Here is a 223,804-nt window from a genome sequence, read left to right on the forward strand (position 1 = left end):
GCGGTCCAATCATCGGCTTCGCCGACCGCCAGCAGCAGCTCATTTATCTCTGTTTGCATTTCCGAAGCTTGCTTCTGTAGCTGGGCGGCCTCTTCCTCTGACATCTCTGCAGGGTCAATCATCACGACCCATTGGTCCGTGACCCTCAAAGGACCGGCATCGATGTCATCGGCTCTGGCTAAAAGTTCCGTCCGCGCCTTGCCGATAGCGGAGGATCCACTTCTCAATGCGCCGGCGAACGCCTCAGCATACGTTTTGAATGACGATGACCTCTTCGTCGCCCGCCGGAACATCTCCGTCGCTGCGTCGTGAGCCGCCCCCTTCCACGTGCGCGACTCGGGCATTGCGTCGATCCGGTCGTCAAGCCTACTCACGGATTGGTAGATCGTGTCGCCAGCCGCGTCAATCGTCGATGCGGCCGACAGTAGTGACTCGGGATTCCAACTCTGTAAACGCGTTCGGGATGGCAACACGGCTAGAAGAGTCCGTCGAAGGAGTCGGACAATATGTGGTCTTGAACTTCGTACGTGTCCCCTGCGCCACGCACAGCTGTAGCCATAGCAAGGACGTCATCGGCGATATCCTTTGCGGCCGCCCCGAGGTGGGGCCCGACTTGGTGGGCAGCCCACTGCGTAAGCGATCCGCCAATACCATCTGCTGCTGCCGTCGCAGCACCGTCAACATCGATTCCTGCGATGACGGCTGCGGCATCATCTACTTGCTTGGCAAAGGCTCGTAGCAGTTCAGGATCAACTAACATGCAGTCCCCTCAGCACATACACGCTGGGCGGTGCTACCCCAGCACACAAACCTTCGCCTGGGAGGCTAACATCCGGCACACATAGCTCTGCGCACCAATTTCAACAACTCCGCTGTCGAACGTGAACTTGTTTGCGAAGAATCGCGAAAATTTGACCACCAAGTTCACGTTCGGCAGGCGAGACGGCGAACTCAGGCGGCGGTGAGCACCGAGTCCAGCACCGAGAGGAACATCCCCAGCCCGTCGTCGGACGGCCCGGTCAATGCTTCGGTGGCGTGTTCGGGGTGGGGCATCAGCCCGACGACCCGCCCGTTGGCCGAACTGATCCCGGCGATGTCGCGTTGGGAACCGTTGAGGTTCTCCCGGTAGCGGAACACCACCCGGCCCTCGCCTTCGAGTTCGTCGAGCACCGACTCGGGCGCCACATACCGCCCCTCGCCGGACTTCAGCGGGATCAGCAGGTCAGCGCCGACGTCGTAGCGGGTGGTCCAGGCGGTGGAGTTGGACGCCACCTCCAGCCACACGTCGCGGCAGATGAAGTGCAGGCCGATGTTGCGGGTCAGCGCCCCCGGCAGCAGCCCGGCTTCACACAACACCTGGAAGCCGTTGCAGATGCCGAGCACCGGCAGACCCCGGCCGGCCTGTTCGATGACCTCACCCATCACCGGCGCGAACTTGGCGATCGCCCCGGCCCGCAGGTAGTCGCCGTAGGAGAAGCCGCCCGGCACGATCACGGCGTCCACACCCTTCAGATCGGCGTCGCCGTGCCACAGGGTGACGGGCTCGGCACCGGCCAGCCGCACCGCGCGAGCCGCGTCGACGTCGTCGAGCGTGCCCGGAAAGGTGATCACTCCGATTCGTGCGCTCATCACGGCTCCCTGCTGACCGACCAGTCCTCGATCACGGTGTTGGCGAGCAGCGATTCGGCGATCTCGGCGATGGTGGCGTCGTCGACGCTGTCGTCCACCTCGAGTTCGAACCTCTTGCCCTGCCGCACGTCCGACACACCTGTCACGCCCAGCCGCCCGAGTGCGCCGAGGATCGCCCGCCCCTGCGGGTCGAGGATCTCGGCCTTGGGCATCACGTGTACCACCACCTTCGCCACGGCAGCCACTCTACCGGCGCAAACGCCCGCCCCGTCTCAAAGGCACGAGTCGATGTAGGCGGTGCACAACGGCCGGGCCAGCGCAGCCAGCACTTGCAGGTCCGGCGGGGCAGACCAGGACACCCGCGGAGGTGATGAAGCCCACAGCGCCAGCTCGGCCACCGTGCCGTTGCGCGGGTCGGCCAGCAGGTACTGACGCAGCACCTGCGGACCGGGCAGGCTGATCACCGCGGCCATCCCGGTACCGAGGTCGGAGGTGATCGTCGCCGAGCTGCCCGGGGCGGTGTGCTGACAGTTTCGCACCGCCTCCACCGCTGTGCGCAGTACCCCGAACGCCGTCTCGCCGGTGCGCCAGGTCTCGCCGCGCCAATGCCACACCTGCACCTGCAGCTGCCAGTCACCGGGCGGTTGGGTGACGACGGCGCGCGCCGCGACGGCGTGGTCGCGGGGGTCGTCACCGGCGACGGGGACGGCGCACGATTCCTCGAACCGCATCGGCGCCGCGGTCGCGGTGGCCAGCGAGGCCGGTTCGGGCCACCGGTACTGGTCGTGCAACGGGATCGCCGACGGCCTGATCCACGCGGAATCCGGGATGCGGTCGCAGTACGGCGGGCAGTCGCCGGCGTCGGCCCCCGCCGTGCCGGCCGCAACCGGCAGGACGAGCAGACCGCACACGCTGAGCAGTCCGATCAGCATCCGCACGGCGCCACCCCCTTGGGCGCACAATGTTAGGCATGCAACTGACCCATTTCGGCCATTCGTGCTTACTTGCCAGCTTTCGGTCCGAATCGGGGACGGACACCTCGGTGCTCTTCGATCCCGGCATCTTCTCTCACGGGTTCGAGGGCATCACCGGTTTGTCGGCGATCCTGATCACCCATCAGCATCCGGACCACGCGGACACCGAGCGGCTGCCGGCGCTGCTGGAGGCCAATCCGCAGGCCAAGCTGTACGCCGATCCGCAGACCGCCGCCCAACTGGGCGAGCCGTGGCAGCCGGTGCACGTCGGGGACGAATTCACCATCGGCCATCTGACGGTGCGCGGCGCCGGCGGGCGGCACGCGGTGATCCACCCGGAACTGCCGGTGATCGACAACATCTCGTATCTGATCGGCGACGGTGAGCATCCGGCCCGGCTGATGCACCCGGGTGACGCGCTGTTCACCCCCGGTGAGCCGGTCGACGTGCTCGCGACGCCGGCTGCCGCGCCGTGGCTGAAGATCTCCGAGGCGGTGGATTATCTGCGTGCGGTGGCGCCGAACCGAGCAGTGCCGATCCATCAGGCGATCATCGATCCCAGCGCCCGCGGCATCTTCTACAGCCGGCTGCAGGAGATGACCGACACCGACTTCCAGGTGCTCAAAGAGGAGAACGCCACCCAGTTCTGACCGGGGTCAGGCGGTGTCGCGGGCGGCGGCGCGGCCGGCGGCGCGCCCGGAGAAGATGCAGCCGCCCAGGAAGGTGCCCTCCAGCGAGCGGTAGCCGTGCACGCCGCCGCCGCCGAAGCCGGCCGCCTCCCCCGCCGCGTAGAGCCCGTCGAACACCTCGCCGTCACCGCGCAACACCCGTGAGTCCAGGTCGGTCTCCAACCCGCCCAGCGTCTTTCGGGTCAGGATGTGCAGTTTGACCGCGATCAGCGGCCCGGCCTTCGAATCGGTCAGCCGGTGTGGGGCCACCACCCGCGACACCCGGTCGCCGAGGTAGCCGCGGGCAGCGCGGATCGCCATCACCTGGGTGTCCTTGGTGAACTTGTTGACCACCTCGCGATCCCGGGCGGCCACCTCGGCCGCCACCGTCGCATAGTCCAACGGCAGCACGTCGGGCAGCTCGTTCATGGCGGCCACCAGCCCCTGCAGCGAGTTCGCGCTGACGAAGTCGGCGCCCCGGTCGACGAATGCCTGCACCGGTTCTGGTGCGCCCGGGCGGATCCGCGCCAGCACGTCGCGGACGCTGCGGCCGGTGAGGTCGGGGTTCTGTTCCTGCCCCGACAGCGCGAACTCCTTGGCGATGATCCGGGCGTTGAGGATGAACCAGGTGTAGTCCTGCCCGGTCTGGGTGATGTATTCGAGCGTGCCGAGGGTGTCGAACCCCGGATACAGCGGTGCCGGTAGCCGTTTGCCGTGGGCGTCGAGCCACAGCGACGACGGGCCGGGCAGGATCCGGATGCCGTGCAGCGGCCAGATCGGGTCGTAGTTGGTGATGCCTTCGGTGTAGTGCCACATCCGGTCGCTGTTGATGACGTTGGCGCCGGCCTCCTCGGCGATCTCCATCATCCGGCCGTCGACGTAGGCGGGCACCCCGCTGAGCATCTGCTCGGGCACCCGGCCCATCCGCGGCGGCCAGTTCTGCCGCACCAGGTCGTGGTTGCCGCCGATGCCGCCGCTGGCCACGATCACCGCGGCGTCGCGGAACTCGAAATCGCCGACCACTTTCCGCGACGACGCGAATCCGCGCGGCGCCTGAGACGGTTCCAGGACCGACCCGCGCACTCCGACGACGACCCCGTCTTCGACGATCAGTTCGTCGACCCGGTGGCGGAATGCGAACCGCACCTGGGACCGTTCCGCGGCGGCGTGCAGACGCCGGGCGAAGATGTCGACGATCGCCGGTCCGGTGCCCCAGGTGATGTGGAACCGGGGCACCGAATTGCCGTGTCCGCGTGCGTCGTAGCCGCCCCGCTCGGCCCAGCCGACCACCGGGAAGGTCTGCAGGCCGCGGGCCCGCAGCCAGGTGCGTTTCTCGTAGGTGGCGAAGTTGACGTAGGCCTCGGCCCACTTGCGGGGCCAGTAGTCCTCCGGCCGGTCGAAGCCGGCGGTGCCCAGCCAGTCCTGCCACGCCAGTTCGTAGCTGTCCCGGATGCCCAGCCGTCGTTGTTCGGGGCTGTCGACGAAGAACAGTCCGCCGAAGGACCAGTAGGCCTGCCCGCCGAGGTTGGCGGCGTTCTCCTGGTCGACGATCAGCACCCGGCGGCCGCGGTCGACCAACTCGCAGGCGGCGACGAGGCCGGCCAACCCGGCGCCCACCACGATGACATCAGCGTCTGCCATGACCGCAACGTTAGCGGTCCGGACGCTCAGGCGGCGTCGGTCAGGACCGGGTCGGGCAGCCAGCGGTACACCGTGGGTGTGCTGCGGTGCATCAGGGCCAGGTCGACGGCGTCCAGCATGGCCTGCCGCGGGCCGGTCCGGCGCAGCTGCCGAGCGGACACCGCCAGCCGCAGGATCCCGCCGCGGCGCGCGGTGCGCTCGGCCGACAGCACCACCGTGCGGCACCACCACGGTTCAGCCAGGAAACCCGACCCGATACCGAGCACCCGGCCCCGCAGCGTGGTCTTGCGCACCAGGTCGGTGACCCCGGTCAAACCGACCAGCAGGCGAAAGCCGTTGCGCGGCAGCGCCATTTTGGTGCCCTCGGAGACGATCCAGCCGGGTGCGGCGAACAGCCGGGTGCGCAGCCCCAGGTGCTCGAGCACCCGGTCGGCGCCCATCAGGCGCAGGTTGGCCTCGTGTGCCCGCAGAACCGCGAACTCGCTGCGCCGCCGCTTGGTGGCGGCCTCGTCGAATCCGTTCAGCACGATCGCATCCCCGCGCTCCCGCCGGGCCGTCAGCCACTCGACGGTCTCCGGGTCATGGTCGAGCCGGTAGCCGCCCTTGAGGCGGGGTGCCACCAGCAGCGACACCGGGACATTCCGGGCATCCATCTCGGCGCAGAACTCCGCGGCGTCGGCCAGCGTCCGCCGGCTCAGCTGCGCGACCGAGACGATCAGTTGTCCAGCCACGCCGCCAGTGTGGCGAGCTCAGGTAACCGGATGGTGGCCTGAAGGTGTCCTCAACGCGGCAGCACGGCTTCGATCGCGGCGATCACCTCGGGGGCGTCGGGTTCGGTGCGTGGCCGGAACCGGTTGACCACGGCGCCGTCCGGGGCGATCAGGAATTTCTCGAAGTTCCACTGCACGTCTCCGGCCTGCCCGTCGGCGTCGGCCGTCTTGGTCAACTCCGCGTACAGCGGGTGCCGGTCGGGCCCGTTGACGTCGGTCTTGGCCAGCAGGGGAAATGTGACCCCGTAGGTGGTCGAGCAGAAGGTGCGGATCTCCTCGGGGGTGCCCGGCTCCTGGTTCATGAACTGATTGCACGGCACGCCGACCACGGTCAGCCCCCGCGGGCCGTAGCGCTGCGCCAGTTCCTCCAGAGCGCGGTACTGCGGGGTGAGCCCGCACTTGGAGGCGACGTTGACGATCAGCGCGGCCCCCTCGGCCAGGTCGGCCAGTGTGGTGGCCTGTCCGTCGAGCGTGGTCAGCGGGATCGCGGTGAGCGGCGTATCGGTCATGGCGGGCAGGTTACCGGGTTTCGTGCCCGGCACTGGTGGGCCGGGCGCCGGTGCCTTATATTTTTCACAATCTCGACTAGTGAAAAAGGAGTCGTCGTGGCCGAGCCGTTGTCCGCCCTGCTGACCCGGGAGCACCGCGCCATCGACGCCGGCATCGAGGCCTTCATGTCGGGGCTCGACGCCGGTACCGCCAGACCGGAATCGCTGCACGCGGCACTGCAGACCCTGCGCCGGCACATCTACCTGGAGGAGACCCTGCTCTTCCCGCCGATCCGGGCGGGCGGCATGGCGATGCCGGTGTTCGTGATGCTGCGGGAGCACGGCGCGCTGTGGCGGACGATGGACGAGCTGACCGACCTGATCGCCGCCGACGCCGATCCCGACGTGATCCGCAAGACCTGCCGGAACCTGCTGGAACAGCTCGATCAGCACAACGGCAAAGAGGAGCCGGTCATCTACACCCACGCCGACGCGGAACTGCCGGAGCCGCTGGAGGCCGAGATGGCCCAGTTCCTCGCGGACGGGCAGATGCCACCGGGCTGGGTCTGCGGACACGCGGTGGCCTGACCCGCCGCCGGCTCTACCAGGACCGTGACGTGACCCCTCCCGCACAGGGGTTTCCCTCGGCCTCGTTGTCACCTATATTTATCACAAGTCGCAATTGTAATAATTACGACGGCAACACCGGACTCTGCGGAGCCCGTCGACAGACGGGCCGGCGACCGCCTGTGCGCGGGCGATTTCCTGCCTGATCAGCTGACGGGCCCAGCCGACAGGAGGAGCCGTGACCAGTACCACCCCGGATCTGCGGATACTCGAGGCCCGGCGGCCGTTCCCGGCCCGCCCCGGGCCACGCGGCAGCCTCCTCTACCGGCTGATCACCACCACCGATCACAAGATGATCGGGATTCTCTACGTGGCAACGTGTTTCACCTTCTTCTTCATCGGCGGGCTGATGGCGCTGCTCATACGGGCCGAACTCGCCGCTCCGGGGCTGCAATTCGTCTCTAATGAGCAGTACAACCAGCTGTTCACGATGCACGGCACCATCATGTTGCTGTTCTATGCCACCCCGGTGGTGTTCGGGTTCGCCAACCTGGTGCTGCCGCTGCAGATCGGCGCTCCCGATGTGGCGTTCCCCCGGCTCAACGCGTTGAGCTACTGGCTGTTCCTGTTCGGCGCCGCCACCGCGCTCGCCGGTTTCCTCACCCCCGACGGTGCAGCCGACTTCGGCTGGACCGCCTACACCCCACTCAGCAGCGCGGTCTACTCCCCCGGCGCCGGCGTGGATCTGTGGATCTTCGGGCTGGCCGTCGCCGGTCTGGGCACCATCCTCGGTGCGGTCAACATGATCACCACCGTGGTGTGCATGCGCGCCCCGGGCATGACCATGTTCCGGATGCCGATCTTCACCTGGAACATCCTGGTCACCTCGGTGCTGGTGCTGGCCGTCTTTCCCCTGTTGACCGCCGCGCTGCTCGGCCTGGCGGCCGACCGCCGGCTGGGGGCGCACATCTACGACGCCGCCAACGGCGGGGCGTTGCTCTACCAGCACCTGTTCTGGTTCTTCGGGCATCCGGAGGTGTACATCGTCGCGCTGCCGTTCTTCGGCATCGTCACCGAGATCTTCCCGGTGTTCTCCCGCAAACCGGTATTCGGTTACACCGCACTGGTGTATGCGACGGTCGGTATCGGCGCGCTGTCGATGGCGGTGTGGGCGCACCACATGTTCGCCACCGGCGCCGTGCTGCTGCCGTTCTTCAGCTTCATGTCGTATCTGATCGCGGTGCCGACCGGGATCAAGTTCTTCAACTGGATCGGCACCATGTGGAAGGGGCAGCTGACGTTCGAGTCGCCGATGCTGTTCTCGGTCGGGTTCATCCTCACCTTCCTGATCGGCGGATTGTCAGGGGTGATGCTGGCCAGCCCGCCGCTGGACTTCCACGTCACCGACACCTACTTCCTGGTCGCGCACTTCCACTACGTGCTGTTCGGCACGATCGTGTTCGCCACGTTCGCCGGTGTGTACTTCTGGTTCCCGAAGATGACCGGCCGGATGCTCGACGAACGGTTGGCCAAGCTGCACTTCTGGCTCACCTTCATCGGCTTTCACACCACGTTCCTGGTGCAGCACTGGCTGGGTAACGAGGGCATGCCGCGGCGTTATGCCGACTACCTGCCCGCCGACGGGTTCCAGCCGCTCAACATCGTGTCGACCGTGGGTGCGTTCATCCTCGGGGCGTCGATGCTGCCGTTCATCTGGAACGTGTTCAAGAGCCGGCGCTACGGCGACCCGGTGACGGTGGACGACCCGTGGGGGCACGGCAATTCCCTGGAGTGGGCGACCACCTGCCCGCCGCCGCGGCACAACTTCTACGAGCTGCCGCGGATCCGCTCGGAGCGTCCGGCGTTCGAACTGCACTATCCGCACATGGCCGCGCGGATGCGGGCCGAGGCCCACATCGGCCGCCGCAGCCTCACTCCCGGCGCCACCCCGGAGTGGTCGACAGGTGGGCCACGCACAGATCCGGTTCGACGAGCGGGTCGAGACCGGCGACACTCACCGGCCCGCGGATCGCGGCCAGCACACCCTGCATCAGGCCCAGATGCAGGCCGCAGATGGTCTCCCCGTAGCGGGTGACGAGTTCATAGAAGGGACAGTGCCGCAACGTGATCCGTGGCCGTGACCGGCCGACGGGCGGGTCGGGCCGGAATCCGACGTCGGCGAGGACATCGGTCAGCTCGGCGAGCGTCTCCTGCCTCGACGGTTCCCCCTGCGGCTGGCGTCTGACCAGCGACGGCCCCCAGCGCCGGCCCAGTTCGGCGGCCGCGGCGCGGGGGTCGTCGGTGTTCGTCTCGAAATGGCTGGTCATGATGTCGGCGAGCAGTCGGTAGTTCGTCGGCCCGGCGGGGTCCATCCGGCGGACCGCGCGGAACAGGACCGGCGGCCGGCCGGGACCCGCGGTCCCCCCGGACACCTGTTCGACGTCGCCGGTTCGCACCAACGCGTTGAGGTGGAATCTGACCGTGTTGGGGTGCACCCGCAGTTCGTCGGCCAGGCCGGCGACGCCGCGGGCGGTGTCCGATTCCTGCAGCAGCCGCAGGATCTCATTCCGCCTGCCGCCGGTGTCCGGCTCTGCCACCGCGGGCATCAGCCGTCCCGCGGCGGCAGGTTCGCCACCATCTCGGTGTCGGCCGGTATCGGGCCCAGTTTCATCGCCCCGCCGGGTGAGCCGAGCGGTTCGCTGCGGCCGGGCAGCGTCTCGGTGAAGAACTTCGCGTTCTCCTCCAGATACGGCTGCAGCGGCTCGGGCAGGTCATCCTCGTAGTAGATAGCCTCCACCGGGCACACCGGCTCACAGGCGCCGCAGTCGACGCATTCGTCCGGGTGGATGTAGAGCATTCGCCCACCCTCGTAGATGCAGTCCACCGGGCACTCTTCCACGCATGCCCGGTCCTTGACGTCCACGCAGGGCTCGCCGATCACATACGTCATACGCCGTGATATTACTCCAACACCTGCTTGTAAAAAATACTTTCAACAGCAGGTTCTCAGGCCGCCCGGCCGGTGTCGTAGTTCTCCGGGTCGGCGGTGGCCAGCACCCACGCGTACTGGAACGCCACCTCTTTCCACCGCTCGTACCGGCCGCTGATGCCGGCGTGCCCGGCGGTCATCTCGGTCTTCAGCAGCACCGGACGGTCATCGGTCTTGTGATGGCGCAGCGCGGCGACCCATTTCGCCGGTTCGACGTAGTACACCCGGGTGTCGTTGAGCGACGTCATCGCCAGGATCGCCGGATAGTCCTGCGCGGTGACGTTCTCGTACGGCGAGTACGACTTCATGTACTCGTAGACTTCCTTGTCCTCCAACGGGTTGCCCCACTCGTCCCACTCGGTGACGGTGAGCGGCAGGGACGGGTCCAGGATCGTCGTGAGCGGGTCGACGAACGGCACCTGCGCCAGCACTCCGGCGAACAGCTGGGGTGCCATATTCGCCACCGCGCCCACCAGCAGGCCACCGGCGCTGCCGCCGTAGGCGACCAGGTTCTGCGGCCGGGTGACACCGGTGTCGATGAGATGCTCGGCCACCGCGATGAAATCGGTGAAACTGTTCTTCTTCTCGAGCATCTTGCCGTGTTCGTACCAGGGCCGGCCCATCTCACCGCCCCCGCGCACATGGGCGACGGCGAACACCATGCCGCGGTCCAGCAGCGACAACCGGGCGATCGAGAACCGCGGATCCTCACACGCCTCGTAGGAGCCGTAGCCGTACAGCAGCGTCGGCGCCGGGAACTGCGCCCCGGCCCGGTGGACGATCGACACCGGGATCCGGGCACCGTCCGGGGCGATGGCCCAATCCCGGCGCTCCACATAGTCTTCCGGCCGGTAGCCGCCGAGCACCGGCTGCTCGCGCAGCAGCGTGCGCTCACCGGTGGCCAGGTCGATGTCGTAGACGCGCACCGGGGTGATGAACGACGTCACCCCCACCCGCAGCTTCGGTGCCGCCCAGTTCGGGTTGGCGCTCAGGCCGGCCGAGGTGAGCTCGGTGTCGAAGGTGATCTCCTCCGGGGTGCCGTAGCTGCCGTCGTCGCGGATCGGCCACAGCTGGATGCGGGGCAGCGCCTCGCCGCGGTAGCTGACCACCAGATGGTTGGCGAACGCGTCGACGGCGTCGAGCCGGACGTCGTCGCGGTGCTCGATCAGGGTGCGCACACGGCCCGAGTCCGGGGCCGGGTCGGCCACCGGCACCTCCACCAGGGTGAAGTTCACCGCGCCGTCGTTGTGCAGGATCAAGAACCGGTCCTCGCCGCCGATCACGGCGTGTTCCACGGAGTACTCCACCCGGTCGCGGCGCGGCCAGATCACGGTGAACTCGGCGTTCGGGTCGGCGGCGTCGGCGTAGCGCACCTCGGAGGTGACGGCGCTGCCGGCGACGATCATCACGTACTTGTCGCTGCGGGTGCGGCCGACGCCCAGCCAGAACCGTTCGTCGGGTTCGTGGTACACGAGCTCGGCGTCGTCGCCGGATCCCAGGCGGTGCCGCCAGATGCGGTCCGGGCGCCAGGCGGCGTCGACGGTGGTGTAGTAGATCGTGCGGTTGTCGGCGGCCCAGGTGGCTCCGGCGGCGATCCCGGTGATGGTGTCGTCGTACATCTGGCCGGTCCGCAGATCCTTGAACCGCAGCGTGTACCGCTCGTCGCCGACGACGTCCACCGAGTAGGCCAGGGTGTTGCCGTCCAGACTGACGGTGGCCGCGCCGAGCGCGAAGAAGCTGTGCCCCTCGGCTTCGACGTTCTCGTCGAGCAGCACCTGCTCGCCGGGGATCTCGGTGTGCTCGTCGAACTGCGGCGGGGTCCAGTCGTCGGAGTCGGCGACCGGGCAGCGGCAGTGCACCCCGTACTGCTTGCCCTCGAAGCTGCGCGCGTAGTACCACCAGTCACCGCGCCGGACCGGCACCGACAGGTCGGTCTCCTTGGTGCGGGACTTGATCTCCTCGAAGATCTGCCGGCGCAACGGTTCCAGATGCGCGGTCACCTGCTCGGTGTAGTCGTTCTCCGCCTCGAGGTGGGCGATCACGTCGGGGTCGGATTTGTCACGCAGCCATTCATAGGGGTCGATGAACACGTCGCCGTGGTGTTCGCGGCGGTGCTCCACCCGTTTGGCTACCGGCGGATTGATCTGCGTCATGCTGAGGGTCCGATCCATTCGTCGAAGTTGAGGCCCGAAATTCGTTCGTAGGCTTCGATATAACGTTCGCGGGTGGCGTTGACGATGTGCGGCGGCAACGGTGGCGGCGGTTGATCGCCGTACCGGTCCCAGCCGGACTCCGGCGAGGTCAGCCAGTTGCGGACGAACTGTTTGTCGAAACTGGGCTGCACCTGCCCTTCGGTGTAGCTGTCGGCCGGCCAGTACCGCGAGGAGTCCGGGGTGAACACCTCGTCGGCCAGCCGCAGCGCTCCGCTGTCGTCGACACCGAACTCGAACTTGGTGTCGGCGACGATGATGCCCTTGCGCAGCGCATGCTCGGCGCCGGCGCGGTAGGTCCGCAGCGTCAGCGTCCGCAGTTGTTCGGCCCGTTCCCCGCCGACCAGCGCGACCACGTCATCGAAGGTGATGTTCTCGTCGTGGTCACCCTGCGCGGCCTTGGTGGCCGGGGTGAACAGCGGCTCGTCGAACTTGCTGGCCTCCACCAGCCCGGGTGGCAGCGGGATACCGCACACAGCGCCGGTCTTCTGGTAGTCGATCAGCCCGGACCCGGTGAGGTAGCCGCGGGCCACGCACTCCACCGGCAGCATCTGCAGCTCCCGCACCACCAGCGCGCGGCCCAGCACCTCGCCGGGGATGCGCGGATCGTCGGCCGGGCCGGCCAGGTGGTTCGCCACCCCGTGCTCGCGTTCGAGCAGGTCGAAGAAGAACACGCTCATCGCGGTCAGGATGCGGCCCTTGTCGGGTATCTGCGTGTCGAGCACATGGTCGTATGCCGAGATCCGGTCGGTGGCCACGAACAGCAGGTGATCGGCGTCGACACGGTAGAGCTCCCGAACCTTGCCGCTGGCCAGATGTTGGTAGTCAGACAGAGCAGGGCGCATCGGGCCAGCTTAGTGGGCCGGATCCGGGCGGATCTGTGCTGGGATCGAGCCATGCGATCACGCTATGTGCCCTACGCCACAACCCCGGCCCGGTTGTTGGCCCAGTTACTGAGCGACATCGTCATCGCACTGTGGATCGCGGTGTGGGTGCTCGTCGGTATGGCCGTGCACACCGCGGTGTCGACCATCGCTGAGGTCGGCCGCAACGTGCACACCGGCGCCACCGGGGTGTCGGAGAACCTCGAGTCGGCCGGTGACCGGGCCGACAGCTTCCCGCTGATCGGCGACGCCCTGGCCAACCCGCTACGCGCGGCCAGCGACGCGGCGCTGGACATCGCGGGGGCCGGCCACACCCTCGACACCACCGCGGGCTGGCTGGCGTGGGTGCTGGCGCTGGCGGTGGCGTCGCCGCCGATCCTGGCGGTCGCGGGGCCCTGGCTGGTGCTGCGACTGCGGTTCGCCCGGCGCAAGTGGACCGCGCTGTCGCTGGCCGCCACCCCGGCCGGGGAGCAGCTGCTGGCGCTGCGCGCGTTGGCCAACCGGCGGCTGGCCGCGCTGGTGGCGGTCGACGACGATCCGGTGGCCGGCTGGCGCCGCCAGGATCCGGCGGTGGTCCGGGGGCTGGCCGCGGTGGAACTGCGTGCCGCCGGTATCCGCTGAACAGCGATTTCGGCGTGCAAACGATCGCTGAGCGACGGTATGCACGCCGAAATCACGGTTCGGAACGGCCGGTGAAGCGACGCCAGGCCGCGCCGAAGCTGTACCGGACGGTGACGGTGGCCAGCCGGACCCTGCCGCGGATCACCAGGTGCAGCCGTTGGGACGGCGGCGCCGCCGGCACCCGGCCGTTGACGGTGCTGGCGAAGGTCTCCACCGCGTTGACGTCCCCGGTGGCCCCGTCCGGCAGGATCAGCGTGGTGGTGCTCAGGTAGTCATCGATGTCGACGTGCACCACCGGGCTGCGCAGCATCGCGACGGTGAAATCGAGGGTGGTGTCGCACATCCGGGTGTCCACCACCACCCGCGCCGGCACGGACCACTCCCCCTTGCGCGACAACGTCGAGAACCGGCCGCGCAACAGCAGCGGCTGCGTACTCTGCGCGAGGTCCGGTCGCCGCGCCATCGGCAGGTCGGCCAGCACCTTGTCGAGCTCGCCGCGGGTGCGGGCGGCCAGCGCGACGTCCACGCGTTCGGTGTACTCGTCGAGTGTCAGCATGCCCTCGCCGACCGCACGCTCCAGCAGCTGCCGCACCGCCGCCCGGTCCGCATCCGAGGCCCGCAGGTGGGCGTCATGATGGCCAGAATCCATGCGTTTCAGGCTAGGGCTTCACGCTTCGGGTTCAGTCGTTCGGCCCGAACTCCACCATCAGGTGTCGCAACCCGGTGTGCCGGTTGCTCCGGGTCCATTCCGGGGCCGCGGCCAGCCGCACGGACCCGAACCGCCGCAGCAGTTCCCCGAACAGCACCCGGATCTCCAGCCGCGCCAGGTTGGCGCCCAGACAGTAGTGCACGCCCTGACCGAATCCCAGGTGCGGGTTGGGTTTCCGGGTGACATCGAAGACGTCCGGGGCGTCGAACACCGTGCCGTCGCGGTTGGCGGAGGCCTCCCACACCAGCACCTTGTCCCCCGGTTCGATGTGCTGCCCGCCCAGCGTCGCAGGCCGGGTGGCGGTGCGGCGTTTGGACGGGGACGGCGACGTCCAGCGCACCATCTCCTCGACCGCGGTGGGCAGCAGGCCGGGGTCGGCGCGCAGCGCCGCGAACTGGTCGGGCCGCTCGGCCAGCGCCAGCAGCCCGCCGGCGATCGCGTTGCGGGTGGTCTCGGCGCCGGCGCTGAACAGCAGGTTGAAGAACAGATACACCTCGAGGTCGGTGACCGGGTCGGGCAGGTCGGCGTTGGCGACCACCGACAGCATGTCGTCGGTCGGCGTGCGGCGTTTGGCGGCGATCAGCTCCTGACCGAAGGCGTAGATCCGGGACCCGGCCTCCTCGACAGACAGCCGGGTGATCGACGCGCTGCGGGCCGCCCCGAAGTCGAAGCTCGGTTCGATCGCGGCGAACAGCCAATGCCGTTCGCTCTCCGGAATTCCCAGCAGGATGCAGATCATCTGCATGGGAAGTTCCACCGCCACCTCGACGACGAAGTCGACGGGCCGGCCGGGTTCGATCGCCTCGAACAGCCGGGCCGCACGGGACCGCAGATCGTCTTCGACCCGGGTGATCATGCGCGGCGTCAGCCCGGAGCTGACCAATCGGCGGATCTGGGCGTGCCGCGGATCGTCCATCATGTTGAGCACCTGCCCGGCGATCGGCAGATCCTGCAGCAGGGTGCCGCCGTATTGCCGGTCGCCACCGGTCACCGACGAGTAGGTGACCGGATCTCGCAGCACTGCAAGGGTTTCCAGATAGGTGGCCACCGACCAGAACCCTTCGCCGTCGGGGGTGTGCTCGGTGGGTTCATGCCAGTACACCGGGGCGGCCGCGCGGTGCTCGGCGAACAGCTCGTGCGGGAACCCGGCGGCGAAGTTGTCCAGGTCGGTCAGGTCCACCCCGGCCAGACTCACAAGATGGCCCCCGAGGTGTACTTGGCGGCCTCCGGATACCGGCTGACCAGTTCGTCGACCGCGCCGACCACGGTGTCGACCTGCGATGCCGCGGCTCCGGTGAACGCCTGCCGGTCGGCGAGCGCGGCGTCGAGCGCCGGGCGGTCCAGCGGCAGCCGCGGATCGGCGGCAAGCCGGTCCAACAGGTCTGGCTCCGAACCCTTTTCGCGCATGTCCAGCGCGACGGCGACGGCGTGCTCCTTGATCACCTCGTGCGCCGCCTCGCGACCCATACCCGCGCGCACCGCGGCCATCAGGATGCGGGTGGTGGCCAGGAACGGCAGGTACCGGTCCAGTTCCCGCTGGATCACCGCCGGGTAGGCGCCGAACTCGTCGAGCACGGTCAGGAACGTCTCGATCTGGCCGTCGATGGCGAAGAACGCGTCGGGCAGCGCCACCCGGCGCACCACCGAACAGAACACGTCGCCTTCGTTCCACTGCGCGCCGGCCAACTCGGCCGCCATCGACGCGTAGCCGCGCAGCACCACCTGCAGTCCGTTGACCCGTTCGCAGGACCGGGCGTTCATCTTGTGCGGCATCGCCGAGGAGCCGACCTGACCGGGCGCGAAGCCCTCGGTGACCAGTTCGTGGCCGGCCATCAGCCGGATGGTGGTGGCCAGCGAGGACGGGGCGGCCCCCAGCTGCACCAGCGCGGAGATCACCTCATAGTCCAGCGATCGCGGGTACACCTGCCCGACGCTGGTGAAAACCTCCTTGAAGCCCAGGAATTCGGCGACCCGCCGCTCGAGTTCGGCCAGCCGCTCCGAGTCGCCGCCGAACAGGTCGAGCATGTCCTGCGCGGTGCCCATCGGGCCCTTGATGCCGCGCAGCGGGTAGCGGGCGATGATCTCCTCGAGCCGGGTCAGCGCCCCGAGCATCTCCTCGGCGGCCGAGGCGAACCGCTTGCCCAGCGTGGTGGCCTGGGCGGCGACGTTGTGGCTGCGGCCGGCCATCACCAGGTCGCGGTAGCTCAGCGCGCGTTCGGCGAGCCGGGCCACCACCGCCACCCCGTGCGCGTGCACCAGTTCCAGCGAGCGGCGGATCTGCAGCTGCTCGACGTTCTCGGTGAGGTCGCGGCTGGTCATCCCCTTGTGCACGTGCTCGTGGCCGGCCCGGGCGTTGAACTCCTCGATCCGTGCCTTGACGTCGTGGCGCAGCACCCGTTCGCGGGCGGCGATCGCATCCAGGTCGACGTCCTCGACCACCCGCTCGTAGTCGGCGATCACCTCGTCGGGGATGTCGACACCGAGCTCGGCCTGGGCCCGCATCACCGCGATCCACAGCCGACGCTCGGCGACTACCTTGGCCTTCGGCGACCAGATCGCCGTCATCTCGTCGCTGGCGTAGCGGTGGGCCAGCACATTCGGGATCGTCACAGATACACAGCTTACGGGGGACGAAAGGGCGGACCGGCGGATGCGCTTTGTCGGACTCGACCTGGCCTGGGGTACCCGCAACCCGTCCGGGGTGGCGGTGCTGGCCGCCGACGGCACGCTCGACCATGTCGGCGCGGCGCGGGATCACCGCACGGTGCTCGACACCGTCCGTCCGTTCACCACGGGTGCGTGCCTGGTCGGCATCGACGCACCGCTGATCGTGCGCAACGCCACCGGGCGGCGGCCCGCCGAGGCCGCCCTGAACGCCGACTTCGCCCGCTTCGACGCCGGCGCACATCCGGCGAACACGTCGCTGCCGGTGTTCGCCGCGGGCCTGCCGGGGGCGCGGATCGCCGATGCGTTGGGCCTGGACGTCGATCCGCGGTCCACCGCCGAACGCCGGGCGATCGAGGTGTACCCGCATCCGGCCACCGTCGCGTTGTTCCGGCTGGGCCGCACACTGAAGTACAAGCGCCGCGGCCGCCGCACCGTCGAACAGCGCAAATCCGCTCTGCTGCAGTTGATGTGGTTGCTCGAAGGGCTCGACACCGCCGACCCGTCGCTGTATGTCGACCATCCCCACTGGCGGGCGCTGCGCCGGCAGGTGGCGACGGCGACCGGGCCGGTTCAGCTGGACCGGGCGGAGGATCCGGTGGATGCGGTGTTGTGCGCCTACATCGCGATGTTCGCCCACCGGCGTCCCGGTGACGTCGTGGTGTACGGCGACGGCGCCACCGGATACATCGTCACGCCACGGCTGCCTGCGGACCTGACGCCGGCTCCGCGGGTGCGGGCGGTCAGTCCGGCGGCAGCACCATCTTGGCCGGATCGCCGACGGCGCGGGTGGGGATGCCGAGCTGACGGTTGATCGCCATGGTCACGCCGAACAGCAGCACGCCGATGACGATCAGCACGACCGACAGCAGGTACTGCTGCGCCGGCCGGCCGGACAGCGGGGTCACCAGATACAGCGACGCCACGAATCCCACCACCGGGAGGAAGGTCGGGGTGCGGAAGTGCCGCCGCGCCACCACCGGATCGCGCGACTCGTCGCGGCGCAGCACCAACACCGCCACGTTGACCATCGCGAACACCGCCAGCAGCAGCAGCGAGGTGGTGCCGCCGAGGACGGCGATGGCGGTGCTGTCGGCGAACGCGGTCACGTAGAAGATCAGGCCGAAGGCGATGAGGGTGGTGAAGATGATCGCCACCCACGGGGTCCGGCGGCGGGGGTGCACCGATCCGAGGACCGGCGGCAACACCCGCTGGCGGGCCATGCCGTAGATGAGCCGGCTGGCCATCAGCATGTTGATCAGCGCCGTGTTGGACACCGCGAACATCGAGATCCACGGCAGCAGCTCCTCGATGGGCAGTCCGGGCGCCCCGGCCTTGACCACCTCGACCAACGGGACATCGCTGGCCTGCAGGGTGCCGACGGGCACGAGGGCGACCGCGACGATGGCGACGACGACGTAGACGGCGCCCGCGATGCCCAGACCGGTCAGCAGGGCGCGAGGGAAGATCACCACCGGGTCCCGCGTCTCCTCGGCCATGTTGACCGAGTCCTCGAACCCGACCATCGCGAAGAACGCCAATGACGTTGCGGCGCTGACCGCCAGGAAGACGCTCTTGTCGGTGGTGGTCTCGAAGGCGACCACCCGGGTGAAGTCGACGTCGGCGCCGCCGCCGGTGAAGGCCCACAGCCCGACGAAGATCACCAGCAGCAGACCGGAGATCTCGACGATGGTGAGCAGGACGTTGAGCCGGACGCTCTCCCCGACGCCGCGCAGGTTCACCATCGCCAGCAGGGCCATGAACAGCAGGGCCACCCCGGCGACTCCGAGCCGGCCCCACTCCTGGCCCAGCCCCACCTCCAGGTTGGCGGCGAAGAACCGCGATGCGGTGGACGCCGACGTGATGCCCGAGCACATCACGATGAACGCCACCAGGAAGGTGACGAACTGGATTCCGAACGCCTTGTGGACGTACAGCGCCGCGCCGGCGGCCTGCGGGTATTTGGTGACCAGCTCGAGGTAGCTGAACGCGGTGACGGTCGCGATGAGGAAGGCGATCAGGAACGGCAGCCACGCCGCTCCGCCGACCTCTCCGGCCACGTCTCCGACCAGGGCGTAGATTCCGGTGCCCAGGATGTCGCCGACGATGAACAGAAGCAGCAGGCCGGGCCCCAGCACCCGGCGCAGCTCGGGCTGTGCCTGCTCGGTTCGCGTCCCGCTCATCGCCGGCCTTCCGGTCGGTGGACGGCGTTGATCATCGCTCAAGCGTACGGTGCCAGCACGTCGATCACGTCGATCAACGTCGAACGCGCCGTCGCCCGCGGACCGTCCCCGTCGCCGACCAGGGCCGCGACCACCGCCCCGTCGACCGCGCACACCAACGCGCTGACCAGTTCGGGGCGCACCGCGCGGCCGGACCGCTCCACCACCTTGACCACGGCGTCGGTGCGCTGCTTGCGGATCTGCCGCTGGATGTCGCGCAGCGCCGGCTGCCGGGCGCAGGCGATGTAGCGCTCGTAGCGGGAGATCAGCTCCTCGGTGGCGGTGATGCCCGAGGCGGTGCCGACCAGCACGTCGACCAGCACGTCGGCGGTGGTCTCGGCGCCGCGGCGGCGCCGGGCCACCGCCGCCACCCGCTGCTCGAGCTGCCGGGTCTCCCGGGCGCCGATATGGGTGACGGCCTGCACGATCAGATCGTCGAGCGAGGAGAAGTAGTAGGTGGTCGACGCCAGCGGCAGCCCGGCCCGCCGGGCCACCGCCCGGTGCCGCACCGCGTCGAAGCCGCCTTCACACAGCAGCTCGGCGGCCGCACTGATCAGTGCGTCCCGCCGCCGCTCTCCCTTCGGAGTCACCGCTGCCGTCACGTTTAGCATGCTGCCAGCAATAACGCTGCGGCATGGAGCTTTCGACGGAACACTCAGCGATCACTCAGCCGGGTGCGGGCCGGCGCCGGCCGCCGTCAGCCGACTTCGGCGCAGACCAGTTTCGGTTCGTGGTGATCGCCCTCGCCGCCGGCCTCGTGCACGACGACGGTGAGCGCCTCGCCGTCGGGCAGCGGCCGGTCCACCTCGGTGACGGCGAATCCGCTGCCGACCGCGTCGCTGGTGAAGGTCAGGTGCACCTCGTTGGGCGGCATGTCGTCACCGTTCGGGTCGAACTTGAAGTGCGGGCCACCGGGATCCGGCGCGTCACACGGCGAGGTGTGCAGATGGGCCACGTAGTCCACCCGGGGGCCCAGGCCGAACATCGTGAGCGTCACCGTCGCGCCTTCGGGGGTGCGCACCTGCTCGGCGACGCCGCCGATCTCCTCGGCGCCGGCCGGGGCGTCCGGCACGGGCGCGAACTCACCGCGCAGCGTCACGGCGTCGGTCTCGGCCTCGACGGAGGTGGTGGTCTCTCCGGTGTCCGGGGCGGCCTCCTCGCTGTCACCGCCGCCGCAGGCGGCCAGCGGCAGCGTCAGGGCCGCCAATGCACCGAGCGCCAAACGGGTTCGTGTGGTCATCTCAAGACTCCTTCTGTCGGGTGCCGGGCAGTTCGATGCGGTTCTCCGCCGCAGCGAGGGCGATATCGGACCGAAAGTGGCTGCCGGGCAACCGAATCGATTTGATCACCCGGTAGGCCTGGTCCCGGGCGGCGGCCAGGTCCTCGCCGGTGCCCACGATGGACAGCACCCGCCCGCCCGCCGACACCACCGAGCCGTCGGAGCCGCGCGCCGTCCCCGCGTGCAGCACGCCGTCGGCCTCGGCCCCGACGATCACATCGCCGACGCGGGGACGTCCTGGATAGTTCTCGGCGGCCAGCACCACCGTCACCGCGGCGCCGTCGCGCCAGCGCAGGGCGGGCTGCTCGGCCAGCCGCCCGGTGGCGACGGCGTGCAGCAGCTGCCCCAGCGGGGATTCCAGCAGTGCGAGCACGGCCTGGGTCTCGGGATCGCCGAAGCGGCAGTTGAACTCGACCACCGCGGGTCCGGCGGAGGTGATCGCGAGCCCGGCGTACAACACCCCCGAGAACGGGCTTCCGCGCCGGACCAACTCGGCGGCAACGGGTTTCACGATGTCATCGACGATCCGGGTGACGGTCTGATCGGGCAGCCACGGCAGCGGCGCGCAGGCGCCCATACCGCCGGTGTTCGGCCCGGCGTCGCCGTCACCGACGCGTTTGAAGTCCTGCGCGGGCAGCATCGGCACCACGGTCTCGCCGTCGACCAGGCACAGCAGCGAGACCTCCGGGCCGTCCAGGAAGGTCTCCAGCAACACCGGGTGCCCGGCGTCGAGCAGGGCGGCGGCGTGGGCGCGGGCCGCCGCGCGGTCCGCGGTCACCACCACACCCTTGCCGGCGGCCAGGCCGTCGTCCTTGACCACCCACGCGGGGTCACCGGCCGGGGGCCCGAACCGGTCCAGGGCGGCGTCCAGATGGGCGGGGTTGTCGATGAGTTCGCTGCCGGCGGTGCGCACCCCGGCGGCGGTCATCACGTCCTTGGCGAACGATTTCGACCCCTCGATGCGGGCCGCCTCCCTGGTCGGGCCGAAGCAGGCGATGCCCGCCGCGCGCACCGCATCGGCAACGCCGAGCACCAGCGGCACCTCGGGTCCGATCACCACCAGGTCCGCCTGGATCTCCTTGGCGAGTCGGGCGACCGCGTCACCGGAGGCGATGTCGACGTCGTACTGGTCGGCGATGGCGGCGGTGCCCGCGTTACCCGGCGCGATGGCGAGGCTGTCCACGCCGGGGTCGCGCCGCAGCGCCATCAGTAGGGCGTGTTCACGAGCTCCTGAGCCGATTACGAGGACGCGCACAGTTCTCAACCCTAATGGCACAGCCAGGCCATACACCTTCACCATTAGTGTATGGTCGGTGTCGAGCGTGTCCCGTGTCACACGAAGGAGGTGGTCGCCATGTCGGCAGCCCACAGCAGCCCCGCCCTCGGTCAGAGCCCATTCGGCGCCGGTTTCGATTTCACCGATCCGGACGTTCTGCTCCGCGGTATCCCGGTCCGTGAGTTCGCCGAGCTGCGCAAGACCGCGCCGGTGTGGTGGTGCGAGCAGCCCGAGACGATCTTCGGCGACACCGGTTACTGGGTGATCAGCCGCCACGAGGACATCAAGAACATCTCGCGCAACAGCGATCTGTGGTCGACCAACCGCAAGGGTGCGGTGATGGTGATGCCGGAGGGCGCCACCCCCGAACAGCTCGAGCTCACCAAGGCGCTGCTGATCAACCACGACCCGCCGGAACACACCCGGCTGCGCAAGCTCGTCTCGCGGCTGTTCACCCCGCGCGCGGTGGCCGAACTGGAGTCGAAGCTGGCCGTGGCCGCCCGCGACATCGTCGCCCGGGCCCGGGAGCGGGGCAGCGGCAACTTCGTCGAGGACATCGCGATGAATCTGCCGCTGCTGGCGATCGCCGATCTGATCGGGGTTCCCGAGGAGGACCGGGAGAAGGTCTTCCACTGGTCGAACTGCATCATCAACACCGACGACCCGGACTTCGACTCGGATCCGACGGCGGCCAATGCCGAGCTGATGGGCTATGCGTACACCATGGCCGAGCAGCGCCGCCGCCATCCGCAGGACGACATCGTGACCCGGCTGGTGCAGGCCGACCTGGAGGACGGCAGCGGTGAGGCGCTGGGCGAGGTCGAGTTCGCGTTCTTCGTGATCCTGCTGGCGGTGGCCGGCAACGAGACCACCCGCAACGCGATGACGCACGGGATGAACGCGTTCTTCGAGAACCCGGATCAGTGGGAGCTGTTCAAGCGGGAACGGCCGGAGACCGCGATCGACGAGATCGTGCGGTGGTCCACACCGGTGCACTGCTTCCAGCGCACCGCGCTGGCCGATGTCGAGATCGGTGGGGTGACGATCCGGGAAGGCGAGCGCGCGGGCCTGTTCTACAGCTCGGCCAACTACGACGAGGAGGTCTTCGACCGGCCGTTCGAGTTCGACATCCTGCGCGACCCGAACCCGCACCTGGGGTTCGGCGGACACGGCGCGCATTACTGCATCGGCGCCAACCTGGCCCGCATGGAGATCAAACTGATCTTCAACGAGATCGCCGATCAGATCCCTGACATCGCCAAACTGTCCGAGCCGGTGCGGCTGCGGTCGGGCTGGCTCAACGGTGTGAAGGAGCTGAGGGTCTCCTACGTGGGCTAGCCATCCCGCCCACGCAGTAGCATTCCCACCATGCGCACCCACGGCTGGGGCGGTTCGGCGCCGGCCAGTGACGAGGAGGCGATCGCGCGGATCCTCGAGGCCGCCAAGCGGACCATCGAGGAGCGCGGCGCCGAGTTCAGCATCGCCGACGTCGCCCGAGCCGTCGGGGTGACCCGGCAGACGGTGTACCGGTATTTCCCCAGCACCGACGCCCTGCTGGTGGCGGCGGCCATGCATGCGGCCGGTGACTTCCTGGACCGGCTGGCGGTCCACCTGCAGGGCATCACCGATCCGGTGGAGGCGGTCGCCGAGGCGATCGCCACCACCCTGGAGTGGCTGCCCGAGGACACACACATCGGGCTGCTGGTGGCGCCGGGCCGGCCCACCGCGCACACCGAGTCGGTGACCTCCGATGTGGCGATCGACTTCGCCAACAGGATGTTGCGCCGGTTCGACGTGGACTGGGCGGCGGTCGGCTACTCCGACGCCGACCTCGACGAGCTCGCCGAGCACCTGCTGCGGGTCATCCAGTCGTTCGTCATCGATCCGGGCCGGCCGCCGCGGGACGGCCAGAGCCTGCGCGCCTACCTGCGCCGGTGGGTCGGCGCGGCGGTCACCGGAGCACGGTGAGCGGCAACGACTTGCGCGGCTGAAACTCGAACGTCGCGCCGCCGCTGACCTTCGCCACCGCGACCTCGCCGAATTCCTCGGCGGGGGTGCCGGTTTCGAATATCCTGGCGGTCCATCCGTCGGCGCCGCCGGTGAGCTCCACATCGAGGCGGGGGTCCACCGCCCGCACGATGGCCTGCAGGGGTCGCGGCTCACCGGGGTTGACCAGCGACACCCACGCCCCGTCCTGATGCGCCGGCGACCGGCGCACGGTCAGCACGTCCGGCCCGAACTCGGCGTCGACGTAGGCGGCGGGGTTGACCAGCGGATGCAGTTCGAGCACCCGGCGCGCGCCCTCGACACCGCCGGGCAGCCCGAGCGCGCGGTGGATCCGCTCGGCGCCCAGCCCCGCCACGCCGATCAGCTGTCTGGTACAGATGTCGGTGGCCAGGTCGGTGTCGGAGCCGGCCCGGTTGCCGACCGCGATCACGAACGACAGGTTCAGCAGGTGCATCTGCACGCACACCTCGTCGGCGATGCGCACCAGCGCCGAATGGGAGAACGCCCCGAAATCAAGATCGCTGAGCAGCGGGCCGGCGTAGTCGTTCTCGCCGTCGCCGCCGGGATCGATGGGGTCGAGTTCCAGTGTCGCGGCGCGGGTTCGGCGCATCACCTCGAGCACCGGGTGGTCCGCGACCTCCGGGTTGCTGTCATCGATGGTCACCGTCCACGCGCAGTGCGGGTGACGGTCGGCGGGTTGGCGGGGCGGCCGGTGGATGGGCCGGATCTGCGCCCGCCGGTTGGTCGCCACCGCGGTGGCGTCGAAGGTCGGATCCTCGATGTCGTGGCACATGCCGCGCACATAGTCCTCGCCCATCGGTTCGACGTCGAGCAGGGCGCCGCAGTGGTCCAGGTGGAACTCGCCGTGGTACCGGTCGTGCACGGTGTAGCGGAAGTCCATGAACTGCGGTGGCGCGCCGATGTCGAGCTGCATCCCCTTGAAGATGGTGACGACGTCGTCGCCCTCGAAGTCCAGTGCGCGCTGCATCCGTTTGGTGTAGATCGGGCTTGCGCCCATCCACTCCTCGATCGCGATCTGCAGCATCTCCTCGCGACCGAAACTACTGATGCACCAGGCCATTCCGGACCTGTCGATCATCTGGCCGATGAGCAGCAGCTCGGGCACGAGCACGGCCAGCTGCTCGCGCGTCAGCGTGGCGTACCTACTGGTCATGCTGGTCATGGATCGTCTCACCGGAATGCATCCGCACCGCCGCGTCGACATTCGCCTTGCGGTCCTCACCCTTGCCCTCGGCGGCGGCCTTGCGCCGGTTCTTGATCACCTTGCTGACCGCGCCGTCGAGCTTGGAGCCCAGCGGGAAGCCGAGGTAGTGGGTGAGGAAGACAGCCATCTCCTTGAGTTCGTCCTCGGTCAGCTCGCCGTTGGCCAGCGCGGCGTTGGCCTGGATCTCGGCCAGGTCGGAGTTGCCGACGGCCGTCACCGCGGTCAGCGTCATGATCCGCTTGTCCCGCATGGACAGACCCGGGCGGGTCCAGATGGTGCCGAAGAGGTGGTCGACGGTGAGGTCGAAGTACGGATCGCCCTCGATGTTCGGCATCTCCCAGCCGTAGACCTCGTTCATCTTCTCGAGGCCCCTGCGGCGCAGCTCGTCCATCTGACTCACTCCTTCGTGTGTGGCACGCCCAGCGCGGCGGCCAGGTTCTGCAGGGCGATCCGCGCCAGCGGCAGGTCGACCCCGGTCTGCCGGCCCAGATCCAGCGCCAGGCTCAGGTCCTTCTCCCCCAGCCCGCGGGTGTGGGTGAACGCCTCGTAGAGCCAGTGGTCGGGCTCGAGGTCGCGCATGTCCTCCCGCACGATGATGGCGCCGGGCCCGCCGCTCTGGGCGTCGCTGTGGCGCACCACCCGTCCCAGTGCCTGCAGGCTCAGCCCGGCCGCCTCGGCTAGTTCCATCGCCTCGCAGGCCGCCACGTAGCTGGTGAACGTCAACATGTTGCGGGCCAGTTTCATCCGGGTGCCCGCGCCGGGTTCGCCGGCGTGCACGACGAGCGAGGCGAACCGTTTGAAGGCGGGTTTGATCCGCTCGTAGACGTCGCGGTCGGCGCCGACCATCACCGCCAGTTCGCCCTTCTCCGCCGCGCCGCCGCCACCGCTGACCGGTGCGTCGACGAGGTGAATGTCTTTCGGCCGCAACTGCTCGGCGAGTTCGACCGCGGTCTCGGGGCGGATCGTGGAGTGGATCGCGATGACGGTGCCGGGTCCGGCGCCGGCGGCCAGTTCGTCGACCACCGCGCGCACCTGCTCGTCGTCGAGCACGGTGACGCTGATGATGTCGGCCTTCGCGACGTCGGCGACGCTGTCGGCGAGGTTGGCGCCGACCTCGGCCAGCGGCGTCATCGCCTCGGTCCGCACGTCGTAGACGATGAGCCCGCCGGGCCAGTCGACGAGGCGTTTGGCCATCGGCGCGCCCATGTTGCCGAGGCCGATGTACCCGAGCTTGAGGTCACTCATCGGATGATCTGCCCGCCGTCCACGTTGAAGATCTGCCCGGTGATCCACTTGGCCTGATCCGACAGCAGGAACAGGCACATGCCGACCAGATCCTCGGGTTCACCCAGGCGCGACAACGGGATTCGCTTCACGATGTCGTCGACCATCTCCTTCGGGGTGGTCGACCGGTTGGCCTCGGTGTCGATGGGCCCCGGCGCGATCGCGTTGACGCGGATGTTCTGCCCGCCGAGTTCGGTGGCCAGCTGCTGGGTGAGGCTGTTGAGGCCCGCCTTGGCCAGTCCGTAGTAGTTCGAGTACAGCCACGCCGCGGTCGACGACTGGTTGACGATCGCACCGCCGCCGCGTTTGGCCATCTTCTTGTACACCGCCCGGGTGCACACCAGCGCACCGTCGAGGTTCACGCTCATGAACCTCTTGTAGTAGTCCCAGTCGACGGTGATCAGGAAGTCCAGCTTCATCCCGCCGAAGATCGCGGCGTTGTTGACCAGGTAGTCGATGCCGCCGAACTCCGAGACCGTCTGCGCGGCCATCTCTTCGGCCGACTCCGGGTCGGACACGTCGACGGGCACCGCCAGCGCGTCGCCGCCCTCACCCTTGATGCCGTCGGCGACCTTCTGGGCGCCTTCGGTGTTGATGTCGGCCACCACCACCGCCGCGCCCTCGCGGGCCAGCGCCTCGGCGTAGGCCTGGCCGATACCGCCACCGGCTCCCGTGACGATCGCGACCTTGTCGTCGAACTGCCCCATCAGCGTTCTCCTCTGCTCCCGAAAGCCACATTCACCGCCGTGGCCACCCCTATTGCGCCACCGCCGTGGCGATGACCTTGAGCTCGGTGTACTCCTCGAACCCGGCCACGCCCATCTCACGGCCGATGCCGGACTGCTTGTAACCGCCGAACGGGGCGTCGGCGGAGTACCAAATGCCGCCGTTGACGTTGACCGTGCCCACCCGCAGCCGGGCGGCGACGGCCTGTGCACGCTCGTCGTCACCGCTGAACACGGTGCCGCTCAACCCGTACGGGGAGTCGTTGGCGATGCGCACGGCATCGTCGTCGCCGTCGTGGGCGATCACGGTGAGCACCGGGCCGAAGATCTCCTCGCGAGCCACCCGGGCGTCGTTGGTCAGCCCGGCGATCACGGTCGGCTCGATGAAGAAGCCGACGTCGCGGTCGGCGGGTCGCCCGCCACCGCAGGCGAACCGGCCGCCTTCGGCGACGGCGAGGTCCAGATAGCCCTGCACCCGGTCGCGCTGCCGCGCGGAGATGACCGGCCCGCACACGGTGCGCTTGTCGGTGGGGTCCCCGGGCTTGAGCGAGCCCATGGTGGCCGCGGCGGCCTCGACGGCCTCGTCGTAACGGGCCCGCGGTACCACCAGCCGGGTGGTGATCGCGCAGCCCTGACCGGCGTGCATCGCGGCGGTGAAAGCCGCCATCGAACAGGCCCCGGCCAGATCGGCGTCGTCGAGCACCAGGAAGGCCGATTTGCCCCCGAGCTCGAGGAACACCTTCTTGATGGTGGCGGCGGCGTCGGTCATCACCGACCGGCCGGTGGCGGTGGATCCGGTGAACGACACCATGTCGACCCGCGGATCGGAGGCCAGCACGGCCCCGACGGCGTGGTCGCTGGAGGTGACGATGTTGATGACGCCGGGCGGGAAGTCGGTGTGCCCGGTGATGAGCTCGCCGAGCACCGCGCCCGCCCACGGGGTGTCCGGTGCGGGTTTGAGCACCAGGGTGTTGCCGGCGGCGAGCGCCGGGCCGATCTTGGCCAGGTTGATCTGGTGCGGGAAGTTCCACGGGGTGATCGCGCCGACCACGCCGACCGGCTCTCGCACGATTCGTCGGTCAGTGGGGATGCCCTGCGGGGTGGCGCGCCCGAGATCGGTTGACCACCGGTAGTTCTCGGCGGTGTCGGCGGCGAACGACAAGTCCTCGACGGGGGTTTCCAGCTGCCCGCCGGAGGTGAGCATCCGGGGCGCGCCGACCTCGGCGATGGTGAGCTCGCGCAGCTCCTCCAGATGGTCTCGCATCGCCTGCTGCAGCTGCCGCAGACAGCGCACCCGCAGGGCGGTGTTGGTCGACCAGTCGGTGTCGTCGAAAGCCCGCCGCGCCGCGTCGATCGCCCGCACCATGTCATCGGCGTCGGCGTTGGCGGCGACCCCGAGCACGTCCTCGGTCGCCGGATTGATGGTGGTGAAGGCGCCGGCGCTGCCGGCGACCAGTTTGCCGTCGATGAGCAGGCGGCTCTCGCGATCGGCCAGTAACGACATTCGAACTCCACTTCCGGAATCGCTGGACAACTGTCCGGCTCGGTTGCGTCGAACATAGTCGCATCGCCACCTCCGCGGCAAGGCAGAGCCGCTGAACTGCCCGTGCAGATCGCTTGATCTCGGTGCTTTTCAGGGCATTCAGGGGCCATGCTTGCCTGGCGCAGACCGCGTCGGCTACGTTGGACATGTGTCCAGCGAAGCGGTGTCCGCCATCACATCCGAGGCGGGAGCCACCGGTGATACCCGCCGCAACCGGCGCCAGGAGGAGACCTTCCGCAAGGTCCTGGCGGCCGGTATGGAGACGCTGCGCGAGTCCTCCTACGCGGATCTGACCGTGCGGGCGGTGGCCGCGCGCGCGAAGGTGGCCCCGGCGACGGCCTACACCTATTTCTCGTCCAAGAACCACCTGATCGCCGAGGTGTATCTCGACCTGGTCCGCCAGGTGCCCTACTTCACCGATGTCAACGATCCGATGCCGACCCGGGTGGAGAAGGCGCTACGCAGCCTGGCGCTGGTGGTCGCCGACGAACCCGAGGTGGCGGCCGCCTGCACCACCGCGCTGATGAGCGGAAACGATCCCGCGGTGCGCAAGGTCCGGGACCGGATCGGCGCCGAGATCCACCGCCGCATCCGCTCCGCGGTCGGACCGGGGGCGGATCCCCGGCTGGTGTCGGCGCTGGAGATGACGTTCTTCGGCGCCCTGGTGCACGCCGGTAGCGGCGCCTTCACCTATCACCAGATCGCCGACCGGCTGAGCTACGTGGTGGGGCTCATCCTGGGCGAAGACCAACATGCTCCCACCCCCGGAGGGGATGAATGACCGTCACCGAACTGATCCTCGACCCGTACGATTACGACTTCCACGAGGATCCCTACCCGTACTACAAGCGGTTGCGCGACGAAGCCCCGCTCTACCACAACGAGGACCTCGGGTTCTGGGCGCTGTCGCGGCACGCCGACGTGCTGAAGGGGTTCCGCAACAGCGTCAACCTGTCCAACAAGTACGGCGTCTCACTGGATCCGGCGTCCCGGGGCCCGCACGCCAGCAAGACCATGTCGTTTCTGGCCATGGACGACCCGGAACATCTGCGGCTGCGCACCCTGGTCTCCAAAGGGTTCACCCCCCGGCGGGTCCGCGAGCTCGAACCGCGGGTCACCGAGATCGCGACCCAGCACCTCGACACCATGCTGGCCAGGGCCGGTGACAACGAAACCGTCGACTACGTCGACGAATTCGCCGGCAAGTTGCCGATGGACGTGATCTCGGAGCTGATGGGGGTGCCCGAGCCGGACCGCGCCCAGTTGCGGGCCTGGGCCGACGGGGTAATGCACCGCGAGGAGGGCGTCACCGACGTGCCCCCCGCCGCGGTGGAGGCCTCCATCAACCTGATCGTCTACTACCAGCAGATGGTCGCCGAGCGGCGCAGGAAGCCGACCGACGACCTCACCACCGCGCTGCTGGAGGCCGAGATCGACGGGGACCGGCTCACCGACGACGAGATTCTCGGGTTCATGTTCCTGATGGTCATCGCCGGTAACGAGACCACCACGAAACTGCTGGCCAACGCGATGTACTGGGCCCACCGGAATCCGGACCAGATCGCGCCGCTGTACGACGATCTGGACCGGATCCCGCAGTGGGTGGAGGAGACGCTGCGCTACGACACCTCCAGCCAGATCCTGGCCCGCACCGTCGTCGGGGACCTCACCCTGTATGACACCAGGATCCCGGAGGGCGATGTGGTGCTGCTGCTGCCGGGCTCCGCCCACCGCGACGAGCGGGTGTTCGACGATCCCGACCGGTACCTGATCGGTCGCGAGATCGGTTCGAAGCTGGTGAGTTTCGGCAGCGGCGCGCATTTCTGCCTCGGCGCCCATCTGGCCCGGATGGAGGCCCGGGTGGCGCTGACCGAGTTGTTCAAGCGGATCCGCGGCTACGAGGTCGACGAGGCGAACGCGGTGCGCGTGCACTCGAGCAACGTACGCGGATTCGCCCATCTGCCCATCACAGTGGAGGTTCGTTGATGCCCCGTTTCGACCCGCACCCCGAACGTCGTCCGGCGATCGTCGCCGGCGCCTCGTCGGGAATCGGAGCGGCCACCGCCAAAGAACTGGCGGCGCGCGGCTTCCCGGTCGCGCTCGGCGCCCGCCGGGTGGAGAAGTGCGAGGAGCTCGTCGAGCAGATCCGCGCCGACGGCGGTGAGGCGGTCGCACTGCACCTCGACGTCACCGACCCGGATTCGGTGAAGAGCTTCGTGCACGGCGCCGCCGAGAAGCTCGGCGACATCGAGGTTCTGGTCGCCGGTGCGGGCGACACCTTCTTCGGCCGGCTGCACGAGATCAGCACCGAGGAGTTCGAGTCGCAGGTGCAGATTCATTTGATCGGCGCGAACCGGCTGGCCACCGCGGTGCTGCCGGGCATGGTGGAACGCCGCCGCGGGGACCTGATCTTCGTCGGATCCGATGTCGCCCTGCGCCAGCGGCCCCACATGGGCGGCTACGGCGCCGCCAAGGCGGGCCTGCTGGCGATGGTGCACAACCTGCAGATGGAGCTGGAGGGCACCGGGGTGCGCGCCTCGATCGTGCACCCGGGGCCGACGAAGACGGCGATGGGCTGGAGTCTGCCCCCGGACCGCATCGAGCAGGCCCTCAACGACTGGGCGAAGTGGGGGCAGGCCCGCCACGACTACTTCCTGCGGGCCTCCGATCTGGCCCGGGCGATCGCGTTCGTCGCCGAGACCCCGCGCGGCGGTTTCATCGCGAACATGGAACTGCAGCCGGAGGCTCCGCTGGCCGACGCGCCGAAGGAACGTCAACAACTCACGTATCCGGAGACATCATGACCAGCCAGCAGCTCAAAGAGGTCCCCCGGGTTTCCGGCGGAGAAGAGGAACACGGCCACCTCGAGGAGTTCCGCACCGACCCGATCGGCCTGATGCAGCGGGTCCGCGACGAGTGCGGTGACGTCGGGTATTTCCAGCTCGTCGACAAGCCGGTGATCCTGCTGACCGGTGCGGAGGCCAACGAGTTCTTCTTCCGCGCCGCCGACGAGGACCTCGACCAGGCCGCGGCGTATCCGTTCATGACGCCGATCTTCGGGAAGGGTGTGGTGTTCGACGCCAGTCCCGAGCGGCGCAAGGAGATGCTGCACAACTCGGCGCTGCGCGGCGAGCATATGAAGAGCCACGCCACCACGATCGAGGGCGAAGTGCGCAAGATGATCGCCGACTGGGGCGATGAGGGCGAGATCGACCTGCTCGACTTCTTCGCCGAGTTGACGATCTACACCTCGACGGCGTGCCTGATCGGGTTGAAGTTCCGCAATCAGCTCGACAAACGCTTCGCCGAGTACTACCACCTGCTCGAACGCGGCACCGACCCGCTGTGCTACGTCGACCCGTACCTGCCGATCGAGAGTTTCCGGCTGCGCGACGAGGCGCGGGCGAAACTCGTTGAGCTGGTTCAGGAGATCATCGATCAGCGGCTGGCCAACCCGCCGAGAAGCAAGGCCGACCGCGACATGCTCGACGTGCTGGTGTCGATCAAGGACGAGAACGGCGACCCGCGGTTCTCCGCCGACGAGATCACCGGCATGTTCATCTCCCTGATGTTCGCCGGCCACCACACCAGCTCGGGCACCTCGGCGTGGACGCTGATCGAGCTGATCCGGCATCCGGAGATCTACGCCGAGGTGCAGGCCGAGCTCGACGAGCTCTACTCCGACGGGCAGGCGGTGAACTTCCACGCGCTGCGCCAGATCCCCAAGCTCGACAACGTGGTCAAGGAGACGCTGCGGCTGCATCCCCCGCTGATCATCCTGATGCGGGTGGCCCAGGGTGAGTTCGAGGTGTGCGGCTTCCCGATCCACAAGGGCGATTACGTCGCCGCCTCCCCGGCGATCAGCAACCGGATCCCCGAGGACTTCCCCGACCCGGACGCGTTCCGGCCGGACCGCTACGACAAGCCCGAGCAGGCCGACATCGTCAACCGGTGGACGTGGATCCCGTTCGGCGCCGGCCGGCACCGCTGCGTCGGCGCGGCGTTCGCCCAGATGCAGATCAAGGCGATCTTCTCGGTTCTGTTGCGGGAGTACGAGTTCGAGATGGCTCAGCCGCCGGAGAGCTACCGCAACGATCACTCCAAGATGGTCGTGCAGCTGCAGCAGCCGGCCAGGGCCCGCTACCGGCGGCGCGCCAAGGCCGCCAAGGCCGCCAAGGAATAGTGCCAGGAGAGCAGCCATGGGTTCCTACCGAGTCGAAGTCGACCTCGACCTGTGCCAGGGGCATGCGATGTGCGAGGTCGAGGCCCCCGACTACTTCCGGGTGCCGAAGCGGGGGCAGGTCGAGATTCTCGACCCCGAACCCCCGGACGAGGCCCGGGGCGAGATCGAGAACGCGGTCGAGATGTGCCCGACCCGGGCGCTGATCATTCGAGAAACAGGAGAGTAGACAATGCCGTCACTGCCCCGTGAGCAGCTCGAGAAGTGGGTCGAGGAGTGGCTCGAGGCCAACCGGGAGGCCGAACGCAAGGGCGACTGGAGGGGACTCGCCGACTTTTTCGCCGACGACGCCACCTACGGCTGGAACATCGGCCCGAAGGAAGACGTGATGTGCGTCGGCAAAGACGAGATCCGCGAGATCGCGCTCGGTCTGGAGATGCAGGGCCTGGAGAACTGGGTCTACGAGTACCAGAAGGTGCTCATCGACGAGAAGCAGGGCGAGATCGTCGGGTTCTGGAAGCAGATCGTCACCAAGTCCGACGGCAGCACCGACGCGATCTACGGCATCGGCGGCAGCTGGTTCCGGCTCGATGCGAACCTCAAGATCGAGTGGCAGCGCGACTTCTTCGACTTCGGCCACGTCTCCCGCATGTACATGAAGCTGATCGAGTCGGGCGACCTCAGCGAGGGCATGCAGAAGCGCATCGAGCGCAGCATGGCGGGCGAGAAACTGCCCGGGTACTACCCGCTGGGCCAGGCGCCGGTGCCGCTGTGGTGACACACGGACGATCAACCAACCCGGTGGTCGACCTGTGACCTAGATAACTTAGGCTGTCGGCAGAGGTCATCGGAGGAAGGCAGGTTGCGATGAAGACAAAAGGCGCCCTCATCTGGGAGTTCAATCAGCCGTGGTCGGTCGAGGAGATCGAGATCGGTGACCCCGTCAAGGATGAGGTCAAGATCCGGATGGAAGCCTCGGGCATGTGCCACTCCGACCACCATCTGGTGACCGGCGGCATCCCGATGGGCGGGTTCCCGGTGCTCGGCGGGCATGAAGGCGCCGGGGTGGTCGAGGAGGTCGGCCCGGGGGTCGAGGAGGTGCAGCCGGGCGACCACGTGGTGTTGTCGTTCATCCCGTCGTGCGGGCAGTGCCCGTCGTGTCAGGCCGGGCTGCGCAACCTCTGCGATCTCGGGGCCGGTCTGCTCAACGGCGCCGCGGTGTCCGACGGGACCTTCCGCATCACCGCCCGCGGGCAGAACGTCTACCCGATGACGCTGCTGGGCACCTTCTCGCCGTACATGGTGGTGCACAAGAGCTCGGTGGTGAAGATCGACAAGGACATCCCGTTCGAGGTGGCCTGCCTGGTCGGCTGCGGTGTCACCACCGGCTACGGCTCGGCGGTGCGCAGCGGCGACGTCCGCCCGGGCGACGACGTCGCGATCGTCGGGGTCGGCGGCGTCGGCATGGGTGCGCTGCAGGGGGCGGTCAACGCCGGGGCCCGCTACATCTTCGCGATCGACCCGGTGGAGTGGAAGCGCGATCAGGCGCTGAAATTCGGTGCCACCCACGTCTATCCGGACATCGAGTCGGCGATGGCGGGCATCGCGGAGGTCACCTGGGGTCTGATGGCCAAGAAGGTCATCGTCACCGTCGGTGAGCTCAAGGGTGAGGACATCGACGCTTACGTCAACCTCACCGCCAAGGGCGGAACCTGCGTGCTGACCGCGATCGGCAGCCTGCTGGACACCCAGGTCAACCTGAATCTGTCCATGCTGACGCTGCTGCAGAAGAACCTGCAGGGCACCATCTTCGGCGGCGGCAACCCGCATCACGACATCCCGCAGCTGCTGTCGATGTACAAGGCCGGCAAGCTCAACCTCGACGACATGGTCACCCGGCAGTACAAGCTGGAGCAGATCAACGAGGGCTACCAGGACATGCTCGAGGGCCGCAACATCCGCGGCGTCATCCGCTACACCGACGACGACCGGTGACCCCACGCCCGGTCGCCGGCCAGTGAGGAGTGAGAAATTTGTCCGAAACCCCTGTAGCTGAAGCCGAAACACCGGTCCGGATCGCATCGCAGGCTTCGTGGCGGTGCGTGCAGGCCGGCGACCGGGAGGGCTGGCTGGCCCTGATGGCCGACGATGTGGTGATCGAGGACCCGATCGGGCAGGCCATCACCAACCCGGACGGCACCGGGGTGCGCGGCAAGGCCGCTGTGGGCGAGTTCTACGACACCAACATCGGGCCGAACCGGCTGACGGTCACCTGCGAGGAGACCTTCCCGTCCAGTTCGCCCCAAGAGATCGCCTACATCCTGGTGCTGCGCACCGAGTTCCCGGACGGTTCGGCGGCGACCGTCCGGGGGGTGTTCACCTACCGCGTCAACGACGAGGGGTTGATCACCAATCTGCGCGGCTACTGGAACATGGACGCGATGCAGTTCAGCAAGGGGCCGGGCAGCTGATCGGCGCGGTCGTCGTCGGCGGGTCGCGCGGGATCGGGCTGGCGGTCGCCGAACTGTTGGCGGCTCGCGGTGTCGGGGTGGTGGTCAACGGACGTGACCCCGAGGTCGTGACCGAAGCGGCACAACGCATCTCCGGTGTGGGGCACGCCGGCTCCCCCGCCGACCCGGCGGTCGCCGACGCGCTCGTCGACACCTGCGTGCAGAACTTCGGCAGCATCGACATCCTGATCAACTGCGCCGGCACCGCCGAGCCGCCGGGCTCGTCGATCCTCAACATCAGTTCCGGGCAGTTCCGGGAACTGCTCGACGCGCACCTGGGCACCGTGTTCGAGACCTGCCGTGCCGCCGCGCCGCGGATGGTCGCCCAGGGCGGCGGCGCGATCGTCAACACCAGCTCGTTCGCGTTCCTCGGCGATTACGGCGGCACCGGTTACCCGGCCGGCAAGGGCGGGGTCAACGGTCTCACGCTGGCGATCGCCGCCGAACTGAAGGAGCACTCGGTGCGCGCCAATGTGGTGTGCCCGGGAGCGCGGACGAGGCTGTCCACCGGCCCGGAGTACGAGGCGCACATCGCCGAGCTGCACCGACGCGGGCTGCTCGACGAGGTGAGCATGCAGGGCGCGCTGGACGCCGCACCGCCGGAGTACGTGGCGCCGACGTACGCCTACCTGGTCAGCGATCTGGCGAAGGACATCACCGGCCGGATCTTCATCGCCGCCGGCGGCTTCCTCGGCGAATTCGCCCGGCCCACCCCGGATTTCCTCGGGTTCCGGGACGCCAACGACTCCCCGCCGTTCTCGGTCGAGGAGATCCACGACATGATCAACCGCTGACTCAGCGGCGGTCGATCCGCACGTCGGGCCAGGGCGGCGGCCCGTCGAGCAACGCGGCATCGCCGTCGCTCGCCTCACCGAGGAAGCGGTTGAAGAACGCCACCGTGTACCGGGCGACGATGTCGTGACCGCGTTCGGCGCCGACCGGTCCGGACATGCCCAGCCTCTGCGCCAGCGGGGTGTACCGCGGCGCGTCGGTGTAGTTGAGGTGGAACATCCCGGGGATCTCCACGTGGTAGCCGTGCCCGGGAGCGCTCCCGGCGAAGGTCTCACGCTGGGTGGTGATGGTCTCATCCACCTCGTGGTCCGGCCAGCCGCCGTTGCGATCACGTTCGGCCAGAATGGATTCGGTGTCACGGGTCAGCCACATGGCGGGACGGCGCAGCCCGGTGCGCACCACCTCCGCGGGCATCGCGGCGTCCATCATCAGGCAGGCGCGCAGCCGTGAGTCGTCATGGCAGGCCTGGCCGACCGTGATCGCCCCCAGCGAGATGCCGAACGCCCCGGCGCGGTCGAGATCGAGCCGGCCGGTGAACAACCCGTTCGGGTCGTCGGCGTCGAGCCCGCCGAGCCGATCGAGCGCGAAGCCGATGTCCGCGGCGAGATAGGGGAACAATCCGGCGGGGAGCGGGACGTCGCCGAGAGCCGGCGGCGGTGTCACCGGGGTGATGCTCTGCTGGATGACGTCGACGAGCCGGTCCTTGGGCCAACCGTCGACGGCGCGCCCGTCGGCGAGCACGGTGACCGCGGAGGTGTACGGCTGATCGAGGCCGACGACGACGAAACCGTGCGACACCAGTTGCTCGACCTGGAACATGTTGGACTGGCGGAATCCGTTGAGCCCGGAGACGAAGACCAGAACCGGGTAGCGCGGGCGGTCCGGCGCGAGCGGCGGCTGCCGGGTGGCGTGGGTCGGGACCACGCCGAGGTGGCTGAACACGAATCCGGGGACGCCGAGCAGCCGGCCGGCCGCCGGGGCGAGCGTCGCCGCATCCGAGACATAGGGCTCGACCGGGGCGTCGGCGCCCGGCTCGGCGGGATACCAGACCTGCGCGACGATCTCCCGGCGCGCCGCCGGGTCGGCATCGAAGATCTCCCTGCGGTCGTCGTCGCGCCAGTGGTAGGTCACCGTGCCGATCGCGTACGGGCCCGTCGGCGGCGGAAACCGGAAGACCGGCACCGCCACCGGCACCACCACCGCCGCCGCGAGCAGCACGACGCCCACGGTCAGACCGAGCAGCCGCCGCCACCCCGTGGGCGGGGCCGGCCGGCGCACACGCACGGCCCACCACAGCGTGACCCCGGCGGCCAGCGCATAGGCCGGTACCAGTTGCCACCGGTAGCCCTCGCCGATCAGCTGGGCGAGCGCGACCAACGCCGGCGCCGACGCCAGATGCCGTGCCCGGCGAGCACCCGCGGGTAACGGCAGAACCAGCATCGCGAGTCCGATGGCGTTCACGACACACAACAAGATCTCGCCGAACCGCACCCGGCCGATTATGCCGACGCCCCGGGCCCGCCACCTGTCCACCTGTCACGGTCACCTGCCGTCGAATCGCCCGTTCTAAGCTCGGGGTATGGCGACTGTTTTCACCAAGATCATCAACCGTGAGCTGCCCGGCCGGTTCGTCTACGAAGACGACGAGGTGGTCGCGTTCCTGACCATCGAGCCGATGACGCAGGGCCACACCCTGGTGGTCCCGCGCGAGGAGATCGACCACTGGCAGAACATCGAACCCGAGAAGTTCGCCAAGGTGATGGGGGTGGCTCAGCTGATCGGCAAGGCAGTCACCAAGGCGTTCGACGCCGAACGGGCCGGGGTGATCATCGCCGGGCTGGAGGTGCCGCACCTGCACGTCCACGTATTCCCGGCCTACAACCTGACCGACTTCGGATTCGCCAACGTGGACCGCAACCCGTCGCCGGAATCGCTCGACGAGGCCCAGCAGAAGATCAAGGCGGCGCTGGCCGAACTCATCTGAGCCGCACCGGTCGGCCCTAGACTGACGTCATGAATCTGGGTAAGAGCCTGATGCAGGTCGCCACCGCGCCGGTGCGCATCGGGCTCGCCGTCGCCGACGCCGGTCTGGAAGTCGCGGCCGCCGGCCTCGGCATGGCCCACCGCACGCTGGGTGAACCCACCGCCGGACCAAGCTCGGTCGCCGGCATCCTCGGGCTCGAGGACACCCTCGAACGGGCGAACCGGCTGGCCAAACTGCTCGACGAGGACGCCCCGCTGGGGCGTGCGCTGGCCCCGGACGGCCCGCTGGACCGGCTGATGCGGCCCGGCGGGGTGATCGACCGGCTGACCGCACCCGGGGGCGTGCTGGACCGGCTCACCGACGAGGAGGGCGGCCTGATGCGGGCGCTGGAGCCCGGCGGGCTGGTCGATCAGCTGCTCGCCGAGGACGGGCTGGTCGAACGGGTGCTCGCCGAGGACGGGCTGGCGGACCGGCTGCTCGCCGAGGGCGGCTTGATCGACCGGCTCACCGCCCGCGACGGGCCGCTCGAACAGCTCGCCGATGTCGCCGACACCCTGAACCGGCTCGCGCCCGGGCTGGAGGCCCTCGAACCCACCATCGCCGCGCTGCGCGAGGCGGTCATCACGTTGTCGCAGGTGGTGAACCCGCTGAGCAATATCGCCGACCGGATCCCGTTCCCCCGCCGCCCACCGCGGCGGATGCCGCCACGGGCCGTGCCGTCACAGCGGATCATCGAACCCGACGACGAGTGATCGAGCCCCCCGTCGGGATCGAACCGACGACCGCTCGCTTACAAGGCGAGTGCTCTACCACTGAGCTAGGGAGGCGCTGCTGTTGCGCCTGACAGGTTACCAATCCGTCATCCGGCGCCATGATCTTCGCCCATCGAAGCGTCAGCGCAGCCGCCCGGCCAGGACGGGTTTGCCGGGGCCGCCGAGCTCGTCGACGACCGCAGCCCGGCCGGTCATCGCCATGAGCAGCGCCTCGCCGGTGCCGCTGACCTCGGGACCCTCTCCGTGGGTCCAGTCGATGTCGGTGGCGTGTAGTCGCAGTCCCCGGATGCGTCGTCCGGCGCCGAGGCGGGGATTGCCCGGCACGGACCGCAGCACCCGCAGCAGACGATCCGCGGCGATGGTGCGTGGCCGGCCCAGGGGGCGCCGGATGTCCTGATGGTGCACGGTCCCGTCGACGAGGGCGATCATGCCGCCGAAACCGGCGGTGAGTCCGCGTGGCCACAGGTGCCGGTTGAGGAAGTCGAGCAGTTGTTCGGGGCTCAACGAACCGAACTCGTCGACACCGACTTGATTGGCCCGGACCACATACCCCTTGGCGAACCGCTTCAGCAGACCGAACGGACCCAGTTCCTCATAACTGATCACGTGGGCGACAACGTCTTTCACCGTCCATCGGGCGCACAGGCTGGGCGTCGCCCACTGCTCGGGGGTCAGTGTCGCCAAGAACTGAGCCAGCTCCGTCCGCTCGGCGTATGCCATGTCCATCATGGGGCGCTTCTTCCCTGCCGGTTCGGCACGCCTCGATCCGGCCGGCTCACCGACCGAACAAGGCATGTGCGCCGCTGCTGCGACAATGCCTCCATGGTCGAGAAGAGTCTGTGGATGCGCAAGGTCGAGGCCGATCCGGGCCACTCGCAGTGGTACATCGAACGCTTCCGGGCGATGGCCCGCGCCGGGGAGGATCTGGTCGGTGAGGCCCGCCTCGTCGACGCGATGGCCCCACGCAACGCGCACATCCTGGACGCCGGCTGCGGTCCGGGCCGGCTCGGCGGCTACCTGTCCGCGGCCGGTCACCGCGTCGTCGGGGTCGATGTCGACCCGGCCCTCATCGAGGCGGCGGAACAGGATTATCCGGGTCCGCAGTACCTGGTCGGCGACCTCGCCGAACTCGACCTTCCGGCCCGCGGCATCCCGGACCCGTTCGACGTCATCGTGATGGCCGGCAATGTGATGGCGTTCCTGGCCCCGAGCACCCGCACCACGGTGTTGAGCCGGCTGCGTGCTCATCTGGCCGAAGACGGCCGCGCCGCAATCGGATTCGGCGCCGGCCGGGACTACGATTTCGACGAGTTCCTCGCCGACGCCGCCACCGCCGGGCTCACCCCGGACCTGCTGCTGTCCACCTGGGATCTGCGTCCGTTCACCGAGGACTCCGAATTCCTGGTGGCGCTGCTGCGCCGGGCGTAGCCGCCGCACCGCGCAGATTCTTTACCAAGCCAACGATCCGTTGCGCCAGTTCATCATTCGCCCCCAAGCCCGGTTCTCGCGGCGGATAATTCGCTACGTGGCGATCCGTGGACAGCCGGTTCCGGATGCCGTTCGGGGGGAGGAATCGACATGAAGTTCGTGATGACGTGGACCACCCGGCTGACCGGGTCCGCGCAGGACAACGAGGCGTCGGTGAAACGCGGCCTGGAACTGTTCTCGAAGTGGGCACGTCCGGCCGGCACGACGTTTCACCAGTTCGTCGGCCGTGTCGACGGCACCGGCGGTTTCGCCGTCGTGGAGACCGACGACCCGAAGGATCTGCTCGACGGTGCGACGAAGTTCAGCGCGCTGAACGAGTTCGCGATCCACCCGGTGGTGGACATCGAGGAATGGGTGCACAGCGCCCAGGAAGGCATCGACTTCCGGGAGTCGATCTCTTGACCTCGGCGTCTGACCGGGGCCGTTTCGACCGGTGCTACACCTTGCCGCTGTGCTGCGGACAGAAGTACAGCGGCGCCCCGGCCACGATGAAGTTGGTCAGCGCCTCGTCGTCGGTGCGGGCGTCGAGTTCCTCGACGACCGTCTCCCAACCCGCGCCGCTGTCGTACTGGGCGCACACATCGGTGGCGTAGCCGACGATCGTCGCGCAGTCACCGGTGTAGCCCACCCCGGTCATCGCCTGGCAGAACTCCGCGTCGGGACTCGCATTCGCGGCCGGCGCGGCGACGAACAACGTCATCAAACCGACGGAGAACAGGCCGGCGGATCCCAGTGCGAGTTTCATGACATCCATCGTCCCCGGCGATGGTGAGAACGTCTGGAACATCGGCCAGAAATGTCTGATTCGTGACCGAAAACACCGATCGGCCCGCCACCGCGAACAGTGGCGGGCCGGCCGGGGGACCGTTTGCGCGCATGCCCCCTCTGCGTCTCCTCCTCTGCGGTCCCCTCCTCTGCGCCCCCTCCTCTACGTGGAAGCCACCTGCTTCCTGCCGTAGATGCGTTCCATCATCGCCGTGTCGGTGTAGACCTGCGCACGGACGGTCTTGCCGTCACGCAGGGTGAACACATCGGCGTCCTGGGCCGACTCACTGCCGAGGGCGACGTCGGTGAGGGCGACCACCGTGTCCCCGTCGGCGATCAGCCGGTTGACCTTGACGGTCGCTCCCTTTTCGGCGAGTTTGCCGAGGAAGTCGAGGAACTCGGCCTTGCCGTGATAAGTGCCGCTGATGGCGCTGTCGCCGGGTTGCACCCACTCCACGTCGTCGTCGAACAGGCTGAGCACGGTTTCCATGTCACCGGCCGCGAAGGCCTCGTAGCCGCGCCTGATGGTGTCGATGTTCTGTTCAGCTGACATTGCGGTTTCCTCTCGTGCGCATCCGGATGGTCGGCCGTGACGGTTGTTCGGCCGGTCCGGTGAGTCGCACGAGCGCGGCCCCCCGGATCGGTCAGATTCCCCCCGCCGCTCCAAGTATCCGCCCCTGACCAGCGCCGATGGCCCGATCCGACCGCAGAGATCCACCGCTGCTGCCGTTCTCAACATCCGGCGCCGACCCCACCGCGGCCGAGCTACCGCGCGACCGCCGGACCGGCCCCCAGATCGGTTGTGGCACAGGTTCATCGCTGATGTTTCGGCATGGTCAGTTACGCCGCGGCCAGGACCGGCCGCCCGCGAATTTCCCGGCCCGTCCGGCCACCCGCGGGAGCCGATCGGTGGCGGATCCGAGCCTTGTCGGCCCGGCGGATCCTGCGTAGCGTCGACCCGGGCCGGGTTGCGAGTCAGCCCACTGTCGATACCGCCTGTGACTGGCGACACCTCTCGGGTACGCTGCTGCTGAGCGACTGCTTAGCATGTCCGACCGGCTCGAGATGACGATGGGAGCAACCACCATGACCGTGTCTTCTGCTGGGCCTTCAGCGGGGACGGTTCCGGCCCGCTACGCGGGCAGCCGGGTGCCGCGAGTCGAGGACACCCGGCTGCTGACCGGCCGGGGCACCTTCGTCGACGACATCATCCGCCCCGGGATGCTGCACGCCTGCTTCGTCCGCAGCCCGTTCGCCCGCGCCACGATCAACGGCATCGACGCGTCCGCCGCCCTGGCGATGCCCGGGGTGCGCGCGGTGTTCACCGCCGCCGACATCAACCCCGAGGTGAAAGAGGCCTGGCACGCGGTGGCCGGCAAGGACGTCCCGGACACCCCGCGGCCGCCCCTGGCCGAGAGTGAGGCCAAGTTCGTCGGCGATCCGGTGGCGCTGGTGGTGGCCGACAGCCGCTACATCGCCGAGGACGCCATCGAGCTGGTCGACGTCGACTACGAGCCGTTACCCGCGGTCGCCGACTTCCGTCAGGCGGTGAACTCCGACGTCGTGGTGCACGAGGAGTACCCGGACAACGTCGCCGGCGGAATGGCCGGCGCGCCCCCGGACGAGGAGACCTTCGCCAACGCGGCCCACGTGGTCTCCGAGCACATCTACCAGCACGCCCACGTTCCGGTGCCGATCGAGTGCCGCGGCATCGTCGCCGAATGGCAGTCCGCCTCCGACGAGCTGACGATCTGGGCGTCCACTCAGACCCCGCACGAGCTGCGCGCCTTCGCGGCCCGGCTGCTGGGCATCCCCGCATCGCGGGTGCGGGTGATCGTCAAGGACACCGGCGGCGGGTTCGGGCAGAAGGTCGTCCCGATGCGCGAGGACATGTGCATCATGATCGCCGCCCGTAAGGTGCCCGCCCCGCTGAAATGGATCGAGGACCGCCGGGAGAACCTGATGGCGGCCAGTCAGGCGCGGCACGTCGACGGCGACGTCCGGATGGCGTTCGACGCCGACGGCACCATCCTGGCCGCCGACATCGACTTCATTCAGGACATCGGCTCCTATCCGACGCCCTACCCGGTGCTCACCACCGCGGCGATCGGCATGTTCTTCCCCGGCCCGTACCGGGTGCCCAAGGCCAGCTTCAACTACAAGACGGTGTTCTCCAACACCGCCGGGCTGGCCGCCTACCGCGGGCCGTGGCAGTACGAAACCCTGTCCCGGGAGATCCTGCTCGACATCGCCGCCCGCAAGATGGGCATGGACCCGGTCGATCTGCGCCGCAAGAACCTGCTGCGCCGCGATGAGATGCCGTACTTCAACCCGAACGGCATGCCCTACGACCACGTCGCCCCGATCGAGACGTTCGAGCAGGCCGTGAAGATGGCCGACCACGAGGGCTTCCGCAAGGAGCAGGAGGAGGCGCTGGCTCAGGGCCGCTACATCGGTCTGGGTTTCTCCACCTACATCGAACCCACCGGTGCGGCGACCGGGCACCTGGCCGGCGAGGGCGCGACGATCCGGATGGAGTCCACCGGCAAGATCAACGTCTACGTCAACGGCGGGTCCTCGGGTAACAGCATCGAGACCACCGTGGTGCAGTTGACCGCCGACGCGCTCGGCGCCGACATCGACGACGTCGCCACCATCCAGGGTGACACCGCGGTGACCCCGTACGGCGCCGGGACACAGGGCAGCCGCAGCGCCCCGATGACCGCCGGCGCGGTGCACGAGGCCGGATCGATCCTGCGCAAGCAGATCGTCACGATCGCCGCGCACATGCTCGACACCGACGAGTCGCAGATCGAGCTGGCCGGGTCGCGGGCCGTCGTGCGCGACGATCCGGACAAGAGCGTCAGCTTCGCCGACCTGGCCTACCGGGCCTACTACGAACCCCAGATGCTGCCGCCGGGTACGTCGGCCACGCTGGAGGCCACCGCCCGGTTCACCTCCCAGGCGCCGATCCACTGGGCCAACGCCACCCACGCCTGCACCTGCGAGGTGGACACCGTCACCGGCCACGTCACCCTGACCAACTACGTCGTCAGCGAGGACGTCGGGCCGATGATCAACCCGAACGTCGTCGAGGGCCAGATCGCCGGCGGCACCGTCCAGGGCATCGGCGGTGCGCTGCTGGAACACCAGGCCTACGACGCCGACGGCAATCCGTTGTCGTCGACGTTCGTCGACTACCTGCTGCCGACGGCCACCGAGGTGCCGCTCATCGAGTACGGCCACATCGAGGTCCCCGGCCCGGGCGTCGGCGGCTACAAGGGCGCCGGCGAGGGCGGCGCCATCGGCTCCACCCCCGCGGTGATCAACGCCATCAACGATGCCCTGGCAGCCCTCGGTGTCACGGTGACCAGACTGCCGGCCACCCCCGCCACGATCGTCGAACTGATCGAACAAGCCACCAGTAAGGACCAGAAGTGGAACTGATCAACGAGTTTCGGGTTCCGGTACCGGCCGAACAGGCCTGGGACGTGCTCACCGACGTCGAGCGCATCGCCCCCTGCATCCCTGGGGCCACGCTGCTCAGCGTCGACGGTGACGATTTCACCGGCCAGGTCAAGGTGAAGGTCGGACCGATCACCGTGCAGTACAAGGGCAAAGCCAGCTTCGAGCAGAAGGACACCGCCGCCCGCCGCGCGGTGATCAGGGCCAACGGCAAGGAGACCCGCGGCCAGGGCAACGCCGCCGCGGTGGTCACCGCCGAACTCAAGGAGGAGGGCGACAGCACGCTGTGCATCCTCACCACCGACCTCACCATCTCGGGTAAGGCCGCCCAGTTCGGCCGTGGCGTGCTCGCAGATGTCGCCGGCAAGCTGATCGGCCAGTTCGCCGAACGGCTGGAGGCCGACGTGCTGTCGCAGCACACCACCGCACCCGCCCCGCAGGGCTCGGCGGACGAACCGGCGGTGCAGCCGGCTCCGGTGGCGGCCCCCACCCAGGCGCCGGCGGCCGACGCCTCGGTGAACATGCTTGCGCTGGTGGCGGTTCCGATCGCCAAACGGGTGGCGCCGGTGGCGGCCGGGCTGGCCGTCGGGCTGGCGCTGGGTTGGGTGTTGGGCCGGCGCTCGGGTGGGGCGGCATGAAACCCGCACCGTTCGCCTACCACCGGCCGGCCGACCTGACCGAGGCGACGCAGCTGCTCGCCGAGTTCGGCGATGAGGCCAAGGTGCTCGCCGGCGGGCAGAGCCTGGTCCCGATGCTGAATCTGCGGTTGGCGTTCTTCGACCACCTGGTCGACATCTCGCGGCTCGACGAGCTCAAGGGCATCGAGCGCAGCAACGGCTCGCTGACGATCCGCGCCGGCACCACCGATGCCACCGTCGGCGCCGACGACCAGGTGCGCTCGGCGGTGCCGCTGTTGACCCGGGCGACGCCGCACATCGGACACTTCCAGATCCGTAACCGCGGAACGTTCGGCGGGTCAATCGCGCACGCCGATCCCGCCGGGGAGTATCCGGCCGTCGCACTGGCGCTCGACGCGCAGATGGAGGCGGTCTCCCCCACCGGCCGGCGGGAGATCGCGGCGGCCGACTTCTTCCAGGGGTTGTGGGAGACGGCGCTGGAACCCGACGAGATCCTGGCCGCGGTGCGGTTCCCGGTATGGGACGGCCGGTGCGGTTTCGCTGTCCACGAATTCGCCCGACGCCACGGTGATTTCGCGATCGCCGGGGCGGTGCTGGCGGTGCGGCTCGACGGCGACGACCGGATCAGCCGGTGCGGTATCGGCCTGCTCGGGCTGGGCTCCACCCCGCGCCGTGCCACCGCCGCCGAACAGGCCATCCTGGGCCGCCCGGTCAGCGAGGTCGACGCCGACGAACTCGGCGTGCTGGCCATGGAGGGCCTCGACGACATCCCGGCCGACCTGCAGGGGTCGGCCGACTACCGCCGCCGGGTCGGCGCCGCGATGGTGGCGCGGGCCTGGACCGATGCCAGCAGGGAGGCAGCCAGTGCATGATCATCAGGTCGAGTTGACGGTCAACGGGCAGCGCACCTCGGCCCCGGTGGAATCCCGGTTGACGCTCGCCGATTTCCTGCGGGAGCGGTGCGGCCTGACCGGAACCCACCTGGGCTGTGAGCACGGCGCCTGCGGAGCCTGCACCGTCATCATGGACGGCGCCGCGGTGCGGTCCTGCCTGGTGTTCGCGGTGCAGGCCGACGGCTCCGAGGTGACCACGGTCGAGGGCATCGCCTCACCCGACGGTGAGCTCTCCCCGGTGCAGCAGGCCATGCGGGACTGCCACGGTCTGCAATGTGGTTTCTGCACACCAGGATTCGTCACCACCATCACCGCGATGCTGCAGGAGAATCCCGACCCCACCGACGAGGAGATCCGCGAGGGGTTGTCCGGGAACTTCTGCCGCTGCACCGGATATCAGGGCATCATCAAGGCGGTCCGGCAGGCCGCCGAGGCGATGCGGGCCTGACGTTTCGCATCTTTGCGGCGGATCGGTGTCAACGGTTGGCACCGATCCGCCGCACAGACGATTGTCACGCCGCGCGGGTCGCGCCCAGCTCGCAGTGCGGCCCACACGGCCGGGCTCGGGCCGGGATGCCGTTGCGGCGCAACACCTGCGCCACCTTGGCCGCCGTTCGGCAGGGCCGGTCGAAGACCTGGCGATAGGACAACCGCACGGTCGACCGCCCCTCCGCGGCGGCGTCCAGATCGCGTTCGAAGTCGGCGTCGCGCCGCTCCGGTGAGTCGTGGTACAGGCGGCCATCCAGTTCGACCAGCAGCCGGTCGCCGTACACGGCGTCGCGATAGCGGATGCCCGTCGAGGACCGGGCCGGCTGCTGGCGCACCGCCCGCGGCAGGCCGTGCGGCCGTTCGACCCGGTTGAGATAGCCGTGCTCGAGCACCGAGCAGGTGCCGTCGGCGATGTCGACGAGGACGGCGCGCAGCCAGTTGCGCCGTCGCACCCGTCGGCGCCCGGACAGGCAGGCCAGCAGCCGGGTCGCGGCGGTGCGCCGCGACTGACACGACCGGGCCAGCACCGCGACCGCGTCGGCGTCGGTCACCGCCCGCGCCGCCACGTCGAGCACCGCCTCCTCGTAACGCATGCGCGGCGGCCCGACATGCCACAGCACCCGGTCGTCGAGATGTGCCATGCGGTGGATGCGCACACCGTCGGGTGTCACCGGGGCGGACCGCTCCCGGCTGATCGCGACATGGATCACCGGCGACTCGACATCCAGCGCCGACTCCAGACACAGCGCGGCCGGTTCGGCGTAGAGCACCGCACTCCAGGCCCGTTGCAGCCAGGTGAGCGGGCCGGTGTGATCGACGTACACCCCCGCGTGCACCCGCACCCACTCGCGACGGCGCAGCTGCCGCCGGATGCTGTGCACGGGCATGCCGGCCGCCACCGCCTGCCGACGTGAGATGACCCCGGCCTGCCGCTCGAGGATGTCATCGACGGCGGGCACGAAGTCGTCGGCGGGCACGTAGTCGATGCTCGCGCAGCCGAAGACGGTTTACCAGACCCGATCGTCGAGCCTGTGGACAACGTCAGTGCGGCGGATCGGTGTCAACAGCTGGCACCGATCCGCCGCACTGATGCCGCGTCGACGCCGTAAGTCATCCCTCGACGACGCCGCGCAGGCCGTCGGCGCCGAAGACCGGTTCGAGCATGCCCGACATGTCCGGGCCGCGGCGCAGCCCGTGCCCGCCGTCGACGTTGATGATCTGCCCGGTGATCCAGCTCGCGGCGTCGCTGAGCAGGAACACCGCCAGGTTCGCGATGTCGGAGACCTCACCGAACCGGGGCAGCGGGGTGCAGGCCCGGTAGTCGTCGACCACCGCGGGGGTGTCCATGATCGGCGCGACCAGATCGGTTTTCGTCAACCCGGGCCGGATGCCGTTGACCCGCACCCAGGACGGGCCCAGCTCGTCGGCCGCCACCATCAGCAGATGATCCAGCGCCGCCTTGCTCGGACCGTAGGCGCCGAACCACCGGTGGGTGTTGCTCGAGGCGATCGAGGACACCCCGACGAACGATCCGCCGCCCCCGCGCACCATCTCCCGCGCGGCGTGCTTGATCAGGTACATGGTGCCGTTGACGTTCAGGTCGACGGTGCGCCGCCACGCCTCGGAGTCGACCTGGGTGATCGGCCCGATCGTCTCCGAGCCGCCGGCGCAGTGCACCACCCCGTGCAGCCGCCCGTGCCAGCCGGCGGCCGCCTCGACCGCCTTCGCGACCTCGTCCTCATCGGTGACGTCGGCCGGATGGGCGCGCACCTCGCCGCCCGCCCCGGCGAGTTCGCCTGCGGCGGCGGTCAACCGGTCGGCATTGCGTCCGACGATCAGCACCTGGCCACCGGCCGCGGCGACCGCGGCGGCCACCCCTTTGCCGATACCGCTTCCGCCGCCGGTCACCAGATACGTCCGGTCGGTCAACGACAGTTGCACGGTCATCCTCCGTTCAGATCACGGGACATCACGGCGGGCGGGCTTCGGCGGACCGGCCGACCGCCAGTCGGGAACATCCGGCGGCATGCCCACCGGCCACCGATTCTCGTTGGCCGATGCCCAGTGTGCATGGCCGAGCTCGTGGATGTGGAAGGCGTGCCGCAACGCCTCGGTGAAGCCCATCGCATCGCTGGCCGCGTTCACCGAGTCCTTGATCAACAGCGCCGCCATGGTCGGGCGTTCAGCGATACGGCGGGCGAATTCCAGTGTCTTCTCCTCGAGTTCGGCGCGCGGGAAGACCTTCGACACCATGCCCATCCGATACGCCTCGTCGGCATCGATCGAATCACCGGTCAGCAGCAGCTCTTTCGCCTTGCGTGGGCCGAATTCCCATGGGTGTGCGTAATATTCGACGCCCGGCATCCCCATCCGGACCCCGACCACGTCGCTGAACCTGGCGTCGTCGGCGGCCACGATCAGGTCGCACGCCCAGATCAGCATCAGCGCCGCGGAGATCGCATTGCCCTGCACCTGGGCGATGGTGATCTTGCGCAGATCACGCCACCGGCAGGTGTTCTCGAAGTAGAAGTGCCACTCCTGACGGTAGGTGCGTTCGGCGATGCCGGTCGCGGTGGCGCCGTGTGAGCGGAACGTCGGGTGCTGGTCGGGGCCCGGTTGCCGCTCCAGCAGCGCCTCCTCCGAACCCAGATCGTGGCCCGCGGAGAAGTTCCTGCCGCGGGCGGCCAGGATCACCACCCGCACCTGATCGTCGGCCTCGGCCCGCAGAAACGCCTCGTCGAGCTGGACCAGCAGGGTCCGGGACTGCGCGTTCTGGGCCTCCGGCCGGTTCAGCCAGATCCGGGCGATGCGACCGTCGTCGAGAGTCTCGTAGGTCACCTGCTCGGATGCGTCCGGTTTCGCCACCGCCGACCACCCCATTCACCTGAGAAATCACTGGAGGACACCTTTACAGAAAGCACAGTACGTGTAGCCCCGCGGGGGTCGACAGCCTCCCTCCCCGACGATCGGAGGAAACCGGCCGGGAAACCGGGTGGGCAGCAAACCGCAACAGGACTACGATGAGTTTGCAGGCACCGCGCATTATCGAATGCGGATTCGAGCATGTTTCCCTACAATCCTCGCGAACAAGATCATCGACAACAGAAGGCGCGATCATGGCGACATTGACCCTTCAGACACGACGGCTCCTGGTGGCCGGTGGATTCGCGGTATCGGTGGTCGCCGCGCCCGCCTTCATCGAACTGCTGGCCGATACCGAACGGGAGCGCATCACGCCGCTGGCGTCCTGCCCCGCCGGTGAGGAACCCGATCACTTTACCGGCCAGTGCGTTCCGCACACGGTGCCGAACTCACCGGCCTCGACCTCGCCGTTCCAGAGCATCCCGGGCAACCCGAACATCCCTGCGGTCAGCCTGCCGGGTGGCGGCGGCGCGATTCCGTGCACCGGCCGCAACGTCGGTCAGTGCATCGCGTTGTCCGAGGTCGGCGGACCTCCGCGGGTGACTCCGGAATCACAGGTCGGCGGCAGCCCCACGGTGACCGGACGCGTCAGCCCGTAGATCTCGAGCCGGTAAACCTGCCATTGACCGGTGGCATTTGGGAATAAATCCAGCTCCAGCGGTGTAGCTGTATGTGTACCCCCGCGTGTGTACGCGGACCCCAGCTAACCCGACGCTGTCGGCTGCGCAGAAAGAGTGCACACATGGCTACCCAACACGGATTCGTCAGACGCCTGATCACCGCCGGTGGCCTCGCGCTCGCCGTGCTGGCTGCGCCGGCCCTCGGGGCCCTCGCGGCTCCCGGGACGCCGACAGCCGTGGCGGCCGAGGACGAGTGTCCCGCCGGCGAGGAACACGACTTCTTCACCGGTGAGTGTGTGCCGTTCGTGGTGCCCAACTCGCCGCGGTTCACCGCCATCCCCGGCAACCCGAACGTCCCCGCACTGGACACCGGCACCGCGGCCATCCCGTGCCCGATCCCGCAGAACTGCATCGGGCTGGGTCAGTCGCAGGCCACCGGTCCGCGGGTCGGGGCGGCGCCGGAGTCCACCATCGGCGGCACCCCGACAATCACCGGCCAACTCGGCCGCTGAGGGCGCTGGCCGGCCCCCTGAGCTGGGCGTTCGTGTCACGTTTGGGTGCGTCGGGTAGCACCGTTCACATCACGTCCCCGAAAGGTCGAACAGACGTCCCCGAAAGGTCGAATAGACGTCCCCGAAAGGTCGAATAGAGTTAAGTCCATGGCTGCTAAATCAGACCCCGCCGAACTCGGCGAAGTGGAACCCTTGGCCGACGACACCGCCAGCCAGGCCCGGCGCGTGGTGGCCGCCTACGCCAACGACGCCGACGAATGCCGTATGTTCCTGTCCATGCTCGGCATCGCGCCCTCCAAACAAGAGGCGTAGATGGCTGACCGGGGCGACTCCGGCGACTCTGATTTCGTCGTGGTGGCCAACCGGCTGCCCATCGACCTGGAACGAGCGCCGGACGGGACGACCAGCTGGAAGCGCAGTCCCGGCGGCCTGGTCACCGCCCTGGAGCCGCTGCTGCGGCGGCGGCGCGGGGCGTGGATCGGATGGCCGGGGATTCCGGACTCGGACGAGGACCCGATCGTCGACGGTGATCTGGTGCTGTATCCGGTCCGGTTGTCCGCCGACGACGTCGCCCAGTACTACGAAGGCTTCTCCAACGCCACGCTGTGGCCGCTGTACCACGATGTGATCGTCAAACCGATCTACAACCGCCAGTGGTGGGAGCGCTACGTCGAGGTGAACCGCCGGTTCGCCGAGGCCACCTCCCGCGCCGCGGCGCGCGGCGCCACCGTGTGGGTGCAGGACTACCAGCTGCAACTGGTCCCGAAGATGCTGCGGGAGCTGCGCCCCGATCTGACGATCGGGTTCTTCCTGCACATCCCGTTCCCGCCGGTGGAGCTGTTCATGCAGCTGCCGTGGCGCACCGAGATCACCGACGGTCTGCTGGGCGCCGATCTGGTCGGGTTCCACCTGCCCGGCGGAGCACAGAACTTCCTGTTCCTGGCGCGACGGCTGGTGGGCGCCAACACCTCCCGCGCATCGGTGGGTGTGCGGTCGAAGTTCGGTGAGGTTCAGATCGGCTCGCGCACCGTGAAAGTCGGCGCCTTCCCCATCTCGATCGACTCCGCGGATCTGGACCGGCAGGCCCGGCAGCGCTCGATCCGCCAGCGGGCCCGGCAGATCCGCGCCGAATTGGGCAACCCACGCAGAATTCTGCTCGGCGTGGACCGGCTCGACTACACCAAGGGCATCGACGTCCGCCTGCAGGCGTTCGCCGAACTGCTCGCCGAGGGCCGGGTGAACCGGGAGGACACCGTCTTCGTCCAGCTGGCCACCCCCAGCCGCGAGCGGGTGGAGGCCTACCGGCTGCTGCGGGACGACATCGAGCGTCAGGTCGGCCACATCAACGGTGAATACGGCGAAGTCGGCCATCCGGTCGTGCACTACCTGCACCGGCCGGTGCCGCGTGAGGAACTGATCGCGTTCTTCGTCGCCGCCGACGTCATGCTGGTCACCCCGCTGCGGGACGGGATGAACCTGGTCGCCAAGGAGTACGTGGCCTGCCGGAGCGACCTCGGCGGCGCCCTGGTCCTCAGCGAGTTCACCGGCGCCGCAGCCGAACTGGGTCAGGCGTACCTGGTGAACCCGCACAACCTGGACCATGTCAAGGACACCATGGTGGCGGCCCTGAACCAGACCCCGGAGGAGGGCCGGCGCCGGATGCGGGCGCTGCGCCGCCAGGTGCTGGCCCACGATGTCGACCTGTGGGCCCGCAGCTTCCTCGACGCGCTGGCCTCCACCCGCACCGGGGACGCCGACGCGGTTCCGGTGTGAATCAGATCGGCGTGATGTAGTCGATCAACCACTTGCCGTCGATCTTCTCGTAATCGACGCGCAACCGGCTGCCGTCATACACCGACTGTTTGGACTTGTCGGTCACGGTGCGGTTCATGTAGACCATCACCGATCCGCTGTTGCGTTGTGCCGCAAGCACACCGACACCCACCACATTGGCCTGACTGACCACCTCGCGTTCCCGCGCCTGCGGGATGATGTCCTTGGTGGCGCGGTCCCGGAACTCCTCGCGGTAGCTCGGGGTGAGCAGGTCGTAGGCCTCGGTCAGGCTGCGCTCCACGGTCTGATAGTCGTAACCGAACACCGCCGGGATCTGCTCCTCGGCCAGCGGGCCGAGGGTCTCCCGGGTCAGCTGTTCGGCGCGCAACTCCACCCGGTTCCAGTACAGCCCGCCGCCGACGGCGGACAGCACGACGAATGCCACCGCGAGCAGGATCGCGCCCCCGGCGACCAGCCGCACAGCCCAGCGCGACATCAGTTCCCCCCGTCCGGGTACATCAGGTCATAGCCGGTCATGTTGCCGTCGTCGTCCTCGCTGACGATGACCCGCATCCGGTACGGCTGCGACGGTTTGTTCACCCCGTCGATGTCGGTCACCGTCACCCGTACCGACACCAGCACGGCGGCCTTGCGCCCGATCGGGTCGTGGCTCTCCAGGGCCGCCCCGTTGACCACCGCCTCCGAGGAGGCGTTGGTGTCCCGGAACATCGCCTTGAGGTTCTCGGTGTTGTTGTTGTGCATCAGCATGTCCCGCAACGGACCGCTGGTGCTGTCGACGAACCGGTTGACGCTCTCCTCGACGGTGTCCTGGGTGAAGCTGAACATGTTCACCACCATCTGGCTGGCGGTGTCGACGAACCGCTGTTTGTGGTCCAGGTCGGCCTGCACCCGGTTCTGCTGCACCGTCATGACCGCGACGGCACCGACCACCACCGCGACCAGCAGCGCACCGACGCTCAGCGCCAGTACGGCCACCAACCGCGAGTTGGCGGGCCGCCGCGGCGGTGGCCCCAGCGGCCCCGCGGGCGGCCGGGTCACCGGCGCGCTCACCGGGGTCACCGGTTTGGGAGCGCTCTCGGTCTTGACGACGATGTCGGCGGCCGTTTCACCCGCCGGGCCCGGGGCCCGGTAGGCACGACGGCGCTGCCTGCTGCTGCTGGTTGTCATGGTGTCTAGGCCTGCCTCGGATCGAGCATGAGGTCCACCCACGTTTCGGCGGGCCGGATGTTGTCAGCCCCCGGTGCGTACACCCCGACGTCACCGTCGGGGGTGACGAACGTGCCGGTCTGCTGATCGTACGTTGCCACCGTCGGCGCCCCGCTGGCCAGTGGTTGGTCCCCGGAGGCCTGCGGCGCCGGCCCGGTGCCCACCGGCGGCGGGGGCGGCGGGATCTCCGCAGGGTACGGCAGCATCGGCGGCTGCGGCGGGAACGGATCCGGCGGCAGATACGGCGTCACCGCGGGCGGCGGACCGTCCGGCGGGGGCGGGAACGGCTGCCACGGCTGATGGGGCGCCGGCCCGGGACCCGGCGGCGGGCCTTCGGACGGATAGAAGCCCGGCGCATACGGCCGGCCCGGATCCGGATCGTTCTCCGGCGGGATGTACGGATAATGGTTCGGCGGCAGGATGTTCCGGCCGTCGGTGACCGGTGTGCCGGGCGGGATCGGCGGACCCCGCCACGGATTGCTGCCGAGCGGCTTGTACCCCTCCGGGTCGCGGCACAGCTGCACCGTCGGGGCGCGTTTGCCCGGGAACTCCATGCACGGATAGTTGCGGGCGCCGCGCACCGTACTGGGATCGTTGTGCGGCACCTTGCAGTACATGTCGTACGGCAGGTCACGCACCGTGGTGTCGGCCGGCGACCGGATCTGGGTGGGCGGCAGGAACCCGACCGAACACGGCGGCGGGTCGCCCAGGTCGATCTTGAAGTCCAGCTTGCCGCCCTCGTCCTTCGGGACGCCGTAGGCGACCGTGATCAACGCCTGGAACAGCGCCGGGAACACCACCAGCACGTGCTCGATGGAGTCGCGGTAGATGACGCCGATCCGGCCGAAGTTGGCCAGGCTGGCGGCCAGCACCGGGAACGACGGCCGGATACCGGCGAACGTCTGGTGTGCGGTGTCCGCGGCGCCCGGGGCGGTGGCCAGCACCGCACGCACCTGCGGATCGGCCTGCCGCAGTTCGCTGGTGAACCGGGCCAACCCGTCGGCCAGCGACCGGATGTCGTCGCCGGCGCGGATCTGCGCTTCCAGGAGCGGACCGGCCTGGTCGATCAACCGCTCGGTCTCGGGCCAGTTGGCGTTGGCCTCGTCGACCAGCAGCCGCGCCGACTCGATGAGCCGGGCCAGCTCCGGTCCGGAGCCGTTGAACGCGTTGAACGTCTCGCGCAGCAGTTCCCGCAGTCTGGTGTTGCTCAGGCTGCTGACCAGCTCGTCGGCCTCCCTGAGCAGCCCCGCGACGTCCTGGCCGATCGCGGTGCGGTCCTTGCCGATCACCGCGCCGTTGGCCAGCACCGACTCGGTCGCCTCCCCTTCGGGCGGGACCAGGTCCACGTACTGCTCCCCGACCGCCGACATGCTCTTGACCGTGGCGGTGACGTTGCCGGGGATCCGCACCCCGCTCTCCATCCGCATGCGGGCGGCCACCCCGTCGTCGGTGAGCTCCACCTTCTCCACCCGCCCGACGGTCACGCCGCGGTAGGTGACGTTGGCGTGGTCGTACAGGCCGCCGGCGGCGTCGAACTCCGCGGTCACCCGGTAGGCGCCCAGGCCCAGCCGGGCCGGCAGATGCAGGTAGTACGTCGCGAGCAGCCCGACGGTCACGGCGGTCACCACCGCGAAGATCAGCAGCTGGATCCGGGTCAACCGGTCGATCATGAGATCGGCTCCTCCTGGCCCGACGCGGTGCCCGGCGGGATCTTGAACGGGTCGGCCGCCTGCCCGGACAGGTTGGCCTGCTGTCCGATCAACCAGTCCGGCGGGTTCACCACCTCATGTAGATGCGCCATGTTCGGGTCGAAAGGCGAAGTCGTGAAGATCGATTCGCCGATCCGGCGCAGGGTGAGGTCGAAGGTGGTGAACACGTTGAGGTAGTCACCCCGCACGGCGCGGCGTAGGAACTTCGTGGTGAACGGGAACGTCGGCAGCAGATCCAGCCCGGTGACGAAGTCGGCGCGGTTGTCGTTGACCGCCTTGATCACCGGATACAGATCCTTCATGTCCGCGGCGAAATCGTCCTTGGTCTCGGCCAGCACGTGCGCGGCGACGTTGGCGAAGCGCTGCAGCGCGGCGAAGGTGTCGACGATGTTGGCGCGGTTCTCGTTGAGCACCCGCAGCGCGCCCGGCAGCGTGTCCAGGGTGCGTCCCAGGCTGTCGGTGCTGTCGGCCAGCAGCGCGGCGAACCGGTCGATGCCCTCGGCCGCGGCGATGATGTCGTCGGTCTGCTGGTCCAGCGCCCGGGTCAGCTCGGCCAGCCTGGGCACCAGGTCGGCGAAGTCCATCGAGCGGCCGGCCACCGCGGCGTACACCTCGTCGGTGAGGTCCTGCAGGGAGGCCAGATTGCCCTTGTTCACCACCATGCCGAGCGAGGACAGCACCTCCTCGGTGGTGGGGTAGCGACTGTCGGCGTCCAGCTCGATGTGGGAGCCGTCGCGCAGTTCCCCGACGGGCGCCACCCCGGCCGGCGGGGGTGACAGCTCCACGTGCTGGGAGCCCAGCAGTGACGTCTGGGCGATCTTGACCCTCGAGTTGGCCGGCATCCGGACATGGCCGTCCAGGGAGAGCTGCACGGCGGCGTAGAAGCTGCCGTCCGGCCGTTGCACCGCATCGATGCCGGACACACTGCCGACCGTGACGTCATCGATCATCACCGGCGAGTTCTGCGGCAGCGTCGCGATGTCGGGCACGTCGACGGTCACCACGTAGGAGCCCGGGCCGTGCCCGGCGGTGCCAGGCAGGTTCAGCGAGTTCAGTCCACCGAACTGACAGCCGGCCAGCAACGCGGCCCCGGAGACGATGGCCACCGCGCGGACTGCGCTGCGCCGCAGAGTGTTTCGCATCTCCGTCATCCGCCCGCCTCCGACTCTTCCGGCGCCGGCGGCAGGATCAGCTCGGACAGATCGGTGTCCGGCGGCAGATCGGGCGGATTGGCGCCCGGGTTGGGCTGCCACTGCAGCTGCGGAATCGGGGTACGCGCCTTGGCCTCGGTGGCCGGGGTGTCGTAGATGATCTGCCCCTTGTAGGCGGTGATGCTGTTGATCGGGTGGAACATCATCGGTGGGTAGTTCATCATGATGCGCCGCAGCACCGGTGCCATCCGCTGCCGGCAGATCTCGGTGCGCTTGTAATTGTCGGTGGTGGCACCGGATTCGAACGAGCCGGCGCAGATGAACTGCACCGGGTTGGCGAAGTTCGGCAGCGACAGCAGCCCGGCCATCGAACCCTGAGCGGGGTTGTAGATGTTGTAGAAGTTCGACAGCCCGTTGGGCGCGACGTGCAGCAGCTGCTCGATGTCGTCGCTGTGACTGGTCAACAGACTGGACAGGTCGGTGATCTTCTCGACGCTCTCGATCAGGGTGGAGTTGCGTTCGTCGAGGAACTCCCGCACGTCGTTGAGCGCCTGATTCAGCGTGGCGAGCGTGCCGTCGAGGTTCGTCGAACTCTCCGCCAGCACCTGTGACACCGACGCCAGATGCCCGGAGAACTGCACGATCTGCTCATTGCTGTTGGACAGCGCGTCGATCAGGATCTGCAGATTCTTCACGGTGCCGAACAGGTCCGTGCGGCTGTCGCCGAGCCGGCCGGCGGTCTGGGCAAGTTCGCGCAGCGCGCTGCGGAACGAGTCGCCGTTGCCGTCGAAGGTGTCGGCGGCCTGGTTGACGAATGCGCTCAACGGCCCCTGCACATCCTGCCCGCCCGGGCCGAGCTGGGTGCTGAGCTTGGTCAGTTCCTCCTTGACCTGGTCCCACTCCACCGGCACCGCGGTGCGGTCGGTGTCGAGCACGGCGCCGTCCTCGAGTGTGGGCCCCTCGGTGTAGGCCGGGGTGAGCTGGACGAACCTGGCGGACACCAGGTTCGGCGCCATGATCACCGCCCGCACATCGGCCGGCACCTGGACGTCGTTGTTCACCCGCATGGTGATCTTGACCGAGTCGGGTTGCGGTTCGATCGCCTCGATCCGTCCCACCGGTACCCCCACCACCCGCACGTCGTCGCCCGGATAGATGCCGACGGCCGAGGAGAAGTAGGCCACGAGGGTCCGGCTGGTGGCCTTCGGCCACACCTGCAGCGCGCCACCTGTCAGCGCGATCGCCAGGATCGCGACGGCCAGGTAGCGCAGGGCTCTGCGGTTGCGCTGTGTCGTGGTGTCGGTCATGGCGACTTCGGCCTCAGGATCAGACGTTCGGAGATGAACCCGCGCAGATAGTCGGCGAGGCTGTCAGGCAGCTTGCCGGGCTGGAAGTACACGTCGAGCAGCACCTCCGCCATCGGTCCGGGCGGCAGCCCGTAGAGGTTGATGTGGAAGCCGGGCCCGGAGCCCACCACCTCGCCGAGCGCGGTGGCGTAGGCCGGGCCCCGCTTCAGCGCGGCGCTGATGTGTTCCCTGCGCTCCAACAGGTTGTCGAGCACCAGGTTGAGTTTGGCCAGCGCCGGCCCGAACTCGCGGCGGTTGTCGGCCACGAACCCGGAAAGCTGTTCGGAGACATCGTCGATGCCGGCGATCAATGCGCTGAGCGCGGCGCGCCGCTCATCCAGCGCGGCGAGCAGCCGGTTGCCGTCCAGCACCAGCTGGTTGACCTGACCGGCGCGTTCGGCGAGCACCTGGCTGACCGAGCGGGCCCTGGCCAGCAGCTGCGCGATCGCCGCGTCGTTGGCGTTGATGCTGGCCGACAGCGCGGTCACCCCGTCCAGCGTGCTGCGCAGATGCGGGGTGGCGTCCTGCAACGCCTCGGTGAGCAGCCCGAGCGCCTCGGTGAACCGTTCCTGATCCAGGTCGCCGACGTTGGTGGTGAGATCCTGCAACGCGTTGTTGAGTGTGTACGGCGAGGTGGTGCGTTCGGCCGGGATGACGGTGACCTGCCCGCTGCCCGCCGGTTTCAGCGCCAGCGACTTCTCCCCCAGCACCGTGTCGGTCTTGATCGACGCCAGGGACTGATCGCCGACCCGCACCGTGCGGTCCACGGTGAAGGTGACCTTGGCCTTGTCGCCGGCCAGGTGCACACCGGTCACGTCGCCGACCTTGATTCCGGAGATGTTGACCGCGTTGCCCGGCGTGATACCGCCCGCGTCGGCGAAGTACGCCGCATACGCCCTGCCCTGTTTGAGGAACGGCAGCGTCTGGAAACCGAACGCGACCAGCACCACGCACATCACGATCGCGATGCCGAATATGCCGGTGCGGAGCGGATTCCGCTCGCCGGTGTCAGCCATCTTCGGAGCACCTCCCCTTCGACGGGTCCGGTGGGCCACCGAACGGGATCAGGATGTCGCTGCCCGCGGGTCCGTTGATCTTGATCCGGGTCGAGCAGTAGAAGATGTTGAAGTAGGCACCGTAGGCGCCCAGCGACTGCAACCGCAGGTAGTTCTCGGCCAGCGGTTCGATGACCCGGTTCACCTCCTCCTTGCGGTTGTCGATCTCGGTGGCCAGCGGCCGCAGGTTCTCCAGCACGCCCTGCACCGGCCGGCGGCCGTTGCGCAGCATGTCGGTCAGGTCGTTCTCGGCCGACGCGAGCGGCGGCAGGGCGCCGGCGATCGGATCGCGGCCCTCGGCCAGGCCGGTGATCAGTTGCTGCAGTTGATCGACGCTGGCATCGAATTCGGCGCTCTTCTCGTCGAGCGTTCCGACCACGGCGTTGAGGTGGGTGATGACGTCGTTGATGACGTAGTAGCGGTCGGCGAGGCGCTGGGTGAACGAACCGGTGTTGGCCAGCAGTTCGGACAGGGCGCCGCCCTGGCCCTGCAGCGCCTGGATCACCGCGGTGCTGATCTCGTTGACCTTGTGACCCTCCAGGCCCTTGAGCACCGGTCGCAGGCCGCCCAGCAACGCGTCGAGGTCCAGCGCCGGCTGGGTGTTGGTCTGCGGGATCCGCCCGCCCGGCGGGAGTTTCTTCAATTCACCCGGGCCCGACGCGATTTCGAGGTAGCGATCGCCGACCAGGTTCTCATAGCGGATCAGGGCGCGGGTCGAGGTGTAGAGCTGATACCGCTTGTTGACGTCGAAGGAGACGTCAACGGTGTTGTCCTCGTTGAGTTTCACGCTCTTGACGGTGCCCACGGGGACACCGGCGATGCGGACGTCGTCGCCGGTCTCCAACCGCGACGCGTCGGTGAAGGTGGCGTGATAGGTCCGGCCGGAGGCGAACCGGAACTCGCCGAAGACCACCACCAGGCCGGCGGCGACCAGCACCATCGCGATGGTGAACACCACCACCTTGATCATGGTTGCCCGAGGATTCATCACCAGTCATCCCGTTCCGCGAACGCGCCGTTGAACAGGAACTGCAGGGTCGAGGGAGCGTCGAGCTGCAGCTCGGTGAACGGCTGATAGGGGATATAGGCGTTGTCGGTCACCAGGAACGGCGCCTTGTACCAGGAGCCGCCGCCCTGCTTGCCGGGCATGTCCGGCAGGCCCCGGCAGTTCGGCCCGCCCTTGGCGTTCACGATCGGCAGGCTCTCCGGGTAGGTGTACGACGGCGAACCCAGCAGGAAGTTCGACGAGGTGAACAGACCGGGCCGGGTGCCGCCGATCACCGGGGCGAACTCCCGGATGGCGCGGTCGATGGCCTGCAGCAGACATCCGTACTGCGGTGAGTAGTCGGCGGTGACCTTCAGCGGCGCCCGGAGGCGCTGGATCGCCGCGATGTAGTCCTCGGCGCCGGGTTCCAGGGTCGCCACCGCGGTGTCCGACAGCCCGGTTGCGGCCAACAGGGTTGCGTTCAAATCGTTTTCGCGTTCGGTGATGGTGGCGCTCAGGGTCGGGGCGTTGTCGATGATCGTCACGATGTCCGGCCCGGCGTCGGAGTAGACCGCGCCGACCGCGGCCGTCCGCCGGAAATCCTCCTGCAGCGTCGGCATCTTCGGATTCAACCGCGCCGCAAGCTCGTTGGCGCCGACCAGGGCGGCACCGAGGTTGTCACCGTTGCCGCGCAGTCCCTCGGCGAGCGCGGTGAGGGTGGCGTTGAGCTCGATCGGATCGACCTGGTTCAGCACCTCCATCAGGGTCTGGAACAAGGTGTTGACCTCGAGTTGCACATCGCCGGCCGACACGTGTGCGCCGGGCCGCAACGCGGTCGGTTCGGGCCGCTCCGGCGGCAGGAACTCCACCGACTTGGCGCCGAAGATGGTGTTGCCGGCGATCTGCACCGGGGCGTTGGACGGGATGAACCGCATCTGATCGCGGTTGATCGCCAACGTCAATTTCGCGTCGTCACCGGTGTATTCGATGTCGTCGACCTTGCCGACCTGCAGGCCGCGGTACTTGACCTTGGCACCCCGCTCCATCACCAGGCCCGCGCGCGGCGCGGTCACCGTGACGGTGTCGGTGCGCACGAAGGCCGCGGAGTACGCCAGGTAGGTGAACACGACGAACGCCACGATGACCGCGGCGAGGATCGCCGCGGCGATCCTCACGTGCAGTCTCCTGGAGCCGGTGTCCGCCATTGTCCCCCTTATCCGGAGAGGTTGAAGTTACCGGACGCCCCGTAGACGGCCAGTGAGATGAACAGCGTCAGGACGACGACGACGATCAGCGAGGTCCGCACGGCCTGACCGACCGCGATGCCCACGCCGACCGGGCCGCCGGAGGCGTTGTAGCCGTAGTAGGTGTGCACCAGCATCACCGCGACCGCCATCACGATGGCCTGCAGGAACGACCACAACAGATCGTCGGGGTTGAGGAAGGTGTTGAAGTAGTGGTCGTACAGGCCGCCGGACTGGCCGTTGATGTACACGGTGGTGAACCGGGCGGCGAAGAACGCCGCGAGCACCGACAGCGAGTACAGCGGGACGATCGCGATGAGACCCGCGATCAGCCGGGTGGACACCAGGTAGGACACCGAGTGCACCGCCATCGATTCGACCGCGTCGATCTCCTCGGCCACCCGCATCGCCCCCAACTGGGCGGTGGTGCCGGCGCCGATGGTCGCGGCCAGCGCGATACCGGCGATCACCGGCGCGATGATGCGCACGTTCAGGAACGCCGACAGGAACCCGGTGAGGGCCTCGATGCCGATGTTGCCCAGCGAGTCGTAGCCCTGCACCGCCACCACACCACCGGAGGCCAGCGTCAGGAACGCGGCGACCCCGACCGTGCCGCCGATGATCACCAGGGCGCCGGTGCCCAGGGTCATCTCGGCGACCAGCCGGATCGTCTCCTTGCGGTACTTGGTGACCGCGTTGGGGATGTAGCGCACGGTCTCGCCGTAGAACAGCGCCTGTTCGCCGAAGGCGTCCACCGCCTTGGGCACCATCCGGAACGCCCGGCGCAGCCGCAGGGTCACGTCATAGCTCATCGGCGACCCCCATCAGTCCAGCACCTGCGTACCGAGCGCCGTCATGACGACGTTGATGACGAACAGACAGATGAAGGCGTAGACGACGGTCTCGTTGACCGCCTCACCGACGCCCTTGGGGCCGCCCTTGACGGTCAGACCGCGGTAGCAGCCGACCAGACCGGCGGTGACCCCGAACAACAGCGCCTTGACTTCGGCGAGCAGCAGTTCGGGCAGCCCGGTGAGCACGGTCAGACCGTTGACGAACGCGCCGGGGTTGACCCCCTGCAACAGCACCGAGAACACATAGCCGCCGGACAGCCCGATCGCGCAGACCAACCCGTTGAGCAGCAGTGCCACAAAGGTCGAGGCCAGCACGCGGGGCACCACCAGCCGCTGGATCGGATCGATGCCCAGCACCCGCATGGCGTCGATCTCCTCGCGGATGGTGCGGGCGCCCAGGTCCGCGCAGATCGCCGTGGCCCCGGCCCCGGCGACCACCAGCACGGTCACCACCGGACCGAGCTGGGTGATGGTGCCGAAAGCGGTTCCGGCCCCGGACAGGTCGGCGGCGCCGATCTCCCGCAGCAGGATGTTGAGCGTGAACGCGACCAGCACGGTGAACGGTATGGACACCAGCAGGGTCGGGATCAGGGAGACCCGCGCGATCATCCAGGTCTGGTCGAGAAACTCCCGGAGCTGAAACGGACGCCGGAAGATCTTGACGAAGGTTTCGCCGGACATCTCCATGAACCCGCCCACGGCCCGGGCCGGGACCGCGAGCTGTTGGATCAATCTCGGCTCCGTTCTAGAAACACGGGACTCCACAGAATCGCCACGGCCAGCATGTTCGAATGCGCGGACACAAGCCGGCTCCCCGAACTGGCGTGGACGTTGCTCTCGGTGAGCGGGATCATAGTAACTAGAACGAGTTCACAGTGTCAAAGCTGCTATTTTGCAGCAAAATCGGCCTCTTTTTGCTGGTCAGAGCAAATGTGACCGACATCATTCTGGAACACGTTCTAGTCGCATTTACCGTCGTCCGTTCAGTCCCGGTCAGTCCGTCACGCCCATCAGTTCGGTGGCCGAGAACCCGCGGTTCGGATCACGGTCTGCGAAATAGGACCGCAGCGTCTCGCTCAGGTCGGCCGGATCCCAGGCGTCGGCCCGGGCCTCGAAGCGCCGCTCGGCGGTGGGTGCTGCTACCAACGTCACAGTCGGACCATAGACGATGAACAGTTGCCCGTTGACCGCTTCGGACGCCGGCGACGCCAGGAACCGCACCAGGGTGACGACGTGCTCCGGTGACAGCGGATCGATCTGCCCCTCGGCGAGCTCGGGCTCGTCGCCGAACACCGCTGCGGTCATCGCGGTACGGGCCCGCGGCGCGATGGCGTTGGCCCGCACCCCGTAGCGTTCCAGCGCCCGCGCCGCCGTCAAGGTGAGCGCGGTGATGCCAGCCTTGGCGGCGCCGTAGTTGGCCTGCCCGATCGGACCGGAAAGCCCGGCCTCCGAGGAGGTGTTGATGATCCGGCCGTACACCTGCCCGCCGGACTCCTTGGCCTTGGCGCGCCAGTAGGCGGCCGCATTGCGGGTCAGCAGGAAATGACCGCGCAGGTGCACCGCGATGACGGCGTCCCAGTCCTCATCGGACATGTTGAACAGCATCTTGTCGCGGGTGATCCCGGCGTTGTTCACGACGATGCCCAATCCGCCCAGGTTGTCGGCGGTCTGAACCAGTTCGTCGGCGGTGGCCCGCTGGCTGATGTCGCCGGCGACCGCCACCCCCTTGGAGCCGGCGGCGGCGATCTCGTCGAGCACGTCGGATGTGTCCAGTGCCGACGCGATGTCGTTGACCACGACGGTCGCACCCGCACGGGCCAGGCCGATCGCCTCGGCCCGGCCCAGGCCGGCCGCGGCGCCGGTCACCACCGCGACCAGCCCGGACAGATCGTTCGTGGCTGGCGTATTGGTCGTCAATTTATGAATACCTCTAGTCTCTGCGATTCAGGGCTGCCCGAGGGCATTCGTCGATGGCCTGGAGTGCCTTCTGCTCCAACTCCGCCGGGATGGGATCGAGCTTGACCACCGCGTAGTCGTCATCGTCGAGCTCGAAGATCTCCGGGGAGATGCCCACGCAGATCGCGTTGCCCTCACAACGGTCCCGGTCCACTTCCACTCGCATCGCAACCTCCTTGCCCTCGCGGTTGCCGTCTGTGCAGCCGCGGATGATGGTCAGAATACGACCCGCCGGACCCCCGCCTCGGCGCATTGCCATCTGGACCGCCAGACTAGAACGTGTTACAACCGGGTGAGAATCTGGGTCACCCCTCCCGTCGAGGCAAAGGACACTCATGCGGATCGGCTACACGCCCGAGCAGGAGGAGTTGCGCCGCGAACTGCGGGCCTACTTCTCGAAACTGATGACGCCCGACCGGGTGGAAGCGCTGAACTCCGCCGAAGGCGAATACGGGCGCGGCGACGTCTACCGCGAGACCGTCGCCCAGATGGGTCGCGACGGTTGGCTCGCGCTGGGCTGGCCGAAGGAATACGGCGGTCAGGCCCGGTCGGCGATGGACCAGCTGATCTTCACCGATGAGGCCGCGATCGCCGGCGCACCGGTGCCGTTCCTGACCATCAACAGCGTCGCGCCGACGATCATGCACTTCGGCACCGAGGAGCAGAAGAAGTTCTTCCTGCCCAAGATCGCCGCGGGTGAGCTGCATTTCTCGATCGGTTACTCCGAGCCGGGCGCGGGCACCGACCTGGCCTCGCTGCGCACCACCGCGGTGCGCGACGGCGACGAGTACGTGATCAACGGTCAGAAGATGTGGACCAGTCTGATCCAGTACGCCGACTACGTGTGGCTGGCGGTCCGCACCAACCCGGAAGCCAAGAAGCACCGCGGAATCTCGATGCTGATCGTGCCCACCACCGCGGAGGGCTTCTCCTGGACCCCGGTGCACACCATGGCCGGTGTCGACACCAGCGCCACCTACTACCAGGACGTGCGGGTGCCGGTGAGCAACCGCGTCGGCGAGGAGAACGAGGGCTGGAAGCTGGTCACCAATCAGCTCAACCACGAGCGCGTGGCGCTCGTCTCCGCCCAACCCATCTTCCTGGCGCTCGACGGGGTCCGGGAATGGGCGCAGAGCACTCACATCTCGCCGGACGGACGGGGCCCCCGGGTGATCGACGCCGAGTGGGTGCAGCTGAACCTGGCCCGTGTGCACGCCAAGGCCGAGGTGCTCAAGCTGATCAACTGGGAACTGGCGTCCAGCGACGCGGCGGCGCCCTCCCCGGCGGACGCGTCGGCGGCCAAGGTGTTCGGCACCGAGCTGGCCACCGAGGCGTACCGGCTGCTGATGGAGGTGCTGGGCACCAGGGCGACACTGCGCCCGGACTCCCCCGGCGCGCTGCTGCGGGGGCGGATCGAACGGATGCACCGCAGCTGCCTGATCCTGACCTTCGGCGGCGGCACCAACGAGGTTCAGCGCGACATCATCGGCATGGTCGCGCTCGGCCTGCCCAGGGTGAACCGGTAGGAATCGAGGACTCACATGGACTTCACATCGACAGAGGCCGCCGAGGAACTGGGCGGGCTGGTGCGCACCATCACCGAATCGGTGTGCACCCACGAGCATCAGCGTGAGCTCGACAAACTCGAGCAGCGCTTCGACACCGAACTGTGGGCCAAGCTGATCGACGCCGACGTGTTGTCGACGGCGGCGCCGGAATCGATCGGCGGCGGCGGTTTCGGTGTGCTCGAGCAGGTGGCGGTGCTCGTGGCGCTGGGCCGTCAACTCGGGGCGGTGCCCTACCTGGAGTCGGTGGTGCTCGGCGCCGGCGCGCTGGCCGAGTTCGGGTCGGATGCGCAGCGGGAACAGTGGGCAGCCCCGGCCGTCGGCGGACAGCGCATCCTCACCGCCGCACTCGAGGGCGAGACGGGTGAGGGGCCGGTCCGGGCCGAGGTCAATGCCGACTCCGGCCACACCCTGACCGGCACCCGCACCCTGGTGCGCTTCGGCCCGGTGGCGGACGGATTCCTGGTTCCCGCCGAAACCGACTCCGGCACCCGGGTTTTCCTGGTGGCGGCCGACGATCCCGGCGTCACCGTCACGGCGCTGAACACCACCGGACGCGGCAGCGTGGGCCGGCTGGAGCTGGCCGGCACGGTATTGCCGCCGGATCGGACCGTCGGTGCCGACGAAGCCGCGCTGCGCTGGATAAAGATTCGCAACATTCTGGGCCACAGCGCTTTTCAGCTCGGCGTGCTGGAGCGGGCGTTGGAGATGACCGCGGCCTATGCGCGCGAGCGCGAGCAGTTCGACCGCCCCATCGGCAGCTTCCAGGCGGTGTCCCAGCGGCTCGCCGACGGTTACATCGACATCAAGGGTCTGCGGTTGACCCTCACCCAGGCGGCGTGGCGGGTGTCCGAGCAGATGCCGGCCGACGTGGACGTGCACACCGCTGCGTTCTGGGCCGCCGAGGCCGGCCACCGGGTCGCGCACACCGCGGTTCACGTGCACGGCGGGGTCGGCATCGACATCGATCATCCGGTGCACCGGTACTTCCTGGCGGCCAAACAGACCGAGTTCACCCTCGGCAGCGCCACCGGGCAGCTGTTGCAGATCGGCGGTCAACTGGCCGACACACCGGTGTGATCCCGCGGATCTGATGGCCGAAACCGTCACCGCACTGCTCGAACCGCTGATCGACGTCGAGGACCGGGGCGTCTGGTTCGAGGACGAGTTCACCCCGTGGCGGGCCCATCTCGAACAGGCCTCGGCGCTGGCGGCGGCGCTCACCGCGCGGCTGGACCCGAACCGGCCGCCCCATGTCGGGGTGCTGTCGGGCAACACGCCGATGTTCTCGGCCCTGCTGGTCGCCGCCGCGATGACCGGGCTGGTGCCGGTCGGGCTCAACCCGACCCGGCGCGGCGCGGCCCTGGTCCGCGACATCGAGCGGGCCGACTGCCGGCTGGTGCTGGCCGATGATCCCGAATCGGTGCCCGCCGGTGTGGATTTCATCGACGTCACCGCACCGCGGTTCGCCGACGAGCTGGCCGCCCACCGCGGCGCACCGGTCCGGTTCCGGCGCGCGGCGCCCGACGACCTGTTCATGTTGATCTTCACCTCGGGCACCAGCGGCGACCCGAAGGCGGTCCGGGTGACCCACGACAAGGTGGCCCATCCCGGCACCATGCTGGCCACCCGATTCGGTCTGGGTCCGGCCGACACCTGTTATCTGTCGATGCCGCTGTTCCACTCCAACGCGATCATGGCCGGCTGGGCAGTCGCCGTCGCGGCCGGCGCGTCGGTGGCGTTGCGGCGCAGATTCTCGGCATCCCAGTTCATTCCGGATGTGCGCCGCTACCGGGCCAGCTACGCCAACTACGTCGGCAAACCGCTGTCCTACATCCTGGCCACCCCGCCGCGCGCGGACGACGCCGACAACCCGTTGAGGATCCTGTACGGCAACGAGGGCGCGCCACGCGACATCGCCAGGTTCGCCCGCAGGTTCGACGTGCTGGTGGTGGACGGTTTCGGATCCACCGAGGGCGGGGTGGCGATCGCCCGCACCCCCGACACCCCGGACGGGGCGTTGGGACCGCTCACCGACGAGGTCGCGATCATCGACGTCGACACCGGGGAGCCCTGTCCGCCGGGAAAGATCGGCGAGATCGTCAACCCGACCGGGCCGGGGTGGTTCCGGGGCTACTACAACGATCCGGACGCCGAGGCCGAGCGGATGGCCGGCGGCGTCTACCACACCGGGGACCTCGGCTACTGCGATGAGAACGGCTACATCTATTTCGCCGGCCGGCTCGGCGACTGGATGCGGGTCGACGGGGAGAACCTGGGCACCGCGCCGATCGAACGAATCCTGTTGCGCCACCCCGATGTCGTCGAGGCCGCGGTGTATCCGATCCCCGATCCCGCGGTGGGCGACCGGGTGATGGCGGCGCTCGTGCTGACCGACGGCGCGGAGTTCGACCCGGGACGGTTCCGGGACTTCCTCGCCGACCAACCCGATCTCGGCCCCAAACAGTGGCCGTCCTTCGTGCGGGTGGCCGAGGTGTTGCCGCGCACCGAGACGTTCAAGGTGCTCAAACGACAGCTGTCCGCCGAGGCGACCGACTGCGCCGACCCGGTGTGGCCGATCGAACGACCCCGAGGAGACCGATGCGCATCGCCGTGACCGGCGGAACCGGATATGTGGGCACCCACACCGTGCGGGCCCTGCTGGCAGCGGGCCACCGGGTCCGCCTGCTGGTGACCGACTCCCCCACCGACACCGCCATCGCCCGCGGCCTGGCCGAATACGGTGAGGTCGACACGCTGCGCGGCGACGTCCGCGACGAACGGACCGTCAAGGAACTGCTGCACGACTGCGACGCGGTGTGGCACGCCGCCGGCGTGGTGGGCACCGACCGGCGGCGGGAACAACTGATGTGGGAGATCAACGCCTACGCCACCGAGCGGCTGCTGCGCACCGCCGTGGACGCCGGGCTGGACCCGGTGGTGTCGGTGAGCAGCTACAGCGCACTGTTCCCGCCACCGAACGGGGTGATCGGCCCGGACACCCCGCCGGCCGCCGGCCGCAGTCCGTACGCCCAGACCAAGGCGTACGCCGACCGGGCCGCCCGGCGGCTGCAGGCCGACGGCGCGCCCGTCGTCGTCACCTATCCGTCCAGCGTGGTGGGCCGGGCGCTGCTGAGCGCACCCGGGGTGACCGAGCGGGGGTGGGCGCCGATGGTGCGCTGGCGGGTCGCCCCGCGGATGCGCGGCGGCATGCAGATGGTCGACGTCCGCGACGTCGCCGAGGTGCACGCCCGGCTGATGCAGCCGGGCCGCGGCCCGCACCGCTACATCTGCGGCGGCGTCATGCTCACCTTCGACGAGATGATCTCCGCTCTGGAGTCCGGGCTCGGCCGTCGGATCCGGCGGATCCCGGTGACCCCGGCGGTGTTCCGCGCCTTCGGCCGGTTGTCGGACGCGGTCGGTCAGGTGGTGCCGGTCGGGGACGGTCTCAGCTACGAGGCTGCGATGCTGCTCACCGCCGCCACCCCCACCGACGATTCGGCGACCCGGCGCGACCTGGACATCAGCTGGCGGTCACCGGTCGAGGCGATCCGCGAGTCGTTCGGCTGATCCCCGGGAAGCCGACGGGAGATGCTCCCGTCAGGTCCGGACGTTCTGGTCGTCCAGCCGGGTGACGTCGCCGTCGTCCGGACCGTGGGACCGGCCGATGTGGGCCTCGGCCCGCATCCGCTCGATCATGTGCGGATAGTGCAGCTCGAACGCCGGACGCTCGGAGCGGATCCGCGGCAGCTCGTAGAAGTTGTGCCGCGGCGGCGGGCAGGTGGTCGCCCACTCCAGCGAGTTGCCGTAACCCCACGGATCGTCCACCGTCACCGGATCACCGTAACGCCAGCTCTTGAACACGTTCCAGATGAACGGCAGCATCGACGCGCCGAGGATGAACGCACCCACGCTGGACACGATGTTGAGCTCGGTGAACCCGTCGGTGGGCAGGTAGTCGGCGTAACGCCGCGGCATGCCCTCGTTGCCCAGCCAGTGCTGCACCAGGAAGGTGACCCAGAACCCGATCAGGGTCAGCCAGAAGTGCAGTTTGCCGAGTTTCTCGTCGAGCATGCGGCCGGTCATCTTCGGGAACCAGAAGTACACACCGGCGAACGTGGCGAACACGATCGTGCCGAACAGCACGTAGTGGAAGTGCGCCACGACGAAGTAGGTGTCGTGGACGTGGAAGTCCAGCGGCGGGCTGGCCAGCAGGATGCCGGTGAGCCCACCGAGCAGGAACGTCACGATGAACCCGACCGAGAACAGCATCGGCGTCTCGAACGTCAGCTGCCCCTTCCACATGGTGCCGATCCAGTTGAAGAACTTGATCCCGGTCGGCACCGCGATCAGATAGGTGGTGAACGCGAAGAACGGCAGCAGCACGGCGCCGGTGGCGAACATGTGGTGCGCCCACACCACCATGGACAGGGCCGCGATGCCGATGGTGGCGTAGATCAGCGTGGTGTAGCCGAAGATCGGTTTGCGGCTGAACACCGGGAAGATCTCGCTGACGATGCCGAAGAACGGCAGCGCGATGATGTACACCTCGGGATGCCCGAAGAACCAGAACAGGTGCTGGTAGAGCAACGCCCCGCCGTTGGCCGGGTCGTAGATGTGCGCGCCGACGATGCGGTCGGCCGCCAGGCCCAGCAGCGCGGCGGTCAACAGCGGGAACACCAACAGCACCAGGATCGAGGTGACCAGGATGTTCCAGGTGAAGATCGGCATCCGGAACATGGTCATGCCCGGGGCGCGCATGCACACCACGGTGGTGATCATGTTGACCGCACCGAGGATGGTGCCCAGACCGGCGACTGCCAGCCCGAAGATCCACAGGTTGCCGCCCACCCCCGGCGAGTACAGCGAATGGCTCAACGGGGCGTAGGCGGTCCAGCCGAAGTCCGCCGCGCCACCCGGGGTGAAGAAACCGCCCATCGCGACCAATGCGCCGAACAGGAACAACCAGTAGCTCAACGCGTTGAGCCGGGGGAACGCCACGTCCGGCGCGCCGATGTGCAGCGGCAGCACCAGGTTGGCGAACCCGAACACGATCGGTGTCGCATAGAACAGCAGCATCACCGTGCCGTGCATGGTGAACAGCTGGTTGTACTGCTCATTGGACAGGAACTGCAGCCCCGGCGCGGTCAGCTCGGCCCGCATGAGCAGCGCCATCAGCCCGCCGATGAAGAAGAAGACGAAGCAGGTGACGACGTACATGATCCCGATCAGCTTGTGATCGGTGGTCGAGATCAGCCTGTAGATCAGATTGCCGCGAGGGCCCATCCGATCCGGGAACGGACGGCGCACCTCCAGCTGTGTGACCTGTGCCGGCGCTTCTGCGGTCATGGGACCCCCAGTCGACCTGTGTGACGTGGCTTACCACAGATGGTATGCCGCGCCGGCGTCACAAGGGAAGGAACCGGGAAAGCGCTGCTCAGGCCCCGTGAAACCGGATCGGGTCCGGTCAGCCGTCCCGGATGGTGTCGAGGCGGCGGGTGGCCTCCTCGAATTCGGCGACGAGGTCGGCGATGATGTCGCCCACCGGTCGGATCTCGTTCATCCGGCCGACGATCTGCCCCACCGGCATCGCCACCGTGGTCGGATCGGTGGAGTAGTTCATCCGCTGATGAGCCTCGCTGACCAGGATGTTCTGCAGCGGCATCGGCAGCGGTTCCGGCGCGTCCGGGGCATCCCAGGCGTCGGTCCAGCGGCTCTTGAGCAGCCGGGCCGGCTTACCGGTGTAGATGCGCCGCCGCACGGTGTCGGCCGAGGTCGCGTCGAGCAGCGCCTGCTGGATCGTGGAGATGCCGGACTCCCGGCGCACCCCCAGGTCGTACTCTGCGGAGGTCAGGAACGCCGATCCCATCCACACGCCCTGCGCACCCAGCGCCAGCGCCGCGGCGACCTGTCGGCCGGTACCGATACCCCCGGCGGCCAGCACCGGGACCTGATCGCCGACCGCGTCGACGATCTCCGGCCACAGCACCACCGAGCCGATCTCGCCGGTGTGCCCGCCGGCCTCATGTCCTTGCGCGACAACGATGTCCACACCGTTGTCGACATGCCGCTGCGCGTGTTTGGCACTGCCGGCGAGCGCGGCGACCGGCACCCCCGCCTTGTGCACCCGCTCGATCACATCGGTGGGCGGCGAGCCCAGCGCGTTGGCGATCAGCTTGATCGGATGCTTGAGCGCCACATCGACGTGGCTGCGGGCCACCGAGTGCAGCCAGCCCAGCACGCCCTCATTGCGCTGCTGATCCTCCGAGAGCGGCGGCACGCCCAACTCGGTGAGCGTCTTGTTGACGAAGTCGCGGTGGCCCTGCGGGATGAGCTTGTCGATGTCCACCGCGCTGCCCTCGGTGGGCACCTTGGCCGGCATCACCACGTCGACCCCGTAGGGCAGGCCGTCGGTGTTGTCGTCCATCCAGCACAGGACGTTCTCCAGGTCGTCGGGGTCGTTGAACCGCACGCAGCCCAACACACCCAGCCCCCCGGCCCGGCTCACCGCCGCGGCGACCTTCTCCGACGGGGTGAACACGAAGATCGGGTAGCGGATCCCGAAGCGCTCGCACAGTTCGGTGCGCATCTGACTACTTCGCTCCTCCACCGGCGCCGGCGTGGCTGCTGTGCACCTCGTCCGGCTCGCGGGCCTCGGTCTGTTCCTTCGCCCAGCGGTAATCCGGCTTGCCGGCCGGGGTGCGCTGAATCTCGTCGACCCACCAGATCTTGCGCGGCACCTTGTATCCGGCGATCTCCTGGCGCACGAACGCGTCCAGATCGGCCAGGGTCGGGTTGGTGCCGGGCCGGCGCTGCACCACGGCGGCCACGCACTGGCCGAAGCGTTCGTCGGGCACGCCGACCACCAGCGCGTCGAACACGTCGGGATGGCCCTTGAGCGCACCCTCGACCTCTTCGGGGTAGATCTTCTCGCCGCCGCTGTTGATCGACTGTGAACCGCGGCCCAGCATCGTCACAGTGCCGTCGGCCTCGACCGTGGCCCAGTCGCCCGGGATCGCATAGCGCACCCCGTTGATGGTCTTGAACGTCTCGGCGGTCTTCTTCTCGTCCTTGTAGTAACCCAGCGGGATGTGGCCGCGTTTGGCGATCAGGCCGCGCACCCCGGAGCCGGGCTTGACCTCGTTGCCGTCCTCGTCGAGCACCACGACGTTCTTGTCGATGGTGACCCGCGGACCACCGGTGTGGGTCTGCCCCTTGGTGACCACACTCGAACCGCCGAACCCGGTCTCCGAGGAGCCGATCGAGTCGGTGATGATCCGGTTCGGCAGCAGTTCGAGCAGCTGATCCTTGAGGCTCGGCGAGAACAGTGCCGCGGTGCTGGCCAGCAGGAACAGATTCGACAGGTCGTAGTTCGCGCCCGGCGCGGTGAGCGCGTCGACCAGCGGCCGGGCCATCGCGTCGCCGGTGAAGAACAACAGGTTGACCTTGTGCTTCTCACAGGTCCGCCACACCTCGGCCGGGTCGAACTCCGGCGCGAGCACCACGGTGCCGCCACCGAACAACGCCATCCAGGTCGCCGACTGGGTGGCACCGTGGATCATCGGCGGGATCGGGTAGCGGACCATCGGCGGGTTCTCCTTGGCCTGCCTGGCGTGGTCGTACTCGTCGGCCACGTACTCGCCGGTGGCGAAGTCGATGCCGCCCAGCAGCACCCGGTAGATGTCCTCGTGGCGCCACATCACGCCCTTGGGGAAGCCGGTGGTGCCGCCGGTGTAGAGCAGATAGATGTCGTCGGCGCTGCGCGGGCCGAAGTCCCGCTCGGGCGAGCCCTGGGCCAGCGCGGCCTCGAACTCCACCCCGCCGTAGCGCTGGTAGTCCAGATCGCTGCCGTCCTCGATGACCACGATGGTCTTGACCTTCGGAGTCTCCGGCAGCACATTGGCCACCCGGTCGCTGTACTGACGTTCGTGGACGAGCGCGACCATGTCGGAGTTGTCGAACAGGTAGCGCAACTCGGCCTCGACGTAGCGGAAGTTGACGTTGACCGCGATGGCGCCGGCCTTCACACAGGCCAGGGCGGCGACCACGATCTCGTTGCGGTTCCGGCAGTACAGGCCGACCTTGTCATCCTTCCGCACCCCCTGGTCCAGGAGGTAGTGCGCCAGCCGGTTGGCCTTTTCCTCCAGTTGGGCGTAGGTCAGTTGATCGTCGCCACAGATCAGCGCGACGCGGTCGGGAACGGCATCGATTGCGTGCTCGGTGAGGTCGGCGATGTTGAGGGCCACGCACCCAAATTAGAACGTGTTACATTTTCTGACAAGTCGCTGACTCGAGCGCAGGAAGGTGGACCAACCCGTGAGCGCACTCGGATCGCAGCCGCACGCTCTCATCGAGCAACGCGGCCACACGCTGATCCTGACACTGAACCGGCCCGAAGCGCGCAACGCGCTGTCGACCGAGATGCTCGCCACCATGGTCGAGGCCTGGGACCGTGTCGACAACGACCCGGAGATCCGGACGTGCATCCTCACCGGCGCGGGCGGTTACTTCTGCTCCGGCATGGACCTCAAGGCCGCGACGGCCAGGCCGCCCGGCGACTCGTTCAAGGACGGCAGCTACGACCCGTCGACGATCCCCGCGCTGCTCAAGGGCCGGCGGCTGACCAAACCGCTGATCGCCGCGGTCGAGGGTCCGGCCATCGCCGGCGGCACCGAGATCCTGCAGGGCACCGACATCCGCATCGCCGGGGAGAGCGCGAAATTCGGGATCTCCGAAGCGAAGTGGAGCCTGTATCCGATGGGTGGGTCGGCCGTGCGGCTGGTGCGCCAGATCCCCTACACCATCGCCGCGGATCTGCTGCTGACCGGCCGGCACATCACCGCCGCCGAGGCCAAGGAGATCGGGCTGATCGGCTACGTCGTGCCGGACGGCACCGCGCTGGACAAGGCGCTGGAGATCGCCGAGGTGATCAACAACAACGGTCCGCTGGCCGTGCAGGCGATCCTGCGGTCGATCCGGGAGACCGAGGGCCTGCCGGAGAACGAGGCGTTCAAGATCGACACCAAGATCGGCATCGAGGTGTTCCTCTCCGAGGACGCCAAGGAGGGCCCGCGGGCGTTCAAGGAGAAGCGCAAGCCGGTCTTCAAGATGAAGTAACCGCGCACCCGACCGGATTACGTCCCTAGAGCCACTTCCCTTCCCATCCGCCCTTCCCTTGGGCCGAACGTGCATTCCGTGCGGTGATCCGGCGGATTTTCCGCACGGAATGCACGTTCGTGAGGGGGTGTCGGTGGCCGCTGGCACGCTCCGGCCATGGGGCACCCGTTCATCGGCAGTGCGGCGCTGGCCGCGGGGCAGCTGACGTCACACGCGCTGCGCAGCCGATTCGTCGCCGTCTACCGGGATGTCTACGTCCCCCGCGGAACCGAGATCACCGCGGAGGTCCGCGCCCGGTCGGCATGGTTGTGGTCGCGGCGACGCGGTGTGGTGGCGGGTCAGTCCGCGGCCGCACTGCACGGCGCGAAATGGGTCGACCCGCGTCGCCCCGCTGAACTCCTCTGGCCGAACCGACGGCCGCCCGACGGCATCCGCACCTGGTCGGACCGGGTGACCGACCTCGAGATCGACGTCGTCGACGGCGTGCCGGTCACCACACCGGCGCGTACCGCACTCGACCTCGCCTGCCGGTATCCGCAGGACCGCGCCGTCGCGGCCATCGATGCGCTGGCCAATGCGACGCGTCTGAAGCTGGCCGACATCGAACTGATCGCCGAGCGGTTCCGCGGCCGTCGTGGAATCCGTGACGCCCGTGCGGTTCTCGACCTCGTCGACCCCGGAGCCGAGTCACCCAGGGAGACCCGGCTGCGGCTGTTGGTGATGCGCCACGGATTCCCCCGCCCGCAGACCCAGATCCCGATCCACGACGAATACGGCCGGCTCGTCGCGGTCGTGGACCTGGGCTGGGAGGACCTGAAGATCGCCATGGACTACGACGGTCATCACCACCGCGATCCGGACCGATTCAACCGGGACATCCGCCGCCACGACGAGATCACCGAACTCGGCTGGACGCACCTCCGGGTGACGTCCCGGGACACCGACGGCGGTGTCATCCGGCAGTTGCAGACCGTCTGGGCCCGGCGAACGTGAAACCGCTGCGGAAAACCGCGCCGCGCGCCGCACGGAATGCACGTTCGCGAGGAGACGGCGCCGGTTGCGTGAAGTCCCCGAGTGTTCTCTCTTGACGCCCGAAATGCCGTTGATCCCGTATCGGTTTCACCGACTCCTTGCGATCGGCCCGATCCACGGTTTGCCGCGCACCGCTACGCCGACACCGGTTCGGTCGGGGTGAACACCACCGGCATGGCCTCCGGGCCGCTGACGAAGTTCGCCGGCCGCAGCGGCAGCGGGTCGTCGGAGGCCAGCCGCAGATCGGGCAGCCGCTGCAGCAGCCGGCGCAGCATCAGCGTCAGTTCCAGCCGGGCCAGCTGGTTGCCCAGGCAGAAATGGGTGCCGAAGCCGAACGCGATGTGCGGGTTGGGATCCCGGTCGATCCGGAAGTCATCGGGATTCTCGAAAACCGTCTCGTCGAAGTTGGCCGACTCGAACAGCAGCAGCATCTTCTCCCCCTTGCGCAGCTGGGTGCCGTGGAACTCGGTGTCGGCCGTCAGCGTGCGGCACATGTTCTTCACCGGGGAGGTCCAGCGCAGCATCTCCTCGATGGCGCCGGGCACCAGGTCCGGATCGTTCCGCAGCCGCTGCCACTGATCCGGGTGGCGCAACAGCTGTTCGACGCCGCCGGAGAGGGTGTGGCGGGTGGTCTCGTCACCGCCGATGAGGATCAGCAGCGTCTCGAAGACGATCTCCTCGTCGCTCATCCGCTGCCCCTCGACCTCGGCGTTGATCAGGATGCTGAACAGGTCGTCGGTGGGCTCGGCGCGGCGCTTGCCGATGATCTCCATCGTGTAGGCGGTGTAGCCGGCGAACGCGTCCATCACCGCCTGAACGGTCGCCTCGTCGGCGGTGGTGCTGAGGCCGGTCACCAGATCGTCGGACCATTTCAGCAGCTGACCGCGGTCCTCCGGCGCCACCCCGAGCATGTCGCCGATCACCGCCATCGGCAGCGGCGCGGCGATGTCGCGGACGAAATCGCACTCGCCGCGTTCACAGACGTTGTCGATCAGGGTGTCGCACAGGCGCGCGATCGAGTCCTCCCGGTCGCGCACCCGCTTGCGGGTGAAGCCGTGGTTGACGAGTTTGCGCCGGACCAGATGCTCGGGATCGTCCATGTCGATCATGTACGGCATCCCCGGATGTTCGGGCCGGATCCCGCCGGTGTTGGAGAACAGTTCCGGATTGCGTTCCGACTCGATGATCGCCTGATAGGTCGCGGCGGCGGCCAGGCCGTTGCGATCGCGAAAAACCGGCTGGTTCTGCCGCATCCACCGATACGCCGCACGGGCCGAGGCGCTGTCGGCGTAGAACCGACCGTCGGTGAGATCGATGTCGGGAGCGGTACTCGTCATCTGATTAGCCTCCGGAACGGATTACAGTGAGCGGCATGTCTGTTTCACAGCACACCATTGCTGGAACCGTGCTTACCATGCCGGTCCGGGTTCGGAAGGCAGATGTCCATACTGCGATGTTTTCGGTCTCCGCCGATGCCGCACAACGGATGATCGACTACAGCGGGCTCGAGGTCTGCCAGTACCGGCCGGGCAAGGCGGTGGTGAACCTGATGCTGGCCCGCTACTTCGACGGCGATCTCGGCCAGTACCACGAGTTCGGCACCGCGGTGATGGTCAACCCGCGGGGCTCGCACGGGCACGGCCTGAAGGCGTTCGGCCGGGCGGCGGCGTTCATCCACCACCTGCCGGTCGATCAGGACTTCACCCTCGAGGCCGGGCAGAAGATCTGGGGTTTCCCCAAGATCATGGCGGACTTCACCGTGCGTGACGCCGGCACGTTGTTCGGGTTCGACGTGCGCGAGGGCGACGAGCTGATCGCGAGCATGGACTTCGCCCGCGGCCTGCCGGCGCCCGCCCGCCTCACCGCCAAGCCGCGCACCCTGCAGGCTTACACCTTCGCCGACGGCACCACCCGCGAAGTTCCCTGGGAGATGAGGGTTTCGGGGCTGCGGGGGCGGCCCGGCGGCGTCACGCTGCGGCTCGGCAGCCACCGCTACGCCGACGAACTGCGGTCGCTGGGGCTGCCGAAGAAGGCCATGTTCAGCGGCTCGGTCGCCAATGTGGAGATGACCTTCGGCGACGCCGTCCAGATCTAGGGCCGCCGGAGATGTCGGAGCTCTAGATCAGGGCGGCGAGGTCGCGGATCTGCTCGACCGAGCGCGCCCCGACGACCATCATCGTCACCCCGGCCGCCTCCCACGCCGCGATCTGCTTGCGCACGTAGTCGATGTCGCCGACGATCGCGGCGTCGTCCACCAGCTCGTCGGGAATGACCTTGGCGGCCTCGTCTTTGCGGCCCGACCGGAACAGCCTGGTGACGTCGTCGACGACCTCGGAGTAGCCCATCCGCCGGTACACGTCGGCGTGGAAGTTCATCTCCTCGGCGCCCATCCCGCCCATGTAGAGCGCCAGGAACGGCTTGATCATCTCCATCGTGCCGGCGCGGTCGTCGGTGATGACGACCTGCGCCGTCGCGCAGATCTCGAAGTCCTCGCGGCTGCGGCGGGCGGTCGGGCGGGCGAAGCCCTCGTCGAGCCACTCGTTGTACATGTCGGCCAGCCGCGGCGAGTAGAAGATCGGCAGCCAGCCGTCGGCGATCTCGGCGGCCAGGGCGACGTTCTTGGGCCCCTCGGCGCCGAGCATGATCGGGATGTCGGCGCGCAGCGGGTGGGTGATCGGCTTGAGCGCCTTGCCCAGCCCGGTGGTGCCCTCCCCGGTCAGCGGCAGCGGATAGTGCGGCCCGGCGCTGGTCACCGGCGCCTCCCGCGCCCACACCTGGCGGATGATGTCGATGTACTCCCGGGTGCGCGCCAGCGGTTTGGGGAACCGTTGGCCGTACCAGCCCTCGACGACCTGCGGGCCGGACACCCCGAGGCCGAGGATGTGCCGGCCGCCGGACAGGTGATCCAGCGTCAGCGAGGCCATCGCGCACGCGGTCGGGGTGCGGGCGGACAGCTGCACCACCGAGGTACCCAACCGCATCCGGGTGGTCTGCCGCCCCCACCAGGCCAACGGGGTGAACGCGTCCGACCCCCACGCCTCCGCGGTGAACACGGTGTCGAAGCCGGCCTCCTCGGCGGCAGCCACCAGCTCAGCGTGGTTTTCCGGGGGTTGTGCACCCCAGTATCCGAGCTGAAGTCCCAATTTCATTAGTCTGCCTCCCGACCGATCCTTGCCACGATTCCTAGAACCTGTTCTACTCAATGCTGTGACAGCCAGCCAAAGCCGCCCGGCCTCGACAGATCATCGAGAGCCGCCACTTTCTGCGCCCCTGAAACTGTCCTTCGACTACACCCGTTCAGTCGGACCCGTCCTCAGTCAGTTCTTCACCGCCCTGCGTGAACGCCGCATCGTCGGCGTGCGGGGGTCGGACGGACGGGTGCACGTGCCTCCTGCCGAGTTCGACCCGGTCACCTATGAACGGCTGACCGAGATCGTACCGGTGAGCAGTGTGGGCACCGTGGTCTCCTGGACCTGGCAGTCCGAGCCGGTGGAGGGGCAACCGTTCGACCGGCCGTTCCCCTGGGCGCTGATCAAACTCGACGGCGCGGACACCCCGATGCTGCACGCCGTGGACGTCGAGAGCGCCGACGCGTTGTCCACCGGCGCCCGGGTGCGCGCGCACTGGGTCGACGAACCGGTCGGCGCGATCACCGACATCGCCTACTTCACCCTCGGTGACGAACCCGAACCGGCGCCGGACGGCCCCGCCGACGAACGGGATCCGGTCACCATGCTGGTCACGCCGATCAACATCGAGATCCAGCACTCCGCATCGCATCCGGAAAGCGCCTATCTGCGCGCGCTGCAGGAGGGCAGACTGCTCGGCGCGCGGACCCGGCGCGGCCGCGACGGCAAGCCGGGCAAGGTGTACTTCCCGGCCCGCGAAGCCGATCCGGCCACCGGGCTGCAGCTCGATGAGTTCGTCGAACTGTCCGACAAGGGCACCGTGACGACGTTCGCGATCGTCAACATCCCGTTCGCCGGGCAGCGCATCAAACCGCCCTACGTCGCGGCGTACGTGCTGCTCGACGGGGCCGACATCCCGTTCCTGCATCTGGTCACCGAGGTCGACGCGTCGGAGGTCCGGATGGGCATGCGGGTGGAGGCGGTGTGGCGGCCCCGGGAGGAGTGGGGCCTGGGCATCGACAACATCAGCCACTTCCGCCCCACCGGCGAACCCGACGCCGACTACGAGACCTACAAACACCACCTGTAAAGGGACTTTTCGCATGACCGAACGTTCAGTCGCGGTCGTCGGATTCGCGCACGCACCGCACGTCCGCCGCACCGACGGAACCACCAACGGCGTCGAGATGCTGATGCCGTGTTTCGCCCAGCTCTACGACGAACTCGGGATCAGCCAGCGCGACATCGGCTTCTGGTGCTCCGGTTCGTCGGATTACCTTGCCGGGCGCGCCTTCTCGTTCATCTCTGCGATCGACTCGATCGGCGCGGTGCCGCCGATCAACGAGTCGCACGTCGAGATGGACGCGGCCTGGGCGCTGTACGAGGCGTACATCAAGATCCTGACCGGCGAGGTCGACACCGCGCTGGTGTACGGCTTCGGCAAGTCCAGCGCCGGCGACCTGCGCCGGGTGCTGGCGTTGCAGACCGATCCGTACACGGTGGCGCCGCTGTGGCCCGACTCGGTGTCGATCGCCGGCCTGCAGGCCCGTCTCGGGTTGGACGCCGGGAAGTGGACCGCCGAGCAGATGGCCCGGGTGGCGCTCGACGCGATGGCCGCCGCGCCGCGCACCGACTCGGTGCCGCCCGCCGAAACCGTCGACGAGCTGCTGTCCCGCCCGTACTTCGCCGATCCGCTGCGGCGGCACGACATCGCGCCGATCACCGACGGTGCGTCGGCGATCGTGCTGGCCGCCGGGGACCGGGCCCGTGAGCTGCGGGAGAACCCGGCCTGGATCACCGGCATCGAGCACCGCATCGAGACCCCGGTGCTCGGCGCGCGCGATCTCACCACGTCACCGTCGACGGCGGCCTCGGCACAGGCGGCCACCGGCGGCGACGCCGGGTCGATCGAGGTGGCCGAACTCCACGCCCCGTTCAGCCATCAGCAGCTGATCCTCACCGAGGCGATCGGCCTGGGCAGCGGGACGAAGGTGAACCCGTCGGGCGGGGCACTGTCGGCGAACCCGATGTTCTCGGCGGGCCTGGAACGCATCGGCTTCGCCGCCCGGCACATCTTCGACGGCTCAGCCCAACGGGTGCTCGCGCACGCGACGAGCGGGCCTGCGCTGCAACAGAATCTGGTGGCTGTGTTGGAGGGCAAATGACCAAGCAACTCGCCGCGGTGCTGGGCACCGGGCAGACCAAATACGTCTCCAAGCGCCACGACGTGTCGATGCACGGTCTGGTGCGGGAGGCCATCGACAGGGCTCTGGCGGACTCCGGTTCGACGATGGACGACATCGACGCCGTCGTGGTCGGCAAGGCGCCGGACTTCTTCGAGGGCGCGATGATGCCCGAACTGTTCCTGGCCGATGCGGTCGGGGCGACCAACAAGCCGATGATCCGGGTGCACACCGCCGGATCGGTGGGCGGTTCGACCGCCGTGGTGGCCGCCAGCCTGGTGCAGTCCGGCAAGTACCGCCGGGTGCTGTCGATGGCCTGGGAGAAGCAGTCCGAGTCCAACGCGATGTGGGCGCTCTCCATCCCGGTGCCGTTCACCAAACCGGTCGGCGCCGGCGCCGGCGGCTACTTCGCCCCGCATGTGCGGGCCTATATCCGCCGGTCCGGGGCGCCGACCCACATCGGCGCGATGGTGGCCGTCAAGGACCGGCTCAACGGCGCCCGCAACCCGCTGGCCCACCTGCAGCAGCCTGACATCACCCTGGAGAAGGTGCTCGACAGCCAGATGCTGTGGGACCCGATCCGGTTCGACGAGACCTGCCCGTCCTCGGACGGCGCGTGCGCGGTGGTGATCGGTGACGAGGCCACCGCCGACGCCCGGGTGGCCGACGGGCATCCGGTGGCCTGGATCCACGCCACGGCGCTGCGCACCGAACCGCTGGCGTACGCGGGCCGCGACCAGGTCAACCCGCAGGCCGGCCGGGATGCGGCCAAGGCGCTGTGGGAGGCGGCCGGGATCACCAACCCGCTCGAGGAGATCGACGTCGCCGAGATCTACGTGCCGTTCTCCTGGTTCGAGCCGATGTGGTTGGAGAACCTCGGTTTCGCCGCCGAGGGCGAGGGCTGGAGACTCACCGAGGCCGGTGAGACGGCGATCGGCGGCAAACTGCCGGTCAACCCGTCGGGCGGGGTGTTGTCGTCCAACCCGATCGGCGCGTCGGGCATGATCCGGTTCGCCGAGGCCGCGATCCAGGTCATGGGCAAGGCCGGCGACCACCAGGTGGAGGGCGCCCGCAAGGCGCTCGGGCACGCCTACGGCGGCGGCTCGCAGTACTTCTCGATGTGGGTGGTGGGCGCCGACAAGCCGGTTCTCCGATGATGTCGGGGTGACGATTCCGGCGTGACAGATTTTCAGGTGACGCCGGACACCTGCGACGACCGACGCGCGGCGGTCTGCGGCCGGTGATCGGCCTGTACGTTGGGGAACTGAGACCGAACGTCCCCGACGGAAAGCAGAAGCGATCCCGTGCTTGCAGACCGCCGTACCGTCAAGTTCATATCGATAGCCGCTGCAGCGCTGATCGGTGTCGCCACCGCGGGGTGCGAGATGCCCGAGACCCCGGTGGGCGCCGGGGGCGATTTCCAGCAGGAGTCGACCACCACGTCGCCCCAGGACAGATCGGGTCAGGCCAAGCCGACGACCGGTTCCGGAGACACCGCCGACACCTGCGACTACTCACAGTTGCTGCTGCAGCCCAACGACCTCAGTGACGGTGAGGACACCTTCACCGTGCGCTCGACGAACCCGGCTCCGGACGGGCTCGCCGGCGCCAGCGCGCTGTTCGTCAACACCGACGACACCCGGGCGATCTCCAACACGATCGTGATCTATCCGGACGCCCGGACGGCGACCCGCACGCTGCGTGAGGGACTGCCCCAGATCGACAGTGTGATCACCGGCGGCACCCCCCAACCGGTGCCGGTCGGCACCGACGGCACCATGATCGTCGGCACCTCGGCCGACGGCACCAAGGCGGCCACGCTGCTGATGTTCACCGAGGGTCCGGCGCTGGCCCAGCTGCAGTTCGAGAGCGCGTTGGGCGACGTCACCGACGAGCGTTATGTGATCAGTGCCGGGAAGATGCAGCAGATCGCGCTGCGCACCGGCCTGGGCCTGTGCGGTTAGCCGGCTAAAACTCGTTCAGATTCGGCCGATGGCGGGTATGCCGCAGGTCACGCGGCAAACATTGCCAGAGCGAGGCCGAAAACTGTAACGTGTTCTAGTTAGAAGCTACGAGTTGGAGGCGCGAGGTGAGTACCCACACCGCCGGCAGCAGCGGCATCCGTGAGATCGACACCGGCACCCTGCCGGACCGGTACGCCCGAGGCTGGCATTGCCTGGGCCCGGTGGAGAACTTTCTGGACGGCAAGCCCCACGGCATCCGGGCCTTCGGCACCAAGCTGGTGGTGTTCGCCGATTCGTCGGGCGAACTGAAGATTCTCGACGCGTACTGCCGCCACATGGGCGGTGACCTGTCGCAGGGCACCATCAAGGGTGACGAGGTGGCCTGCCCGTTCCACGACTGGCGCTGGGGCGGCGACGGCAAGTGCAAGCTGGTGCCCTACGCCAAGCGCACCCCGCGGCTGGCCCGCACCCGCGCGTGGCACACCGACGTCCGGGGTGGGTTGCTGTTCGTCTGGCACGACCACGAGGGCAACCCGCCGCAGCCGGAGGTGCGGATCCCCGAGATCCCGGAAGCGCACAGTGACGAGTGGACCGACTGGCGGTGGAACTCGATCCTGATCGAGGGCGCGAACTGCCGCGAGATCATCGACAACGTCACCGACATGGCCCACTTCTTCTACATCCACTTCGGGATGCCGACGTACTTCAAGAACGTCTTCGAGGGCCACATCGCCAGCCAGTACCTGCACAACGTGGGCCGGCCCGACGTCGGTGACCTGGGCACCGCCTACGGCGAATCCCACCTCGACTCGGAGGCGTCGTACTTCGGGCCGTCGTTCATGATCAACTGGCTGCACAACACCTACGGCGAGTTCAAGGCCGAGTCGATCCTGATCAACTGCCACTACCCGGTGACGCAGGATTCGTTCGTGCTGCAGTGGGGCGTCATCGTCGAGAAGCCCAAGGGCCTGGACGACGAGACCACCCAGAAGCTGGCCGACGCCTTCACCGACGGGGTGAGCAAGGGCTTCCTGCAGGACGTCGAGATCTGGAAGCACAAGACCCGCATCGACAACCCGCTGCTGGTCGAGGAGGACGGCGCGGTCTACCAGATGCGGCGCTGGTATCAGCAGTTCTACGTCGACGTCGCCGACATCACCCCGGACATGACCGACCGGTTCGAGATCGAGGTCGACACCACCGCGGCCGTCGAGTACTGGACCAAGCAGGTCGAGGAGAACCTGGCCCGCCAGGCCGAGGAGAAGAAGGCCGAGAAGGCCGGGGACGCCCGGACGGAGAACGCGACCAGACAGGGAGCCGATCAGTCGTCATGACCTCCGACGGCGGGCAGCGACCCGATGTCGACCGGCTCGCCCGGTCGATGCTGCTGCTGCGCGGTGTGCACGACGACGAGCACCACCATCCGGTCGCACCCGAGGGGCCGGCCGGGCCCTGGTCGAAGGCGCCGCGACTCCCGGCGGACCGGGCGGCGGCGCTCGAGGAGGCGACCCGACGGGACCGCGAGCGGTACCTGACATCCGGTCTGGTACCCATCGACTGCCGGTTCTGCCATGTCACCGTGCAGGTCAAGAAACTCGGCCCGACCCACACCTCGGTGCAGTGGAGTTCAGAGGCGACCCGCCGCTGCGCGCACTTCACCGAGATCCGCGAAGCCGGCGGGGATCCGGCGCGTGTCCCGACCTGCCCGCGGCTGGCGGACAGCATCAAACACGCGGTCGCCGAAGGGGTGCTCGACGAGGTGCCCTCGGCGCCGCCCCCGGGTGACGGCTGACTCCTACACTGACCGCATGCGGCTGACCCCCACCAGGCTGACCCGGGCCGGGGCGGTGGCTGCGCTGCTGGCGGTCGTCGCGTGCGGCTGCACCCGCACGCTCGACACCGCGACCCCCGATCCGGGCGGCCCTCCGGTGGCGCCGATCACCGCCGGACAGGTCGGCGACCTGCTGAGCCCGGAGGTGGCCGGCGGTGAGGGCAGCCTGTTCACCACCGTCGAACCCGAGGACTGCGCCGGGGTGGCCCGGGAGGTGGATCCGCCCTTCATCGAGGACTTCGACCCGGCGGCCACCACCGGTGGACACTGGCGCGACGACGTCGGGGGCGGAGTGGTGATCGAGGAGATGGTCGGGGTGTACCGGGCCGACTTCGATCCGCAGGAGGCGCTCGCCCGGGCGCGGCAGACCATCGACTCCTGCCGGGACGTGCCGATCACGGTCACCGCGATGAGCGGCGACACCTACGACTTCCGGCTGTTGCCCCCGGTGGACTCCGGTTCGCCGGACATCCTGGTGTGGGCGTTCCGGGCCGACAACTGGGCGTGTGACAACACGCTGGTCGCCGCGCACAATGCGGCCGTCGAGATCACCACCTGCAGTCGCACCGGCGGCTACGACGTGCTGTCGCTGGCGCAGCAGGCGCTCAAACGCATCGAGGCCCTGGCGAACACCACGGTCTAGACCGGCCGACAGACCGGCTCACAGACCCGAGAAAGCGTCGCGCACCGATTCGGCGGTGAGGCCGTAGTCGGCCAGCGAGTAGCTGTGCCGGGGTGCCCGCGGTCCCCGCTGACTCTCGGTGTGCAACCGGGTCATGGCGTCGCGGGCCGCGTCGGTGAACTCGAGGCCGAAATGCCGGTAGATCCCCTCGACGGTGCCGATCGGATCCTTGACGAAGTCGGCGTACTCGACGTCGTGGAACTGTGCCGGGTCGTAGTTGGCCCGGGCCTCGTTGAACAACCGCAGACCCCGCGTCCAGGTCTCCATGGCGTCCGCACCGATCTGCGCGCCGACGAAGGTGTTCGACCAGCCCGCCGTGGTGTGCTGCGACAGTGAGCACATCGACGCCATGATCGTCTCGGCCGGCCGGTGGCACTGCACGACCAGCGCGTCCGGATAGGTGGCGAACAACGCGTCGAGGGCGAACAGATGGCTGGGATTCTTGAGCACCCAACGCTTCTCGACGTCATTGAGGCCGATGAGCTGCAGGTTGCGGCGGTGCCGCTGATACGGTTTGGTCCAGTCCTGCCGGGCCAGCCAGCGCGCGTAGCTGGGCACGTGGGCGAGCGTCTCGTAGGACACCGAATGCACCGACTGACGCAGCAGCTGCCAGCACTCCTCGACCTCACCGGCGGTCATGAAGTGCAGCCCGGTGTAGTCGGGGTTCTCCTGGTGGGCCTTGGTGAACTGGGCCTCGAGCTGCCGGTAGATCGGGTTGTCGGGCCAGGTCTCCCGCGGCGGGCGGGGTTGCGGGAACTCCGCCAGCCACAGTTCCAGTCCCTGGTGGGCGGGGTCGGCCGCCAGCAGACGGTGCAGTGCGGTGGTGCCGGTGCGGGGTAACCCGGTGACGAAGATCGGCCGTTCGATCACCACGTCGGCGTGCTGCGGGTACTGCTTCCACGCGGCCTCGCTGACCAGCCGGGCGACCAGCGCGTTGCGCAGGAAGAACCGCGACATCTTGCTACCCAGCTCGGTGAGGTCGGCCTCGCGCTGATAGGAGTCGAGCAGCACCGCGAGCGCTTCTTTGTAGTTGTCGTCGTCGCTGCCGAAATCCTCCAGCCCGCAAGCCTTCACGGCGGAGGCGTGCAGATCCTCGACGGTCCCGACATCGGTACGGGGTGTCATACCTTGTACTCCCCGCAGTTGACGTCCAGCGTCTGGCCGGTGATCCCGCTGGACAGGTCGCTGGCGAAGAACAGGATCGCCGAGGCGACCTCGTCCTCGGTCGGCAGCCGTTTGAGGTCCGACTGCGCCGCGGTGGCCTGGTAGATCTGGTCCACGGTGGTGTTGTACTTGCCGGCCTGGTGCTGGAAGTAGCCCTTGAGGGTCTCCCCCCAGATGTAGCCGGGCACCACCGAATTGACCCGGATGCCCTGCTCCCCCAGCTCGCTGGCCAGCGACTGTGACATCGCCAGCAGGGCGGCCTTGGCCATCTTGTAGGCGCCGTACTTGGGCTGGGAGTGCCGGATGACCATCGAGTTGACGTTGACGACCGATCCGTTGGCCTGCGCCAGCGCCGGGGTGAGCGCCTGGGTGAGCCGCAACGCCCCCAGCACGGTCAGTTCGATCGCCTCGCGGATGTGGTCGAACCCGGTGTTGGCCAGCGGTTTCATCGACGGCACCCGGAACGCGTTGTTGATCAGCACGTCCACCCGGCCGTAGGCCTTGTTCGTCTCCGCGACCAGGTTGGCCACCTGCGCCTCGTCGGTGATGTCGGTGGGCACCGCCACCGCCCGCCGACCGGTCGCGGTGATCTGCCCGGCCACCTCCTCGAGTCGTTCGGCGGTGCGGGCGGCGAGCACCAGATCCGCACCCGCCGCCGCGCAGCGGCGTGCCAGCGTGGTGCCCAGCGCCGGACCCACCCCGCTGATCACCACGACCTTGTTGTCGAGGCTCAACATCGTCATCCCAACATCCTGTTCGCGATCTGAATCTGGCGCTGCGCGATCCGCGCCCGCCAGGCCTCCTCGGAGATCCGGTTGCTCTCGTAGTACGGCAGCGCCGCGGGCACCTGATCGAAGTCCACCACCTCGACGGTCGGCCCGTCGGCCTCGGTCAGCGGCCGCGACACCCGCTGCCAGCGGAACTGCATGATGCCGCGGCGGTGGCCCAGCGTCTCCACCCAGTTGGTCACCCCCGGGTTGGCCTCGGACACCACGATACGGATCCTGCCGTCCGGATCCGCCTGCGCCTGAGTGGCGTTCAGCGATGTCTGGTGGTTGATGTAGTCCAGCGAGATGTACCAGAGGCTGCCCAGCTGGAATCCGAGATAGGGGGCGTCGGAGACCGGCACGGTGATGATCATGGCCTGATCGGGTTCGAGTTCGTAGTGGCCGGCCGACGAGTACTGGGTGGACAGACCGCCGGGGGTGAGCCGCGGCGGGACCATCGTGTTGACCGGGATGTTGAAGTAGAACCACTGCGGGAACTGCAGCCAGGTCTTGACCCGCTGCACCAGCTGTCTGCCGGCGACGGCGTAACGCTTCTCGATGGTACGGCGGGTCGGCGGCGGCGGCGCGGTCCCGGCGGTGTCGGTGCGGGCGATCGCGATGGTGCCGCGCTGTTGCGACCAGTCGCCGTACACCTCGCGAATCACCAACTGGGACGGCTGCTCCGGGGTGAACCGCCATTCGAAACGCCCGTCCTCGCCGATGTCGAGTTCGCGGTCGTCGAACGCGGCCTGACTCTCCGGCACCCCCTCGTCGGTGTACTCGCCGCCGAGCAGCTGGAAGCTCAGGTCGGTGGTGGTGCCGCGGGTGCCGGTGACGACGTACTCGTGTCCGGGCAGCACCCGGGTACCGAAGTACAGCGTGTCCGGGTTGTCCAGGCCCATCTTGGTGAACGGCCCGGTGCCGCTCTGCAGGAACGGATGGTCGCGTTCGTAGTCGAACGCCAGGTGGATGCAGGCCGAGATGCAGCCGGCCAGATAGTGCAGCCCCTCCAGCAGATCCGCCTCGGTCTCGATGTGCGGGGCTTCGGTGACGATCCGCTCGGCTTCGGCGATCGCGTCCAGTAACGGCTGGGAGTACATCCGAGCACCTCTCATGGTCCAATATTGGACCGGGCCGGTAGATTATCTACGAGCCTGACATTAGAACGCGTTCTAACCGTGCGTCAACCGGAGGTGTCCGAATGGTCGAAACCGGCCCGGTCGGCCGCACCTCCCCTCCCACCGAGCGGGTGGTGCAGGTGCTGGAGCTGCTGGCCCGCCACCCGCATGAGCGGTTCGGCGCCTCCGAGGTGGCCCGCCGGCTGAACCTCAGCAAGCCCACCTGCCTGGGCATCCTCGCCACGCTGGCGCGGCATGGCTACGCGGTACGCGAACCGACCGACAAGACCTACCGGCCGGGGCCGGCGCTCATCGCACTCGGCCATGCCGCGCAGGAGTCGCTGCGGGTCAGTCCCGACGCCCGCGCCCAATTGCGCGAGCTGTCCGGCGCCTTCGGTGGCACCGCGGCGCTGTCCGCGGTCGTCGACGACCGCATCACGGTGCTGGAACTGGTGGCCCCGCCGGGCGCCACGCCGCCGGTGCACGTCGGGCAGAGCTACCCGTTCGCCCCGCCGGTCGGGCTGATGTTCGTGTTGTGGGACGACGAGGCGGTGACGGCCTGGCTGGCCAAGGAGCCGACGATCCCGCTACGCACCGACAGTGAGCGGTTACAGCGGGTCATCGCCGAGTGCCGCGCCGACGGCTACCTGGTCGAACGGCAGACCCCGGCCGGCCAGCGGCTCTACACGTTGATGGCCGGCATGTCCGCCACCCTGCCCGAGGAACTGCGGGCGCTGTTCGGGGAGATGGTGTCCGACATCGGCGAGCGGGTGTATCTGCGTTCCGAGCACTCCCCGGCGGGCGGTGCGAAGTTCGACATCAGCGTGATCTCCGCCCCGGTGTTCGACCGGGACCACCGCCAGGTGATGGTCACATCGCTGCACGTCGGAGATGCGCTCTCGGAGAACGAGATCCGCCGTCGGGCACGGGCGGTGGTCGCGACCGCCGACGCGGTGACACGCCAGCTCGGCGGTGCGAAACCGCGCTGGGCCGGGCTCACCGACCCCGGGCGGCGCGTCCGCTAGTTGATGGCCGCCAGCGCGAACGGCAGCACCTCGGCGGCGCCGGCCTGACGCAGCGCCCGGGCCGCGGTGGTGAGCGTCCACCCGGTGTCGGTGACATCGTCGACCAGCAGCACCGGGCCGCCGACGGCGGCCAGCGTCGCGGAATCCGGCGACTCCCAGCAATCGTGCAGCGCGGCGACCCGGTAGGCGGAATTCGCGGCGCGCACCGGGCGGTGTTCGGGGCGGTAGCGCAGCGTGCCGAGGTCGGTCAGCCGGCCCAGCTTCGCCAGCCGCGCCGCCACGGATCGGATCAGCCGCGGATGACTCACCGAATCCACCGCGATGACGGCGGCCGGCCGGGCCGCCCAGTTCCAGGCCGCCAGCACGTCGACGGCGGCACGCAGCACATCGTCGGGCACCTCGCCGTCCGGCCCGTCCAGCAGCGCCCGCAGCCGGGGCCCCCACCCCAGGTCGGTCAGCCGGCCGATGACCCGGCCGGGCGCGGCGGCGGTGATCCGTCCGGTGAGCTGGACACCCAGCTTCGGCAGGCCGGTCGGCCACTGTTTGCGCGGGGTGATCTCCACCCCGGGGCGCAGCAACTGCTGTCTGGTCGCGTCCGCCGCAGCGGCGTCGACATCGGCCGAATACCGGCGGCCGGCGCAGTTGTCGCACCGCCCGCAACGTTCCCCGTCACGCAATTCCGGATCGTCGAGCTGACTGCGCAGGAACGACATCCGGCACGCGTCGGTGTCCAGGTAGTCCAGCATGGCCTGTTGTTCGCCGCGGCGGGCCTCGTCGAGGCGGCGGTAGCGCTGTTCGTCGTACTCCCAGGGTGCGCCGGTGCTGACCCAGCCGCCCTTGACCCGGCGCACCGCGCCGTCCACGTCGAGCACCTTCAGCACCATCTCCAGCCGGCTGCGGTTGAGGTCGACCAGCGGCTCCAATGCGGGTGTCGACTGCGGACGGTCCGGTTCCAGCGCGTCGATCACCTTGCGCACCACGGCTTCCGACGGGAACGCCACCGAGGCGAAGTAGCGCCACACCTCCTGATCCTCCGGGCCGGGCAGCAGGATCACCTCGGCCGACGCGCCGTCCGCCAGGGCCCGGCCGGCCCGCCCGACCTGCTGGTAGTAGGCGATCGGTGAGGACGGCGCTCCCAGGTGCACGACGAAACCCAGGTCGGGTTTGTCGAATCCCATCCCCAGGGCCGAGGTGGCGACCAGCGCCTTGACCCGGTTGGCCAGCAGATCGGCTTCCAACTGCTCGCGTTCGGCGGCCTCGGTGGCTCCGGTGTAGGCGGCCACCTCATGGCCCTGTTCGCGCAGCACGGCCGCGACGTCATGGGCCTGGGCGACGGTCAGGGTGTAGACGATGCCCGATCCGGGCAGCGATCCGAGGTGCTGGGCCAGCCACGCCGCACGCTGGGCCGGGTTGCCGACCTTGACCACCGACAACCGCAGCGATTCGCGGTCCAGCCCGCCGCGGAGCACCAGGGTGTCCGGATCGCCGACGCCCAGCTGGGCGACGACGTCCCGCACCACCCGGTCATTGGCGGTGGCGGTGGTGGCCAGCACCGGGATGTCGCGGCCGAGTTCGGCGATCAGGGTGCGGATGCGCCGGTAGTCGGGCCGGAAGTCGTGTCCCCAGTCCGAGACGCAGTGCGCCTCGTCGACCACCACCAACCCGGCGTCGCGAGCCAACGCCGGAAGGACGTTGTCGCGGAAGTCGGGGTTGTTCAACCGTTCCGGGCTCACCAGCAGCACGTCGACCGCGCCGTGGAGCACCCGCCGGTGGATGTCGTCCCAGTCGGCGACATTGCTCGAGTTGATGGTCGCGGCCCGCACACCCGCGCGTTCGGCCGCCGCGACCTGATTGCGCATCAGCGCCAGCAGCGGAGACACGATCACCGTCGGGCCCAGCCCGTCGCCGCGTAGCAGTTTGGCCGCGATGAAGTACACCGCCGACTTGCCCCATCCGGTGCGCTGGACGACCAGCACCCGTTTCCGCCGCACCACGAGGGCCTCGATCGCGGCCCACTGATCGTCGCGCAACGTGGCCTGCGGCCCCGCCAGTCGCTCGAGCAGGGCCTGGGCCTGTTCCCGGGTCGCCATGGCACCATCGTGCCCGGCGCCGCCGACAACCGGTGGCTCGACCTGTCGGGTGCCGTCGGCCCGGCGCCGGGAGTTCCCCCACGACCCCTCGTCCGGCGATCGCCGTCACGTGGTCAACCCCCGGCGCCGGGTTCGGCGGCCGTCGAAACGGCCATCGACAGTGTCCGGCCGCCGGGCCGGGACGCGATAGCGTAGTGCGCTACTCGATTCGCGCCGCGCAGGCGGATTTGTGTAACGGTGTGGCGGGAAATCGGCGTTCACACCGCCACAGCGTTACGCAACGCGCTCGTCTGCTAGGCCGTGCTCCCGGCCTGCTCCTCCAGTTCGCGCTTGATCTCCAGCGCGATGTCGATGAGCTGATCCTCCTGACCGCCGATCAGCTTGCGCTGGCCCGCGCGGTGCAGCAGTTGGTGCGCGGGCACCCCGTAGCGTTCGGACTGGCGAATGGCGTGCTTGAGGAAGCTGGAGTACACGCCCGAGTAGCCCATGATCAGGGCGTTGCGGTCGAGCAGGCATTCGGACGGCATCGCCGGTGCGACGACCTCCTCGGCGGCGTCGGCGATGTCGAAGAAGTCGATCCCGGTCTTGACGCCGACCTTGTCGAACACCCCGATCAGCGCCTCCACCGGCGCGTTCCCGGCGCCGGCACCGAACCGGCGGCAGGATCCGTCGATCTGTTTGGCGCCGGCGCGCACCGCCTCGACGCTGTTGGCGACACCCAGCCCCAGGTTCTCATGGCCGTGGAAGCCCACCTGGGCGTCGTCACCGAGTTCGGCCACCAGCGCGGCCACCCGGTCCCGCACCCCCTCGAGCACCAGCGCACCCGCGGAGTCGACGACATAGACGCACTGACAGCCGGCGTCGGCCATGATCCGGGCCTGCTCGGCGAGCTTCTCCGGCGGAATGGTGTGGGCCATCATCAAAAAACCCACGGTCTCCAGGCCCAGTTCGCGGGCCAGCCCGAAGTGCTGGATCGACACATCGGCCTCGGTGCAGTGGGTGGCGATCCGGCAGATCGAACCGCCGTTGTCCTGCGCCTCCTTGATGTCGTCCTTGGTGCCGACCCCCGGCAGCATCAGGAACGCGATCTTGGATTCCTTGGCCGTCTCGGCGGCCAGCTTGATCAGCTCCTGCTCCGGGGTCTTGGAGAACCCGTAGTTGAAGCTCGATCCGCCCAGCCCGTCGCCGTGGGTCACCTCGATGACCGGGACACCCGCGGTGTCCAGCGCCGCGACGATCGAGCGCACCTCGTCCTTGGTGAACTGATGCCGTTTGTGGTGCGACCCGTCCCGCAGTGACGTGTCGGTGATCCGCACGTCCCAGACCGGGTTGAAGAAAATGTCGGTCGTCATGCCTGGCCTCCTGCCGTGGCTGTCAGCGACTCCCTGGCGATCTCCTCGCCCACCTTGGTGGCCGCGGCGGTCATGATGTCCAGATTCCCAGCGTAGGGCGGCAGGTAATCTCCCGCACCCTCCACTTCGATGAAGGTGGTGACCAGGTGGTTGCCCCCGTTCACCACCGACGGCTCGTCGAACTGCGGTTCGTTGAGCAACCGGTAGCCGGGCACGTAGGTCTGCACCTCGGCGACCACATCGTGGATCGACTCGGTGATCGCGTCGTGGTCGGCGTCCTCCGGGATCGCGCAGAAAATGGTGTCGCGCATGATCATCGGCGGCTCGGCCGGGTTGAGGATGATGATCGCCTTCCCGCGCTGGGCGCCGCCGATCGTCTCCACACCCTTGCTGGTGGTCTTGGTGAACTCGTCGATGTTGGCCCGGGTGCCCGGCCCCGCCGACACACTGGCCACGCTGGCCACGATCTCCGCATACGGCACGGTCCCGCCGTGCGCGGCCACCGCCCGGACGACGGCATGCACGATCGGGATGGTGGCCTGCCCGCCGCAGGTGACCATGTTGACGTTCGGTGCGTCGAGATGCTCGCGCAGATTGGCCGGGGGAATGACGCCGGGGCCGACGGCGGCCGGGGTCAGGTCGATCGCCCGGATCCCGGCCTCGGCGTAGCGGGGAGCCGCCTCCCGGTGCACATAGGCGCTGGTCGCCTCGAACACGATGTCGGGTTTCTCGTCCTGGGCGAACAGCCAGTCGACACCCTCGTGGGAGGTCTCCAGGCCGAGCTTGCGGGCTCTGGCCAGCCCCTCGGAGGCGGGATCGATGCCGATCATCCACCGCGGTTCCAGCCAATCCGACCGCAGCAGTTTGTACAGCAGGTCGGTGCTGATGTTCCCGGACCCGACGATCGCGGCCTGGAGTTTGCGGCCCGTCGTGGCTGTCATTGCGATCCCCTCAGTAATGAAACGTCGTTCAGAAGTCGTCGTTCACCGTCATTCGAAGCTCAGCTGAACCGAACCTAGTCCGCTGAAGTCGGCGACGAAATGGCTGCCGGCAGGTGCGTCTATCGCACGTGTGCACGAGCCCGGCAACACGATGTCGCCGGCCTTCAGCCGCACGCCGAAGCTGTCCACCTTGCGCGCCAGCCAGGCCACCGCGGTCACCGGATTGCCCAGCACCGCATCGCTGCGGCCCTGCGCGACGACCTCGCCGTTGTTGGTCAGCGTGGCCTCGATGGTCGTGATGTCGATCTCCTCGGGCGACACCCGCGCCTCACCGAGCACCCAACCGGCCGAGGAGGCGTTGTCGGCGATGGTGTCGCACAGCTTGATCTTCCAGTCGGTGATGCGGGTGTCGATCAGCTCGATCGCCGGCGCGAACGCCTCGGTCGCGGCCAGCACGTCCTCCTCCGTGCAGTCCGCCCCCGGCAGATCGGCGGCCAGGATGAAACCCACCTCGACCTCGACCCGCGGATACAGGTAGTTCGCGGATTTCACCGGCTTGTCCTCGAACACCTGCATATCGTCGAGCAGATGCCCGTAGTCCGGTTCGTCCACACCCATCATCTTCTGCATGGCCTCGCTGGACAGGCCAACCTTGTGTCCCACCACGCGGGCACCTTCGGCGACCCGCTGCCGGATGTTGATCAGCTGGATCTCGTAGGCATCGACGACATCGATGCCGGGGTGCCGATCGGTCAGCGGCGTGATCGGAACGCGGCTGCGTTCGGCTTGTGCGAGTTCGGCCGCCAACTGTTCACGGACCTGGGCACTGAGCATACGCGCTACTTTCCTTCGTCCTCGGCCCGTTTCCTCAACCGGGCGGATTGTGCCTCAGTTGTTTGAATGCCGGGCAATTCTATAACGTGTTCTACATGACTGGTCAGGAGTTCGATGTCGTCGTGGTGGGCAGCGGCGCTGCCGGCATGGTCGCCGCGCTTACCGCCGCTCACCAGGGCCTATCCACAGTAGTCGTGGAGAAGGCGCCGCACTACGGCGGCTCCACTGCCCGGTCCGGGGGTGGGGTGTGGATCCCGAACAACGAAGTGCTCAAGCGTGACGGGGTCACCGACACCCCCGAAGAGGCCCGCAGATACCTGCACGCGATCGTCGGCGACGTGGTCCCGGCGGAGAAGATCGACACCTACCTGGACCGCGGCCCGGAGATGCTGTCGTTCGTGCTCAAGCACACCCCGCTGAAGCTGTGCTGGGTGCCCGGGTACTCGGACTACTACCCGGAGACCCCGGGCGGCAAGCCCACCGGCCGCTCGGTGGAACCCAGGCCGTTCGACGCCAAGAAGCTCGGCCCGGACATGGACACGCTGGAACCGCCGTACGGCAAGGTGCCGATGAACATGGTGGTCATGCAGCAGGACTACGTCCGGCTGAACCAGCTCAAGCGGCACCCGCGCGGTGTGCTGCGCAGCCTCAAGGTGGGCATCCGCTCGATGTGGGCCAACGCCACCGGCAAGAACCTGGTCGGCATGGGCCGGGCGCTCATCGCGCCGCTGCGGATCGGCCTGCGCGAGGCCGGCGTTCCGCTGCTGCTCAACACCGCGATGACCGACCTGTACGTCGAGGACGGCGTGGTCCGCGGCATCTACGTGGTGGACGCCAGGGACCCCGAATCCGCCGAGCCCCGGCTGATCCGCGCCCGCCGCGGCGTCATCCTCGGATCCGGCGGGTTCGAGCACAACGAGCAGATGCGGGTCAAGTATCAGCGCCCGCCGATCACCACCGAATGGACGGTGGGCGCCAAGGCCAACACCGGTGACGGCATCCTCGCCGCCGAGAAGCTCGGCGCCGCACTGGAGATCATGGAGGACGCCTGGTGGGGTCCGACCATCCCGCTGCCCGGTGCGCCGTGGTTCGCCCTGTCCGAACGCAACTCGCCCGGCTCGATCATCGTCAACATGGCCGGCAAGCGGTTCATGAACGAGTCGATGCCGTATGTCGAGGCCTGCCACCACATGTACGGCGGCGAATACGGTCAGGGCCCCGGCCCGGGCGAGAACATCCCTGCCTGGCTGATCTTCGACCAGCGCTACCGGGATCGTTATCTGTTCGCGGGATTGCAGCCGGGACAGCGGATCCCGAAGAAGTGGCTGGACTCCGGCGTGATCGTCAAGGCCGACACCCTCGCCGAGCTGGCCGCCCGGATCGGGGTTCCCGAGCAGGACTTCCTCGCCACCGTCGAGCGGTTCAACGGGTTCGCGCGCGCCGGGGTGGACCAGGACTTCCGCCGCGGCGAGAGCGCCTACGACCGGTACTACGGTGACCCGACCAACAAGCCCAACCCGAACCTGGGCGAGATCGATCAGGCGCCGTTCTACGCGGCCAAGATGGTGCCGGGCGACCTGGGCACCAAGGGCGGCATCCGCACCGACGTGCACGGCCGCGCGCTGCGCGACGACGGCTCGGTGATCGACGGTCTCTACGCCGCAGGTAATGTCAGTTCGCCGGTGATGGGGCACACCTATCCCGGCCCGGGCGGCACCATCGGCCCGGCCATGACCTTCGGTTACCTCGCGGCCCTGCATGTGGCCGGAGCCGCCACCGCGACATCTGACCCTGGAAAGAGTTGACGATGCCCATCAATCTCGACGAAGCACTCGGCGCCGAACTGGATCCCATCGAATTCTCCTGGACCAGCAGCGATGTCCAGCTCTATCACCTGGCGCTGGGCGCCGGCGCCGACCCGATGGACCCGCGCGAGCTGCGCTACCTCACCGACGGCACCCCGCAGGTGCTGCCCACCTTCGGCAACGTCGCGGCCAGCTTCCACATGACCGAGCCGCCGCAGGTGAAGTTCCCGGGGATCGACATCGAGCTGAACAAGGTGCTGCACGCCTCGGAGGCGATCAGCGTGCCGGCGCCGCTGCCGCCCAGTGGGACCGGTCGCGCGGTGCAGAAGTTCACCGAGATCTGGGACAAGGGCAAGGCAGCGGTGATCTGGTCGGAGACCACCGTCACCGATCCGGACGGCACGCTGCTGTGGACCCAGAGGCGCTCGATCTACGCCCGCGGCGAGGGCGGGTTCGGCGGTGAGCGTGGACCGTCGACCAACACCGCGCCGCCCGACCGCGCCCCGGACGCCAAGGTCACCCTGCCCACCCTGCCCCAGCAGGCACTGCTGTACCGGCTGTGCGGCGACCGCAACCCGCTGCATTCGGACCCGGAGTTCGCTGCGGCGATGGGCTTTCCGCGGCCGATCCTGCACGGGCTGTGCACCTACGGCATCGCGTGCAAGGGCATCGTGGACCACTTCCTCGACGGTGACGTCAGCCGGATGCGCTCCTACGGCGCCCGGTTCGCCGGGGTGGTCTACCCGGGTGAGACGCTGCAGGCCAACGTCTGGAAGGAAGACGACCGTTACGTCGCCGTCGTCACGGTGCCGGAGCGTGGCGACGAAGTGGTGCTGTCGGGTGTGGAGCTGGTCCCGGCCTGAGCACAGCTGCCATGAAAGGAAAGCCGTTGCGGATCTTCCGCAACGGCTTTCCTTTTCGGTCCGTGGGACCGGTCCGTCAGCCCAGGATCAGCCCGGATGTCGGCACCCCGGTGCCCGCGGTCACCAACACGTGTTCGACGTTGTCGACCTGGTTGACCGAGGTGCCGCGCAGCTGACGCACGCCCTCGGCGATGCCGTTCATGCCGTGGATGTAGGCCTCCCCCAGCTGACCGCCGTGAGTGTTGATGGGCAGCCGGCCGCCGATCTCGATCGCCCCGTCGGCGATGAAGTCCTTGGCCTCACCCTTGCCGCAGAAGCCCAGCTCCTCCAGCTGGATCAGGGTGAACGGGGTGAAGTGGTCGTAGAGCACCGCGGTCTGGATGTCGTCGGGGGTCAGCCCGGACTGCGCCCACAGCTGCCTGCCGACCAGCCCCATCTCCGGCAGCCCGTCCAACTCGGGCCGGTAGTAGCTGGTCATCGTGTACTGGTCGGCGCTGGAGCCCTGCGCTGCCGCCTCGACGACCACCGGCCGGTGCTTGAGATCCCTCGCCCGCTCCACCGACGTGACCACGATGGCCACCGCGCCGTCGGTCTCCTGGCAGCAGTCCAGCAGCCGCAACGGTTCGGCGATCCACCGCGAGTTCTGGTGATCCTCGATGGTGATCGGCTTCTGGTAGAAGTAGGCCTTCGGGTTCTTGGCCGCATGCTTGCGGTCGGCCACCGAGATGACACCGAAGTCCCGGCTGGTCGCCCCGGACAGATGCATGTACCGGCGCGCGATCATCGCCACCTGCGCGGCCGGCGTGGACAGCCCGTGCGGGTAGGAGAAGCTGTTGTCCACGCTGGTGGAATCCGCCCCGGTGATCAGCCGGGTCTGCACCTGCCCGAACCGCATTCCGGACCGTTCGTTGAAGGCCCGGTAGGCCACCACCACGTCGGCCACCCCGGTGGCCACCGCCATCGCGGCCTGCTGCACGGTGGCGCAGGCCGCACCGCCGCCGTAGTGGATCTTGGAGAAGAACTTCAGTTCCGGAATGCCCACCGCGCGGGCCACCGCCACCTCGGTGTTGGTGTCCATGGTGAAGGTGGTCAGACCGTCGACGTCGGCGGGAGTCAGCCCGGCGTCGTTCAGCGCGTCGAGCACGGCCTCGGCCGCCAGCCGCAGTTCACTGCGCCCGGAGTCCTTCGAGAAGTCGGTTGCGCCGATGCCGACGATGGCGGCTTTACCGGACAACATCAGCTCTCTCCCATGGTCAGAGTCGTGGTCGCGATGATGTGGTCGCCCAGGCTGTTGGAACCCACCACCTTCACCGTCACCAGGCCGTCCACCACGTCGGTGACCTCGCCGGTGAACGTGACGGTGTCGTAGGCGTACCACGGCACCCCGAGCCGCAGCTTGATCGACTTGATCCGCGCCGCCGGGCCCGCCCAGTCGGTCAGATACCGCTGCACCAGCCCGGTGTCGGTGAGGATGTTGACGAAGATGTCCTTGGAACCCTTGGCCTGCGCCTTGTCCCGGTCGTGGTGCACGTCCTGGAAGTCGCGGGTGGCCAACGCCGTCGACACGATGAACGTCGGATCGGCATGGATTTTCAGTTCGGGCAGCTTGGTGCCCACCTCGACGACGGGTGTGCTCATGTGTCCGGCTCCCAGGCGTACAGCGTCCAACTCGGACCACTCTCGGTTTCGGGCAGGTCGATGAACATCACCCGCACCGGCATGCCGATCTGCACGGCCGCCGGATCGACGTTGCGGAGTTCACCGAGCATCCGCACCCCCTCGTCCAGCTCCACCAGCGCGATGACGAACGGCAGGGTGCGGCCCGGGACCTTCGGGGCATGGTGCACCACGAAACTGAACACCGTGCCCCGGCCGCCGGCGACGACGTAGTCCACCTCCTCGGACTTGTCCTGCCACACCGCGGGCACCGGGGGATGCTGCAGCGTGCCGTCCGGGAGGCGCTGGATGCGCAGCTCGTGGGCGTTGACCCCGTCCCAGAAGAACTGGGTGTCGCGGGACGGCGCCGGGCGCATCAGCTTCTCCGGGTCCAGGTCGTCGGGGACCACCGGTCCGGTGGTCTTCTCCCGGGGCCGGAACTTCATGATGCGCCAGTCCATCTCGGCGACGGTCTCACCGCCGTCGACCTGCCAGGTGATGTGCTGGTTGATGAAGTAGCCCTCACCCAACGCGGTCTGCTTCGGCCCGATGACATCGGTGATCTCGGCGTTGATGGTCACCTCTTCGCCGGGGCGCAGATACCGGTGGTAGGTCTGGTCGCAGTTGGTGGCGACCACTCCGACGAACCCGGCGTCGTCGAACAACCGCATCATCTTCGACAGCGGATCGTCGTCCGGGCGGCCCTCGCCGAGCCCGCCCATGGTCCACACCTGGATCATCGCCGGTGGCGCCACCACACCCGGATGGCCGACCGCCCTGGCCGCCTCGTCGTCGACGTAGATCGGGTTCCTGTCGCCGATCGCGTCCACCCAGTGGTGAATCATCGGCTGGTTCACCGGGTCGCGGCCCTTGCGCGGTGCGCTCGTCCCCGCCGCCTTGATTTCGTCGATGGCCGACTGCAATTCACTCATCTACCGTGGCACCCTCGGAACCTTCAGCCCGGACGCGGCGATCATCTCCCGCATCACCTCGTTGACCCCGCCACCGAAGGTGATGACGAGGTTGCGTTTGGTCTGCTTGTCCAGCCAGTCCAGCAGTTCGGCGGTCTCCGGATCGGCCGGGTCGCCGTATCCGCCGACGATCTCCTCGGCGAGCCGGCCGACCTTCTGAATCCGCTCGGTGGAGAACACCTTGGTGGCGGCCGCGTCGGCGACGGCGATCGTCTCACCGGCCGCGGCGACCTGCCAGTTGAGCAGTTCGTTGATCCGCCAGATCGCCCGGATCTCACCAAGGATCCGGCGCACGTTGGCGTCGTCGATCGGGGCCCCGCCGGAGGGGCCGGGTTTGGTCGCCCAGGCGTGCACCTTGTCGTAGATCCCGGCCACCTTGCCCGCCGGCCCCAGCATCACCCGCTCGTGGTTGAGCTGGGTGGTGATCAGCTTCCAGCCACCGTTCTCCTCGCCGACGAGCATGTCGGCCGGGACGCGCACGTCGTTGTAGTAGGTGGCGTTGGTGTGGTGGGCTCCGTCGGACAGGATCATCGGCGTCCAGGAGTAGCCCGGATCCTTGGTGTCGACGATCAGGATCGAAATGCCCTTGTGCTTGGCCGCATTCGGGTCGGTACGGCAGGCCAGCCAGATGTAGTCTGCGTCGTGGGCACCGGTGGTGAACACCTTCTGCCCGTTGACCAGGTAATACTCGGCAGACCCCTCCTTTCGCCGCACGGCGGTGGTGCGCAGCGACGCCAGGTCGGTGCCAGCCTCGGGTTCGGTGTAGCCGATCGCGAAGTGCACTTCACCGGCCAGGATCGCGGGCAGGAACTTCTTCTTCTGTTCCTCGGTGCCGTACACCTGCAGCGTCGGGCCGACCGTCTGCAGGGTCACCGCCGGCAGCGGGACATCCGCCCGGGCCGCCTCATTGACGAAGATGCTCTGCTCGACCGGGCCGTAACCGAGCCCGCCGAACTCCTTGGGCCACCCCACACCGAGCTTGCCGTCGGCGCCCATCCGCCGGATCACCGCGCGGTAGGCCTCGTTGTGCCGGTCGACCTCCATCGCCCTGCGCTCCTCGGGCGAGATGAGGTTGGCGAAGTATTCGCGCAGTTCGGCCTGCAGTTTCTTCTGTTCCGGAGTCAGTTCGATGTACATCTCAGTTCCCGTCGTCCCCTGGCCCCCGGCCGCCCACGGCGGCATCCGCCAGATCCAGGCCCCCGAGGCGATCCAGACACCGCGACGGGCCACCCACCAGGCGGGTCAGATCCTTGATGGTCGAGTAGTAGCGGTCCATCGGATAGTCGATGTCCATACCCATCCCGCCGTGCAGGTGGTGGCACAGTTGCATCACCGGTGGCGCCTCGGCCGCCAGCCAGTACCCGAGCACGGCCAGATCCTCCCGAGTCTGCGGATCGTCGGCCGGCCCCTCGGACAGCCGCCAGATCACCGACGTCGACGCCAGATCCAGTGTGCGCGAGGCGATGTAGACCTCGGCGAGGTGGGCGGCGACGGTCTGGAAGGTGGACAGCGGTTTACCGAACTGCTCCCGGTTGGCGACGTAATCCGCGGTCAGCCGCAGCGCACCGGCGACCAGCCCGGCCGCGTAGGCGCCGATCGCCGCGAGCGCGTACTGGTTCAGCCGAGCCACCGTCGCGCCGTCGAGCACATCGGCGTCGGGCACCTCGACGTCGGTGAACGTGACCGAGTATTCGTCGGTGCCGTTGGCGGTCGGCGACTTGGTGATCTGCACGCCGGCGGCGTTCGGCGACACCACCACCACACCGGCGTCGGTGCTCACCACCATCCACTGGGCCTGCGCCGCGTAACCGACGGCGACCTTGGTGCCGTTGAGCTTTCCGCCGCGCAGGCTGGTGGCCGGCCGGTCGGGCAGCGCCGCCCCGGGCTCATTGAGCGCGGCGGTCAGGATCGCGCCCTCGGCGACGCCGGCGAGGTAGCGGTCCTGCTGTTCCTCGGAGGCCAGCTCGAGCAGCGGCGTGACCGCCAGCCCCAACGTGGCCAGTGCCGGACCCACCGCACCGTGGCGGCCGATCTCGGTGAGCGCGGTGGCGACCTCGGCGAGGCCGACACCGTCGCCGCCCAGCCGTTCCGGCACCGGAAGGGCAGCGACACCGCCGGACACCAGTGCGTCCCAACTGGTTTCCCGGCTCAGGACCGAGGTGACCACGTCGGCGACAGCCTGCTGCCCCTCGTTCGGACTGAAGTCCACCCGATTCCTCCTTGAAACGAGCGCGCCTGTGACGCTACTTGGCGACCGGGCACGTGCCGGTGTAGTCCACCTGCCAGTGCTTGATGCCGTTGAGCCAACCAGACTTCAACCGCTCCGGGGTGCCGATCGGGGTGAGATCGGGCATGTGGTCGGCGATCGCGTTGAACATCAGGTTGATCGTCAGCTTCGCCAGGTTCGCCCCGATGCAGTAGTGCGCCCCGGTGCCACCGAAGCCGACGTGCGGATTCGGGTCGCGCAGGATGTTGAACGTGTGCGGGTCCTCGAAGACCTCTTCGTCGAAGTTGGCCGACCGGTAGGACATCACGACCCGCTCGCCCTTCTTGATCTTCACACCGCTGAGCTCGACGTCCTCGAGGGCGGTGCGCTGGAAGGCCGACACCGGGGTGGCCCACCGCACGATCTCGTCGGCGGCGGTCTCCGGGCGCTCCCGCTTGTACAGCTCCCACTGATCGGGGTTCTGCGAGAACGCGATCATGCCGTGGGTGATCGAGTTGCGGGTGGTCTCGTTGCCGGCCACCGCGAGCATCACCACGAAGAAGCCGAACTCGTCCTCGGAGAGCTTCTCCCCGTCGATGTCGGCGTGGACGAGCTTGCTGACGATGTCGTCGGTCGGGTTCTTGATCCGCTCGTCGGCCATCGCCATCGCGTACTGGATCAGTTCGACCGAGGACATCGCCGGGTCGATGTGGGCGTACTCGGGGTCCTCGCCGGCGGTCATCTCATTGGACCAGCGGAAGATCTTGTCCCGGTCGTCCTGCGGCACCCCGAGCAGCTCGGCGATCGCCTGCAACGGCAGCTCGCACGCCACCTGCTCGACGAAGTCACCGCGCTCCTGGGAGCGGGCGACCTCGGCGATGTTCTGGGCGCGGGCGCGCAGCTCGTCCTCCAGCCGGCCGATCGCCCGCGGGGTGAACCCGCGCGAGATGATCTTGCGCAGCCGGGTGTGCTGCGGTGCGTCCATGTTGAGCAGCACGTTGCGCTGCACGTCGATGGCCTCGCGGGTCATGTCCTGCGGCCAGACCGGGATCGCGCCGTCCGGCGAGCTGCCGAAGACGTCGCTGCGCCGCGAGACCTCCTTGACGTCGCGGTGCTTGGTTACTATCCAGTAGCCTTTGTCGCCGAAACCGCCGGTGCCACCCGGCACGTCAACCCAGTGAATGGGCTCGGACTTGCGCAGTTCAGCGAGTTCTGCGACCGGCAGACCCTTGAGGTTCAGTTCTGCATCGAGGGGATCGAAGCCCTTGGGCAGATTCGGGCAAGGCATGAGCGTGCTCCTTACTGCAACGTGTTCTAGTGTCATTGAAACATGCCTTCGTCCCAGATCAAAGGCATGGTCACATCCCCGCTTGTCAGGCTAATGAAACGTGTTCTAGCCTGGGGTAATGGGTAACCCGGTCATTGTCGAAGCCACCCGCAGCCCCATCGGTAAGCGCAACGGGTGGTTGTCAGGTCTACACGCCACCGAGCTGCTGGGCGCGGTGCAGAAGTCGCTCGTCGACAGGGCGGCGAGCCAGGGCGAGCTGCAAGCCGCCGACGTCGAACAGGTGATCGGCGGCTGCGTCACGCAGTACGGCGAGCAGTCCAACAACATCACCCGGGTGGCATGGCTGACCGCCGGCCTGCCCGAGCACGTCGGCGCCACCACGGTGGACTGCCAGTGCGGCAGCGGTCAACAGGCCAACCACCTGATCGCCGGGCTGATCGCCGCCGGCGCCATCGACATCGGCATCGCCTGCGGCGTGGAGGCCATGAGCCGCGTCGGCCTCGGCGAGAACGCCGGGCCGGACCGCTCCAAGATCCGCGCCGCCTCCTGGGACATCGACATGCCCAACCAGTTCGAGGCCGCCGAGCGGATCGCCAAGCGGCGCGGCATCACCCGTGAGGACGTCGACCAGTTCGGTCTGCAGTCGCAGCTCAAGGCGCAGCAGGCGTGGGCGGAAGGCCGGTTCGACCGGGAGATCTCGCCGATCGAGGCCCCGGTGCTCGACGAGCTGAAGCAGCCCACCTCCGAACGGCAGCAGGTCAGCCGTGACCAGGGCCTGCGGGAGACCACCCTGGAGGGGCTGGCCGGACTCAAGCCGGTCATCGAGGGCGGCATCCACACCGCGGGCACGTCGTCGCAGATCTCCGACGGCGCCGCGGCGGTGCTGCTGATGGACGAGGACGTCGCCAAGGCGCGCGGGCTGAAGCCGCGGGCCCGGATCGTCGCCCAGGCGCTGGTCGGCGCCGAACCGTACTACCACCTCGACGGCCCGGTTCAGGCCACCGCCAAGGTGTTGGAGAAGGCCGGCATGAAGATCGGCGACATCGACATCGTCGAGATCAACGAGGCGTTCGCGTCGGTGGTGCTGTCCTGGGCCCGGGTGCACGAACCGGACATGGACCGGGTCAACGTCAACGGCGGCGCGATCGCGTTGGGTCACCCCGTCGGCAGCACCGGCAGCCGGTTGATCACCACCGCGCTGCACGAGCTGGAACGCACCGACAAGAGCACCGCGCTGATCACCATGTGCGCCGGCGGCGCCTTGTCCACCGGCACCATCATCGAACGCATCTGACGGCTAGACCCGCTGGATGCCGGGACGGATCCGGGCCCGGATGTGGTGGATTGTGCCGTCGGGGATCAGGAATGTCTCCTCGACGTGCGCGACCACCCGCCGGCCGGCCACCCGTGGCCTGGTGACGATGGTGAACCGGGCGTGCACCTCGTCACCCGCCACGGTGAACTCCCGATCCGTCGCGGCCGCGATGACCCGGAACTGCGGACCGCGATTGAGGCTGCGGCGCAGGTGATTCCCGGAGAACCCGGTCTTGAGGCCGTTCTCCACCCGGGTGCAGTCCGGCGCGAACGGCACCTCGTCGGCGCGGTGGCTGACCAGCGCGTCGATGTAGGCCCCGGCCGCCGCGATGCGCACCTCGTCGGTGATGTCGGGATCGGAAGTTCCGCTGCCGCAATCCATGTCCACCGCCCGAGCATAGGATGACCGCCATGGCAAAGTCACCGCCGCCGAACCTGAATTCGCCGTGGGCCGATGTGTTCATCAAATGGATGGCCCGGCTCAACACCTGGGCCTACCGGGCCAGCGGCGGCCGGCTCGGCGGCACCATGTTCAGGGCGCCGGTGGCTCTGCTGACCACGACCGGCCGCAAGACCGGACAGCCCCGGGTCAGCCCGCTGCTGTACCTGCGCGACGGCGAGCGGATCATCGTGGCGGCGTCGCGGGGCGGCAGCGACAAGAACCCGATGTGGTACCTCAACCTGAAGGCGAACCCGGAGGTGTCGGTGCAGATCCGCCGCGAGGTGCTGGAACTGACCGCGCGCGACGCCACCGAAGCCGAACGGGCGCGCTACTGGCCGCAACTGGTCGCGATGTATCCGACCTTCGAGGACTACCAGCGCTGGACCGACCGGGTGATCCCGCTGGTGGTTTGCGAGCCCCGCTCGGCGGCTAATCAGGAGCCGTGAGCGCCCGCGGGATCCGCAATTCGCGCTGGCTGGCATCGGCGCTCAAGCACTTCGCGCGCGGCCACATCCGGGTGTACCGGCGCAGCAACGGTGTGCTGGGATCGCGGCTGCTGTGGTTCCCGGCCGCCCTGCTGACCACCATCGGCCGCAGAACCGGTGAACCCCGCACCACACCGACGTTGTACCTGCGCGACGGCGACCGGGTGATCCTGCCGGCCTCCTTCGGCGGACGATCCGAACACCCGCAGTGGTACCGCAACCTCAGGGCGAACCCGCGTGTGCACGTCCAGATCGGTGCCCGGCATCTGGATCTGGTGGCCCGTGATGCCACCGCTGCCGAGCGGGACCGCTACTGGCCCGAGTTGACTCGCATCTACCCGCCGTACCGCGGCTACCGCGACGCCACCGACCGGGTGATCCCGCTGGTGGTCTGCGAGCCCTGACCGCCGGGCTTTACAGATTCGCGCCCTTTTGACACGTCGGCGGGTTAAGGTCTGAGCCGCACAGGCCGGACAAGGAGCAGCCCGATGCGGGACAGTCGAATCCTCCGTGTGGTGGTGGCCGCGATCTCAGCGGCGCTGTTGTTCATCGTCTCCGCGATTCCGGCATGGTCGATGACCGTGACGTTCGTACGGCACGGGGAATCGCAGGCGAACGCCGCGCACATCATCGAGACCGACATCCCGGGCCGGGGCCTGACCGAACGGGGGCACGCCGAGGCGGCGGCCGTCGCGGAGATCCTGGCACGAAACGGGCACGACAAGGCCTACTCGTCGCCGCTGTTGCGCACCCTGGAGACCGCCCGCCACTTCGCCGACGACGACTCCGAGATCACCCGGCTGGAGGGAATGCGGGAGATCCCGGGTGGATGGTTCGAGGGCGCGCGCGACGACTCCGGCCTCGAACGACTGCTCTACGGCCTGCCGGGCATCGCCTGGGCGTTGGGCTTGCGGTTCATCCCGGTGCTCGGCTCCGAGGACGGCAACGCCTTCGACGCCCGGGTGGACGCCGCGCTGCGTCAGATCCACGCCGACTACCTGGCGGGCGAAACGCAGAACCCGGTGGTGTTCGGGCACGGCGGCACGATCATGTTCTGGACGATGATGAACGTCGACAACCCCGATCTGCTGCTGATGCTGACCCACACGCTCGGCAACACCGAGACGGTGGTGATCGAGGGCAGTCCGGACGAGGGCTGGACGCTGGTCTCCTGGGCAGGGGTGGAGGTCAGCCGGACTCCGTCACTGCCCACCACACTGTTCGTCCGCACCCGCGATCTGCTCGTCGCGCCGCAGACCGCGCTGTACAACCTCGGTCAGGCGTTGCGCACCGGCGACGTCGTCACGGTCGTCGAGGCATTGCGCGACGGCATCCTCGACGTCGTGACCACCGCCGTGCGGTATGTGCCGAACGTGGTCCGCGACATCGTCGACTCGGTGTTGGAGCGCGAGGCTCAGCAGCCGCCGCAGACCTCGGCGGAGCGGCTCGAGACGGCCGGCGACCGGTCCCGGTCCGACACCGGGCCGGGAGTGACGGCGCCGGCGAGCGGCGCGCCGGCCGCAACGCCGGAGGCACGACCGGCCCGCGCAGAAGTCACCACCGAACTCACCGCAGAGCTCACCACCGAACTCACCGCGGGGCCGCGTCCCGGGCCCGGGGCCGAACCGGAATCTGCGCCGGGGTCCGCGGAGGAGACCGACCTCGCCGCCGTGCCGGCCCTCAAGCCCCATGGCGCAACCGATCTCAGCACCGGCAACAAGGTGGAGCCCGAGCCGGTCAGGGGGGTGAGCCGGCCCCGCGCCACGCTGCGCGACACCGCGGGTCAGCCCACCTCGGTACCGGCCGGAGCCGGGGCCGCCGCGGCGGGAACGTCAAAGGCGGGTGCTGTCACGCGGTGTCGCGCCTGTGCGTGACCAGATCGCTCAGGCCCCCCAGAGCGCTCCGGCCCCCCAGATCACTCAGGCCCCGTAGACCGGCACCGGCTGGCGCGCCTTGGCGAGCAGATCACGCACCACCGGGCCGAGTTCGGCCGGATCCCACCGGGCGCCCTTGTCGGCCTCCGGGCCGTGGGCCCAGCCCTCGGCCACCCGCACCTTGCCGCCCTCGACCTCGAACACCCGGCCGGAGACGTCCTTGGACTCGGCGCTGCCCAGCCACACCACCAGCGGTGAGATGTTCTCCGGGGCCATGGAATCAAATTCCTGATCCTGCGTGGCCATCATCTCGGCGAACACCGTCTCGGTCATCCGGGTGCGCGCCGACGGCGCGATCGCGTTGACCGTCACGCCGTAGCGGCCCAGTTCGGCGGCGGCCACCAGGGTCAGCGCGGCGATGCCGGCCTTGGCGGCGCTGTAGTTGCCCTGTCCGACACTGCCCTGCAGGCCGGCCCCGGAACTGGTGTTGATGATGCGCGCGTCGACGGCCTTGCCCTCCTTGGCCAACCCGCGCCAGTACGCCGCGGCGTGCCGGGTGGTGGCGAAGTGGCCCTTGAGGTGGACCGCGACGACGGCGTCGAACTCCTCCTCGCTGGTGTTGGCGATCATCCGGTCCCGCACGATGCCGGCGTTGTTCACCAGCACGTCCAGGCCGCCGTAGGTGTCGATCGCGGTCTTGACGAGTTCCTCGGCCTGGGCCCAGTCCGCCACGTTCGATCCGTTGGCGACGGCCTCCCCGCCGGCCGCCTTGATCTCGTCGACGACCGCCTGCGCCGCGCTGCCGCCGCTCGCCGGCGAGCCGTCCAGGCCCACCCCGATGTCGTTCACCACGACCCGGGCGCCCTCGGCAGCGAAGGCCAGCGCGTGTGCCCGGCCGATGCCATTGCCCGCTCCGGTGACGATGACCACCCGGCCGTCAACGATTCCCATCCATGCTCTCCTTAACTAGGCCTTGATTCGGGGCTACTTGATCGCGTCCGCGTTCGTCGCCGCCAGATAGTGCGGCGGCTCGCCACCGCCGTGCACCTCCAGCGACGCACCACTGATGTACGAGGCCACGTCGGACGCCAGAAACGCGGTCGCCCAACCCACGTCGGCCGGTGTGGCCAGCCGGCCGAGCGGCACGTTCTTCGAGATCGCCGCGATGGACTCGGCGTCGCCGTAGAACAGATCGGCCTGTTCGGTCTCGACCATGCCCACCACCACCGAGTTCACCCGCACCTTGGGCGCCCATTCGACGGCCAGCGTGCTGGTCAGGCTCTCCACCCCGGCCTTGGCCGCACCGTAGGGCGCGGTGCCCGGGGTCGGCCGCCGGCCGCTGACGCTGGCGATGTTGATGATCGACCCGCCCCGCGGCTGCTTCTGCATGTGGGCGTTGGCGTGCTGGGAAACCGACAGCGGGCCCAGCAGATTGAGTTCGATGATCTTGCGGTTGAACTTCGCCGACGATTCCGCGGTCAACACGTACGGCGAACCGCCGGCGTTGTTCACCACCACGTCGAGGCGGCCGTGCCGGTCGACGATGGTGTCGATCATCGCCGCCACGGCGTCGTCGTCGCGCACATCGCAACTGTGGAACTCATAGGGCAACCCGTCGACCGGGCGGCGGGCACAGGTCACCACGGTCGCCCCCTGGTCGGCGAAAACCGCGCTGATCCCGGCGCCGACGCCGCGGACACCGCCGGTCACCAACACCACCCGGCCGGTCAATCCGAGGTTCACGGGTTCTGGCTCGCTGGTCACTGTGCTAGCGTACCAAGCAAGTGCTTGCTTAGGTAGCGACCCCAGGAAGCGGAAGATCCGATGCCGATAACCACCACCAGTCCCGAACCGGGCATCGTCTCGGTCACCGTCGACTATCCGCCGGTGAACGCCATCCCCTCGCGCGGATGGTTCGAACTCGCCGATGCGATCACGGCGGCCGGCCGTGACCAGCAGACCCACGTGGTGATCCTGCGGGCCGAGGGCCGCGGGTTCAACGCCGGCGTCGACATCAAGGAGATGCAGAACACCGAGGGCTTCACCGCCCTGATCGACGCCAACCGCGGCTGCTACGAGGCGTTCCGCGCGGTGTACGAGTGCGCGGTGCCGGTCGTCGCCGCCGTCAACGGATTCTGCGTCGGCGGCGGCATCGGGCTGGTCGGCAACTCCGATGTCATCGTCGCCTCCGACGACGCGAAATTCGGCCTGCCCGAGGTGGAACGCGGCGCCCTCGGGGCGGCCACCCACCTCTCCCGGCTGGTGCCGCAGCACATGATGCGGCGGCTGTTCTTCACCGCCGCCACCGTCGACGCGCACACGCTGCACCATTTCGGTTCGGTGCACGAGGTGGTGCCCCGCGCCGAACTCGACGAGGCGGCGCTGCGGGTCGCCCGGGACATCGCCGCCAAGGACACCCGGGTGATCCGGGCCGCCAAGGAGGCGCTGAACTTCATCGACGTGCAGCGGGTGAACTCCAGCTACCGCATGGAGCAGGGCTTCACCTTCGAGCTGAACCTGGCCGGTGTGGCCGATGAGCACCGCGACGCGTTCGCGGGGACGAACAAGGGCAAGAAGCAATGAGCGACAAGAGAACCAGCCTGGACGCGGTCGTTGCCGAACTGCGTGACGGCATGACCATCGGCATCGGCGGCTGGGGCTCCCGGCGCAAACCGATGGCGTTCGTCCGGGCGATCCTGCGCAGCGACGTCAAGGATCTTACCGTGGTGACCTACGGCGGGCCCGACCTCGGTCTGCTGTGCGCGGCCGGCAAGGTGCGGCGGGCCTACTACGGCTTCGTGTCGCTGGACTCTCCCCCGTTCTACGATCCGTGGTTCGCCAAGGCCCGCACGTCGGGCGCCATCGAGGTCCGCGAGATGGACGAGGGCATGCTGCGGTGCGGACTGCAGGCCGCGGCCCAGCGACTGCCGTTCCTGCCGATCCGGGCCGGGCTGGGGAGCTCGGTGCCGGATTTCTGGGAGGGTGAGCTCAAGACGGTCACCAGCCCGTATCCGGCCCCCGGCGGTGGCCACGAGACGCTGATCGCGATGCCGGCGCTGAACCTCGACGCCGCGTTCGTGCACCTGAACCTCGGCGACGCCCGCGGCAACGCCGCCTACACGGGCATCGACCCGTACTTCGACGACCTGTACCTGATGGCCGCCGAGCGCCGGTACCTGTCGGTGGAGCGGGTGGTGTCCACCGAGGAACTGGTCAAATCGGTTCCGCCCCAGGCGCTGCTGGTGAACCGGATGATGGTCGACGCCGTGGTGGAGGCGCCCGGTGGCGCCCACTTCACCACCGCCGCACCCGATTACGACCGTGACGAGAAGTTCCAGCGGCACTACGCGCAGGCCGCCGGATCGGAGGACACCTGGCGGGAGTTCGTCGACACCTACCTCTCCGGCAGCGAGGACGACTACCAGGCCGCGGTCCGCACATTCGAACAGGAGGCTTCCTCGTGAGTTCCGTCAGCAGAGCCGAGGTGTGCGCGGTCGCCTGCGCCGAACTCTTCCGCGACGCCGGGGAGATCATGGTCAGCCCGATGACGCCGATGGCCTCCATCGGCGCCCGGCTGGCGCGGCTCACCTTCGCCCCCGACATCCTGCTCACCGACGGCGAGGCCCAACTGTTGGCCGACACCCCGCCGCTGGGGCAGACCGGTCCGGTCGAGGGCTGGATGCCGTTCGGCCGGGTCTTCGAGACCCTGGCCTGGGGCCGCCGCCACGTGGTGATGGGCGCCAACCAGATCGACCGCTACGGCAATCAGAACCTGTCGGCGCTCGGACCGCTGCAGAAGCCCACCCGCCAGATGTTCGGCGTGCGCGGGGCGCCCGGCAACACCATCAACCACGCCACCAGCTACTGGGTCGGCAACCACTCCACCCGGGTGTTCGGCGAGTCGGTCGATGTGGTGTCCGGAATCGGCTGGGACAAGGTCGATCCCGACAACCCGGCGTTCCGGTTCGTCAACATCCACCGGGTGGTGACCAATCTCGGGGTGTTCGACTTCAGCGGGCCGAACCGCCAGATGCGTGCGGTCTCACTGCATCCGGGAATCACCCCGGACGAGGTCGCCGAGAACACCGGCTTCGAGATCCACGACCTCGACAAGGCGGAGCCGACCCGGCTGCCGAGCGACGAGGAACTCCGGCTGCTGCGCGAGGTCATCGACCCCAAATCGGTGCGGGACAGGGAAATCCGGCGTTGAGCAGGATCCGCACCCCCCTCACCGATCTCGTCGGCATCGAGCATCCGGTGGTGCAGACCGGGATGGGCTGGGTGGCCGGGGCCCGGCTGGTCGCGGCCACCGCCAACGCCGGCGGCCTGGGCATCCTGGCGTCGGCGACGATGACGCTGGACGAGCTGCAGACCGCGGTGGACAAGGTCAAGGCCGCCACCGACAAGCCGTTCGGGATCAACATCCGCGCCGACGCCGGTGACGCGAACGAACGCGTCGACCTGCTGATCCGCGAGGGCGTCAAGGTGGCGTCGTTCGCGCTGGCGCCCAAACCCGAGCTGATCGCCCGGCTCAAGGACGCCGGCGTGGTGGTGATCCCGTCGGTCGGCGCGGCCAGGCACGCCGAGAAGGTGGCCGGCTGGGGCGCCGATGCGGTGATCGTGCAGGGCGGCGAGGGCGGCGGCCACACCGGGCCGGTCCCCACGACGCTGTTGCTGCCGTCCGTGCTCGACGCCGTCAGGGACACCGGCATGCCGGTGGTGGCGGCGGGCGGATTCTTCGACGGGCGCGGGCTGGCTGCCGCGCTGGCCTACGGCGCCGCCGGCGTCGCGATGGGCACCCGGTTCCTGTTGACGAAGGACTCCACCGTGCCCGACGCGGTCAAGCGCCGCTACCTGGAGGCCGGGCTGGACGGCACCGTCGTCTCCACCCGGGTCGACGGTATGCCGCACCGGGTGCTGCGCACCGGGCTGGTCGAGAAACTGGAGAGCGGTTCGCCGATCCGCGGCTTCACCGCGGCCGTGCGCAACGCCCAGAAGTTCAAGAAGATGACCGGGATGACCTGGCGGTCGATGATCCGCGACGGCCTGGAGATGCGCCGCGGCAAGGATCTGACCTGGGCGCAGGTCATCATGGCGGCCAACACCCCGATGCTGCTGAAGGCCGGTCTGGTCGAAGGCAACACCGAGGCCGGCGTGCTCGCCTCGGGTCAGGTGGCCGGAATTCTCGACGACCTGCCGTCGTGTGCGGAACTGATCGAGCAGATCGTCGCGGACGCGGTCCGCCACCTCAAGGGCGCTGTCGCCCTGGTCGAGGAGTAGGCCACCCCGGCCAGTGAAGCTGATAGCTTCATTTTCGCTGAATGAAGCTATGCTCTTCATATGGCGGAAGTGAAGTTCAGCGCTTCATCAATGCGGGCGCCGGTGATCGGCGACATCATCGGCTCCCGGCAGGCGGCCGACCGCCGGGAGTTGCACCGCCGCGTCGAGGCGGCGCTGGCCGGCACCGGCCTCGCCTTCACGGTCGGCGACGAGTTCCAGGGCAGCTTCGCCACCGTCGGCGCCGCGATCGACGCCGCGCTGCGGGTGCGGCTGGCCGTCGCGCCCGACATCGACATCCGGTTCGGCATCGGCTGGGGCGCGGTCACCGTGCTCGACGCCGAATCCGGCATCCAGGACGGGCCGGGCTGGTGGGCCGCGCGGGACGCCATCGAATGGACGGCCGCGGCGCAGCGCCAACCGGGTCTGGCCCTGGTCCGCACCGCGTACCGCCGCCAGCCCGACGGCACCGGCCCGGACCCGGATGCGGTCAACGCCGCGCTGATGTGTCGGGACCACCTGCTTGGATCACTCGATGACCGATCGATACGGATCATGCGGGGACTGTTGAGCGAGCAGGCGAAGAAGGACATCGCGAAAGCCGAGGGCATCAGCGCGTCGGCGGTGTCCCAGCGCGCCGGGCGCGACGGTCTGGACCTGATCGTGCTGGCCTCGCGACACCTGCGGGGCATCCGATGAGCGCGGTGGCGGTGCTGCTCATCGCGGTGGGCGTCGCCGACGTCTGCCGGCGGTTGACCGACCGCCTCCGGGTCGCGGTCGCCGCCGTGCCCGTGGTGGTCGTGGGCTGTGCCGCGCTGGCCGGGCTGTGGCACCGCGGCGACGTCGCCCTGCTGCTGATCGCGACGGCGGCGGGAGTGCTCTGGCAGGTGCTGTGCGCCCGCGCCGAACGCACCGGCAGCCACCAGCCGGCCGCGTTGGCGGTGTTCGGCGGCGCCGTCGGGGTGCTGTTGCTGCTGTCCGGCTGGGCCTCCCCGGTCGGAGGGCTGGTCGCCGGATGGGCGGGCTGGGTGGATCTGCCCGGGGGCACCGCCGTCGACGCGGACCGGATGCTGACCATCGTCGGTGTGGGGCTGCTGCAGCTCGTCACCGGTAACCAGCTGGTGCGGTTGGTGCTCGCCGCGGTTGGGGCGGTGAAACCCGTCGGCCAGCCACAACCGTCCGACCGGCTCAAGGGCGGCCGGCTGCTGGGCCCGATGGAACGGCTGCTGATCCTGGGGCTCGGGCTGGCCGGCCACCTGGCCGCGGCCTCGCTCGTCGTCGCCGCCAAGAGCATCATCCGGTTCCCGGAGATCAACGCCCAGAAGGCCCGGGAGAACGGCAAGAACGGTATCGCCATCGGAATCGACGAGGTGACCGAGTATTTCCTGGTCGGCAGCTTCGCCAGCTGGATCCTCGCGCTGGGCGGGCTGGCGCTAGCTGTAACTCCCAGACAGGTTGTGAACGGCGTGGTGAGCGGAAGTAGGTGAGGACCTCCGGTATCGGTGTGGTTACCAAACACGCACATCCGATTACCGAGAGGTCCTCATGGTCCACGCTAATGCTTCGTTGACTCCTCGTGGGCGGTTGCGGCTTGCGCAGGCTGTTGCTGTTGTTGATCAGGGCTGGAGTTTGCGGCGCGCTGCTGAGCGGTTCCAATGTTCGGTGGCCACAGCCAAGAAATGGGCCGACCGTTATCGCGACGGTGGCGAAGCAGCGATGGTAGACCGGCCCAGCCGGCCGCATCGCAGTCCGTTGCGGTTGCCGAAACGACGTGAGCGGCGCATCGTCAACCTGCGCTTCACCCGGCGGTGGGGCCCACATCGTATCGCCGCCCATTTGCGGTTGGCGCGGTCAACGGTAGAAGCGGTGTTACGCCGCTACCGCATGCCATTGCTGCGGCACCTGGACCAGAACACCGGGTTGCCGGTACGCCGGCCCAAACCCCGCCGCTATGAGCACCCGGCTCCCGGCGACTTGGTCCATGTCGACGTCAAGAAACTGGGCCGCATCCCCGACGGGGGCGGCCATCGCAAGCTGGGTCGCCAAGCCGGCCGGCGCAACCGCTGCGGCATGGGATACACGTTCTTGCACCACGCCGTTGATGACCACTCCCGGCTGGCGTATTCCGAGGACCTCGCCGACGAACGCAAAGAAACCGCCGCGGGGTTCTGGAAACGCGCCAGCGCGTTCTTCGCCGACCATGGCATTACCGTCAAGCGGGTGTTGACCGACAATGGATCCTGTTACCGGTCAAAGAATTTCGCTGAAGCGCTCGGCCCCGACATCGCCCACAAGAGGACCCGGCCCTACCGGCCGCAGACCAACGGCAAAGTCGAGCGATTCAACCGCACCCTGACCACTGAATGGGCCTATGCGCAGACCTACCGCTCTGAGGCCGAACGCGCCGGAACCTACCAGCACTGGCTGCATCACTACAATCACCACCGACCCCACACCGGCATCGGCGGAATGACACCTATCGACCGCCTACGCGTTCACAACCTACCCGTGAAGAACACCTAGCGCAATGATCCGTCACGAGAATCAGAAACCGGGCGAATCCCCGCAAGCCGGCGAATGAGGTTGGCGATCCGGCGGTTTCGGAGGTTTCGGACGTTTCTGCGGTTTCGGAGGTTTGGGAGGCATCGGCTTCCTAGACTCCGGGCCATGAAGATGAATGCCGCGGTGCTGTGGGACGTCAACGGCGACTGGAGCATCGAAGAGGTCGAACTGGACGGCCCCCAGGAGGGTGAGGTCCTGGTGTCGTTCACCGCCACCGGGATGTGCCACTCCGACCATCATGTCCGCACCGGTGACTTCCCGGCGCCCCTGCCGATCATCGGGGGCCACGAAGGCGCGGGCGTCGTGCAGGAGGTCGGGCCCGGGGTGCGCGACCTGAAACCCGGTGACCACGTGGTCGCCTCATTCCTGCCGGCGTGCGGGCGCTGCCGGTGGTGTGCCACCGGCCGGTCCAACCTGTGCGACCTGGGCGCGATGCTGCTGGCCGGCACCCAGCTCGACGGCACCTACCGGCGGCATCTGCCCGACGGCCGCGACGTCGGGGTGGCGCTGCTACTGGGAACGTTCGCCCAGTACGGCGTCGTCTCCGAGGCCTCCCTGGTCAAGATCGACGACGATCTGCCGCTGACCCGGGCCTGCCTCATCGGCTGCGGGGTCACCACCGGTTGGGGTTCGGCGGTCAACACCGCCAAGGTGCAGCCCGGCGACACCGTGGTGGTGATCGGGTTCGGCGGGGTCGGCAGCGGTGCGGTCCAGGGCGCCCGGCTGGCCGGGGCGGAGAAGATCGTCGTCGTCGACATCGTCGAGGACAAACGCGCCAAGGCACTGGAATTCGGGGCTACCCACTTCGTGACGTCGATGGCGGAGGCCACCGCGCTGGTCGGGGACCTGACCCGCGGGGTGATGGCCGACTCGGCGATCCTGACCGTCGGCCTGGTCGAGGGACCGATGATCGGGGAATGCATCGACATCATCCGCAAGGGCGGCGCGGTGGTGCTCACCGGGATCGCGGCGCTGGCCGATGTGACGCCGACGCTGCCGATGGCGATGTTCACCCTGTTCCAGAAGCGGCTGCTGGGCAGCCTGTACGGCGAGGCCAACCCGCGGGCGGACATCCCGCGGCTGCTCAGCCTCTACCGCGAGGGCAAGCTACTGCTCGACGAGACCGTCACCCACGAATACAAGCTGCACGACATCAACCAGGGCTACGACGACATGCTGGCCGGCCGCATCATCCGCGGCGTGATCGTGCACGACCACTCTTGACCGAACCGGGCACCGACCGGCCGTCGCGGCGCTCCCACGTCCGGACGGTGCTGAGCTCGGAACTCGACCACGTCCGCCACGGCGATCTGGACCTGAAACCGGCCGACCTCACCCGGTTCAGTTTCCCGCTGCTGCTGCGGTTGGCCGGGGTCCTGGCGTTCGGGGCGGTGCCGCTGATCGTCGTACGCAGCGGTGTGGACGCCGACGATGTGCTGGTCTCGCTGCTCGGGTCGGCGGCGCTGGCGGCGGTGTGCACGGCGGTGGCGACCTGGATCGTCGCCCTCGCGGTATCGGGTCTCGTGCTGGTGATCTTCTACCGCACTCCGCCCGGGCGGGCGTCGCAAGTGGTGACCCGCACCGTCGTCGATTCGTTCGAGCGGGTCGCCGACACCACCGCACGACTGGCCACGCTGGCGCTGCTCGCCGGCCTGCTGGCGCTGGCCATCGGCCTGCCGGTGCGTCGCGACGACGCCGCCGCGCATTCTGTGCTCGACGATCTGCTCGCAGCCCAGATCGGCATGCTGCTGGCCGCACTGGGGTTCGCCTATCTCGCCGAGACGGTGCGGTGTTCAGCCGAACTCATCGACAAGCAGGCGCTGCTACTGGCATGGCCGTGGTCGCTCGGAGTCACCTGTGCCAGTTGGGTGGTGGCCACCAACATAGGACCGTTCGAGACCACCCGGCTGCTGACGATCCTGCTCAACGAATGGTTGCCGAGCACGGTCGACGGCATCGACCGCGCGCAGGTGATCGCCGAACTGGTACCCGCGGGCGCCAACTGGTGGGCGGCGTTGGCGCCGTTGCCGGTGATCGCTGTCATCTGGGCACTGGAGGCGCAACGCCACGGTGGCCTCCCGCGGCGCGAGCGTGCGTGAAATCGCACGCCAACTCGGCGTGTCGGCCGCAGACACGCACGCTCGCGCCAGGCGGATGATGGTTGGCATAAGAACGGCAGCACCATTCAGATCGGCCAGAACTGCGATACCCCTGGCTGTGCAGGACGCGGTGGGACGGACGGAGGACTTGTGGTGGAACCCGACTCGGTTGATGGGAGCGGAACGGGCACATCGTCCCGGGGATTCCACCCGCCGACATTAAATGGCTCGAACGCGCTTCTGCCTGCGCCAAACATCGTGGCGCTGAGGGAGGTGAACTTTTAGGCCTACGGAGCCGCAAACCCTTTTGCCAAGACCTCCGTGAAAGCGTCGATCTCGTTTCGGCGCCGGTTGCTCTCATCCTCGACCGATCCTGGCGACTCTTTCCCGGTCAGACCTGAGTTAGGACATTTGGCTTAGTAAGCCATGTGGGGTTGCCCCCTGATGGTGGACACCTGACTGGTGGGACTGCTGGTCCCGCGGGAAGGATGTCCGTATGTCGGCTCTTCGATTTTAAACGGGCAGTTGTGATTTCGCTCTCATAGGGCGTGTCGTTGCATGGGGAGGCCCTCGGTCTTCCGAAGTCTGAAAGTTGCGAAGCATTCAGGCTGAGGAAGGGGACCGAGGGCCGTGTTTGACGGTACGACATTGTTGTTTGGGCTGTCAGGAGTACGGGTGAAGCGTGTCGAGCGACTCCCCGATGGGGCGCGAGTGGTGCACGTGGTCACCGTCGACGAAGCCGCCGCGGCATGCCCGCAATGCGGGGTGGTGTCGCGCTCGGTCAAGGAGTTTGTGACGACCTCACCGAAGGACATTCCCTATGGTGATGGCGACATCGTGGTGCGCTGGCACAAGACCCGCTGGCGTTGCCGCGAGGACTACTGCCCCAGATCCTCATTCACTGAGGCCATCGCCCAGATCCCGTCACGGGCACGCACTACCGCGCGGCTGCGCACTGCGATCGGGCAGGCAATCGGCGATGCCGGCCGGGCGGTGTCCGAGGTCGCCGACGCCCATGATGTGTCGTGGCCGACCGCGCACCGCGCGTTCGTCGCCCACGCCGAGACACTGCTGCGCGAGCCCGAACCGGTCAAGGTGCTCGGCATCGACAAACCCGCCGCGGCAAGCCGTCGTGGGTCCAAGGCGTCGATGGCCGATGGGTGCGTATCGACCCGTGGGACACCGGATTCGTCGACTTGTCCGGGAATCAAGGCCTATTGGGACAACGCGAGGGCCGCACCAGCGCCGCGGTCATCGACTGGCTCAACGAACGCACCCCGCAATTCCGGGAGGCGGTGCAGTTCGTGGCGATCGACCCGGCCGCGGTGTACGCCGCGGCGATCCGCACACCCGGGTTGTTGCCCAACGCCACGATCGTGGTCGACCACTTTCATCTGGTCAAGCTTGGCAACGAGGCGCTGACCAAGGTGCGCCGCCGGGTGACCTGGGACCTGCGTGATCGCCGCGGCCGCAAAGCCGACCCGGAATGGGCCAACCGCCGCCGGCTACTACGAGGACGAGAACGACTGTCAGACAAAGCTTTCGCGAAGATGTGGAACGCCATCGTCGACGCCGACGACAGCGGCCAGATCTTGTCAGCGTGGATCGCCAAGGAAGAACTGCGCACCTTGCTGTCCACTGTGCGCCTCGGCGGTGACCCGCATCTGACGCGGCATCGGCTGCACCGCTTCCTGTCTTGGTGTATCGACTCGAAAATCCCCGAGTTACTGGCTCTGGCCAGCACCGTCGACACCTGGTGGCCCGAAATCAACGCCTTCCTCGTCACCGGCATCACCAACGCCCGCACCGAGGGCTACAACCGGCTCGTCAAGCAGGTCAAACGCGCCGCCTGCGGCTTCCGCAACCCCACCAACTCCGCCCGCCGGATACGATTCCACTGCACCCGCAAACAGCGGGCCGCAACCCGGACTTGCAGCTGATTGCCCGCTCAAAGTCGAAGAGCCTCTTTGCGGGCCACCTGCACCGCGACCGCGCCCGAAGCAGTGCGCACTTTCCGCACGTACGCCACCGCCCGAACCTACCGGTTTAGTACCCCAAAACAACCACCCGCACGCGAAAACATGCAGGTCAGGGAACTATCCAACACCGAAACCAACACAGGTGTCCAAACTCAGGTTCGCTGACGAGAACCACCTCGCCGTCGAGCTGTGCTGGGGCTTCTACCAACGACTGATCGCCGCCTACGCCCACCCCGACCGGCACCGCGGCAAAGCCATGATGACCGCGATCATCACCACGCTGCGCAGCGGTGTCCCCGACGCCCTGGAGGAACTGGCGCAACTCGGCCGCACCCTGTGGCGCCGCCGCCACGATGTACTGGCCTACTTCGACCACCACGCCTCCAACGGACCCACCGAAGCCATCAACGGACGCCTCGAAGCACTCCGCCGCAACGCGCTGGGATTCAGGAATCTGACCAACTACCGACTGCGCTCACTGCTGCACTGCGGCGACCTCGCCCAACGAATCGATGCACTCTAATTCCGGAAGAGCGGTCAAACCGGGCCTACCGCACCTGCAATAAGATAGGCAGGGATGAAGACAACTAATGCCGCGGGGATCGAAAGTAAACCAATCAACATTCCTCGTCCGATCTGACCGGATTTGCCCAATCGCCTCATCAGGATTACCGATATCGCCAGATCGGCCAGTAAAAATACGTAAAACTGCGGGAAGAATATCGTGTACGGCGCAAAAACCCACATAATGATACCGACAATAAAGATATTTGCGGCTGCGGCTACAAAGGTAACCGGACCATAACGATATTCCAGCGCATTCGCATCAACGCTATCGGCCACGGGCCCACCTCACCATTGAAGAACCAGAAACGAATAGGTAATCATCCCTGTAGCAACGATTACCGATGATCCAGCGATGGCAACCGCCAGTCCGCGAACGCGCGATGACTGCAACATCAGGAGGAGAGCACTCATCGGTAGCGTGAAGAGCAACGTTATTGCCGCCGCAGAAACGAACCAACCTCGCTCATGCGCATCAGCAAAATATGTTGCCTTTCCCAATATCCATAGCATGACAACGGACAGCAGCAGTACAAATTGGACGGTAAATGGAATCGTCCATGTAGCCGTAGCCCATGTACGGGAATCAAGATCGCGCAGTTGCGGAATCTTTTTCATGCTGTATGCCACTACTTCGTTCTGGCTAAAATTGGACTACCCCCGGTTGCGGCGGACTGGGTGAAACTGGAACAGTAGGCGGGTCGTCTGTCGGCCCCAACTCGGTAGACGGCAACGGAACACGCACATCGTACTTGGCGTTCCACCCGCCACCGGTATCGAACGGTTCGAATGCGCTTCCACCTATTCCGACATCGTGGTGACGAGGAAGATTCGCCATTGGTCCCCACGAGCGCCCAGACTCCGCAGGATCGATGAGAACTGTCTTCGTCGTACCGTTGGGCAGGTCTTGATAAACTTCCATTGATGGATAGTTCGTGCGCGTACCGTCGACTCGAATGCCGTTTTCTGTGGGAGTGAACACGAGGTCACCATTGACTGTCCAAGGGTTATCCTCTAGCGGCCACGGAGGACTCGAAGAAGGCCATGGAGCGAATGGGTTACCTGCCTCGTATTTGACGCGAACCGCCCCGTCGCCGTTCTGTTGTATCACCGCCTCTGGCACGCCAATCTTCACTTCGCCAGGCCCTCCGTCGCTGTTTAGTTCCACCGATGGGTTCTGTCGCACCACGACAAGGCCGTTTTCGTAGTCGATGTAGGTGGTAACTTTTGTATCCGCCGGATCGAAGTTCGGGTCGGCCGTCCTGTTGTTCCCGAGGTCCCGCTTGTGTGGGGGGAAGCCTGTCACATCGCGTTGTTCGATCCATTGCGACACTCGGACCACACCTTGGCCTGGTACCGGCTCGATCTCTGCCACTCGGATTTCAGCGTCGACACCTTGGTACATCGGATCATAGCTGTGCGGATCAAGAGCAGCGGCCGTCGTCCAATCCGCCGCCGACGACGGCTCTCGCCCAAAGACCTCCGTGAAAGCGTCGATCTCGTTTCGGCGCCGGTTGCTTTCAGCCTCGGCCGATCCTGGCGACTCTTTCCAGGTCCGAAGATCAACTGCTTGAATCGTCCGGTCACCGCGCTCCTCACCAAGAACGACGTTGATGACATCGGTGAGCTGCTCGTCGACCGCATTGGCATCGGCGAGGAGATCATTCAGCGCCGGCTGCAACATCAGTCTGGCCGCTGAAATCTGCGACGCGTCGATCATCGAACCCGGCGCACGCTCAAACGCCGTCCCCGCAGCGTTGAGCTGCATACCTAGCTGGGCGGCCTGCTCCCGCAGCTCGGCGAGCTTGTTCTTCACCGCCTCCACACCGTCGGCACCCAGCTTGACAGCACGAGAAACTGCCGCTGATTCCTCGCCTTGGGCGCCCAGTGCGCTACGGCGTCGGGTGGTGGCCTCGTAGGCCGCATCGGACGCTTGCCCAACCCAACTTTCGAACGCCGGCAGAAATGCGATACCGCCAGCCGCATCATGGGCGGCCCCACCGCGTTGTTTCGCGGCGTCAAACACTGCACGCAGGTCGGCGACGTTCCATCGGTCGATGTCGGCGACCGTGATCGACATGGCCCTTTACCGCTGCGCGCCAAACGCGTCTAGTTCGACGCCGGCTTGCGCGACTGCTTCCGCAGCGCGCGCATCGGTGTCCCGATAGGCCAGCCCGGCGGTGCGCAGCGCTTCGGCATGCCCCGACAAATCAGTGGTCATGGCAGCTGTGCCGGCTCGCCATTTTGCGACAAGGCTTTGCAGTGCCACCGCTGAGCGTCCTGCCCAACCCGCTTGCGCCGCCTCCATCAGCGTGTGCGCGGCGTCGTGTGCCGTCTTGAGTTTGCGGGCGTGGCGCTCGACTGATCTGCCGAATCAAGCAAATCTTGAGGATTCACCTCCATGGGCGGCGGCGTCGATCGGTGTCCTCGTGACACGAGCGGCATAGATAAGACCTCGCTTGCGTCCAAAAGATCTACAGCAAACATGCACTCCGATCAGATACTACCCGGGCACTCGCGAGGCGAGTCACACCAATTTCCCGGGCCGTGCACCTCGCAGCCTGGCTGCCTCCCGCGCCGCGAGCGTGCGTGAAATCGCGCGCCAACTCGGCGTGTCGGCCGCAGACACGCACGCTCGCGGCAGTGAGGGGGACAGTCAGAGGCGTTCGATGATGGTGACGTTGGCGGTGCCGCCGCCCTCACACATCGTCTGCAGACCGTAGCGACCGCCGGTGCGTTCCAGCTCGTTGAGCATGGTGGCGAACAGTTTGGCGCCGGTCGCGCCCAGCGGATGCCCGAGCGCGATCGCCCCGCCGTTCGGGTTGACCTTGGCGTGGTCGACCTTCAGCTCCTTCTCCCAGGCGATGACCACCGGCGCGAACGCCTCGTTGATCTCCACGACGTCGATGTCGTCCATCGACAGCCCGGTCTTCTCCAGGGCGTAGCGGGTCGCCGGGATCGGGCCGGTCAGCATGAGCACCGGGTCGTCGCCGCGGGCGCTGATGTGGTGGATGCGGGCGCGCGGCTTCAGTTTGTGCTCCTTGACCGCCTTCTCCGAGGCCAGCAGCACGGCGCTGGCGCCGTCGGAGATCTGGCTGGCCACCGCCGCGGTCATCCGGCCGCCCTCGGTCAGCGTCGGCAGCGCCGCCATCTTCTCCAGCGACGTCTCCCGCGGGGTCTCGTCGATGCGGAACTCGCCACCGTCGACCGGGACCCCGATGATCTCGTTGTCGAACCGCCCGGCGCGGATCGCGGCCAGCGCCCGCTCATGGCTGGTCAGCGCGTACCGCTCCATGTCCTCCCGGCTGATCTCCCACCGCTCGGCGATCATCTCCGCGCCGCGGAACTGCGAGATCTCCTGATCGCCGTACCGGTGCAGCCAGTACTTCGACTCGTTGGTCGGCGAGGTGAACCCGAACTCCTTGCCGACGATCATCGCCGAGGAGATCGGGATCTGGCTCATGTTCTGCACACCGCCGGCCAGGATGATGTCGGCGGTCCCGGACATGATCGCCTGCGCGCCGAAGGAGATCGCCTGTTGGCTGGAACCGCACTGGCGGTCCACCGTCACCCCCGGCACCTCCTCCGGATAGCCGGCGGCCAGCCACATCAACCGGCCGATGTTGCCGGCCTGACCGCCGATCGCGTCGACACAGCCGACCACCACGTCGTCGACCGCGGCCGGGTCGACGTCATTGCGGTCGAAGATGCCGCGGAACGCGTGCACCCCCAGGTCGATCGGATGCAATGCCGCCAGCGAGCCGTTGCGCTTGCCGGTCGGCGTGCGCACGGCGTCGATGACGTAGGCCTCGGACACAGCCATGGGATCTCCTCTTAGTTCGCTCCGGCGGTGATGCCGCCGAGGACAATGGACAGGTACTGCCGACCGACCTCTTCGGCCGTCAGCGGTCCGCCGGGCCGGTACCAGCGCACCGAAACCCAGGTGGTGTCACGGATGAACCGGTACACCAGGTCGACGTCGATATCGGAGCGGAAGTAGCCCTCTTCGATGCCCTGGGTGAGCACGTCCACCCACATCTTGCGCTGTTCGCGGTTGCGTTGTTCCACATAGGCGAACCGCGGCTGCGACGACAACCGTTTGGCCTCGTCCTGATAGATGACCACCTGGGCGTGCCGGTGTTCGATCGCCTCGAACGACGCCATGAACAGGCCCTTGAACCGTTCCAGCGGATTGGGTTCGGTCTCCACGATCGACCGGTACCGGTCGAACAGCCAGTCCAGGAAGCCGCGCAGCACCTCGTCGACCATCTCCTCCTTGGAGGCGAAATGGTGGTACAGGCTGCCGGACAGGATGCCCGCCGAATCGGCGATGTCGCGCACCGTGGTGGCCTTCAGGCCACGCTCGGCGAACATCTGCGCGGCGAGCTCGAGCAGTTCGTCGCGGCGGGTCGGCGGACCGGAGTTCGTCATGGGTGCTGGCTCGACACGGAGATGACTTCGCCGGTCAGGTAACTGGAGTAATCGCTGGCCAGGAACGCGATGGTGGCCGCGACCTCCCACGGTTCGGCGGCACGGCCGAACGCCTCCTGGTCGGCCAGCCGGTCCAGCAGATCCGCCGAGCTGGTCTTCTCCAGGAACTTGTGCCGCGCGATGCTGGGCGAGACCGCGTTGATCCGCACCCCGTACTCGACCGCCTCGATCGCGCTGCACCGGGTCAGCGCCATCACACCGGCCTTGGCGGCGGCGTAGTGCGACTGCGAGTGCTGCGCCCGCCACCCCAGCACACTGGCGTTGTTGACGATCACCCCGCCGTGACCGGCATCGCGGAAATACCGCAGCGCGGCCCGGGTCGCCCGCATCACCGAGGTGAGGGTGACGTCGAGGACCCGGTCCCACTCCTCGTCGGTCATGTCGATGACCGGCGTCGAGCCGCCCAGCCCGGCGTTGTTCACCAGGACGTCGAGCCGGCCCATCTGCTCGGCCGCGGTGGCGATCAGCGCGTCGACCTGCTCCGTCGACGTCACATCGCACACCGCGCTGTGCACCCGGCCCAGGCCGAGCGCCGCGAGCTGCTCGCGGGTCTCGCCGAGCCGGCGTTCATGGTGATCGGAGATCAGCACGTCGGCGCCCTCCAGCAGCGCGCGGCGGGCCACGGCCGACCCGATACCGGTGCCGGCGGCCGCGGTCACCACCACCACCTTGCCGGTCAGCAGACCGTGGCCGTCGATCTCCTTCGGTGCTTGCGAAAGATCCGTCGTCACCCTTTTGGTTCCCTCGGTAGGCCGAGCACCCGCTCGGCGATGATGTTGCGCTGAATCTCGTTGGACCCGCCGTAGATGGTGTCCGACCGGGAGAACAGGTACAGCCGCTGCCATTCGTCGAAGTCACCGTCGGTCAGCGTCAGCCCGGCCATCCCGACCACGTCCATCGCGATCTCCCCGAGCTCGCGATGCCAGTTGGCCCACAACAGTTTCGAGATGTTGTCCTGTCCGGGCCGCTCGTCGTCCATGGTCGCCAGCGCATACGACCGCATGGTGCGCAGCCCCACCCAGGACCGGGTCAGGCGTTCACGGATCAACGGATCGTCGATCGCGCCGGTGCGTTTGGCGAGTTCCACCACGCCCTCGAGTTCGCGGCGGTACTGGATCTGCTGACCCAACGTCGACACCCCGCGCTCGAAGGTCAACGTGCCCATCGCGACCCGCCAGCCGTCACCGGGCTCGCCGACCACCATGGAGGCGTCGGTGCGGGCGTTGTCGAAGAACACCTCGTTGAACTCCGAGTCGCCGGTGAGCTGGACGATCGGGCGGATCTCCACGCCCGGCTGGTCCAGCGGCACCAGCAGATAGGACAGGCCGTGGTGGCGTTTGGAGCCCCTCTCGGTGCGGGCCACCACGAAGCACCACTGCGCCCAGTGCGCCAGCGAGGTCCACACCTTCTGACCGTTGATCACCCACTGATCGCCGTCGAGCACCGCGGTGGTGGACACATTCGCCAGGTCGCTGCCGGCGCCGGGTTCCGAATAGCCCTGCGCCCACAGTTCGGTGACGTCGAGGATGCGCGGCAGGAAGCGCTGCTGCTGCTCCGGTGTGCCGTACTCGATCAGCGTCGGACCGAGCAGTTCCTCACCGAGGTGGTTCACCTTGGCCGGAGCATTGGCCAGGGCGTACTCCTCGTAGAACGCCACCCGGTGTGCGACGCTCAGCCCGCGACCGCCGTGCTCGACCGGCCAGCCCAGACAGGTCAGCCCGGCGGCGGCGAGCTTGCGATTCCATTCCAGGCGTTCCTCGAACGCCTCGTGCTCGCGACCAGGTCCGCCCAGCCCCTTGAGCGCGGCGTATTCGCCGACCAGATTGTCGGCCAGCCACTGACGGACCTCAGCCCGGAACTCATGGACCTCTATCACCCTTGTAGGCTAACCTACCAAGCACTTGCTTTGTTAGGAGCGTCGATGATCAGGGGCCGAACCCCGAGCGAGGGAAGGCTATGAGAACCATCCCCGCAGTTCTCGACCGGGCCGCCGAGCGGCTTCCCGACCACGATGCGCTGGTGACCGCCGCGACCGGCGGCGCCGAAGCGCGCCGGTTCAGCTACGCCGAACTGCGCGCCGAGGTGCGCCGGGCCGCGGCCGCGATGATCGCCGCGGGCATCGCGCCCGGCGACCGGGTCGCGCTGTGGGCGCCCAACACCTGGCACTGGGTGGTGGCGTGTCTGGCCACCCACTACGCCGGGGCGGTCATGGTGCCGCTCAACACCCGCTACACCGCCAGCGAGGCCGCCGACGTGCTGGCCCGCACCGGCGCACCGCTGCTGGTGGCCGCGGGTGAGTTCCTCGGCGCGGACAAGACCGCCGATCTCGACCGCGACGCGCTGCCGGCGCTGCGCCGGATCGTGCGCATCCCCGTCGACAAGCCGGACGGCACCTGGGACGAGTTCATCGCCGGCGGCTCGATGTCCGGCGCCGCGCTGGCCGAGGTCGACGCCCGCGCCGCGGCGGTGCGCCCGGACGACGTGTCCGACATCCTGTTCACCTCCGGCACCACCGGCCGCAGCAAGGGCGCGCTGTGCGCGCACCGGCAGTCGCTGGACGCCTCGGCCGCCTGGGCGGAGTGCGGGCGCCTGTCCAGCGACGACCGCTACCTGTGCATCAACCCGTTCTTCCACAACTTCGGCTACAAGGCCGGCATCCTGGCCTGCATCCAGACCGGGGCGACGCTGTACCCGCAGCTGACCTTCGATCCGGAGCAGGCGATGCGGGCGGTCGCCGAGCACCGCATCACCGTGCTGCCCGGGCCGCCGACGATCTACCAGACCATCCTCGACCACCCGAAACGCGGTGAGTACGACCTGAGTTCGCTGCGGTTCGCAGTGACCGGCGCCGCGGTGGTGCCGGTCGTGCTGATCGAGCGGATGCAGTCCGAGCTGGACATCGACATCGTGCTGACCGCCTACGGCCTCACCGAGGCCAGCGGTTTCGGCACCATGTGCCGGCCCGAGGACGACGCGGTCACGGTGGCCACCACCTGCGGCCGCCCGATCGCCGGCTTCGAGCTGCGCATCGACAATCCGGCCGAGGACGGCACCGGTGAGGTGTTGCTGCGCGGCCCCAACGTGATGCTGGGCTACCTCGACGACCCGGAGGCCACCGCCGCCGCCATCGACGCCGACGGCTGGCTGCACACCGGCGACGTCGGCAAGGTCGACGAACGCGGCAACCTGACCATCACCGACCGGCTCAAGGACATGTACATCTGCGGCGGGTTCAATGTCTACCCCGCCGAGGTCGAACAGGTCCTGGCCCGCCTCGACGGCGTCGCCGAGGCCGCGGTCATCGGCGTGCCCGATCAACGGCTGGGCGAAGTCGGCAAGGCGTTCGTCGTGCGCAGACCCGGTGCGACACTGGATGAACAGGCTGTGATCGCTTACTGCAAGCAGCATCTGGCGAATTTCAAGGTGCCGCGCTCGGTGGAGTTCCTCGACGCGTTGCCCCGCAATCCGGGCGGCAAGGTGGTCAAGCCGCTGCTGAGGGAGAGAGCCTGACATGGATCTGCACATCGACGACGCCACCGAGGAGTTCCGGGCCGAGGTCCGCGAATTCCTGGCGAACAACCGGAAATGGTTCCCCACCAAGTCCTATGACACCGCCGAGGGTTTCGAGCAGCACCGCCAGTGGGACCGGGTGCTCTATGACGCGCGGCTGAGCGTCATCACCTGGCCGGAGAAGTACGGCGGCCGCGACGCGACGCTGCTGCAGTGGGTGGTGTTCGAGGAGGAGTACTTCCGGGCCGGCGCGCCGGGACGGGCCAGCGCCAACGGCACCTCGATGCTGGCGCCCACCCTGTTCGCCCACGGCACCGAGGAGCAACTCGACCGGGTGCTGCCGAAAATGGCCACCGGCGAGGAGATCTGGGCTCAGGCCTGGTCCGAGCCGGAGTCGGGCAGCGATCTGGCGTCACTGCGCTCGACGGCGACCAAGACCGACGGCGGCTGGCTGCTCAACGGACAGAAGATCTGGAGTTCGCGGGCGGTGTTCGGCGAACGCGCCTTCGGCCTGTTCCGCTCCGACCCGCAGGCGCAGCGCCACAAGGGCCTGACCTACTTCATGTTCGACCTCAGGGCCGACGGGGTGACGGTGCGGCCGATCGCCCAACTCGGTGGTGACACCGGGTTCGGCGAGATCTTCCTCGACAACGTGTTCGTGCCCGACAACGATGTGATCGGCGAGGTCAACGAGGGTTGGCGCGCCGCGATGAGCACGTCGAGCAACGAACGCGGCATGTCGCTGCGCAGCCCGGCGCGCTTCCTGGCGCCGGCCGAACGGCTGGTGCGGCTGTGGAAACAGAACCCCGACCCGGCGTTCGAGGAGCGGGTTGCCGACGCCTGGATCAAGGCGCAGGCCTACCGGCTGCACACCTTCGGAACCGTGAGCCGGCTGGCCCGCGGCGGTGAGCTGGGCGCGGAATCGTCGGTGACCAAGGTGTTCTGGTCGGAGCTGGACGTCGCGCTGCACCAGACCGCGCTGGACCTGCGTGGCCCGGACGCCGAACTGGCCGACTCCGCCGACCGCGACGAGGACGGCTACTCCTGGACCGACGGTCTGTTGTTCGCGCTCGGCGGCCCGATCTACGCCGGCACCAACGAGATCCAGCGCAACATCATCGCCGAGCGGCTGCTCGGACTCCCCCGCAAATAGACTGCCCGAAAGTAAACCGACGTGAATTTTGAACTCGACGAGCAGCAGCGAGACTTCGCGGCCAGCATCGACGCCGCGCTGTCGGCCGCCGACGTGCCCGCGGCGGTGCGGGCCTGGGCCGAGGGGGATGCCTCACCCGGCCGCAAGATCTGGTTCCAACTGGGCGAATTGGGTGTCACCGCCCTGATGGTGCCGGAACGTTTCGACGGTATCGAGGCACATCCGGTCGACCTGGTGGTCGCGCTGGAACGGCTGGGCCGGTGGTGTGTTCCCGGACCGGTGACCGAATCCATCGCGGTGGCGCCGGTGCTCCTGGCCGGCTCGGCGCAGGAGGCGGACCGCTACCCGGCGCTGGCCGCCGGCGAGCTGATCGCCACCGTCGCGGCGCCACCGCACACCCCGCGGGCCGTCGACGCCGACACCGCCGGGCTGATCCTGCTGGCCGCCGACGGGCAGGTGCAGGACGCCACCGCCGGCGCGGCGCACGAGTCGGTCGATCCCAGCCGAAAGCTGTTCGACGTCAACGGGACCGGCGTCACCCACAGCGCCGACACCGGCCGGGCGTTCGAGTTCGGGGCGCTGGGCACCGCCGCACAACTCATCGGTGCCGCCCAGGCCATGCTCGACATGTCCGTCGACTACGCCAAACAGCGCAGCCAGTTCGGCAACGTGATCGGCAGCTATCAGGCCATCAAACACAAACTCGCCGACGTGCACATCGCGGTCGAACTGGCCCGCCCGCTGGTGTACGGCGCGGCGCTGTCGCTGGCCGGCCGGAAAGAGGAAGCCTCCCCGGACACCGCCCGGGATGTCAGCGCCGCGAAGGTCGCCGCCGGTGAGGCCGCGCTGCTGGCGGCCCGGTCCTCGCTGCAGACCCACGGCGCCATCGGGTTCACCGCCGAACACGACCTGTCGTTGTGGCTGCTGCGGGTCCAGGCGCTGCGTACGGCGTGGGGGGATCCGACCACCCACCGGCGCCGGGTACTGGAAGGCATCTCATGAGCGAAGAACGAGATCTGCTGCGCGACACCGTCGCCACGCTGGTGGACAAGCACGCGACATCGGCCGCGGTGCGGGAGGCGATGGCCTCCGAGCGCGGATATGACGAATCGCTGTGGCAGCTGCTGTGCGAACAGGTGGGCGCCGCCGCCCTGGTGGTGCCCGAGGACTTCGGCGGCGCCGGCGGTGAACTCGGGGACGCCGCGGTGGTGCTCGGCGAGCTCGCCCGCAACCTGGTGCCCACCCCGCTGTTCGGTACCACCCTGGCCGAGCTCGCGCTGCTGGCCTCCGACAGTCCCGACGCCGACGCGCTGGAGGCGCTCGCCGCGGGCGCGTCGATCGGCGCGGTCGTCTTCGACCCGGACTACGTCGTCAACGGCGACGTCGCCGAGGTGATCATCGCCGCCGACGGCGAACGGTTGACCCGCTGGACCGGCTGCACCGTCGAACCGCATCAGACGATGGATCCGACGCGCCGGCTGGCCAGGGTGACGCCCGGTGAGACCACCGACATCGGCGCCGATCCGGGCCTGGCCGACACCGCGGCGCTCCTGCTGGCCGCCGAGCAGATCGCGGCGGCGGAACGCTGTCTGCAGCTGACCGTCGACTACACCAAGGAGCGGGTGCAGTTCGGCCGGCCGATCGGCAGCTTCCAGGCGCTCAAGCACCGGATGGCCGACCTGTACGTGCGGGTGCAGTCCACCCGGGCGGTGGTCGACGAGGCGATCGCCGAACCGTCGGCCACGTCCGCGGCGCTGGCCCGGTTCAGCGCCAGCGAGACCTTCAGCGCGGTGGCGGCCGAGGCCGTGCAGATGCACGGCGGTATCGCGATCACCTGGGAACACGACATCCAGCTGTACTTCAAACGGGCGCACGGCAGCGCCCAGCTGTTCGGCCCGCCGCGCGAACACCTGCGGCGGCTGGAATCCGAAATCCTCTAGCCTGGAACACATGAACGATCGCACCGCCCTGCGGGCGGGCATCCCACCCTTTTACGTGATGGATGTGTGGCTGGCCGCCGCCGAACGGCAGCGCAGCCACGGCGATCTGGTGAACCTGTCCGCCGGACAGCCCAGCGCCGGCGCCCCCGCCCCGGTGCGCGCCGCCGCGGCGGCCACGCTGGAGCGCAATCAACTCGGCTACACCGTGGCGCTGGGCATTCCCGAACTGCGCGAGGCGATCGCCGCCGGGTACCAGAGCCGGTACGGGTTGTCGGTCGGCGCCGACGAGGTCGTCATCACCACCGGCAGCTCGGGCGGATTCCTGCTGGCGTTTCTGGCCTGCTTCGACGTCGGCGACCGGGTGGCGATCGCCAGCCCCGGGTACCCGTGCTACCGCAACATCCTGTCCGCGCTGGGCTGCGAGGTGGTCGAGCTCCAGTGCGGTCCGCAGACCCGGTTCCAGCCGACGGCCCGGATGCTGGCCGAACTCGACCCGCCGGTGCGCGGCGTGATCGTGGCGAGCCCGGCCAACCCCACCGGCACCGTCATCCCGCCCGAGGAACTCGCCGCGATCGCGCGGTGGTGCGAGGACAACGACGTGCGGCTGATCAGCGACGAGGTGTACCACGGGTTGGTGTACCCCGGGGCGCCCGAGACCAGCTGCGCCTGGCAGACCTCGCGCGAGGCCGTCGTCGTCAACAGCTTCTCCAAGTACTTCGCGATGACCGGCTGGCGGCTGGGCTGGCTGCTGGTACCGCCGGCGTTGCTCCGCGCGGTGGACCGGCTGACCGGCAACTTCACCATCTGCCCGCCGGCGCTCGCGCAGGTGGCGGCGGTCGAGGCGTTCCATCCCGAATCAATCGCCGAGGCCGAGGCGCTGCTCGACCACTACGCCACCAATCGGCGGCTGCTCATCGACGGGCTGCGGTCGCTGGGCATCGACCGGCTCGCCCCCGCCGACGGCGCGTTCTATGTGTACGCCGACGTCTCGCGCTACACCGAGGACTCGATCGAGTTCTGCTCGAAACTACTGGCCGATACCGGGGTGGCCATCGCGCCCGGGATCGACTTCGACACCGTGCACGGCGATCGCTTCGTCCGGTTCTCGTTCGCGGGGGCGACCAGCGACATCGAGGAGGCGCTGCGCCGCATCGGCGGATGGCTGGCGTAGAGCGGCCTGACGGTCACGGCCGGCCGTGGGTCAGCGGGCGCTCCAGCCGCCGTCCATGGTGTAGGACGCGCCGGTGACCATGCCGGCGTCCGGGGAGGCCAGCCAGCCGACCAGTGAGGCGACCTCATCCGGTTCGATGAGGCGTTTGATGGCGCTCTCCTTCAACAGGATCTGCTCGAGCACCTCGCCTTCGGAAATGCCGTGGGCGCGAGCCTGATCGGCGATCTGCCTGGTGACCAACGGAGTGCGGACATAGCCGGGGTTCACACAGTTGCTGGTGACGCCGTGCGGGCCGCCCTCCAGTGCGGTCACCTTGGACAAGCCCTCCAGGGCGTGTTTGGCGGTGACGTAGGCGGCCTTGTACTCCGATGCCCGCAACCCGTGCACCGAGGAGATGTTGACGATCCGGCCGAACCCGCGCTCGAACATGTACGGCAGCGCCGCGCGGATCAGCAGGAACGGCGCCTCCACCATGAGCGTCAACATGTCCCGGAACTGATCGGGCGGGAACTCGGTGACCGGGTCGACGTGCTGGACGCCGGCGTTGTTCACCAGGATGTCGATGTCGAGTCGCAGATCGTGCAGCGCCGAGCGGTCGAGCAGATCCAGGTGCCAGGCGGCCCCGCCGATCGCGGCGGCCACCTCGGCGGCGCCCACCTCGTCGACGTCGGCCACGGTGACGGTCGCGCCGAGATCGGCGAGCTCCCGGGCACAGGCGGCCCCGATCCCGCCGGCCCCGCCGGTGACCAACGCCGTCCGCCCGACCAGCGCCGTCACGTCTGCGCCGCCCTCAGCAGCCGCGCGCTCTCCTCCGCGTCGGCGCGGTCCACCCCGGCCAGGTCGATGCCGTTGGTCTCCCGGGTGAAGGCCAGCGCGATCAGCGTCACCACCGCCGCGCCCGCCAGATACAGCGCGATCGGCACCGCCGAGGAGTACACGTCCAGCAGTCGCACCGCGATGATCGGCGCCATCGAACCGGCGACGATCGCGGTCACCTGATAGCCGACGGACACCCCGGAGTAGCGCATCCGGGTCGGGAACATCTCGGCCATGAGCGCCGGCTGCGGTGCGTACATGAACGCGTGGGCGATCAACCCGAGCACCACCGCGCCGGTGATGATCACGTAGTTGGCGCTGTTCATCATCGGGAACGCGATGAACCCCCAGGCCCCCGCGGCCAGCGTGCCGACCAGGTAGACCGGGCGCCGCCCGAATTCGTCGGCCAGCCGGCCGACGGTGGGGATCGCCACGAAGTGCACCGCATGCGCGGCCATCAGATACCACAGGATGTCGCTGGTGTCGGCGCCGACGTGCACCTTGAGATAGGTGATCGAGAACGTGACCACCAGGTAGTACATGATGTTCTCGGCGAACCGCAGCCCCATCGCGGTGAGCACCCCGCGCGGATAGCGCCGCAGCACCTCGACCACGCCGTACGAGGTGGATCTGGCCTGCTCGACCTCCTGCTGGACGGCCAGGAAGATCGGGGCGTCGCTGACCTTGGTGCGGATGTAGTAGCCGATCAGAACCACCACCGCCGACAGCCAGAACGCGACCCGCCACCCCCACGACAGGAACGCCGACTCCGGCAGCGTGGTGGTCAGCACCAGCAGCACCACGGTGGCCAGCATGTTGCCGACCGGCACCGCCGCCTGCGGCCAGCTGGACCAGAACGCGCGGCGGTCGTTCGGGCTGTGCTCGGCGACCAGCAGCACCGCGCCGCCCCACTCCCCACCGACCGCGAAGCCCTGCACGAAGCGCAGCAGCACCAGCAGCGTCGGCGCCCAGTAGCCGATCTGGCCGAAGGTGGGCAGACATCCCATCAGGAAGGTCGCCGCACCGACCAGCAGGATGCTGAACTGCAGCAGCTTCTTACGGCCGTACTTGTCGCCGAAGTGGCCGAACACCACCCCGCCGAGCGGGCGGGCGACGAACCCGACGGCATAGGTGACGAACGCCGCCAGGATCGCGTCGAGCTCGTTGTCGCCCTGGGCGAAGAAGACCTTGTTGAAGACCAGGGTCGCGGCCGTGCCGTAGAGGAAGAACTCGTACCACTCCACCACGGTGCCGGCCATCGAGGCCGCGACCACCCGCTTGAGTCCGGACGCCGGTGCGCTCACCGCAATCTCTCCCGCATGCGCAGAGAGAGTACTCACGGCGCCCCGCCGCCGGGGCAGCGAGGGTGCCGGTCGTCACAACCAGGTGTCCGCCGTGGTCGCGGTCAAGAACGCCTCGAGATCGTCACGCCACTGCGCCGGGGTGTTCTTCTCCGGTTCGATCCCGGTGTATTCACCGCGGTAGAACAGCAGCGGGCGCGGCTTGCGTTCCGGCACCTCCGACAGCCCGTGCACCTTGCCGAACACCACGAAGTGGTCACCGCCGTCGTGTACGTCGTGCACGGTGCAGTCGATGTGGGCCAGCGAGCCGTCGATGATCGGCGATCCCAGATCCGAGGGCCGCCAGTCGATACCGGCGAACTTGTCCGGTTCCCGCGATCCGAACCGCGCCGAGACGTGCTGCTGCTTCTCGTGCAGGATGTTGACGCAGAACCGGCCGCTGGCCTCGATCGCCTTCCAGGACCGCGACACCTTGGTCGGACAGAACAACACCAGCGGCGGGTCCAGTGACAGCGCCGCGAACGACTGACAGGCGAAGCCGACCGGGTTGCCCTCGTGCACCGTGGTGATGATGGTGACCCCGGTGCAGAACTGCCCGAGCACCCTGCGGAAGGTGCGCTGATCGATCGCCTCGGCGGTCACCGCACCATCAGCCCTTGAAACCGATGCTGAAGTCGTGGCCCCACAGGCTCACCGCGGTCGACTCCCGGGCGACCCACTCCTCGTCGTCGACCTGCAGCCCCTCACAGCCGAATTCGACGTCGAAGCCGCCGGGCGTCTTCATGTAGAACGACAGCATCTTGTCGTTGACGTGCCGGCCCAGCGTCGCCGACATCGGCACCTTGCGCCGCAGCGCGCGGTCCAGGCACAACCCGACGTCGTCGGAGTTCTCCACCTCGACCATCAGGTGGACGATGCCGCTGGGCGTCTCCCCGGGCATGAACGCCAGGCTGTGGTGGCGCGGGTTGCAGCCGAAGAACCGCAGCCACGCCGGCTCCCCGTCGGCCGGCCGCCCGACCAGCTGCGGTGGCAGCCGCATCGAGTCGCGCAGGTAGAAGCCGAGCACATCGCGGTAGAAGCGCAGCGACTCCGCGTCGTCGCGGGTGGTCAACACGACGTGGCCCAGACCCTGCTCACCGGTGACGAACCGGTGGCCGTACGGGCTCACCACCCGGCGGTGCTCCAGCGCCACGGTGTGGAAGGCCTCCAGGGTGTTGCCGGACGGATCCTGGAAGCGGATCAGCTCCACCACCCGGCGGTCGGCCAGCTCGGCGGCGGTGCCCTCCTTGTACGGCACCCCGGCGGCCTCCAGCCGGCTGCGGACGTCCTGCAGCCCCTCGGCGTTCGCGCACTCCCAGCCGGACTCCAGCAACCGGTCCCGTTCACCGGGCACGATCACCAGGCGGGCCGGGAACTCGTCCATCCGCAGGTACAGCGCACCCTCGGTGGGCCCCTTGCCCTCGACCATGCCGAGGACCTTCAGCCCGTACTCCCGCCACGCGGCGACATCGGTGGCCTCGATACGCAGGTAGCCCAGAGACCGGATGCTCATGACTTCGCCTCCTTGGCGCCATCTTCCAGGAAGTCGATCGTGAGGCGGTTGAACTCGTCGAACTTCTCCACCTGAGCCCAGTGACCGCACTGCCCGAAGACGTGCAGCTGCACCCGGGGGATCTGTTTGAGCGCCACCAGCGCGCCGTCGAGCGGGTTGACCCGATCCTCACGACCCCAGATCAGCAGTACCCGTTGCCGCAGCTTGTACGCGTCGCGCCACATCATGCCGAGCTCGAAATCGGGACCCATGAACGATTTGCCCATGGCCCGGGTGGCGGCCAGCGACTCCGGCGTGGCGGCGATCGCGAACCGCTCGTCGATCAGTTCCTCGGTGATCAGGCTCTGGTCGTAGACCATGATCCGCAGGAACGCCTCGAGGTTCTCACGGGTGGGTTCGGCGTTGAACCGGGCCAGCAGTTTGACGCCCTCGGTCGGATCCGGCGCGAACATGTTCACGCTCAGACCGCCGGGACCCATCAGCACCAGCCGCCCGGCCCGCTTCGGGTGGTCCAGCGCGAACCGCACCGCGGTCCCGCCGCCCAGCGAGTTGCCGACCAGATCGGCGCGTTCGATGCCGAGGTGGTCGAACAGCGCCAGCAGGGCCGTGGCGCTGTAGCGGTTGTACTGCTCGTGTTCGGTGTGCTTGTCGGAGTGGCCGTACCCGGGCTGATCCACCGCGATCACGTGGAAGTGCCGGGCCAGCACGGCGATGTTGCGGCCGAAGTTGGACCAGCTCGACGCGCCCGGCCCGCCGCCGTGCAGCAGCACCACCTTCTGCGCGTGGCCGATCCCGGCCTCGTGGTAGTGCAACCGCATATCCCGGTCGCCGGCCTTCACCTCGGCGTAACGGGACGTCGACTCGAAGGTGATCTCGACCTGGTTCTCGGCTTCTTGGATGTAGGAAGTCATCAGGTCCCCGTCTAAACCATCGTGTCCTGGGGCGGCAGGCCGAACTCGTGGTTGCCGAAGATCAGGTAGGCGCGTTCCGGATCGTTGGCGGCGTGCACCCGGCCGGCGTGCGCGTCACGCCAGAACCGCTGGATCGGCGCGGTGTTCTGCAGCGCCGTCGCGCCGGAGGCCTCGAACAGCCGGTCGATCGAGGCGATCGCGCGGCCGGTGGCGCGCACCTGGTCGCGCCGGGCGCGGGCCCGCAGCTCGAACGGGATCTCCTTACCGGCCTTCAGCAGCGCGTACTCGTCGCCGACATTGCCGATCAGCTGCCGCCAGGCGGCGTCGATGTCGCTGGCCGCCTCGGCGATCCGGATCTTGGCGAACGGGTCGTCCTTGGCCTTCTCACCGGCGTAGGCCGCCCGCACCCGCTTGCCCTGATGTTCGACGTGCGCCTGGTAGGCGCCGTAGGCCATCCCGACGATGGGCGCCGAGATGGTGGTGGGATGCACGGTGCCCCAAGGCATCCTGTACACCGGCGCGGTGTTGGTCCGATAGCCGCCGGCGGTGCCGTCGTTCATCGCCTTGTAGGACAGGAACCGGTGCCGGGGCACGAAGACGTCCTTGACGACGATCGTGTTGCTGCCGGTGCCGCGCAGCCCGACCACATGCCAGACATCGTCGATCGTGTAGTCGGTGTTGGGGATCAGGAAGCTGCCGAAGTCGACCGGCCGGCCGTCCTTGATCACCGGCCCGCCGACGAACGTCCAGGTGGCGTGGTCGCATCCGGAGGACCACTGCCAGGCCCCGCTGACCAGGTAGCCGCCGTCCACGACCTGACCGGAACCCATCGGCGCGTAGGAGGACGACACCCGCACCGACGGGTCGTCACCCCAGACGTCCTCCTGGGCCTGCTGGTCGAACAGCGCCAGATGCCAGTTGTGCACCCCGATGATCGAGGCCACCCAGCCGGTGGACCCGCAGGCGCTGGCCAGCCGCCGCACGGCCTCGTAGAACAGGGTGGGATCGCACTGCATACCGCCCCACTGTTCGGGCTGCAGCAGCTTGAAGAACCCGATCTCCTCCAGTTCCTCGACGGTTTCGTCAGGCAGACGGCGCAGTTCCTCGGTCTTGGCGGCCCGTTCCCGCAGTCGCGGCAACAAGTCGTCGATACCGGCCAACACAGCCTGCACATCGCGCTGTTCAATAGACGTCACGGATTGCCTCCCGGGGAGTACGGACCTAGGACTGAGATTAGAACACGTTACGATTCGTGTCGAGAAGCGCGTTCCTGCAGCGGCTAGACCAGCGCAATCGCAATTCTGTAACCTGTTCTAGTTATCGCAGGAAGGAGTGTCGCCGACGTGACCGACGAACCACTCGGGAGCCACGTGCTCGAATTGCAGGTGGCCGAGGTCGTCGAGGAAACCGCGGACGCCCGGTCGCTGGTGTTCACGGTGCCCGACGGCGTCGACATTCCGCCCGAACGCCTGCGCTACGCGCCCGGACAGTTTCTCACCCTACGGGTGCCCAGTGACCGGACCGGTTCGGTGGCACGGTGCTATTCGCTGTGCAGCTCACCGTTCACCGGTGATCCGATGACGGTGACCGTCAAACGCACCGAGGACGGCTATGCGTCCAACTGGTTGTGCGACAACGCGCATCCGGGCATGCGCATCCATGTGCTGGCGCCGTCGGGCACCTTCGTGCCCAAATCGCTGGACGCGGACTTCCTGCTGCTCGCCGCCGGCAGCGGCATCACGCCGATGATGGCGATCTGCAAATCGGCGCTCGCCGAGGGTTCCGGTCAGGTGGTGCTGGTCTACGCCAACCGCGACGAGAACTCGGTCATCTTCAGCGCGGCGCTGCGGGATCTGGCGGCCAAGTATCCCGACCGGCTCACGGTCGTGCACTGGCTGGAGTCGGTGCAGGGTCTGCCGACGGTCGCCGCGCTGACCGGGCTGGTCCGCCCGTACGCCGCCCATGACGCGTTCATCTGCGGTCCCGCACCGTTCATGGCCGCCGCCGAGGAGGCGCTCACCAACGTCGGCGCACCCGCCGACCGCATCCACATCGAGGTCTTCAAATCGCTGGAGTCCGATCCGTTCGCGACGGTCGTCGTCGACTACGACGAAGCCGGCGAGGGCGGCGAGGGTCCGGCCACCGCGATCGTCACCCTCGACGGTCAGACCCATGAGGTCACCTGGCCGCGCAGCGCCAAACTGCTCGACGTGCTGCTCGACAAGGGCCTCGACGCGCCGTTCTCGTGCCGCGAAGGTCACTGCGGCGCATGCGCCGTCGTCAAGAAGAGCGGTGAGGTCGAGATGGAGGTCAACGACGTGCTCGAGCAGTCCGACCTAGACGAGGGTCTGATCCTGGGGTGTCAGGCCCGGCCGCTCTCGGATTCCGTCGAAGTCACCTACGACGAGTAGGCCCCGGCTAGCATTCGGCCCACGAAGGGAGCATCTGTGAGGCAGTTCGCCGGAGTCTGGGCACTGTCGGCGGCCACGTGGTTGACGCTGGCCCTGATCACGCCCGCCGCCCCCGCATCGGCCGCGATCGACACCGCACACGTGTCGTTCCCGGTTCCCGGGGGGAGCGTCGAAGTGCACACCACCGCCAACTGTGTGCTCGCCGAGAACCAGTGCCATTTCACCGCGTCGGCCAACATGCTGACCCCGGACGGCCCGACCGGGTTCCCGCCGGATCTGTGGGCCCGGCAGACCACCACGCTGCGGTCCATGGATCGGTTGAACTATCTGGGCGACACCCATTTCGTCGGGGAGAACACCCGGATGTTCAAGAGCATCGGGCCGATCGAGTTCACCACGATCTATTTCGGCGCCGGCCCGGTGGAGAAGTACCGGCTGTCCGGCACCACCCGCACCGTGCACTGGCAGACCGGGCAGCCCAAGACCGACGCCGACTACATCGTGTGCTCACACATCCAGGTGGTGTACAACGGCGTGAACATCACCACCCCGGACGCCTGCGCGCAGACGACCTACAGCTGAGCTGCCTCACTCAAGACCCTCAGCTCACTCAAAACGAAGGGCTCCGGCGCCCCACGGGACGACGTCCACCTCCGGGCCGTAGCTGAATTCGTCGCCGCGCAGATAATCCCCGGATACGGTGACCGTCTTGACAACTTCACCGTCGAGCTCGAACACCAGCAGACTGCCCGACTGGTGACGGTCGGCGGAGATCACCGGCTGCCCCACGTGTTCCTCGATCACCTCACGGCGGGTGTACTCGTTGAACAGATGTACCTCGTCCCAGTCGAACTCCGTGAGGTCGCGGAGCGGTGCGGACTGCCCGCGATCCTTCAGATCGCCGAGCTTTGTCTCGAGCGGATCGTCGGCGACGATCACACCGCAGCCCTGCACCGCGAGCGCGAGCACGATCACGATCAGCCAGCGCGGCACCCACCGATGACGCCCCAGACCGGTCATTGCAGCCTCAGCGCACCCGCACCCCACGGGACGACCGCCACGTCCGACGTCCAGGTCGGTTTGTCGGCCCGCAGGTAGTCGCCGGTGATGCTGAGCACGTTGACGATCGAGCCGTCCTTCTCGAAAACCAACAGACTGCTCGACGACTCCCAGTACTTGTCCTTCAGTACCGGCGCGCCGACCACCTGCTCGACCCGGTCCCGCGACGCCCCCTCATTGAACAGATGCACTTCATCCCAGTCGAAATCGGTCAGATCCCGCAGCATGGCCGGCTGCCCGCTGTCCAGCACCTCGCCGAGCTCACCGTTGAGTGGGTGACCGAAAGTGATATCCGCCGACGGCCTAATCAAGCCACACCCAACCAATGCGCAGAACAGCACTGCACCGATGAGGACACGAACCAACGCCATGTCTAACTCCTCTCGAAGCGGTCATCTGACCGACCAGCAATCTCTCATCATCCGATCTCGTACCCTCCGTGTGGATTTGGCTGACCAGCGGGAGTCGGTATCTGACCATCGACCGGAGCGCTCCTACTCGAATCGCCGGTCGACTCCGGCGTGATCCGGTCACTCCATTCCAGCCCCTGCCCGTCCGGCCGGACGACCACAGTGTCGCCGTTGCGCACCGCCTGCTCCACGAGGTCGGCAAGCTCATCCTTGGAGGCATCCGGGTTGGCGACCGCTAAGTTGCGGCCCACCTCGTTGTTGAAGAGGTCCATCGCCTCACTGGCGGCATAGTTACGCGGAATCCCCTCGTGCGCGGTGGCGAACTTCTCGGCCCACTCGTCACCGAAGCGCTGTGTCATCAGCGCATTCCAATAGGCATGGCGGAAGGCGTCGTTGTGGTTGTCGATCTCTCTGCCCTCCGGCGGCGGGAAGCGCTTGTTGGCTTCCTCCCTCGCCTGCTCAACGATCTGTTGCATATCACGCTGACCGAACAGACCCAGTTCGTCCATCATGCGACCCTCGGTGGCCGTCATCTCTTTCGAACCGGTCAACATGCCCACCAGCCCGCCGGACTTCCACTCGATGACTCCGTCCGGATCCTCGCCGACCTGGTAATCCCGCATGATCTCCTCGAGCCGGCGGTCCCGTTCCGCTTCGGCCGGGTCCTCATCCTCGTGCTCGGGTTCCTCTCCCGGCGCCTCGCCGGCCGGCTGCTCGGGCAACCCGCCGCCGAACTTCTGCTCGCTCAGTTGCCGGTACTCCTCGCCGATCCGGGTCAACTCGGCGCCGATCTGGCTCAGATCACCGCTGCTGCGCCGGACGATACCGGTGATCTCGCCGAGACCCTGCGCCACGATCGGCCACAGCATCCGCTCGCCGACGGTTCCGGTGGGTAATGCGGCGGCCGCGGTGGTCACCGCCTGACGTATCGACTCGAGGTCGCGCCGACCGGCCGAGACGACCTCGGCAGCGCTGTCGACCTGCGCGCGAAGCCGCACGTCGAGGGCAGCGAGCCCGCCGAGCACCCCGATCATCTCGGAGTTGACCGCTCCGTAGGCATCGGCGGCGGTACCGGTCCAGACGTCCCCCGGCGCTGCGGTTTGCGCCTCGGCCTGCAGCCGGTGGAACAGGGCACTGTGATCGAAGCGCTCACCGGTTCGGGGCGTGCCCTCACCGAAGGTCGCGCGGGCCGCTGACCACGTCGTCAGGAAGGCGGCGAGCGCGCTCACCAGAGCACCAGCCGGGTCATTCGATCATTATCACCGAGCCCACTCAGGCCCCGGTACACGAATTTGACGGCCGAGCGCGGTCAGCTCAGCGTGGCAGGCCGAGCAACCGCTCGCCGGCGAGGGTGAGCAGGATCTGCTCGGTGCCGCCGGCGATCGTCAGGCAGCGGGCGTTGAGGAAGGTGTGCACGGTCGGGTTGTGCACCACGCCGGCGCCGTCGGACAGTTCCATCCGGAACTCGGACAGCTCCTGGCGGTGGCGCACCCCGATCAGCTTGCGGGCACTCGACTCGGCGCCCGGATCCTGCCCGCCGACCGCCTTCTGCGCGATGCGCTGGTCGAGCAGCGAACCGACCTGGGCGGACACGATCAGGCCGCCCAGCCGATCCTGTTCGGCCACATCGAGTTCGAGGTCGGTGACGGTGCGCAGCAACTCCTCCATCGGATTACCCAGCGCCGTGCCCTGGGCCATCGCCACCCGTTCGTTGGCCAGCGTGGTGCGGGCCAGCCGCCAGCCGTCGTTGACCTGCCCGACGACCATCTCGTCGGGTACGAAGACCTCGTCGAAGAACACCTCGTTGAACAGTTCGTCGCCGGTGATCTCGCGCAGCGGGCGGATCTCGATGCCCGGCGACTTCATGTCCACCAGGAAATAGGTGATGCCCTTGTGTTTCGGCGCATCCGGGTCGGTGCGGGCCAGGCACACACCCCAGTCCGCCTTGTGCGCCGCCGAGGTCCACACCTTCTGGCCGGTCAGGCGCCAGCCGCCGTCGACGCGAACCGCCTTGGTGCGCAGCGCGGCCAGGTCCGAACCCGCACCCGGCTCGCTGAACAACTGGCACCATTCCAGCTCGCCGCGCAGGGTCGGCGAGACGAACCGCTCGATCTGCTCGGGGCTGCCGTGCGAGAGGATCGTCGGCACCGCCCACCAACCGATCACCAGGTCCGGCCGCTCCACCCCCGCGGCGGCCAGCTCCTGATCGATCAACAGCTGCTCCGCCGGGGAGGCGTCGCGGCCGTACGGCCTGGGCCAGTGCGGCGCCTGCAGCCCGGCGTCGGCGAGGGCGGCCTGGCGCTTCTCCACCGGCAGGGCGGCGACGTCGGCGACCAGGCTGCGGATCTCCGGCCGCAGATGCTCCACGGACTCCAGATCGATGCGCAGTTCGCGGCGTACCCCCCGCTGAGTCAACGCCGCGACCCGCCGCAGCCACCGCGGCCGGCCGCCCAGGAACTGGGCGATCCCGTATGCCCGCCGCAGGTACAGGTGCGCGTCGTGTTCCCAGGTGATGCCGATGCCGCCGAGCACCTGGATGCAGTCCTTGGAGTTGGCCTGTGCGGCGTCGATCCCGGCGGCGGCCGCGACCGCCGCGGCGATCGACAACTGGTCGTCGTCGTACTCTGCCGCGGCGCGGGCGGCGTCGGCCGCCGCCACCGAGATCTGCTCCGAACGCAGCAGCATCTCGGCGCACATGTGCTTGACCGCCTGGAAGCGGCCGATCGGCTGGCCGAACTGCTCACGCACCTTCGCATACTCGGTGGCGGTGTGCAGCAGCCACCGGCTGATCCCCGCGGCCTCGGCGGCCAGCACGGTGGCCGCCAGATCCTCGAACCGCTGGGACGGGATCGACAGCTGCTGGGCCGCAACCGAATCGAGGGAGACCCGGGCCAGCGGCCGGGAGAAGTCCGTCGCCTCCAGCGGTTCCAGGGTGACACCGTCGGCGGCGGCGTCGACCAGCACCCAGCCCGCCGTCCCGGCCGGCAGCAGCAGCACTCCGGCCGGATCGGCCCCCAGCACATACGGCACGGTGCCCGAGGCCCGTCCGTCCGCGAAGCGCACCTCCCCGCCCAATGCGACCCCGGCCGTCCGCTGCCCGGCGGCGAACGCCTCGAGCAGCTCGGGGTCCGACACCGTCAGGGTGGCCAGCGCCGTGGTCGCGACCGGCCCGGGCACCAACGCGGCCGCGGCCTCGTCGACCATCGCGCACAGGTCGGCGATGGTGCCGCCGGCGCCGCCGTGTTCCTCGGCGACGGCGACGCCGAACGTGCCCAGCTCGGCGAACCCGGCGAACGGGCCGCGCCAGCTGTCCGGGCGCCCACGCTCGACCTCACGCACCGCGGACACCGTCCCGGCGCTCGTTGCCCAGCTACGGACCAGCTCGCGGGCGGCGGACTGCTCATCAGTGGTGGTCGATGACACCGTGGACTCCTAGCGTCGGGACGAGAAGGCGGCGCTTCTCACTAGAACGTGTTCTAATAGTGCCAGCGGGTGGCAGTCAAGTCGATGCCAAGCCAGCTGGACACACCGGTGTTCTCGGGACCACGAAGGTGAGAACAACTCATCGTCATGCGTATCGTTTTCACCGGGCGCGCGAGATGAAGGAGCTTTCCGCCGGATGTCGTCATCAACAGGCACCAACCCCGGGCGCGGGTCGGACTCGACGGGGTCGGAGACCAACGGCGCCGCCGCGACCGGTGCCGGTTCCGGGTCCACCGGGACCAGCCGCACACGTGGGCGCCAGGTGACGAACGTCGCGGTGCTCACCGACTCCGAGCTCGGCTCCGAGGCCCAGCGCGAGCGGCGTAAGCGCATCCTGGACGCCACGCTGGCCATCGCCTCCAAGGGCGGCTACGAGGCCGTCCAGATGCGGGCGGTGGCCGAGCGGGCCGACGTCGCGGTGGGGACGCTGTACCGGTACTTCCCGTCCAAGGTGCACCTTCTGGTGTCGGCGCTGGGCCGGGAGTTCGAGCGCATCGACGCCAAGACCGACCGCTCCACCCTGGTGGGCGACACCCCCTATGAGCGGCTCAACTTCATGGTGAGTCGGCTCAACCGGGCCATGCAGCGCAACCCGCTGCTGACCGAGGCGATGACGCGGGCTTTTGTGTTCGCCGACGCCTCCGCCGCCGGTGAGGTTGATCACGTCGGCCGGCTGATGGACTCGATGTTCGCACGCGCCATGGCCGACGGCGAACCCACCGAGGACCAGTACCACATCGCCCGGGTGATCTCCGACGTCTGGCTGTCCAATCTGCTGGCCTGGCTGACCCGCCGGGCCTCTGCCACCGACGTGAGCAAACGGCTGGAGTTGGCTGTGCGGTTGCTCGTCGGCGACGGCAAGAACCCCAAGGTCTGAGCCCTGCGGGTCGCCGGCCGGACCCCCGGCTCTCCGGCGCCTCCCCACCCTCCGGGCCGTCGCCCGGCTCCGGTGAGCTTTCCCGAACTGTTCGCGGTGCGCGTTTAGTATTACCCTGCGCTACAGTGAATGAAAACCGTTTTCATTAGTTGGGAGAGTGATGCGCGCCCTCTGCGCCGTCGTAGCGGTGAGCGCCGTGGCGTTCGGAAGCGCCGCGTGCGGACAGGACCGAGACGTCCACCAGGAGCACCGGGCTGCGACCGTCGTCGCATCCACCGACGTGTGGGGCAGTGTGGCCGCCACGGTGGCCGGCGACCATGTGCCGGTCACCTCGATCATCTCCGGACCGCAGCACGATCCGCACTCCTATGAGGCGAGCCCCGCCGACGCGGCCGCGCTCACCGACGCCGCACTCGTCGTCTACAACGGCGGCGGATACGACCGGTGGGCCACCGAGGTGCTGGCCGGCCGGCCCGACGTCCGGGTGGTCGACGCGTTCGCGCTGCTGCCCGCCGACGAACCGGCCACCAACGAGCACGTCTTCTACCACCTCGATGTGGCGGCGGCGGTGGCCGAGAACATCGCCGAGGAACTCGCCGAGATCGACCCCGAGCACGCCGACGACTTCCGCGCCAACGCCGCCGAGTTCACCCGGCAGGCCGGCGAGATCGCCGCCACGGCACGGGCCGTCGGCGAGCAGCACCCCGATGCGTCGGTGGTGAGCACCGAACCGGTGGCCTACTACCTGCTCGCCAACGCGGGGATCTCGGACCGCACCCCGGCCGGCTTCGCGGTGGCGGTGGAGGAAGGCGCCGACCCCTCCCCCGCGGACGTCGCCGCGATGCTCGATCTGCTCGAGTCCGGCGAGGTTTCGGCCCTGTTGAGCAACCCGCAGACCGAGACCCCGGCGACCCGTCAGATCGAGGCCGCCGCCGAGCGCGCGTCGGTGCCGGTGGTCTCCGTCACCGAGACGCTGCCGGCCGACACCGACTACCTCACCTGGCAGCGCCGAACCGTCGAGGAACTCGCCGCAACCCTGTCACGACCCGCCCCTGCGCACCGATGATCGAGCCCCGTGAGCAGTGATCCGCACGCCGTCGTCTCGCTGCGCGGCGCCCGGCTGGCCTTCGGCGACCGGGTGCTGTGGGACGGCCTCGATTTGACCGTGCGGGCCGGCGAGTTCATCGCCGTACTCGGCCCCAACGGCACCGGTAAGACCTCGCTGCTCAAGGTGCTGCTCGGTCAGCTGCCGCTGAGCGCCGGTCAGGCCCGGGTGCTCGGACGCCCCGTCGGGGCCGGTAACCGACACGTCGGCTATGTGCCCCAGCACCGTTCGCTGGACTCCGGTCTGACGCTGCGCGGGCGCGATCTGGTCGGGCTGGGGTACGACGGGCACCGCTGGGGCCTGCCGGATCCCCGTGGACGGGACGCCAAACGCACAGCGGTGCGACAGGCGCTGCAACAGGTCAACGCCGACCACCTGGCGGACACCCCGGTCGGGTTGATGTCCGGCGGTGAACTGCAGCGGGTGCGCATCGCGCAGGCCCTGGTCACCGACCCGGAGCTGCTGCTGTGCGACGAACCGCTGCTGAATCTCGACCCCGGCCATGCCCGGCTGGTGGCGGCGCTGATCGACCGGCGCCGCCGCACCGCCGACACCGCGGTCCTGTTCGTCACCCACGAGGTCAACCCGGTGCTGCGGTACGTGGACCGGGTGCTGTACCTGGTCGACGGTCAGTTCCGGATCGGCACCGTCGAAGAGGTCATGACCTCCGAGACGTTGTCGGAGCTGTACGGCGCCGACATCGAGGTGCTGCGGGTCGGTGGCCGCTACGTCGTGGTCGGCGAACATCTCGACCATTCCGGACACATGAGCGGACATCTTCATGAATGAGCGCCTCACCGAGTTGTTCCGCAATCTGTTCGCATTCGATGTGACCGCGGATCTGCTGGGCCGTTCCTTCGTCCAACAGGCCCTGCTCGCCGCGGCGCTGCTGGCCCTGGTGGCCGGCCTCATCGGACCGTTCATCGTGATGCGGCAGATGTCGTTCGCGGTCCACGGCTCGAGCGAGTTGTCGTTGACCGGGGCGGCGTTCGCGCTGCTCGCCGGTTTCAACGTGGGCGTCGGCGCGCTGATCGGCTGCGCACTGGCTGCGGTGCTGTTCGGTGTCCTGGGACAGCGTGCCCGCGAACGGGATTCGGCGATCGGGGTGGTGCTCGCATTCGGCCTGGGTCTGGCGGTGCTGTTCATCCACCTCTACCCCGGCCGGGCCGGAACCAGTTTCGCCCTGCTCACCGGGCAGATCGTCGGGGTGAGTTACACCGGGCTGGCCATGCTGGTGGCGGTCACCGTCGCCGTCGTCGCGGTGCTGGCCGTCAGCTATCGGCCGCTGCTGTTCGCCACCGTCGACCCGGAAGTGGCCGCCGGCCGCGGTGTTCCGGTGCGGGCGCTGGGGATCGTGTTCGCGGCACTGGTCGGCGTGGTGGCCGCCCAGGGTGTGCAGATCGTGGGTGCGCTGCTGGTGATGTCACTGCTGATCACCCCGGCGGCCGCCGCGGTGCGGGTGTTCGTCTCCCCGGCCGCGACCATCGCCGCATCGGTGCTCTTCGCCGCGGTGTCCGCGGTCGGCGGGATCATCCTGTCGTTGGCGCCCGGGGTTCCGGTGTCGGTGTTCGTCACCGCCATCTCGTTCGCGATCTACGTGATCTGTTGGGTGATCGGTCGATACCGTCACACCTCGGCGGCCTAAGCTGGACTCGGTGACCGAGCATGCGTTCAGCCCCGCCGATCGACGGGCCGTGTACCGAGCCATCCACACTCGCCGGGACATGCGCCGATTCATCCCCGGCACAACGATTTCCGACGATGTGCTGAAGCGGTTGATGCACGCCGCCCACGCCGCTCCCAATGTGGGCCTGATGCAACCGTGGCGGTTCATCCGGATCACCGATCCGGACCTGCGGCGCGCCATCCACCGACTGGTCGATGAGGAACGCCATCACACCGCAGCGGCACTGGGCCCGCGCGGTGAGGAGTTCCTGGCACTGAAGGTGGAGGGCATCCTCGAGTGCGCGGAGCTGCTCGTGGTCGCGCTGGGGGACGATCGTGAACGCCACATCTTCGGCCGCCGCACCATGCCCGACATGGACCTGGCGTCGGTGTCGTGCGCCATCCAGAACCTCTGGCTGGCCGCCCGCGCCGAAGGTCTGGGCATGGGTTGGGTGTCGTTGTTCGAACCGCGGCGGCTGGCGACCCTGCTCGACATACCGGCCGACGCCGAACCCGTCGCGGTGCTGTGCCTGGGTCCGGTGCCGGACTTTCCGGACCGTCCGGAACTCGAGATCGAGAACTGGACGGTGGGCCGTCCCCTCGACGAGTTCGTCTCGGAGAACGGCTGGACCGACTCGGGAGCCCGGGCCTAGCGAACGGCTGCCGGGGCTAGTTCATGTTCCAGGGTTCGCCGTAGGTGGTGACGCTGTCGCCGGTGGAGGCGATCAGCCGGGCGAACGGCCGCAGCAGCACCCCGCCGGCCGCACCGGTGACGGTGCCGTGGGCGTTGGACACCGCGACCCCGCCCTCGGGGCCGGCCACGTCGACGGAGAACGTGGCGACCTCCTGGATGCCGGGACCGTTGCCCAGATCCGCCGAGATCGACACCCCCGGGAACAGGTTCGGGGTGATCACCGAGTCCAGCCCGAACGGCGGGCCGGTGATGTCGCCGCCGTCGATGAGGATGTTGGGGGTGGTGTAGCTGAAGTTGATGCCCACGCCCAGCGACCACGGGAACCCGATCTGATAGCCCAGTTCCAGGGTGCCCTCGAAGTCCTCGGCGCCGGGTCCCTCGACGCGGTACTTGGCGCGGCCGGAGTGGAACCACTCCCGGGTCAGCCGGTTGCGGTCCAGCGGAAACACCCCGTTGAGGAAGGTGTCCCACTGCTGCACCGTCAGCGTCCGGTCCTGCCCGTCGACCAGCGACAGCTCATTGTCCAGGCCCGCATGGGCGACGGGCGCTGCCAGAAACAGCCCGCTGACCGCCAGGACAACGGCCATCAAGATTCGACCCATGAGCGTGCGCACTCCCCTTCGACGTGCACCGGACCCGTCTGGTGGGCATTCGGCCCGATGATGCTATCCCGGCACGTTCGGCTTCCGCATGGCTACGACCGCGGACGAAACGGCCTCTCCATGAATAACAGAAGTGACAATCGTTTTCAATAACGATCGTCACCGCCGTGACTCACCGCGTCAGTTCATGTTCCAGGGTTCGCCGTAGGTGGTGACGCTGTCGCCGGTGGAGGCGATCAACCGGGCGAACGGCCGCAACAGCACCCCACCGGCCGCACCGGTGACGGTGCCGTGGGCATTGGACACCGCCACCTTGCCGGACGGACCGGCCACGTCGACGGAGAACGTGGCGACCTCCTGGATGCCCGGACCGTTGCCGAGATCCGCCGAGATCGACACGCCCGGAAACAGGTTCGGGGTGATCACCGAGTCCAGCCCGAACGGCGGACCGGTGATGTCGGCTTCATCGAGCAGGATGTTGGGGGTGGTGTAGCTGAAGTTGACCCCCACGCCCAGCGACCACGGGAACCCGATCTGATAGCCCAGTTCCAGGGTGCCCTCGAACTCCTCGGCCCCCGGGCCCTCGACCAGGTACTGGGCCTTGCCCGAATGGAACCACTCCCGGGTCAACCGGTTGCGGTCCAGTGGGGCCACACCGTTGAGGAAGGTGTCCCACTGCTGGATCGTCAGTTTCCGGTTCTGTTCGTCGATCATCGACAGCTCGTCGTCGAGTCCGGCGTGCGCCGCCGGCACCGCCGTGAACAGCCCCGCGACAGCGAGCACGACGGCGATCAACATCCGAGTCATGACTGGCGGTTCTCCTTCGGGGGTTGACGAGCCAGGGCCCAGTCCTCAATGCGCCCGCCGATGCTATCCCGACAAGGCCCTGCGCGCAGTACAAGTTGGCTCCGTTCGCGGCCCGGGCGGGCGGTGAGCGGACCGCATCACCACCCGATTACCGGACGGTATGCGGTAAGCCACCCGGGGGTCACCCGGCGTTCGCCTGCCGGCGCCGGTGTGAGCACCACATAGGCTTGGCTGCGTGCCGACCGTTGACCTCAACGCCGACCTCGGGGAGAGCTTCGGAGTGTGGCGACTCGGTGACGATGAAGCCATGCTCGACGTGATCACCAGTGCCAACGTCGCATGCGGTTTTCATGCCGGCGACCCGGCCGGGCTGATCACCACCTGCCGGGCGGCCGCCGAACGGGGTGTGCGCATCGGCGCGCAGGTCAGCTACCGCGACCTGGCCGGCTTCGGCCGCCGCTTCGTCGACGCCGACCCGCGCGACCTCACCGCCGACGTCATCTATCAGATCGGTGCGCTGCAGGCCATCGCCAAGGCCGCGGGAACCCGGGTGTCCTATGTGAAACCACATGGCGCGCTCTATCACTCGCTGCTGAGCAACCATGCGCAGGCGCGTGCGGTGGCCGAGGCGGTCCACACCGTCGATCCCGAGCTGCCGGTATTGAGCCTGTACGGGTCGGTGTTCTTCGCCGAAGCACACCGCCTGGGGCTGCGCACCGTGCCGGAGGCGTTCGCCGACCGCGCCTACCGACCCGACGGCAAACTGCTGGACCGCAAGCTGCGCGGCGCCCTGCTGCACGACGAAGCCGAGATCGCCGAACGGGTGGCGATGATGGTGACCACCGGACGCGTCGTCGCCGTGGACGGTTCGACGATCCCGATCACCGTGGAGTCGATCTGCGTGCACGGGGACACCGCCGGTGCGGTGGCGATCGCCTACGCCGTCCGGGACCGGCTGCGCCGTGAAGGCGTCGAACTGGCGGCGTTCACCTGATGCGGATCCGTCCCGGCCGACCGTCGCTGACGCCGTACGCCCACCGCTTCGACGTGCCCGCCGCCGCGGCGACGTCGAGGCTGACGGTGACCTGGGCGGGGGTCACCACCCTGCTGATCGACGACGGGAAGTCGGCCCTGCTGACCGACGGGTTCTTCTCCCGGCCCGCCCTCGCCACCGTCGCACTGCGGCGGCTCGAGCCGGACACCGCCCGCATCGAGGGTTCTCTGGCCCGGTTGCGCCTGCACCGGCTGGCCGCGGTGATACCCGTGCACACCCACTACGACCATGTGCTCGATTCGCCGGCGGTCGCCGACCGCACCGGGGCGGTGCTGATCGGTGGGGCCTCGGCCGCCCAGGTCGGCCGCGGCGCCGGTCTGCCCGACGACCGCATCGTCGTCGCCGCCGACGGTGCGTCGGTCTCGGCGGGCAGTTTCGACATCACGCTGATCGACACCGGTCACTGTCCGCCGGACCGGTTTCCCGGCACCATCGACGCGCCCGTCGCCCCGCCGGCCCGGGTGTCGGCATACCGGTGCGGCGAAGCGTGGTCGCTGCTGGTCGGGCACCGCCCGTCCGGCCGGCGCCTGCTGATCGTGGGCAGCGCCGGCTTCCGGCGCGGCGCGCTCGCCGGACAGCACGCCGAGGTCGCCTACCTCGGCGTCGGACAGTTGGGGCTGCAGCCCGAGCGCTATCTGGTCGACTACTGGACCGAGACGGTGCGCACGGTCGGCGCCCGCCGCGTCGTGCTGACCCACTGGGACGACTTCTTCCGCCCGCTGCACAGACCCGTGCGGGCCCTGCCGTACGCCGCCGACGACCTCGACTTCTCGATGCGGGTGCTGGGCGGGCTCGCGGAAACGGACGGAATCCCACTGCACCTGCCCACCGTGTGGCAGCGCACCGACCCATGGCGGTGACGGTCGCCTCGGCCGCGCTGATCGCGGTCCTGGTGTCCGCGCTGACGCGGCCGCGGGGCTGGCCGGAAGCCGTCGTCGCGGTGCCGGCGGCCGCGCTGGTGGTGCTCACCGGGGCGATAGCGCTGCCCGACGCGCTCGCCGTGGCCGACCGGCTGTTACCGGTGGTCGGCTTCCTGGCGGCGGTGCTGGTGCTGGCGCGGCTGTGCGACGACGAGGGGCTGTTCCGTGCGGCCGGTGCGGCGATGGCGCGGGTCAGCTCCGGCAACCCCGTCCGCCTGCTGGCGATGGTGTTCGTCGTCGCCGCGGCGACCACCGCGATCCTGAGCCTGGACGCGACCGCCGTGCTGCTGACGCCGGTGGTGCTGGCCACCGCCCGGCGGCTGGGGGTCGCACCGCGGCCGCACGCCTACGCCACCGCTCATCTGGCCAACAGCGCGTCGCTGCTGTTGCCGGTGTCGAACCTGACCAACCTGCTGGCGTTCGGCGTCTGCGGGCTGTCGTTCACCCGGTTCACCGCGCTCATGACGCTGCCCTGGCTGGCCGCCATCGCCTGCGAGTTCGTGCTGCTGCGCCGGTTGTTCCGCGCCGACCTGTCCCCGGCGCCGTCCACCGGGGACCGGCCGGCGGAACCGGTGGGTGTGCCGGTCTTCGTGCTCACCGTCCTCGGCCTCACGCTGACCGGCTTCGCGGTCACCTCGTGGCTGGGAATCGCTCCGGCCTGGGCCGCACTGGCCGGAGCGCTCGTGCTCGGTGTGCACGGCCTGGCGAGGGGCCGCACCACCGCCGAGGGTGTGCTGTCCGCGGCCAATCTGCCGTTCCTGGCGTTCGTGGTGTGCCTCGGCATCGTGGTGGAGGCCGTGCGGACCGCCGGCCTGGACGGTGCGCTGGCGGCGGTCCTGCCCGATCCCGGGTCGCTGTGGGGACTGCTCGGCATCGCGGCCGCCGCCGCGGTGCTGGCCAACGCCGTCAACAATCTGCCGGCGGTTCTGGCGTTACTGCCGCTGGTGTCGGCGGCCGGCCCCGCGGCGGTGCTCGCGGTGCTGATCGGGGTGAACATCGGCCCCAACCTCAGCTACCTGGGATCGCTGTCGAATCTGTTGTGGCGCAACGCGGTGCAGCCCGACATCCCGGCCGGATTCGGCGAGTTCTCCCGGATCGGGCTGATGACCGCACCGCTGACGCTGGTGGCGTCGGTACTGGCGTTGTGGGTCAGCCTGCAGCTGTTCGGCACCTGAACGCCCGCACGGGATCCCGCGCAGTCAGCGTCGGCGCTGGCGGGCGATGTCGGCCAGCACCACACCGGCGGCCACCGAGGCGTTCAGCGATTCGGCCGGGCCCGCCATCGGAATCGACACCACCAGGTCACAGTTCTCCCGCACCAGCCGCGAGAGCCCCTTGCCCTCCGAACCGACCACGACGACCAGCGGTGTGGTGCCGTCGAGCTCGTCGAGCGTGGTGTCCCCGCCGGCATCCAGGCCGACGATCATCAGCCCGGCGTCCGCCCAGTTCTTCAACGTGCGGTTCAGATTCGTCGCGCGGGCCACCGGGACCCGCGCCGCGGCGCCGGCACTGGTCCGCCACGCCACCGCCGTCACCGAGGCCGACCGCCGCTGCGGGATCACCACGCCGTGCCCGGCGAACGCCGCCACCGAGCGCACGATCGCACCCAGGTTGCGCGGGTCGGAGATGTTGTCCAACGCCACCAGCAACGCCGGCTCGGTGTCGGTCGTCGCCCGCTCCAGCAGGTCGTCGGGATGCGCGTACTGGTACGGCGGCACCTGCAACGCGATGCCCTGATGCAGCCCGTTGGCGCTGATCCGGTCCAGATCGTGGCGGGGCACCTCCAGGATGGAGATCCCGGCGTCGGCGGCCAGCCGGACCGCCTCGGTCAACCGCTCATCGGCCTCGGTGCCCAGGGCGACGTACAGCGCGGTGGCCGGGACCTCGGCACGCAGACACTCGACGACCGGGTTGCGTCCCAGCACGATCTCGGTCTCGTCCTTCTGCGCGGCGGCGCGGCGCTGCTTCGCCTTCGCCGCCTGCGCGGCCCGCTTGGCCGCCGGATGGTTGGGCCGCATGTGGGCGGGTGGGGTGGCGCCACGCCCCTCCAGGCCGCGCCGGCGCACCCCGCCGGACCCGACCGTCGGCCCCTTCTTGGTGCCGGGTTTGCGGACCGCGCCGCGGCGGCGGGAGTTACCGGCCATCGCCGTCCCCGCTGCGGGTCGTGGCCTCCGTCGCCGTGACATCCAGCAGCGACCATTGCGGGCCGTCGGGGGTGTCTGTGACCTCGATACCGGCCTCCTTGAGCCGGTCGCGGATGGTGTCGGCCTGCGCCCAGTCCCGTCTGGCCCGGGCCTCCTCGCGCTCCTCGAGCGCCCAGCGCACCAGCACATCCAGCGCGGCCAGCGCCGCGGAGGACTCCCGGTCCGTCTCCCACCGCTCGTCGAGCGGATCGCAGCCGAGGATGCCCATCATCGCCCGGATGGATCGGGCGTGTTCCAGCGCCGACTCGTGATCGCCCGCGTTGAGCGCCCGGTTGCCCTCCGCGCGGGCGTGGTGCACCTCGGCCAGCGCGATCGGCACCGACAGGTCGTCGTCGAGCGCGGCGGCGAACTTCGGGGTCCACTCGCCGGGTTCCACCCCGCCGACCCGGATCCGCACCCGGTGCAGGAAGTCCTCGATACCGCGGTAGGCCTTGGCGGCGTCCTGCAGGGCGGTCTCGGAGAACTCCAGCATCGAGCGGTAGTGGGCGCTGCCCAGGTAGTAGCGCAGTTCGGCGGCGCGCACCCGCTCCAGCACGGCCGGGATCGCCAGCACATTGCCCAGCGACTTGCTCATCTTCTCGCCGCCCATGGTGACCCAGCCGTTGTGCAGCCAGTACTGCGCGAACCCGTCGCCAGCGGCGCGGCTCTGCGCGATCTCGTTCTCGTGGTGCGGGAAAACCAGATCCATTCCCCCGCAGTGGATGTCGAACTCCGAGCCCAGATAGGTGTGCGCCATCGCCGAGCACTCCAGATGCCAGCCGGGACGGCCCCGGCCCCACGGCGTCGGCCAGGACGGCTCACCGGGTTTGGCCGACTTCCACAGGGTGAAGTCACGCTGATCTCGTTTGCCGGTCGCCACCCCCTCGCCCTGATGGACGTCCTCGATGCGGTGCCCGGACAGCCGGCCGTACTCCGGGAAGCTCAGCACGTCGAAGTAGACGTCGCCGTCGCCGTCCGGGTTGGCGCGGTAGGCGTGGCCCTTCTCCAGCAGCCGTTCGATCAACTCGACCATCTGGGTGATGTGGCCGGTGGCCCGCGGCTCGGCCGACGGGGGCAGGACCCCGAGCGCGTCGTAGGCGGCGGTGAACGCCCGTTCGTAGGTGGCGGCCCACTCCCACCACGGCCGGCCGGCCTCGGCGGCCTTGGCCAGGATCTTGTCGTCGATGTCGGTGACGTTGCGGATGAACGCGACGTCGTAGCCCTTGGCCATCAGCCAGCGCCGCAGCACGTCGAAGGCGACCCCGCTGCGCACATGGCCGATGTGGGGCAATCCCTGGACGGTCGCGCCGCACAGGTAGATCGAGACATGACCGGCCCGGACGGGCACGAATTCACGCACGGCACCGGCCATGGTGTCATGCAGTCGCAGGCCGGCAGGGCTGTTGGTCACGACGTGCCAGCTTACCGGCCCACGGCCGGGCGGTTCTCACCCCCGACCGCCCCACCGACCAGCAGGGCCGTCGCGATCGCCGCGAGCCCCTCCCCGCGTCCGGTCAGACCGAGTCCGTCGGTGGTGGTGGCGGACACCGAAACGGGAGCCCCGAGCAGTTCGGTGAGCAGCCGCTGCGCCTCGGCACGCCGCGGCCCGACCTTGGGCCGGTTACCGATGACCTGGACCGCGGCGTTGCCGATCCGGAAACCTTCGGCCTCCACCAGGCCCCGCACGTGCCGGAGCATGTCGGCACCGGTCACCCCCTGCCATTCGGGGCGACCGGTGCCGAACACCTCACCGAGATCGCCGAGCCCCGCCGCACTCAACAGTGCGTCACACAGGGCATGCGCGGCGACATCCCCATCGGAATGACCCGCGCAGCCGTCGACCCCGTCGAACAGGAGCCCCAGCAGCCAGCACGGCCTACCGGGCTCGATCGGGTGGACATCGGTGCCGAGCCCGACCCGCGGGATCGACATCACCTGATCAGGATGCGGCGGCAAGAACCTCGTCGAGGATCGTCTCCGCCTTCGCGTCGTCGGTGTTCTCCGCCAACGCCAGCTCACCCACCAGGATCTGCCGGGCCTTGGCCAGCATCCGCTTCTCGCCGGCCGACAGGCCGCGCTCCTGGTCCCGACGCCACAGATCGCGGACCACCTCGGCGACCTTGTTCACGTCGCCGGAAGCCAACTTCTCGAGGTTGGCCTTGTAACGCCGCGACCAGTTCGTCGGCTCCTCGGTGTGCGGCGCCCGCAGCACCTGGAAGACTTTGTCGAGGCCTTCCTGCCCGACCACATCGCGCACGCCGACGTACTCAGCATTCTCGGCGGGCACTCGAACGGTGAGATCCCCCTGGGCGACCTTCAAGACGAGATACTCTTTCTGCTCGCCTTTGATGGTTCGGGTTTCGATCGCCTCGATCAACGCAGCACCGTGATGTGGATAGACAACGGTGTCTCCGACCTTAAAAATCATCAGTTTCGAGCCCCTTTCACCCCTTGATTCTAACACGGGGCCAACCGGCGTGCGGATCAACTGTGCAGGTCAGGGGCTATACCGGCGAAGATCGGGGGTTGACAGAACGGGCAATCCGTGCAATGCCGGAACACCGCCGCGGTGTTCTGCAGGTCACGTCGCGGGCGGGCTGTGACACCGGAGAGCACCGTTAAACCCTTGGCACAGTCGGCATGCGGGCCACCACGCGCCCGGTGGCCCGGCGCCGCGCGCGGGTTGCCGGGGACCTCCGCTACCGTCGCCATCCGCCACCTACTACTGTGCATAGTCGAATCACGGCGACCCAACCGTGACCGTCCTATCGTCGCCGTAAGCGTCGGCCGAGCAGGAGGCTTCCGTGAACCGCAGCAGAAGGCGCACTTGGTCCGTCATGTCACTGGCCGCCTGCGGGCTGGCCGCCACCGTGGCGCTGACCGGATGCAGCTCCGGGCAGATATCCCAGATGGCCACCCAGGAGCCCGCGGTCAACGGCACCCTGGCAGAAGTCGGTGACATCGCGCTGCGCAACATCCATCTGCAGGCCGAGCAGAGCGGTGACTTCATCGAGCCGGGCACCGACGTGCAGCTGATCTTCGTGGCCGCCACCGAGAACCCCCTCACCGAGGACAAGCTGGTCTCGATCACCTCCGAGGTGGGCACCGTCACGCTGACCGGCGACACCACCCTGCCGCGCGGCGGGATGCTGGTGGTCGGCACCCCCGCCGGCCAGGCCGAGGCGCTGGAGGACATCGAGGCGGCCGAGGTCGCCGAGGCCGAGGTGACGCTGTCCGAGCCGATCGCCAACGGTCTGCTCTACGACTTCACCTTCACGTTCGAGAAGGCCGGCGAGACCACCGTCTCGGTGCCGGTGTCGGCCGGCGACGCACCCCGCCGCAACTGACGCCCGCCGGGTGACCTCCGCCGATTCTGTCGGTCCCGCCGGATAGCGTCACGGCGTGGCCAGGCCAGGATCGAAGACGCGCCCGCAGTACCGCTGCTCGGAGTGCCACCACGTCACCGCCAAATGGGTCGGACGCTGCCCCGAATGCGGCACCTGGGGCACCGTCGACGAGATCGCCGGGCCCGTCGGGGGTGCCAACGGCAGGCACCGGGCGGTCGCGCCGGCCTCCCCGGCCGTGCCCATCAGTTCCATCGATCCCGGCACCACCCGCCACTTCCCCACCGGGGTGACCGAACTCGACCGGGTGCTGGGCGGCGGCCTGGTGCCGGGTTCGGTGACGCTGCTGGCCGGCGATCCGGGCGTCGGGAAGTCCACGCTGCTGCTGGAGGTCGCGCACCGGTGGGCGCGGGCGGGCCGGCGCGCACTGTATCTGTCCGGTGAGGAGTCCGCCGGTCAGATCCGGCTGCGGGCCGAACGCACCGGCTGCACCCATGATGAGGTGTTCCTGGCCGCCGAGTCGGATCTGCAGACCGCCTTGGGGCACATCGACGCCGTGCAACCCAGCCTGGTGGTCGTCGACTCGGTGCAGACGATGTCGACCACCGAGGCAGACGGGGTCACCGGCGGGGTCACCCAGGTGCGTGCCGTCACCACGGCGCTGACCTCATACGCCAAGGCCTCCGCTGCACCGGGGGTGGCGATGCTGCTGGTCGGCCATGTCACCAAGGACGGGGCGATCGCCGGTCCCCGTTCGCTGGAACATCTCGTCGACGTGGTGTTGCACTTCGAGGGGGACCGGACCACCGCGCTGCGGATGGTCCGCGGCGTCAAGAACCGGTTCGGCGCGGCCGACGAGGTGGGCTGCTTCCTGTTGCACGACAGCGGCATCGAATGCGTCGTCGACCCGTCCGGCCTGTTCCTCGATCAGCGTCCGGCGCCGGTGTCCGGTACCGCCGTCACCGTGACCCTGGACGGCAAGCGGCCGCTGATCGGCGAAGTGCAGGCACTGATCGGCGCCCCGGCCACCGGCACCCCGCGGCGCGCGGTCAGCGGTATCGATTCCGCGCGGGCCGCCATGATCACCGCGGTGCTGGAGAAACGGGCCCGGTTGCCGGTCGGCAGCAACGACATCTACCTGTCCACCGTCGGCGGCATGCGGCTGACCGACTCGTCCTCGGATCTGGCGGTCGCGTTGGCGATCGCCTCGGCCTACACCGATCTGCCGCTGCCCACCACCGCGGTCGCGATCGGTGAAGTCGGTCTGGCCGGGGACCTGCGCCGCGTCACCGGGATGGACCGGCGGCTCGCCGAGGCGGCCCGGTTGGGTTTCGGCACCGCGGTGATACCGCCCGGGGTGACGTCGGTGCCCCGGGGTCTGCGGGCGATCACCGCCGACAACATCACCGCGGCATTGCGGGTGTTGCGCGACATCGCGGACAATGGCGGCCGACAATAGCCGCGCCGGAAGCACCGACTCGGGAGGGCGGATGGCCGTCACATCGGGCAAACGCGCCGGCCGCACCGTGGTGTCCCTGGCGAGGCCGACCATGCGGGAGACGCTGGGGCGACTCGCACCCGGCACACCGCTGCGCGACGGGCTGGAACGCATCCTGCGCGGCCGCACCGGCGCGCTGATCGTGCTCGGCTACGACGACAGCGTCGAGGCCATCTGCGACGGCGGCTTCCCCCTCGACGTCCGCTACGCCCCGACCCGGCTGCGCGAGCTGTCGAAGATGGACGGCGCGATCGTGCTGTCCAGCGACGGATCCCGGATCCTGCGCGCCAATGTGCAGTTGGTGCCCGACCCGTCGATCCCCACCGACGAGTCCGGCACCCGGCACCGGTCGGCCGAGCGGACGGCGATCCAGACCGGCTATCCGGTGATCTCGGTGAGCCACTCGATGAGCATCGTGACGGTCTACGTCGCCGGAGAGCGGCACGTGATGCCCGATTCGGCGACCATCCTGTCGCGGGCCAACCAGACGATCGCCACGCTGGAGCGGTACAAGACCCGCCTCGACGAGGTGCTGCGGCAACTCTCGGCGGCCGAGATCGAGGACTTCGTGACCCTGCGCGATGTGATGACGGTGGTGCAGCGGTTGGAGATGGTCCGCCGGATCAGCCTCGAGATCGACGCCGATGTGGTCGAACTCGGCACCGACGGCCGACAGGTGAAGCTGCAGCTCGAGGAGCTCGTCGGGGACAACGACACCGCCCGCGAATTGATCGTGCGCGACTACCACGCCAACCCGGATCCGCCCGACGCCGCGCAGATCGCCGCCACCCTCGACGACCTCGACTCGCTCAGCGACAACGAGTTGTTGGACTTCACGGTGCTGGCGGCCGTCTTCGGCTATCCGTCCACCCCGGAGGCCCAGGATTCGGCGGTCAGTTCCCGGGGGTACCGCGCCATGGCGGGCATTCCGCGACTCCAGTTCGCCCACGTCGAGCTGCTGGTGCGGTCATTCGGGTCGCTGCAGGATCTGTTGGCCGCCAGCGCCGCCGACCTGCAGTCGGTGGAGGGCATCGGCTCGATGTGGGCGCGACACATCCGCGAAGGGTTGTCACAGCTGGCCGAGTCGACGATCGCCGACCGGCTGGCCTGACCGGTGTCGGCTCGGCCGGCGGCTCAGTTCGTCCCGGCTGCCGCCGGCTGCTCCTGCTGTTGCGGCGCCGGGCCGGGGGCGGGGCCATGACCCACCGGCGCGGCTTCGGACAGGATGAACGGCACCGGTGAGGACCGCAGATTGCCCAGCTGCACCACCAGGTTGTAGGTGCCCGGACCGATCGGCTCGCGCGGCAAGGGGCAGTTCGGCGCGGAACCCATACCGGTCCAGGTCACCTCGGTGGTCACCTGCTCACCGGGATTGAAGGTCTTGACCAGTGTCTCGTTCGACGGCGCGCAGTCCAGGTTGGACCACAGCCGGGTGTTGTCCAGCGAGTACACGTAGGCCGCCAGCACGGCCGCCCCGACGTCCCGCTTGCAGGCCACCAGGCCGATGTTGGTGACGACCATGGTGAACTTGGGCTGATCGCCGACGACGTACTCGGGCTGACTGGTGATGCCCTTGACCGCCAGCGTGGAGTCCGGGCAGTCGTCGCCCTCCCGTAGCACCGGCGGCGGCGTCACCGCCGCGGTCGGGGTGGGTGTGGGCGGCGGCGCCTCCTGCGGCGGCGGTTGGATCGGGGTCTTGACCTCGGGATCCGAGCCTGGCAGCGGGGTGGGACCGGCCTCGGCCTCCTCGGTGGCCGCGGGCTGCTCGGCGTTGGCGGCCTCGGTCTCGGCGTCCGGCCCGCCGCTGACCATCATGGCGACCACCGCGACGATGATGCCGATCACCACAACCGCGATACCCAGGGCCAGCGCTCTACGCCGCCAGTAAATCTGCGCGGGGAGCGGGCCTTGCGGTTCTAGATCGAGCACGTCCTCACAGTAAGGGCAGGTCACGCGCAGTCATGTGACCCGCCTCGGCGTGTCGCGCCTCAGGCTTCGCCGATATCGCCCAGGTATTCGCGCAACTGGGCCCGGCCGTCGGCCAGATGGTAGGTGACGCCGGCGATCGCCACATCGCCCGCGGCCACCCGCTCGGCGATCACGGTGGAACGATTACGCAGCTGATAGGTGGTTTCGTTGACGTGCCGCTCCTCGAACTCGTCCACCCGGGTCAGCCCGTCCCGACGCCCGAGCAGGATCGACGGGGTCACCCGCTCGACCACGTCGCGCACGTATCCGCCGGGCACCACACCCTCGTCGAGCGCCTCCAGCGTCGCCTTGACCGCACCGCAGCTGTCGTGGCCCAGCACCACGATCAGCGGGACCTCGAGCACGGTGACCGCGTACTCGACCGAACCCAGCACCGCGGCGTCGATGACATGCCCGGCGGTGCGCACCACGAACATGTCGCCCAGACCCTGGTCGAAGATGATCTCGGCGGCGACCCGGCTGTCCGCGCACCCGAACACCACGGCGGTCGGACCCTGTTCGTCGGTCAGCGTGGCGCGGTGCTCGATGCTCTGGCTGGGATGCAGCGGCTTACCTGCGACGAAGCGCTCGTTACCCTCCTTGAGTGCTTTCCACGCGGTTACCGGGCTGGTGTTGGGCATGGTGGCCATTGTGCCGCACCCGACGGTGAATATGCGCGCGACCGAGCTCCTGGGCTGGTATGAGCACGCCCGGCGGGATCTGCCCTGGCGCCGCCCCGGGGTGACTCCCTGGCAGATCCTGGTCAGCGAGGTGATGCTGCAGCAGACCCCGGTGGCGCGGGTGGCGCCGGTCTGGACCGAGTGGGTGACCCGCTGGCCCACCCCGTCGGCGACGGCCGCCGCCGGAGTGGCCGATGTGTTGCGCGCCTGGGGCAGGCTGGGATATCCGCGGCGCGCCAAACGCCTGCACGAATGCGCGGTGATCATCGCGACCCGTTTCGACGACGTGGTGCCCTCCGATGTCGACACCCTGCTCACCCTGCCCGGGGTGGGCAGCTACACCGCCCGCGCGGTGGCGTGTTTCGCCTACCGGCAACGGGTTCCGGTGGTCGACACCAACGTCCGGCGGGTGGTGACCCGGGTCGTCCACGGTGTGGCCCACGCCCCGCCGAGCAGCCGCGACCTCGACGAGGTCGCCGCGCTGCTGCCCGATGACGACACGGCGCCGCGGTTCTCGGCGGCGCTGATGGAGCTGGGTGCGACGGTGTGCACCGCGCGCAGCCCGCGGTGCGGCGACTGTCCGTTGAGCCGATGTCGTTGGCGGGAAAGGAAATACCCGCCGGCAACCGCGCCACGTCGGGTGCAGCGCTACGCCGGCACCGACCGGCAGGTTCGCGGACTGTTGCTGGACGTGCTGCGCAACAGCTCCGCACCGGTCGAGCGCGCCGCGCTGGACATGGTCTGGCTGACCGACACCGCCCAGCGCGATCGGGCGTTGCACTCGCTGTTGGCCGACGGCCTGGTGGAGCAGACTCCGGACGGCCGGTTCGCGCTGGCCGGGGAAGGGGAGCCGGATCAGTCCGTCACCTCGGCCCCGGATTCCGTTGACCCGGATGTGGTTGAGCCGCAGGCGAACCGACGCCGATAGTCCGACGGTGTCACCCCGATGACCCGGCGGAAGTGGTGGCGTAACAAGGTGGTGCTGCCGAATCCGCACCGGGCGGCGATCCGGTGGATGTCCAGATCGGTCTCCTCCAGCAGTCGGCGGGCGTAGAGCACCCGCTGATCGGTGACCCATTGCATCGGGGTGCGGCCGGTCTCCTCGACGAACCGTCGCGCGAAGGTGCGCGGCGACATGTTGGCCCGCCGCGCCAGCGACGCCACCGTATGCGTCTTGTCGAGGTTGCTCAGGATCCAATCGAGGTGGGGAGCAAAGCCTTCCGAGTGCCGAACCGGTATCGGCTGATCGATGAACTGTCGCTGCCCGCCGTCTCGTTGTGGCGGCACCACCATGTGCCGGGCGATCGTGTTGGTGACCTCGCTGCCCAGTTCGCGGCGCACCAGGTGCAGGCACGCGTCGATCCCGGCGGCGGTGCCGGCGCTGGTGATGAGGTCGCCGTCGTCGACGTAGAGCACGTTGCGGTCCACCCGCGCGGTCGGATAGCGGCGCGCCAACTCCTCGGTGAGACCCCAGTGGGTGGTGCACGGCCGGCCGTCGAGCAGGCCGGCCGCGCCGGCCAGGAACGCCCCCGAGCACACCGTGAGGATGATCGCCCCGGCGTCGGCGGCGGCGCGCACCGCGTCCAACGCCTCGGGCAGGTAGTCGTCCTGACGGATCGCCGGGATCGCCACCAGGTCGGCCCCGGCGAGTCCGTCCAGCCCGGAGTCGGGGGTGAGGGTGGCCCCGAACGAGGTGCGCACCGGTTGACCGGCCCGCGGCCCGCACACCGTGAAATCGACAGGCGGGACACCGTCGTCGGTGCGATCCACCCCGAACACTTCGCAGATCACCCCGAACTCGAAGATCGCCAGACCGTCGAGCACCAGTGCCGCCACCCTCCGCAAGGCCATGGCAGCATCTTATCGATGAGGCAGAAACCTGCCACCGCACGCGGTGTGTCAGCGGCCGGCGCACTCCGCGAACTCGGCCAGAAACGCCTCCACCGCTGCCCGGTAGGCCTCCGGGGCGTCGTCGTGGATCAGATGCCCCGCACCCGGGACCGCGACGTGTCGGGCGCAGTGACCGCACTCGGCCATCCGGCGCATCTGCCCGGGCGGGGTGACCGAGTCACCGGCTTCGATGAGCAACGCCGGCACCCGCACCGACCGCCACTGCTCCCAGTACTCGCGCACCCCCCATTCGGCGGCGATCTCGATCCAGAACCTCGGCTGGCCGTGCAACCGCCAACCGGTGTCGGTGCGGTCGAAAGCCTCCAGGAAGTACCGCCCGGCGATCGGCCCGAACTCGTCGTAAACCTGCTGCTCGGAATGGAATTCGACGGGAAGGGCGTGCAGCCACGGCTCCCACGGCCCGGTGGTGCGGCCGCGGAAGTCCGGCGCCATGTCCTCCACCACCACGGCGCTGACCAGGTCCGGCCGGGCAGCGGCCAGACACCAGCTGTGCAGGCCGCCCATCGAATGGCCGATCAAAATCGCCGGCCCGCCGAGTTCCCCGACCGCCGCGGCGAGATCGTCGACGAACCGTTCGGTGCTGATCGGGTGCGGATCGAGGACATCCCGGCCCCGGTGCCACGGCGCGTCATAGGTGTGGACCGGGCCGAATCGGGCCAGCCACGGCACCTGGCGCGACCAGGTGCTGCCCCGCCCCATCAGCCCGTGCACCAGCACCAGCGGCGGGCCGCCGGACGCGCCGCCACACGCGGTCAACAGGGAACCGGTCACGGCAGACATCATGCCGAGGACCCCGCCCCGCGGACCGAACCGCCCTGCCCGGAACCGGTAACCTGATCCGCATGGCCGTGGTGAAGATCAACGCAATCGAAGTCCCGCCCAACGCCGGGCCCGAACTGGAGAAGCGGTTCGCGAACCGGGCGCATGCCGTGGACAAGCAGCCCGGGTTCCTCGGGTTCCAGTTGTTGCGGCCGGTCAAGGGCGAGAACCGGTACTTCGTCGTCACCAAGTGGGAGTCCGAGGAGGCGTTCCAGGCCTGGGCCACCGGACCGGCCATCGAAGCCCACGCCGGTGAACACCGCAACCCGGTGGCGACCGGGGCGTCGCTGCTGGAATTCGAGGTCGTGCTCGACGTTGCCGGAAGCGGCGCCGACGAGTAACGCCCGGCGGTCACGACGGCTCATCGGCCTGCTGGCCGCCGCTGTCCTGACCGCTGCCTCAGCCGGGGCCTGTGCCGACCGCGGCACGCCGCCGGCCGATGCCGCCTACGGCACCCACATCCCCACCGGCACCCCGCAGGGTCTGCGGGCCAAGCAGACCATGGACATGCTGAACTCCGACTGGCCGATCGGCGAGCCCTCGGTCAGCACCCTGGCGGCGCCCGAGCACGTCGCCGAGGTCACCGAGAGCATGGAGACGCTCTGGTGGGACCGGCCGATCACGCTCACCGCGGTCGACATCGGAGCCGGCACCGCCACCCTGCGGGTGCGCAACTCCTACGGCGCCGAACAGGACATCGAACTGCGCGTCGACGACGAGAGCCTCGTCGACCAGTTCGAGGTGACCCTGCGCCCGCCCACGATCGAGAACTGGGCGGACATCGACACCGAGCTGACCGAATCCGGGGCCCGGTACTCCTATCAGGTGTCCAGGGTGCTCCCGGCCCCGGGTGGCCGGCGGTGCGAACCGATCGCCGGCGCCAACACCGACCTGTCGCTGCCGCTCGCCTCCATCTTCAAGTTGTACGTGCTGTTGGCCGTCGCTGAGGCGGTGCGGGCCGGCACCCTGGACTGGGACGACCGGCTGACCGTCACCGAGCGGGCCAAGGCGGTCGGCTCGGCCGCACTGGACCATCTTCCGCCCGGCGCGCAGATCTCGGTGCGCGAGGCCGCCCAGCAGATGATCTCGGCCAGCGACAACATGACCACAGATCTGCTGATCGGCCGGCTGGGCACCGACGCGGTGGAACGCGCGCTGGTCGCCGCGGGCCATCACGATCCGGCCAGCATGACGCCGTTCCCCACCATGCACGAGCTGTTCTCGGTCGGCTGGGGTGAACCCGACCTGCGGGAGCAGTGGCAACACGCCTCCCCACAGGACCGGGCCGAGTTGTTACGGCAGGTCAGCTCCCGGCCCTACCGGCCGGATCCCCAACGCACCCACACCCCGGCGTCGAACTACGGCGCCGAATGGTTCGGCACCGCCAAGGACATCTGCCGGGTACACATCGCCCTGCAGGAGGCCGCCGTGGGACCGGCGGCGCCGGTCCGCGACATCCTGTCGGCCATTCCCGGGGTGTCGGTGGACCGGTCCACGTGGACCTACATCGCCGCCAAGGGCGGCAACCTGCCCGGTGATCTGACGTTCAGTTGGTACGCGGTCGATCACACCGGCCAGCCGTGGGTGGTGAGTTTCCAGCTGAACTGGCCGCAGTACCGCAGCAAGACCGCCGCCGGCTGGCTGCTGTCGATCGTGCATCAGGCGTTCGAACTCATCCCGGTCGGATGACCGCGCCATCCGGGCGGCCGCAGCGTCCGCCCGGTGTACGCTCTCACTGCCGCGGTGACGGGAACCCGGTGGGAATCCGGGGCGGCCCTCGCCACTGTGAGCGGGAAGTCGGTGTTCTCGATGCCACTGCCGGCGCGCACGCGCAGGTGGGAAGGCGAATACCGGCGTTCCGGCGCATCTCGACGCGCCGGTGCACCCGTCAGCCAGGAGACCGGCCGCGGGCACGGACACTATGCCCACGAGGTGCTGGGCAGAAAGGTACGCCTTCACCATGCACATCGCCGAAGGTTTCCTGCCGCCGGTACATGCGGTCGCCTGGACCGTGGCGGCGGCGCCGTTCGTGATCTACGGGGCCCGGCAGGTCGTCATCACGGTCCGGCGCCAGCCGTCGTCCGGGCCGCTGCTGGCGGCGGTCGGCGCGTTCTCGTTCGTGATGTCCGCGATCAAACTGCCGTCGGTGACGGGCTCGAGCTCGCATCCGACCGGAACCGGACTCGGCACGGCGATCTTCCGGCCACCGGTCATGGCCTTCCTCGGGTCGATCGTCCTGCTGTTCCAGGCGCTGCTGCTCGCCCACGGCGGGATCACCACGCTCGGGGCGAATGCGTTCTCGATGGCGATCGCCGGCCCGTGGGCGGGCTTCGCGGTCTACGTCGCGCTGCGCCGGGCCGGCGTGGGTGTGTTGCCGGCGGTGTTCGCGCTGGCCTTCGTCGCCGACCTCGTCACCTACATCGTCACGAGCATCCAGCTCGCGCTGGCGTTCCCGGCCGCCGAGGGCGGCTTCACGGAGAGCCTGGTCGAGTTCCTGGGGGTGTTCGCGCTGACGCAGGTGCCGCTCGCGGTCGTCGAAGGACTCATCACCGTGGTGCTCGTGCGCATCCTCATGCACGTGGCCTCCTCCGAGTTGCTGAGGCTGCGCTTCCTCAAGAGCCACGAAGTCCCCGCCGGGGCCGACGTCGAGCCCGGCTCCGAACGCGAGGAGGTCCAGCGATGAGCACCCGATCCGGTCGACCTGCCACCCGCAGATCCGTCGCACTCCTTGCGGCGCCACTGCTGATCCTGGCCGCCGTGATCGCCGTCGGCTCGATGTGGTACGGCTACGCACAGGACGCCGACGCGGAGTTCTCCGGTGCCGACGGGCAGGCCGAAGAGGTGATCGGCGCGATCGAAGAGGGCTACGAACCGTGGTTCTCGCCGCTGGTCGGCGAGCTTCCGGGTGAAGTCGAGTCCGGGCTTTTCGCACTGCAGGCGGGCATCGGTGGTATCGCACTGGGCGCCGCGGTCGGCTGGTACGCCGGGCGTGCACGCGGGCGCCGCGAAACCGCGCCGGCCGGTCCCGGACCGGTCGGGGAATCCGAAGGGGACCGTGGCGGCCACTGAGTCGCAACCGTGAATCCCCTCGATCTCAGCGCGGCACACAACCGGTGGTCGGGCGTCCCCGCGGCCGAGAAGCTCTGCTTCTACGGCGGGCTGTTGCTCTGCGCGATGCTGCTTCCGCCGCGCACCGGAGCGCCGTTGGTACTGCTGGTGGTCGCGGTCTCCACCCTGGTGTTCGCCCGGGTGCAGGTCCGGCTCTTCCTGCTCGCGATGCTGGGCCCGCTGGTGTTCATCATGCTCGGCGCGTTGCCGATCGCGGTGAGCCTGCGCGGCGGGCCGCACTGGGAGCCGGGCGGGGTCGATCTTGCGCTCGACACCGCTCTGCGGGCACTCGCCGCATCGGCCGCGACGATCAGTCTGGCCATGACCACGCTGATGGCCGACCTGCTCGACCTGGCCCGGCGGGCCGGGACTCCCCCCGCTCTGTGCCACGTGGCCGATCTGACCTACCGTCTGGTCGGCATCCTGTTGCGGTCCGCGCTGCGGGCCAGGGAAGCCGTCGGCCTGCGGTTGGGGCTGCGTCGGCCGCGTGACGCCATCACCGTGATCGGCACCCAGTTCGCACTCATCTTCATCCGCGGCACCGACCGCGCCAGGGCCATGTCGGAGGCGATGTCGCTGCGGGCGGATCCGGGGGCGACCGCCGTTCTCACCTCGGCCCGCCCGGTCCGCGCATCCCGTCTGGTGGGCACGGCGGCGCTGCTCGCCGCGATCGCCGCGGTGGCCACGCTGACCTGGCTGGGCTGGAAGGGGTGGCACGGTGTCTGACGACGATCCCGCCCTGCTCGCCCTGCGCGACGCCGGATTCCGCTATCCCCGCGGACCACGGGTCCTCGACGGCGTGCAACTGTCCATCGGCCCAGGTCAGCGGCTGGCTTTGGTGGGGGCCAACGGTTCCGGCAAGACCACGTTGTTGCGGCTCCTCGTGGGCCTGGCCAAGCCGACATCGGGAACCCTGCTGCTCGACGGCAACGTGGTCACCGGGTCCCGGGCGGACCGCAGACGGCTACGCACCCGGGTGCAGATGGTGCTGCAGGAACCCGACGATCAGATCATCGGCGCCACGGTTCGGGCGGACGTCTCGTTCGGGCCGCTCAATCTCGGCCTCGACCACACGGAAGTGCACGACCGGGTCGACGCGGCCATGGCCGCGCTGGGAATCACCGAACTCGGCGACCGGACTCCGCACCACCTGTCGTTCGGACAACGCAAACGGGTCGCCATCGCCGGCGCGGTGGCCATGCGGCCCAGCGTGCTGCTCCTCGACGAGGCGACGGCCGGTCTCGATCCGCGGGCGGTCGAGGACCTGTTGCGCACGCTCACCGAACTCTCCGACGCGGGTACCGCCGTCGTGCTGGCCACCCACGATGTCGACGTCGCGTGGCGCTGGTCGCAGGAAACCCTCGTGCTGCACGACGGGACCGTGCGCCGGGGCCCGACCCACACCCTGTTGTGCGACGAGGCACTGCTGACCAGGGCGAGGCTCATGCTGCCGTGGGGCGCCGCGGTGTCGCGGCGCCTCAACCGCCTCGTGCTCCACCCGGGCGAGGTGTGAGCTGCCGTAGACGGAATTCGGGCGGTCACCGATACCGGTGACCGCCCGAATCCGGTCGTGTTCAGTCGCCGGGGGTGCTCACTCGGTGGGAGCGCCCGCCGCCCCGGCGGCGGCACCGGCTGCCCCGGCCTTGGCGAGATCCGGTTCGGCCGGTGCGGCCGGCTTGGGCCCACCGGTGAAGGTGAACCGGGCATCCTCGCCGGCACCCTCGCCGTCCCAGTTCTCCACGTCGACCGTGATCAGCTGTCCCGGACGCAGCTCCTCGAACAGGATCTTCTCCGACAGCTGGTCCTCGATCTCCCGCTGGATGGTGCGGCGCAGCGGCCGCGCCCCCAGCACCGGATCGAACCCGCGCTTGGCCAGCAACTGCTTGGCCTTGTCGGTCAGCTGCAGATCCATGTCCTTGGCCTTCAGCTGGTTGCGCACCCGGTCGATCATCAGGTCGACCATCTGGATGATCTGCTCCTGCGTCAGCTGGTGGAAGACGATGATGTCGTCGATGCGGTTGAGGAACTCCGGGCGGAAGTGCTTCTTCAGTTCGTCGTGAACTTTCTGCTTCATCCGCTCGTAGTTGTTCTCGCTACCACCCTGGCTGAAGCCCAGCCCCACGGCCTTCGAGATGTCCGAGGTGCCCAGGTTGGAGGTGAAGATCAACACGGTGTTCTTGAAGTCCACCGTCCGGCCCTGACCGTCGGTCAGCCGGCCGTCCTCCAGGACCTGCAACAGAGTGTTGTAGATCTCCTGGTGGGCCTTCTCGATCTCGTCGAAGAGCACCACGCTGAACGGCTTGCGCCGCACCTTCTCGGTGAGCTGGCCGCCCTCCTCGTAGCCGACGTAGCCCGGAGGGGCACCGAACAGCCGCGAGGCGGTGAACCGGTCGTGGTACTCGCCCATGTCGATCTGGATCAGCGCATCCTCGTCGCCGAACAGGAACTCCGCCAGCGCCTTGGACAGCTCGGTCTTCCCGACCCCGGACGGGCCGGCGAAGATGAACGAGCCCGAGGGCCGCTTCGGATCCTTCAGGCCGGCGCGGGTGCGGCGGATCGCCTTGGACACTGCGCGGACCGCATCCTCCTGCCCGATGATCCGCTTGTGCAGCTCCTCCTCCATGCGCAGCAGCCGAGTGGTCTCCGCCTCGGTCAGCTTGAACACCGGGATGCCGGTCCAGTTGCCCAGCACCTCGGCGATCTGCTCGTCGTCGACCTCGGCGACCACATCGAGGTCACCGGCGCGCCACTGCTTCTCCCGCTCGGCGCGCTGAGCGACCAGCTGCTTCTCCTGATCGCGCAGGGCGGCCGCCTTCTCGAAGTCCTGCGCGTCGATCGCGGACTCCTTCTCGCGGCGCGTCTCGGCGATCTTCTCGTCGAACTCGCGCAGATCGGGCGGCGCGGTCATGCGGCGGATCCGCATCCGGGCGCCGGCCTCGTCGATCAGGTCGATCGCCTTGTCCGGCAGGTACCGGTCGTTGATGTACCGGTCGGCCAGGGTGGCGGCGGCGACCATCGCGCTGTCGGTGATCGAGACGCGGTGGTGCGCCTCGTACCGGTCGCGCAGACCCTTGAGGATCTCGATGGTGTGCTCCACCGTCGGCTCACCGACCTGAACCGGCTGGAACCGGCGCTCCAGGGCGGCGTCCTTCTCGATGTACTTGCGGTACTCGTCGAGCGTGGTCGCGCCGATGGTCTGCAGCTCACCGCGGGCCAGCTTCGGCTTGAGGATGCTCGCGGCGTCGATCGCACCCTCGGCGGCGCCCGCACCGACCAGCGTGTGCAGCTCGTCGATGAACAGGATGATGTCGCCGCGGGTGTTGATCTCCTTGAGCACCTTCTTCAGGCGTTCCTCGAAGTCACCGCGGTACCGGCTGCCGGCCACCAGTGAGCCCAGGTCCAGCGTGTACAGCTGCTTGTCCTTGAGCGTCTCCGGCACCTCGCCGGCGACGATGGCCTGCGCCAGCCCCTCGACCACGGCGGTCTTGCCGACGCCGGGCTCGCCGATCAGCACCGGGTTGTTCTTGGTGCGGCGGCTCAGCACCTGCATGATCCGCTCGACCTCTTTTTCCCGGCCGATGACGGGATCGAGCTTTCCTTCGGCAGCCGCCTGGGTCAGGTTGCGGCCGAACTGGTCGAGCACCAGCGACGTGGACGGATTGCCCGATTCGCCGCCCCGCCCGCCGGTGCCGGCCTCGGCGGCCTCCTTGCCCTGGTAGCCGCTCAGCAGCTGGATGACCTGCTGGCGGACCCGGGTGAGTTCGGCGCCCAGCTTCACCAGCACCTGGGCGGCGACGCCCTCACCCTCTCGAATCAGGCCGAGCAGAATGTGTTCGGTGCCGATGTAGTTGTGCCCGAGCTGCAGCGCCTCGCGCAGGCTCAGCTCCAGCACCTTCTTGGCGCGCGGGGTGAACGGGATGTGTCCGGACGGAGCCTGCTGGCCTTGGCCGATGATCTCCTCGACCTGGCTGCGCACCCCTTCCAGCGAAATACCGAGCGATTCCAGCGACTTGGCCGCTACACCCTCACCCTCGTGGATCAGTCCCAGGAGGATGTGCTCGGTCCCGATGTAGTTGTGGTTGAGCATCCGGGCTTCTTCTTGAGCCAGGACGACCACCCTGCGGGCGCGGTCGGTGAATCTCTCAAACATCGGTGGTTACCTGCTCTCCGTTACATAGCGCGGTACTCATCGCGACAACGCCGCGACAGCACCTGCCGTCCACTCTAATGGGCGGCGGCCCCAGGCGTCGGGTTGCCTTTCGGTTCGGCTCACCCGTCGGGCAGCCGCGGCGAATTGTTCGTCGCGCTATTTGCCCTGTACCCGGTGCTGCAGATGACCAACGTATGCGCCCGGGGGTTTGTTTCCACCCCCGGGCCGCCCGAGTTCGCCGCTAGCGAAAGCGCTCATCTCGTCGGATCCGCGCCACATCCGGCAACAGCGGCACCGGTTGCCGATCAGCTCGCCGCGGCGTGGAACGCCTCGATGATCTCCGCCGGGATGCGGCCCCGCGTCGACACGTTGTGGCCGTTGCGGCGTGCCCATTCCCGGATGGCCGCGCTCTGTTCCCGGTCGATGGTGCCCCGCGCCTTGGCCGCACTCGCGGAACGGCCACGGCGGCGACCGCCCACCCGCCGGCCGGCTTCCACCCACTTCTTCATGTCGTTACGCAGCTTCTCCGCATTCTTGGCGGACAGGTCGATTTCGTAGGTGACCCCGTCGAGGCCGAATTCAACGGTCTCATCGGCTTCGGTTTCACCATCAAAATCATCGACCAACGTGACGGTAACTTTCTTAGCCATCAGCCGCTGCCCCTCCGCCTAACTAGAGATTGCACGCATCGATTTCCGAATCCCGTCTCAATGTGTCATGAGGTGTCATGACTTCGAGACCAATTCACGGAATAGCGTACCACTCAAGATCGGTCGCAGTGGTCCGACGATCGGAGTTCGACTATCGGGCGTTCGACTATCGGGCGTTTCTCTTTGGGGAGTCGCCGATCGTTTCGTGTCTAACGAGGTTTGACTATCGGGAACAAAACGGTCTCCCGGATTGACAGTCCGGTCAACGTCATCATCAATCGATCGATCCCCATTCCGGTTCCGGTCGACGGCGGCATCCCGTACTCGAGGGCGGCGAGGAAATCCTCGTCCAGCGCCATTGCCTCGTCGTCACCGGCGGCCGCGGCGCGGGCCTGGGCCTCGAAGCGCTCCCGCTGAATTATCGGGTCGGTGAGTTCGGAATAACCGGTCGCCAACTCGATACGGCGAACGTAGAGATCCCATTTCTCGGTCACCCCGGGGATACTGCGGTGCGATCTCGTCAACGGCGTGGTCTCCACCGGGAAATCCTTGACGAAGGTGGGCGCCCACAGTTTCGCACCGACGGTGTGCTCCCACAGCTCCTCGACGAGCTTGCCGTGCCCGTAACCACGATCCCTGGGAATATCCAACCCCAACCGGTCCGCGATCGCCCACAACGTCTCGGCCGGCGTGTCGGGGGTGATCTCCTCGCCCAGCGCCTCCGACAGGGAGGGATACATTTGAATCGACTCCCATTCCCCGTCGAGGTCGTAGACCGTGCCATCGGGCAACGGCACTTGTCGGGTGCCGATGGCCTCGTCGGCGACTTCCTGAATTAATTCCCGGGTCACCACCGCGGAATCGTCGTAGGTGCCGTACGCCTGATAAGTCTCCAACATCACGAATTCCGGGGAATGTGTGGAATCCGCGCCTTCGTTTCGGAACACCCGATTCAGTTCGAAGACCCGCTCGAAACCGCCGACCAGGCAGCGCTTGAGGAACAACTCCGGCGCAATCCGCAGATAAAGCTCGGTGTCGAGGGCATTTGAGTGGGTGACGAACGGGCGGGCCGCCGCACCACCGGCCAATGTCTGCAACATCGGCGTCTCGACTTCGAGGAATCCGCGCCGCTCCAGCGCCGAACGGATCGCGCGCATCACCGCGATTCGTTGCCGCGCCACCTTCCGGGCCTGATCGCGCACGATGAGGTCCACGTAACGCTGCCGGACCCGGGATTCCTCCGACATCTCCTTGTGCGCGACCGGCAATGGCCGCAGCGCCTTGGCGGCCATTTGCCAGGAGTCGGCGAGCACAGACAGCTCGCCGCGTTTCGAGGTGATCACCTCGCCGTGCACGAAGACGATGTCGCCGATGTCGACGTAGGTCTTCCAGTTGTCCAGCGCTTCCTGCCCCACCTCGGCGAGACTGATCATCGCCTGTAGCTGGGTGCCGTCGCCTTCCTGCAGGGTCGCGAAGCACAGCTTGCCGGAATTCCGGGCGAACACCACCCGGCCGGTGACGCCTACGATCTCGCCGGTGCGCGCGTCGACGGGCAGGTCGGGGTAGGCCTGCCGGATCTCGAGCAGGGTGTGCGTCCGCGGCACGTCGACCGGATACGGCTGCCGGCCCTGAGCGAGCAGGTCCGCACGCTTGGCCTGGCGAATGCGGAATTGTTCGGGCAGGTCAGGATCAACCGATTCGGGTGGAGTCACAGTGTGGGAGCTTAGTGAACGCGTCTCCAGCGGCTGTGCCCAGCGCTCACTTGTCGGTGGCCGGGTCTGTGGCCGGGGGTTCGCCGACCGGTCATCGGGCCTGGCGCAGCCGGCCCCGGCTGCTGTCGCGGTTGCGTTCGAACACCAACCGCAGGCCGTCCAGGGTCAGATACCGGTCGTAGTGTTCGACGGTTTCCAGATCGGGCAGCAGGATCGGCGCGATGTGGCCGGTGGCGACCACCGCGACGTCTCCGGTGAATCCGTCGACGTCCCGGCGGACGCGGTTGACCAGCCCGTCGACCAGGCCGGCGAAGCCGAACACCGCACCGGCCTGCATGCATTCGACGGTGTTCTTGCCGATCACCGATCGCGGCCGGGTCAGCTCGACGCGGCGCAGCGCCGCGGATCTCGCGGCGGCGGCGTCGGAGGACACCTGCACGCCCGGGGCGATCGCACCGCCGAGGAACTCGCCCTTGGCCGACACCACGTCCACACAGATCGACGATCCGAAGTCGACCACGATGGCCGCGGTGCCGAACTTGTGGTAGGCGGCGAGGCAGTTGACGATGCGGTCGGCCCCGACCTCCTTGGGATTGTCGACGAGCAGCGGGATACCGGTCCGCACCCCCGGCTCGATCAGCACGTGCGGCACCGACGGCCAGTACTGCTCGAGCATGATGCGCACCTCGTGCAGCACCGACGGCACCGTGGACAGCGCCGACACCCCGGTCAGCCGCTCCCCGTCGTCGCCGATCAGGCCGTCGATGGTCAACGCGAGTTCGTCGGCGGTGACCTCCGGTTCGGTGCGGATGCGGAAGTGCTGCACCACTTTGGCGTGACTGCCCGACCCCGATATCAGTCCGACGACGGTATGGGTGTTCCGGACGTCGATCGCCAGCAGCACCGCACTACCTCGGCGACATCAGTTCGGCTGCGTCGGCGGGCACGTAGGCCGGATCGGAGGCGTGCACGCCCAGGTCGATCGGCTTGTTGTCGGCGTCGACGAACACGATGCGGGGCTGATAGGTGCGGGCCTCGGCGTCGGACATGGTGCCGTAGGCGATCAGGATCACCAGGTCCCCGGGATGCACCAGATGCGCGGCGGCGCCGTTGATGCCGATCACCCCGCTGCCGCGTTCGCCGGTGATCGCGTAGGTCACCAACCGGGCGCCGTTGGTGATGTCGACGATCGTGACCTGCTCACCCTCGAGCAGGTCCGCGGCGTCCATCAGGTCGGCGTCGATGGTGACCGAGCCGACGTAATGCAGATCCGCCTGCGTCACCGTGGCGCGGTGGATCTTGGACTTGAGCATGGTTCGGAACATCGAATCTCTCTCAGTTTCTCCAGGGCAGTTCGCTGCCGCGGTCGGCCGCGACGAGCGGGTGACCGTCGATGCCCGCACTGGCACCGATGTCGATGGCGATGTTGTCCAACAGCCGGGTGTCTCCCAGCCGCGCGGCGACCAACATACGGCCCGGACCGTACGGCGGCGCCGGCCCCAGCATGGGGTCACGAAGTTCCAGGTAGTCGACCTCGATCTCGGGAACCTCGTCGAGCACCGCACGGGCGGCGTCCAGCGCGGCCGCCGCCCCGCCCGGCGCGGCGTAGCTGCCGGCCAGCAGCGCCGCGGACAACGCCCCGGCCTGCTCCCGCTGCTCGTCGGTGAGGTAGCGGTTGCGCGAGGACATCGCCAGTCCGTCGGCTTCGCGCACGGTCGGCACCCCGACGATCTGCACGTCGACGTTGAGATCTTTGACCAGCTGCCGGATCAGCACCAGCTGCTGGTAGTCCTTCTCCCCGAAGAACGCGCTGTCCGGCCGCACGATCTGCAGCAGCTTGAGCACCACGGTCAGCACACCGGCGAAATGTCCGGGCCGCGAAGCGCCTTCGAGCTCATCGGCGAGCGGCCCGGGTTGCACCGAGGTGCGGGGGCCGTCCGGGTACATGTCGTCGACGGTCGGGGTGAACGCGATCTCGACCCCTTCCTCGCGCAGCGCGGCGAGGTCGTCGTCGAGGGTGCGCGGGTATGTGTCGAGGTCCTCGTTGGCGCCGAACTGCAGCGGGTTGACGAAGATCGACACCACCACCACGGCGCCCTGCACCCGTTTGGCGGCGCGGACCAGGGCCAGATGCCCGTCGTGCAGCGCCCCCATCGTCGGCACCAGCATCACCCGCCGTCCGGTGGCGCGCAGCGCCCGGCAGACCTCGCCGACCGCCCGGGGCTGGGTGTAGACGTTCAGTTGGCCGGCGGTGAACGTGGGCGACGTGCGCACCGTCATGGCTGCCCCTCCTCGGCGAACACCGCGAAAACCTCCTCGGGCGCGCGGGCACGCTGCGCGGTGCGCAGCGAATTGCACCGGTATGCCTGCGCCAGTTGCGGATCCACATCGGCCAGGGCGCGCAGGTGCCGGGCGACCGCCGCTCCGTCGCCGCGGGCCACCGGCCCGGTGAGCGCCGCCTGACCACGCTGCAGGGCGTTCTCCAGGGAGGCCCGGGCCAGCGGTCCGACCACCCGTTCGGCCAGCCCACCGGGGGCGTCGTCGATCAGTTGCTGGCCGAGCAGTTCGTGTCCGGCCAGCGCGGACCGCAGCGCCTCCACGGCGTCGAGGACCACGGTGATCACGTGGTTGCCGGCGTGTGCGAGCGCCGCGTGGTACAGCGGGCGGACGTCCTCGGCGACCCGGAACGGCTCGCCGCCGATCTCCAGCACCAGCGACTGGGCGACCGCGTATCCGACGTCGTCGGCGGCGGTGACGCCGAAGCAGCTGCCGGCCAGCCGTTCGATGTCCTCGTCGGAGCCGGTGAACGTCATCGCCGGATGGATGGCCAGCGGGGTGCAGCCCTGTTCGGTCAGCGGCGCCAGCACCGCGATCCCGTTGGCGCCCGAGGTGTGCGCCACGATGGTTCCGGGCCGCACCGCCTCGGTGGCGGCCAGTCCGCTCACCAGGCCGGGCAGCTCGGTGTCGGGCACCGCCAGCAGCAGCAGTTCGGCGCGGGCGGCGACATCGGGCACCGGTAGGACGGCGGTGTCGGGCAGCCGTTCCTCGGCGCGCCGCCGCGATGCGTGCGAGACGGCGCTACACGCCACCACCACGTGGTCGACGCGTTCCAGCGCGACACCCAGCGCCGTGCCGACCCGGCCGGCGGAGATGATGCCGACGGCAAGCCGCGCCGGACGAAGTCCGTTGGGGGCACCCATGCAGCAGCGACCTCGCTGATCGATAGTTCTCGTTCCGGTCCTGCGATGCGGGTACCGGACGGTCGCCCCAGCCTAACTCACCCCTCATGGCGGGGCGCAATGTCATCATCGTCACGGTTGCGGCGGCTGCGCCGGCCGGTGGCGGTGCCGTTGGCCTGCAGCCGGGCCAGCAGCTCGGCGACGGACTGGCCGCCGGTGTGCTGCCCCGATTCGTCGCGCTCGGCGGCGCGTCGCCGGGACCGCGGCACCGGTGTCCCGGCAGGCCGGGATCCCGCCGGCTGGGATCCTGCGGGCCGCGAATCCGCCGGGCTGTCCGGGCGCGGGGGTGGTGGGACCGGGCCGAACGTCGGCACGCCGGATACGTCCGGGCCGGTGGCGGCGCCGGGTGCGTAGTGCCGCCCCCGGGGTGGCTCCGGCGGGGAGGACGGTGCCGCCGGCTCCGGCGCCGGCGGGGTGTCCGGTTCCGGCTTGCGGCGGCGGCCGACGTACTCCCGGGGCGGTTCGGGCGTCCGTTCCGATGCCGGCTGTGCGGCCCGTGCCGGGTCCGGGCTGGGCGCCGGGCCCGGTTGCGGGGTCGGTTGTGGGGCCGGCTCAGGGACGGGCGCGATCGGCTCCTCACGCTCCCCGAATGTCGGCTCGGCCCGGTCTTGAGCGTGGTCGGGGCCCCTGTCTTCAGCGTGGTCGGGGGCCGTGTCTCCGGCCCGGGCGGGTGCGCCCTCGTCGACCGGTGCGACCCAGTTGCTCCCCGGTGTACCCGGTGGGGCCCACCGACCCTCGGACGGCGCCGGACGCCACTGCCCCGCACCGGCGGTGTCACCGGGCTCAGCGGTCTGCGCGGGCTCGGCGTAGCGGGCGGACCGGGTGGGCCGCACCGGCTCCGATTCGGTGTGCGGCTGTTGCGGTGGCAGCCACGGGAACTCGACGTCCTGGTCGGCCCTGCGCCGCCGCCCGCCCTCCGGGGCCGGCGGGGGCGTCCGGGCCGGCTCCGCCGGTGGGGTGGGCTGTTGGGCGGATTCGGGCTGTGCCGCCCGGCGATCGGACGGGGCCGGGGACGGCCGCCATCCCGGCTGCGGATCGGTCACCCAGTTCGCCGTCGCGCTGCGCCCGGCGGGCTCCTGCGATGTCCCGCCGGCCGCGGCGGCGTCGTCGGCCGCGGGCTCGTCGTCGGCGTAGCGCCGCCGGCGGCGCCGCGGCGGCGCGCTCTGCCCGGCATCCGGGGTCGCACCCGGGGTGGCATCCGGGGTCGCATCCGAGGTGGCACTGTGTGCGGCACTGTGGGCGCCGGGCACGGGTTCGGGCCGCCCGGCTCGGTTCGTGGCGCCGCCGGCGGTGTCGTGCACCGGCGCCCAGTCCCCCTCCGGTGAATGCGGTTCGGCCGCCACATCGATGATCGCGCTGTCGTCGTCGCCGTCCTCGGGGCCGGTCGCGTCGTACCGGCTGGCGACCAGCCGGCCGGCGGGTTCCTCGCGCGCCCAGTCGCTGTAGGCGCGGACCGTGGTGCGTTCGGTCTCCAACGCCGGCCGGTGGGCCAGATCGGTGTCGAACAGGATCTCCAGGTTGGCGCGCAGCGCGGCCAGCTCGGCACGCAGCGCCGCCACTTCGTCGGACTGCTGTGCCTGCAGTTCGGCCGCCAGCTCCCGGCGCAGCTGGGTCTCCAGCGTGAGTTCATACTCCCGGCGGGCCGAGATCTCCCGGTCCAGCTGCAGGTCGTAGACGAGTTTCAGATCCCGCGCCTTGGCCTGGTCGATATCGCTCTGCCGGCGGTAGATGACCGAGACGAACGCCGCGGCCACCGCGGCCCACAACGACAGGATGACGGCCAGTTTCAACAACTCGACCCGGTTCGTGAACACCAGAGCCGAGCTGGCCGCGATGGCGAGCACCAGCAACGCCGTCAGCAACACCCAGCCCGGCCTGCGGCCACCGCGGCGGGGCCGGGAACCGCGGGTCAGAACCGTCATGGGCCGACTGTACCTGGCACTGCTCACCGCGCGTGTCGACCACGAACGGCGATTCGGCGGTCGGCGGGCCGACGCGGTCACTCCGGTGCCGGATCGGCCCCGTCCGGCGGTTCGGGCGGGGACTTGCAGCAATGCTGTAACCACAGTGCCGCCGCCCCGAGCGCCAACCCGCTCAGTGCGGCCACCACCGCTCCCGGGGTGTCGGCGGCCGCCACCCGCAGCGTGTCCCGCAGCGGCAGCAGATAGCAGAGCGTGCCCGCCCACCAGCCGAACATCAACGCCCCGACCCACGCTGACGCCTTGGCGATGTACACCGAACGGGCCACCCACAACGGGTCCAGCCGGCCACCGCCGATTCCGATCTCCCCGTTGTTGATCTTGGCGCGCACGTAGAACGCCCAGCCGGCCTCCGGGAGGGCGAGAATCAGCAAAGAGATGCCGCTCAGCACGGTGATCGGTGGGAACCACCGGTACAACAACAGCACCGTGATGTAGCCGACGACGGCAGCCGCCACCGCTGCGGCGGCCAGATAACGCAGTCTGGTCGGCCCCATCAGCGGCGCCTCACGCCCCGCGCCGCGGATCGATCCGCAGCGTCAGGTCCGTGCGGTGCACCCCGGCCCGCTCGGCGGGGTCCAGTCCGGCCAGCAGACCGGCGACCGGCCGCGGGGTGCCGGCCACCGTCAGCACGGCGCCCGGGTCGATCGCCAGCCACGGCACCAGTACGAACGCCCGCTGATGCGCGTAGGGGTGCGGCAGGATCAACCGCTCGTCGTCCATCCGCACTTCCCGGTCACCGTCGTGGCAGGTGATCAGGTCGACGTCGAGGGTGCGTGGCCCCCAACGCCGTTCGCGGACGCGGTCGGCGGCGCGCTCCAGCTGCTGGGCGGTGTCCAGCCAGCCGTGGCAGTCCAGTGCGGGCGTCTCGGCGATCAGCGTCGCATTGAGGAAGCGGCCCTGCTCGACACCACCCCAGGCCTCGGTCTCGTACACCGGTGAGACCGCCGACACCGCGGCGCCGAGCGCGTCGACGACCGACTGCAGATGCGCCAGCCGGTCCCCGAGGTTCGAACCGATCGACAGCACCACTCGGCTCATCGGCGCCCACCGTGTCGGGTACGTCGCACCACCACGGCGACGTCGGCGAAATCCAGCGGGATCGGCGCGGCCGGTTTGTGCACCGTCACCTCCACGGCGTCGACACGGTCATCGGTCATCACATCGTCGGCGATCGCGCCGGCCACCGACTCGATCAGGTTGCGCGGCGGCCCGGCGACGATATCGGCGGCCCGGGTGGCCAGGGCCCCGTAGTCGAGGGTGTCGGCGAGATCGTCGCTGCCGGCCGCCGCGGTCAGGTCCAGCCATGCGGTGATGTCGACGACGAAGTCCTGCCCGTCGCGGCGTTCGTGGTCGAAGACCCCGTGATGACCGCGCACCCGCAGGCCGCGCAGTTCGATCCGGTCAGCCATCGGCCGACCCCGCCTGCCAGGCCCGCATCACCCGCAGCGCATCGACGGATGCGCGCACATCGTGCACCCGCACCCCCCACACCCCGGCCAGCCCGGCCAGCGCCGAGATGACCGCGGTGGCGGTCTCCCGGCCGTCCGGTGGGCGCGGTTCGCCGTCCGGCCCGGCCAGCAGCGCGCCCAGGAATCGTTTCCGGGAGGCGCCGACGAGCACCGGGATGCCGGTGCCGACGAACTCCGGCAGCGCGTGCAGCAGCGCCCAGTTGTGTTCGGCGGTCTTGGCGAATCCCAGACCCGGATCGATGATCAGATTGGCCGGGTCCACCCCGGCCGAGGTCGCGGCGTCCACACTCTCCAGCAGCTCGGCGCGCACCTCGGCGACCACATCGCGGTACCGCGGGGGGCGGTGCGGGTGCGTGGCGCCCACCGAACGCCAGTGCATCAACACCCACGGCACCCTCGCCTCGGCGACCAGTTTGGCCATGTTCGGGTCGGCCCGCCCGCCGGACACGTCGTTGACGATGTGCGCGCCGTGTTCCAGTGCCGCGGACGCGACGTCGGCGTGCATGGTGTCGATGCTGACGGTGACTCCCTGGGCGACCAGATCGGTGATCACCGGGACCACCCGGGCGGCCTCCACCGCGGGGTCGATGCGGGTGGCGCCGGGGCGGGTGGACTCACCGCCCACGTCGATCACCGCCGCGCCCTGTTCCGTCAGTGCCAGACCGTGGGCGACGGCGCGGTCGCGGTCGAGGAACAGGCCGCCGTCGGAGAACGAGTCGTCGGTGACGTTCACGACTCCCATCACGACGGTCGACCCGGTCGTCGACGTCTGCGGGAGGACGGGCAGCGGCGTCACTTGCGCAGGATGAGTTCCAGTGCCTCGGCCCGGGAAGCGTTGTCGGTCTTGAACTGACCGCGCACCGCCGAGGTGGTGGTCAACGCGCCGGGTTTGCGCACCCCACGCATCGCCATGCACAGATGCTCGGCCTCCACCACCACGATGGCGCCGCGCGGGTTGAGTTTGCGCATCAACGCGTCGGCGATCTGGGCGGTCAGCCGCTCCTGCACCTGGGGTCGTTTGGCGTACAGGTCGACCAGCCGGGCGATCTTCGACAGGCCGGTGACCCGGCCGTCGTCGCCGGGGATGTATCCGACATGGGCGAAGCCGTGGAACGACACCAGGTGGTGCTCACAGGTGGAGTACAGCGGGATCTGCCGGACCAGAACCAGTTCGTCGTGCTGCTCGTCGAAGGTGGTGTCCAGCACCGCGTCCGGGTCGGTGTAGAGCCCGGCGAACACCTCCTTGTAGGCACGAGCCACCCGGGCCGGGGTGTCGCGCAGACCGTCGCGGTCCGGGTCCTCGCCCACGGCGAGGAGCAGTTCCCGGATGGCCGCCTCCGCGCGTGGTTGGTCGAAGACCGGGGTTTTCGTGGTGAGCGTCGCCGAGTTGTGGTGCGCCCGCGTCATCAAGTGCCTCCGTTTCCGCTCAGCCCTGGCCCGGGGGGTTGGTCCGGTTGGGGTCCTGGCCCGATTCCTGGTCGTTCGGGGCCGCCCCGCCCGGCGGTGCGGGTGGGCTGGGCTGCGGGTACGGCTGGTAGGGCGAGTACTGCGACGGGTACGGCTGCTGCTGTTGCTGCCATCCCGGCTGCTGCTGCGGCGGATACCACTGCCCGTGCGGCTGCTGGTAGGGCGGTGGCTGCTGCTGCGGTGTCGGCTGCGGCGGCCAGCCCGGCGCATGCCATCCGGCCGGGGCGCCGTAGTCGGGCACCACCGGGGCGGGCTGCTGCGCCGGCGCGGACGGAGTCCCGTTCGGACCGGTCGGACCCGGCGTGCCGTTGTGGCCGTTCTGACCGTTCTGCCCGGACGCCGCCTCGGCCGCCCGGGTGGCCTCGGCGATGGCCACCTTGAACGCCGGTTCCGGCTCCGGCTTCGGCCACGGCTCGCCGCGCTCCATCGCGAGTTCGCCCGGGGTCTTGATCGGCGGCTTGTCCGACGGTGTCCGGCCGCCGAAGTCGTCGAACATGGTCAGCCGCGGCCGCTTCTTCACGTCGGCGAGGATCACCTCGAGTTCGCGCCGGTGCAGCGTCTCCTTCTCCAGGAGCTCTCCGGCGAGCACGTCGAGCACATCGCGGTATTCGGTGAGGATCTCCCACGCCTCGGTGTGTGCGGCCTCGATCAGCTTGCGGATCTCGTCGTCGATGTCGCGGGCCACCTCGTGGCTGTAGTCCGCGTGGGTGCCCATGGTGCGGCCCAGGAACGGGTCGCCGTGTTCGGTGCCGTAGCGCACCGCGCCGAGCTTGGAGCTCATGCCGTATTCGGTGACCATCGCGCGGGCGATCTTGGTGGCCTGCTCGATGTCGGACACCGCACCGGTGGTGGGTTCGCGGAACACCAGCTCCTCGGCGGCCCGCCCACCCATCGCGAACACCAGCCGGGCGATCATCTCCGAGCGGGTCATCAGCCCCTTGTCGTCCTCGGGCACGGCGACGGCGTGGCCGCCGGTGCGGCCGCGGGCCAGGATGGTGACCTTGTAGATCGGCTCGATGTCGGGCATCGCCCAGGCCGCCAGGGTGTGGCCGCCCTCGTGGTAGGCGGTGATCTTCTTCTCCAGCTCGCTGATCAGGCGGCTCTTGCGGCGCGGCCCGCCGACCACCCGGTCGACGGCCTCCTCGAGCGCGGGCCCGGTGATCATCGTGCCGTTCTCCCGCGCGGTCAGCAGCGCGGCCTCGTTGATGACGTTGGCCAGGTCGGCGCCGGACATGCCGACGGTGCGCTTGGCCAGCCCGTCGAGGTCGACGTCGGGGGCCAGCGGCTTGCCCTGCGCGTGCACCCGCAGCACCGCCTTGCGGCCGGCCAGGTCCGGATTGGTCACCGGGATCTGACGGTCGAAGCGGCCGGGGCGCAGCAGCGCCGGGTCGAGGATGTCGGGCCGGTTGGTGGCCGCGATGAGGATGACGCCCTGGCGGTCGCCGAAACCGTCCATCTCGACCAGCAGCTGGTTCAGCGTCTGCTCACGTTCGTCGTGTCCGCCGCCCAGACCGGCGCCGCGCTGCCGGCCGACGGCGTCGATCTCGTCGACGAAGATGATGCACGGGCTGTTCTGCTTGGCCTGCTCGAACAGGTCGCGCACCCGGGAGGCACCGACGCCGACGAACATCTCGACGAAGTCCGACCCGGAGATGGTGAAGAACGGCACCCCGGCCTCCCCGGCGACGGCGCGGGCCAGCAGCGTCTTACCGGTGCCGGGCGGGCCGTAGAGCAGCACCCCCTTGGGGATCTTGGCGCCCAGCGCCTGATACCGGCTCGGGTTCTGCAGGAAGTCCTTGATCTCGTAGAGCTCCTCGACCGCCTCGTCGACGCCGGCGACGTCGGCGAAGGTGGTCTTGGGCATGTCCTTGGACAGCTGCTTGGCCTTGGACTTGCCGAACCCGAAGCCCATCCGGCCGCCGGACTGCATGCGCATGAAGAACACGAACAGCGCCACCAGCAGCAGCAGCGGCAGCATGTAGATCAGCAGGGTGCCGAGCACGCTGCCCTGGTTCACCACGGTGTTGACCTTGGCGTTCTTGTCCTGCAGCGCGTCGAACAGCGGAACCGCGTATCCGGTCGGGTACTTGGCGATGATCTTGTCGCTGTCGCCGGTGTCGCTGTTGGCGTTCTTCAGGTCCAGCCGCACCTGCTGCTCGCGGTCGTCGATCTGGGCGCTGTCGACGTTGTCGGCCTGGATCTGGGCCAGCGCGACGGACGTGTCGACCGGTTTGTATTCGCGGGTGTCGTCACCGAAGTAGAAGAAGGACCAGCCCAGTAGGAGCACCACCGCGACGATGGTCAGTGTGCGGATCACAGTTTTCCGGTTCATGGGGTATCGGACGTCCTCGACTTCATCTTTTCGGCCACCCGGGGCGAGGCGCGGCGCTCGCCCGCGGCCGGTGTCCTTCCTCTACGCGTAGCTGGAGTTAGTTCAGGCTACCGCTAGACCAACGAACTGCGGTTCCCGGCGGTTTCCCGGTCGTTCCCCGAACCCCCTGTCGTCGGTGCCATCACTGTGATTTGGTGAGATCGTGATCACACCCAGCGAACGGTCAGTGGAGACAAACGGTGTCCGGTTACGCCTCGTCGAGGCCGGGGAACGCGGCGATCCGCTGGTGGTGCTGGCGCACGGGTTCCCGGAGCTGGCGTACTCGTGGCGGCATCAGATCCCGGCGCTGGTCGACGCCGGCTACCACGTCATGGCCCCGGATCAGCGCGGCTACGGCGGATCGTCGGCGCCCGAAGCGATCGAGGCCTACGACATCACCCGGTTGACCGCGGACCTGATGGGCCTGCTCGACGACATCGGCGCCGAGAAGGCCGCGTTCATCGGCCACGACTGGGGCGCGCTGGTGGTGTGGAACGCGGCGCTGCTGTATCCGGACCGGGTGGCGGCCGTCGCCGGGTTGAGCGTGCCGCCGGTGCCGCGTTCGTTGACCCGGCCCACCGAGGCGTTCCGCGCGCTGGTCGGCGAGGACAATTTCTTCTACATCCTGTACTTCCAGGAGCCCGGGGTGGCCGACGCCGAACTCGACGGCGACCCGGCCCGCACCATGCGCCGCATGTTCGGCGGGCTGACCAGCGACCCGGACGCGGCCCACAGGATGCTGCAGCCCGGCCCCGCCGGATTCATCGACCGGCTGCCCGAACCCGAGGCGCTTCCGGACTGGCTCACCGCCGAGGAGCTGGACCACTACATCGCCGAGTTCACCCGGACCGGATTCACCGGCGGGCTGAACTGGTACCGCAACATGGACCGCAACTGGGAGCTGACCGAGCATCTGGCCGGCGCCACGATCACCGCTCCGGCGCTCTTCCTGGCCGGGGCCGCCGATCCGGTGCTGGGCTTCATGCGTCCGGAACGGGCCACCGAGGTGGCCGTCGGCCCGTACCGGCAGGTGCTGCTCGACGGGGCCGGCCACTGGGTGCAGCAGGAGCGGCCGCAGGAGGTCAACGCCGCCCTGATCGATTTCCTGCGTGGGCTGGAGCTGCAGTGACGCCCCCGCATCCGACATCGTCCGCGGCTCCCGCCGGGGTGGCGCGCCCGCTGAACTTCGGGGTGTTCATCACCCCGTTCCACCCGGTCGGGCAGTCCCCCACCCTGGCACTGGAATACGACCTGGAACGCACCGTCGCGCTGGACCGGCTCGGCTACGACGAGGTGTGGTTCGGTGAGCACCACTCCGGCGGCTACGAGCTGATCGCCTCCCCGGAGGTGTTCATCGCCGCGGCGGCCGAACGCACCAGACACGTGCGGCTGGGCACCGGGGTGGTGTCGCTGCCGTACCACCATCCGCTGATGGTGGCCGACCGCTGGGTGCTGCTCGACCACATCACCCGCGGCCGGGTGATGTTCGGCGCCGGGCCGGGGGCGTTGCCGTCCGACGCCTACATGATGGGCATCGACCCGGTGAACCAGCGGCCGATGATGCAGGAGGCGCTGGAGGCGATCCTGGCGCTGTTGCGGGCCGCCCCCGACGAGCGGATCAGCCGCGAGACCGACTGGTTCACCCTGCGCGACGCGCAACTGCACATCCGCCCCTACACCTGGCCGTATCCGGAGATCTCGACCGCGGCGATGATCTCGCCGTCCGGGCCGCGGCTGGCCGGATCGCTGGGCACCTCGCTGCTGTCGCTGTCGATGTCGGTGCCGGGCGGGTACGCGGCGGTGGAGAACACCTGGGACGTGGTGGTGCAGCAGGCGGCGAAGGCCGGGCGGCCCGAACCGGACCGGGCGAACTGGCGGGTGCTGGGCATCGTGCATCTGGCCGACACCCGCGAGCAGGCCCTGCAGGACTGCACCTACGGTCTGCAGGATTTCGCCAACTACTTCGGGGCGGCCGGGTTCGTTCCGCTCGCCAACGAGGTGGCGGGCGGCCAGTCCCCGCGCGAATTCGTCGAGGCGTACGCCGAGAAGGGCAACTGCTGCATCGGCACGCCGGGCGACGCGATCGTCTACCTCTCCGACCTGCTGGAGCGGTCCGGCGGCTTCGGCACCTTCCTGATGCTCGGCCACGACTGGGCGTCGCCGCAGGCCACCTACCACTCCTACGAGTTGTTCGCCCGCGAGGTGATACCGCATTTCAAGGGTCAGCTGACCGCTCCGCGCGCCTCACACGACTGGGCCAAACAGATGCGCGGGCAGTTGCTGGGCCGGGCCGGCGAAGCGATCGTCAAGGCGATCGGGGAACACACCAGCGAACAGGAGCAGCGTTGATGCGGGCGACGGTGCTGCGCGCCGGCCGGATGGTGGTGCGCGACGACGTCGAGGAACCCCGGCCGGGTCCGGGGCAGGTGCTGGTCGGGGTGAAGGCCTGCGGGATCTGCGGCTCGGACCTGCATTTCGCCGCACACGGCGACACCATGCTGCGGCTCGGCCGGGACATGGAGGGGATGCCGCCGATCGACGCGGACATCGACCTCGCCGGGGATGTGTTCATGGGCCACGAGTTCAGCGCCGAGGTGCTCGAGGCCGGCCCCGGCACCGACGCGCCACCGCCGGGCACGGTCGTCACCTCGCTGCCGGTGCTGCTCTCCGGCGGTTCGGTCACCCCGATCGTGTACTCCAACCACGTCATCGGCGGATTCGCCGAACGGATGCTGTTGTCGGCGCCGCTGCTGCTGCCGGTGCCCAACGGGCTCGATCCCCGTCACGCGGCGCTGACCGAACCGATGGCGGTGGGGTTGCACGCGGTGAACCGGTCGGCGATCGGCCGCGGCGAGACCGCCCTGGTGATCGGCTGCGGCCCGATCGGTATCGCGATCATCGCGGCGCTGCGACTGCGTGGCGTGGAACACATTGTGGCCAGCGACTTCTCGGTGAAACGTCGGCAGCTCGCCGAGTTGATGGGCGCCCACGAGACGGTGGATCCGGCCGAGGCGTCACCGTTCACCGCCGGCCCGGCGGTGGTGTTCGAGGCGGTCGGCGTGCCCGGCATCCTCAACGATGTGCTGCGCAGGTCCCCACAGGGGACCCGGGTGATCGTCGCCGGGGTGTGCATGGAACCCGACACCGTGCTGCCGTTCTTCGGCGCCGCCAAGGAGATCAGCATCTCCTTCGTCTACGCCTACGACCCGGCCGAGTTCGCCGAATCGCTGCGCGCGATCGCCGACGGCGACATCGATGTGGCGCCGCTGATCACCGGCGAGGTCGGCCTGGACGGCATCGCCGCGGCGTTCGACGAACTGGCAGACCCCGACCGGCACTGCAAGATCCTCGTCACCCCGTGACGTAGGGTCCAGGCATGCCTGACGTCGGGAGAGTGCACGCGATTGTCCGACGCGCGGCCGCCACCGCGGCCGCAGCCGCGATGGCCGCGGTGGCGGCGGCGGGGTGTGACGCCACCGCGGGTCCCACCGGCTCCGGTGACGGCGGCGCCCGCCAGGTGACCGTCGTCGGTTCCGGGGAGGTGGAGGGCACCCCGGACACGCTGACCGTCAACGTGGCGATGGAGTTCATCGCACCGGATGTGACCGGGGCGATGAACCAGACCAACGAACGGCAGCGGGCGGTCATCGACGCCCTGCTCGAGGTAGGCGTCGACCGCTCCGACGTGACCACCACCCAGGTCAGCCTGCAACCGCAGTTCGACAACACCGAGATCGTCGGTTACCGGTCCACCAACACCATCGACGTCAAGATCCGCAGACTCGACCGGGCCTCCGATGCGTTGGCGCTGATCGTGGAGACCGGCGGTGACGCCACCCGGATCAACTCGGTGAACTATTCGATCGACGACAACTCGCAGCTGGTGCGCGACGCCCGGGCCCGCGCGTTCGAGGATGCCCGCGACCGCGCCCAGCAGTACGCGCGGCTGTCCGGTCTGGAGCTCGGTGAGGTGGTGTCGATCACCGAGTCGCCGGGCAGCCGGCCACCGACCCCGCTGCCGGGACCGATGCGCGCCGAAGCCGCCGCGGTGCCGCTGGAGCCGGGTCAGCAGACCGTCAGTTTCTCCGTCGAGGTGGTCTGGGAGCTGCACTGAGCCCCCGAGCCGGCCGGCTAGTGCTGTTCGTAGACCTTGGGGTCCAGCGTGCCGATGTAGGGCAGGTCGCGGTACCGCTCGGCGTAGTCCAGGCCGTAGCCGACCACGAACTCGTTGGGGATGTCGAACCCGACATAGCTGATGTCCACGTCGGCGCGCACCGCATCGGGTTTGCGCAGCAGCGTGCACACCTGTAGCGACCGCGGATTGCGGGTGGCCAGGTTGCGTGACAGCCAGGACAGCGTGAGCCCGGAGTCGACGATGTCCTCGACGATCAGCACGTCGCGGTCGTTGATGTCGCGGTCGAGGTCTTTGAGGATGCGCACCACACCCGACGAGGACGTCGACGATCCGTACGAGCTCACCGCCATGAACTCCAGCTGGGTCGGCAGCGGGATGGCCCGGGCCAGGTCGGTGACGAACATGACGGCGCCCTTGAGCACCGTGACGAGCAGCAGGTCCTCACCGGCCGGGAGCCGGCCGCAGTAGTCTTCACCGATCTTGGCCGCCAACTCGGCGGTGCGGGTCTGAATCTGCTCCTCGGACAGCAGAACGGATTTGATGTCACCCGAGTACAGCTCGCCAGCCACGCTCACAGCGTGCCATGGTCGCCGCGGCCGATTCCACACCGGGTTTGGCCGCACCGGCCGGCCGTGGGTGATATACGGGACGGCTAGACGGGTTCGCGGTGCAGCCGCAGCACCCCGTCGCGGCGGGCGGCGATCAGCCGTTGCCGGCGCAGCGGAGATCCGACCGCCACCCCGCCCTGCCCCCGCCAGCCGGTGACCAGGGTGTCCACCGCCCGGATCTGGTGATCGCTGAGGTTGGCGGCGCCACCGTCGAGCAGCCACACCCGGATCACCCGGCGCCGGATCGCGGTCGGCAACCGCTCGAGCGCCCGCGCGTCCAGACCGGTGGCCGCCCCCGTCTCCCCGCCCTCCTCGCCGCCGACGACCACCCGGCGCAGTTCGCGGGCGGCCAGCTCGTCGAGGGCGTCGGTGTCCTCCCGCAGCGCGGCAGCGGTGCGGGCCAGTGCCTCGGCGACCCCGCCGCCGAGCACCTCCTCGAGCAGCGGCATCACCTCGGTGCGCAACCTGCTGCGGGTGAACCGGGGGTCGGCGTTGTGCGGGTCCTGCCACGGGGTGAGGCCGAGTTCGGCGCAGGCGGCGACGGTGACGCTTCGGCGCACCCCCAGCAGCGGGCGGTACCACGGCGGGTCGTGTGGGCGCATCCCGGCGATCGACCGGGGTCCGGAGCCGCGGCCGAGTCCGAGCAGCACCGTCTCGGCCTGATCGTCGAGGGTGTGTCCGAGCAGCACCGGGGCTTCTCCGCGGGCGGTGGACAGCGCCTCGTAGCGGGCCGTGCGGGCGGCCGCCTCCGGACCGCCGGCGGTGCCGACCTGGACCCGCAGAATCCGGGCGGCGACGCAGCCCAGCTGCAGCGCTTGTCTCCGGGCGGTCTGCGCGACCTCGGCCGAACCGGGTTGCAACTGGTGGTCGACGATCAGCGCGGTGGTGGGCTTGAGCTCGGCCGCCACCGCGGTCAGGGCCAGCGAGTCCGCACCGCCGGACAGCGCCACACACCAGCGGTCGTCGGCGCCGGCCCAGGCGCGTTCGAACGCGGCCAGCGCCGACCGCAGGGCGGCTACAGCACCCGGTCGATCCATCGGTGCGGCTCTTCGATCTCCGCCGGCAGCGGCAGGGTCTCCGGGCTCTCCCAGACCCGGTTGAACCGGTCCATGCCCACCTTCGCCACCACGTGGTCGACGAACGCCTTGCCCCGGGTGTACTGGCTGATCTTGGCGTCCACCCCGAGCAGGGCGCGCACCAGCCGTTGCAGCGGCGGCTGTCTGCGCTGCCGGCGTTCGTCGAACCGGCGCCGGATCACCGAGACGGTCGGCACGACGGCGGGGCCGACCGCGTCCATCACGTGTTCGGCGTGCCCCTCCAGCAGGGTGCCCAGCACCAGCAGCTGGTCGAGCGCCCGGCGCTGCGGTTCGGCCTGCACGGCCCGGACCAGCCCCAGCACCCCGGTGGAATTCGGTTCCGTCTCAACGTAGGTGCGCCGGTTGCGCAGGAACTCGGCCAGCCGGGCGATCACCGCGGTGGCCTCCTCGGTGACGTCCTGGGTGAGCACCGCCAGCGCCCGGGACATGTGCTCGGCCAGCCACGGGTTGGCCCGGAACTGCACCCGGTGGGTCACCTCGTGCAGACACACCCACAGCCGGAAGTCGGCCGGCACCACCCGCAACTGCCGCTCCACGGCGATCACGTTGGGGTACACCAGCAGCAGCTCGCCGCCACTCCGGGGGCCGCCCGGATCGTCCCCCGCCCTTCCGCCGTCGGCCCCGCGCTCCCGCCCGCGGGGGGCGAACGGGTCGTACTGCCCGAGGATGCCCGAGGAGATGAACGCCAGCACCGCCCCGGTCTGCGCGCCGGTCAGTTTCCCGGCGATGAATCCCGCTGCGGCCCCGCTCTTCTCACCGTTCGTGTCGGCACTGGTCGCGCCACCGGTCATCACCCGCATCGATGCGCTGGCAGCCCGGATCCACTGCGGGCGGTCCACGATGCGGGCCTCGGGGATCTCGTCGCCCTCGATCAGCCCGGTCACCTCGCGGACCGGCACCTCGGCGGTACGGGACAACTCGGCCAGCTGTTCGATCGCCTGGCGGCGGGTGTAGTCGGTGGTGGTCGGGCCGGGACGCGCCAGCCGCGCGCCGACGTCGGCGGCGAACTCCCAGTCCACGGCGCGGCCCACGGTGAGCCGGCGCTCGCTGGTCATGTCCGGCACCCGCAGGACCGCAGCACCGCGGCGACCGCGTCGAGCGCGGTGCGGCCCATCGGTCCGGCGTCGTTGGAGATCAGGGTGAAGGTCAGCACCCGCCCGCTGACCCCGGTGACGATGCCGGCCAGGGCGTTGGTGCCGGTCAGCGACCCGGTCTTGGCGCGCAGCCATCCGGTGGCGGCCCGCCCGGCCGCGGTGTCGTGGTAACGGTAGGACAGGGTGCCGCTGCCCCCGGCGACCGGCAGCATGTCGACCAGCGGCCGCAGTTCCGCGTGGTCGTCGCCGACCGCGGCGGCCAGCACCGAGTCGATGGTGTCGGCGGTGAGCCGGTCGTCGACCGACAGTCCGCTGTTGTCGAACAGTTCGGCCTTGTCGATGTCGATGCCGGCGTCGCCCAGGGTGTCGAGCACCGCCTCCACCGCGCCGGCGAAACTCTGCGGCCGGCCGGTCGCGGCGGCGACCTCCCGGCCGATCGTCTCGGCCATCACGTTGTCGCTGGCGTACATCATCACCCGCAGCCGTTCGATCAGCGGCGCGGACTCGACGGCGGCGATCTCGGTGCCGCCCCGGTAGGCCGACGGCAGCACCGTGACCGTGGCGGGGTCGACGTCCAGGGCGGCCGCCAGCGCCCGGCCGGCGTCCAGGGCCGGGGTGTGGGACCGGCGGGACTCCTCGCTGACCGGTTGGGTGCGGCCGCCGTCGAGCATCACCGGTTCGATCGGGGCGACGTCTCCGCCGTCGATGTCCAGCGGGTCCCAGCCGGGCGCGAGGGTGGGGCCGCTGTAGGCGCCGACGTCGACCTGCACCGCGGTCACCTTGATGCCGCTGCGGCGCACCTGCTGGGCCAGATCACTGATCCGGGCGGCATCGCGGTACCAGGTGTCGCGGCCGGGCGGGGCCGCCGACAGTGTGGGGTCGCCGCCGCCGCGCAGGATCACCAACCCCGGTGACCTGCGTTGATCGGCGGCCAGCACGGTGGTTTTCACGGTGGCGTCGCGGTCCAGCGTCAACAGGGCGGCCGCGGCGGTCAGCACCTTGTTGGTGGAGGCCGGCTGCATCGGCCGTCCGGCGTCCTGCGACCACAGTTCGGCACCGGTCACGGCATCGGTGATCCGGCCGGTCAGGATGCCCAGGTTCGGGTCGGCCAGCGCGGGGGCCAGCGCCGCGGCCAGGCCGTCCGGGGTCGGTTCGGGCGCCGAGTCGCCGAGCGGACGCACGCCCGGATCCGCCGTCACCGGAGCCGGCAGCGGTTTGATCGCGGCGTCGCTGGTCGAGGCGCCGCCGGACAGCAGCGCCGCGGCAGCCACCACCGCGGCCACCACGAACAGGACCGCGACACCGATCAGCACATGGGTGGATCGCCGCCACCGAGTGGGCCGCATACCCCTCCCTCACGTCGATGCGCCAAGCCACCTCTGTAGAGCAGCGTATCGCTCGTTTAGTGTTGAGCCCCGTCGTCACCCGACGACCCTTGACTTCAGCACATTCGTAAGGAGCCGAACCGGTGCAGTTCGATGTGGTCATCGAGATCCCGAAGGGTTCACGAAACAAGTACGAGGTGGATCACGAAACCGGGAAGATCAAGCTCGACCGGTACCTGTTCACCCCGATGGCCTATCCGGCCGACTACGGATTCATCGAGGACTCCCTCGGCGAGGACGGCGACCCGCTGGACGCGCTGGTTCTGCTGCCCGAGCCGGTGTTTCCCGGGGTGGTCGTGGAGGCCCGGCCGGTCGCGATGTTCCGGATGACCGATGAGGCCGGCGGCGACGACAAGGTGCTGTGTGTGCCGGCCGGCGATCCGCGCTGGGATCACATCACCGACCTGGCCGATGTGCCGTCCGCCGAACTGGAGGCGATCAAGCACTTCTTCGTGCACTACAAGGACCTGGAGCCGGGCAAGTACGTCAAGGCCGCCGACTGGGCCGGCCGCGCCGAGGCCGAGGCCGAGGTGCAGCGGTCGTTCGAGCGGTTCGCGGCCACACAGCACTAGCGGTTCACCGCTGAACGCCGCCAGCGGCCCCCGGCGCGACACCGGCCGCCTCATCAGGCCGTTTCGGCCGGCCGCTTAGTAGCTTGGTAGCCGTGGCGCGCCCTGGAATTCCCGATCAGTACCTGCTGTCGACCAGCGCCCCGCCGCCCCGCACCCTCATCGACATCCTCTACGACACCGCCGCCCGTTTCCCGGACGCCGCGGCCATCGATGACGGCACGGTGGCGCTGACCTACCGCGAGCTGATCGCCGACATCGAGGACAGCGTCGAGTGGCTGGCGGCCCGCGGTATCGGCCGCGGCGACCGGATCGGCATCTGTATGCCGGCCGGCAGCTACGCGCTCTACGTCGCGATCCTGGCCACCATGGCCGCCGGCGCGGCGTACGTGCCGGTGGACGCCGACGATCCACCCGAATACGTCGATCTCGTGTTCCGGGAGGCCGCGGTGGTCGCGGTGCTCACCGAGGCCGGCATGGTGCGCGGCCCCGGCACGTCACGTGGCTGGCGCGCCACCCGGCCGCTGGCCCGCGACGACGCGTGGGTCAGCTACACCCCGACCGGCTCCGGGACGCTGCAGGGGGTGGCGGTGACGCACCGCAGCGCCGCCGCGTTCGTCGACGCCGAAGCGCAACTGTTCCCGGCCACCGGGCCGCTCGGGCCCGGCGACCGGGTACTGGCCGGATGGCCGGTGGTGCTGGACGCCTCCTGTGCGGAGATGTGGCTGGCCTGGCGGCACGGGGCCTGTCTGGTGCCGGCGCCGCCGACGCTCATGCGCAGCCCCGCGGACCTGGGCGCATGGCTGGTGTCCCGCGACATCACCGTGGTGTCCACGGCGCCGTCGACGGCCGCGCAGTGGCCGCCGGAGGCGTTCGAGTCGGTGCGGTTGCTGCTGCTCGGCGGCGAGGAGTGCCCGCCCGAGCTGGCCGAGCGGCTGACGACGGCGGGTCCGGAGGTGTGGAACACCTACGGCCTGCCCGAGACCACGGTGGTCGCCTGCGCGGCCCGGCTCTCCCCGCACGGCCCGGTGCGCATCGGGCTGCCGTTGGCCGGCTGGGATGTGGCCGTCGTCGACGGCGAAGGGGTTCCGGTCGACACCGGCGAGGTCGGCGAGCTGGTCATCGGCGGGGTGGGGTTGGCCCGCTACACCGACCCGTTCCTCGACGCCGAGAGATTCGCGCCGATGCCGACACTGGGTTGGACGCGGGCGTATCGCAGCGGCGACCTGGTGCGGTTGGAGCCCGATGGCCTGTATCTGGTCGACCGCACCGGTGATCGGGTCGAGGTGAACGGGCGGCGGGTCGACCTCGGCGCGGTCGACGCCGCGTTGTCGCGGCTGTCCGGAGTCAGCGGTGGCGCCGCCGCGGTCCGCCCGGGCGCCGCCGGCGCCCCGGTGCTGGTCGGCTACCTCGCCGGCCCGCACCCGGACTTCGACCTGACGGAGGCGCACGCCGAACTGGCGCAGAAACTGCCGGCGGCGCTGCTGCCGTCGCGGCTGGTGTTGCTCGACCAGCTGCCCACCGGCAGGCGCGGCGTCGTCGATCGGGCGGCGTTGCCGTGGCCGGTGGACGGCCCGGCCGGCGACACGCCCGAACTGGACGGCACCGCGGGCTGGCTGGCCGGGGTGTGGCGGGAGGTGCTCGGCGCGCCCGTGCACGGCCCGGATGCCGATTTCTTCGCACTCGGCGGCGGGTCGCTGTCGGCCGCGCGGCTCGTGGCTTCGCTGCGGCGGCGCTATCCGCAGGTCACCGTCGCTGACGTGTACGACCATCCACGGCTCGGGGCGCTGGCCGCGTACCTCGACGGCCTGCAGACGCCGGGCCGACCCCCGGAGCGGACGGTGCGACCCACCCCGCGGTTGACGCAGACCGCGCAACTGCTGGCGGCGCTGCCGCTGGCGGTGTGGACCGGGCTGCCGTGGCTGGTGTGGCTGGCGTTGGCCAACAACGTCGCCGCCGCCTGGCAGCTGGTGGACTGGACGGTGCCGCTGAACTGGTGGTGGATCGTCGCGGGCCTGGTGTTCGTGGTGTCCCCGCCGGGCCGGATGGGCGTCGCCGCCCTGGCCGCGCGGACGCTGCTGTCCGGTCTGGAACCGGGCAGCTACCGCCGCGGCGGTGCGGTGCAGCTGCGGGTGTGGCTGGCCGAGCGGCTGTCCGCGACGAGCGGCGCCCAGCATCTGGTCGGCACGCCGTGGCTGGTGTTCTACGCCCGCGCGCTGGGCAACAGGATCGGCAAGGGGGTTGATCTGCACTCGGCTCCCCCGGTGACCGGGATGTTGACGCTCGGGCACCGCTGCGCGGTGGAACCGGGGGTCGACCTGTGCGGGTACTGGGTCGACGGTGACGCCTTCCATGTCGGCCCGATCCGGATCGGCGACGACACCGTGGTCGGCGCCCGCTCCACGGTGCTGCCCGGCGCCGTCATCGGCGACAACGTCCGGATCGCCGCCGGCTCCGCGGTGCTCGGCAGCGTCGGCGACAACCAGTTCTGGCGGGGGTCGCCGGCCCGCAAGGCCGGCGCCGTCGGCCGGTCCTGGCCGGAGCAGCGGCCGGCGCGCAGCCCACTGTGGGCCGTGGTGTTGGCGCTGTCCGGCCTGCTGGCCGCCGCGTTGCCGCTGACCGGGGCCGTGGCGGCGCTTGCGGTGCTGGGTTGGGCGGTGCGCGACACCGCCTCCCTGGAGGCGGCGCTGGTCCCGGCGCTGATCTGGCTTCCGGCCGCCGCGGCGGCGGCGCTGGGCGCCTATGCGCTGGTGACGGTGCTCGGGGTGCGGCTGCTGGCGGTGGGTTTGCGGGAGGGCCACCACCCGGTGCGCAGCCGGGTGGGCTGGCAGCTGTGGGCCACCGATCGGCTGATGGATGCCGCCCGCCGCTACCTGGTCGTCGTCTACGACGGTCTGCTCACCGCCGCCTGGCTGCGGGTGCTGGGCGCGAAGATCGGCCGCGGCGCGGAGATCTCGGCGGTGCGGCTCATCCCGAAGTTCACCGAGGTGGGCGACGGTGCGGTGCTGGCCGAGGACGCGACGGTCGGCTGCTTCCGGCTCGGCGGCGGCTGGATGCACGCCGCCCGGACCACCGTCGGCCGGCGTGGGGTGCTCGGAATCTCCGGTGTCGCCGAACCCGGCCACCGGGTGCCCGACGACGCGGTGATCGCGGCGCTGTCGGTCACCCCGCCGCACGCCGGGGCGGGGTCGTCCTGGTTGGGCAGTCCGCCGGCACGGTGGCGTCGCCGGCCCGCCGGGCATGCGGTGCACGATTCCGCGGCGCCGGCGCGGCGCACAGTGTCGCGCGGGCTGTGGGAGAGCTGCCGGCTGATCCCGGTGCTGCTGACCGTCGGCCTCGGTGCCGCGGTGTCGGCGGTGGCGCAGGCGGTGGTGCTGCGCTTCGGTTACGGGTGGGCGGTGCTGGGGGCCGGCGGCGCGGTGCTGGCCGCGGGTGCGCTGGCCGCGGTGTTGACGGTGCTCGCCAAATGGGTTGTGCTGGGCCGGATCCGGGCCGGCGAGTATCCGTGGTCGTCGGTGGTGTGGCGCACCGGTGTGTTCACCACGTTCGTGGAGACGGTGGCCGCACCGTGGTTCGCCCGGGCCGCGACCGGCACCCCGGCGCTCACCCTGTGGTGGCGGGCACTGGGCGCCCGCATCGGCCGCGGGGTGTGGTCTGAACCGTATCGGGTGACTCACCCCGATCTGGTGACGCTGGAGCGCGCCGCCGCCGTCAACCGTGGCTGCGTATTGTCGACGCAGACCGCGCACGGCTCCACCGTCCAGCTGGATTCCGTTGTGCTGGAGGAGGGTTCGACACTCGGACCGAACACGGTGGCACTGCCGGCGGCGCGGGTGGGCGCCGGCGCGACGGTCGGCCCGGGGTCATTGGTGCTGCGCGGCGACGAGGTGCCCGCACACACCCGCTGGCTGGGCAATCCGATCGCGCCGTGGCCGTCCGTGCGGCGTCGCGACGCCTCGGCCGCGAAACCGGTCAGGGAACCGGCGGCGTGACCGCCCGCCACCGAGTCTTGGGCGCGGCGCCGTTCGCGCCGGCGGCGGTGTCGCCACTGTGACCGACGCGACCCCGGCGACCGGTGCGATCACGCGGGCCAGCGTGATGCGGGTCGGTGTGGCCACCGCCCTGTCCGCGCTGTGCGGATACGCGGTGATGTACCTGGCGGCCCGCGATCTGGCGCCGGAGGGCTTCTCGGTGTTCAGCGTGTTCTGGGGTGCGTTCGGGTTGGTCACGGGCGCGGCCAACGGCCTGTTGCAGGAGGCCACCCGGGAGGTGCGGTCGGTGCGGCACACCCCCGACCCCGCGGTCCGGCGCACCCGACCGATGCTGATCGCCACGCTGGTGGCGGGGCTGGCCGCGGCCGCGATCGTCGGCACCGCGCCGGTGTGGGCCGGTCACGTGTTCGCCGAGGCCCGCCCGCTCAGCGTGCTGCTGCTGGCGGCCGGGGTGGCGGGGTTCTGCCTGCACGCCACCTTGCTGGGCATGTTGGCCGGGGTGAACCGGTGGACGCAGTACGGCTCGCTCATGGTCACCGACGCGGCCATCCGGGTGGTGGTCGCGGCCGCGACGTTCGCGGTCGGCTGGGGCCTGGTCGGGTTTCTGTGGGCGACGGTCGCCGGGGCGGTGGCCTGGCTGCTGATGCTGCTGGTCTCCCCGTCGGCCCGGCAGGCCGCCCGGGTGCGCACGGCAGGGGGCACGGTGGCGTTCCTGCGCGGCGCATCGCATTCCATCGCCGCCGCCGGGGCCAGCGCGGTGCTGGTGACCGGGTTCCCGGTGCTGCTGAAGGCGACCTACGGGGATCTGGGCGCGGCGGGCGGTGTGGTGATCCTGGCGGTGATGCTGACCCGGGCGCCGTTGTTGATTCCGTTGACCGCGATGCAGGGCAATCTGATCGCCCATTTCGTCGACGAGCGTGCGCGACGGCTGCGCGCTCTGGTGGCCCCGGTCGGGGTGGTGGTCACGGTCGGGGCGGTCGGGGTGGTGGGGGCCGGCCTGGTCGGGCCGTGGCTGCTGCGGGTGGCGTTCGGCCCCGACTATGTGGCCGACGGCTCGGTGCTGGCCTGGTTGACCGCGGCGGCCACCTCGATCGCGGTGTTGACGGTGACCGGCGCGGCCACCGTCGCGGCTGCCCTGCACCGGGCGTACGCGGTCGGCTGGGTCAGCGCCACCGTCGCCTCGACGTTGTTGCTGTTGGTGCCGTCGGCTCTGGAGACCCGCGCCGTGGTGGCGTTGCTGTGCGGTCCGTTGGTGGGGATCGGGGTGCACCTGCTCGCACTGCTCGGGCACGGGCCTGATCGACGGGCCGGGACGGCGGCTAATACCCTGCCCACATGACTTGGCTGGTGACCGGTGGCGCGGGCTACATCGGATCGCATGTGGTGCGTGCGTTGCTCGAGGCCGACCTGCCGGTCGTGGTGATCGACGACCTGTCGACCGGGCTGGAGAAGTTCGTCCCGTCGGAGGTGCCGCTGGTGCGCGGCACCCTGCTCGACGCGGACCTGGTGGCCCGGGCGTTGCGGGAGCACCGGGTGTCCGGGGTCATCCACATCGCCGGGTTCAAGTACGCCGGGGTGTCGGTGCAGCAGCCGCTGCACACCTATGAGCAGAACGTGTCGGCGATGGTGACGCTGCTCAAGGCGATGCAGGACACCGGGGTGGACATGATGGTGTTCTCGTCCAGTGCCGCCACCTTCGGCACCCCGGACGTCGACCTGGTCACCGAGACCACCCCCACCCGGCCAGAGTCCCCTTACGGGGAGAGCAAACTCATCGGGGAATGGCTGTTGGCCGACGTGGGCCGGGCGACCGGGCTGCGGCACACCAGCCTGCGCTATTTCAACGTGGTGGGGTCGGGGTCGCCGGAGTTGTTCGACGTCAGCCCGCACAACCTGTTCCCGCTGGTGTTCGACATGCTGTATCGCGGTGAGACGCCGCGCATCAACGGCGACGACTACCCCACCCCGGACGGCACCTGTGTGCGCGACTACATCCACGTCGCGGATCTGGCGCTGGCGCATGTGGCGGCGGCGCGGCGGCTGCAGGCCGGGGAACCGGTGGAGCCGGTGTACAACCTGGGCAGCGGGTCGGGCACGTCGGTGCGCGAGATCATGACCGCGATCCGCAAGGTGACCGGCGTGGATTTCGTGCCGGAGATCGCGCCGCGCAGGCCCGGTGACCCGGCCCGCATCGTCGCGTCGGGGGAGCTGGCGGCCCGGGATCTGGGCTGGCGGATGCGCCACACACTGGAGGACATGGTCAAGTCCGCGTGGGAGGCGCGGCAGCGAGCCGGAGACGCCTATCCGCGGTAACGCCCTGCCGGGGTCGTCCTGGGTGGCGCGCGCCGCGGTCGGGCTGATCGCGGCGCAGCTCGTCGTGCGGACGGTCCTGGCGTTCGGCGGCTACTACTACTGGGACGATCTGATCCTGGTGGGCCGGGCCGGAACACACGACCTGCTGTCCTGGCAGTACCTGTTCGACGATCACGACGGTCACGTCATGCCGGCCGCGTTTCTGGTGGCCGGCGTCATCACCCATCTGGCGCCGTTCAACTGGGCCGGGCCGGCGCTGAGCCTGGTGGTGCTGCAGCTACTGGTGTCGTTGGCGCTGCTGCGCACCCTGCACGTGATCCTGGGATGGCGACCGGTGTTGCTGCTGCCATTGATATTCGCACTGTTCACCCCGTTGGCGGTGCCCGGATTCGCCTGGTGGGCGGCCGGATTGAACTCGCTGCCGATGCTGGCTGCGTTGGCGTGGGTGTGCGGTGACGCGATTCTGCTGGTGCGCACCGGCCGTGCACGCTACGCGGTGACCGGCATCCTGGTGTTCTTCGGCGGGTTGCTGTTCTTCGAGAAGGCGGCGGTGATCCCGTTCGTCGCGTTCGCGGTGACCGCGCTGCTGGCCTACGTGACCGGGGAGCGGTCCGCGCCGGCCGGGGTGTGGCGCCGCGGGCTGCGGTTGTGGGCACCGACGCTGGCGCTGGTCGGGGCGTGGATCGTTGTCTATCTGCTGGTGGTCGACTCGCGGCGGTGGAGTTTCGACTGGGCGATGACGTGGGATCTGGTGCGCCGCTCGGTCACTCACGGCATCGTGCCCGGGCTTGCGGGTGGGCCGTGGGACTGGCAGCGGTGGGCGCCGGCCTCGCCGTGGGCGACCCCGCCGCCGGTCGTGATGGTGCTGGGCTGGCTGACCCTGACGCTGGTGCTGGTGCTGTCGGTGTACCGCAAACAGCGCATCTGGGCGGTGTGGCTGGTGGCGGTGGGCTATGCGGTGGCCTGCCAGGTGCCGATCTATCTGCTCCGATCGTCGCAGTTCACCGCACTGGAGTTGGCGCAGACACTGCGGTACTTCCCGGATCTGGTGGTGGTGTTGGCACTGCTCGCCGCGGTCGGGTTGCGCGCCCCGAACCGGCCGTCGCCGCTGCTCGACGCCTCCCGCGGCCGAGCCGTCGCGGTGGCCGGCGTGACCGCCGCGTTCCTGGTCAGCAGCCTGTATTCGACGGTGACGTTCCTGTCCAGTTGGCGGGACAGCCCGGTGCCGGCGTATCTGGACCATGTGCTGACCGGGTTGGCCCAGGCCGCGGCCGAATCCGATGCGCCGCTTCTGGATCAGGAGGTGGACCCGCTGATCATGCAGCGGGTGGCGTATCCGGCGAATCTGGCCAGCCACATGTTCGCGCTGGCGCGGCCGCGGCCGGATTTCGCCGACGCCACCACCCGGGTGCGGATGTTCGACCGCACCGGTCGACTGCTCGACGCGCAGGTGACCTGGGTGCGCGCCATCGTGCCGGGACCGGAACCGAATTGCGGATACCTGGTGCAACCGGACTTCCCGGTTCGCATCCCCTTGGACGGTCCGCTGCTGCCGGCCGACTGGACCGCTGAGATCAACTATCTGGCCAACAGCGACGGGTCGTTGACCATGTCGTTGAGTGAGGGCACCGAGGCCAAGGTGCCGGTGCGGCCCGGGCTGAACCGGGTGTACGTGCGGCTGCCCGGGGCCGGGGAGGCGATCGACGTGGCGGCCAACACCGCGGCGCTGTCGGTGTGCATCTCCCCCGGCCCGGTCGGTTTCCTGGCCCCGAAATGATCTGCATCGGGGCCGCCGAACCCGGGCGATGATGACAGCGTGGGGTCTGCTGACAGGGCTCCGCGATGAGTGCGCTCGACGCGTTCTTCCTGACGTGGCGCAAAGCCCGCGAGACCTACGGGGTGGGCACCCCGCAGACCGGTGAGCAATTCGACCACAGCACCACGTTCCGTGAGCTGGCCTCACGGTTGGAATCCACCGCACCGGGTGACAAGTGGACCGGCACCGCGGCCGATGCCTACGACGCGGTCAACACCGAACACCGCTTAGTCATCGGCGAATTGGCCAACCTCGACCGTCGCCTCGGCGCTCAGATCACCCGCGCCGCCCAGATCGTCACAACCGGCCGCAACGATCTGCAGACCGTGCACGATACAGTGGCGGCCATCGCCGACAGGCTGCCGCCTGGTCCCAGTGACGACGCCATGCGTTACGCCCTGGTGAGCCAGGGCACCGGAAAGATCATCGAAATCATCCGGGACTCCAACACCGACCTGAACGCCGTCGGCGCTGACCTCCGCGCACTCGACAGCGCGTACCAGGAATTGGGCAACCAGAAGTTCGCCAACGGGCCCAAGGAAAGCAACACATGAAGGACATCTCCGCGATCGTCCGGGACGGAGACCCCGAACTGCAGACCGGAACGCAGGTCGACCGGCACATGATCGACAAGGCCGACCGCATGATGGACGCGCCCATCTGGGAGAAGGATCCGGCAAGCAACGGCGGCAGTCTCGATCAGCGTGATCCGTATCTGGACGGGGTCGTCTCGGATATCTTCACCTCAGCGGGCCGAGACCACATCGCCGTCGGTGAGCACCTTCTCAGCGAGAAGGGCGACGACTTCCAGGGCGTGGAAGTGCAAGCGATGCCTCCGAGGTGGATAACGCACGACCCGGAAGGGCGAGTTCGAATCCTCTCGTATGGCGAAGTTCATGACCTGCCATGCGCCACTCCGAGTTTCAGCGAGTACAACCGGACCCTCGCCGAGGCGACCGAACAAACTCTCGGACAAGGCTCATCAGAGCACATGAAGAGCGCGCCGACTTACCGCTATAACCAGGTTTCTGAGGTGATGAATCCACAAACCGATCAACCGGAGCCACCATGATGATGCGTCGACGAGCTGCCGCGGCTTGTTGCGCGGCAGCACTATTCGCGATCCCGGGGTGTTCTCCTGCGCCGCCCCCGTTGCCAGATGACAGTCCTACCGCGGTAGCAGAACAGATCACCGGTTCCGACGGAGACGCTTTCCTCGCAGAGATCACCACCTTTGATTGCAGCGGAAACCGTCTCAGACGGTACCCAGGCGAGCAATTCGCCGGCTTGTTCTCCGTCGTCAGGCCTGAGTGAGTACCCCCAGATCGACACCGCGCTTGGTGAATTCGCCGACACATTCGAGCATCAGCGGACTGCACGACGACAGCGGATACTCCAGCCAATCCTGTTCTGTGGCAGAGATATTCAGAAAGTCTGATGCCGTACCTCGGCGCGATGGTCGGAGACGACCGCAATACCGCGGGGTTCACGCCTCTTGACGGCCTGCATTCGGAGATGCCCCGTAGTGCGGCCCTGTTCGCGCCGGCAATCGATGTATCCGGCGACTGGACCATCACCGGCTACCTGAACTGGTTCTGGGTGTACCAGACCCCCGAATGGCCGCACGGCCAGGAGGACCTGAACGCCCGCATCGACCGCGCTCCGGACTCCCACCAACACCGGCAGTTGCTGATCGTGGGCCCACACCCCCGCGATTACTTCCCCACCGAACCCGCCTGGCCCGGCTGGCCGAGGGCGGTGAAATGAGTCCGGCGTGTCACCCTTTACCGCATGACGGATATGCGCGAACAGGGTCTTCAGGTCTTCCGGGAACTGCTGCCGGGGGTGCTGCCGGACGGCGACGTCGACTTCCGGGACGGCAGTTTCGGCGATGAACTGCTCGAGATCGGCATCGACAACGTGTTCGGCCGGCTGTGGACCCGCGACGGGCTGAGCCGACGGGACCGCAGCCTGGTCACCCTGGGCATCCTGATCGCGCTGCGCGCCACCGACGAACTCCGGTTCCACGTACAGATCGCCCGCAACAACGGACTGACCGAAGACGAGATCGCCGAGGTCATCTACCACGCCACCGGCTACGCCGGGTTCCCGAATGCCAGCACCGCGATGAAGGTGGCCAAGGAGGTGCTCGCGGAGGAACACAGCCGCGCTGCCGACGCGGACAAACAGAGCCGCCTAGGGGAATCGAACCCCTGACCTATTCATTACGAGTCCACCGGTTGCGGCTGAATCGGCTAACTAATCCGGACAACGTACTCCCCTTCCCAGGCCACAATGACGATGCTGAGCGGCAAGACGTCGCATGATTTTTTGCCAGGCTCGACATCCGTTGCTGCATTCCGCAGCATCCGCCACGGATCCCCCAGTCACACTGCTTTTCTGTGCCCGAAAGGTGACTGAACAGTGACCATGAACCAGCCACAAAGTGCTGTTATCCAGGCCATTCTGCATGCTGATTCAGCAAACATCGGGGAGGGCTTGGAATCCGTGCAGTATCCGCTTGTCAACACTTGGCGCACCTGGCAGTTTGCCCAATCGCTGTCGAAGCGGACCGTCGATGAACGTGTCGCCACCGTCACCCGCATGGCGAACTGGTGCCAAACAAGCCCGGAGAGCGCCACCAGCGAACAGATCGCCGAATGGCTCGCCGCCGGCGACTGGATGCCGCGCACCCGCTGGACCTACCACCGGGCACTCAGCGCCTGGTTCACATGGCTGCAGCTCCAGGGCCACCGTCTCGACAACCCGATGCTCCGGCTCGGCGACCCAAAGCGGCCGAAGAGCGTGCCCAGGCCACTGTCAAACGCTGACGTCGCCCGCCTGCTCACCACTCGAATGCACACGCGTACACGCGCGATGGTCCTGCTCGCAACCTTCGAAGGTCTCCGCACATTCGAGATCGCCAAAGTCCGGGGCGAACATTTCGACCTGGTCAGCCGCACCATGACAGTCACCGGGAAGGGCGGCATCACCGCCACCCTGCCGCTACACCACCGCGTTGTCGAACACGCCTACCGGATGCCACGCAAAGGCTACTGGTTCCCCGGCCGCAACGGTGGACATCAGCGCCGCGAATCCGTGGGGCAAACCATCAAAGAGGCCATCACACGGGCCGGCGCAGTAGGGTCCGCCCACCAGCTACGGCACTGGTTCGGCACCGCGCTCGTCGAGGCCGGGGTTGATCTACGCACCGTCCAAACGCTGCTGCGGCACCAGAATCTCTCGAGTACCGAGATATACACGCAGGTCAAAGAACCACGCCGCGCGGACGCGATTCAGCTGCTCGACCCGTTCCAGCTCGACATGGTTGCGCTGTCTGCTTCACCGTGGAAGGAAGCGGCATGACGAGCAGCATCCCCTGGCGTCGTAGGCTGCCGGGCATGGCTCGCCGCTCACCGTGGATCAACCCCAAGGCACAGCTGCTGGTTCGGCTGCTCGCCGAACGCTACGGACTGACGCTCACCGAGGACGCAGCACGCGAAACGATCTCAGACCAGGTCGACCACGTCGCGGCCATGATGCGGATCGGCCGGCAAGCCGCCAAACGCTACGTCACCGACGACGCGATCACGCGGATGGCTGATCGGATCGCGGCAGCAGTCCACGAAGCCGAAACCACGCCCGAACCATCTCAGCCGCGGCCACAGCTACGCATCGTCAAATAGCAAACAGGCCGCCTGGCAAATCAAGGTCAGTTACCATTCCGGGTCATGAGCAACGGTGCAGAGGTCCGGGATGGGTAGGCGCGAACGTAAAGCGTTGAAGAATCTCAAGGCGCAGCGGGCAGCCGAGGAGAAACTCGCAGCAGAGGACGCGAAGAAAGCCGAACGCCAACGCCAGATGGAAGAAGCCGCAGCTGCATGGGCTGCCAAAACTCCTGAAGAAAAACGTCAGGTCTACAAGCTGGCGGGCATCGCCGCAATCGTCATCGTGCTGCTGCTGGCCATAATCGGCGCATGCAGCGGCGGCGCAGACAATAAGGACTCGAACACAGCCACTACCACGACGAGGACCACTACGACGACGGCTCCCCCAGCCCCCGTTGATGCTCCAATCGTGATCTCGATGCCCCTCGGGTTCGCCGAGGAAAGAAACGGCATCCGCATCGACGCGATCGATATCGGGCAACACATCGTCGACGACGTGAACCGCGAACGCGCTATTTTTGACCGGAACAACTGGCGCGTCGCCGCGCAATGCGATCAGATGGTCGGCAATCGGTTGAAGGTCGGTGCGATCAAAGCCGATGAGGCGGCGATCATCTCCAACGCACGGCAAGGCACGTCGATCGCGGAGAACCGACTCCAATTCCTTCTGGACTGCCCATGACTGATCAGCAGTTCGCGAAACTCGTCATCGCCATCATCGGCGCGGCGCTCCTGGTCATCGGCGTGATCTTGATGCTCGCCTTCTGAACGCCGCTCACTGGACTGTGCCGTCCTTGCGCTGCTGGTTGAGCGTCGCGGTCGGCCATGCAGGCCGTTACCGCCGAGGCGCGGCACCTACACGCGGTGTGACCCTCATATTTTTGCGCAAAACCAGACAATCAGCAGTTCAGACGCTACCGTCACGACCCGACGCGTGCCGCCACCGCGTGATCGGCACCTACGCGCGGTGTGAGCGACGCAATGTAAGGCCAACGGGTGAGGCCCGGGCCCGGACGCTGCGTTGCGAATTTGTTACGGTTCTGCCGCGCGACGCGCATAACGTGCTGCTGGAACGCGTCCACAAGGGGTACGTTTTTGTTGGTGAGAGGCGATGCTGTAGAGGGGGTGTGATGGGTACCGCCAAGGTAGACGACGCCCGGTTCACACAGGGCATCCTCAACATGGCAGATGCCGCCCGATTTCTAGCGCTCAGTCAGCCGACTTTCCATAGGTGGGCAAAAGGGTATGAGCGGGGCGAACCACTCATCCACGTGATTCACGGCGTGCCTACCCGGAAGGCGAACGTCTCGTTTATCGCACTGACAGAGGCATATGTGCTCGCGGCGCTACGCGACGCTGGGGTGCAGCTCCGACGTGTGCGACCCGCGCTTGACAAACTCCAGAAAGAGTTTGGGCGTGAGTACGTGCTCACCGCTCCCAACCTTGCAACGGATGGCATCGACGTGCTTTGGGACTTCTCCAAGTCAAGGGAAGGTGCCGGTCTTATAGAAGCGCGTACAGGGCGTTACGTCATCCGGGAGATTGTCGAAGACTACCTGCAATACATCTCATGGGATAGCTCCGAGATTCCGTATCAGCTCGTTCTCCGGCAGTGGCAGCCCGCGAAGATCGTCGTTGATCTGCGCCACTCTTTCGGACAACCAAGATTCGGGGTTTCAGGACCACGCGTGGCGGATGTAGCTGCCATGCTCAAGGCTGGAGAACCGGGGGAAGTCGTTGCCGATGAGTTCGGGATCTCACGAGATGAAGTCCGAACCGCCGCACGCGTCCTCCTGGGCCGCGCCGCCTGAGTTCTATCTCGACGAGAACCTCGCGGGCAAGACCCTCCGTAGAGCGATACAGCGATACGGTTATGTCGTCCATACGCCTCCTGAGCTCTACGGATCACGAGAGGCTTCGGAGGGGATCCCGGATGAAAGGTGGTTACGTGACGTCGGCAAGAAGGGCTGGGCTGTAATTGGCCGTGACACGACGATTCTAAAGACTCCGAGTGAGCTAGCGGCTTATAAGGCCGCCAAACTACATATGTTTCTGTTCGACGGGGAGGCTAACCGGGAGCAGCTGGTCGTTGCGGTCACCGCGACTTTGCAGGAAATCTGTACGCATTGCATGAACGGAACACCGTCCGTTTGGCGTGTCCGCGGCCGCCCACACCCGCACCTCGTCCTACTCTGAGCTGCCCTGGGAGGAAAGCGGCCCCACCATGTCGGAGTGGGGCCGCTTACCGTTCGTCGCGTTTGCCAGACGCTGACACCCATGATGCTATCCGCGCCAGGTGACGATTTCGACGCCTGGCACTTCGTGGGCGGCGCAGGCGACGACGTGCCGCCACCACCAGCATCTCCCGCAGCTACTCCGCCTCGCGGCCAGGACGGCGCCGATGCCGCCGGACCCGAGCACGACCGCCAGGGTGCTCAAGCGGCGCCGCCCGGATGTTTCCGTTCGAAGGCGGCACTGTCTGGGTTGCCGCTGATCCGCGTCGCCGCGAGGCATTTCGCGAACGTGGCCGCCGCCATGCCGGCGGCGGTGCCCAGCGCAGCCACCCAGGGGAAATACCGGGCATCGACGGCCTGGGCAGCTTCGGCGCCGACGCCGAGTCCGCCGCCGACGAGAAAGCCCTGCCCGGCCGATGAGGCGACTCGCTCTGCGGTGTCCCGCCAGAACTTTCGGGTGAAGATCGACATCGAATGGTCCTTTCTCACGGGAGTTTCCAGGCGGTCCAGGCGGGTGGTCCGTCGTTCCATCCGGCCCAGGTGCCGGGGATGGTGTAGACGACGGCGCTGTCGACGTGTTCGGTGATCAGGTGCGCCGCCCGATCGACACCGGTGAGGCCGCCCCACTTCGGCATGGGCAGGTCGTGGTAGCGGACGTGGGCGTTGGTGTGCACGAACTTGATGGCGTCGACCAGGAGCCAGATCAGTTGCGGCAGCAGCGCGAAGATCGACGTGACGCCGAGGACGTTTCCGCCGCGGCCGAGGACCATCGGCGCGATCGGCGCGAGCGCGCCGGCGCCGGGCTGATCCGACGGCTGCACCCCGAGGAGCAGCTGCCCGGCCGCCGTGGACAGCCGTTGCACCAGGAACATGGCGAACTCGAGGGACAGTTCCATGCGGGTCAGCAGCTCGTAGAGCAGGGGGAGGAGTCCTCTGGCGGCGGGATACCAGTCGCCGTCGAGGATGAAGTCCCATGTGCGGGGGCGGGCCCAGGCGGGGGTGTAGACGCCGGAGATGCCGGCGCCGTGGAAATCGGTGCCGAACAGGGTCGGCCCGGGCGCCCGGCCCGGGGAACCGAACGTCACGACCATCGCGATCTCGTTGCGGCGATCCGCCGGCCACTGGTGCAGGGCGTGGGTGGCGACGTCGGCGCCTTGGGAGTAGCCGATCAGCACCTTCGGCCGCGGATCCGGCAGCGCGAGGCGCAGCAGCTCCGCGACACCAGCATCGCGTGATTCGACGTAGGACACCTGCGGATCCGGGGTGAGGAATCCCATCGCGGGGTAGCCGACGCCCTGTTGAATGAACCGCTTGGCCGGTGGGGCGTTACCTCCGGCGGGAACGACCGCGCCGAGGGCGATCTGAACGCGCCAGTCCGCGATCCCGTCGGTGCGCAGGATGTGGCCGCGGGCGTGCAGCGGTTTGTGGTGCTCGGGGAGGTCGTTGATGTGGCGGCAGATGTTGATGACCGCCTGGCGGGTGGCGGGGGTGTAGACGCCGGATTCGGTGACGCCGAGTTCCTCGGAGCGGGAGTACGTGGGGTAGGCGTACAGCAGCCGGTGCTGCAGCCGCGCCACGCCCGGCCCGGTGTCGCCGTCGCCGAGGCCGATCCAGTTGCCGTGCTCGTCGTGGGCCATCAGCGGGCCTCGATCAACCGCTCGATCCGCTTCAGTGCGCGAATCATCCCGTCACGGAGCGTCAGTGGCTTGCCGTCGACGCTCTGGTCCGCCCACTTCTCGGGCCACGCGCTGTGCTCGGGGCCGAGTTGGGCGGCGATGTACTCCAGCAGCTCACGGTCGGACCAGTCCTGCGGGAACCGCTTCGCCGGGGCGGGGGCGGGCTGGCCGCTGGCGTACCTGGTTACCGCGGCCGTGAACACGTCCCAGGGGAAGTTGGGGCCGACGTCGGTGTGTGTGCCCCAGCCGAAAACGTCGGTGACCCACCGGTGATCTGAGATACCCGGGGTGCCGTTCGTATACGGCGGCGGCACCACCAGCGTCGAGAAGCCGTACTTCTTCGCGTCCTGGACGGCGAGGTATGCGGCGACGTCAATCGCGTTGCGTTGCTTGAGCCATTGGTCGCGGGTCCAGGCTGCGCGGGAGCCGGCGAAGCACAGGTTGATGCTGATGCTGTTTGCGTTGCCGACCGACCATGAGCTGAAGTCGGTGTCGACGCAGTCCACCACCGTGACGCCGCCGTCGCTGGCCTGGCTGATCGTGTAGTGGTAGCTGACCTGGTTGGCGGTCTGGAACCACTTCGCCAGGTTCTCTGCGGCGTCGTCCCCGCCGCCCCCCTCCTGGGTGTGGATCAGGAACATGGTTGGCTTCTTGCCGGACCGCGATGAGAAGTTCTTCGACCAGATCGGGAACTCGTTGAAATCGGGTCGCATGGTGTCTCCTGTGTGGTGGTCGTAGAGTCGGGCGGCCTGGTCGACGTGGCGTTTGATCTCGTCGAGGTAGGCTTTGCGGCCGCGGTCGTAGGCGGTCTGCGCGGACGGGTCGGAGGGCCGCTGCTGCAGCCAGAAGATGTTGAGCCAGATGTCCGGGGAAGCGCCGGCGCTGGAGCGTTTCTGGTCGAGGCGGTCGAGGAACTCGAGGATGTTGCCGTTGGGGTCGAGCCGGTCCGGATAGCTGGAGTCCTGCTGGAAGTATCCGTGCCAGCGGCCATTCGAGTGCCACACCATGCGCAGCCCGGACTCCTGGATAGCCGTCGAGAGCACGGCGATCGACTCGTCTCGGCCGTAGCCGCGGCGGCGGGTCTCCACGACGATCGCTCGAGCGACCTGGTCGAACGTGCTGGTGTTGGTGAGGCCGAGGCTCAATTCAGTGCCTCCCCCTTCATATGTCGGTGCCGAATCCTTGGCCGCCGTCGGTGAACTCGACGGCGAGGACGAGAATCGCAGCGGCAAGAACGGGCGCGCAGATGATGGCGCCGCAGATGATCAGCAGCAGTCGTCGCATCATGCGAACCCCCTCCCTGCCGGGTTTCGCGGCTGACGCTACGAACGAGGGGTGAAGTGCGCGGTCAGACCATGTCGATGTAGTCGATCGCCGGGCCGAACCGGCGCGGCCCCAGGAGGTCCTTGCTGGCCATCACGGCCAGCCCGAGGGAGCGGTAATCGGGTCCGCGGGCCGCGGTTTGGCCGGTGTCTTCCCATTCGCCGGCGAACTTGCCGTTGCGGCGCACGGTGTGCAGATCGCCCCGGAAGTCGTAGCGGATGATGTCGCCTGCCGAGAAGGCGCCGCAGTTCTCTGTCACGGTTTCGGTGTTGTTGACGCGGCGCACGATCCGAATCGTGGACGAGTCCAGACCGATGCCGACGCCGTGAGTGAATCCGTTGTTGGAGACACGGGCGAACACCGTCGTGCGGCACAGGTCGCCGGTGATCGAGGGTCCCGAGCCCTGGGAGCCGATGCGGAACTCGATGTAGCCGTCGTCCTTGTCGAGGATCGCGGCGTTGTAGCGCTGCCGGGAGGTGATCAGCGCGAGCGCAAGCAACCCGTCCGGCACGGCGAGGCGACACATGCCGTTGACCACGCCGGCCTTGTATGTGGCTGATGGGCCGTGGTCGGTCCAGTCGGGTCCGAGGGTCGGCGCGTCGGGGCGGTTGAAGTGGTCACCGATCCGGGCGGAGGACCAGACGAGTTGGTCTCCGAAGTAGCGCGCCTTGATCGGGATGCTGCCGAAGTATCGGCGGGCCACCGGCTGGTCACCGAAGTAGCGTCTGGCCACGTCAGGTGTCCAAGACCTCGTAGAACGTGTTCGGAGCGGGTGTAAGCGATGACCATTCCTGGTCGGTCACCACAATGGTGGCGGCCTGGATCGGGTTGCCCGACGAGTCGAACACTGTCATCACGCCCGGCCCGGCCTTATCGGGGGTGACCGCCTCATCGTCAAGCTGGTCGGTGCCCACCGCCTGATCATCGATGTTGGCGGTCTTGACCTGTTTGGCGCCGATACTCTCGGATTGGACTGCGCCGAGCGCGATCTTTGGGCTGGTGACCGCCCGATCGTCGAGCTTGTTGGTGGTGATCTCGCCGTCGTTGACCGTCGACGGGGCGACCTCAGCGATCTCCTCCCGCACCTGCGGCGCGAACCGCTGCCCGGGCGGTTTGTCCATGTCGAGGTTAGGCACCAGGATCTTCGACATGCCCGGCAGGTTATGGGCTCAGCGTGCACCCAGCGCCCGGGAGAACGCATCGAAACTGGCCTCTACCTCGGCGGGGTCCTCGAACCCGGCCGGAGGCGGCTGATACTGCTCGCCGTTGAGGTCTTCGGCGCCCTCCGGGGCGGGCGCGTACAGCTTGTCGAGCAGCTCTTGGCGTTCGCGGCGGGCCCGGTCCGGGTCGTCAGTGCCCGCACCGGCGGCCTCCAATGCGAGGGCTTCGGTTTCATCGATGATGGCGTGCATCGACGGCAGTGCCATGGGATCGGTGATGCCGTTGGCGCGCATCCGTTGCCGCAGGGTTCTCCAGTGGTAGGCCGCCATCAGCGCGAGGCTGATGACGGCAACATAGGGCGCGCCGTGCCCCAAGTGGAGATAGATCGCGCGACCCTGCCGAGGGTGTCCGGCGGCGCTTCGCCGTTGATCATCGCAACCGTCAGCCGCTCGTATTCGCCGTCAGCCAGATGGTTGCGCACGAAGAGGGTGAGGTAATCCTGGCGGGCGGTGGCATCGATTTTCGCGTTCGCGCTCATGGCCAGCGCCGCAGTGGATCGCGGCATCGGCCTGCGTGCCAGCACACTGCCGACCCCTGGCACCTCGAGTGGCCGGAACGGGCCTTCCATGGGGACGAGCTCAGCGTCGCCGAGCATGTCATCGAAACCGGGTGGCGGTTCATACATCCGAGGCGATTCTCCCTTTCAGATCCACTCCGATTACAGTGTCGGCGCGCCCGGCACCAAGATGGTCAGCGCGATCGAGCGTCCCGACCACTGCGGGGTTTTCGTCGGCACGAACATGCGCTCTCCGGTGGGGCGCGGCGGGTTCGCCAGGACGGCGACCGCGCAGGAACTGCCGTTAGCGTCTACATCGGACAGCTCAGTCATGCCGTCTGGCGGCTCCTGGTTAATCGGCGCCTGCAGCGGTGAGTGCGCGAAGTAGGAGGCGCAGAGCAGCAGTTGGCCGGCACGGTCGATAGAGGGGCAGATGTGCCCTTCGGCGCGTTCCCAGAAGAACCTGCGCAGGCTGGACGCGAATTGCCAGCCGTCGGTGAGGAACGGGCTGGCGTCACGGATCACGACGAGGTGGGCGATAACTTCGGCGAGGATGCCGGTGGTGAACCGGTACGACGCCGGCTCGTCATCGGTGGCGGTGCGCATGTAGACCTTCATGTGCACATCCCCGATGCCGGCCAGGCCGTCGTTGCGGACGTGCACCTGGGTCCAGCCCGGTTCCTGCGGGGTGATGTCGGAGGCCAGGCCGATGTTGTTGGCGACGATCGCCAGGATGATGTCGCCCTCTTGGGTGCCGGCGGGCACGTCAACATCGGCTGGGAAGGTGTTGTTGACGCCGTGCTCCACCCCGACGATCGTCGGGGTCGGCCGCGGCGACGGCGGGATGACCGCGGGGATCCCGTAGAGGTCGAGTCGGGTGTCGCCGGAGATGAACTGGCTGACGGTGTTCTGGTCGCCGCCGTCGATCATGGTGTTTTCCCAGAACTCGGAGATGAACCGGAGCTCGACGCGGGCGTGGAACGTCTCCCCTGGCGCGACGGCTGGCCATCCGGTGCGCTGCGGCAACAGAGGTGCGGACGCGCTGTTGGCGCGGACCTCGTGCACTCCGAATCCGGTGCCGATCGCGAGCAGCCCGCCGCGGCCAACGTCCATGCCGCCGCCGAACCGTGACACCTCGATCATGTCGAACGACCCCGGCGGGTCGGGTGTGGGTGTGATCTCGATGCCGTGGCTCATGGCGAGGTAGCCGCGTGAACGGGCCTGCAGCGCCACCTGGGCGCCGCCGCGGGTGACCATGCCGTACACGTACTGCGGCACCGGTGTGTCGTTCGTCCACGCCAGCGAGACTGTGTGGACGGGGTCGTTCTTGTTGCCGCCACCCGAGGTGTCGTAGGAGCGGGAAACCGACGCTGTGGTGCGGGAGGCCAGCAGTCGGTATTGCGTCCACGGCTGCGGCGAGATCGTCTCATCGATGATCTGGAAGTGCTCGTTGCTCACGACGCTCCGATCGGCCCGGCGAACACCAGCAGTCGCGCCCAGCGGGCGTGCGCCTCGTAGCGCGGTTCGTACTCGGTGGGCGCAGTCCACGTGCCGGGGGTCTGCACCGCGCACAGATACCGGAAGTGCAGGGAGCGTTGTGGGGCCAGTTCACCGATCGGCACCCATGATTGCGAGCTGTCGCCGTCGATGAACAGGCGTCCGAACCGCAGGTCCTCGCCGCGGGTTTCGGGTCGGTCGACCTGGGCGCGGCCTCCGAACGCGTCTTGGACGATGCTCGGGTAGTCGGCCACGGGGGACACGCCGGTGGCGAATGACCAGGCGTCGTGGATGACCACGGTGGACGGGTTTTGCGCCACGATGGTGCGGGGTGCGCGGTTGACCTGGACCGCCACCATCTGCGGATCGCGGGAATTGTTGTGCCAGGTGACGTCGCCGTCGATCATCGTGACCGGATCGGGGGCGCGGCTGATTGGGCCGTCTTTGGTGGAGCCGAGGAACCGTTCGGCGACGACGCGGGGGAACCAGTTGCGCCGCATACCCATGCCGTCGACTGTCGACAGCATGTATTCGGCGGTGCAGGGTTTGACGGTCATTGCGGCACCGCCTGGTGGTTGTCGTCGAGCGTCGACAGGACGTGCCGGTACTCGCCGGGCACCGGCTCAGCGATTCTGGCGCCGCACCGCTTACAGAACATCATCCGGTCACCACGTTTTCTTGCTGCCCGAACGCGATCAGCTGCAGTCGCGCCCAGCGGGCGTGCGCCTCGTGGCGCGGCTGATTCTTGTTCGCGTTGTCAGACCAGGGCGGCGGCGTCCACACATAGCAGCGGTACCGCAGCCGGAAGTGCTGGCCGGGCTCGATCGGATACGGCACCCATTCGTCGGAGCTGTTGGTGTCGGTCCACATCCACTCAACCCCGGGCTGGGGTTCGGCCACGCTGTTCGTACCGAAGTCGATCGCGGATCCGGTGTGGCCGTTGTAGATGCCGGTGGTGATTGGCTCGGCTGGTTCGGCGTCGACCGCGAACGTCCAGCGATCCCGGAACTGGATCGCGTTCGGATTCGACGTGATCCAGGATCGTGGTCCGCGGGTGATCCGAATGAGGATGCGCTGGTCGATTGGGGTGTCATTACGCCAAGCGACGCGGCCATCGATCAGCAGTTTCCCGGGCAAGGTCGTGGCCGGGTACACCCGGCCGTCGCCGCCAGAATTCGCCCGGACGTCGGCGACCAGACGGGGAACAGCCCACGGCTGCAGGCGGAGCTGGCCGGCGTCGTCTGTCGTGAGGTTCTCATCGATGCAGACGTTCGGCTCTGTGTACTCCAGGTACGCCACGACCCGCAGGTTACGGACCAGGGGTGTCCCAGCAGAAGCCTCTACCGGCGTATCAGGAAGCGATTGGCGTGAAGCCCAGCGGCGCAGTGGTGACGCGGATGATGTCTCCGGCCACACCACCTTTGGCCACCGTGGCCTCGGCGCTCCACAAAGGATTTCCGCCACTGGACGCGTCCCAGAAGCTTCCGTGGCTGATCGTCTGAGTGCCGGCTAACGTGACTTCGGGGGTGTTGTCGAGCTCGATCTGTCCTGAGGACGCCGCGGCGAACGAGCATGCAACCCGGGAGGTGCCGGTGGCGACGTTGGACGTCATGTTCGCGCCCGGCTGGCCGGTGTGCGCTTGAAAGTACACAGTGGTCGGCGGTGTGTAGGGCATGTTGCGGCACACGTGGTCTAGTAGCTTGTTCGCCAGGTAGACGCTGATCCCGGTCGCCATGGGGGCGAGGCTACTGGTCAGGGGTGTGTGCCGGTCGGGCTCATACGCTGCGGTGCATGCGCATAGCGGTGACAACTCTGCCGGTTGCCCCTCAGCAGCCGATCAGCTGGCCATCGACCGGATACCTGTTGACCGCGTTCGTTAACGACGCCGACCCTGGATACGTGGATTTCCACATCTTCGACCCAGAGGACGGCTCACCGGAGTTGCAAATGAATGTGTACATGATCGAGGTCGACGAGCCGTTCCCACCTGGGATGGAAGCAGATTTCGCGGCCGGAAACGTGCAGATGGGCGGATTCTTGCGGTTCCCCGACAAGGTGATGTGGGCGGCGTTCCAGCGGGCAGTGGCTTAGTAGGCGCGGCCCCAGCAGCGACCGTCGGCGCCGTCGCCGCCGCGGGAGCCCGGCAAGAATCCGACATCGCCATTGCCGCCGGCCCCGCCTCCGCCGGGTGCGGTGCCGTTGCCGCCGTTGCCGGTACCGCCCGCGCCGCCGGTGTAGGTGATGCCGTTGTGGCTGTAGTTTCCTGCGCTTCCTCCGTTTTGGGAGCCGGACTCGGGTGTGCCTCCCGGGGCGGTGATGGACCCGCCGGGCCAGCTCCATCCGCTGTTTCCGCCATTTGCCGGATCTTGGACGATGGCGATCGCGCCGGCTGATCCTGCGGAACCCGCACCGACGATGGCGGTGATTTCGGTGACGCTCCAGGCAAGGTCTTCGCCGCGCTCGAGCGTGATGGAGTTCCATCCGCCCGCTTTGCCGCCGCCACCGGCGAGCAGCCCGCCGCCGCCTCGGCCGCCGCAGCCGCCTCCGCATGCGATGAGGTCCAGGAAGTTGCTGTTGCGGGGGAAGACGTAGGGGGTTCCGGCTGTGGGGGTGGTGAACTGCTGGGTGACCGGGGTGAGTGGCGGGAAGGCAAGGCCCATCGTGCGACCGACGGTGATCGCGTGGGACAGGGCAAGGGGCCGGACCAACTCGACGCCTAGCGTGCGGGCTGCGGTGAGCGCGCGGGGCAGGCTGAGCGGCCGGACGATGCCGAGGGTCATTTGCCGATCCAGGTTCACGGCCTGGTGCAAGTCGATCGTGCGGAGTTTGGTCAGCTCAAGGACGCGGTCTAGGTTGATGGTTCGCGTGAAGTCGGCTCCGGTGAGCCGCGTCATGGTTAGTCCACGGGTGATCGCGACGGTGAGCGCGTAGTCGAGTAGGTAGATGCCGTGTAGTTCGACTGCGCGGGTGACGGTTACCGGGCGCTCGAAGGTTATTTTCGCGACTTTTTGAAGCGCGAGTTGACGGGTGGCGTGGATCGACGCGACGAGGTTGAGCGACTTGAGTGCTTGCAGTTCGATTTCGTTGACGAACTGGACGGTGGTGGCCATGTCGAGGGTGATGACAGCCCACCAGCCGATGTCGGGTGTTGCGGCAGATGGTGGCTCGAGATGGGTGAACCATCCCCGCGGCCGCACCGCGGAGAGCGTGGGTACGTCTGGCCACCAACCGGTCATCGGTGGCGAAACTACAGGTCAGGTAGGCAGTTAGCGGCAGCCGATTGCGTCGCGTAGCTCGTTGAGGAAGGCGATGGCGCGTTCTCGCTGCGCCTGCCCCTGAACGATTCGCGGATCGATCGGACGGTTGGGACTGTGGGTGGCTACTTTGTCCGAGGGTCTTTTACTGACAGTCGATTCCGGCGACTGGCTAGTGGACACGTTCGATCGGTCCGAACGCATCTTGGGTTCCTTCGCTGCGGCGGTCGGCGCCGGACCGAGGAAAAGGAGTCCGGCAATGACCGCGGCGGCACACTTTTTGATCACGGAATCCTCCACTTTTGTTGCTATACAACGACATTAGCTTTCCGTTCTGACAATTCTGCGCCCCCAGAAGTGGGCGCCGTGCTCACATAGCGCAGGGCCAGTCGCGAGCATGGCGCGGCTGGCGCAGCGAAAAACCCAGAAGCGCTAGCTGGTGTCGTGCAGGTCGACGGTGCACGACACCCAGCGCCCCCCGGTCGTGGTAACCCTGTGCTCAACCGTTGCTGCACCAGGTGCGTCACCGCCGTACATGCCGCCTCTCTGCCCGGGGCTGAACGAGAAGCGAACGGCTTTCTGATAGCCGTCGATCACGCCCTGGCCCGGAGTGCCACCGCCTGTCCAGGTGCTGGCAATGGCGTTGGCGACCCGTCGTCCCGGCGCACTCGGCACGGTGATGGGCATCCCGCCGTCGTTGTTGGTCTTGGTGTATCCGGTGTAGCCGCCAACCCCGGTGTAGCTGACGGTGTTACCACGGAACTGCTGCAAGGTGCCGGACTGTCGGGTGACGGTGACCGTTTGTGTCGTGGTCGGCGGGTCGAGCAGGATGTACGCCGCCATTGCGCCCTCATTCGAGGCGGTGCTGTTGTGGCGCGCCCATGCCACCAGGTCCATCGGTTGCCCGCCGTATGTGACTGTCGGCGGGTTGCTGAGGATGTCGCGACCCCACTGCACAAAGGCGACCACTGCCCGGTCTGTACCGGATGCCTGGTGCTGCCATTGCAGGGTGGTGCTGCTCGGGTTGCTCGCACCGTCGCCGCGGTTGTCGTATTCGACGGGCGGGATGAACGTCGAGTCCGGAATGCGTTCGCCTACGTACAGCGCCTTGACGACTGTTTCGTCGGCCAGAACGTCCAAGGCGCCGCCCGAGTTCTGCCATACCCGCACATCGAAGTAGTCGCCGTAGTTGAACTCACCGGAGGTGGACACGTCCAGCAGTCCGTCGGTGTTGGTGCGGAGCGGCCACAGCCCCACCATCGCCGGGGTGGCGTCCACCTGCTCCAGTCGCAGCGACGAGTTCACGAGGTGTCGGGTCAGCGACGATTGACGCGATCCGTTGGAGTTGCTTTCCCACGCCACGGCGGTGTCTACATACCACCATCCCGCGCCGTCGAACCGCCATCGGGTATTTGTGGAGTCCTCCCATAGGGGTTCGACACTGCCGGCCACCTTCCACCCTGATAGCACCGTTTCGGTGTTGTTGGGCACCGGCACGTTGTCGTCCAGCGTCAGTACGAAGTGCGGGTGGGTGACTTCAGAGGGGGTGAATCCGTCAGGAAAGTACTCGATCGGGATCTTCTGGTTTGGTCCGAGCGGAGTGACACCGTTGGGCGCGCCCTTCTGAGACAAGGGGATAGCCTGGTTCGATCCGCCACCGAACCACTGGTTGAACCAGTCCTTGACCGCTTGCACCAGACTGTTCACTGGAGTGACGATTCCGCCGGCCAGGATCTCGATGATCTGATTCGTCTGCGTCGCAAGGTCACTCAGTCCAGACACAATGGACTGAGGAATGGTGCCGATCACCGCTGCCGGATCAGTCAGCAGATTCGTCATCAACTGGCCGACATTCGACAACGCCGTCGTCGCGTCCGTCCAAGCAGTCTCGGCTCGATCCTGGATCCACTCCAGCGCATCACCGAGATCGAAAATCCGGTCGAATAGGTCCCCCAACGGTTCGATGCCCAGATGTATCAGCAGCCCATCGACCATCCCGGACAAGCCATTCCACAACGAGTTCAGATCGGTGGGAAGGTTCAGAATCCAGGACTGCGGCATGCCATCCCGGGTCTTGGTTACCGAGCCGTCATCGAACCACACCGTGCCAGCCGTGAGGTCCGCGGTGACGCTGATCTCCATCACGATCTCATCGACCGACGTCGTCGGCTCCGGCACCGTATAGCTACCCGCCAGCCGTAGCCACCCGTCGTCGGCGCCCGGCACGTCGTCGCTCTCCCCCGACGGTGCGGCCACCGCATCTATCACGGTCGTGTCGACCAGCGTGCGGGTGCCGTCCTCTTCAACGTGATAGCCGCGCACCACCATCTGGATCGGGTCCGGCCCGGTGGCGGTCACGCCCTCGTAGAACACGTGAACCGACATCGGCATGACCTCACCGGCGGCCACCGAGATCAGATTCGACACCGCAGTCTTGGTTGTGCCGTCCGCGTCGATTCGCGCCGAACCTGGCTTCAGCCGGCCGAAGTCGGGGTCATAGGTGATCGCAGGGTTGTTGGCGAACGTCGACGGGTTATCGAACGACGGGTCGTCGAGCAGCTCCTCGGCGCCGTCGAACAAATGCGCCCATGGCAGCCCCGGAATCCGAGATGGCGGGATCTTGCCGAACAACTGCTGCAACACCCACTGCCGCACATCATCCAGCGACGGCGGGTCCTCCTCATCGACCTCCGGGTAGCCGACCGCTGTTGCGATCGCGGTGATATCGGAGACGACCGAGCCACGCGCCGACAGGTCGATCTCTACCGGTGCGGGGACCTGTCCGACCTCCAGCGGCGTTTCGCCCGGCTTGGTGGCCACCAGGCGGCCGTCCCGCGACGACAGCACGTACTCCCCCGCGCGCGCGGTCCGTGCCCGCTCCAACGCGCGCAGACGCCGCTCCGTCTCCCGCGCCCACTCCGCATCCGAGCGCGGTGTCCGACCAACCCGGGTGTCGCTCAACGCTGGGCCTCCATGATCTCCACCAGCTCCGGCAGATCGTCGTCGACCGATTCGAGGTCCACTCCGACCGACGTCTCGTTCTGAGTGCACGTCACGGTCACGCCTTCCAGCTCCATCGTCGAAAGCAGCCCGAACGCTTCGACATTGATCCGCACAGAGGGCACCAACTCGCGGATACTGATCGGGGCGTCCGGGTGCAGCGTGGCGCCCTCCGGCACGCTGATGGCGTCCCGGATCGTGCCGGTGTGCCGCACTGCTTGATGGGCTGCACGGTCAGCGTTGGACACCCCGAACATCGAGTCGATATTCACGATGGTCTGCAGATTCAGCCCGCCCATCGGCAAGCGGGCACGCGACACGCTGTCGCCGGTACGTAACATCACATCGTTGAACGTGTTTGCGCCGTCGCGGATCACCGACAAACCGCCCTCGATGAAGTCGTGCTCGCCGAGGGTGGCGACCGGCTCTCGCTTCGCGGGCCCGAGCAGTGGAATGCCGGCCACCACCGACCAGTAGAGGCCGAGATCGACCAGTTCGCCGACGACTTCGTCGGCCATCGTCTCATCAGCGACACAGTCGTAGCCGAATCGGTCGCCTCGCGGATCCCTACGGGCGAGGCTGCGGATGTTCAGGCCGTGATGCTCGATCACTGCGGCCCAGAGTTCGGCGGCGATGTCAGCGGGGTCGGCGGCGTCCCACCGTTTCGTCAGCGGGCAGCGTGTCCGTGCCAGCAGCGCGCTGACGTCGCGGGCGGACAGCGACAGCCAGTCGCGGCCCTGCTCGGCCCGGGTGATCGGTCCCGACCAGTACAGCTGCTGCCCTTGGTCGTCCCACACGTCCACCCAGTGCAGCCAGGGGGTTATATCCGGGATCCGCACGTAGCCGTCAGCCGGGGGCACGACCAGGTCACAGATCGACACCTCACGCAGAGCCCGCGTCCATTTCAGATGGGAATATCCGCTGGCTAGGAACTGGTAGAGCTGCACACCGGCGATAGTGCGCACCGCCACGATCTGCTCCGCGGAGACAATCATCACGGCTCCCGGTCGTAGAGACTCATCTCGACCTCGAACTTGCTGCTGCTGGCGGTTTGAACGATGAAGTCCCAGCACGTTTCACGGTCGATGATCGGGGGCCGCCACGGCGCACCGTTCGGCGTGCCGACCACTCCGACGACGCGGCGTTTCCGGCCGTCGTAGTGCGCCCAATACCGGCCGGTGATGCCGTCCAAGTGCAGCTCCGCGGTCGGCGGCAAACCCGCCACCTGCAGCGGAAACTGGTTGTCCTCACACCGGATATCCGAGCCGCACTCCCGCCAGAACGCCTGCAACGTCAGCGGCGCCTCTCCGAGATTCCGGATGATCGTGGTCACCGCGGTCTCCCGGCACCGGAACGCGTACTCCATCGTCGGCACCCGGAACGAATACTTGTCGATCTCCCCGACCGGCAGGCAGCCGCCGCACACCGGCGGTGGCGTGGTCACCACCGCGATCTCCTCCGGAACACACTCCGTCGAGAACAGCGTCGGCATGTCCTCACACGTCTCCGGCCGCCGGCAATCCGCGGCATGCACCCAGTTGATCGGCTGGCGGACGATCTCGTCCCAATCCACCACGACCGGGACAGCCGGCAGATACGCATACGGACTGAGCACAGCCATCTCCCAGGTGACCCGGTACATCGTGGCCTGCTGATGCGCCCGCGGCTCGGTGTTGAACTCCTGCGATATCGTCGGCGCCTTCGTCAGGACGACGTTGTGCACCTCGCGCACCAGCGTCGCCGGGTCCACACCCGAATATGACGGGGAGGCAGCCAGATAACGCAGCGTGGATCCGGTATCGGTGTTGGTGTCTCGCAGCAGACACGTCAGCCAGTCCAGCCCGTATTCGACGCCGACATGGGTGCAGCCGATCAGCAGCGCCTCAAACGTCACGGTGCGGGATGCGTCGCGGGACGGACCGGCCGCCGCGCCAGCACCCGCCATCTGCGTGACCGTGCGCTCCACCGGTGTCGGGCCCAGCCCGTCAACCTTCATCACCCACACGCCGCCGAACTCGCCGGACTCCGGCAGCTGTGTGGTGTACCAGGGCGCCAGCTCCGGCCGGTACATCGTGTCGCCGAGGAACTCCCGAAGCCCCGGCCATGAATCGTCATAGGCGACGTGGGTGGAGCACGACGAGCAGATGGCGGCCGGTCCCCAGCAGGTGCCGTCGAATTCGAGAAGCCCAGGCCCGTAGCGGCGCGCACCGTTGGGCGGGGCCCACAACCCGGGCGCGACCTCGGTGGCGGTGTCCGGGAGCTCGTACAGGCCTGGGTACTCGGTGGATTCGACCAGTCCGCAATCCGCGGCAGCCTGCGTGAAGATGCCCAGGTCGCTGGTGGGGACGTCTCGCCCCAGGTGCGCGACAACCCGCGCGGTGTTGGCGAACTCCACACCGTTGAGGGCGAACCATCCGCGATAGGCCATCAGTGCATCAGCTCCATGAGTCCAGCGCGCACCCGCTCACCGGCCTCCGGCCCGCCGGCCACGGTGATACCTCCGACGTCAACGATGGTGGTCGAACCGGTGGCGGCGCGCGGGTTACGTTCCAGTGCAGCGACCATCCGCTCGAACAGCTCGGTTTGTCGCGGCGACAGCACCCGCTCAGGCGCGATCGTGGCCTTCGGCATCAGCCCGGTGCCGTAGGCGATGCCGCCGCGGTCGAACGGCAAACCGGGGATCAACGTGGCCGCACCACCGAACAGGCCTGCGAGCAGGCTGGTGATGCCGCCGAGCAGCCCACCGAAGGTGTTGCCGAGGATGTTGCCGATCGGGTCGAGCAGCACCGACAGCAGCCCGCCGCCGAAGATGGTGGTCATCAGGTCGGGGAACAGCGACTGCAGCCCCTCGGCAACCACGGCAATCACGGTTTCGCTGATCGCCAGCGCCAGGTCGGTGCCGACGTCGGCGATGATGTCCACACCGGCCTGGCCGGCCGCCGTGATCAAGCTCGACACGATGCCGCCCACGCCCGGCGCCTGGGTGTTGATCGCCGCGCCGGCCGCCGATGCGCCGGCGGAGATAGCGGCGTTGGCCACCGCCTTACCGATCGGCACGATGACCTTCTCGATGATGTACCGAATCAGCGCCTCGATGACGATCTTGAGGATTCGAATACGCTCCTGGGCGGCCATCTCCTCGCTGGATTGCGCGCGGTCCACCAGTGCGCTGGTGTCGTTGAGCAGGCGACCGGACGCGTCGAACGCCTGGAAGTCGCCGCGGAACTGCCGGAACTCGTCGGTCATCTGCAGCAGCGTGTCCCGCGCTTGGATCTGCACGCCCAGCACCGACAGCAGCACCCGGATCAGGATGTTGACAACCAACCCGATGATCGGGATCTGGGAGACGCCGAAGAACTCCGCCCCGACTACATCGTTGACGACCGCCCCGCCGGTGGCGAACCCGCGCACGCCGCCGGTGCGGGCCAACGCGGCCCGGAACGCATACACGCCGGACTGGCCGCCCAGCCGGGCCACGTCGTCGGTGGTCAGCACATGCTCGCCCGGCATCAGCAACGCCGGCACCGAGTCCCTCCCCGCGACGCCGCCGTAGACCGGGCCGCCGGACGCCATGCCGGGGATCAATCCGGAGAACGCATTCCCGCCGCTGTCTCCGCCGGAAGTGGCGATGGGCAACGACGCCATGCCTTGCCGCACCGCATCAGCGATCGGCGGGGCGGCGGCCTGGCCCATCGCCGTGCCGATCGCATGACTGACGCTGTCCTTCAACCCCTCCAGGGCGGACTGCACACCGGCCTTGACGATCGGTTCCAGCGCGGCGTCGTTGAGCTTGTGCGACACCTGCTCGATGACCGACACCATCTGATCGCGCATCGCGGCCAGTTGCGCGTTCAGGCTGGTGAACGTGCGATCCAGCAGCGCTGCGGTGTCGGAGTACAGACGTCCGGACGAGTCGTAGCCGGGCCCGTCGTTAGCCGTGATGTCGCCGTGGCCGCCACCTTGGCGGGTGAAGTCCTCCACATCAAGACCGAGTGCCGCGGCGAGAGCCATCGGGTTGCGGTCCCGCACCAGCTTGTTCAGGGTCGCGTAGCTGGCATC

General features: G+C 68.6%; 229 protein-coding genes, 1 tRNA gene, 3 pseudogenes and 1 riboswitch (2 of these 234 cut by a window edge). Of the genes and pseudogenes, 105 read left to right on the forward strand and 128 right to left on the reverse strand.

The annotated features are described in order from the left end of the window. The 5 genes from CKW28_RS19690 to CKW28_RS19710 form a co-directional block, all read right to left on the reverse strand. Positions 1-473 carry the start of a WXG100 family type VII secretion target gene (locus CKW28_RS19690; protein ID WP_157997576.1) on the reverse strand. It extends 583 nt beyond the left edge of the window, so the window shows 473 of its 1,056 coding nt (coding positions 1-473); its start codon is at positions 471-473; the stop codon falls past the left edge of the window. A gap of 2 nt (positions 474-475) precedes the next feature. Continuing rightward, positions 476-760, reverse strand: a complete 285-nt coding sequence (locus CKW28_RS19695; protein ID WP_081475526.1) for a type VII secretion target — start codon at positions 758-760, stop codon at positions 476-478. A 191-nt stretch (positions 761-951) separates the two neighbouring features. Beyond that, positions 952-1,629, reverse strand: coding sequence for a phosphoribosylformylglycinamidine synthase subunit PurQ (purQ, locus tag CKW28_RS19700; protein WP_003926250.1), 678 nt, complete (start codon positions 1,627-1,629; stop codon positions 952-954). Further along, complete coding sequence (purS, locus tag CKW28_RS19705; RefSeq protein ID WP_003926251.1) at positions 1,629-1,865, reverse strand: phosphoribosylformylglycinamidine synthase subunit PurS; 237 nt, start codon at positions 1,863-1,865, stop codon at positions 1,629-1,631. Before purS ends, purQ begins: the two co-directional genes overlap by 1 nt. Before the next feature lie 36 nt (positions 1,866-1,901). Next, positions 1,902-2,561, reverse strand: a complete 660-nt coding sequence (locus CKW28_RS19710) for an ATPase (protein WP_234784969.1) — start codon at positions 2,559-2,561, stop codon at positions 1,902-1,904. A gap of 38 nt (positions 2,562-2,599) precedes the next feature. Here CKW28_RS19710 and CKW28_RS19715 point away from each other — a divergent pair, with 38 nt between their 5' ends. Further along, positions 2,600-3,253, forward strand: coding sequence for an MBL fold metallo-hydrolase (locus tag CKW28_RS19715; RefSeq protein WP_040547162.1), 654 nt, complete (start codon positions 2,600-2,602; stop codon positions 3,251-3,253). Between the two features lie 6 nt (positions 3,254-3,259). Here the strand turns inward: CKW28_RS19715 and CKW28_RS19720 are convergent, their stop codons facing one another. Genes CKW28_RS19720 through CKW28_RS19730 form a run of 3 tightly spaced genes read right to left on the reverse strand, consistent with a single transcriptional unit; the run spans position 3,260 to position 6,191 of the window. Next, positions 3,260-4,912 (reverse strand): FAD-binding dehydrogenase, encoded by a 1,653-nt coding sequence (locus tag CKW28_RS19720; RefSeq protein WP_003926254.1) that lies wholly within the window; start codon positions 4,910-4,912, stop codon positions 3,260-3,262. A gap of 26 nt (positions 4,913-4,938) precedes the next feature. Further along, positions 4,939-5,643, reverse strand: coding sequence for a DUF2334 domain-containing protein (locus CKW28_RS19725; RefSeq protein WP_003926255.1), 705 nt, complete (start codon positions 5,641-5,643; stop codon positions 4,939-4,941). A 50-nt stretch (positions 5,644-5,693) separates the two neighbouring features. Beyond that, positions 5,694-6,191: a glutathione peroxidase gene (locus CKW28_RS19730; protein ID WP_003926256.1), complete on the reverse strand. Its 498-nt coding sequence runs from the start codon at positions 6,189-6,191 to the stop codon at positions 5,694-5,696. Positions 6,192-6,287: 96 nt separating this feature from the next. On the opposite strand from CKW28_RS19730, the gene CKW28_RS19735 reads away from it, so the two are divergent. Next, positions 6,288-6,758 carry a hemerythrin domain-containing protein gene (locus CKW28_RS19735; RefSeq protein WP_003926257.1) on the forward strand — a complete coding sequence of 157 codons (471 nt, stop codon included), beginning with the start codon at positions 6,288-6,290 and terminating at the stop codon, positions 6,756-6,758. Between the two features lie 217 nt (positions 6,759-6,975). After that, entirely contained in the window at positions 6,976-8,832 is a 1,857-nt protein-coding gene (ctaD, locus tag CKW28_RS19740) for an aa3-type cytochrome oxidase subunit I (RefSeq protein WP_003926258.1), read from the forward strand. Positions 8,833-9,193: 361 nt separating this feature from the next. Here ctaD (CKW28_RS19740) and CKW28_RS24530 read toward each other — a convergent pair. From CKW28_RS24530 to CKW28_RS19755, 4 genes and pseudogenes are all read right to left on the reverse strand, one after another. After that, positions 9,194-9,343: pseudogene (locus tag CKW28_RS24530) on the reverse strand (ArsR family transcriptional regulator); the annotation flags it as partial. Then, a complete protein-coding gene (fdxA, locus tag CKW28_RS19745) occupies positions 9,343-9,687 on the reverse strand; it encodes a ferredoxin (RefSeq protein WP_003926260.1) in 345 nt (114 codons plus the stop codon). The pseudogene CKW28_RS24530 and the gene fdxA, both read right to left, overlap by 1 nt. 56 nt (positions 9,688-9,743) lie before the next feature. After that, positions 9,744-11,897, reverse strand: a complete 2,154-nt coding sequence (locus CKW28_RS19750; protein ID WP_435405801.1) for a S9 family peptidase — start codon at positions 11,895-11,897, stop codon at positions 9,744-9,746. Next, positions 11,876-12,781, reverse strand: a complete 906-nt coding sequence (locus CKW28_RS19755) for a phosphoribosylaminoimidazolesuccinocarboxamide synthase (protein ID WP_003926262.1) — start codon at positions 12,779-12,781, stop codon at positions 11,876-11,878. The genes CKW28_RS19750 and CKW28_RS19755 overlap by 22 nt, the downstream gene beginning before the upstream one ends. A gap of 51 nt (positions 12,782-12,832) precedes the next feature. Between CKW28_RS19755 and CKW28_RS19760 the strand changes: the two genes are divergently transcribed. Next, positions 12,833-13,441 (forward strand): hypothetical protein, encoded by a 609-nt coding sequence (locus tag CKW28_RS19760; protein WP_040547164.1) that lies wholly within the window; start codon positions 12,833-12,835, stop codon positions 13,439-13,441. Positions 13,442-13,493: 52 nt separating this feature from the next. Here CKW28_RS19760 and CKW28_RS19765 read toward each other — a convergent pair whose 3' ends face one another. The 3 genes from CKW28_RS19765 to purB are packed head-to-tail and all read right to left on the reverse strand — an operon-like array spanning position 13,494 to position 16,760. Then, positions 13,494-14,090, reverse strand: coding sequence for a DUF1707 SHOCT-like domain-containing protein (locus tag CKW28_RS19765; protein WP_003926264.1), 597 nt, complete (start codon positions 14,088-14,090; stop codon positions 13,494-13,496). A gap of 31 nt (positions 14,091-14,121) precedes the next feature. Next, positions 14,122-15,345, reverse strand: coding sequence for a cytochrome P450 (locus CKW28_RS19770; protein ID WP_003926265.1), 1,224 nt, complete (start codon positions 15,343-15,345; stop codon positions 14,122-14,124). Further along, positions 15,342-16,760, reverse strand: a complete 1,419-nt coding sequence (gene purB, locus CKW28_RS19775) for an adenylosuccinate lyase (RefSeq protein WP_003926266.1) — start codon at positions 16,758-16,760, stop codon at positions 15,342-15,344. Before purB ends, CKW28_RS19770 begins: the two co-directional genes overlap by 4 nt. 40 nt (positions 16,761-16,800) lie before the next feature. Between purB and CKW28_RS19780 the strand changes: the two genes are divergently transcribed. Further along, positions 16,801-17,628 carry a DUF429 domain-containing protein gene (locus CKW28_RS19780; RefSeq protein ID WP_003926267.1) on the forward strand — a complete coding sequence of 276 codons (828 nt, stop codon included), beginning with the start codon at positions 16,801-16,803 and terminating at the stop codon, positions 17,626-17,628. Here the strand turns inward: CKW28_RS19780 and CKW28_RS19785 are convergent. From CKW28_RS19785 to purD, 4 genes are all read right to left on the reverse strand, one after another. Continuing rightward, positions 17,558-18,997 carry an APC family permease gene (locus CKW28_RS19785; protein WP_003926268.1) on the reverse strand — a complete coding sequence of 480 codons (1,440 nt, stop codon included), beginning with the start codon at positions 18,995-18,997 and terminating at the stop codon, positions 17,558-17,560. The two genes, CKW28_RS19780 and CKW28_RS19785, sit on opposite strands and share 71 nt — an antisense overlap. Before the next feature lie 38 nt (positions 18,998-19,035). Then, positions 19,036-19,647: a TetR/AcrR family transcriptional regulator gene (locus tag CKW28_RS19790; protein ID WP_040547166.1), complete on the reverse strand. Its 612-nt coding sequence runs from the start codon at positions 19,645-19,647 to the stop codon at positions 19,036-19,038. Positions 19,648-19,733: 86 nt separating this feature from the next. Beyond that, positions 19,734-20,276, reverse strand: a complete 543-nt coding sequence (locus CKW28_RS19795) for a hypothetical protein (protein WP_050811989.1) — start codon at positions 20,274-20,276, stop codon at positions 19,734-19,736. 1 nt (position 20,277) lies between these two features. Then, positions 20,278-21,570, reverse strand: coding sequence for a phosphoribosylamine--glycine ligase (gene purD, locus CKW28_RS19800; protein ID WP_040547168.1), 1,293 nt, complete (start codon positions 21,568-21,570; stop codon positions 20,278-20,280). A 99-nt stretch (positions 21,571-21,669) separates the two neighbouring features. On the opposite strand from purD, the gene CKW28_RS19805 reads away from it, so the two are divergent. Continuing rightward, entirely contained in the window at positions 21,670-22,929 is a 1,260-nt protein-coding gene (locus CKW28_RS19805) for a cytochrome P450 (RefSeq protein ID WP_040547649.1), read from the forward strand. 30 nt (positions 22,930-22,959) lie between these two features. Continuing rightward, positions 22,960-23,559: a TetR/AcrR family transcriptional regulator gene (locus CKW28_RS19810; protein ID WP_003926273.1), complete on the forward strand. Its 600-nt coding sequence runs from the start codon at positions 22,960-22,962 to the stop codon at positions 23,557-23,559. Here the strand turns inward: CKW28_RS19810 and CKW28_RS19815 are convergent. From CKW28_RS19815 to CKW28_RS19835, 5 genes are read right to left on the reverse strand one after another with little or no spacing between them, the layout of a single operon-like run. Further along, positions 23,543-24,772: a hypothetical protein gene (locus CKW28_RS19815; RefSeq protein ID WP_003926274.1), complete on the reverse strand. Its 1,230-nt coding sequence runs from the start codon at positions 24,770-24,772 to the stop codon at positions 23,543-23,545. The genes CKW28_RS19810 and CKW28_RS19815 overlap by 17 nt on opposite strands. Continuing rightward, positions 24,762-25,214 carry a carboxymuconolactone decarboxylase family protein gene (locus CKW28_RS19820; RefSeq protein WP_003926275.1) on the reverse strand — a complete coding sequence of 151 codons (453 nt, stop codon included), beginning with the start codon at positions 25,212-25,214 and terminating at the stop codon, positions 24,762-24,764. The genes CKW28_RS19815 and CKW28_RS19820 overlap by 11 nt, the downstream gene beginning before the upstream one ends. 5 nt (positions 25,215-25,219) lie before the next feature. Continuing rightward, a complete protein-coding gene (locus tag CKW28_RS19825) occupies positions 25,220-26,068 on the reverse strand; it encodes an NAD(P)-dependent oxidoreductase (protein ID WP_003926276.1) in 849 nt (282 codons plus the stop codon). Continuing rightward, positions 26,065-26,814, reverse strand: coding sequence for an SDR family oxidoreductase (locus CKW28_RS19830; RefSeq protein ID WP_003926277.1), 750 nt, complete (start codon positions 26,812-26,814; stop codon positions 26,065-26,067). The genes CKW28_RS19825 and CKW28_RS19830 overlap by 4 nt, the downstream gene beginning before the upstream one ends. A 49-nt stretch (positions 26,815-26,863) precedes the next feature. Beyond that, the gene (locus tag CKW28_RS19835; protein ID WP_003926278.1) at positions 26,864-28,336 is read right to left on the reverse strand and encodes an aldehyde dehydrogenase; all 1,473 of its coding nucleotides are present in this window, start codon (positions 28,334-28,336) and stop codon (positions 26,864-26,866) included. A 187-nt stretch (positions 28,337-28,523) separates the two neighbouring features. Between CKW28_RS19835 and CKW28_RS19840 the strand changes: the two genes are divergently transcribed. The 9 genes from CKW28_RS19840 (at position 28,524) to CKW28_RS19880 (ending at position 35,859) form a co-directional block, all read left to right on the forward strand. Further along, positions 28,524-29,156 (forward strand): TetR family transcriptional regulator, encoded by a 633-nt coding sequence (locus CKW28_RS19840; protein WP_003926279.1) that lies wholly within the window; start codon positions 28,524-28,526, stop codon positions 29,154-29,156. Continuing rightward, the gene (locus CKW28_RS19845; protein ID WP_003926280.1) at positions 29,153-30,361 is read left to right on the forward strand and encodes a cytochrome P450; all 1,209 of its coding nucleotides are present in this window, start codon (positions 29,153-29,155) and stop codon (positions 30,359-30,361) included. Before CKW28_RS19840 ends, CKW28_RS19845 begins: the two co-directional genes overlap by 4 nt. Next, positions 30,361-31,179 carry an SDR family oxidoreductase gene (locus tag CKW28_RS19850; protein ID WP_003926281.1) on the forward strand — a complete coding sequence of 273 codons (819 nt, stop codon included), beginning with the start codon at positions 30,361-30,363 and terminating at the stop codon, positions 31,177-31,179. The genes CKW28_RS19845 and CKW28_RS19850 overlap by 1 nt, the downstream gene beginning before the upstream one ends. Then, positions 31,176-32,558, forward strand: coding sequence for a lanosterol 14-alpha demethylase (locus CKW28_RS19855; RefSeq protein WP_003926282.1), 1,383 nt, complete (start codon positions 31,176-31,178; stop codon positions 32,556-32,558). Before CKW28_RS19850 ends, CKW28_RS19855 begins: the two co-directional genes overlap by 4 nt. A 16-nt stretch (positions 32,559-32,574) precedes the next feature. Beyond that, the gene (locus tag CKW28_RS19860; RefSeq protein WP_003926283.1) at positions 32,575-32,784 is read left to right on the forward strand and encodes a ferredoxin Fdx; all 210 of its coding nucleotides are present in this window, start codon (positions 32,575-32,577) and stop codon (positions 32,782-32,784) included. A 3-nt stretch (positions 32,785-32,787) separates the two neighbouring features. Beyond that, positions 32,788-33,333 carry a nuclear transport factor 2 family protein gene (locus CKW28_RS19865; RefSeq protein ID WP_003926284.1) on the forward strand — a complete coding sequence of 182 codons (546 nt, stop codon included), beginning with the start codon at positions 32,788-32,790 and terminating at the stop codon, positions 33,331-33,333. Positions 33,334-33,422: 89 nt separating this feature from the next. Beyond that, entirely contained in the window at positions 33,423-34,550 is a 1,128-nt protein-coding gene (locus CKW28_RS19870) for an NDMA-dependent alcohol dehydrogenase (protein ID WP_003926285.1), read from the forward strand. A 38-nt stretch (positions 34,551-34,588) separates the two neighbouring features. Next, complete coding sequence (locus CKW28_RS19875) at positions 34,589-35,026, forward strand: nuclear transport factor 2 family protein (protein WP_040547652.1); 438 nt, start codon at positions 34,589-34,591, stop codon at positions 35,024-35,026. Beyond that, on the forward strand, positions 35,023-35,859 hold the full coding sequence (locus CKW28_RS19880; RefSeq protein ID WP_197700660.1) for an SDR family NAD(P)-dependent oxidoreductase: 837 nt from the start codon (positions 35,023-35,025) through the stop codon (positions 35,857-35,859). The genes CKW28_RS19875 and CKW28_RS19880 overlap by 4 nt, the downstream gene beginning before the upstream one ends. Position 35,860: 1 nt before the next feature. Here CKW28_RS19880 and CKW28_RS19885 read toward each other — a convergent pair whose 3' ends face one another. Then, positions 35,861-37,390, reverse strand: a complete 1,530-nt coding sequence (locus CKW28_RS19885; RefSeq protein WP_003926288.1) for an alpha/beta hydrolase family protein — start codon at positions 37,388-37,390, stop codon at positions 35,861-35,863. Positions 37,391-37,436: 46 nt separating this feature from the next. Between CKW28_RS19885 and CKW28_RS19890 the strand changes: the two genes are divergently transcribed. Then, the gene (locus CKW28_RS19890; protein WP_003926289.1) at positions 37,437-37,841 is read left to right on the forward strand and encodes an HIT family protein; all 405 of its coding nucleotides are present in this window, start codon (positions 37,437-37,439) and stop codon (positions 37,839-37,841) included. A gap of 29 nt (positions 37,842-37,870) precedes the next feature. Then, on the forward strand, positions 37,871-38,593 hold the full coding sequence (locus CKW28_RS19895) for a hypothetical protein (RefSeq protein ID WP_003926290.1): 723 nt from the start codon (positions 37,871-37,873) through the stop codon (positions 38,591-38,593). 3 nt (positions 38,594-38,596) lie between these two features. Here CKW28_RS19895 and CKW28_RS19900 read toward each other — a convergent pair. Both CKW28_RS19900 and CKW28_RS19905 read right to left on the reverse strand, forming a co-directional pair. Further along, positions 38,597-38,668, reverse strand: a tRNA-Thr gene (locus CKW28_RS19900). 66 nt (positions 38,669-38,734) lie between these two features. After that, positions 38,735-39,343, reverse strand: a complete 609-nt coding sequence (locus tag CKW28_RS19905; RefSeq protein WP_003926291.1) for a maleylpyruvate isomerase family mycothiol-dependent enzyme — start codon at positions 39,341-39,343, stop codon at positions 38,735-38,737. 93 nt (positions 39,344-39,436) lie between these two features. Between CKW28_RS19905 and CKW28_RS19910 the strand changes: the two genes are divergently transcribed. Together CKW28_RS19910 and CKW28_RS19915 are read left to right on the forward strand one after the other, a co-directional pair. Beyond that, positions 39,437-40,042, forward strand: a complete 606-nt coding sequence (locus CKW28_RS19910; protein ID WP_003926292.1) for a class I SAM-dependent methyltransferase — start codon at positions 39,437-39,439, stop codon at positions 40,040-40,042. Between the two features lie 150 nt (positions 40,043-40,192). Beyond that, on the forward strand, positions 40,193-40,504 hold the full coding sequence (locus CKW28_RS19915; protein WP_003926293.1) for a DUF3303 domain-containing protein: 312 nt from the start codon (positions 40,193-40,195) through the stop codon (positions 40,502-40,504). A 34-nt stretch (positions 40,505-40,538) separates the two neighbouring features. Here the strand turns inward: CKW28_RS19915 and CKW28_RS19920 are convergent, their stop codons facing one another. Together CKW28_RS19920 and CKW28_RS19925 are read right to left on the reverse strand one after the other, a co-directional pair. Continuing rightward, positions 40,539-40,847, reverse strand: coding sequence for a DUF732 domain-containing protein (locus tag CKW28_RS19920; RefSeq protein ID WP_003926294.1), 309 nt, complete (start codon positions 40,845-40,847; stop codon positions 40,539-40,541). A gap of 183 nt (positions 40,848-41,030) precedes the next feature. Continuing rightward, positions 41,031-41,420 (reverse strand): nuclear transport factor 2 family protein, encoded by a 390-nt coding sequence (locus CKW28_RS19925; RefSeq protein ID WP_003926295.1) that lies wholly within the window; start codon positions 41,418-41,420, stop codon positions 41,031-41,033. A 533-nt stretch (positions 41,421-41,953) separates the two neighbouring features. Between CKW28_RS19925 and CKW28_RS19930 the strand changes: the two genes are divergently transcribed. Genes CKW28_RS19930 through CKW28_RS19945 form a run of 4 tightly spaced genes read left to right on the forward strand, consistent with a single transcriptional unit; the run spans position 41,954 to position 46,311 of the window. Beyond that, positions 41,954-44,314: a xanthine dehydrogenase family protein molybdopterin-binding subunit gene (locus tag CKW28_RS19930; protein WP_197700661.1), complete on the forward strand. Its 2,361-nt coding sequence runs from the start codon at positions 41,954-41,956 to the stop codon at positions 44,312-44,314. Further along, positions 44,305-44,970 carry an SRPBCC family protein gene (locus CKW28_RS19935; protein WP_003926297.1) on the forward strand — a complete coding sequence of 222 codons (666 nt, stop codon included), beginning with the start codon at positions 44,305-44,307 and terminating at the stop codon, positions 44,968-44,970. The genes CKW28_RS19930 and CKW28_RS19935 overlap by 10 nt, the downstream gene beginning before the upstream one ends. Then, entirely contained in the window at positions 44,967-45,842 is an 876-nt protein-coding gene (locus CKW28_RS19940) for an FAD binding domain-containing protein (protein ID WP_003926298.1), read from the forward strand. Before CKW28_RS19935 ends, CKW28_RS19940 begins: the two co-directional genes overlap by 4 nt. Further along, positions 45,835-46,311, forward strand: coding sequence for a (2Fe-2S)-binding protein (locus CKW28_RS19945; RefSeq protein WP_003926299.1), 477 nt, complete (start codon positions 45,835-45,837; stop codon positions 46,309-46,311). Before CKW28_RS19940 ends, CKW28_RS19945 begins: the two co-directional genes overlap by 8 nt. A gap of 64 nt (positions 46,312-46,375) precedes the next feature. Here CKW28_RS19945 and CKW28_RS19950 read toward each other — a convergent pair whose 3' ends face one another. The 3 genes from CKW28_RS19950 to CKW28_RS19960 all read right to left on the reverse strand — a co-directional run bounded on the left by CKW28_RS19950 (position 46,376) and on the right by CKW28_RS19960 (position 49,232). Next, the gene (locus CKW28_RS19950; protein WP_003926300.1) at positions 46,376-47,329 is read right to left on the reverse strand and encodes a type IV toxin-antitoxin system AbiEi family antitoxin domain-containing protein; all 954 of its coding nucleotides are present in this window, start codon (positions 47,327-47,329) and stop codon (positions 46,376-46,378) included. A 133-nt stretch (positions 47,330-47,462) separates the two neighbouring features. Beyond that, positions 47,463-48,293, reverse strand: a complete 831-nt coding sequence (locus tag CKW28_RS19955; RefSeq protein WP_040547660.1) for an SDR family oxidoreductase — start codon at positions 48,291-48,293, stop codon at positions 47,463-47,465. Positions 48,294-48,311: 18 nt separating this feature from the next. Then, positions 48,312-49,232, reverse strand: a complete 921-nt coding sequence (locus CKW28_RS19960) for an enoyl-CoA hydratase (protein WP_003926302.1) — start codon at positions 49,230-49,232, stop codon at positions 48,312-48,314. Positions 49,233-49,372: 140 nt separating this feature from the next. On the opposite strand from CKW28_RS19960, the gene CKW28_RS19965 reads away from it, so the two are divergent. The 4 genes from CKW28_RS19965 to CKW28_RS19980 all read left to right on the forward strand — a co-directional run bounded on the left by CKW28_RS19965 (position 49,373) and on the right by CKW28_RS19980 (position 52,179). Beyond that, the gene (locus tag CKW28_RS19965; protein WP_328588369.1) at positions 49,373-49,873 is read left to right on the forward strand and encodes an intersectin-EH binding protein Ibp1; all 501 of its coding nucleotides are present in this window, start codon (positions 49,373-49,375) and stop codon (positions 49,871-49,873) included. Positions 49,874-50,016: 143 nt separating this feature from the next. Further along, on the forward strand, positions 50,017-50,406 hold the full coding sequence (locus CKW28_RS19970) for a hypothetical protein (RefSeq protein WP_003926304.1): 390 nt from the start codon (positions 50,017-50,019) through the stop codon (positions 50,404-50,406). 147 nt (positions 50,407-50,553) lie between these two features. Then, positions 50,554-50,718 (forward strand): hypothetical protein, encoded by a 165-nt coding sequence (locus CKW28_RS19975; protein ID WP_003926305.1) that lies wholly within the window; start codon positions 50,554-50,556, stop codon positions 50,716-50,718. Beyond that, positions 50,719-52,179, forward strand: coding sequence for an alpha,alpha-trehalose-phosphate synthase (UDP-forming) (locus CKW28_RS19980; RefSeq protein ID WP_003926306.1), 1,461 nt, complete (start codon positions 50,719-50,721; stop codon positions 52,177-52,179). It begins immediately after the preceding gene. A gap of 1 nt (position 52,180) precedes the next feature. Here CKW28_RS19980 and CKW28_RS19985 read toward each other — a convergent pair whose 3' ends face one another. The 12 genes from CKW28_RS19985 to CKW28_RS20040 form a co-directional block, all read right to left on the reverse strand. Further along, a complete protein-coding gene (locus CKW28_RS19985; RefSeq protein WP_003926307.1) occupies positions 52,181-52,675 on the reverse strand; it encodes a hypothetical protein in 495 nt (164 codons plus the stop codon). Further along, positions 52,675-53,367, reverse strand: coding sequence for an Rv1363c family protein (locus CKW28_RS19990; protein ID WP_003926308.1), 693 nt, complete (start codon positions 53,365-53,367; stop codon positions 52,675-52,677). Before CKW28_RS19990 ends, CKW28_RS19985 begins: the two co-directional genes overlap by 1 nt. Before the next feature lie 5 nt (positions 53,368-53,372). After that, positions 53,373-55,076, reverse strand: a complete 1,704-nt coding sequence (locus CKW28_RS19995; protein ID WP_003926309.1) for an MCE family protein — start codon at positions 55,074-55,076, stop codon at positions 53,373-53,375. Further along, the gene (locus CKW28_RS20000) at positions 55,073-56,266 is read right to left on the reverse strand and encodes an MCE family protein (RefSeq protein ID WP_003926310.1); all 1,194 of its coding nucleotides are present in this window, start codon (positions 56,264-56,266) and stop codon (positions 55,073-55,075) included. The genes CKW28_RS19995 and CKW28_RS20000 overlap by 4 nt, the downstream gene beginning before the upstream one ends. Beyond that, positions 56,263-57,573, reverse strand: coding sequence for an MCE family protein (locus CKW28_RS20005; RefSeq protein ID WP_003926311.1), 1,311 nt, complete (start codon positions 57,571-57,573; stop codon positions 56,263-56,265). Before CKW28_RS20005 ends, CKW28_RS20000 begins: the two co-directional genes overlap by 4 nt. Beyond that, complete coding sequence (locus CKW28_RS20010; RefSeq protein ID WP_003926312.1) at positions 57,570-58,628, reverse strand: MCE family protein; 1,059 nt, start codon at positions 58,626-58,628, stop codon at positions 57,570-57,572. Before CKW28_RS20010 ends, CKW28_RS20005 begins: the two co-directional genes overlap by 4 nt. Next, entirely contained in the window at positions 58,621-59,655 is a 1,035-nt protein-coding gene (locus CKW28_RS20015; protein ID WP_040547174.1) for an MCE family protein, read from the reverse strand. Before CKW28_RS20015 ends, CKW28_RS20010 begins: the two co-directional genes overlap by 8 nt. Then, positions 59,655-60,857, reverse strand: a complete 1,203-nt coding sequence (locus CKW28_RS20020) for an MCE family protein (RefSeq protein ID WP_003926314.1) — start codon at positions 60,855-60,857, stop codon at positions 59,655-59,657. Before CKW28_RS20020 ends, CKW28_RS20015 begins: the two co-directional genes overlap by 1 nt. Positions 60,858-60,865: 8 nt before the next feature. Then, on the reverse strand, positions 60,866-61,708 hold the full coding sequence (locus tag CKW28_RS20025; RefSeq protein ID WP_003926315.1) for an MlaE family ABC transporter permease: 843 nt from the start codon (positions 61,706-61,708) through the stop codon (positions 60,866-60,868). 12 nt (positions 61,709-61,720) lie between these two features. Next, a complete protein-coding gene (locus CKW28_RS20030) occupies positions 61,721-62,482 on the reverse strand; it encodes an MlaE family ABC transporter permease (protein WP_003926316.1) in 762 nt (253 codons plus the stop codon). A gap of 261 nt (positions 62,483-62,743) precedes the next feature. Beyond that, positions 62,744-63,667 carry a 3-oxoacyl-ACP reductase gene (locus CKW28_RS20035; protein ID WP_040547176.1) on the reverse strand — a complete coding sequence of 308 codons (924 nt, stop codon included), beginning with the start codon at positions 63,665-63,667 and terminating at the stop codon, positions 62,744-62,746. Between the two features lie 13 nt (positions 63,668-63,680). Continuing rightward, a complete protein-coding gene (locus tag CKW28_RS20040) occupies positions 63,681-63,872 on the reverse strand; it encodes a ferredoxin (protein ID WP_003926318.1) in 192 nt (63 codons plus the stop codon). A 169-nt stretch (positions 63,873-64,041) separates the two neighbouring features. On the opposite strand from CKW28_RS20040, the gene CKW28_RS20045 reads away from it, so the two are divergent. The 4 genes from CKW28_RS20045 to CKW28_RS20060 are packed head-to-tail and all read left to right on the forward strand — an operon-like array spanning position 64,042 to position 68,841. Next, positions 64,042-65,232 carry an acyl-CoA dehydrogenase family protein gene (locus CKW28_RS20045; protein WP_003926319.1) on the forward strand — a complete coding sequence of 397 codons (1,191 nt, stop codon included), beginning with the start codon at positions 64,042-64,044 and terminating at the stop codon, positions 65,230-65,232. 15 nt (positions 65,233-65,247) lie between these two features. Continuing rightward, on the forward strand, positions 65,248-66,351 hold the full coding sequence (locus CKW28_RS20050; RefSeq protein ID WP_003926320.1) for an acyl-CoA dehydrogenase family protein: 1,104 nt from the start codon (positions 65,248-65,250) through the stop codon (positions 66,349-66,351). Positions 66,352-66,364: 13 nt separating this feature from the next. Next, a complete protein-coding gene (fadD17, locus tag CKW28_RS20055; protein ID WP_003926321.1) occupies positions 66,365-67,888 on the forward strand; it encodes a long-chain-fatty-acid--CoA ligase FadD17 in 1,524 nt (507 codons plus the stop codon). Continuing rightward, positions 67,873-68,841 carry an NAD-dependent epimerase/dehydratase family protein gene (locus CKW28_RS20060; RefSeq protein WP_003926322.1) on the forward strand — a complete coding sequence of 323 codons (969 nt, stop codon included), beginning with the start codon at positions 67,873-67,875 and terminating at the stop codon, positions 68,839-68,841. The genes fadD17 and CKW28_RS20060 overlap by 16 nt, the downstream gene beginning before the upstream one ends. Before the next feature lie 30 nt (positions 68,842-68,871). Here the strand turns inward: CKW28_RS20060 and ctaD (CKW28_RS20065) are convergent, their stop codons facing one another. The 3 genes from ctaD (CKW28_RS20065) to CKW28_RS20075 form a co-directional block, all read right to left on the reverse strand. Next, positions 68,872-70,620 carry an aa3-type cytochrome oxidase subunit I gene (ctaD, locus tag CKW28_RS20065; RefSeq protein ID WP_003926323.1) on the reverse strand — a complete coding sequence of 583 codons (1,749 nt, stop codon included), beginning with the start codon at positions 70,618-70,620 and terminating at the stop codon, positions 68,872-68,874. A 118-nt stretch (positions 70,621-70,738) separates the two neighbouring features. After that, positions 70,739-71,860 (reverse strand): NAD(P)H-dependent flavin oxidoreductase, encoded by a 1,122-nt coding sequence (locus CKW28_RS20070; protein ID WP_003926324.1) that lies wholly within the window; start codon positions 71,858-71,860, stop codon positions 70,739-70,741. 4 nt (positions 71,861-71,864) lie between these two features. Next, positions 71,865-73,517, reverse strand: coding sequence for a medium/long-chain-fatty-acid--CoA/3-oxocholest-4-en-26-oate--CoA ligase (locus CKW28_RS20075; protein WP_003926325.1), 1,653 nt, complete (start codon positions 73,515-73,517; stop codon positions 71,865-71,867). A 70-nt stretch (positions 73,518-73,587) separates the two neighbouring features. On the opposite strand from CKW28_RS20075, the gene CKW28_RS20080 reads away from it, so the two are divergent. Then, complete coding sequence (locus CKW28_RS20080) at positions 73,588-74,388, forward strand: crotonase/enoyl-CoA hydratase family protein (RefSeq protein ID WP_003926326.1); 801 nt, start codon at positions 73,588-73,590, stop codon at positions 74,386-74,388. 156 nt (positions 74,389-74,544) lie between these two features. Further along, the gene (locus tag CKW28_RS20085) at positions 74,545-75,381 is read left to right on the forward strand and encodes a type IV toxin-antitoxin system AbiEi family antitoxin (RefSeq protein WP_003926327.1); all 837 of its coding nucleotides are present in this window, start codon (positions 74,545-74,547) and stop codon (positions 75,379-75,381) included. Between the two features lie 173 nt (positions 75,382-75,554). Here CKW28_RS20085 and CKW28_RS20090 read toward each other — a convergent pair whose 3' ends face one another. Next, positions 75,555-76,757 (reverse strand): cytochrome P450, encoded by a 1,203-nt coding sequence (locus tag CKW28_RS20090; protein WP_003926328.1) that lies wholly within the window; start codon positions 76,755-76,757, stop codon positions 75,555-75,557. A 35-nt stretch (positions 76,758-76,792) separates the two neighbouring features. On the opposite strand from CKW28_RS20090, the gene CKW28_RS20095 reads away from it, so the two are divergent. Continuing rightward, a complete protein-coding gene (locus tag CKW28_RS20095) occupies positions 76,793-77,515 on the forward strand; it encodes an acetoacetate decarboxylase family protein (RefSeq protein WP_040547179.1) in 723 nt (240 codons plus the stop codon). Positions 77,516-77,537: 22 nt separating this feature from the next. On the opposite strand, the gene CKW28_RS20100 is transcribed toward CKW28_RS20095, so the two are convergent. After that, the gene (locus CKW28_RS20100) at positions 77,538-78,569 is read right to left on the reverse strand and encodes an LLM class F420-dependent oxidoreductase (RefSeq protein ID WP_003926330.1); all 1,032 of its coding nucleotides are present in this window, start codon (positions 78,567-78,569) and stop codon (positions 77,538-77,540) included. Positions 78,570-78,627: 58 nt separating this feature from the next. Here CKW28_RS20100 and CKW28_RS20105 point away from each other — a divergent pair, with 58 nt between their 5' ends. From CKW28_RS20105 to CKW28_RS20135, 7 genes are all read left to right on the forward strand, one after another. Continuing rightward, a complete protein-coding gene (locus CKW28_RS20105) occupies positions 78,628-79,638 on the forward strand; it encodes a Zn-ribbon domain-containing OB-fold protein (RefSeq protein ID WP_040547181.1) in 1,011 nt (336 codons plus the stop codon). A gap of 13 nt (positions 79,639-79,651) precedes the next feature. Next, entirely contained in the window at positions 79,652-80,713 is a 1,062-nt protein-coding gene (locus CKW28_RS20110; protein WP_003926332.1) for a thiolase family protein, read from the forward strand. Then, entirely contained in the window at positions 80,710-81,888 is a 1,179-nt protein-coding gene (locus tag CKW28_RS20115) for a thiolase family protein (RefSeq protein WP_003926333.1), read from the forward strand. The genes CKW28_RS20110 and CKW28_RS20115 overlap by 4 nt, the downstream gene beginning before the upstream one ends. Before the next feature lie 228 nt (positions 81,889-82,116). Then, positions 82,117-82,695: a hypothetical protein gene (locus CKW28_RS20120; protein ID WP_003926334.1), complete on the forward strand. Its 579-nt coding sequence runs from the start codon at positions 82,117-82,119 to the stop codon at positions 82,693-82,695. Positions 82,696-82,820: 125 nt separating this feature from the next. Then, a complete protein-coding gene (locus CKW28_RS20125; RefSeq protein ID WP_003926335.1) occupies positions 82,821-84,029 on the forward strand; it encodes a 3-ketosteroid-9-alpha-monooxygenase, oxygenase component in 1,209 nt (402 codons plus the stop codon). Then, positions 84,026-84,487 carry a hypothetical protein gene (locus tag CKW28_RS20130; protein WP_003926336.1) on the forward strand — a complete coding sequence of 154 codons (462 nt, stop codon included), beginning with the start codon at positions 84,026-84,028 and terminating at the stop codon, positions 84,485-84,487. Before CKW28_RS20125 ends, CKW28_RS20130 begins: the two co-directional genes overlap by 4 nt. 16 nt (positions 84,488-84,503) lie before the next feature. Next, positions 84,504-85,169, forward strand: a complete 666-nt coding sequence (locus CKW28_RS20135; protein ID WP_003926337.1) for a sensor domain-containing protein — start codon at positions 84,504-84,506, stop codon at positions 85,167-85,169. An 18-nt stretch (positions 85,170-85,187) separates the two neighbouring features. On the opposite strand, the gene CKW28_RS20140 is transcribed toward CKW28_RS20135, so the two are convergent. The 3 genes from CKW28_RS20140 to CKW28_RS20150 are packed head-to-tail and all read right to left on the reverse strand — an operon-like array spanning position 85,188 to position 88,239. Then, the gene (locus tag CKW28_RS20140; protein WP_003926338.1) at positions 85,188-86,333 is read right to left on the reverse strand and encodes a sulfotransferase family protein; all 1,146 of its coding nucleotides are present in this window, start codon (positions 86,331-86,333) and stop codon (positions 85,188-85,190) included. Beyond that, positions 86,330-87,115 carry an SDR family oxidoreductase gene (locus tag CKW28_RS20145; RefSeq protein ID WP_003926339.1) on the reverse strand — a complete coding sequence of 262 codons (786 nt, stop codon included), beginning with the start codon at positions 87,113-87,115 and terminating at the stop codon, positions 86,330-86,332. Before CKW28_RS20145 ends, CKW28_RS20140 begins: the two co-directional genes overlap by 4 nt. Continuing rightward, positions 87,112-88,239, reverse strand: coding sequence for a hypothetical protein (locus tag CKW28_RS20150; RefSeq protein ID WP_003926340.1), 1,128 nt, complete (start codon positions 88,237-88,239; stop codon positions 87,112-87,114). Before CKW28_RS20150 ends, CKW28_RS20145 begins: the two co-directional genes overlap by 4 nt. A 101-nt stretch (positions 88,240-88,340) precedes the next feature. Here CKW28_RS20150 and CKW28_RS20155 point away from each other — a divergent pair, with 101 nt between their 5' ends. Beyond that, positions 88,341-89,282 (forward strand): IclR family transcriptional regulator, encoded by a 942-nt coding sequence (locus tag CKW28_RS20155; protein WP_003926341.1) that lies wholly within the window; start codon positions 88,341-88,343, stop codon positions 89,280-89,282. Here the strand turns inward: CKW28_RS20155 and CKW28_RS20160 are convergent. The 4 genes from CKW28_RS20160 to CKW28_RS20175 all read right to left on the reverse strand — a co-directional run bounded on the left by CKW28_RS20160 (position 89,279) and on the right by CKW28_RS20175 (position 94,499). Continuing rightward, positions 89,279-91,372 (reverse strand): RecQ family ATP-dependent DNA helicase, encoded by a 2,094-nt coding sequence (locus tag CKW28_RS20160; protein ID WP_003926342.1) that lies wholly within the window; start codon positions 91,370-91,372, stop codon positions 89,279-89,281. The genes CKW28_RS20155 and CKW28_RS20160 overlap by 4 nt on opposite strands. A 293-nt stretch (positions 91,373-91,665) precedes the next feature. Next, positions 91,666-92,724: a 4-hydroxy-2-oxovalerate aldolase gene (gene dmpG, locus CKW28_RS20165; RefSeq protein WP_003926343.1), complete on the reverse strand. Its 1,059-nt coding sequence runs from the start codon at positions 92,722-92,724 to the stop codon at positions 91,666-91,668. Further along, complete coding sequence (locus CKW28_RS20170; RefSeq protein ID WP_003926344.1) at positions 92,721-93,665, reverse strand: acetaldehyde dehydrogenase (acetylating); 945 nt, start codon at positions 93,663-93,665, stop codon at positions 92,721-92,723. The genes dmpG and CKW28_RS20170 overlap by 4 nt, the downstream gene beginning before the upstream one ends. Positions 93,666-93,713: 48 nt before the next feature. Beyond that, positions 93,714-94,499: a 2-keto-4-pentenoate hydratase gene (locus CKW28_RS20175; RefSeq protein WP_003926345.1), complete on the reverse strand. Its 786-nt coding sequence runs from the start codon at positions 94,497-94,499 to the stop codon at positions 93,714-93,716. A gap of 95 nt (positions 94,500-94,594) precedes the next feature. Here CKW28_RS20175 and kstD point away from each other — a divergent pair, with 95 nt between their 5' ends. Together kstD and CKW28_RS20185 are read left to right on the forward strand one after the other, a co-directional pair. Next, complete coding sequence (gene kstD / locus CKW28_RS20180) at positions 94,595-96,304, forward strand: 3-oxosteroid 1-dehydrogenase (RefSeq protein WP_040547667.1); 1,710 nt, start codon at positions 94,595-94,597, stop codon at positions 96,302-96,304. A 2-nt stretch (positions 96,305-96,306) separates the two neighbouring features. Next, positions 96,307-97,167, forward strand: a complete 861-nt coding sequence (locus CKW28_RS20185; protein WP_003926347.1) for an enoyl-CoA hydratase ChsH3 — start codon at positions 96,307-96,309, stop codon at positions 97,165-97,167. 76 nt (positions 97,168-97,243) lie between these two features. Here CKW28_RS20185 and ltp2 read toward each other — a convergent pair whose 3' ends face one another. Genes ltp2 through CKW28_RS20215 form a run of 6 tightly spaced genes read right to left on the reverse strand, consistent with a single transcriptional unit; the run spans position 97,244 to position 103,288 of the window. Next, positions 97,244-98,404 (reverse strand): 17-hydroxy-3-oxo-4-pregnene-20-carboxyl-CoA lyase, encoded by a 1,161-nt coding sequence (gene ltp2 / locus CKW28_RS20190; protein ID WP_003926348.1) that lies wholly within the window; start codon positions 98,402-98,404, stop codon positions 97,244-97,246. Further along, positions 98,404-98,805: a MaoC family dehydratase gene (locus tag CKW28_RS20195; RefSeq protein WP_003926349.1), complete on the reverse strand. Its 402-nt coding sequence runs from the start codon at positions 98,803-98,805 to the stop codon at positions 98,404-98,406. Before CKW28_RS20195 ends, ltp2 begins: the two co-directional genes overlap by 1 nt. Then, the gene (locus CKW28_RS20200) at positions 98,802-99,755 is read right to left on the reverse strand and encodes a bifunctional MaoC family dehydratase N-terminal/OB-fold nucleic acid binding domain-containing protein (protein WP_003926350.1); all 954 of its coding nucleotides are present in this window, start codon (positions 99,753-99,755) and stop codon (positions 98,802-98,804) included. The genes CKW28_RS20195 and CKW28_RS20200 overlap by 4 nt, the downstream gene beginning before the upstream one ends. Continuing rightward, entirely contained in the window at positions 99,756-100,931 is a 1,176-nt protein-coding gene (fadE29, locus tag CKW28_RS20205) for an acyl-CoA dehydrogenase FadE29 (RefSeq protein ID WP_003926351.1), read from the reverse strand. It lies immediately after the preceding gene. A gap of 1 nt (position 100,932) precedes the next feature. After that, on the reverse strand, positions 100,933-102,003 hold the full coding sequence (locus CKW28_RS20210; protein ID WP_003926352.1) for an acyl-CoA dehydrogenase family protein: 1,071 nt from the start codon (positions 102,001-102,003) through the stop codon (positions 100,933-100,935). Positions 102,004-102,037: 34 nt separating this feature from the next. Next, positions 102,038-103,288: a cytochrome P450 gene (locus CKW28_RS20215; RefSeq protein WP_003926353.1), complete on the reverse strand. Its 1,251-nt coding sequence runs from the start codon at positions 103,286-103,288 to the stop codon at positions 102,038-102,040. A 118-nt stretch (positions 103,289-103,406) separates the two neighbouring features. Between CKW28_RS20215 and CKW28_RS20220 the strand changes: the two genes are divergently transcribed. Next, a complete protein-coding gene (locus tag CKW28_RS20220) occupies positions 103,407-104,582 on the forward strand; it encodes a steroid 3-ketoacyl-CoA thiolase (RefSeq protein WP_003926354.1) in 1,176 nt (391 codons plus the stop codon). A 3-nt stretch (positions 104,583-104,585) separates the two neighbouring features. On the opposite strand, the gene CKW28_RS20225 is transcribed toward CKW28_RS20220, so the two are convergent. Continuing rightward, positions 104,586-104,984, reverse strand: a complete 399-nt coding sequence (locus CKW28_RS20225) for a DUF8021 domain-containing protein (protein ID WP_003926355.1) — start codon at positions 104,982-104,984, stop codon at positions 104,586-104,588. Between the two features lie 29 nt (positions 104,985-105,013). On the opposite strand from CKW28_RS20225, the gene CKW28_RS20230 reads away from it, so the two are divergent. From CKW28_RS20230 to CKW28_RS20240, 3 genes are all read left to right on the forward strand, one after another. After that, positions 105,014-105,490, forward strand: a complete 477-nt coding sequence (locus CKW28_RS20230; protein WP_003926356.1) for a nitroreductase family deazaflavin-dependent oxidoreductase — start codon at positions 105,014-105,016, stop codon at positions 105,488-105,490. Beyond that, a complete protein-coding gene (locus CKW28_RS20235) occupies positions 105,487-105,933 on the forward strand; it encodes a nitroreductase family deazaflavin-dependent oxidoreductase (protein WP_003926357.1) in 447 nt (148 codons plus the stop codon). The genes CKW28_RS20230 and CKW28_RS20235 overlap by 4 nt, the downstream gene beginning before the upstream one ends. 84 nt (positions 105,934-106,017) lie before the next feature. Continuing rightward, positions 106,018-107,403, forward strand: a complete 1,386-nt coding sequence (locus CKW28_RS20240; RefSeq protein ID WP_081475527.1) for a histidine phosphatase family protein — start codon at positions 106,018-106,020, stop codon at positions 107,401-107,403. 45 nt (positions 107,404-107,448) lie between these two features. Here the strand turns inward: CKW28_RS20240 and CKW28_RS20245 are convergent, their stop codons facing one another. Both CKW28_RS20245 and CKW28_RS20250 read right to left on the reverse strand, forming a co-directional pair. Continuing rightward, the gene (locus tag CKW28_RS20245) at positions 107,449-108,354 is read right to left on the reverse strand and encodes an SDR family oxidoreductase (RefSeq protein ID WP_003926359.1); all 906 of its coding nucleotides are present in this window, start codon (positions 108,352-108,354) and stop codon (positions 107,449-107,451) included. 33 nt (positions 108,355-108,387) lie between these two features. Then, a complete protein-coding gene (locus CKW28_RS20250) occupies positions 108,388-109,146 on the reverse strand; it encodes an SDR family oxidoreductase (protein ID WP_003926360.1) in 759 nt (252 codons plus the stop codon). An 81-nt stretch (positions 109,147-109,227) separates the two neighbouring features. Here CKW28_RS20250 and echA20 point away from each other — a divergent pair, with 81 nt between their 5' ends. From echA20 to CKW28_RS20305, 12 genes and pseudogenes are all read left to right on the forward strand, one after another. Further along, positions 109,228-109,986 (forward strand): (7aS)-7a-methyl-1,5-dioxo-2,3,5,6,7,7a-hexahydro-1H-indene-carboxyl-CoA hydrolase, encoded by a 759-nt coding sequence (gene echA20, locus CKW28_RS20255; protein ID WP_003926361.1) that lies wholly within the window; start codon positions 109,228-109,230, stop codon positions 109,984-109,986. Beyond that, positions 109,983-110,867 carry a cholesterol ring-cleaving hydrolase subunit IpdA gene (gene ipdA, locus CKW28_RS20260; RefSeq protein WP_003926362.1) on the forward strand — a complete coding sequence of 295 codons (885 nt, stop codon included), beginning with the start codon at positions 109,983-109,985 and terminating at the stop codon, positions 110,865-110,867. Before echA20 ends, ipdA begins: the two co-directional genes overlap by 4 nt. Continuing rightward, positions 110,864-111,613 carry a cholesterol ring-cleaving hydrolase subunit IpdB gene (gene ipdB / locus CKW28_RS20265; protein WP_003926363.1) on the forward strand — a complete coding sequence of 250 codons (750 nt, stop codon included), beginning with the start codon at positions 110,864-110,866 and terminating at the stop codon, positions 111,611-111,613. The genes ipdA and ipdB overlap by 4 nt, the downstream gene beginning before the upstream one ends. After that, positions 111,610-112,683 carry a (3aS,4S,5R,7aS)-5-hydroxy-7a-methyl-1-oxo-octahydro-1H-indene-4-carboxyl-CoA dehydrogenase gene (gene ipdC / locus CKW28_RS20270; protein ID WP_003926364.1) on the forward strand — a complete coding sequence of 358 codons (1,074 nt, stop codon included), beginning with the start codon at positions 111,610-111,612 and terminating at the stop codon, positions 112,681-112,683. The genes ipdB and ipdC overlap by 4 nt, the downstream gene beginning before the upstream one ends. A 60-nt stretch (positions 112,684-112,743) precedes the next feature. Beyond that, positions 112,744-113,379 carry a SatD family protein gene (locus CKW28_RS20275; RefSeq protein ID WP_040547186.1) on the forward strand — a complete coding sequence of 212 codons (636 nt, stop codon included), beginning with the start codon at positions 112,744-112,746 and terminating at the stop codon, positions 113,377-113,379. Further along, a complete protein-coding gene (locus tag CKW28_RS20280; protein WP_061252260.1) occupies positions 113,376-114,167 on the forward strand; it encodes a hypothetical protein in 792 nt (263 codons plus the stop codon). Before CKW28_RS20275 ends, CKW28_RS20280 begins: the two co-directional genes overlap by 4 nt. A 58-nt stretch (positions 114,168-114,225) precedes the next feature. Beyond that, positions 114,226-115,203: an IS481 family transposase gene (locus CKW28_RS20285; RefSeq protein WP_095176476.1), complete on the forward strand. Its 978-nt coding sequence runs from the start codon at positions 114,226-114,228 to the stop codon at positions 115,201-115,203. A gap of 144 nt (positions 115,204-115,347) precedes the next feature. Further along, the gene (locus CKW28_RS20290; RefSeq protein ID WP_003924887.1) at positions 115,348-116,466 is read left to right on the forward strand and encodes an NDMA-dependent alcohol dehydrogenase; all 1,119 of its coding nucleotides are present in this window, start codon (positions 115,348-115,350) and stop codon (positions 116,464-116,466) included. Then, positions 116,463-117,341, forward strand: coding sequence for a hypothetical protein (locus tag CKW28_RS20295; protein WP_003924888.1), 879 nt, complete (start codon positions 116,463-116,465; stop codon positions 117,339-117,341). The genes CKW28_RS20290 and CKW28_RS20295 overlap by 4 nt, the downstream gene beginning before the upstream one ends. A 792-nt stretch (positions 117,342-118,133) precedes the next feature. Beyond that, a pseudogene (locus CKW28_RS24245) lies at positions 118,134-118,340 on the forward strand (ISL3 family transposase); the annotation flags it as partial. A gap of 161 nt (positions 118,341-118,501) precedes the next feature. Continuing rightward, the gene (locus CKW28_RS24250; protein WP_003925024.1) at positions 118,502-119,281 is read left to right on the forward strand and encodes an ISL3 family transposase; all 780 of its coding nucleotides are present in this window, start codon (positions 118,502-118,504) and stop codon (positions 119,279-119,281) included. A gap of 181 nt (positions 119,282-119,462) precedes the next feature. Continuing rightward, entirely contained in the window at positions 119,463-119,843 is a 381-nt protein-coding gene (locus tag CKW28_RS20305; protein WP_003925025.1) for an ISL3 family transposase, read from the forward strand. A gap of 14 nt (positions 119,844-119,857) precedes the next feature. On the opposite strand, the gene CKW28_RS23685 is transcribed toward CKW28_RS20305, so the two are convergent. From CKW28_RS23685 to ipdE1, 8 genes and pseudogenes are all read right to left on the reverse strand, one after another. After that, entirely contained in the window at positions 119,858-120,163 is a 306-nt protein-coding gene (locus CKW28_RS23685; RefSeq protein WP_131588022.1) for a hypothetical protein, read from the reverse strand. A 9-nt stretch (positions 120,164-120,172) separates the two neighbouring features. Beyond that, complete coding sequence (locus CKW28_RS23690) at positions 120,173-120,514, reverse strand: hypothetical protein (protein ID WP_131588023.1); 342 nt, start codon at positions 120,512-120,514, stop codon at positions 120,173-120,175. A gap of 13 nt (positions 120,515-120,527) precedes the next feature. Beyond that, entirely contained in the window at positions 120,528-121,964 is a 1,437-nt protein-coding gene (locus tag CKW28_RS23695; RefSeq protein WP_131588024.1) for an Rv0964c family protein, read from the reverse strand. 6 nt (positions 121,965-121,970) lie between these two features. Continuing rightward, positions 121,971-122,237: pseudogene (locus CKW28_RS20310) on the reverse strand (WXG100 family type VII secretion target); the annotation flags it as partial. Between the two features lie 303 nt (positions 122,238-122,540). Then, positions 122,541-123,701 carry a steroid 3-ketoacyl-CoA thiolase FadA6 gene (fadA6, locus tag CKW28_RS20315; RefSeq protein ID WP_003925028.1) on the reverse strand — a complete coding sequence of 387 codons (1,161 nt, stop codon included), beginning with the start codon at positions 123,699-123,701 and terminating at the stop codon, positions 122,541-122,543. A gap of 17 nt (positions 123,702-123,718) precedes the next feature. Next, the gene (gene kstR2, locus CKW28_RS20320; RefSeq protein ID WP_003925029.1) at positions 123,719-124,315 is read right to left on the reverse strand and encodes a TetR family transcriptional regulator KstR2; all 597 of its coding nucleotides are present in this window, start codon (positions 124,313-124,315) and stop codon (positions 123,719-123,721) included. Further along, positions 124,312-125,106, reverse strand: a complete 795-nt coding sequence (gene ipdF / locus CKW28_RS20325; protein WP_003925030.1) for a (5R,7aS)-5-hydroxy-7a-methyl-1-oxo-2,3,5,6,7,7a-hexahydro-1H-indene-carboxyl-CoA reductase — start codon at positions 125,104-125,106, stop codon at positions 124,312-124,314. The genes kstR2 and ipdF overlap by 4 nt, the downstream gene beginning before the upstream one ends. Next, positions 125,103-126,251, reverse strand: coding sequence for an acyl-CoA dehydrogenase IpdE1 (ipdE1, locus tag CKW28_RS20330; RefSeq protein WP_003925031.1), 1,149 nt, complete (start codon positions 126,249-126,251; stop codon positions 125,103-125,105). Before ipdE1 ends, ipdF begins: the two co-directional genes overlap by 4 nt. Before the next feature lie 80 nt (positions 126,252-126,331). Between ipdE1 and fadD3 the strand changes: the two genes are divergently transcribed. The 5 genes from fadD3 to CKW28_RS20355 are packed head-to-tail and all read left to right on the forward strand — an operon-like array spanning position 126,332 to position 132,149. Then, positions 126,332-127,885, forward strand: coding sequence for a 3-((3aS,4S,7aS)-7a-methyl-1,5-dioxo-octahydro-1H-inden-4-yl)propanoate--CoA ligase FadD3 (gene fadD3, locus CKW28_RS20335; RefSeq protein ID WP_003925032.1), 1,554 nt, complete (start codon positions 126,332-126,334; stop codon positions 127,883-127,885). A 1-nt stretch (position 127,886) separates the two neighbouring features. Then, positions 127,887-129,038 carry an acyl-CoA dehydrogenase family protein gene (locus CKW28_RS20340; RefSeq protein ID WP_003925033.1) on the forward strand — a complete coding sequence of 384 codons (1,152 nt, stop codon included), beginning with the start codon at positions 127,887-127,889 and terminating at the stop codon, positions 129,036-129,038. A gap of 21 nt (positions 129,039-129,059) precedes the next feature. Further along, positions 129,060-130,040 carry an acyl-CoA dehydrogenase family protein gene (locus CKW28_RS20345; protein WP_003925034.1) on the forward strand — a complete coding sequence of 327 codons (981 nt, stop codon included), beginning with the start codon at positions 129,060-129,062 and terminating at the stop codon, positions 130,038-130,040. Beyond that, on the forward strand, positions 130,037-130,978 hold the full coding sequence (gene ipdE2, locus CKW28_RS20350) for an acyl-CoA dehydrogenase IpdE2 (protein ID WP_003925035.1): 942 nt from the start codon (positions 130,037-130,039) through the stop codon (positions 130,976-130,978). The genes CKW28_RS20345 and ipdE2 overlap by 4 nt, the downstream gene beginning before the upstream one ends. A 10-nt stretch (positions 130,979-130,988) precedes the next feature. Further along, positions 130,989-132,149 (forward strand): pyridoxal phosphate-dependent aminotransferase, encoded by a 1,161-nt coding sequence (locus CKW28_RS20355; protein ID WP_003925036.1) that lies wholly within the window; start codon positions 130,989-130,991, stop codon positions 132,147-132,149. 30 nt (positions 132,150-132,179) lie between these two features. Here the strand turns inward: CKW28_RS20355 and CKW28_RS23940 are convergent, their stop codons facing one another. From CKW28_RS23940 to hsaA, 6 genes are all read right to left on the reverse strand, one after another. After that, the gene (locus CKW28_RS23940; RefSeq protein WP_003925037.1) at positions 132,180-132,926 is read right to left on the reverse strand and encodes a 3-hydroxybutyrate dehydrogenase; all 747 of its coding nucleotides are present in this window, start codon (positions 132,924-132,926) and stop codon (positions 132,180-132,182) included. Further along, the gene (locus CKW28_RS23945) at positions 132,923-134,224 is read right to left on the reverse strand and encodes an MFS transporter (protein ID WP_085975117.1); all 1,302 of its coding nucleotides are present in this window, start codon (positions 134,222-134,224) and stop codon (positions 132,923-132,925) included. The genes CKW28_RS23940 and CKW28_RS23945 overlap by 4 nt, the downstream gene beginning before the upstream one ends. 117 nt (positions 134,225-134,341) lie before the next feature. Then, positions 134,342-134,908 carry a 3-hydroxy-9,10-secoandrosta-1,3,5(10)-triene-9,17-dione monooxygenase reductase subunit gene (gene hsaB, locus CKW28_RS20370; protein ID WP_003925039.1) on the reverse strand — a complete coding sequence of 189 codons (567 nt, stop codon included), beginning with the start codon at positions 134,906-134,908 and terminating at the stop codon, positions 134,342-134,344. Between the two features lie 7 nt (positions 134,909-134,915). Further along, positions 134,916-135,818 (reverse strand): iron-dependent extradiol dioxygenase HsaC, encoded by a 903-nt coding sequence (hsaC, locus tag CKW28_RS20375; RefSeq protein WP_003925040.1) that lies wholly within the window; start codon positions 135,816-135,818, stop codon positions 134,916-134,918. Then, positions 135,815-136,729 (reverse strand): 4,5:9,10-diseco-3-hydroxy-5,9,17-trioxoandrosta-1(10),2-diene-4-oate hydrolase, encoded by a 915-nt coding sequence (hsaD, locus tag CKW28_RS20380; protein WP_003925041.1) that lies wholly within the window; start codon positions 136,727-136,729, stop codon positions 135,815-135,817. The genes hsaC and hsaD overlap by 4 nt, the downstream gene beginning before the upstream one ends. 11 nt (positions 136,730-136,740) lie before the next feature. After that, positions 136,741-137,925 (reverse strand): 3-hydroxy-9,10-secoandrosta-1,3,5(10)-triene-9,17-dione monooxygenase oxygenase subunit, encoded by a 1,185-nt coding sequence (gene hsaA / locus CKW28_RS20385; RefSeq protein WP_040546588.1) that lies wholly within the window; start codon positions 137,923-137,925, stop codon positions 136,741-136,743. A 147-nt stretch (positions 137,926-138,072) separates the two neighbouring features. Here hsaA and CKW28_RS20390 point away from each other — a divergent pair, with 147 nt between their 5' ends. Continuing rightward, positions 138,073-139,140, forward strand: coding sequence for a ferredoxin--NADP reductase (locus tag CKW28_RS20390; protein ID WP_003925043.1), 1,068 nt, complete (start codon positions 138,073-138,075; stop codon positions 139,138-139,140). Between the two features lie 36 nt (positions 139,141-139,176). Beyond that, positions 139,177-139,722: a hypothetical protein gene (locus CKW28_RS20395; RefSeq protein WP_003925044.1), complete on the forward strand. Its 546-nt coding sequence runs from the start codon at positions 139,177-139,179 to the stop codon at positions 139,720-139,722. A gap of 24 nt (positions 139,723-139,746) precedes the next feature. On the opposite strand, the gene CKW28_RS20400 is transcribed toward CKW28_RS20395, so the two are convergent. The 4 genes from CKW28_RS20400 to CKW28_RS20415 all read right to left on the reverse strand — a co-directional run bounded on the left by CKW28_RS20400 (position 139,747) and on the right by CKW28_RS20415 (position 144,032). Further along, the gene (locus CKW28_RS20400; protein ID WP_003925045.1) at positions 139,747-140,133 is read right to left on the reverse strand and encodes a hypothetical protein; all 387 of its coding nucleotides are present in this window, start codon (positions 140,131-140,133) and stop codon (positions 139,747-139,749) included. A gap of 23 nt (positions 140,134-140,156) precedes the next feature. Next, positions 140,157-140,510, reverse strand: a complete 354-nt coding sequence (locus CKW28_RS20405; RefSeq protein WP_234785009.1) for a hypothetical protein — start codon at positions 140,508-140,510, stop codon at positions 140,157-140,159. A 107-nt stretch (positions 140,511-140,617) separates the two neighbouring features. After that, positions 140,618-141,838 (reverse strand): DUF6973 domain-containing protein, encoded by a 1,221-nt coding sequence (locus tag CKW28_RS23950; protein WP_003925047.1) that lies wholly within the window; start codon positions 141,836-141,838, stop codon positions 140,618-140,620. Positions 141,839-141,923: 85 nt separating this feature from the next. After that, complete coding sequence (locus tag CKW28_RS20415; protein WP_040546592.1) at positions 141,924-144,032, reverse strand: acyl-CoA dehydrogenase family protein; 2,109 nt, start codon at positions 144,030-144,032, stop codon at positions 141,924-141,926. Positions 144,033-144,228: 196 nt separating this feature from the next. Between CKW28_RS20415 and kstR the strand changes: the two genes are divergently transcribed. From kstR to bluB, 5 genes are all read left to right on the forward strand, one after another. Then, positions 144,229-144,969: a cholesterol catabolism transcriptional regulator KstR gene (gene kstR / locus CKW28_RS20420; protein ID WP_003925049.1), complete on the forward strand. Its 741-nt coding sequence runs from the start codon at positions 144,229-144,231 to the stop codon at positions 144,967-144,969. A 160-nt stretch (positions 144,970-145,129) separates the two neighbouring features. Further along, positions 145,130-146,035 carry a metal ABC transporter solute-binding protein, Zn/Mn family gene (locus CKW28_RS20425; RefSeq protein WP_040546594.1) on the forward strand — a complete coding sequence of 302 codons (906 nt, stop codon included), beginning with the start codon at positions 145,130-145,132 and terminating at the stop codon, positions 146,033-146,035. A gap of 9 nt (positions 146,036-146,044) precedes the next feature. Further along, positions 146,045-146,863, forward strand: a complete 819-nt coding sequence (locus CKW28_RS20430) for a metal ABC transporter ATP-binding protein (protein ID WP_003925051.1) — start codon at positions 146,045-146,047, stop codon at positions 146,861-146,863. Next, complete coding sequence (locus CKW28_RS20435; protein ID WP_003925052.1) at positions 146,856-147,719, forward strand: metal ABC transporter permease; 864 nt, start codon at positions 146,856-146,858, stop codon at positions 147,717-147,719. Before CKW28_RS20430 ends, CKW28_RS20435 begins: the two co-directional genes overlap by 8 nt. Before the next feature lie 10 nt (positions 147,720-147,729). Further along, on the forward strand, positions 147,730-148,392 hold the full coding sequence (bluB, locus tag CKW28_RS20440; RefSeq protein ID WP_003925053.1) for a 5,6-dimethylbenzimidazole synthase: 663 nt from the start codon (positions 147,730-147,732) through the stop codon (positions 148,390-148,392). A 16-nt stretch (positions 148,393-148,408) separates the two neighbouring features. Here the strand turns inward: bluB and mspA (CKW28_RS20445) are convergent, their stop codons facing one another. Beyond that, a complete protein-coding gene (gene mspA, locus CKW28_RS20445) occupies positions 148,409-149,035 on the reverse strand; it encodes a porin MspA (RefSeq protein WP_003925054.1) in 627 nt (208 codons plus the stop codon). Between the two features lie 180 nt (positions 149,036-149,215). Further along, positions 149,216-149,833: a porin MspA gene (gene mspA / locus CKW28_RS20450; protein ID WP_003925055.1), complete on the reverse strand. Its 618-nt coding sequence runs from the start codon at positions 149,831-149,833 to the stop codon at positions 149,216-149,218. A 244-nt stretch (positions 149,834-150,077) separates the two neighbouring features. On the opposite strand from mspA (CKW28_RS20450), the gene CKW28_RS20455 reads away from it, so the two are divergent. The 3 genes from CKW28_RS20455 to CKW28_RS20465 are packed head-to-tail and all read left to right on the forward strand — an operon-like array spanning position 150,078 to position 152,991. Then, on the forward strand, positions 150,078-150,836 hold the full coding sequence (locus tag CKW28_RS20455; RefSeq protein WP_003925056.1) for a LamB/YcsF family protein: 759 nt from the start codon (positions 150,078-150,080) through the stop codon (positions 150,834-150,836). Continuing rightward, on the forward strand, positions 150,836-151,756 hold the full coding sequence (locus CKW28_RS20460) for an MBL fold metallo-hydrolase (protein WP_003925057.1): 921 nt from the start codon (positions 150,836-150,838) through the stop codon (positions 151,754-151,756). The genes CKW28_RS20455 and CKW28_RS20460 overlap by 1 nt, the downstream gene beginning before the upstream one ends. Next, positions 151,747-152,991: an SLC13 family permease gene (locus CKW28_RS20465; protein WP_003925058.1), complete on the forward strand. Its 1,245-nt coding sequence runs from the start codon at positions 151,747-151,749 to the stop codon at positions 152,989-152,991. Before CKW28_RS20460 ends, CKW28_RS20465 begins: the two co-directional genes overlap by 10 nt. Positions 152,992-153,015: 24 nt before the next feature. On the opposite strand, the gene rlmB is transcribed toward CKW28_RS20465, so the two are convergent. Genes rlmB through carD form a run of 4 tightly spaced genes read right to left on the reverse strand, consistent with a single transcriptional unit; the run spans position 153,016 to position 156,427 of the window. Beyond that, positions 153,016-153,960 carry a 23S rRNA (guanosine(2251)-2'-O)-methyltransferase RlmB gene (gene rlmB / locus CKW28_RS20470; protein ID WP_003925059.1) on the reverse strand — a complete coding sequence of 315 codons (945 nt, stop codon included), beginning with the start codon at positions 153,958-153,960 and terminating at the stop codon, positions 153,016-153,018. Then, complete coding sequence (cysS, locus tag CKW28_RS20475; protein WP_003925060.1) at positions 153,950-155,410, reverse strand: cysteine--tRNA ligase; 1,461 nt, start codon at positions 155,408-155,410, stop codon at positions 153,950-153,952. Before cysS ends, rlmB begins: the two co-directional genes overlap by 11 nt. Positions 155,411-155,421: 11 nt before the next feature. Beyond that, positions 155,422-155,931 (reverse strand): 2-C-methyl-D-erythritol 2,4-cyclodiphosphate synthase, encoded by a 510-nt coding sequence (gene ispF / locus CKW28_RS20480; RefSeq protein ID WP_003925061.1) that lies wholly within the window; start codon positions 155,929-155,931, stop codon positions 155,422-155,424. A 7-nt stretch (positions 155,932-155,938) separates the two neighbouring features. Then, positions 155,939-156,427, reverse strand: a complete 489-nt coding sequence (carD, locus tag CKW28_RS20485; RefSeq protein WP_003921720.1) for an RNA polymerase-binding transcription factor CarD — start codon at positions 156,425-156,427, stop codon at positions 155,939-155,941. A 409-nt stretch (positions 156,428-156,836) separates the two neighbouring features. Here carD and CKW28_RS20490 point away from each other — a divergent pair, with 409 nt between their 5' ends. The 3 genes from CKW28_RS20490 to disA are packed head-to-tail and all read left to right on the forward strand — an operon-like array spanning position 156,837 to position 159,952. After that, entirely contained in the window at positions 156,837-157,346 is a 510-nt protein-coding gene (locus CKW28_RS20490; protein WP_003925062.1) for a copper chaperone PCu(A)C domain-containing protein, read from the forward strand. Positions 157,347-157,401: 55 nt separating this feature from the next. After that, positions 157,402-158,802 carry a DNA repair protein RadA gene (gene radA, locus CKW28_RS20495; protein ID WP_003925063.1) on the forward strand — a complete coding sequence of 467 codons (1,401 nt, stop codon included), beginning with the start codon at positions 157,402-157,404 and terminating at the stop codon, positions 158,800-158,802. 31 nt (positions 158,803-158,833) lie between these two features. Then, positions 158,834-159,952: a DNA integrity scanning diadenylate cyclase DisA gene (gene disA / locus CKW28_RS20500; RefSeq protein WP_003925064.1), complete on the forward strand. Its 1,119-nt coding sequence runs from the start codon at positions 158,834-158,836 to the stop codon at positions 159,950-159,952. Positions 159,953-159,975: 23 nt separating this feature from the next. On the opposite strand, the gene CKW28_RS20505 is transcribed toward disA, so the two are convergent. Next, the gene (locus tag CKW28_RS20505; protein WP_040546599.1) at positions 159,976-160,770 is read right to left on the reverse strand and encodes a hypothetical protein; all 795 of its coding nucleotides are present in this window, start codon (positions 160,768-160,770) and stop codon (positions 159,976-159,978) included. Positions 160,771-160,829: 59 nt separating this feature from the next. Further along, entirely contained in the window at positions 160,830-161,450 is a 621-nt protein-coding gene (locus CKW28_RS20510) for a carbonic anhydrase (protein ID WP_003925066.1), read from the reverse strand. 31 nt (positions 161,451-161,481) lie between these two features. Here CKW28_RS20510 and CKW28_RS20515 point away from each other — a divergent pair, with 31 nt between their 5' ends. Next, a complete protein-coding gene (locus tag CKW28_RS20515; RefSeq protein WP_003925067.1) occupies positions 161,482-162,417 on the forward strand; it encodes an iron-sulfur binding domain-containing protein in 936 nt (311 codons plus the stop codon). Here CKW28_RS20515 and CKW28_RS20520 read toward each other — a convergent pair. After that, entirely contained in the window at positions 162,345-163,340 is a 996-nt protein-coding gene (locus CKW28_RS20520; protein ID WP_003925068.1) for a GlxA family transcriptional regulator, read from the reverse strand. The genes CKW28_RS20515 and CKW28_RS20520 overlap by 73 nt on opposite strands. Before the next feature lie 48 nt (positions 163,341-163,388). Next, the gene (locus CKW28_RS20525; protein ID WP_197700602.1) at positions 163,389-164,183 is read right to left on the reverse strand and encodes an alpha/beta fold hydrolase; all 795 of its coding nucleotides are present in this window, start codon (positions 164,181-164,183) and stop codon (positions 163,389-163,391) included. Positions 164,184-164,242: 59 nt separating this feature from the next. Between CKW28_RS20525 and mhuD the strand changes: the two genes are divergently transcribed. From mhuD to CKW28_RS20555, 6 genes are all read left to right on the forward strand, one after another. Then, entirely contained in the window at positions 164,243-164,560 is a 318-nt protein-coding gene (gene mhuD, locus CKW28_RS20530) for a mycobilin-forming heme oxygenase MhuD (protein WP_003925070.1), read from the forward strand. Continuing rightward, positions 164,535-165,908: a serine hydrolase gene (locus CKW28_RS20535; RefSeq protein ID WP_003925071.1), complete on the forward strand. Its 1,374-nt coding sequence runs from the start codon at positions 164,535-164,537 to the stop codon at positions 165,906-165,908. The genes mhuD and CKW28_RS20535 overlap by 26 nt, the downstream gene beginning before the upstream one ends. A 35-nt stretch (positions 165,909-165,943) precedes the next feature. Further along, positions 165,944-166,142, forward strand: a riboswitch (cobalamin riboswitch). Positions 166,143-166,179: 37 nt separating this feature from the next. Beyond that, positions 166,180-166,902, forward strand: a complete 723-nt coding sequence (locus CKW28_RS20540; RefSeq protein WP_003925072.1) for an energy-coupling factor ABC transporter permease — start codon at positions 166,180-166,182, stop codon at positions 166,900-166,902. Then, complete coding sequence (locus CKW28_RS20545; protein WP_050811935.1) at positions 166,899-167,288, forward strand: cobalt ECF transporter S component CbiN; 390 nt, start codon at positions 166,899-166,901, stop codon at positions 167,286-167,288. The genes CKW28_RS20540 and CKW28_RS20545 overlap by 4 nt, the downstream gene beginning before the upstream one ends. A gap of 9 nt (positions 167,289-167,297) precedes the next feature. Further along, on the forward strand, positions 167,298-168,053 hold the full coding sequence (locus tag CKW28_RS20550; protein ID WP_003925074.1) for an energy-coupling factor transporter transmembrane component T family protein: 756 nt from the start codon (positions 167,298-167,300) through the stop codon (positions 168,051-168,053). Next, positions 168,046-168,840 (forward strand): energy-coupling factor ABC transporter ATP-binding protein, encoded by a 795-nt coding sequence (locus CKW28_RS20555; RefSeq protein WP_003925075.1) that lies wholly within the window; start codon positions 168,046-168,048, stop codon positions 168,838-168,840. Before CKW28_RS20550 ends, CKW28_RS20555 begins: the two co-directional genes overlap by 8 nt. A 78-nt stretch (positions 168,841-168,918) precedes the next feature. On the opposite strand, the gene clpC1 is transcribed toward CKW28_RS20555, so the two are convergent. From clpC1 to ftsH, 14 genes are all read right to left on the reverse strand, one after another. Further along, positions 168,919-171,477, reverse strand: coding sequence for an ATP-dependent protease ATP-binding subunit ClpC (gene clpC1, locus CKW28_RS20560; RefSeq protein ID WP_040546601.1), 2,559 nt, complete (start codon positions 171,475-171,477; stop codon positions 168,919-168,921). Between the two features lie 305 nt (positions 171,478-171,782). Next, the gene (gene lsr2, locus CKW28_RS20565) at positions 171,783-172,127 is read right to left on the reverse strand and encodes a histone-like nucleoid-structuring protein Lsr2 (RefSeq protein WP_003925077.1); all 345 of its coding nucleotides are present in this window, start codon (positions 172,125-172,127) and stop codon (positions 171,783-171,785) included. Positions 172,128-172,336: 209 nt separating this feature from the next. Continuing rightward, positions 172,337-173,839 (reverse strand): lysine--tRNA ligase, encoded by a 1,503-nt coding sequence (gene lysS, locus CKW28_RS20570; RefSeq protein ID WP_003925078.1) that lies wholly within the window; start codon positions 173,837-173,839, stop codon positions 172,337-172,339. A 91-nt stretch (positions 173,840-173,930) separates the two neighbouring features. Then, positions 173,931-174,743 (reverse strand): type III pantothenate kinase, encoded by an 813-nt coding sequence (locus tag CKW28_RS20575; RefSeq protein WP_003925079.1) that lies wholly within the window; start codon positions 174,741-174,743, stop codon positions 173,931-173,933. 4 nt (positions 174,744-174,747) lie between these two features. After that, the gene (panD, locus tag CKW28_RS20580) at positions 174,748-175,164 is read right to left on the reverse strand and encodes an aspartate 1-decarboxylase (RefSeq protein WP_003925080.1); all 417 of its coding nucleotides are present in this window, start codon (positions 175,162-175,164) and stop codon (positions 174,748-174,750) included. A 10-nt stretch (positions 175,165-175,174) separates the two neighbouring features. Next, positions 175,175-176,119, reverse strand: a complete 945-nt coding sequence (panC, locus tag CKW28_RS20585) for a pantoate--beta-alanine ligase (RefSeq protein ID WP_003925081.1) — start codon at positions 176,117-176,119, stop codon at positions 175,175-175,177. Further along, positions 176,116-177,039, reverse strand: a complete 924-nt coding sequence (locus CKW28_RS20590) for a Rossmann-like and DUF2520 domain-containing protein (protein WP_003925082.1) — start codon at positions 177,037-177,039, stop codon at positions 176,116-176,118. The genes panC and CKW28_RS20590 overlap by 4 nt, the downstream gene beginning before the upstream one ends. Before the next feature lie 77 nt (positions 177,040-177,116). Continuing rightward, positions 177,117-179,000: a DUF6779 domain-containing protein gene (locus CKW28_RS20595; protein WP_003925083.1), complete on the reverse strand. Its 1,884-nt coding sequence runs from the start codon at positions 178,998-179,000 to the stop codon at positions 177,117-177,119. A gap of 77 nt (positions 179,001-179,077) precedes the next feature. Then, complete coding sequence (locus CKW28_RS20600) at positions 179,078-179,554, reverse strand: DUF3180 domain-containing protein (RefSeq protein ID WP_003925084.1); 477 nt, start codon at positions 179,552-179,554, stop codon at positions 179,078-179,080. A gap of 10 nt (positions 179,555-179,564) precedes the next feature. Then, a complete protein-coding gene (gene folK / locus CKW28_RS20605) occupies positions 179,565-180,098 on the reverse strand; it encodes a 2-amino-4-hydroxy-6-hydroxymethyldihydropteridine diphosphokinase (RefSeq protein ID WP_040546603.1) in 534 nt (177 codons plus the stop codon). After that, positions 180,095-180,469: a dihydroneopterin aldolase gene (gene folB, locus CKW28_RS20610; protein WP_003925086.1), complete on the reverse strand. Its 375-nt coding sequence runs from the start codon at positions 180,467-180,469 to the stop codon at positions 180,095-180,097. The genes folK and folB overlap by 4 nt, the downstream gene beginning before the upstream one ends. After that, the gene (gene folP / locus CKW28_RS20615; RefSeq protein ID WP_040546767.1) at positions 180,462-181,271 is read right to left on the reverse strand and encodes a dihydropteroate synthase; all 810 of its coding nucleotides are present in this window, start codon (positions 181,269-181,271) and stop codon (positions 180,462-180,464) included. Before folP ends, folB begins: the two co-directional genes overlap by 8 nt. Positions 181,272-181,321: 50 nt before the next feature. Beyond that, positions 181,322-181,936: a GTP cyclohydrolase I FolE gene (gene folE / locus CKW28_RS20620; protein ID WP_003925088.1), complete on the reverse strand. Its 615-nt coding sequence runs from the start codon at positions 181,934-181,936 to the stop codon at positions 181,322-181,324. 19 nt (positions 181,937-181,955) lie between these two features. After that, entirely contained in the window at positions 181,956-184,328 is a 2,373-nt protein-coding gene (ftsH, locus tag CKW28_RS20625; RefSeq protein WP_040546605.1) for an ATP-dependent zinc metalloprotease FtsH, read from the reverse strand. A 202-nt stretch (positions 184,329-184,530) separates the two neighbouring features. Here ftsH and CKW28_RS20630 point away from each other — a divergent pair, with 202 nt between their 5' ends. From CKW28_RS20630 to CKW28_RS20645, 4 genes are read left to right on the forward strand one after another with little or no spacing between them, the layout of a single operon-like run. After that, positions 184,531-185,496, forward strand: a complete 966-nt coding sequence (locus CKW28_RS20630; RefSeq protein ID WP_003925090.1) for an alpha/beta fold hydrolase — start codon at positions 184,531-184,533, stop codon at positions 185,494-185,496. A 38-nt stretch (positions 185,497-185,534) separates the two neighbouring features. Then, positions 185,535-186,716, forward strand: coding sequence for an LLM class flavin-dependent oxidoreductase (locus CKW28_RS20635; protein ID WP_003925091.1), 1,182 nt, complete (start codon positions 185,535-185,537; stop codon positions 186,714-186,716). After that, a complete protein-coding gene (locus CKW28_RS20640; RefSeq protein ID WP_003925092.1) occupies positions 186,716-187,729 on the forward strand; it encodes a zinc-binding dehydrogenase in 1,014 nt (337 codons plus the stop codon). The genes CKW28_RS20635 and CKW28_RS20640 overlap by 1 nt, the downstream gene beginning before the upstream one ends. 14 nt (positions 187,730-187,743) lie before the next feature. After that, positions 187,744-188,481 (forward strand): SIMPL domain-containing protein, encoded by a 738-nt coding sequence (locus tag CKW28_RS20645; RefSeq protein WP_040546607.1) that lies wholly within the window; start codon positions 187,744-187,746, stop codon positions 188,479-188,481. Positions 188,482-188,498: 17 nt separating this feature from the next. Here the strand turns inward: CKW28_RS20645 and hpt are convergent, their stop codons facing one another. The 4 genes from hpt to dacB all read right to left on the reverse strand — a co-directional run bounded on the left by hpt (position 188,499) and on the right by dacB (position 192,647). Further along, positions 188,499-189,071, reverse strand: a complete 573-nt coding sequence (gene hpt, locus CKW28_RS20650) for a hypoxanthine phosphoribosyltransferase (protein ID WP_003925094.1) — start codon at positions 189,069-189,071, stop codon at positions 188,499-188,501. An 83-nt stretch (positions 189,072-189,154) separates the two neighbouring features. Next, positions 189,155-190,147: a tRNA lysidine(34) synthetase TilS gene (gene tilS / locus CKW28_RS20655; RefSeq protein WP_003925095.1), complete on the reverse strand. Its 993-nt coding sequence runs from the start codon at positions 190,145-190,147 to the stop codon at positions 189,155-189,157. Further along, positions 190,126-191,262, reverse strand: coding sequence for an Rv3626c family coenzyme F420 biosynthesis-associated protein (locus CKW28_RS20660; protein WP_040546769.1), 1,137 nt, complete (start codon positions 191,260-191,262; stop codon positions 190,126-190,128). The genes tilS and CKW28_RS20660 overlap by 22 nt, the downstream gene beginning before the upstream one ends. Then, positions 191,259-192,647 carry a D-alanyl-D-alanine carboxypeptidase/D-alanyl-D-alanine endopeptidase gene (gene dacB, locus CKW28_RS20665; RefSeq protein ID WP_040546611.1) on the reverse strand — a complete coding sequence of 463 codons (1,389 nt, stop codon included), beginning with the start codon at positions 192,645-192,647 and terminating at the stop codon, positions 191,259-191,261. Before dacB ends, CKW28_RS20660 begins: the two co-directional genes overlap by 4 nt. Before the next feature lie 122 nt (positions 192,648-192,769). On the opposite strand from dacB, the gene CKW28_RS20670 reads away from it, so the two are divergent. The 14 genes from CKW28_RS20670 (at position 192,770) to CKW28_RS24445 (ending at position 207,240) form a co-directional block, all read left to right on the forward strand. After that, positions 192,770-193,258: an inorganic diphosphatase gene (locus CKW28_RS20670; RefSeq protein ID WP_003925098.1), complete on the forward strand. Its 489-nt coding sequence runs from the start codon at positions 192,770-192,772 to the stop codon at positions 193,256-193,258. 92 nt (positions 193,259-193,350) lie between these two features. Further along, complete coding sequence (locus CKW28_RS20675) at positions 193,351-197,247, forward strand: Pls/PosA family non-ribosomal peptide synthetase (RefSeq protein ID WP_003925099.1); 3,897 nt, start codon at positions 193,351-193,353, stop codon at positions 197,245-197,247. 58 nt (positions 197,248-197,305) lie between these two features. Further along, positions 197,306-198,586, forward strand: a complete 1,281-nt coding sequence (locus CKW28_RS20680) for an MATE family efflux transporter (RefSeq protein ID WP_003925100.1) — start codon at positions 197,306-197,308, stop codon at positions 198,584-198,586. Beyond that, positions 198,583-199,560 carry a UDP-glucose 4-epimerase GalE gene (gene galE, locus CKW28_RS20685; protein WP_003925101.1) on the forward strand — a complete coding sequence of 326 codons (978 nt, stop codon included), beginning with the start codon at positions 198,583-198,585 and terminating at the stop codon, positions 199,558-199,560. The genes CKW28_RS20680 and galE overlap by 4 nt, the downstream gene beginning before the upstream one ends. Before the next feature lie 22 nt (positions 199,561-199,582). Next, the gene (locus CKW28_RS20690; RefSeq protein WP_003925102.1) at positions 199,583-201,337 is read left to right on the forward strand and encodes a hypothetical protein; all 1,755 of its coding nucleotides are present in this window, start codon (positions 199,583-199,585) and stop codon (positions 201,335-201,337) included. Between the two features lie 65 nt (positions 201,338-201,402). Beyond that, positions 201,403-201,930, forward strand: a complete 528-nt coding sequence (locus CKW28_RS20695; protein ID WP_050811937.1) for an EspA/EspE family type VII secretion system effector — start codon at positions 201,403-201,405, stop codon at positions 201,928-201,930. Further along, complete coding sequence (locus tag CKW28_RS20700) at positions 201,927-202,448, forward strand: TPR repeat domain-containing protein (protein WP_040546615.1); 522 nt, start codon at positions 201,927-201,929, stop codon at positions 202,446-202,448. The genes CKW28_RS20695 and CKW28_RS20700 overlap by 4 nt, the downstream gene beginning before the upstream one ends. A 365-nt stretch (positions 202,449-202,813) precedes the next feature. Beyond that, the gene (locus CKW28_RS20705) at positions 202,814-203,143 is read left to right on the forward strand and encodes a hypothetical protein (RefSeq protein ID WP_003925103.1); all 330 of its coding nucleotides are present in this window, start codon (positions 202,814-202,816) and stop codon (positions 203,141-203,143) included. 24 nt (positions 203,144-203,167) lie between these two features. Then, positions 203,168-203,593, forward strand: a complete 426-nt coding sequence (locus tag CKW28_RS20710; RefSeq protein WP_050811938.1) for a carboxymuconolactone decarboxylase family protein — start codon at positions 203,168-203,170, stop codon at positions 203,591-203,593. Between the two features lie 213 nt (positions 203,594-203,806). Then, the gene (locus CKW28_RS20715; protein ID WP_234785030.1) at positions 203,807-204,742 is read left to right on the forward strand and encodes a tyrosine-type recombinase/integrase; all 936 of its coding nucleotides are present in this window, start codon (positions 203,807-203,809) and stop codon (positions 204,740-204,742) included. Then, positions 204,739-205,062 carry a hypothetical protein gene (locus tag CKW28_RS20720; RefSeq protein ID WP_234785028.1) on the forward strand — a complete coding sequence of 108 codons (324 nt, stop codon included), beginning with the start codon at positions 204,739-204,741 and terminating at the stop codon, positions 205,060-205,062. The genes CKW28_RS20715 and CKW28_RS20720 overlap by 4 nt, the downstream gene beginning before the upstream one ends. Before the next feature lie 94 nt (positions 205,063-205,156). Then, positions 205,157-205,726, forward strand: coding sequence for a hypothetical protein (locus CKW28_RS23700; protein WP_131588026.1), 570 nt, complete (start codon positions 205,157-205,159; stop codon positions 205,724-205,726). A 448-nt stretch (positions 205,727-206,174) separates the two neighbouring features. Next, positions 206,175-206,855: a DUF433 domain-containing protein gene (locus CKW28_RS20730; RefSeq protein ID WP_003925109.1), complete on the forward strand. Its 681-nt coding sequence runs from the start codon at positions 206,175-206,177 to the stop codon at positions 206,853-206,855. Continuing rightward, entirely contained in the window at positions 206,809-207,240 is a 432-nt protein-coding gene (locus tag CKW28_RS24445; protein WP_157997577.1) for a PIN-like domain-containing protein, read from the forward strand. Before CKW28_RS20730 ends, CKW28_RS24445 begins: the two co-directional genes overlap by 47 nt. 239 nt (positions 207,241-207,479) lie before the next feature. Here the strand turns inward: CKW28_RS24445 and CKW28_RS20735 are convergent, their stop codons facing one another. The 12 genes from CKW28_RS20735 to CKW28_RS20785 all read right to left on the reverse strand — a co-directional run bounded on the left by CKW28_RS20735 (position 207,480) and on the right by CKW28_RS20785 (position 215,226). Next, the gene (locus CKW28_RS20735) at positions 207,480-207,749 is read right to left on the reverse strand and encodes a hypothetical protein (RefSeq protein ID WP_003925110.1); all 270 of its coding nucleotides are present in this window, start codon (positions 207,747-207,749) and stop codon (positions 207,480-207,482) included. Positions 207,750-207,763: 14 nt separating this feature from the next. Further along, positions 207,764-208,915 carry a cutinase family protein gene (locus CKW28_RS20740; protein WP_003925111.1) on the reverse strand — a complete coding sequence of 384 codons (1,152 nt, stop codon included), beginning with the start codon at positions 208,913-208,915 and terminating at the stop codon, positions 207,764-207,766. After that, the gene (locus CKW28_RS20745) at positions 208,915-210,099 is read right to left on the reverse strand and encodes an N-acetylmuramoyl-L-alanine amidase (protein ID WP_003925112.1); all 1,185 of its coding nucleotides are present in this window, start codon (positions 210,097-210,099) and stop codon (positions 208,915-208,917) included. The genes CKW28_RS20740 and CKW28_RS20745 overlap by 1 nt, the downstream gene beginning before the upstream one ends. 16 nt (positions 210,100-210,115) lie before the next feature. Next, entirely contained in the window at positions 210,116-210,238 is a 123-nt protein-coding gene (locus tag CKW28_RS24350) for a hypothetical protein (protein ID WP_264015587.1), read from the reverse strand. 64 nt (positions 210,239-210,302) lie between these two features. Then, positions 210,303-211,010, reverse strand: a complete 708-nt coding sequence (locus CKW28_RS20750; RefSeq protein ID WP_003925114.1) for a DUF7257 domain-containing protein — start codon at positions 211,008-211,010, stop codon at positions 210,303-210,305. A 1-nt stretch (position 211,011) separates the two neighbouring features. Continuing rightward, the gene (locus CKW28_RS20755) at positions 211,012-211,428 is read right to left on the reverse strand and encodes a hypothetical protein (protein WP_003925115.1); all 417 of its coding nucleotides are present in this window, start codon (positions 211,426-211,428) and stop codon (positions 211,012-211,014) included. Positions 211,429-211,446: 18 nt separating this feature from the next. Beyond that, positions 211,447-211,767, reverse strand: coding sequence for a DUF7240 domain-containing protein (locus tag CKW28_RS20760; protein WP_003925116.1), 321 nt, complete (start codon positions 211,765-211,767; stop codon positions 211,447-211,449). Then, a complete protein-coding gene (locus tag CKW28_RS20765; protein WP_040546617.1) occupies positions 211,767-212,123 on the reverse strand; it encodes a hypothetical protein in 357 nt (118 codons plus the stop codon). Before CKW28_RS20765 ends, CKW28_RS20760 begins: the two co-directional genes overlap by 1 nt. 33 nt (positions 212,124-212,156) lie before the next feature. Further along, entirely contained in the window at positions 212,157-213,452 is a 1,296-nt protein-coding gene (locus CKW28_RS20770; RefSeq protein WP_003925118.1) for a DUF7172 family protein, read from the reverse strand. Then, complete coding sequence (locus tag CKW28_RS20775) at positions 213,449-214,048, reverse strand: DUF7172 family protein (RefSeq protein ID WP_003925119.1); 600 nt, start codon at positions 214,046-214,048, stop codon at positions 213,449-213,451. Before CKW28_RS20775 ends, CKW28_RS20770 begins: the two co-directional genes overlap by 4 nt. Positions 214,049-214,148: 100 nt before the next feature. After that, the gene (locus CKW28_RS20780) at positions 214,149-214,790 is read right to left on the reverse strand and encodes a DUF7172 family protein (RefSeq protein ID WP_003925121.1); all 642 of its coding nucleotides are present in this window, start codon (positions 214,788-214,790) and stop codon (positions 214,149-214,151) included. 52 nt (positions 214,791-214,842) lie between these two features. After that, on the reverse strand, positions 214,843-215,226 hold the full coding sequence (locus CKW28_RS20785) for a phage tail fiber protein (RefSeq protein WP_003925122.1): 384 nt from the start codon (positions 215,224-215,226) through the stop codon (positions 214,843-214,845). Between the two features lie 56 nt (positions 215,227-215,282). Between CKW28_RS20785 and CKW28_RS20790 the strand changes: the two genes are divergently transcribed. After that, the gene (locus CKW28_RS20790; RefSeq protein WP_061252280.1) at positions 215,283-215,582 is read left to right on the forward strand and encodes a hypothetical protein; all 300 of its coding nucleotides are present in this window, start codon (positions 215,283-215,285) and stop codon (positions 215,580-215,582) included. Here CKW28_RS20790 and CKW28_RS20795 read toward each other — a convergent pair. The 5 genes from CKW28_RS20795 to CKW28_RS20815 form a co-directional block, all read right to left on the reverse strand. Next, positions 215,579-216,727, reverse strand: coding sequence for a glycine-rich domain-containing protein (locus CKW28_RS20795; RefSeq protein ID WP_131588027.1), 1,149 nt, complete (start codon positions 216,725-216,727; stop codon positions 215,579-215,581). The two genes, CKW28_RS20790 and CKW28_RS20795, sit on opposite strands and share 4 nt — an antisense overlap. 450 nt (positions 216,728-217,177) lie before the next feature. Further along, positions 217,178-219,706, reverse strand: a complete 2,529-nt coding sequence (locus CKW28_RS20800; RefSeq protein WP_131588028.1) for a hypothetical protein — start codon at positions 219,704-219,706, stop codon at positions 217,178-217,180. Continuing rightward, entirely contained in the window at positions 219,703-220,818 is a 1,116-nt protein-coding gene (locus tag CKW28_RS20805) for a hypothetical protein (protein WP_234785026.1), read from the reverse strand. Before CKW28_RS20805 ends, CKW28_RS20800 begins: the two co-directional genes overlap by 4 nt. Further along, complete coding sequence (locus CKW28_RS20810) at positions 220,740-222,173, reverse strand: hypothetical protein (protein ID WP_003925127.1); 1,434 nt, start codon at positions 222,171-222,173, stop codon at positions 220,740-220,742. The genes CKW28_RS20805 and CKW28_RS20810 overlap by 79 nt, the downstream gene beginning before the upstream one ends. Next, positions 222,173-223,804 carry the 3' portion of a tape measure protein gene (locus CKW28_RS20815; RefSeq protein WP_003925128.1) on the reverse strand. 4,473 nt of this gene lie beyond the right edge of the window, so the window shows 1,632 of its 6,105 coding nt (coding positions 4,474-6,105); the start codon falls outside the window, past its right edge; it ends in the stop codon at positions 222,173-222,175. The genes CKW28_RS20810 and CKW28_RS20815 overlap by 1 nt, the downstream gene beginning before the upstream one ends.

This window comes from Mycolicibacterium thermoresistibile, assembly GCF_900187065.1.
Lineage (GTDB): Bacteria > Actinomycetota > Actinomycetes > Mycobacteriales > Mycobacteriaceae > Mycobacterium > Mycobacterium thermoresistibile.

What these genes read in the sequence shown, in the direction of transcription:
- CKW28_RS19695 (WP_081475526.1), bottom strand. Translation starts at nt 760, where the DNA reads ATGTTAGTTGATCCTGAACTGCTACGAGCCTTTGCCAAGCAAGTAGAT.
- purQ (WP_003926250.1), bottom strand. Translation starts at nt 1,629, where the DNA reads ATGAGCGCACGAATCGGAGTGATCACCTTTCCGGGCACGCTCGACGAC.
- CKW28_RS19710 (WP_234784969.1), bottom strand. Translation starts at nt 2,561, where the DNA reads ATGCTGATCGGACTGCTCAGCGTGTGCGGTCTGCTCGTCCTGCCGGTT.
- CKW28_RS19715 (WP_040547162.1), top strand. Translation starts at nt 2,600, where the DNA reads ATGCAACTGACCCATTTCGGCCATTCGTGCTTACTTGCCAGCTTTCGG.
- CKW28_RS19720 (WP_003926254.1), bottom strand. Translation starts at nt 4,912, where the DNA reads ATGGCAGACGCTGATGTCATCGTGGTGGGCGCCGGGTTGGCCGGCCTC.
- CKW28_RS19730 (WP_003926256.1), bottom strand. Translation starts at nt 6,191, where the DNA reads ATGACCGATACGCCGCTCACCGCGATCCCGCTGACCACGCTCGACGGA.
- fdxA (WP_003926260.1), bottom strand. Translation starts at nt 9,687, where the DNA reads ATGACGTATGTGATCGGCGAGCCCTGCGTGGACGTCAAGGACCGGGCA.
- CKW28_RS19750 (WP_435405801.1), bottom strand. Translation starts at nt 11,897, where the DNA reads ATGGATCGGACCCTCAGCATGACGCAGATCAATCCGCCGGTAGCCAAA.
- CKW28_RS19755 (WP_003926262.1), bottom strand. Translation starts at nt 12,781, where the DNA reads ATGCGCCCTGCTCTGTCTGACTACCAACATCTGGCCAGCGGCAAGGTT.
- CKW28_RS19760 (WP_040547164.1), top strand. Translation starts at nt 12,833, where the DNA reads ATGCGATCACGCTATGTGCCCTACGCCACAACCCCGGCCCGGTTGTTG.
- CKW28_RS19765 (WP_003926264.1), bottom strand. Translation starts at nt 14,090, where the DNA reads ATGGATTCTGGCCATCATGACGCCCACCTGCGGGCCTCGGATGCGGAC.
- CKW28_RS19780 (WP_003926267.1), top strand. Translation starts at nt 16,801, where the DNA reads ATGCGCTTTGTCGGACTCGACCTGGCCTGGGGTACCCGCAACCCGTCC.
- CKW28_RS19785 (WP_003926268.1), bottom strand. Translation starts at nt 18,997, where the DNA reads ATGAGCGGGACGCGAACCGAGCAGGCACAGCCCGAGCTGCGCCGGGTG.
- CKW28_RS19790 (WP_040547166.1), bottom strand. Translation starts at nt 19,647, where the DNA reads ATGCTAAACGTGACGGCAGCGGTGACTCCGAAGGGAGAGCGGCGGCGG.
- CKW28_RS19795 (WP_050811989.1), bottom strand. Translation starts at nt 20,276, where the DNA reads ATGACCACACGAACCCGTTTGGCGCTCGGTGCATTGGCGGCCCTGACG.
- CKW28_RS19805 (WP_040547649.1), top strand. Translation starts at nt 21,670, where the DNA reads ATGTCGGCAGCCCACAGCAGCCCCGCCCTCGGTCAGAGCCCATTCGGC.
- CKW28_RS19810 (WP_003926273.1), top strand. Translation starts at nt 22,960, where the DNA reads ATGCGCACCCACGGCTGGGGCGGTTCGGCGCCGGCCAGTGACGAGGAG.
- CKW28_RS19815 (WP_003926274.1), bottom strand. Translation starts at nt 24,772, where the DNA reads ATGACCAGTAGGTACGCCACGCTGACGCGCGAGCAGCTGGCCGTGCTC.
- CKW28_RS19820 (WP_003926275.1), bottom strand. Translation starts at nt 25,214, where the DNA reads ATGGACGAGCTGCGCCGCAGGGGCCTCGAGAAGATGAACGAGGTCTAC.
- CKW28_RS19825 (WP_003926276.1), bottom strand. Translation starts at nt 26,068, where the DNA reads ATGAGTGACCTCAAGCTCGGGTACATCGGCCTCGGCAACATGGGCGCG.
- CKW28_RS19830 (WP_003926277.1), bottom strand. Translation starts at nt 26,814, where the DNA reads ATGGGGCAGTTCGACGACAAGGTCGCGATCGTCACGGGAGCCGGTGGC.
- CKW28_RS19835 (WP_003926278.1), bottom strand. Translation starts at nt 28,336, where the DNA reads ATGTCGTTACTGGCCGATCGCGAGAGCCGCCTGCTCATCGACGGCAAA.
- CKW28_RS19845 (WP_003926280.1), top strand. Translation starts at nt 29,153, where the DNA reads ATGACCGTCACCGAACTGATCCTCGACCCGTACGATTACGACTTCCAC.
- CKW28_RS19850 (WP_003926281.1), top strand. Translation starts at nt 30,361, where the DNA reads ATGCCCCGTTTCGACCCGCACCCCGAACGTCGTCCGGCGATCGTCGCC.
- CKW28_RS19855 (WP_003926282.1), top strand. Translation starts at nt 31,176, where the DNA reads ATGACCAGCCAGCAGCTCAAAGAGGTCCCCCGGGTTTCCGGCGGAGAA.
- CKW28_RS19860 (WP_003926283.1), top strand. Translation starts at nt 32,575, where the DNA reads ATGGGTTCCTACCGAGTCGAAGTCGACCTCGACCTGTGCCAGGGGCAT.
- CKW28_RS19865 (WP_003926284.1), top strand. Translation starts at nt 32,788, where the DNA reads ATGCCGTCACTGCCCCGTGAGCAGCTCGAGAAGTGGGTCGAGGAGTGG.
- CKW28_RS19870 (WP_003926285.1), top strand. Translation starts at nt 33,423, where the DNA reads ATGAAGACAAAAGGCGCCCTCATCTGGGAGTTCAATCAGCCGTGGTCG.
- CKW28_RS19890 (WP_003926289.1), top strand. Translation starts at nt 37,437, where the DNA reads ATGGCGACTGTTTTCACCAAGATCATCAACCGTGAGCTGCCCGGCCGG.
- CKW28_RS19895 (WP_003926290.1), top strand. Translation starts at nt 37,871, where the DNA reads ATGAATCTGGGTAAGAGCCTGATGCAGGTCGCCACCGCGCCGGTGCGC.
- CKW28_RS19905 (WP_003926291.1), bottom strand. Translation starts at nt 39,343, where the DNA reads ATGATGGACATGGCATACGCCGAGCGGACGGAGCTGGCTCAGTTCTTG.
- CKW28_RS19910 (WP_003926292.1), top strand. Translation starts at nt 39,437, where the DNA reads ATGGTCGAGAAGAGTCTGTGGATGCGCAAGGTCGAGGCCGATCCGGGC.
- CKW28_RS19915 (WP_003926293.1), top strand. Translation starts at nt 40,193, where the DNA reads ATGAAGTTCGTGATGACGTGGACCACCCGGCTGACCGGGTCCGCGCAG.
- CKW28_RS19920 (WP_003926294.1), bottom strand. Translation starts at nt 40,847, where the DNA reads ATGAAACTCGCACTGGGATCCGCCGGCCTGTTCTCCGTCGGTTTGATG.
- CKW28_RS19925 (WP_003926295.1), bottom strand. Translation starts at nt 41,420, where the DNA reads ATGTCAGCTGAACAGAACATCGACACCATCAGGCGCGGCTACGAGGCC.
- CKW28_RS19930 (WP_197700661.1), top strand. Translation starts at nt 41,954, where the DNA reads ATGACCGTGTCTTCTGCTGGGCCTTCAGCGGGGACGGTTCCGGCCCGC.
- CKW28_RS19940 (WP_003926298.1), top strand. Translation starts at nt 44,967, where the DNA reads ATGAAACCCGCACCGTTCGCCTACCACCGGCCGGCCGACCTGACCGAG.
- CKW28_RS19960 (WP_003926302.1), bottom strand. Translation starts at nt 49,232, where the DNA reads ATGGGGTGGTCGGCGGTGGCGAAACCGGACGCATCCGAGCAGGTGACC.
- CKW28_RS19965 (WP_328588369.1), top strand. Translation starts at nt 49,373, where the DNA reads ATGAGTTTGCAGGCACCGCGCATTATCGAATGCGGATTCGAGCATGTT.
- CKW28_RS19970 (WP_003926304.1), top strand. Translation starts at nt 50,017, where the DNA reads ATGGCTACCCAACACGGATTCGTCAGACGCCTGATCACCGCCGGTGGC.
- CKW28_RS19975 (WP_003926305.1), top strand. Translation starts at nt 50,554, where the DNA reads ATGGCTGCTAAATCAGACCCCGCCGAACTCGGCGAAGTGGAACCCTTG.
- CKW28_RS19980 (WP_003926306.1), top strand. Translation starts at nt 50,719, where the DNA reads ATGGCTGACCGGGGCGACTCCGGCGACTCTGATTTCGTCGTGGTGGCC.
- CKW28_RS19985 (WP_003926307.1), bottom strand. Translation starts at nt 52,675, where the DNA reads ATGTCGCGCTGGGCTGTGCGGCTGGTCGCCGGGGGCGCGATCCTGCTC.
- CKW28_RS19990 (WP_003926308.1), bottom strand. Translation starts at nt 53,367, where the DNA reads ATGACAACCAGCAGCAGCAGGCAGCGCCGTCGTGCCTACCGGGCCCCG.
- CKW28_RS19995 (WP_003926309.1), bottom strand. Translation starts at nt 55,076, where the DNA reads ATGATCGACCGGTTGACCCGGATCCAGCTGCTGATCTTCGCGGTGGTG.
- CKW28_RS20000 (WP_003926310.1), bottom strand. Translation starts at nt 56,266, where the DNA reads ATGACGGAGATGCGAAACACTCTGCGGCGCAGCGCAGTCCGCGCGGTG.
- CKW28_RS20005 (WP_003926311.1), bottom strand. Translation starts at nt 57,573, where the DNA reads ATGACCGACACCACGACACAGCGCAACCGCAGAGCCCTGCGCTACCTG.
- CKW28_RS20010 (WP_003926312.1), bottom strand. Translation starts at nt 58,628, where the DNA reads ATGGCTGACACCGGCGAGCGGAATCCGCTCCGCACCGGCATATTCGGC.
- CKW28_RS20015 (WP_040547174.1), bottom strand. Translation starts at nt 59,655, where the DNA reads ATGAATCCTCGGGCAACCATGATCAAGGTGGTGGTGTTCACCATCGCG.
- CKW28_RS20020 (WP_003926314.1), bottom strand. Translation starts at nt 60,857, where the DNA reads ATGGCGGACACCGGCTCCAGGAGACTGCACGTGAGGATCGCCGCGGCG.
- CKW28_RS20025 (WP_003926315.1), bottom strand. Translation starts at nt 61,708, where the DNA reads ATGAGCTATGACGTGACCCTGCGGCTGCGCCGGGCGTTCCGGATGGTG.
- CKW28_RS20040 (WP_003926318.1), bottom strand. Translation starts at nt 63,872, where the DNA reads ATGCGAGTGGAAGTGGACCGGGACCGTTGTGAGGGCAACGCGATCTGC.
- CKW28_RS20045 (WP_003926319.1), top strand. Translation starts at nt 64,042, where the DNA reads ATGCGGATCGGCTACACGCCCGAGCAGGAGGAGTTGCGCCGCGAACTG.
- CKW28_RS20050 (WP_003926320.1), top strand. Translation starts at nt 65,248, where the DNA reads ATGGACTTCACATCGACAGAGGCCGCCGAGGAACTGGGCGGGCTGGTG.
- fadD17 (WP_003926321.1), top strand. Translation starts at nt 66,365, where the DNA reads ATGGCCGAAACCGTCACCGCACTGCTCGAACCGCTGATCGACGTCGAG.
- CKW28_RS20060 (WP_003926322.1), top strand. Translation starts at nt 67,873, where the DNA reads ATGCGCATCGCCGTGACCGGCGGAACCGGATATGTGGGCACCCACACC.
- ctaD (WP_003926323.1), bottom strand. Translation starts at nt 70,620, where the DNA reads ATGACCGCAGAAGCGCCGGCACAGGTCACACAGCTGGAGGTGCGCCGT.
- CKW28_RS20070 (WP_003926324.1), bottom strand. Translation starts at nt 71,860, where the DNA reads ATGCGCACCGAACTGTGCGAGCGCTTCGGGATCCGCTACCCGATCTTC.
- CKW28_RS20085 (WP_003926327.1), top strand. Translation starts at nt 74,545, where the DNA reads ATGGGGCACCCGTTCATCGGCAGTGCGGCGCTGGCCGCGGGGCAGCTG.
- CKW28_RS20090 (WP_003926328.1), bottom strand. Translation starts at nt 76,757, where the DNA reads ATGACGAGTACCGCTCCCGACATCGATCTCACCGACGGTCGGTTCTAC.
- CKW28_RS20095 (WP_040547179.1), top strand. Translation starts at nt 76,793, where the DNA reads ATGTCTGTTTCACAGCACACCATTGCTGGAACCGTGCTTACCATGCCG.
- CKW28_RS20100 (WP_003926330.1), bottom strand. Translation starts at nt 78,569, where the DNA reads ATGAAATTGGGACTTCAGCTCGGATACTGGGGTGCACAACCCCCGGAA.
- CKW28_RS20110 (WP_003926332.1), top strand. Translation starts at nt 79,652, where the DNA reads ATGACCGAACGTTCAGTCGCGGTCGTCGGATTCGCGCACGCACCGCAC.
- CKW28_RS20115 (WP_003926333.1), top strand. Translation starts at nt 80,710, where the DNA reads ATGACCAAGCAACTCGCCGCGGTGCTGGGCACCGGGCAGACCAAATAC.
- CKW28_RS20120 (WP_003926334.1), top strand. Translation starts at nt 82,117, where the DNA reads ATGCCCGAGACCCCGGTGGGCGCCGGGGGCGATTTCCAGCAGGAGTCG.
- CKW28_RS20130 (WP_003926336.1), top strand. Translation starts at nt 84,026, where the DNA reads ATGACCTCCGACGGCGGGCAGCGACCCGATGTCGACCGGCTCGCCCGG.
- CKW28_RS20135 (WP_003926337.1), top strand. Translation starts at nt 84,504, where the DNA reads ATGCGGCTGACCCCCACCAGGCTGACCCGGGCCGGGGCGGTGGCTGCG.
- CKW28_RS20140 (WP_003926338.1), bottom strand. Translation starts at nt 86,333, where the DNA reads ATGACACCCCGTACCGATGTCGGGACCGTCGAGGATCTGCACGCCTCC.
- CKW28_RS20145 (WP_003926339.1), bottom strand. Translation starts at nt 87,115, where the DNA reads ATGACGATGTTGAGCCTCGACAACAAGGTCGTGGTGATCAGCGGGGTG.
- CKW28_RS20150 (WP_003926340.1), bottom strand. Translation starts at nt 88,239, where the DNA reads ATGTACTCCCAGCCGTTACTGGACGCGATCGCCGAAGCCGAGCGGATC.
- CKW28_RS20155 (WP_003926341.1), top strand. Translation starts at nt 88,341, where the DNA reads ATGGTCGAAACCGGCCCGGTCGGCCGCACCTCCCCTCCCACCGAGCGG.
- CKW28_RS20160 (WP_003926342.1), bottom strand. Translation starts at nt 91,372, where the DNA reads ATGGCGACCCGGGAACAGGCCCAGGCCCTGCTCGAGCGACTGGCGGGG.
- dmpG (WP_003926343.1), bottom strand. Translation starts at nt 92,724, where the DNA reads ATGACGACCGACATTTTCTTCAACCCGGTCTGGGACGTGCGGATCACC.
- CKW28_RS20170 (WP_003926344.1), bottom strand. Translation starts at nt 93,665, where the DNA reads ATGACAGCCACGACGGGCCGCAAACTCCAGGCCGCGATCGTCGGGTCC.
- CKW28_RS20175 (WP_003926345.1), bottom strand. Translation starts at nt 94,499, where the DNA reads ATGCTCAGTGCCCAGGTCCGTGAACAGTTGGCGGCCGAACTCGCACAA.
- kstD (WP_040547667.1), top strand. Translation starts at nt 94,595, where the DNA reads ATGACTGGTCAGGAGTTCGATGTCGTCGTGGTGGGCAGCGGCGCTGCC.
- CKW28_RS20185 (WP_003926347.1), top strand. Translation starts at nt 96,307, where the DNA reads ATGCCCATCAATCTCGACGAAGCACTCGGCGCCGAACTGGATCCCATC.
- ltp2 (WP_003926348.1), bottom strand. Translation starts at nt 98,404, where the DNA reads ATGTTGTCCGGTAAAGCCGCCATCGTCGGCATCGGCGCAACCGACTTC.
- CKW28_RS20195 (WP_003926349.1), bottom strand. Translation starts at nt 98,805, where the DNA reads ATGAGCACACCCGTCGTCGAGGTGGGCACCAAGCTGCCCGAACTGAAA.
- CKW28_RS20200 (WP_003926350.1), bottom strand. Translation starts at nt 99,755, where the DNA reads ATGAGTGAATTGCAGTCGGCCATCGACGAAATCAAGGCGGCGGGGACG.
- fadE29 (WP_003926351.1), bottom strand. Translation starts at nt 100,931, where the DNA reads ATGTACATCGAACTGACTCCGGAACAGAAGAAACTGCAGGCCGAACTG.
- CKW28_RS20215 (WP_003926353.1), bottom strand. Translation starts at nt 103,288, where the DNA reads ATGCCTTGCCCGAATCTGCCCAAGGGCTTCGATCCCCTCGATGCAGAA.
- CKW28_RS20220 (WP_003926354.1), top strand. Translation starts at nt 103,407, where the DNA reads ATGGGTAACCCGGTCATTGTCGAAGCCACCCGCAGCCCCATCGGTAAG.
- CKW28_RS20225 (WP_003926355.1), bottom strand. Translation starts at nt 104,984, where the DNA reads ATGGATTGCGGCAGCGGAACTTCCGATCCCGACATCACCGACGAGGTG.
- CKW28_RS20230 (WP_003926356.1), top strand. Translation starts at nt 105,014, where the DNA reads ATGGCAAAGTCACCGCCGCCGAACCTGAATTCGCCGTGGGCCGATGTG.
- CKW28_RS20240 (WP_081475527.1), top strand. Translation starts at nt 106,018, where the DNA reads ATGCGGGACAGTCGAATCCTCCGTGTGGTGGTGGCCGCGATCTCAGCG.
- CKW28_RS20245 (WP_003926359.1), bottom strand. Translation starts at nt 108,354, where the DNA reads ATGGGAATCGTTGACGGCCGGGTGGTCATCGTCACCGGAGCGGGCAAT.
- echA20 (WP_003926361.1), top strand. Translation starts at nt 109,228, where the DNA reads ATGCCGATAACCACCACCAGTCCCGAACCGGGCATCGTCTCGGTCACC.
- ipdA (WP_003926362.1), top strand. Translation starts at nt 109,983, where the DNA reads ATGAGCGACAAGAGAACCAGCCTGGACGCGGTCGTTGCCGAACTGCGT.
- CKW28_RS20275 (WP_040547186.1), top strand. Translation starts at nt 112,744, where the DNA reads ATGGCGGAAGTGAAGTTCAGCGCTTCATCAATGCGGGCGCCGGTGATC.
- CKW28_RS20280 (WP_061252260.1), top strand. Translation starts at nt 113,376, where the DNA reads ATGAGCGCGGTGGCGGTGCTGCTCATCGCGGTGGGCGTCGCCGACGTC.
- CKW28_RS20285 (WP_095176476.1), top strand. Translation starts at nt 114,226, where the DNA reads ATGGTCCACGCTAATGCTTCGTTGACTCCTCGTGGGCGGTTGCGGCTT.
- CKW28_RS20290 (WP_003924887.1), top strand. Translation starts at nt 115,348, where the DNA reads ATGAAGATGAATGCCGCGGTGCTGTGGGACGTCAACGGCGACTGGAGC.
- CKW28_RS23695 (WP_131588024.1), bottom strand. Translation starts at nt 121,964, where the DNA reads ATGTCGATCACGGTCGCCGACATCGACCGATGGAACGTCGCCGACCTG.
- kstR2 (WP_003925029.1), bottom strand. Translation starts at nt 124,315, where the DNA reads ATGACGAACTCCGGTCCGCCGACCCGCCGCGACGAACTGCTCGAGCTC.
- fadD3 (WP_003925032.1), top strand. Translation starts at nt 126,332, where the DNA reads ATGAGAACCATCCCCGCAGTTCTCGACCGGGCCGCCGAGCGGCTTCCC.
- CKW28_RS20340 (WP_003925033.1), top strand. Translation starts at nt 127,887, where the DNA reads ATGGATCTGCACATCGACGACGCCACCGAGGAGTTCCGGGCCGAGGTC.
- ipdE2 (WP_003925035.1), top strand. Translation starts at nt 130,037, where the DNA reads ATGAGCGAAGAACGAGATCTGCTGCGCGACACCGTCGCCACGCTGGTG.
- CKW28_RS20355 (WP_003925036.1), top strand. Translation starts at nt 130,989, where the DNA reads ATGAACGATCGCACCGCCCTGCGGGCGGGCATCCCACCCTTTTACGTG.
- CKW28_RS23945 (WP_085975117.1), bottom strand. Translation starts at nt 134,224, where the DNA reads ATGGCCGGCACCGTGGTGGAGTGGTACGAGTTCTTCCTCTACGGCACG.
- hsaC (WP_003925040.1), bottom strand. Translation starts at nt 135,818, where the DNA reads ATGAGCATCCGGTCTCTGGGCTACCTGCGTATCGAGGCCACCGATGTC.
- hsaD (WP_003925041.1), bottom strand. Translation starts at nt 136,729, where the DNA reads ATGACTTCCTACATCCAAGAAGCCGAGAACCAGGTCGAGATCACCTTC.
- kstR (WP_003925049.1), top strand. Translation starts at nt 144,229, where the DNA reads ATGTCGTCATCAACAGGCACCAACCCCGGGCGCGGGTCGGACTCGACG.
- CKW28_RS20425 (WP_040546594.1), top strand. Translation starts at nt 145,130, where the DNA reads ATGCGCGCCCTCTGCGCCGTCGTAGCGGTGAGCGCCGTGGCGTTCGGA.
- CKW28_RS20435 (WP_003925052.1), top strand. Translation starts at nt 146,856, where the DNA reads ATGAATGAGCGCCTCACCGAGTTGTTCCGCAATCTGTTCGCATTCGAT.
- mspA (WP_003925054.1), bottom strand. Translation starts at nt 149,035, where the DNA reads ATGGGTCGAATCTTGATGGCCGTTGTCCTGGCGGTCAGCGGGCTGTTT.
- mspA (WP_003925055.1), bottom strand. Translation starts at nt 149,833, where the DNA reads ATGTTGATCGCCGTCGTGCTCGCTGTCGCGGGGCTGTTCACGGCGGTG.
- CKW28_RS20460 (WP_003925057.1), top strand. Translation starts at nt 150,836, where the DNA reads ATGCGGATCCGTCCCGGCCGACCGTCGCTGACGCCGTACGCCCACCGC.
- CKW28_RS20465 (WP_003925058.1), top strand. Translation starts at nt 151,747, where the DNA reads ATGGCGGTGACGGTCGCCTCGGCCGCGCTGATCGCGGTCCTGGTGTCC.
- rlmB (WP_003925059.1), bottom strand. Translation starts at nt 153,960, where the DNA reads ATGGCCGGTAACTCCCGCCGCCGCGGCGCGGTCCGCAAACCCGGCACC.
- ispF (WP_003925061.1), bottom strand. Translation starts at nt 155,931, where the DNA reads ATGTCGATCCCGCGGGTCGGGCTCGGCACCGATGTCCACCCGATCGAG.
- carD (WP_003921720.1), bottom strand. Translation starts at nt 156,427, where the DNA reads ATGATTTTTAAGGTCGGAGACACCGTTGTCTATCCACATCACGGTGCT.
- CKW28_RS20490 (WP_003925062.1), top strand. Translation starts at nt 156,837, where the DNA reads ATGTCACTGGCCGCCTGCGGGCTGGCCGCCACCGTGGCGCTGACCGGA.
- disA (WP_003925064.1), top strand. Translation starts at nt 158,834, where the DNA reads ATGGCCGTCACATCGGGCAAACGCGCCGGCCGCACCGTGGTGTCCCTG.
- CKW28_RS20510 (WP_003925066.1), bottom strand. Translation starts at nt 161,450, where the DNA reads ATGCCCAACACCAGCCCGGTAACCGCGTGGAAAGCACTCAAGGAGGGT.
- CKW28_RS20515 (WP_003925067.1), top strand. Translation starts at nt 161,482, where the DNA reads ATGCGCGCGACCGAGCTCCTGGGCTGGTATGAGCACGCCCGGCGGGAT.
- CKW28_RS20520 (WP_003925068.1), bottom strand. Translation starts at nt 163,340, where the DNA reads ATGGCCTTGCGGAGGGTGGCGGCACTGGTGCTCGACGGTCTGGCGATC.
- CKW28_RS20525 (WP_197700602.1), bottom strand. Translation starts at nt 164,183, where the DNA reads ATGATGTCTGCCGTGACCGGTTCCCTGTTGACCGCGTGTGGCGGCGCG.
- mhuD (WP_003925070.1), top strand. Translation starts at nt 164,243, where the DNA reads ATGGCCGTGGTGAAGATCAACGCAATCGAAGTCCCGCCCAACGCCGGG.
- CKW28_RS20540 (WP_003925072.1), top strand. Translation starts at nt 166,180, where the DNA reads ATGCACATCGCCGAAGGTTTCCTGCCGCCGGTACATGCGGTCGCCTGG.
- CKW28_RS20545 (WP_050811935.1), top strand. Translation starts at nt 166,899, where the DNA reads ATGAGCACCCGATCCGGTCGACCTGCCACCCGCAGATCCGTCGCACTC.
- clpC1 (WP_040546601.1), bottom strand. Translation starts at nt 171,477, where the DNA reads ATGTTTGAGAGATTCACCGACCGCGCCCGCAGGGTGGTCGTCCTGGCT.
- lsr2 (WP_003925077.1), bottom strand. Translation starts at nt 172,127, where the DNA reads ATGGCTAAGAAAGTTACCGTCACGTTGGTCGATGATTTTGATGGTGAA.
- panD (WP_003925080.1), bottom strand. Translation starts at nt 175,164, where the DNA reads ATGTTCCGAACCATGCTCAAGTCCAAGATCCACCGCGCCACGGTGACG.
- panC (WP_003925081.1), bottom strand. Translation starts at nt 176,119, where the DNA reads ATGACGGTGCGCACGTCGCCCACGTTCACCGCCGGCCAACTGAACGTC.
- CKW28_RS20590 (WP_003925082.1), bottom strand. Translation starts at nt 177,039, where the DNA reads ATGGGTGCCCCCAACGGACTTCGTCCGGCGCGGCTTGCCGTCGGCATC.
- CKW28_RS20595 (WP_003925083.1), bottom strand. Translation starts at nt 179,000, where the DNA reads ATGACGGTTCTGACCCGCGGTTCCCGGCCCCGCCGCGGTGGCCGCAGG.
- CKW28_RS20600 (WP_003925084.1), bottom strand. Translation starts at nt 179,554, where the DNA reads ATGGGGCCGACCAGACTGCGTTATCTGGCCGCCGCAGCGGTGGCGGCT.
- folK (WP_040546603.1), bottom strand. Translation starts at nt 180,098, where the DNA reads ATGAGCCGAGTGGTGCTGTCGATCGGTTCGAACCTCGGGGACCGGCTG.
- folB (WP_003925086.1), bottom strand. Translation starts at nt 180,469, where the DNA reads ATGGCTGACCGGATCGAACTGCGCGGCCTGCGGGTGCGCGGTCATCAC.
- folP (WP_040546767.1), bottom strand. Translation starts at nt 181,271, where the DNA reads ATGGGAGTCGTGAACGTCACCGACGACTCGTTCTCCGACGGCGGCCTG.
- folE (WP_003925088.1), bottom strand. Translation starts at nt 181,936, where the DNA reads ATGACGCGGGCGCACCACAACTCGGCGACGCTCACCACGAAAACCCCG.
- ftsH (WP_040546605.1), bottom strand. Translation starts at nt 184,328, where the DNA reads ATGAACCGGAAAACTGTGATCCGCACACTGACCATCGTCGCGGTGGTG.
- CKW28_RS20640 (WP_003925092.1), top strand. Translation starts at nt 186,716, where the DNA reads ATGCGGGCGACGGTGCTGCGCGCCGGCCGGATGGTGGTGCGCGACGAC.
- CKW28_RS20645 (WP_040546607.1), top strand. Translation starts at nt 187,744, where the DNA reads ATGCCTGACGTCGGGAGAGTGCACGCGATTGTCCGACGCGCGGCCGCC.
- tilS (WP_003925095.1), bottom strand. Translation starts at nt 190,147, where the DNA reads ATGGATCGACCGGGTGCTGTAGCCGCCCTGCGGTCGGCGCTGGCCGCG.
- CKW28_RS20660 (WP_040546769.1), bottom strand. Translation starts at nt 191,262, where the DNA reads ATGACCAGCGAGCGCCGGCTCACCGTGGGCCGCGCCGTGGACTGGGAG.
- dacB (WP_040546611.1), bottom strand. Translation starts at nt 192,647, where the DNA reads ATGCGGCCCACTCGGTGGCGGCGATCCACCCATGTGCTGATCGGTGTC.
- galE (WP_003925101.1), top strand. Translation starts at nt 198,583, where the DNA reads ATGACTTGGCTGGTGACCGGTGGCGCGGGCTACATCGGATCGCATGTG.
- CKW28_RS20695 (WP_050811937.1), top strand. Translation starts at nt 201,403, where the DNA reads ATGAGTGCGCTCGACGCGTTCTTCCTGACGTGGCGCAAAGCCCGCGAG.
- CKW28_RS20700 (WP_040546615.1), top strand. Translation starts at nt 201,927, where the DNA reads ATGAAGGACATCTCCGCGATCGTCCGGGACGGAGACCCCGAACTGCAG.
- CKW28_RS20705 (WP_003925103.1), top strand. Translation starts at nt 202,814, where the DNA reads ATGCCGTACCTCGGCGCGATGGTCGGAGACGACCGCAATACCGCGGGG.
- CKW28_RS20710 (WP_050811938.1), top strand. Translation starts at nt 203,168, where the DNA reads ATGACGGATATGCGCGAACAGGGTCTTCAGGTCTTCCGGGAACTGCTG.
- CKW28_RS20715 (WP_234785030.1), top strand. Translation starts at nt 203,807, where the DNA reads ATGAACCAGCCACAAAGTGCTGTTATCCAGGCCATTCTGCATGCTGAT.
- CKW28_RS20720 (WP_234785028.1), top strand. Translation starts at nt 204,739, where the DNA reads ATGACGAGCAGCATCCCCTGGCGTCGTAGGCTGCCGGGCATGGCTCGC.
- CKW28_RS20730 (WP_003925109.1), top strand. Translation starts at nt 206,175, where the DNA reads ATGGGTACCGCCAAGGTAGACGACGCCCGGTTCACACAGGGCATCCTC.
- CKW28_RS24445 (WP_157997577.1), top strand. Translation starts at nt 206,809, where the DNA reads ATGAAGTCCGAACCGCCGCACGCGTCCTCCTGGGCCGCGCCGCCTGAG.
- CKW28_RS20735 (WP_003925110.1), bottom strand. Translation starts at nt 207,749, where the DNA reads ATGTCGATCTTCACCCGAAAGTTCTGGCGGGACACCGCAGAGCGAGTC.
- CKW28_RS20740 (WP_003925111.1), bottom strand. Translation starts at nt 208,915, where the DNA reads ATGGCCCACGACGAGCACGGCAACTGGATCGGCCTCGGCGACGGCGAC.
- CKW28_RS24350 (WP_264015587.1), bottom strand. Translation starts at nt 210,238, where the DNA reads ATGCGACGACTGCTGCTGATCATCTGCGGCGCCATCATCTGCGCGCCC.
- CKW28_RS20755 (WP_003925115.1), bottom strand. Translation starts at nt 211,428, where the DNA reads ATGTCGAAGATCCTGGTGCCTAACCTCGACATGGACAAACCGCCCGGG.
- CKW28_RS20760 (WP_003925116.1), bottom strand. Translation starts at nt 211,767, where the DNA reads ATGGCGGCCTACCACTGGAGAACCCTGCGGCAACGGATGCGCGCCAAC.
- CKW28_RS20765 (WP_040546617.1), bottom strand. Translation starts at nt 212,123, where the DNA reads ATGTATGAACCGCCACCCGGTTTCGATGACATGCTCGGCGACGCTGAG.
- CKW28_RS20775 (WP_003925119.1), bottom strand. Translation starts at nt 214,048, where the DNA reads ATGACCGTCAAACCCTGCACCGCCGAATACATGCTGTCGACAGTCGAC.
- CKW28_RS20785 (WP_003925122.1), bottom strand. Translation starts at nt 215,226, where the DNA reads ATGGCGACCGGGATCAGCGTCTACCTGGCGAACAAGCTACTAGACCAC.
- CKW28_RS20790 (WP_061252280.1), top strand. Translation starts at nt 215,283, where the DNA reads ATGCGCATAGCGGTGACAACTCTGCCGGTTGCCCCTCAGCAGCCGATC.
- CKW28_RS20795 (WP_131588027.1), bottom strand. Translation starts at nt 216,727, where the DNA reads ATGACCGGTTGGTGGCCAGACGTACCCACGCTCTCCGCGGTGCGGCCG.
- CKW28_RS20810 (WP_003925127.1), bottom strand. Translation starts at nt 222,173, where the DNA reads ATGGCCTATCGCGGATGGTTCGCCCTCAACGGTGTGGAGTTCGCCAAC.